The organism is Nocardiopsis sp. NPDC058789 (assembly GCF_042745575.1).
Taxonomy (GTDB): domain Bacteria; phylum Actinomycetota; class Actinomycetes; order Streptosporangiales; family Streptosporangiaceae; genus Nocardiopsis; species Nocardiopsis eucommiae.
In genome coordinates this window covers 113355-338693 of record NZ_JBHYOW010000005.1, presented here as the reverse complement: position 1 = coordinate 338693, position 225339 = coordinate 113355, and the positions used below count along the sequence as shown (strand labels likewise).

203 protein-coding genes, 1 tRNA gene and 1 pseudogene (2 of these 205 running past the window's edge) are annotated in these 225339 nt (G+C 71.7%); 117 read left to right on the top strand and 88 right to left on the bottom strand.

The features are described from left to right. The 4 genes from ACFW3L_RS09415 to ACFW3L_RS09400 all read left to right on the top strand — a co-directional run. Window positions 1-488, top strand: partial view of an MFS transporter gene (locus ACFW3L_RS09415; RefSeq protein WP_378738204.1) — the end only. 850 nt of this gene lie to the left of the window's left edge; the window shows 488 of its 1338 coding nt (coding positions 851-1338); the start codon falls outside the window, past its left edge; its stop codon occupies window positions 486-488. A 101-nt stretch (window positions 489-589) separates the two neighbouring features. Beyond that, window positions 590-1024, top strand: a complete 435-nt coding sequence (locus ACFW3L_RS09410; protein ID WP_017544302.1) for a YciI family protein — start codon at window positions 590-592, stop codon at window positions 1022-1024. Between the two features lie 76 nt (window positions 1025-1100). Then, window positions 1101-2354 (top strand): RNA polymerase sigma factor, encoded by a 1254-nt coding sequence (locus ACFW3L_RS09405; RefSeq protein WP_378738201.1) that lies wholly within the window; start codon window positions 1101-1103, stop codon window positions 2352-2354. Between the two features lie 60 nt (window positions 2355-2414). Continuing rightward, window positions 2415-3401, top strand: coding sequence for an NAD-dependent epimerase/dehydratase family protein (locus ACFW3L_RS09400; RefSeq protein ID WP_378738199.1), 987 nt, complete (start codon window positions 2415-2417; stop codon window positions 3399-3401). A gap of 9 nt (window positions 3402-3410) precedes the next feature. Here the strand turns inward: ACFW3L_RS09400 and ACFW3L_RS09395 are convergent, their stop codons facing one another. From ACFW3L_RS09395 to ACFW3L_RS09365, 7 genes are all read right to left on the bottom strand, one after another. Beyond that, window positions 3411-4871 (bottom strand): BTAD domain-containing putative transcriptional regulator, encoded by a 1461-nt coding sequence (locus ACFW3L_RS09395; protein ID WP_378738197.1) that lies wholly within the window; start codon window positions 4869-4871, stop codon window positions 3411-3413. 231 nt (window positions 4872-5102) lie between these two features. Further along, the gene (locus tag ACFW3L_RS09390) at window positions 5103-5531 is read right to left on the bottom strand and encodes a spore-associated protein A (protein WP_378738195.1); all 429 of its coding nucleotides are present in this window, start codon (window positions 5529-5531) and stop codon (window positions 5103-5105) included. 52 nt (window positions 5532-5583) lie between these two features. Then, window positions 5584-5994: a spore-associated protein A gene (locus ACFW3L_RS09385; RefSeq protein WP_378738193.1), complete on the bottom strand. Its 411-nt coding sequence runs from the start codon at window positions 5992-5994 to the stop codon at window positions 5584-5586. A 55-nt stretch (window positions 5995-6049) separates the two neighbouring features. After that, a complete protein-coding gene (locus ACFW3L_RS09380; RefSeq protein ID WP_378738191.1) occupies window positions 6050-6472 on the bottom strand; it encodes a spore-associated protein A in 423 nt (140 codons plus the stop codon). Window positions 6473-7012: 540 nt separating this feature from the next. Continuing rightward, window positions 7013-7252, bottom strand: a complete 240-nt coding sequence (locus ACFW3L_RS09375) for a DUF397 domain-containing protein (RefSeq protein ID WP_378738189.1) — start codon at window positions 7250-7252, stop codon at window positions 7013-7015. 224 nt (window positions 7253-7476) lie between these two features. After that, complete coding sequence (locus tag ACFW3L_RS09370; protein ID WP_378738187.1) at window positions 7477-7668, bottom strand: DUF397 domain-containing protein; 192 nt, start codon at window positions 7666-7668, stop codon at window positions 7477-7479. A 10-nt stretch (window positions 7669-7678) separates the two neighbouring features. Further along, a complete protein-coding gene (locus ACFW3L_RS09365) occupies window positions 7679-8596 on the bottom strand; it encodes a helix-turn-helix domain-containing protein (RefSeq protein ID WP_378738185.1) in 918 nt (305 codons plus the stop codon). 404 nt (window positions 8597-9000) lie between these two features. Here ACFW3L_RS09365 and ACFW3L_RS09360 point away from each other — a divergent pair, with 404 nt between their 5' ends. From ACFW3L_RS09360 to ACFW3L_RS09345, 4 genes are all read left to right on the top strand, one after another. Next, window positions 9001-9570: an ATP-binding protein gene (locus ACFW3L_RS09360; protein ID WP_378738182.1), complete on the top strand. Its 570-nt coding sequence runs from the start codon at window positions 9001-9003 to the stop codon at window positions 9568-9570. Then, a complete protein-coding gene (locus ACFW3L_RS09355) occupies window positions 9570-10091 on the top strand; it encodes a hypothetical protein (protein WP_378738180.1) in 522 nt (173 codons plus the stop codon). The genes ACFW3L_RS09360 and ACFW3L_RS09355 overlap by 1 nt, the downstream gene beginning before the upstream one ends. A gap of 100 nt (window positions 10092-10191) precedes the next feature. Further along, window positions 10192-10746, top strand: a complete 555-nt coding sequence (locus tag ACFW3L_RS09350; RefSeq protein WP_378738178.1) for an ATP-binding protein — start codon at window positions 10192-10194, stop codon at window positions 10744-10746. A 167-nt stretch (window positions 10747-10913) separates the two neighbouring features. Then, window positions 10914-11198, top strand: coding sequence for a hypothetical protein (locus ACFW3L_RS09345; RefSeq protein ID WP_378738176.1), 285 nt, complete (start codon window positions 10914-10916; stop codon window positions 11196-11198). Window positions 11199-11372: 174 nt separating this feature from the next. On the opposite strand, the gene ACFW3L_RS09340 is transcribed toward ACFW3L_RS09345, so the two are convergent. Continuing rightward, window positions 11373-11837: an ArsI/CadI family heavy metal resistance metalloenzyme gene (locus ACFW3L_RS09340; RefSeq protein ID WP_378738174.1), complete on the bottom strand. Its 465-nt coding sequence runs from the start codon at window positions 11835-11837 to the stop codon at window positions 11373-11375. Window positions 11838-11916: 79 nt separating this feature from the next. Here ACFW3L_RS09340 and ACFW3L_RS09335 point away from each other — a divergent pair, with 79 nt between their 5' ends. From ACFW3L_RS09335 to ACFW3L_RS09325, 3 genes are read left to right on the top strand one after another with little or no spacing between them, the layout of a single operon-like run. Then, window positions 11917-12306 carry an ArsR/SmtB family transcription factor gene (locus ACFW3L_RS09335; protein WP_378738172.1) on the top strand — a complete coding sequence of 130 codons (390 nt, stop codon included), beginning with the start codon at window positions 11917-11919 and terminating at the stop codon, window positions 12304-12306. Next, window positions 12303-13391 (top strand): ACR3 family arsenite efflux transporter, encoded by a 1089-nt coding sequence (gene arsB / locus ACFW3L_RS09330; RefSeq protein WP_378738170.1) that lies wholly within the window; start codon window positions 12303-12305, stop codon window positions 13389-13391. Before ACFW3L_RS09335 ends, arsB begins: the two co-directional genes overlap by 4 nt. Further along, a complete protein-coding gene (locus ACFW3L_RS09325) occupies window positions 13378-13794 on the top strand; it encodes an arsenate reductase ArsC (protein WP_378738168.1) in 417 nt (138 codons plus the stop codon). The genes arsB and ACFW3L_RS09325 overlap by 14 nt, the downstream gene beginning before the upstream one ends. Before the next feature lie 103 nt (window positions 13795-13897). Here the strand turns inward: ACFW3L_RS09325 and ACFW3L_RS09320 are convergent, their stop codons facing one another. Beyond that, on the bottom strand, window positions 13898-14800 hold the full coding sequence (locus tag ACFW3L_RS09320; protein ID WP_378738166.1) for an SDR family NAD(P)-dependent oxidoreductase: 903 nt from the start codon (window positions 14798-14800) through the stop codon (window positions 13898-13900). A gap of 100 nt (window positions 14801-14900) precedes the next feature. On the opposite strand from ACFW3L_RS09320, the gene ACFW3L_RS09315 reads away from it, so the two are divergent. From ACFW3L_RS09315 to ACFW3L_RS09305, 3 genes are all read left to right on the top strand, one after another. Further along, window positions 14901-15566 carry a TetR/AcrR family transcriptional regulator gene (locus ACFW3L_RS09315; protein ID WP_017544282.1) on the top strand — a complete coding sequence of 222 codons (666 nt, stop codon included), beginning with the start codon at window positions 14901-14903 and terminating at the stop codon, window positions 15564-15566. 262 nt (window positions 15567-15828) lie between these two features. Next, complete coding sequence (locus tag ACFW3L_RS09310; RefSeq protein WP_378738164.1) at window positions 15829-16539, top strand: VOC family protein; 711 nt, start codon at window positions 15829-15831, stop codon at window positions 16537-16539. A 213-nt stretch (window positions 16540-16752) separates the two neighbouring features. After that, window positions 16753-16980 carry a hypothetical protein gene (locus tag ACFW3L_RS09305; RefSeq protein ID WP_017544280.1) on the top strand — a complete coding sequence of 76 codons (228 nt, stop codon included), beginning with the start codon at window positions 16753-16755 and terminating at the stop codon, window positions 16978-16980. Window positions 16981-17050: 70 nt separating this feature from the next. On the opposite strand, the gene clpB is transcribed toward ACFW3L_RS09305, so the two are convergent. From clpB to dnaK, 5 genes and pseudogenes are all read right to left on the bottom strand, one after another. Next, window positions 17051-19660, bottom strand: coding sequence for an ATP-dependent chaperone ClpB (clpB, locus tag ACFW3L_RS09300; RefSeq protein ID WP_378738161.1), 2610 nt, complete (start codon window positions 19658-19660; stop codon window positions 17051-17053). A gap of 237 nt (window positions 19661-19897) precedes the next feature. After that, a pseudogene (locus ACFW3L_RS09295) lies at window positions 19898-20395 on the bottom strand (heat shock protein transcriptional repressor HspR); the annotation flags it as partial. After that, window positions 20392-21552, bottom strand: coding sequence for a molecular chaperone DnaJ (gene dnaJ, locus ACFW3L_RS09290; protein WP_378738158.1), 1161 nt, complete (start codon window positions 21550-21552; stop codon window positions 20392-20394). The gene dnaJ and the pseudogene ACFW3L_RS09295, both read right to left, overlap by 4 nt. 168 nt (window positions 21553-21720) lie before the next feature. Then, the gene (grpE, locus tag ACFW3L_RS09285; RefSeq protein ID WP_378738156.1) at window positions 21721-22449 is read right to left on the bottom strand and encodes a nucleotide exchange factor GrpE; all 729 of its coding nucleotides are present in this window, start codon (window positions 22447-22449) and stop codon (window positions 21721-21723) included. Window positions 22450-22494: 45 nt separating this feature from the next. Then, window positions 22495-24351: a molecular chaperone DnaK gene (dnaK, locus tag ACFW3L_RS09280; protein WP_378738154.1), complete on the bottom strand. Its 1857-nt coding sequence runs from the start codon at window positions 24349-24351 to the stop codon at window positions 22495-22497. 685 nt (window positions 24352-25036) lie between these two features. On the opposite strand from dnaK, the gene ACFW3L_RS09275 reads away from it, so the two are divergent. The 5 genes from ACFW3L_RS09275 to ACFW3L_RS09255 all read left to right on the top strand — a co-directional run bounded on the left by ACFW3L_RS09275 (window position 25037) and on the right by ACFW3L_RS09255 (window position 34025). Continuing rightward, the gene (locus ACFW3L_RS09275) at window positions 25037-27259 is read left to right on the top strand and encodes a (Fe-S)-binding protein (RefSeq protein WP_378738152.1); all 2223 of its coding nucleotides are present in this window, start codon (window positions 25037-25039) and stop codon (window positions 27257-27259) included. Between the two features lie 318 nt (window positions 27260-27577). Beyond that, window positions 27578-28177 (top strand): TetR/AcrR family transcriptional regulator, encoded by a 600-nt coding sequence (locus tag ACFW3L_RS09270; RefSeq protein WP_378738150.1) that lies wholly within the window; start codon window positions 27578-27580, stop codon window positions 28175-28177. A 736-nt stretch (window positions 28178-28913) separates the two neighbouring features. After that, the gene (locus tag ACFW3L_RS09265) at window positions 28914-29915 is read left to right on the top strand and encodes an ABC transporter ATP-binding protein (RefSeq protein WP_378738148.1); all 1002 of its coding nucleotides are present in this window, start codon (window positions 28914-28916) and stop codon (window positions 29913-29915) included. A gap of 185 nt (window positions 29916-30100) precedes the next feature. Further along, window positions 30101-30949 carry an ABC transporter permease gene (locus ACFW3L_RS09260; protein ID WP_378738146.1) on the top strand — a complete coding sequence of 283 codons (849 nt, stop codon included), beginning with the start codon at window positions 30101-30103 and terminating at the stop codon, window positions 30947-30949. Between the two features lie 391 nt (window positions 30950-31340). Continuing rightward, on the top strand, window positions 31341-34025 hold the full coding sequence (locus ACFW3L_RS09255) for a sensor histidine kinase (protein ID WP_378738143.1): 2685 nt from the start codon (window positions 31341-31343) through the stop codon (window positions 34023-34025). 208 nt (window positions 34026-34233) lie between these two features. Here the strand turns inward: ACFW3L_RS09255 and ACFW3L_RS09250 are convergent, their stop codons facing one another. From ACFW3L_RS09250 to ACFW3L_RS09240, 3 genes are all read right to left on the bottom strand, one after another. Further along, on the bottom strand, window positions 34234-34986 hold the full coding sequence (locus ACFW3L_RS09250; RefSeq protein WP_378738140.1) for a hypothetical protein: 753 nt from the start codon (window positions 34984-34986) through the stop codon (window positions 34234-34236). A gap of 166 nt (window positions 34987-35152) precedes the next feature. After that, a complete protein-coding gene (locus ACFW3L_RS09245) occupies window positions 35153-35668 on the bottom strand; it encodes a hypothetical protein (protein WP_378738138.1) in 516 nt (171 codons plus the stop codon). A gap of 546 nt (window positions 35669-36214) precedes the next feature. Then, the gene (locus ACFW3L_RS09240) at window positions 36215-36778 is read right to left on the bottom strand and encodes a gamma carbonic anhydrase family protein (protein WP_378738136.1); all 564 of its coding nucleotides are present in this window, start codon (window positions 36776-36778) and stop codon (window positions 36215-36217) included. A gap of 383 nt (window positions 36779-37161) precedes the next feature. On the opposite strand from ACFW3L_RS09240, the gene ACFW3L_RS09235 reads away from it, so the two are divergent. Together ACFW3L_RS09235 and ACFW3L_RS09230 are read left to right on the top strand one after the other, a co-directional pair. Beyond that, window positions 37162-38403: a cell division protein DivIVA gene (locus ACFW3L_RS09235; protein WP_378738323.1), complete on the top strand. Its 1242-nt coding sequence runs from the start codon at window positions 37162-37164 to the stop codon at window positions 38401-38403. Window positions 38404-38547: 144 nt separating this feature from the next. Next, window positions 38548-38997, top strand: a complete 450-nt coding sequence (locus tag ACFW3L_RS09230) for a GNAT family N-acetyltransferase (RefSeq protein WP_378738134.1) — start codon at window positions 38548-38550, stop codon at window positions 38995-38997. Window positions 38998-39048: 51 nt separating this feature from the next. On the opposite strand, the gene ACFW3L_RS09225 is transcribed toward ACFW3L_RS09230, so the two are convergent. Beyond that, window positions 39049-40749 (bottom strand): MDR family MFS transporter, encoded by a 1701-nt coding sequence (locus tag ACFW3L_RS09225; RefSeq protein WP_378738132.1) that lies wholly within the window; start codon window positions 40747-40749, stop codon window positions 39049-39051. Window positions 40750-40942: 193 nt separating this feature from the next. On the opposite strand from ACFW3L_RS09225, the gene ACFW3L_RS09220 reads away from it, so the two are divergent. Together ACFW3L_RS09220 and ACFW3L_RS09215 are read left to right on the top strand one after the other, a co-directional pair. Then, window positions 40943-41557 carry a TetR/AcrR family transcriptional regulator gene (locus ACFW3L_RS09220; protein WP_378738130.1) on the top strand — a complete coding sequence of 205 codons (615 nt, stop codon included), beginning with the start codon at window positions 40943-40945 and terminating at the stop codon, window positions 41555-41557. Window positions 41558-41859: 302 nt separating this feature from the next. Beyond that, on the top strand, window positions 41860-42510 hold the full coding sequence (locus ACFW3L_RS09215) for a class I SAM-dependent methyltransferase (protein ID WP_378738128.1): 651 nt from the start codon (window positions 41860-41862) through the stop codon (window positions 42508-42510). A 409-nt stretch (window positions 42511-42919) separates the two neighbouring features. On the opposite strand, the gene ACFW3L_RS09210 is transcribed toward ACFW3L_RS09215, so the two are convergent. Next, window positions 42920-43300: a RidA family protein gene (locus ACFW3L_RS09210; RefSeq protein ID WP_378738126.1), complete on the bottom strand. Its 381-nt coding sequence runs from the start codon at window positions 43298-43300 to the stop codon at window positions 42920-42922. A 190-nt stretch (window positions 43301-43490) separates the two neighbouring features. On the opposite strand from ACFW3L_RS09210, the gene ACFW3L_RS09205 reads away from it, so the two are divergent. Together ACFW3L_RS09205 and ACFW3L_RS09200 are read left to right on the top strand one after the other, a co-directional pair. Continuing rightward, window positions 43491-45089 (top strand): amidohydrolase family protein, encoded by a 1599-nt coding sequence (locus ACFW3L_RS09205; RefSeq protein ID WP_378738124.1) that lies wholly within the window; start codon window positions 43491-43493, stop codon window positions 45087-45089. Continuing rightward, the gene (locus tag ACFW3L_RS09200; RefSeq protein ID WP_378738122.1) at window positions 45086-46009 is read left to right on the top strand and encodes a sugar kinase; all 924 of its coding nucleotides are present in this window, start codon (window positions 45086-45088) and stop codon (window positions 46007-46009) included. Before ACFW3L_RS09205 ends, ACFW3L_RS09200 begins: the two co-directional genes overlap by 4 nt. Here the strand turns inward: ACFW3L_RS09200 and ACFW3L_RS09195 are convergent. Next, window positions 46006-46314 carry a hypothetical protein gene (locus ACFW3L_RS09195; protein WP_378738120.1) on the bottom strand — a complete coding sequence of 103 codons (309 nt, stop codon included), beginning with the start codon at window positions 46312-46314 and terminating at the stop codon, window positions 46006-46008. The genes ACFW3L_RS09200 and ACFW3L_RS09195 overlap by 4 nt on opposite strands. 246 nt (window positions 46315-46560) lie before the next feature. Between ACFW3L_RS09195 and ACFW3L_RS09190 the strand changes: the two genes are divergently transcribed. Then, complete coding sequence (locus ACFW3L_RS09190) at window positions 46561-46860, top strand: DUF6412 domain-containing protein (protein ID WP_378738118.1); 300 nt, start codon at window positions 46561-46563, stop codon at window positions 46858-46860. Window positions 46861-46955: 95 nt separating this feature from the next. Next, on the top strand, window positions 46956-47663 hold the full coding sequence (locus ACFW3L_RS09185; RefSeq protein ID WP_378738116.1) for a YidC/Oxa1 family membrane protein insertase: 708 nt from the start codon (window positions 46956-46958) through the stop codon (window positions 47661-47663). Window positions 47664-47689: 26 nt separating this feature from the next. Here ACFW3L_RS09185 and ACFW3L_RS09180 read toward each other — a convergent pair whose 3' ends face one another. Further along, window positions 47690-48307, bottom strand: coding sequence for a superoxide dismutase family protein (locus ACFW3L_RS09180; RefSeq protein WP_378738114.1), 618 nt, complete (start codon window positions 48305-48307; stop codon window positions 47690-47692). 276 nt (window positions 48308-48583) lie between these two features. Between ACFW3L_RS09180 and ACFW3L_RS09175 the strand changes: the two genes are divergently transcribed. From ACFW3L_RS09175 to ACFW3L_RS09165, 3 genes are all read left to right on the top strand, one after another. Beyond that, window positions 48584-49216, top strand: a complete 633-nt coding sequence (locus ACFW3L_RS09175) for a YigZ family protein (RefSeq protein ID WP_378738112.1) — start codon at window positions 48584-48586, stop codon at window positions 49214-49216. 118 nt (window positions 49217-49334) lie between these two features. Continuing rightward, entirely contained in the window at window positions 49335-50858 is a 1524-nt protein-coding gene (locus tag ACFW3L_RS09170) for a hypothetical protein (RefSeq protein ID WP_378738110.1), read from the top strand. Between the two features lie 4 nt (window positions 50859-50862). Beyond that, window positions 50863-51429, top strand: a complete 567-nt coding sequence (locus ACFW3L_RS09165; RefSeq protein WP_378738108.1) for a hypothetical protein — start codon at window positions 50863-50865, stop codon at window positions 51427-51429. Window positions 51430-51439: 10 nt separating this feature from the next. Here ACFW3L_RS09165 and ACFW3L_RS09160 read toward each other — a convergent pair whose 3' ends face one another. Next, on the bottom strand, window positions 51440-52924 hold the full coding sequence (locus tag ACFW3L_RS09160; protein ID WP_378738106.1) for a hypothetical protein: 1485 nt from the start codon (window positions 52922-52924) through the stop codon (window positions 51440-51442). A gap of 252 nt (window positions 52925-53176) precedes the next feature. Here ACFW3L_RS09160 and ACFW3L_RS09155 point away from each other — a divergent pair, with 252 nt between their 5' ends. The 7 genes from ACFW3L_RS09155 (at window position 53177) to ACFW3L_RS09125 (ending at window position 66543) form a co-directional block, all read left to right on the top strand. Continuing rightward, window positions 53177-58165, top strand: a complete 4989-nt coding sequence (locus ACFW3L_RS09155) for a hypothetical protein (RefSeq protein WP_378738104.1) — start codon at window positions 53177-53179, stop codon at window positions 58163-58165. Window positions 58166-58211: 46 nt separating this feature from the next. Next, entirely contained in the window at window positions 58212-58562 is a 351-nt protein-coding gene (locus ACFW3L_RS09150; protein WP_378738101.1) for a hypothetical protein, read from the top strand. Window positions 58563-58628: 66 nt separating this feature from the next. Next, on the top strand, window positions 58629-59282 hold the full coding sequence (locus ACFW3L_RS09145; RefSeq protein ID WP_378738099.1) for a hypothetical protein: 654 nt from the start codon (window positions 58629-58631) through the stop codon (window positions 59280-59282). 149 nt (window positions 59283-59431) lie between these two features. Next, complete coding sequence (locus ACFW3L_RS09140; RefSeq protein WP_378738097.1) at window positions 59432-59728, top strand: WXG100 family type VII secretion target; 297 nt, start codon at window positions 59432-59434, stop codon at window positions 59726-59728. A 203-nt stretch (window positions 59729-59931) separates the two neighbouring features. Next, window positions 59932-64335, top strand: coding sequence for an FtsK/SpoIIIE domain-containing protein (locus ACFW3L_RS09135; protein ID WP_378738095.1), 4404 nt, complete (start codon window positions 59932-59934; stop codon window positions 64333-64335). Between the two features lie 160 nt (window positions 64336-64495). Continuing rightward, a complete protein-coding gene (locus ACFW3L_RS09130) occupies window positions 64496-66130 on the top strand; it encodes a serine/threonine-protein kinase (RefSeq protein WP_378738093.1) in 1635 nt (544 codons plus the stop codon). 11 nt (window positions 66131-66141) lie between these two features. After that, window positions 66142-66543 carry a spore-associated protein A gene (locus ACFW3L_RS09125; RefSeq protein ID WP_378738091.1) on the top strand — a complete coding sequence of 134 codons (402 nt, stop codon included), beginning with the start codon at window positions 66142-66144 and terminating at the stop codon, window positions 66541-66543. Window positions 66544-66666: 123 nt separating this feature from the next. Here the strand turns inward: ACFW3L_RS09125 and ACFW3L_RS09120 are convergent, their stop codons facing one another. Beyond that, window positions 66667-67341 (bottom strand): hypothetical protein, encoded by a 675-nt coding sequence (locus tag ACFW3L_RS09120; protein ID WP_378738089.1) that lies wholly within the window; start codon window positions 67339-67341, stop codon window positions 66667-66669. Between the two features lie 225 nt (window positions 67342-67566). On the opposite strand from ACFW3L_RS09120, the gene ACFW3L_RS09115 reads away from it, so the two are divergent. From ACFW3L_RS09115 to ACFW3L_RS09090, 6 genes are all read left to right on the top strand, one after another. Next, window positions 67567-69519, top strand: a complete 1953-nt coding sequence (locus ACFW3L_RS09115; RefSeq protein WP_378738087.1) for a methylmalonyl-CoA mutase family protein — start codon at window positions 67567-67569, stop codon at window positions 69517-69519. Next, window positions 69516-71753 carry a methylmalonyl-CoA mutase gene (scpA, locus tag ACFW3L_RS09110; protein WP_378738085.1) on the top strand — a complete coding sequence of 746 codons (2238 nt, stop codon included), beginning with the start codon at window positions 69516-69518 and terminating at the stop codon, window positions 71751-71753. The genes ACFW3L_RS09115 and scpA overlap by 4 nt, the downstream gene beginning before the upstream one ends. A gap of 67 nt (window positions 71754-71820) precedes the next feature. After that, a complete protein-coding gene (gene meaB, locus ACFW3L_RS09105; RefSeq protein ID WP_378738083.1) occupies window positions 71821-72885 on the top strand; it encodes a methylmalonyl Co-A mutase-associated GTPase MeaB in 1065 nt (354 codons plus the stop codon). Between the two features lie 309 nt (window positions 72886-73194). Beyond that, window positions 73195-73566 (top strand): STAS domain-containing protein, encoded by a 372-nt coding sequence (locus ACFW3L_RS09100; RefSeq protein ID WP_352387816.1) that lies wholly within the window; start codon window positions 73195-73197, stop codon window positions 73564-73566. A gap of 317 nt (window positions 73567-73883) precedes the next feature. Next, window positions 73884-74435, top strand: coding sequence for a hypothetical protein (locus ACFW3L_RS09095; RefSeq protein WP_352387814.1), 552 nt, complete (start codon window positions 73884-73886; stop codon window positions 74433-74435). A 26-nt stretch (window positions 74436-74461) separates the two neighbouring features. Continuing rightward, a complete protein-coding gene (locus ACFW3L_RS09090; RefSeq protein ID WP_378738080.1) occupies window positions 74462-75163 on the top strand; it encodes a hypothetical protein in 702 nt (233 codons plus the stop codon). A 75-nt stretch (window positions 75164-75238) separates the two neighbouring features. Here the strand turns inward: ACFW3L_RS09090 and xylA are convergent, their stop codons facing one another. Together xylA and ACFW3L_RS09080 are read right to left on the bottom strand one after the other, a co-directional pair. After that, complete coding sequence (gene xylA, locus ACFW3L_RS09085; RefSeq protein ID WP_378738078.1) at window positions 75239-76396, bottom strand: xylose isomerase; 1158 nt, start codon at window positions 76394-76396, stop codon at window positions 75239-75241. Window positions 76397-76572: 176 nt separating this feature from the next. After that, a complete protein-coding gene (locus ACFW3L_RS09080) occupies window positions 76573-77805 on the bottom strand; it encodes an ROK family protein (protein WP_378738076.1) in 1233 nt (410 codons plus the stop codon). A gap of 57 nt (window positions 77806-77862) precedes the next feature. Between ACFW3L_RS09080 and ACFW3L_RS09075 the strand changes: the two genes are divergently transcribed. Then, a complete protein-coding gene (locus ACFW3L_RS09075; protein ID WP_378738074.1) occupies window positions 77863-78441 on the top strand; it encodes a GNAT family N-acetyltransferase in 579 nt (192 codons plus the stop codon). Window positions 78442-78480: 39 nt separating this feature from the next. Next, window positions 78481-78951, top strand: coding sequence for an NUDIX domain-containing protein (locus ACFW3L_RS09070; protein WP_378738072.1), 471 nt, complete (start codon window positions 78481-78483; stop codon window positions 78949-78951). A gap of 100 nt (window positions 78952-79051) precedes the next feature. On the opposite strand, the gene ACFW3L_RS09065 is transcribed toward ACFW3L_RS09070, so the two are convergent. From ACFW3L_RS09065 to ACFW3L_RS09055, 3 genes are all read right to left on the bottom strand, one after another. Then, complete coding sequence (locus tag ACFW3L_RS09065) at window positions 79052-79312, bottom strand: DUF6504 family protein (RefSeq protein WP_378738070.1); 261 nt, start codon at window positions 79310-79312, stop codon at window positions 79052-79054. Window positions 79313-79425: 113 nt separating this feature from the next. Continuing rightward, a complete protein-coding gene (locus tag ACFW3L_RS09060) occupies window positions 79426-80352 on the bottom strand; it encodes a M48 family metallopeptidase (protein WP_378738068.1) in 927 nt (308 codons plus the stop codon). Window positions 80353-80457: 105 nt separating this feature from the next. Further along, the gene (locus ACFW3L_RS09055) at window positions 80458-81153 is read right to left on the bottom strand and encodes a DivIVA domain-containing protein (RefSeq protein WP_378738066.1); all 696 of its coding nucleotides are present in this window, start codon (window positions 81151-81153) and stop codon (window positions 80458-80460) included. A gap of 655 nt (window positions 81154-81808) precedes the next feature. Here ACFW3L_RS09055 and ACFW3L_RS09050 point away from each other — a divergent pair. Continuing rightward, entirely contained in the window at window positions 81809-83026 is a 1218-nt protein-coding gene (locus ACFW3L_RS09050; protein ID WP_378738064.1) for an LPXTG cell wall anchor domain-containing protein, read from the top strand. Between the two features lie 134 nt (window positions 83027-83160). On the opposite strand, the gene ACFW3L_RS09045 is transcribed toward ACFW3L_RS09050, so the two are convergent. Next, entirely contained in the window at window positions 83161-84033 is an 873-nt protein-coding gene (locus ACFW3L_RS09045) for an N-acetylmuramoyl-L-alanine amidase (RefSeq protein ID WP_378738062.1), read from the bottom strand. Window positions 84034-84637: 604 nt separating this feature from the next. Here ACFW3L_RS09045 and ACFW3L_RS09040 point away from each other — a divergent pair. Further along, window positions 84638-85822, top strand: a complete 1185-nt coding sequence (locus ACFW3L_RS09040; RefSeq protein ID WP_378738060.1) for a hypothetical protein — start codon at window positions 84638-84640, stop codon at window positions 85820-85822. 163 nt (window positions 85823-85985) lie between these two features. On the opposite strand, the gene bldC is transcribed toward ACFW3L_RS09040, so the two are convergent. Both bldC and ACFW3L_RS09030 read right to left on the bottom strand, forming a co-directional pair. Further along, window positions 85986-86189 (bottom strand): developmental transcriptional regulator BldC, encoded by a 204-nt coding sequence (gene bldC, locus ACFW3L_RS09035; protein ID WP_013155387.1) that lies wholly within the window; start codon window positions 86187-86189, stop codon window positions 85986-85988. 717 nt (window positions 86190-86906) lie between these two features. Then, entirely contained in the window at window positions 86907-87740 is an 834-nt protein-coding gene (locus tag ACFW3L_RS09030; RefSeq protein WP_378738058.1) for a hypothetical protein, read from the bottom strand. A gap of 253 nt (window positions 87741-87993) precedes the next feature. Between ACFW3L_RS09030 and ACFW3L_RS09025 the strand changes: the two genes are divergently transcribed. Beyond that, window positions 87994-88221, top strand: coding sequence for a DUF3073 domain-containing protein (locus tag ACFW3L_RS09025; RefSeq protein WP_357756536.1), 228 nt, complete (start codon window positions 87994-87996; stop codon window positions 88219-88221). A gap of 169 nt (window positions 88222-88390) precedes the next feature. Here the strand turns inward: ACFW3L_RS09025 and purM are convergent, their stop codons facing one another. The 3 genes from purM to ACFW3L_RS09010 form a co-directional block, all read right to left on the bottom strand. Next, window positions 88391-89455, bottom strand: coding sequence for a phosphoribosylformylglycinamidine cyclo-ligase (gene purM / locus ACFW3L_RS09020; protein ID WP_378738056.1), 1065 nt, complete (start codon window positions 89453-89455; stop codon window positions 88391-88393). 135 nt (window positions 89456-89590) lie between these two features. After that, a complete protein-coding gene (gene purF / locus ACFW3L_RS09015; RefSeq protein WP_378738054.1) occupies window positions 89591-91087 on the bottom strand; it encodes an amidophosphoribosyltransferase in 1497 nt (498 codons plus the stop codon). A gap of 34 nt (window positions 91088-91121) precedes the next feature. Beyond that, window positions 91122-91595 carry a sterol carrier family protein gene (locus ACFW3L_RS09010; protein ID WP_378738052.1) on the bottom strand — a complete coding sequence of 158 codons (474 nt, stop codon included), beginning with the start codon at window positions 91593-91595 and terminating at the stop codon, window positions 91122-91124. Between the two features lie 452 nt (window positions 91596-92047). Between ACFW3L_RS09010 and ACFW3L_RS09005 the strand changes: the two genes are divergently transcribed. Beyond that, window positions 92048-92665: a DUF47 domain-containing protein gene (locus tag ACFW3L_RS09005; RefSeq protein ID WP_357756546.1), complete on the top strand. Its 618-nt coding sequence runs from the start codon at window positions 92048-92050 to the stop codon at window positions 92663-92665. Window positions 92666-92755: 90 nt separating this feature from the next. Here the strand turns inward: ACFW3L_RS09005 and ACFW3L_RS09000 are convergent, their stop codons facing one another. Continuing rightward, window positions 92756-94306, bottom strand: a complete 1551-nt coding sequence (locus ACFW3L_RS09000) for a PucR family transcriptional regulator (protein ID WP_378738049.1) — start codon at window positions 94304-94306, stop codon at window positions 92756-92758. Between the two features lie 148 nt (window positions 94307-94454). Here ACFW3L_RS09000 and ACFW3L_RS08995 point away from each other — a divergent pair, with 148 nt between their 5' ends. The 3 genes from ACFW3L_RS08995 to ACFW3L_RS08985 all read left to right on the top strand — a co-directional run bounded on the left by ACFW3L_RS08995 (window position 94455) and on the right by ACFW3L_RS08985 (window position 96720). After that, a complete protein-coding gene (locus tag ACFW3L_RS08995; protein WP_378738047.1) occupies window positions 94455-95714 on the top strand; it encodes an NAD(P)/FAD-dependent oxidoreductase in 1260 nt (419 codons plus the stop codon). 64 nt (window positions 95715-95778) lie between these two features. Further along, entirely contained in the window at window positions 95779-96222 is a 444-nt protein-coding gene (locus tag ACFW3L_RS08990; RefSeq protein WP_378738045.1) for a GreA/GreB family elongation factor, read from the top strand. 84 nt (window positions 96223-96306) lie between these two features. Then, window positions 96307-96720, top strand: a complete 414-nt coding sequence (locus ACFW3L_RS08985) for a PaaI family thioesterase (RefSeq protein ID WP_378738043.1) — start codon at window positions 96307-96309, stop codon at window positions 96718-96720. Here ACFW3L_RS08985 and ACFW3L_RS08980 read toward each other — a convergent pair. The 14 genes from ACFW3L_RS08980 to ACFW3L_RS08915 all read right to left on the bottom strand — a co-directional run bounded on the left by ACFW3L_RS08980 (window position 96707) and on the right by ACFW3L_RS08915 (window position 112132). Beyond that, on the bottom strand, window positions 96707-97672 hold the full coding sequence (locus ACFW3L_RS08980) for a nucleoside hydrolase (RefSeq protein ID WP_378738041.1): 966 nt from the start codon (window positions 97670-97672) through the stop codon (window positions 96707-96709). The genes ACFW3L_RS08985 and ACFW3L_RS08980 overlap by 14 nt on opposite strands. Before the next feature lie 78 nt (window positions 97673-97750). After that, window positions 97751-98455, bottom strand: a complete 705-nt coding sequence (cas6e, locus tag ACFW3L_RS08975) for a type I-E CRISPR-associated protein Cas6/Cse3/CasE (RefSeq protein WP_378738039.1) — start codon at window positions 98453-98455, stop codon at window positions 97751-97753. Then, window positions 98446-99210, bottom strand: coding sequence for a type I-E CRISPR-associated protein Cas5/CasD (gene cas5e / locus ACFW3L_RS08970; protein ID WP_378738037.1), 765 nt, complete (start codon window positions 99208-99210; stop codon window positions 98446-98448). Before cas5e ends, cas6e begins: the two co-directional genes overlap by 10 nt. Window positions 99211-99215: 5 nt before the next feature. Beyond that, complete coding sequence (gene cas7e / locus ACFW3L_RS08965; RefSeq protein WP_378738035.1) at window positions 99216-100490, bottom strand: type I-E CRISPR-associated protein Cas7/Cse4/CasC; 1275 nt, start codon at window positions 100488-100490, stop codon at window positions 99216-99218. 46 nt (window positions 100491-100536) lie between these two features. Beyond that, on the bottom strand, window positions 100537-101115 hold the full coding sequence (gene casB / locus ACFW3L_RS08960) for a type I-E CRISPR-associated protein Cse2/CasB (protein WP_378738032.1): 579 nt from the start codon (window positions 101113-101115) through the stop codon (window positions 100537-100539). Further along, window positions 101108-102793: a type I-E CRISPR-associated protein Cse1/CasA gene (casA, locus tag ACFW3L_RS08955; protein WP_378738030.1), complete on the bottom strand. Its 1686-nt coding sequence runs from the start codon at window positions 102791-102793 to the stop codon at window positions 101108-101110. The genes casB and casA overlap by 8 nt, the downstream gene beginning before the upstream one ends. 122 nt (window positions 102794-102915) lie before the next feature. Further along, entirely contained in the window at window positions 102916-103269 is a 354-nt protein-coding gene (locus ACFW3L_RS08950) for a hypothetical protein (protein ID WP_378738028.1), read from the bottom strand. A gap of 34 nt (window positions 103270-103303) precedes the next feature. After that, on the bottom strand, window positions 103304-105784 hold the full coding sequence (gene cas3 / locus ACFW3L_RS08945) for a CRISPR-associated helicase Cas3' (RefSeq protein ID WP_378738026.1): 2481 nt from the start codon (window positions 105782-105784) through the stop codon (window positions 103304-103306). A gap of 103 nt (window positions 105785-105887) precedes the next feature. Next, the gene (pstB, locus tag ACFW3L_RS08940) at window positions 105888-106667 is read right to left on the bottom strand and encodes a phosphate ABC transporter ATP-binding protein PstB (protein WP_378738024.1); all 780 of its coding nucleotides are present in this window, start codon (window positions 106665-106667) and stop codon (window positions 105888-105890) included. 15 nt (window positions 106668-106682) lie between these two features. Further along, window positions 106683-107762 (bottom strand): phosphate ABC transporter permease PstA, encoded by a 1080-nt coding sequence (pstA, locus tag ACFW3L_RS08935; RefSeq protein ID WP_378738022.1) that lies wholly within the window; start codon window positions 107760-107762, stop codon window positions 106683-106685. Further along, window positions 107759-108724, bottom strand: coding sequence for a phosphate ABC transporter permease subunit PstC (gene pstC, locus ACFW3L_RS08930; protein ID WP_378738020.1), 966 nt, complete (start codon window positions 108722-108724; stop codon window positions 107759-107761). The genes pstA and pstC overlap by 4 nt, the downstream gene beginning before the upstream one ends. 282 nt (window positions 108725-109006) lie before the next feature. Next, on the bottom strand, window positions 109007-109984 hold the full coding sequence (mshD, locus tag ACFW3L_RS08925; RefSeq protein ID WP_378738018.1) for a mycothiol synthase: 978 nt from the start codon (window positions 109982-109984) through the stop codon (window positions 109007-109009). 119 nt (window positions 109985-110103) lie between these two features. Then, on the bottom strand, window positions 110104-111123 hold the full coding sequence (locus ACFW3L_RS08920) for a hypothetical protein (protein WP_378738016.1): 1020 nt from the start codon (window positions 111121-111123) through the stop codon (window positions 110104-110106). 229 nt (window positions 111124-111352) lie between these two features. Continuing rightward, a complete protein-coding gene (locus ACFW3L_RS08915; protein WP_378738014.1) occupies window positions 111353-112132 on the bottom strand; it encodes a winged-helix domain-containing protein in 780 nt (259 codons plus the stop codon). A gap of 109 nt (window positions 112133-112241) precedes the next feature. Between ACFW3L_RS08915 and ACFW3L_RS08910 the strand changes: the two genes are divergently transcribed. The 8 genes from ACFW3L_RS08910 to ACFW3L_RS08875 all read left to right on the top strand — a co-directional run bounded on the left by ACFW3L_RS08910 (window position 112242) and on the right by ACFW3L_RS08875 (window position 120286). Beyond that, window positions 112242-112499 carry a MoaD/ThiS family protein gene (locus ACFW3L_RS08910; protein ID WP_378738012.1) on the top strand — a complete coding sequence of 86 codons (258 nt, stop codon included), beginning with the start codon at window positions 112242-112244 and terminating at the stop codon, window positions 112497-112499. 34 nt (window positions 112500-112533) lie between these two features. Next, a complete protein-coding gene (locus ACFW3L_RS08905; protein WP_378738010.1) occupies window positions 112534-112800 on the top strand; it encodes a glutaredoxin family protein in 267 nt (88 codons plus the stop codon). A gap of 449 nt (window positions 112801-113249) precedes the next feature. Beyond that, entirely contained in the window at window positions 113250-113942 is a 693-nt protein-coding gene (locus tag ACFW3L_RS08900) for a redox-sensing transcriptional repressor Rex (protein WP_378738007.1), read from the top strand. 141 nt (window positions 113943-114083) lie between these two features. Then, on the top strand, window positions 114084-115586 hold the full coding sequence (locus ACFW3L_RS08895) for a glutamyl-tRNA reductase (RefSeq protein WP_378738005.1): 1503 nt from the start codon (window positions 114084-114086) through the stop codon (window positions 115584-115586). Then, on the top strand, window positions 115583-116554 hold the full coding sequence (gene hemC, locus ACFW3L_RS08890) for a hydroxymethylbilane synthase (protein WP_378738003.1): 972 nt from the start codon (window positions 115583-115585) through the stop codon (window positions 116552-116554). The genes ACFW3L_RS08895 and hemC overlap by 4 nt, the downstream gene beginning before the upstream one ends. A gap of 230 nt (window positions 116555-116784) precedes the next feature. Then, window positions 116785-118476, top strand: a complete 1692-nt coding sequence (locus ACFW3L_RS08885; RefSeq protein ID WP_378738001.1) for a uroporphyrinogen-III synthase — start codon at window positions 116785-116787, stop codon at window positions 118474-118476. A 61-nt stretch (window positions 118477-118537) separates the two neighbouring features. After that, on the top strand, window positions 118538-119536 hold the full coding sequence (hemB, locus tag ACFW3L_RS08880; RefSeq protein WP_378737999.1) for a porphobilinogen synthase: 999 nt from the start codon (window positions 118538-118540) through the stop codon (window positions 119534-119536). Window positions 119537-119626: 90 nt separating this feature from the next. Then, window positions 119627-120286, top strand: a complete 660-nt coding sequence (locus ACFW3L_RS08875) for a bifunctional DNA primase/polymerase (protein ID WP_378737997.1) — start codon at window positions 119627-119629, stop codon at window positions 120284-120286. Window positions 120287-120477: 191 nt separating this feature from the next. On the opposite strand, the gene ACFW3L_RS08870 is transcribed toward ACFW3L_RS08875, so the two are convergent. Together ACFW3L_RS08870 and ACFW3L_RS08865 are read right to left on the bottom strand one after the other, a co-directional pair. Further along, the gene (locus tag ACFW3L_RS08870) at window positions 120478-121125 is read right to left on the bottom strand and encodes a response regulator (protein WP_378737995.1); all 648 of its coding nucleotides are present in this window, start codon (window positions 121123-121125) and stop codon (window positions 120478-120480) included. Then, window positions 121122-122396, bottom strand: a complete 1275-nt coding sequence (locus ACFW3L_RS08865; RefSeq protein WP_378737993.1) for a sensor histidine kinase — start codon at window positions 122394-122396, stop codon at window positions 121122-121124. The genes ACFW3L_RS08870 and ACFW3L_RS08865 overlap by 4 nt, the downstream gene beginning before the upstream one ends. A gap of 202 nt (window positions 122397-122598) precedes the next feature. On the opposite strand from ACFW3L_RS08865, the gene ACFW3L_RS08860 reads away from it, so the two are divergent. Continuing rightward, window positions 122599-123315 carry a hypothetical protein gene (locus ACFW3L_RS08860; RefSeq protein WP_378737991.1) on the top strand — a complete coding sequence of 239 codons (717 nt, stop codon included), beginning with the start codon at window positions 122599-122601 and terminating at the stop codon, window positions 123313-123315. Here the strand turns inward: ACFW3L_RS08860 and rraA are convergent. Continuing rightward, the gene (rraA, locus tag ACFW3L_RS08855; protein WP_378737989.1) at window positions 123312-123794 is read right to left on the bottom strand and encodes a ribonuclease E activity regulator RraA; all 483 of its coding nucleotides are present in this window, start codon (window positions 123792-123794) and stop codon (window positions 123312-123314) included. The genes ACFW3L_RS08860 and rraA overlap by 4 nt on opposite strands. A 261-nt stretch (window positions 123795-124055) precedes the next feature. Between rraA and ACFW3L_RS08850 the strand changes: the two genes are divergently transcribed. The 5 genes from ACFW3L_RS08850 (at window position 124056) to ACFW3L_RS08830 (ending at window position 128424) form a co-directional block, all read left to right on the top strand. Beyond that, window positions 124056-124718: a phosphatase PAP2 family protein gene (locus tag ACFW3L_RS08850; protein WP_378737987.1), complete on the top strand. Its 663-nt coding sequence runs from the start codon at window positions 124056-124058 to the stop codon at window positions 124716-124718. 253 nt (window positions 124719-124971) lie between these two features. After that, window positions 124972-126273: a glutamate-1-semialdehyde 2,1-aminomutase gene (gene hemL / locus ACFW3L_RS08845; protein WP_378737985.1), complete on the top strand. Its 1302-nt coding sequence runs from the start codon at window positions 124972-124974 to the stop codon at window positions 126271-126273. Window positions 126274-126304: 31 nt separating this feature from the next. Further along, window positions 126305-126940: a histidine phosphatase family protein gene (locus ACFW3L_RS08840; RefSeq protein ID WP_378737983.1), complete on the top strand. Its 636-nt coding sequence runs from the start codon at window positions 126305-126307 to the stop codon at window positions 126938-126940. A 220-nt stretch (window positions 126941-127160) separates the two neighbouring features. Further along, complete coding sequence (locus ACFW3L_RS08835) at window positions 127161-127259, top strand: 30S ribosomal protein bS22 (RefSeq protein WP_013155353.1); 99 nt, start codon at window positions 127161-127163, stop codon at window positions 127257-127259. A 229-nt stretch (window positions 127260-127488) separates the two neighbouring features. Beyond that, the gene (locus tag ACFW3L_RS08830) at window positions 127489-128424 is read left to right on the top strand and encodes an NAD-dependent epimerase/dehydratase family protein (protein ID WP_378737981.1); all 936 of its coding nucleotides are present in this window, start codon (window positions 127489-127491) and stop codon (window positions 128422-128424) included. Between the two features lie 40 nt (window positions 128425-128464). On the opposite strand, the gene ACFW3L_RS08825 is transcribed toward ACFW3L_RS08830, so the two are convergent. Then, window positions 128465-128590, bottom strand: coding sequence for a hypothetical protein (locus ACFW3L_RS08825; RefSeq protein ID WP_378737979.1), 126 nt, complete (start codon window positions 128588-128590; stop codon window positions 128465-128467). 73 nt (window positions 128591-128663) lie between these two features. On the opposite strand from ACFW3L_RS08825, the gene ACFW3L_RS08820 reads away from it, so the two are divergent. Further along, the gene (locus tag ACFW3L_RS08820) at window positions 128664-129344 is read left to right on the top strand and encodes a hypothetical protein (RefSeq protein ID WP_378737977.1); all 681 of its coding nucleotides are present in this window, start codon (window positions 128664-128666) and stop codon (window positions 129342-129344) included. Window positions 129345-129426: 82 nt separating this feature from the next. Here ACFW3L_RS08820 and ACFW3L_RS08815 read toward each other — a convergent pair whose 3' ends face one another. Beyond that, window positions 129427-130233 (bottom strand): HAD family hydrolase, encoded by an 807-nt coding sequence (locus ACFW3L_RS08815; RefSeq protein ID WP_378737975.1) that lies wholly within the window; start codon window positions 130231-130233, stop codon window positions 129427-129429. Between the two features lie 241 nt (window positions 130234-130474). Here ACFW3L_RS08815 and ACFW3L_RS08810 point away from each other — a divergent pair, with 241 nt between their 5' ends. The 6 genes from ACFW3L_RS08810 to ACFW3L_RS08785 all read left to right on the top strand — a co-directional run bounded on the left by ACFW3L_RS08810 (window position 130475) and on the right by ACFW3L_RS08785 (window position 134613). Then, the gene (locus ACFW3L_RS08810; protein WP_378738321.1) at window positions 130475-131629 is read left to right on the top strand and encodes a putative quinol monooxygenase; all 1155 of its coding nucleotides are present in this window, start codon (window positions 130475-130477) and stop codon (window positions 131627-131629) included. 242 nt (window positions 131630-131871) lie between these two features. Then, window positions 131872-132570 (top strand): DUF2993 domain-containing protein, encoded by a 699-nt coding sequence (locus tag ACFW3L_RS08805; RefSeq protein WP_378737973.1) that lies wholly within the window; start codon window positions 131872-131874, stop codon window positions 132568-132570. Beyond that, entirely contained in the window at window positions 132570-132893 is a 324-nt protein-coding gene (locus tag ACFW3L_RS08800; RefSeq protein ID WP_378737971.1) for a TlpA family protein disulfide reductase, read from the top strand. Before ACFW3L_RS08805 ends, ACFW3L_RS08800 begins: the two co-directional genes overlap by 1 nt. Before the next feature lie 113 nt (window positions 132894-133006). Next, window positions 133007-133093 (top strand): putative leader peptide, encoded by an 87-nt coding sequence (locus ACFW3L_RS08795; RefSeq protein WP_355267795.1) that lies wholly within the window; start codon window positions 133007-133009, stop codon window positions 133091-133093. A 372-nt stretch (window positions 133094-133465) separates the two neighbouring features. Beyond that, window positions 133466-134311 carry a sulfurtransferase gene (locus ACFW3L_RS08790; RefSeq protein ID WP_378737969.1) on the top strand — a complete coding sequence of 282 codons (846 nt, stop codon included), beginning with the start codon at window positions 133466-133468 and terminating at the stop codon, window positions 134309-134311. Next, window positions 134308-134613, top strand: coding sequence for a DUF1416 domain-containing protein (locus tag ACFW3L_RS08785; RefSeq protein WP_378737967.1), 306 nt, complete (start codon window positions 134308-134310; stop codon window positions 134611-134613). The genes ACFW3L_RS08790 and ACFW3L_RS08785 overlap by 4 nt, the downstream gene beginning before the upstream one ends. A 78-nt stretch (window positions 134614-134691) precedes the next feature. Here the strand turns inward: ACFW3L_RS08785 and ACFW3L_RS08780 are convergent, their stop codons facing one another. The 3 genes from ACFW3L_RS08780 to ACFW3L_RS08770 form a co-directional block, all read right to left on the bottom strand. Further along, window positions 134692-135213 (bottom strand): hypothetical protein, encoded by a 522-nt coding sequence (locus ACFW3L_RS08780; RefSeq protein ID WP_378737965.1) that lies wholly within the window; start codon window positions 135211-135213, stop codon window positions 134692-134694. Window positions 135214-135330: 117 nt separating this feature from the next. Next, window positions 135331-135873, bottom strand: coding sequence for a hypothetical protein (locus tag ACFW3L_RS08775; protein WP_378737963.1), 543 nt, complete (start codon window positions 135871-135873; stop codon window positions 135331-135333). Window positions 135874-135888: 15 nt separating this feature from the next. Continuing rightward, the gene (locus ACFW3L_RS08770) at window positions 135889-136434 is read right to left on the bottom strand and encodes a hypothetical protein (RefSeq protein WP_378737961.1); all 546 of its coding nucleotides are present in this window, start codon (window positions 136432-136434) and stop codon (window positions 135889-135891) included. Window positions 136435-136800: 366 nt separating this feature from the next. On the opposite strand from ACFW3L_RS08770, the gene ACFW3L_RS08765 reads away from it, so the two are divergent. From ACFW3L_RS08765 to ACFW3L_RS08750, 4 genes are all read left to right on the top strand, one after another. Next, window positions 136801-139029, top strand: a complete 2229-nt coding sequence (locus ACFW3L_RS08765; protein WP_378737959.1) for a hypothetical protein — start codon at window positions 136801-136803, stop codon at window positions 139027-139029. Window positions 139030-139115: 86 nt separating this feature from the next. Continuing rightward, window positions 139116-140372 carry a MurT ligase domain-containing protein gene (locus ACFW3L_RS08760; RefSeq protein WP_378737957.1) on the top strand — a complete coding sequence of 419 codons (1257 nt, stop codon included), beginning with the start codon at window positions 139116-139118 and terminating at the stop codon, window positions 140370-140372. 13 nt (window positions 140373-140385) lie between these two features. Further along, on the top strand, window positions 140386-141099 hold the full coding sequence (locus ACFW3L_RS08755) for a type 1 glutamine amidotransferase (RefSeq protein ID WP_378737955.1): 714 nt from the start codon (window positions 140386-140388) through the stop codon (window positions 141097-141099). 123 nt (window positions 141100-141222) lie between these two features. Continuing rightward, window positions 141223-142137: an NADP-dependent oxidoreductase gene (locus ACFW3L_RS08750; protein ID WP_378738318.1), complete on the top strand. Its 915-nt coding sequence runs from the start codon at window positions 141223-141225 to the stop codon at window positions 142135-142137. Window positions 142138-142197: 60 nt separating this feature from the next. On the opposite strand, the gene ACFW3L_RS08745 is transcribed toward ACFW3L_RS08750, so the two are convergent. After that, on the bottom strand, window positions 142198-143217 hold the full coding sequence (locus ACFW3L_RS08745; protein ID WP_378737953.1) for a YgfZ/GcvT domain-containing protein: 1020 nt from the start codon (window positions 143215-143217) through the stop codon (window positions 142198-142200). Window positions 143218-143562: 345 nt separating this feature from the next. Continuing rightward, window positions 143563-144108 carry an FABP family protein gene (locus ACFW3L_RS08740; RefSeq protein WP_378737951.1) on the bottom strand — a complete coding sequence of 182 codons (546 nt, stop codon included), beginning with the start codon at window positions 144106-144108 and terminating at the stop codon, window positions 143563-143565. 245 nt (window positions 144109-144353) lie between these two features. On the opposite strand from ACFW3L_RS08740, the gene ACFW3L_RS08735 reads away from it, so the two are divergent. Beyond that, complete coding sequence (locus ACFW3L_RS08735; protein ID WP_378738316.1) at window positions 144354-145121, top strand: hypothetical protein; 768 nt, start codon at window positions 144354-144356, stop codon at window positions 145119-145121. 13 nt (window positions 145122-145134) lie between these two features. Then, entirely contained in the window at window positions 145135-145497 is a 363-nt protein-coding gene (locus ACFW3L_RS08730) for a DsrE family protein (protein ID WP_378737949.1), read from the top strand. A gap of 63 nt (window positions 145498-145560) precedes the next feature. Here the strand turns inward: ACFW3L_RS08730 and ACFW3L_RS08725 are convergent, their stop codons facing one another. From ACFW3L_RS08725 to ACFW3L_RS08705, 5 genes are all read right to left on the bottom strand, one after another. Beyond that, entirely contained in the window at window positions 145561-146307 is a 747-nt protein-coding gene (locus ACFW3L_RS08725) for a phosphoglyceromutase (RefSeq protein ID WP_378737947.1), read from the bottom strand. A gap of 47 nt (window positions 146308-146354) precedes the next feature. After that, the gene (locus tag ACFW3L_RS08720) at window positions 146355-146867 is read right to left on the bottom strand and encodes a YbjN domain-containing protein (RefSeq protein WP_378737945.1); all 513 of its coding nucleotides are present in this window, start codon (window positions 146865-146867) and stop codon (window positions 146355-146357) included. A 34-nt stretch (window positions 146868-146901) separates the two neighbouring features. Beyond that, window positions 146902-148200 carry a D-inositol-3-phosphate glycosyltransferase gene (gene mshA, locus ACFW3L_RS08715; RefSeq protein ID WP_378737943.1) on the bottom strand — a complete coding sequence of 433 codons (1299 nt, stop codon included), beginning with the start codon at window positions 148198-148200 and terminating at the stop codon, window positions 146902-146904. A 120-nt stretch (window positions 148201-148320) separates the two neighbouring features. Then, window positions 148321-149316, bottom strand: a complete 996-nt coding sequence (locus ACFW3L_RS08710) for an alpha/beta hydrolase (protein WP_378738313.1) — start codon at window positions 149314-149316, stop codon at window positions 148321-148323. Window positions 149317-149496: 180 nt separating this feature from the next. After that, the gene (locus ACFW3L_RS08705) at window positions 149497-150465 is read right to left on the bottom strand and encodes a YbgA family protein (protein WP_378737941.1); all 969 of its coding nucleotides are present in this window, start codon (window positions 150463-150465) and stop codon (window positions 149497-149499) included. 87 nt (window positions 150466-150552) lie between these two features. Between ACFW3L_RS08705 and ACFW3L_RS08700 the strand changes: the two genes are divergently transcribed. After that, window positions 150553-151863, top strand: coding sequence for a cryptochrome/photolyase family protein (locus tag ACFW3L_RS08700; RefSeq protein WP_378737939.1), 1311 nt, complete (start codon window positions 150553-150555; stop codon window positions 151861-151863). Window positions 151864-151920: 57 nt separating this feature from the next. On the opposite strand, the gene ACFW3L_RS08695 is transcribed toward ACFW3L_RS08700, so the two are convergent. Together ACFW3L_RS08695 and ACFW3L_RS08690 are read right to left on the bottom strand one after the other, a co-directional pair. Then, window positions 151921-152076, bottom strand: a complete 156-nt coding sequence (locus ACFW3L_RS08695) for a hypothetical protein (protein ID WP_352387987.1) — start codon at window positions 152074-152076, stop codon at window positions 151921-151923. Window positions 152077-152078: 2 nt separating this feature from the next. Then, the gene (locus ACFW3L_RS08690) at window positions 152079-152516 is read right to left on the bottom strand and encodes a hypothetical protein (protein WP_352387985.1); all 438 of its coding nucleotides are present in this window, start codon (window positions 152514-152516) and stop codon (window positions 152079-152081) included. Between the two features lie 140 nt (window positions 152517-152656). Here ACFW3L_RS08690 and ACFW3L_RS08685 point away from each other — a divergent pair, with 140 nt between their 5' ends. The 3 genes from ACFW3L_RS08685 (at window position 152657) to ACFW3L_RS08675 (ending at window position 154423) form a co-directional block, all read left to right on the top strand. Next, the gene (locus tag ACFW3L_RS08685; RefSeq protein ID WP_352387983.1) at window positions 152657-153019 is read left to right on the top strand and encodes a BlaI/MecI/CopY family transcriptional regulator; all 363 of its coding nucleotides are present in this window, start codon (window positions 152657-152659) and stop codon (window positions 153017-153019) included. A 5-nt stretch (window positions 153020-153024) separates the two neighbouring features. Then, window positions 153025-153969, top strand: a complete 945-nt coding sequence (locus ACFW3L_RS08680; protein WP_378737936.1) for a M56 family metallopeptidase — start codon at window positions 153025-153027, stop codon at window positions 153967-153969. Window positions 153970-154123: 154 nt separating this feature from the next. Next, window positions 154124-154423, top strand: coding sequence for a DUF2516 family protein (locus ACFW3L_RS08675; RefSeq protein WP_017544166.1), 300 nt, complete (start codon window positions 154124-154126; stop codon window positions 154421-154423). Between the two features lie 78 nt (window positions 154424-154501). On the opposite strand, the gene ACFW3L_RS08670 is transcribed toward ACFW3L_RS08675, so the two are convergent. The 3 genes from ACFW3L_RS08670 to ACFW3L_RS08660 form a co-directional block, all read right to left on the bottom strand. Next, on the bottom strand, window positions 154502-156988 hold the full coding sequence (locus tag ACFW3L_RS08670; protein ID WP_378737933.1) for a hypothetical protein: 2487 nt from the start codon (window positions 156986-156988) through the stop codon (window positions 154502-154504). 75 nt (window positions 156989-157063) lie between these two features. Continuing rightward, entirely contained in the window at window positions 157064-158140 is a 1077-nt protein-coding gene (locus tag ACFW3L_RS08665) for a neutral zinc metallopeptidase (RefSeq protein ID WP_378737931.1), read from the bottom strand. Then, window positions 158137-159021, bottom strand: a complete 885-nt coding sequence (locus tag ACFW3L_RS08660; protein WP_378738311.1) for a neutral zinc metallopeptidase — start codon at window positions 159019-159021, stop codon at window positions 158137-158139. The genes ACFW3L_RS08665 and ACFW3L_RS08660 overlap by 4 nt, the downstream gene beginning before the upstream one ends. Window positions 159022-159234: 213 nt before the next feature. On the opposite strand from ACFW3L_RS08660, the gene ACFW3L_RS08655 reads away from it, so the two are divergent. Next, entirely contained in the window at window positions 159235-161085 is a 1851-nt protein-coding gene (locus tag ACFW3L_RS08655; protein ID WP_378737929.1) for a DUF2207 domain-containing protein, read from the top strand. A 49-nt stretch (window positions 161086-161134) separates the two neighbouring features. Further along, window positions 161135-161560, top strand: coding sequence for a D-aminoacyl-tRNA deacylase (gene dtd / locus ACFW3L_RS08650; RefSeq protein ID WP_378737927.1), 426 nt, complete (start codon window positions 161135-161137; stop codon window positions 161558-161560). Between the two features lie 45 nt (window positions 161561-161605). Here dtd and ACFW3L_RS08645 read toward each other — a convergent pair whose 3' ends face one another. Continuing rightward, complete coding sequence (locus ACFW3L_RS08645) at window positions 161606-162244, bottom strand: pyridoxamine 5'-phosphate oxidase family protein (protein ID WP_378737925.1); 639 nt, start codon at window positions 162242-162244, stop codon at window positions 161606-161608. A 67-nt stretch (window positions 162245-162311) separates the two neighbouring features. On the opposite strand from ACFW3L_RS08645, the gene ACFW3L_RS08640 reads away from it, so the two are divergent. Further along, window positions 162312-163931, top strand: a complete 1620-nt coding sequence (locus tag ACFW3L_RS08640) for a PLP-dependent aminotransferase family protein (protein ID WP_378737923.1) — start codon at window positions 162312-162314, stop codon at window positions 163929-163931. Here ACFW3L_RS08640 and ACFW3L_RS08635 read toward each other — a convergent pair. Both ACFW3L_RS08635 and ACFW3L_RS08630 read right to left on the bottom strand, forming a co-directional pair. Then, on the bottom strand, window positions 163895-164593 hold the full coding sequence (locus ACFW3L_RS08635; protein ID WP_378737921.1) for a response regulator: 699 nt from the start codon (window positions 164591-164593) through the stop codon (window positions 163895-163897). The two genes, ACFW3L_RS08640 and ACFW3L_RS08635, sit on opposite strands and share 37 nt — an antisense overlap. Further along, window positions 164590-165783: a sensor histidine kinase gene (locus ACFW3L_RS08630; protein WP_378737919.1), complete on the bottom strand. Its 1194-nt coding sequence runs from the start codon at window positions 165781-165783 to the stop codon at window positions 164590-164592. The genes ACFW3L_RS08635 and ACFW3L_RS08630 overlap by 4 nt, the downstream gene beginning before the upstream one ends. 124 nt (window positions 165784-165907) lie before the next feature. Here ACFW3L_RS08630 and phoU point away from each other — a divergent pair, with 124 nt between their 5' ends. From phoU to ispF, 3 genes are all read left to right on the top strand, one after another. Next, window positions 165908-166570 (top strand): phosphate signaling complex protein PhoU, encoded by a 663-nt coding sequence (phoU, locus tag ACFW3L_RS08625; RefSeq protein WP_378737916.1) that lies wholly within the window; start codon window positions 165908-165910, stop codon window positions 166568-166570. Window positions 166571-166924: 354 nt separating this feature from the next. Further along, window positions 166925-167407, top strand: coding sequence for a CarD family transcriptional regulator (locus ACFW3L_RS08620; RefSeq protein WP_026129182.1), 483 nt, complete (start codon window positions 166925-166927; stop codon window positions 167405-167407). A gap of 31 nt (window positions 167408-167438) precedes the next feature. After that, window positions 167439-167909, top strand: a complete 471-nt coding sequence (gene ispF, locus ACFW3L_RS08615; RefSeq protein WP_378738308.1) for a 2-C-methyl-D-erythritol 2,4-cyclodiphosphate synthase — start codon at window positions 167439-167441, stop codon at window positions 167907-167909. 750 nt (window positions 167910-168659) lie between these two features. Here the strand turns inward: ispF and ACFW3L_RS08610 are convergent. Further along, window positions 168660-170627 (bottom strand): DUF2637 domain-containing protein, encoded by a 1968-nt coding sequence (locus tag ACFW3L_RS08610; RefSeq protein WP_378737914.1) that lies wholly within the window; start codon window positions 170625-170627, stop codon window positions 168660-168662. A gap of 414 nt (window positions 170628-171041) precedes the next feature. On the opposite strand from ACFW3L_RS08610, the gene cysS reads away from it, so the two are divergent. The 3 genes from cysS (at window position 171042) to ACFW3L_RS08595 (ending at window position 173746) form a co-directional block, all read left to right on the top strand. Continuing rightward, window positions 171042-172445 carry a cysteine--tRNA ligase gene (gene cysS, locus ACFW3L_RS08605; RefSeq protein ID WP_378737912.1) on the top strand — a complete coding sequence of 468 codons (1404 nt, stop codon included), beginning with the start codon at window positions 171042-171044 and terminating at the stop codon, window positions 172443-172445. Window positions 172446-172612: 167 nt separating this feature from the next. Next, window positions 172613-173587: a 23S rRNA (guanosine(2251)-2'-O)-methyltransferase RlmB gene (gene rlmB / locus ACFW3L_RS08600; RefSeq protein ID WP_378737910.1), complete on the top strand. Its 975-nt coding sequence runs from the start codon at window positions 172613-172615 to the stop codon at window positions 173585-173587. A gap of 86 nt (window positions 173588-173673) precedes the next feature. Next, a tRNA-Thr gene (locus tag ACFW3L_RS08595) sits at window positions 173674-173746 on the top strand. A 53-nt stretch (window positions 173747-173799) separates the two neighbouring features. Here the strand turns inward: ACFW3L_RS08595 and ACFW3L_RS08590 are convergent. The 5 genes from ACFW3L_RS08590 to ACFW3L_RS08570 all read right to left on the bottom strand — a co-directional run bounded on the left by ACFW3L_RS08590 (window position 173800) and on the right by ACFW3L_RS08570 (window position 177886). Beyond that, window positions 173800-174525, bottom strand: coding sequence for a flavodoxin family protein (locus ACFW3L_RS08590; RefSeq protein WP_378737908.1), 726 nt, complete (start codon window positions 174523-174525; stop codon window positions 173800-173802). Between the two features lie 158 nt (window positions 174526-174683). After that, window positions 174684-175139, bottom strand: coding sequence for a carboxymuconolactone decarboxylase family protein (locus ACFW3L_RS08585; protein WP_378737906.1), 456 nt, complete (start codon window positions 175137-175139; stop codon window positions 174684-174686). Continuing rightward, complete coding sequence (locus ACFW3L_RS08580; protein WP_378737904.1) at window positions 175136-175534, bottom strand: GNAT family N-acetyltransferase; 399 nt, start codon at window positions 175532-175534, stop codon at window positions 175136-175138. Before ACFW3L_RS08580 ends, ACFW3L_RS08585 begins: the two co-directional genes overlap by 4 nt. Before the next feature lie 88 nt (window positions 175535-175622). Next, window positions 175623-176693, bottom strand: coding sequence for a pirin family protein (locus ACFW3L_RS08575; protein ID WP_378737902.1), 1071 nt, complete (start codon window positions 176691-176693; stop codon window positions 175623-175625). Between the two features lie 89 nt (window positions 176694-176782). Next, window positions 176783-177886 (bottom strand): LLM class flavin-dependent oxidoreductase, encoded by a 1104-nt coding sequence (locus tag ACFW3L_RS08570; RefSeq protein ID WP_378737900.1) that lies wholly within the window; start codon window positions 177884-177886, stop codon window positions 176783-176785. 260 nt (window positions 177887-178146) lie between these two features. Here ACFW3L_RS08570 and ACFW3L_RS08565 point away from each other — a divergent pair, with 260 nt between their 5' ends. Then, the gene (locus ACFW3L_RS08565; RefSeq protein WP_378737898.1) at window positions 178147-179697 is read left to right on the top strand and encodes an alpha/beta hydrolase; all 1551 of its coding nucleotides are present in this window, start codon (window positions 178147-178149) and stop codon (window positions 179695-179697) included. A gap of 10 nt (window positions 179698-179707) precedes the next feature. Next, a complete protein-coding gene (locus ACFW3L_RS08560; RefSeq protein ID WP_378737896.1) occupies window positions 179708-180430 on the top strand; it encodes a MerR family transcriptional regulator in 723 nt (240 codons plus the stop codon). 28 nt (window positions 180431-180458) lie between these two features. Here ACFW3L_RS08560 and ACFW3L_RS08555 read toward each other — a convergent pair whose 3' ends face one another. Next, complete coding sequence (locus tag ACFW3L_RS08555; protein ID WP_378737894.1) at window positions 180459-183449, bottom strand: family 16 glycoside hydrolase; 2991 nt, start codon at window positions 183447-183449, stop codon at window positions 180459-180461. A gap of 204 nt (window positions 183450-183653) precedes the next feature. Beyond that, window positions 183654-184424, bottom strand: coding sequence for a cupin domain-containing protein (locus tag ACFW3L_RS08550; protein ID WP_378737892.1), 771 nt, complete (start codon window positions 184422-184424; stop codon window positions 183654-183656). Between the two features lie 204 nt (window positions 184425-184628). Between ACFW3L_RS08550 and ACFW3L_RS08545 the strand changes: the two genes are divergently transcribed. Beyond that, window positions 184629-185675 carry a LacI family DNA-binding transcriptional regulator gene (locus ACFW3L_RS08545; RefSeq protein WP_378737890.1) on the top strand — a complete coding sequence of 349 codons (1047 nt, stop codon included), beginning with the start codon at window positions 184629-184631 and terminating at the stop codon, window positions 185673-185675. A gap of 29 nt (window positions 185676-185704) precedes the next feature. On the opposite strand, the gene ACFW3L_RS08540 is transcribed toward ACFW3L_RS08545, so the two are convergent. Next, window positions 185705-186754: a LacI family DNA-binding transcriptional regulator gene (locus tag ACFW3L_RS08540; protein WP_378737888.1), complete on the bottom strand. Its 1050-nt coding sequence runs from the start codon at window positions 186752-186754 to the stop codon at window positions 185705-185707. Window positions 186755-187006: 252 nt separating this feature from the next. On the opposite strand from ACFW3L_RS08540, the gene ACFW3L_RS08535 reads away from it, so the two are divergent. The 7 genes from ACFW3L_RS08535 (at window position 187007) to ACFW3L_RS08505 (ending at window position 196119) form a co-directional block, all read left to right on the top strand. Further along, the gene (locus tag ACFW3L_RS08535) at window positions 187007-187756 is read left to right on the top strand and encodes an ABC transporter permease (protein ID WP_378737886.1); all 750 of its coding nucleotides are present in this window, start codon (window positions 187007-187009) and stop codon (window positions 187754-187756) included. A 139-nt stretch (window positions 187757-187895) separates the two neighbouring features. Further along, window positions 187896-188951: an ABC transporter substrate-binding protein gene (locus ACFW3L_RS08530; protein WP_378737884.1), complete on the top strand. Its 1056-nt coding sequence runs from the start codon at window positions 187896-187898 to the stop codon at window positions 188949-188951. A gap of 2 nt (window positions 188952-188953) precedes the next feature. Then, the gene (locus tag ACFW3L_RS08525) at window positions 188954-189787 is read left to right on the top strand and encodes an ABC transporter ATP-binding protein (protein WP_378737882.1); all 834 of its coding nucleotides are present in this window, start codon (window positions 188954-188956) and stop codon (window positions 189785-189787) included. A 47-nt stretch (window positions 189788-189834) separates the two neighbouring features. Continuing rightward, the gene (locus tag ACFW3L_RS08520) at window positions 189835-190995 is read left to right on the top strand and encodes a Gfo/Idh/MocA family protein (RefSeq protein WP_378737880.1); all 1161 of its coding nucleotides are present in this window, start codon (window positions 189835-189837) and stop codon (window positions 190993-190995) included. Beyond that, complete coding sequence (locus ACFW3L_RS08515) at window positions 190992-192248, top strand: dihydrodipicolinate synthase family protein (RefSeq protein WP_378737878.1); 1257 nt, start codon at window positions 190992-190994, stop codon at window positions 192246-192248. Before ACFW3L_RS08520 ends, ACFW3L_RS08515 begins: the two co-directional genes overlap by 4 nt. Continuing rightward, complete coding sequence (locus ACFW3L_RS08510; RefSeq protein WP_378737876.1) at window positions 192245-193132, top strand: sugar phosphate isomerase/epimerase family protein; 888 nt, start codon at window positions 192245-192247, stop codon at window positions 193130-193132. The genes ACFW3L_RS08515 and ACFW3L_RS08510 overlap by 4 nt, the downstream gene beginning before the upstream one ends. A 221-nt stretch (window positions 193133-193353) precedes the next feature. Continuing rightward, window positions 193354-196119 (top strand): PQQ-dependent sugar dehydrogenase, encoded by a 2766-nt coding sequence (locus ACFW3L_RS08505; protein ID WP_378737874.1) that lies wholly within the window; start codon window positions 193354-193356, stop codon window positions 196117-196119. Window positions 196120-196193: 74 nt separating this feature from the next. Here ACFW3L_RS08505 and ACFW3L_RS08500 read toward each other — a convergent pair whose 3' ends face one another. After that, window positions 196194-196388, bottom strand: coding sequence for a DUF1918 domain-containing protein (locus ACFW3L_RS08500; protein WP_378737872.1), 195 nt, complete (start codon window positions 196386-196388; stop codon window positions 196194-196196). A 185-nt stretch (window positions 196389-196573) separates the two neighbouring features. Here ACFW3L_RS08500 and ACFW3L_RS08495 point away from each other — a divergent pair, with 185 nt between their 5' ends. Next, on the top strand, window positions 196574-196780 hold the full coding sequence (locus ACFW3L_RS08495) for a hypothetical protein (protein ID WP_378737870.1): 207 nt from the start codon (window positions 196574-196576) through the stop codon (window positions 196778-196780). Between the two features lie 70 nt (window positions 196781-196850). Here ACFW3L_RS08495 and fdhA read toward each other — a convergent pair whose 3' ends face one another. Next, window positions 196851-198071 carry a formaldehyde dehydrogenase, glutathione-independent gene (gene fdhA / locus ACFW3L_RS08490; RefSeq protein ID WP_378737868.1) on the bottom strand — a complete coding sequence of 407 codons (1221 nt, stop codon included), beginning with the start codon at window positions 198069-198071 and terminating at the stop codon, window positions 196851-196853. A 93-nt stretch (window positions 198072-198164) separates the two neighbouring features. Next, a complete protein-coding gene (locus tag ACFW3L_RS08485) occupies window positions 198165-198629 on the bottom strand; it encodes a hypothetical protein (RefSeq protein WP_378737866.1) in 465 nt (154 codons plus the stop codon). A 202-nt stretch (window positions 198630-198831) separates the two neighbouring features. Between ACFW3L_RS08485 and ACFW3L_RS08480 the strand changes: the two genes are divergently transcribed. The 8 genes from ACFW3L_RS08480 (at window position 198832) to ACFW3L_RS08445 (ending at window position 205947) form a co-directional block, all read left to right on the top strand. Then, on the top strand, window positions 198832-199536 hold the full coding sequence (locus tag ACFW3L_RS08480; RefSeq protein WP_378737864.1) for a DsbA family protein: 705 nt from the start codon (window positions 198832-198834) through the stop codon (window positions 199534-199536). Between the two features lie 5 nt (window positions 199537-199541). Next, complete coding sequence (locus tag ACFW3L_RS08475) at window positions 199542-200534, top strand: cytochrome c biogenesis CcdA family protein (protein ID WP_378737862.1); 993 nt, start codon at window positions 199542-199544, stop codon at window positions 200532-200534. Continuing rightward, window positions 200524-201804, top strand: a complete 1281-nt coding sequence (locus ACFW3L_RS08470) for a pyrroloquinoline quinone biosynthesis protein (protein WP_378737860.1) — start codon at window positions 200524-200526, stop codon at window positions 201802-201804. The genes ACFW3L_RS08475 and ACFW3L_RS08470 overlap by 11 nt, the downstream gene beginning before the upstream one ends. A gap of 56 nt (window positions 201805-201860) precedes the next feature. After that, complete coding sequence (locus ACFW3L_RS08465; protein WP_378737858.1) at window positions 201861-202241, top strand: BlaI/MecI/CopY family transcriptional regulator; 381 nt, start codon at window positions 201861-201863, stop codon at window positions 202239-202241. After that, a complete protein-coding gene (locus tag ACFW3L_RS08460; RefSeq protein ID WP_378737856.1) occupies window positions 202238-203179 on the top strand; it encodes a M56 family metallopeptidase in 942 nt (313 codons plus the stop codon). Before ACFW3L_RS08465 ends, ACFW3L_RS08460 begins: the two co-directional genes overlap by 4 nt. Window positions 203180-203271: 92 nt before the next feature. Continuing rightward, window positions 203272-204003: a hypothetical protein gene (locus ACFW3L_RS08455; RefSeq protein ID WP_378737854.1), complete on the top strand. Its 732-nt coding sequence runs from the start codon at window positions 203272-203274 to the stop codon at window positions 204001-204003. A gap of 179 nt (window positions 204004-204182) precedes the next feature. Beyond that, window positions 204183-204842 carry a leucine efflux protein LeuE gene (gene leuE, locus ACFW3L_RS08450; protein ID WP_378737852.1) on the top strand — a complete coding sequence of 220 codons (660 nt, stop codon included), beginning with the start codon at window positions 204183-204185 and terminating at the stop codon, window positions 204840-204842. 436 nt (window positions 204843-205278) lie between these two features. Further along, on the top strand, window positions 205279-205947 hold the full coding sequence (locus tag ACFW3L_RS08445; RefSeq protein ID WP_378737850.1) for a DUF899 domain-containing protein: 669 nt from the start codon (window positions 205279-205281) through the stop codon (window positions 205945-205947). Window positions 205948-205990: 43 nt separating this feature from the next. Here the strand turns inward: ACFW3L_RS08445 and ACFW3L_RS08440 are convergent, their stop codons facing one another. Then, window positions 205991-206587 (bottom strand): TetR/AcrR family transcriptional regulator, encoded by a 597-nt coding sequence (locus tag ACFW3L_RS08440; RefSeq protein ID WP_378737848.1) that lies wholly within the window; start codon window positions 206585-206587, stop codon window positions 205991-205993. An 80-nt stretch (window positions 206588-206667) separates the two neighbouring features. Between ACFW3L_RS08440 and ACFW3L_RS08435 the strand changes: the two genes are divergently transcribed. Further along, the gene (locus tag ACFW3L_RS08435) at window positions 206668-207540 is read left to right on the top strand and encodes an oxidoreductase (protein WP_378737846.1); all 873 of its coding nucleotides are present in this window, start codon (window positions 206668-206670) and stop codon (window positions 207538-207540) included. A gap of 43 nt (window positions 207541-207583) precedes the next feature. On the opposite strand, the gene ACFW3L_RS08430 is transcribed toward ACFW3L_RS08435, so the two are convergent. Then, entirely contained in the window at window positions 207584-210097 is a 2514-nt protein-coding gene (locus tag ACFW3L_RS08430) for a penicillin acylase family protein (RefSeq protein WP_378738306.1), read from the bottom strand. A gap of 314 nt (window positions 210098-210411) precedes the next feature. On the opposite strand from ACFW3L_RS08430, the gene ACFW3L_RS08425 reads away from it, so the two are divergent. The 5 genes from ACFW3L_RS08425 (at window position 210412) to ACFW3L_RS08405 (ending at window position 223367) form a co-directional block, all read left to right on the top strand. Further along, window positions 210412-210624 (top strand): hypothetical protein, encoded by a 213-nt coding sequence (locus ACFW3L_RS08425; RefSeq protein WP_378737844.1) that lies wholly within the window; start codon window positions 210412-210414, stop codon window positions 210622-210624. Between the two features lie 305 nt (window positions 210625-210929). After that, window positions 210930-221273 carry an amino acid adenylation domain-containing protein gene (locus ACFW3L_RS08420; protein ID WP_378737842.1) on the top strand — a complete coding sequence of 3448 codons (10344 nt, stop codon included), beginning with the start codon at window positions 210930-210932 and terminating at the stop codon, window positions 221271-221273. Window positions 221274-221337: 64 nt separating this feature from the next. Next, window positions 221338-221547: an MbtH family protein gene (locus tag ACFW3L_RS08415; RefSeq protein ID WP_378737840.1), complete on the top strand. Its 210-nt coding sequence runs from the start codon at window positions 221338-221340 to the stop codon at window positions 221545-221547. Window positions 221548-221598: 51 nt separating this feature from the next. Then, the gene (locus tag ACFW3L_RS08410; RefSeq protein WP_378737838.1) at window positions 221599-222570 is read left to right on the top strand and encodes an ATP-binding cassette domain-containing protein; all 972 of its coding nucleotides are present in this window, start codon (window positions 221599-221601) and stop codon (window positions 222568-222570) included. Then, window positions 222567-223367 carry an ABC transporter permease gene (locus tag ACFW3L_RS08405; protein ID WP_378737835.1) on the top strand — a complete coding sequence of 267 codons (801 nt, stop codon included), beginning with the start codon at window positions 222567-222569 and terminating at the stop codon, window positions 223365-223367. Before ACFW3L_RS08410 ends, ACFW3L_RS08405 begins: the two co-directional genes overlap by 4 nt. 79 nt (window positions 223368-223446) lie before the next feature. Here ACFW3L_RS08405 and ACFW3L_RS08400 read toward each other — a convergent pair whose 3' ends face one another. Both ACFW3L_RS08400 and ACFW3L_RS08395 read right to left on the bottom strand, forming a co-directional pair. Next, window positions 223447-224640, bottom strand: a complete 1194-nt coding sequence (locus ACFW3L_RS08400; protein WP_378737833.1) for an MFS transporter — start codon at window positions 224638-224640, stop codon at window positions 223447-223449. Between the two features lie 69 nt (window positions 224641-224709). Beyond that, window positions 224710-225339: the 3' portion of a nitronate monooxygenase gene (locus tag ACFW3L_RS08395; RefSeq protein ID WP_378737831.1), read on the bottom strand. Its footprint extends 414 nt past the window's final position; 630 of the gene's 1044 nt are visible here — the last part of the coding sequence; its start codon lies off the right edge, out of view; its stop codon occupies window positions 224710-224712.

The window sequence follows — 225339 nt, the reverse complement described above, 5'->3', positions numbered from 1 at the left end:
GCCGTCTCGGCCGGTTCCGCACGGAGATGGCGCTCTTCACCCTGGCGTCCCTGTCCTGTGTCGCCTTCGGCCTCGCCCCCAACGCCTACGCGGCCGCCGTGGCGTGGACGGTGATCGGGTTCGCCATGACCTCCTCCAACATCGTGATGATCAGCGCCATCCAGCTCATCGTCCCCGGTGCCCAGATGGGGCGGGTGATGTCCTGCGTCCAGGTGTCCGGTGCGGGCTTCTCCCCCATCGGCGCCCTGCTGGGCGGGGCGCTCGGCCGGGTCGAGCTCTCCTACGTGCCGGTCGCGGCGGGCGTGGTGGTCTTCGCCGGACTGCTCCTGTCCGCGTCCGCGCTGCGCCGGGTCACCGCCCAGGCGGACGAACACGAGACTGCCGCGGTGGCCGAAGCGTCAGGGGCCGAAGCATCAGGGGCCGAAGCCTCGGGAAAAGCGGCTGACCTGGGTGAACATGAGCAGGAAGCCGGGCAGGAGAAAAAGTAGGGAGAATTCCGAGGAGGGTGTCGATTCCGGCCCGGCCCGTTCGACGTACTGGTGAGAGCGGGGAACGGACCCCGTTCCGCACCCGAAGAGCGGAGAGCACCATGCGCTACCTGATGTCGATCATGAGCACCCCCGAGTCCGAGGCCGCCGACTACGAGGTCGGTCCCGAGGTCTACGAGGAGATGGGCAAGTACAACGAGGAGATGCTCCGGGCCGGGGTCATGCTCACCGGCGAGGGGCTGGCGCCCACCTCCGCCGGGGCCGAGGTCATCTTCCGCGACGGTGAGGCCACCGTGCTGGACGGTCCCTTCACCGAGGCGAAGGAGTTCATCGCGGGGTACTGGGTGCTCCAGGTGTCCTCGCACGCCGAGGCGCTGGAGTGGGCCAGGAGGTGCCCGCACCCCGCCAAGGGCGAGCCGGGCGAGCTCAAGCTCCAGCTCCGCCGGATCGCTGAGCTGGAGGATCTGGAGGACATGCCCGAGGAGGTCAAGGAGCACGAGCGCGAGCGTCGTGCCGAGGAGGGCCAGCAGGGCTGAGCCCCGCCCTTCGAGGTGTCGTGAGCGGGCTCGTGACCCGTTGCACCGGTGTGGCCCGTGGTGCTGTGATGGACCCATGGGCCACACCGGCGTCGAACGCGAGGTGGAGGCGGTCTGGCGCATCGAGTCGGCCCGCCTCGTCGCCACGCTCACCGGGATGGTCGGGGAGGTCGGGCTCGCGGAGGAGTTCGCCCAGGACGCCCTGGTCTCCGCCCTGGAGAAGTGGCCGGAGGAGGGGGTGCCCCGCAAACCGGGGGCCTGGTTGACGACCGTCGCGCGGCGTCGCGTGGTCGACCGTTGGCGGCGGGACGAGCGTTTCCGGTCGCACATGGTGGAGCTGGGCCGGGAGTTCACCGAGCACGACGGGCAGTCCGACTTCGACGCCGTCCTGGAGGAGGACTACGGCGACGACCTGCTCCGCCTGATGTTCGTCTGTTGTCATCCGGTGCTGCCCACACCCGCGCGGATCGCCCTCACCCTGAGGCTGCTCGGCGGCCTCACCACCGACGAGATCGCCCGCGCCTTCCTGGTTCCCGAGGCCACCGTCGCGCAGCGCGTGGTGCGCGCCAAGCGCACGCTCGCCCGGAGGAGGGTCCGGTTCGAGGTGCCGAGCGGGCCGGACCGCGACGCCCGGCTCTCGGACGTACTCGAAGTCCTCTACCTGGTGTTCAACGAGGGCTACACGGCGACCTCGGGGGAGCGCTGGCTGCGCCCCGAGCTGTGTGAGGAGGCCATGCGCCTGGGCCGGGTCCTCGCTGAGTTGTTACCCCGGGAGCCCGAGGTGCACGGGTTGCTGGCCCTCATGGAGCTCCAGGCCTCCCGGTTCCGGGCCCGGGGCGGCCCCGGAGGGGAGGCGGTGCCGCTCGCGGAGCAGGACCGTTCCCGTTGGGACCGGTTGCTCATCGGCCGGGGGGTGCGGGCCCTGGGGCGTTCGGTGCCCCCGGACCCCGCCGAGCCCCGGGGCGTCTACTCGCTCCAGGCGGGGATCGCCGCACTGCACGCGGTCGCCGTTCGGCCGGAGGACACTGACTGGAACGGGATCGCCGTCCTGTACGAGGAGCTGGTCCGGCGGACCGGCTCTCCCGTCGTGGAACTCAATCGCGCCGTGGCCGTGTCCATGGCGCTGGGGCCGGAGGAGGCGCTCGGGATCGTCGACGCGCTCCGTGCGTCTGGGGCCTTGGACGGCTACCACCTGCTGCCCGCCGTCCGGGGCGACCTGCTGGAACGCCTGGGCCGCGCGGAGGAGGCCCGCGCGGAGTTCGCGCGGGCGGCCGGGCTCACCCGCAACGCACGCGAACGCGACCTTCTGTTGGAACGCGCGCGAAAGTGAGCCTTCTGCCGTGGGCAGGAGGGTCTGGCGCGGGCGGTGCGTCCCCGGAAGACTGGCGGCATGACGAGACTTCTGGTTCTGGGCGGTACGGAGTTCGTGGGGCGTGCGGTCGCGGAGGAGGCGATCGCGCGGGGGTGGGAGGTCACCGTCTTCCACCGGGGGACGCGCGCGTCCCCCGCCGGGGCCGAGGTGCGGCACGGTGACCGCACGGAGGAGGGCGGGCTCGCCGCGCTGGCGGAGGGGGAGTGGGACCTGGTGGTCGACACCTGGGCCAAGGCTCCCGTGGCGGTGGCCGAGGCGGCCCGCCTGCTGCACGGCAGGGTCGGACACCACTCCTACGTCTCCAGCCGTTCCGTGTACGTCTCGCCCGCTGAGCCCGGGGCCGATGAGACCGCTCCCGTGGTGGAGGCCTCCGTCGACGACGACGGGACCGACTACGCGCGGGCCAAGCGCGGCGGTGAGCTGGCGGCGGAGGCGGTGTTCGGTGACCGGTCGCTGTTCGTCCGCGCGGGGCTGATCCTGGGGCCGTACGAGAACATCGGTCGGCTGCCGTGGTGGTTGAACCGGGTCGCCCGGGGCGGGCCGGTGCTGGCTCCCGGGCCGAGGGATCTTTCGCTCCAGTACGTGGACGCGCGTGACCTGGCCGCCTGGACCCTGGACGCGGCGGAGAAGGGGCTGAACGGGCCGTACAACATGGTCAGCCCGATCGGTCACACGACCATGGAGCGTTTCCTGTCGGCGTGCAGGGAGGTGACGGGGTCGGACGCGGAGTTCCGGTGGACCTCGCCCGAGGTCATCGCGGACGCGGGGATCGCCCCGTGGCGGGAGTTGCCGATGTGGCTGCCGCCGGGGGAGCTGCACGGGTTCCTGCACCAGGGGAACGTCGATCGCGCGCTCGCGACGGGGCTGCGCTGTCGGCCGGTGGAGGAGACCGTCGCGGACACGTGGGCGTGGCTGGAGTCCGTGGGCGGGAAGGCGGAGCAGCGCCCGGACCGTCCCCGGGTGGGCCTGGACCCGGAGGTCGAGGCCCGCGTCCTCAGCCGCTGACCCGACCCCTCAGGCGGAGCCCATGCGGGCGGCCGCCATGCGTAGGGCGAGGGGCAGCCGCCCGCAGTGGTCGACGATGCCTTCGTTCGACTCGCGTTCCGCGGCCAGTCTCTCCGGGCCCGCGACGAGCCGGAGCAGCTCGATGGACGACTTCTCCGACAGCACGTTGAGGTGGACACGGCGGGCGTCGAACAGCGCGACCATCGACACCAGTTCGTGTCGGCTGGTCACGAGGACGGTGCTGCTCCGGCCGCCCGGTAGTAACGGCGAGACCTGTTCGGCGGAGGCGGCGTCGTCGAGGAGGACCAACAGGCGCAGGTCCGCGGTGATCGAGCGGAAGAGGTTGGCGAGGTCAGGAGAGCCGCCGGGCAGATGGTGGGGGTCGGTACCCAGGCTGCGCAGGAGCTGACGGAGCGCGTCGTCGGGGTCGACCGGCCCTCCGCGGCGGCCGGATCCGTCCAGGTCCACGTACAGCTGTCCGTCGGGGAACTGGTCCCGGGTCTCGTGGCCCCAGTGGGCGGCGAGCGTGGTCTTTCCGACCCCGGCGACCCCGGTGACGAGGAGGAGGGGGGAGGGGCCTCCGTTCAGTTCGGCGTTGAGCGCGCCGAGTTCCGAGGCCCGGCCCACGATGCCGTGGGCGCAGCGGGGCAGTTCGGCGGGTCGTACTCGGGTCGGGGTCCCGGTGCGTTGGCCCGGGGGGTCCTCCGCGCGACTGGTCACCGCGCCTCTGGTCGCGGTGAGTTCCCTGTGGAGGCGTTGGATCGGCGCGCCGGGTTCGATCCCCATGCGGACTCGGAGCAGGTCGCGTAGGTCCGCGTAGACCTCCAGGGCCTCTCCCACGCGGCCGCAGGAGTGCAGAGCGGACATGAGCAGCCCCGCGAAACGTTCCCTGGTCGGGTGTTCCGCGCACAGACCGCGCAGTTTGGGTAGGGCGTCGAGGGTGCGGCCCCGCTCGACCTCCACCTCGTACAGCTCCTCGATCGCGTTCAGGCGTTCCTCCTCCAACGCGGGTCGCGCGTGGGTGACCAGCGCGGGCTCGACACCGCTGAGCGCGGGCGCGGTCCAGAGTGAGACCGCCGCGCGCAGGACCCGGGCCGCGTCGTCGAGTCGTCCCGAGGCGTGGCTCGCCCTGGCCTGGTCGAGGAGGCGTTCGAACAGAGCCACGTCGACCGTCTCCGCCCCGACGAGGATGCGGTATCCGAAGCTCTCGCGGACGATGGTGTCCGCTCCCAGGCGTTTGCGTAGCTCGTGCACGTGGCCGTGGATCTGGGAACGCGCGCTGCGCGGCGGATCCTCGCCCCAGACCAGGTCGATGAGCCGTTCGTCGGGCACCACGGTGTTCGGCTGGAGTAGCAGGGCCGCGAGCACCGTACGGCGCTTTCGCCCGCCGATGTCCACGTTTCCTTCCCCGATGAGGACCTCTACCGGGCCCAGCAGCCGATACCGGATACTGGAAAGGTTGCTTTCCAACCGATTGCCTCCCTTGACCGCAGATTTCTGCCTTCGGTCACAGCGGAGCTTAGGTCAGGCGAATCAACGAGTCCAGGGATATTCGGATGAAGAAGGGTATTGTCCGAGATTGGCCAGGGCGCGTGAATCACATTCTGAAACTTTGGCATCTATTTCAGATGATATGTACGAGTCAGCCCAGGAAAAGGGCGGCGCGGTGAACGTTCCCCGTGCCGCCCGCCCCCGTGTGGATCAGCCGCAGTTGGTGTCCGTGGCCTTGCCTTCGGTGCCCGAGATGCGCCCCATCCAGCTCACGCACTTGCCGGCCGCGCTCAGGTAGATCGGTCCGGCGTAGCTGGTGAAGTGCCCGCCCTCGTACTTGTCGTAGTGGTTGCCCGACGAGCCGATCTTCAGGCCCGCCTCCATGAGGACGGCGGCGCCGGTGCTGACCCGCTTCGTCACGACGCAGTTGTTGCCGTTGGAGGAGTTGTAGGTCAGAAAGACCGTGCCCTTGCTGCCGATGTTCCTGTGGTTGACGACCTTGTAGCCGCTGCCGCACTCGTTTCCGTAGGTGGCGATGGCGGAGGCGGCGGAGGCCGGGGCGGCGGTGGCGAAAACTCCGCTGACGCTGATTCCCAACGCCAGTGCGACAGCTGCGGTCTTCCTGAGGGCGTTCTTCATGGATCTCCCCTGGTGTCTCGGTGAGTACGGGAAAGGTGAGGAGGATCGAGGTTCAGCCGCAGTGGTGGTCCGGGCTCTCGATCGTCGCCGTGCCGATGGTGCCGCCCCAGTCGATGCACGTGGCGGGAGCCGACACGTAGACGGGTCCCGCGTAGGTGGTGTAGTTGCCCTTGTCCCGCTTCCACGTGGAGGAGGAGGACAGTTTGATGAACGCGTCCATGGGAGCGGCGGCGCCCGGTGTGGTGCGCACGGTCACGACGCAGTTGTTGCCGTTGGAGGAGTTGTAGGTGAGGAACGTCGTCCCGCGGTTGTTCGGGAACTCGATCTTGTTGATGACCGTGTAGCCACTGCCGCACTGGGCGCCGTAGGTGGCGGCGGATGCGGGGGTCGCGGTGGCGACCATGCTCGCGGCGGCGATGCAGGCAGCGGCGGCGACCGCGGCGGCCTTCTTCAGAACGTGCATTATGGCTCTTCCCGTCGTGCGTCCGTGCGCCGCCCGTCGCGGCGCGGGGCGTGGATCAGCCGCAGTTGGTGCCGTTGCGGTTCACGTTGGTGCCGGTGATGTTCCCGTACCAGTCGACGCACTGCCCGGCTGCCTGGCGGTAGACCGGTCCGGCGTAGCTGGTGTAGTTGCCCTCGTCCTGGACGGCCTGGCTCGGGGAGTCGCTGGTCCGCTTCAGTCCGACGACCATCTGAATGGCCGAGCCCGTTCCCTTGCGTACGGTGACGGCGCAGTTGTTGCCGTTGGAGGAGTTGTAGGTCAGGAAGACGGTGCCCTTGTTTCCGATGTTGGCGTGGTTGACAACGTTGTAGCCGCTGCCGCAGACGCCGTTGTAGGCCACGATGGGGGAGTCTGCGGCGGTGGCTGGCGTCGCCATGGCCGCGGACCCCAGCGTGAGGGCCGCCGAGAGCAGCATGACCGACCGGAGGTTCTTGATCATGTGGGTGTTCGCTCCTTGTGTTCCCGAGCCCGCGACGAACGGGCTCGGGAGGGATGGTGGCAGCCGCGGCTTCGAGCCGACTTCGAACCCGCTTTCCTCCGGCTTCGGATGGCGTACGAGTGGGGGCCGTGTCCCCTCGGACACGGCCCCCACCTGCGGTGATGTTCTCCTCTTCGGTTCCCCCTGGCCGGATCCGGTCAGGCCTCCGGGTCCGGTTCGTCCGCGTGACGGGTGGTCACGGTGAGCCGCTCCGGTTGTCGTCCACGTCCGCCCGGAGGGAAGCCCCCTCGGTCGGCTCACCGGACGGAAACTCGCGGGTGAGCGGGGCGTCGATGCTGGACCGCACCAGGCCACGGGAGCACGAGCGTGCCGTCGTCGGCGGTGGCTGCGAGCCCGTCCCCGGGTGGGCCTGGACCCCGAGGTCGAGGCCCGGGTTCCGGGGTTGTGAGGTTCCTCGAAGCTGGCCCTCGGGTTGGCGTGGCATGGAGGAGTTCAGGCAGGACCCCAGGTGAGATCCGGGGTCCTGCGGGAAGCCCCGGGTCAGCCGATTCGAACTCCGGCGAGGAACGCGTGCCACTCCGGCGACGCGAACGCCAGGTGGCCGCGTTCCCTGTTCTGGGTGTCGCGGACGGCGGCGCCGGTGGGGAGGTCCGCGACCTCGACGCAGTCGCTGGCGTTCGCACTGTGTGAGGACTTGCGGTAGCGGGCGACCTCGACGCAGTTCTGAGGGTTGCTATAGCTGGACTTGTGGAAGGTGAGTTCGGTGGTGTCGGGGTGCATCGTCGGAACCTCCGCTGGGGGGTGGGGGCAGTGACTGACTCATGCACGGTTCTGCTCGCTGATACACCTCGTGGCGGAGGAATCGTTCAGAATCGCTGACCAGCAGCGGACACATGAGCGTGCTTCGCGCCCGCAGAGCAGCGGGGTACAGTCATTCCGGGAACGCTGTTCAGGTACAGCAGATGAAGGCCCCCGGCAGAGCCGGGGGCCTTCATCATCTTCTTCTATGAATTAGTACGAACTCCGTTGAGTAGAGCCACCCACTCCGGACTTGCGAACGTCAGGTGACCTAGCTCACGATTCTGAGTGTCGCGCACTGCCGCGCCGGTGGGGAGGTCAGCGACCTCCACGCAGTCTTGTCCTCGGCCGGTGCTGTAGGACGACTTGCGGAAGATGAGGTGGGAACGCTCAGGCATCTTGCCTCTTCTACTGGGTGCTCAGCTTGTTCTCCAAGAATGCCACCGTCTCCTCGGTGGTAAGTGCTACTGCTTGGGCAGCCGTGAACAGGCGCTCATAATGGTCAACCTCCTCCTCGTCCTCAAGGAATAGCCCGCTCAGAGACTGTTCCAAGTACACGATCGAGGGGTCGTTAGGGAAGACCATCACTACGAACGAACCAGACAGAGCCGGGTGTGGGCCAGCGTCATCCGTAATGATCTGAACCTGTACCGGCGGCTTCGGGGCCAAGAGATGGCGGATCTGCTCCTTCAAGACCTCGCCGGTGACCTTGTGGAACGCTGCCTCATCGACGAGGACGGTCAGCCTAGGGGCATCCGATCGATCCAAGATGGACCTTCTCATCATTCGAGCGTCCACTCGCCGGGCAACCTCTCCGGCATCAGTGACCCCACTCCCCCGGATGACGGCTTCCGCGTACCCGGGGGTCTGGAGTAGGCCAGGGATGACGCCGAGTTGGAAGCTCCGCATCTCGTTGGCCTCGGTTTCAAGGTCGATGTAAGCAGCGGTCCCGAACTCGGCCTTGTAACCGAACCACCATCCAGTCTGTGATGCTTCGGCGGCCAGTGTGACGAAGGCGGACCGTTGCTCAGTGTCGGTGACCCCGTAGACATCGAGCAGGGTCAGTAGGTCTACCTCTCGAACCCGTTGGACCTTCCGGTTCTCGATGCGCGTGATCTTTGCGGCAGACCAAGGGCGTTCTGGCCTGCGCTTCTTTGCTTCCTTCGCGACTGCGTCGACGGTCATGCCCCGGTTCGCGCGCAGGGTGAGCAGCTGGCGCGCAAGACGTCGGCGGCGAAGCGTGGGACTGGCGGCCAAGTCGTCGCTCCTCGATGGAGAGGTCCTTTGGGATCGAGATTCTACGCGCCGAGGTATTTTATGCGACATTCTTCGCACCATTCACAGTCGTCTGATGTATCCCCTAGAGATTGTGTCACTTGCTTCATAGTGAATATTGCATTTTCGACTGCACTCAGGCAGCATGTGACTACCTGAACAGTCGCTGGACCTCCCATCCGGCATCCCGTACCGGAGGTGTGCGCCGTGGCGCCCCGTTCCCTGACACTCTCCGCGCTGGCATGTGTGTGCCATCTCGCGTCCGTGGCGTTCCATCGCCGTCGTCCCCGGCAGGCTGCGCGTGTGCGTGCCTTCGCCGCCAACCCTCCCCGCCGCACCACCACGTCTTGCTCTCGTCGTCCGTTGATCCCTGCGCCCAGGAGGCCGATCGATTCCGTCCCCTTGCAGGTCCTGGAGGTCGTCCTGGCCGGGCTTCGACGGTTGGCGGTGGCCACGTGAGCGTGTTCTCCCCCGAACTGACCTCCCGCGAGGCCACAGTCCCTCTGGCCAGCTTCATCAAGCCCTTCCACGCCCACTACTTCTCCCGGACCGTGGGCACCCCATTCCGCAAACGCAAGTACGCCTTCGCCGGACTCCCCAGCCTCATGCCCCTGGTCCGCGCGTTCCTGGACACCAGCGCCGCCGAACGCAGCACGGACTACCGGTTCCTGTTCACCCTGCTCGGCTCGGAGCTGGCCAACAACGCCATCGCCCACTCGCTGTCGAGTGAGCACGGCCAGACCTACTCACTCACCGTCGACCGAGGCGCGAACGGCATGACCCTGACCTGCCAGGACCAGGGCACCCGGCACCCCATGAACCCCGGGCCCCTCACCGCCACCGAACTGGACACCCTCGACTCCACTACTGACCAAGGGAAAGGTCAGGGGATCGGGTTGGGGTTGGTCAACGCGTTGGCGGATCGGTGGGGGGACAACGGGAACCCGAAGTTCCGGCAGGTCTGGTTCCACCTCTCCTACGACCTCACCAATAACCCGTGGTCCCGGATCGAGGGAGAGCAGTGATGTTGGACGTGGACACCCGGGACCTGCTGGCTGTGGCCGAGGAGGCCCTGACCGCCCCGACTCATCTGACTCCGGCGCAGGTGGATGTGTGGCACAACCACACTCTGCGCAACCGCCTCCCCTTGGTCCTGGAGGCTCTGCGGATCGCGCGGGAGGAGAGCGATGGGGAACTGGCGGTCCGGTTGATCGACCAGGCCATCCACGACCACCCCGCACCCACCCGGGTACCCGGCAACCGGCCAGTAGTGGGCAAGGTTCCGAAGCAGAAGAACCCCCGACCGGAGTCGCTGCCGATCCCTGAGCACGTGCTCTGCGCGCTGCTGCACAAGCACTGGAACATGACCGTGGAGGGCCAGGTCCCCAACGAGACCTTCGTGGCCCGCCGCCCCCTCGGATGGTCCGGTGACGGCGACCCCTACGAGCGCATCACCGCACCTGACCGCACCGAACTCCTGAGGTTGCTCGCCCACCGGCACCTGGGTGTTCACAGGAGTGACCCGGAACCTCCGCCCGCTGCTTGAGAGGCCCCGAAGCCAGTCCATGAAAAAGCTCTGGCGGGTGCGACAACACCCCCAGAGCAGGCCGACAACAACCACCTGCTTAGAGAAAGCGATTGCCGACATGGCCATTGTGCCGCACACCCCTGCCCTCGACCACACGAACAGCCCTCCCGAGAACGCGCCCCGGTGGGAGTGCCGCGTTTACCCCGGACAGCTCTCCCAGATCAGCCGGGTCCGCGCGGACCTCGCCGTGGACCTCGACCGCATGACCAACCTTCCGGTCGAGGCTCGGGAGGAGGTGGTGTTGTGTCTGAGCGAGATGTTCGCCAACGCCTGCGAGCACTCCTGCTCCGGAGAAGACCCCGACGGCAGGGTGGTCCGCACCCTGGACCTGCCCCGGCCGGGCGCGGTGCGGGTCTCGATCATCGATGACGGCACCCGCACCAGCTCCACCACGGACACCGTTCCGAAGGTCCCGCGCAGGCGAACGCGCAAGGACTGGGACGAGGCTGAGCGCGGACGCGGCCTGCTCATCCTCGACCACCTCGCTACGCGGTGGGGGTTCCGGCCGGTGCTGGACTTCCCGTTCTGTGCCGGGCTGGGCACCGTGATCTGGGCCGAGTTCACCCACCCCACCCTGGTCTCTGGTGGGGTCACCTGTGGTGGTGTCCGATGAACCGGCCCCAGGTCAGGGAGGAGATCAGGTCGGTCCTGACCGCACCCCGAGGCCACCGCTTCCCCCGGACCAACACACGCTCACTTCGGCCAGGTGTCCCGGCCCTGGAATCAGCGTCGGCCTGGACCGAAACCCACCAAGACCGGCAGGAACGCCTGCTCCGTCAGATGGGCGACAACCCCCGGGTGGCGTACATGCTGCAACACGGGCCCCTCCCGCACTGGGTCACGGTGGCCCGCCACCACCGCGAAGAGAAGGCGAGGCAGGCCCAACTGGCGGAGGCCGCTTCCCACGCAGAGCCGGAACCCGCTCTGCCCCGGGGCCGCCACCGCGCGCCCCGCCCCTGGTGGGCATGGCCCGCCACAGCCATCAGCTCCACCCTGCTCCTGGGCCTCAACGCCCTGGACATCGTGGGCCAGAACCTCACCCACCAGATCAGCTTCCTGACCTAGCCGACACAGGACCGGGGCCCGGCGGCGAAGTCGCCGGGCCCCACCCATCCCGCAGCCGGTGAGCTCCATGAATTCGCGCTCTCCGGGGAGAGGGGTCCGCTCCGCTGGGCGCGCGGACCCTCTCCCTCTCACGCGTCAGCGTGATCACGAACGGGCGTGAACCAACGCCAGTGCTCAGCCGCCGCAGCACCCCGATGCCGACGCCGGGCTCGGAACCGGGCCCTGGGCGGACTGGGCCGGGTTCGGGACGTCCTCGGCCCTGCCGCGCTGGTCACTGTCGGCCTTCACCACGTACACCTCCCACGGCTCCCTGCCGGGGCCGTGCACCCAGACCTTGTCCTGGACCGCGTAGCAGCACGACGTGTCGTTCTCCTCGAACGTGGCCAGGCCCGCTTCCTTGAGGCGGTCGGTGGCGGCGTCGACCCGCGCTGAGTCCTCGACCTCCACCCCCAGGTGGTCCAGTCGGGTCTCCTGTCCGGGCTCGCCCTCGATGAGGACCAGCTTGAGCGGGGGCTCGGCGACGGCGAAGTTGGCGTACCCGGGGCGGCGCTTGGCGGGTTCGACGCCGAAGAGCTGCGTGTAGAAGACCACCGATGCTTCGAGGTCGGCGACGTTGAGGGCGAGCTGCACACGGGACACGGGGGACCTCCACAGGCCTTGTATCGAAATCCGTCGATGCAAGGTTGCGGGTTGTTTCGAAGTTTGTCAACATAGACGCATGTCGAATCAAGAGCGCACGGCCGATGCTCCCGCTTCGGTCCCCGGCACGGTCGCGGACTGCTGCCCCGGTCTGCTGACCACCCCGCTGGAGGAGGGCGAGGCTTCGGAACTCGCCAGGGTCTTCAAGGCCCTCGGTGACCCCGTGCGGCTCCGACTGCTGTCGATGATCGCCACCCCGGACGGCGGCGAGGTGTGCGTGTGCGACCTGACGCCCGCCTTCGACCTCTCCCAGCCCACCATCTCCCACCACCTCAAACTGCTGCGCGAGGCCGGACTCATCACCGCCGAGCGGCGCGGCACCTGGGTCTACTACCGGCTCGTGCCCGCCGCCACGGACCGCCTGGCCGCGGTCCTCACCCGCCGCACCGCGACGGCGGCCGGAGCGTGAGCGCCTCCGTCCAGCCGAGTACCGAGACGGGTGTGGTGCGCCTTCCGGTCCTGGACCGCTTCCTGACGGTGTGGATCCTGATCGCCATGGCCGCGGGCCTGGCCCTGGGCAGAACGGTCCCCGGTCTGGGGCAGGCCCTGGCCGGGATGGGCGTGGCCGGGGTGTCGGTGCCCATCGCCCTCGGACTGCTGGTGATGATGTACCCGCCGCTGGCCAAGGTCCGCTACGACCGCCTGGGAACGGTCACCGGCGACCGGCGCCTGCTCGTCACCTCGCTGGCGGTGAACTGGATCGTCGGTCCGGCGGTGATGTTCGCCCTGGCCTGGCTGTTCCTGGCCGACCTCCCCGAGTACCGCACCGGCCTGATCATCGTCGGACTCGCCCGCTGCATCGCGATGGTCATCATCTGGAACGACCTCGCCTGCGGCGACCGCGAGGCCGCCGCCGTCCTGGTCGCGCTCAACTCCGTGTTCCAGGTGGTCGCCTTCGGCGCGCTGGGCTGGTTCTACCTGGTGGCCCTGCCGGGGTGGCTGGGCTGGGAACAGGCCGCGCTGGAGGTGTCCTTCGTCGACATCTCCGTCTCCGTCCTGGTCTTCCTCGGCGTTCCGCTCCTCGCCGGATACCTCACCCGCCGCCTGGGCGAGCGGGCGCGCGGCCGCGACTGGTACGAGAACCGGCTGCTCCCGAAGCTGGGCCCGTGGGGGCTGTACGGGCTCCTGTTCACCATCGTGGCGCTGTTCGCCCTCCAAGGCGAGGCGATCACCTCCCAGCCCTGGGACGTGGTCCGTATCGCGGCCCCGCTGCTCGTGTACTTCGTGCTCATGTGGGCCGGGACCCTGATCCTGGGGCGCCTGCTGGGCTTCACCCACCCCCGATCGGTCACGCTGGCCTTCACGGCGGCGGGCAACAACTTCGAGCTGGCGATCGCCGTGGCCATCGCCTCCTTCGGGGCCGCCTCGGGGCAGGCCCTGGCGGGGGTGGTGGGGCCCCTCATCGAGGTTCCCGTCCTGATCGCCCTGGTCCACGTCGCGCTGTGGTCGCGACGGTTCTTCCCCCACGAGGAGGTGCGCGGTGTCCGGCGCTGAGATCCCGCAGGTGCTGTTCGTGTGCGTGCACAACGCCGGACGCTCCCAGATGGCCGCCGCCTTCCTCCAGCACCTGGGCGCGGGGAGGGTGCGGGTGCGGTCGGCCGGTTCGGCCCCCGCCGACACCGTCAACCCCGCCGTGGTGCGGGCCATGGCCGAGGTCGGCGTCGACATCGCCGCCAACGTGCCGAAGGTCCTCACCACGGACGCGGTCCGCGCTTCGGACGTGGTGATCACCATGGGCTGCGGAGACGCGTGTCCGTTCTTCCCGGGCAAGCGCTACCTGGACTGGAGCCTGCCCGACCCCGCCGGGCGGGGCGTGGAGGCGGTGCGGCCGATCCGTGACCGCGTCCGCGTCCTGGTGGAGGAGCTCCTGGAGGAACTGGACCCGCCCCGCCGGTGACACGGGGGAGACCATCCCCGTGGGGCGCGGATGAGGGGCGCAGCCAACCCTTCATATCTGGCGCTACGAAGGGTTGAGACCCCTCCCGTGTGGAACCACCGTTTCACCCAGCGGGGAACGTCACTCCGGTGAGCTCCTCCGAGACGGTCCACAGACGCTGCTGGGTGGCCTGGTCGTGGGAGTCGGGGCTGGAGGTGACCAGCTTGGGGTACCCCCGGATCTCGCCCCGGTTGCCGGGACCGTAGTACTGCCCGCCGAGCACGTCCGGGTCGGTGGCGGCCCGCAGTGTGGGCAGGGCGCCCATCTCTGGCCTCTGGGTGAGCACCGGCGCCAACCAGGTGACGGGCAGCCGAAGTGCGGCGGGTGTGTTGCGCAGGAGCTCGGTGTTGGACATGCCGGGGTGGGCGGCCACCGCGATCGTGGTGCCGTGCCGTTCGATCCGGCGCTGCAACTCGTACGTGAACATCAGGTTGGCGAGTTTGGCCTGGCCATAGGCGCCGACCCGGCTGTACGAGTTCTCCCACTGCAGGTCGTCGAAGTGGATGGCGGCGCGGATGCGGTGGCCGGTGCTGCTGACCGTCACGACGCGGGACCCGGGAACAGGCAGGAGCCGGTCCAGCAGCAGGCCGGTGAGGGCGAAGTGGCCGAGGTGGTTGGTGCCGAACTGCAGCTCGAAGCCGTCGGCGGTGGTCTGCTTCGGGGTGTACATCACGCCGGCGTTGTTGATCAGAAGGTCGATACGCGGATGGTTGGCACGTAGGTCGACCGCGGCGGAGCGGATCGAGTCCAGGGAGGCCAGGTCGAGGGCCTGGACGGTGACGTCGCCGGTGATGCGAGAGGCTGCCTGTCTGCCCTTCTCGACGTCTCGGACGGCCAGGACCACAGCCGCCCCGTGCTCGGCGAGCATCCGAGCGGTCTCGAAACCCAGCCCGGTGTTGGCTCCGGTCACGATCGCCACCCGGCCGTGCTGATCGGGGACGTGTTCCTCGGTCCAGTCGCCGCTCATGGCGCGCTCCTAAAAGACTGGTGGTCTATTATTGAGACCAACCTAAAGAACCGGTGGTCTGATGTCAAGAGACCGGCGGTCTTCAAGCTAGGTTGGGGGCATGACATTCCAGCGGGCGCGAAGCGAGGAGCAACGCCAGATCCGCCGCCGAGCGATCCTGGACACGGCGGCGGCGATGCTCGACGAGATGCCCGTGGCCGAGGTGAGCCTCAACGAGCTCAGCCGACGGGTGGGTCTGGCCAAGTCGAACGTCCTGCGGTACTTCGACTCGCGTGAGGCCGTGCTGCTCGAACTGCTGGACGATTTCCTGGGTGACTGGCTCGCCGAGCTGGCGGAGGAGCTGGCCGCGGGCATCGAGGCACACGCGGCACCAGAACTGCGGGCGGCCCAGCTGGCCGAGGTCCTCAGCCGGTCGCTGGCGAACCGGGGGGTGCTGTGCGACCTCTTCGGTGCGCAGGGCGGCGTCCTGGAGCACAACGTCTCGGTCGAGGTGGTCAAGCGGCACAAGCGATCCTCCCTCGCCAGGCTCGCGACCATGTCCGAGCTCGTGCGCCGCCACGTGCCCGAGCTCGGCGACGACGCTCAACTGTTCTGCCTGACGAGCCTCATCTCGGCTGGCGCCCTAGCGTCCTACACCCCACCGTCGCCCAGCCTCCTCGCCGCCTATGCGGACGAACCTGCCCTCGGTGCGCTCCACATGGAACTGCGTGATGCTCTACGCGTCGCCTTCACCTCGATGCTCCTGGGCGTGCTGCCGCGCTCCTAGGCCCTTCCACCCGCCACGAGGAAGGCGGATCGGACCAACCCGGTCCGTGGACTTCGCCCATGGGGCGGTCGACGCCCCGAAGGGCGTCAGGCGACGGAGTCCCGTTTCCACGAGAGTCCGCAGCAGGTAGCGCGGGCCGTGGCTTCCACCCGGCGAGGAAGGCCACGGCCCGAACCTCGTCAGCCACCCTGGACACAGCCGGAAGGCACACGGAGAAGGAAGCCATCTCCGAGCGTCGTACCCCCGCGCTACCCTCCACGCCATGCTCGTGGACTCGATCACCCTCCAAGCCGACGATCCCCCCACCCTGGCCCGCTTCTGGTCGGAGGCCCTGAGGGTGCCGATCGTGCGGGGAGAGCCCGCCGGGCTGCTGCTCGCGACTCCGGGCGTGCCGCTACGCCTCATCCCGGCCCCCTCCACCTCTCGGTCGGAACCGGCCATCACGCGGCTGCACCTCGACCTCAGCGGCGGGAGCGACCACCGCTCCTGGGCCCGAACCCTGTGCTCACTGGGCGCCTCCCCCCGCGACGTGGGGCAGGGCGACGTGCCGTGGGAGGTGCTGGCCGACGTCGAGGGAAACCTCTTCTGTGTGATGCCCGGCGATCGCTACGAGGAGGCCGGACCCGGACTGGGATCACTGCCCGTGGACTCCGCGCGCCCTCGGGCCGACCGGGACTTCTGGGCGCGGATCACCGGCTGGACACCCACCGAGAAGGGCCACCCGGAGCTGCGGCCCCCGCACGGCCCCGGCATCCGCCTGGCGTTCTGCGACGAGCTCGGACCCAAGCCCGCGAACGAACCGAACCTCATGGGCCCGGCCCTGCGTCTCGAAGAGCACGAACGCGAGACCGACGCCCTGGAACTGTTGGTGCACGCGGGCGCGGTTCGTGTGGAAACCGAGGACGAGGCCCCCTGGCACCTGCTGGCCGACCCTTCGGGAAACGAGTTCAGACTTCTGAAACCACTGCGCTGAGTTCTCGTGCTCGGCCCTGATCGGGGCGGGCAGGAGTGAATACCGGCCATGCCGTATTCGGCCTGATGGGTGATGTGTTTCGGGGACAGCGCTCGAACGAAGGGGCCGATGTTGTCCGTGTCCGATTCTCGCGAGGAGGTGGTCGAACCGCGCAAACCACCGAGCCCCGGAGGGCATCCCACGGGGTGACATCCCCCCGACCCTGGAGCCCCCATGGCCTACACGTCCTCCGGCGAGAGCAGTCCCGGAACCGCCCTCGCCGTCGCCATCCTCACGCTCGTGTGCTGCAACCTGATCGGCGGCGTCGTCGGTATCGCCTTCGCGGCGGTGGCCATGGGCAAGGAGGACGAGGAGGAGCGGGCCCGCTTCACCGGCTACGCCTGGACGGCGATCGTCATCGGCCTCGTGCTGAGCGGGCTGGGCATCCTCCTGATCCTCTGAACCGGCACGGCGACAACCCGTACACACGGCGAGGGGCCGTACCGGTGCCGGTACGGCCCCTCGCCGTCGCTCAGGCCGGTTGGTCCGCCCCGCCGGTCGTCACGGACAGCCGGTCCAGGGAGTCGTCCACGTCCACCCGGATGGTGTCCCCCTCGGTCAACTCACCCGAGAGCAGCTCACGGGCGAGCGGGTCACCGATGCTGGACTGCACCAGACGGCGCAGTGGCCGGGCACCGTAGTTCGGGTCGTAACCGGTCAGGGCCAACCACTCGCGGGCCGCCGGGGTGACGCTCAGGGTCAGCTGACGGTCGGCCAGACGCCGAGCCAGCTTGTCCACCTGGAGGTCGACGATCCGGGTCAGGTCCTCGGTGGAGAGCGCGTCGAACATGATCACGTCGTCCAGCCGGTTGAGGAACTCCGGCTTGAACGTGGCCCGCACGACGTCCATCACGCGTTCCCTGCGCGTGGCCTCCTCCAACGACTGGTCCACCAGGAACGGGGAACCGAGGTTGGAGGTGAGGATGAGGATGGTGTTGCGGAAGTCCACCTGGCGTCCCTGGCCGTCCGTGAGCCTTCCGTCGTCCAGCACCTGGAGCAGGGTGTCGAACACCTCCAGGTGCGCCTTCTCCACCTCGTCCAGCAGCACCACCGTGTACGGGCGACGCCGCACCGCCTCGGTGAGCTGGCCGCCCTCCTCGTAACCCACGTACCCGGGAGGCGCGCCCACCAGCCGCGACACCGAGTGCTTCTCCGAGTACTCGCTCATGTCGATGCGCACGATCGCGCGCTCGTCGTCGAACAGGAACTCGGCCAGCGCCTTGGCCAGCTCGGTCTTGCCCACACCGGTCGGACCGAGGAACAGGAACGACCCCGTGGGACGGTCCGGGTCCGAGATCCCCGCGCGGGCGCGGCGCACCGCGTCGGACACCGCCTGGACGGCGTCCCTCTGCCCGATCAGCCGCTGTCCCAGCTCGTCCTCCATGCGCAGCAGCTTGGAGGTCTCCCCCTCCATGAGCCGACCCACGGGGATGCCGGTCCAGGAGGAGACGACGTCCGCGATCTCGTCGGCGCCCACCTCGTCCTTGACCATGGTGTCCCCGGCGGTCTCCTCGGCCCTCTCCTCGGCCTTGGACGCCTCCTCGACCTGCTTCTCCAGCTGCGGGATCTCCCCGTACATCAGCCGGGACGCCTCCTCGAAGCGGCCCTCGCGCTCGGCCAGCTCCGCCTTCGTACGCATCTCGTCCAGCTGGCCCTTGAGGTCACCGACCCGGTTCAGCCCCGCCTTCTCCTGCTCCCAGCGCGCCACCAGGCCGTTGAGGTGCTCCTGGCGGTCCGCGAGGTCGGCGCGCAGCCGCTCCAGCCGCTGCTGACTCGCGGGGTCGGACTCCTTGTCGAGCGCCATCTCCTCCATCTTGAGGCGGTCCACCGTGCGGCGCAGCTCGTCGATCTCCACCGGGCTGGAGTCGATCTCCATGCGCAGCCGGGACGCCGCCTCGTCGATGAGGTCGATCGCCTTGTCGGGCAGGAACCGCGCGGTGATGTAGCGGTCGGACAGCGTCGCGGCGGCCACCAGCGCGGAGTCCGAGATCTGCACCTTGTGGTGCGCCTCGTAGCGTCCCTTGAGGCCGCGCAGGATCGCGATGGTGTCCGCGGCAGACGGCTCGCCCACCATCACCTGCTGGAAGCGGCGCTCCAGCGCGGGGTCCTTCTCGATCTTCTCCCGGTACTCGTCCAGGGTGGTCGCGCCCACCATGCGCAGCTCGCCCCGGGCCAGCATCGGCTTGAGCATGTTGCCCGCGTCCATGGCGCCCTCGGCCGCGCCCGCCCCCACCATGGTGTGGAGCTCGTCGATGAACGTGATGACCTGGCCCTCGGACTCCTTGATCTCCGAGAGCACCGCCTTCAGCCGCTCCTCGAACTCGCCCCGGTACTTGGCGCCCGCCACCATCGCGGACAGGTCGAGGCTGATCAGGCGCTTGCCGAGCAGCGACTGCGGCACGTCACCCGCCACGATGCGCTGGGCCAGCCCCTCGACCACGGCGGTCTTGCCCACGCCGGGCTCACCGATGAGCACCGGGTTGTTCTTGGTGCGTCGGCTCAGGACCTGGATCACCCGGCGGATCTCGCCGTCCCGGCCGATGACCGGGTCCACCTTGCCCTCGCGGGCGCGCTCGGTGAGGTCCACACCGAACTTCTCCAGCGACTGGTAGGTGTCCTCCGGGTTCTCCGAGGTGACCTTCCCGGTGCCGCGCACCCGCTCGAAGGCCTCCAGCAGCGTCTCCGGGGCGGCACCGGCCTCGTTGAGCAGCCGGGCCGCCTCACCGCCGTCGGTGGCCAGGCCGACCAGCAGGTGCTCCGTGGAGACGTACTCGTCCTCCATCTGCTGCGCGCGCTGGGCGGCGGTGTTGATGGAGACGATGAGCTGGCGCGAGGAGGACGGCGAACTGACCGTCGATCCGGCCGCCTTGGGCAGGGCGCTGATCGCGGCCTCGACCTTGTCCTTGAGCTGGTCGGGGTTGGCGCCGACCTCCTTGAGCAGCGGACGGGTGATGCCCTCCGCCTGGTCGAGCAGGGCGTTCAGCAGGTGCAGCGGTTCGGTCTGCGGGCTGCCGTCGGCGGTGGCCTCGCGGATCGCGGCGGCCAGGGCCTCCTGGCTCTTCCGCGTGAGCTTGTAGTTCATGTCCGGTTACCCCTTCCACAGAATCTGTTACTCAGAGTGATCATGCGAGGGCGCCTGAGACCGTTCCCCGAACGGTGGCCCCCGGGTCCGTCAGCCCCGGCCCGGACCGCCCCGGCCGGGCTCGTCCCGACCGGTCCGACCGCCGGGACCACCCGGCCCGCCGGCCTGACCACCCTGGCCACCCGGCCCCCCGGAGCCCTGGCCGCCCGTCGGGCCGCCCTGCCCCTGACCACCGGAACCGCCCTGGCCCCCCGGCCCCTGTCCACCGGGGCCGGGCTGGCCGCCGCCCTGACGGCCCTGGTCGGGGTCCTCGGGCTCGGCGGTGTTGAAGATCGTGACGCGGGTGCGGCGCACCAGCTCCCCGCGCACCGGCCCGCCCTCGGGACGGGCCGGACGGCCCCGCCGGGACACCGCCCGGCGGGCCGCCTCAAGCTCGTTGGCCAGGTGGAACGCCTGCTCGCGCAGCTGCTCCACCTCGTGCTGCAACTCCAGGATCCGCTTGATCCCGGCGAGGTTGATGCCCTCCTCCTGCGACAGGCGCTGCACCTCGCGCAGCGTCCGCACGTCGCGCATGGAGTAGCGACGGCCCCGACCGGACGTGCGGCCCGGAGAGACGATCCCGAGCCGGTCGTACTGCCGCAGCGTCTGCGGATGCATCCCGGCCAGCTCAGCGGCCACCGAGATCACGTAGACCGGTGCGTCGGCGCCGAAGGCAGGATCGTTCACGTTGTTCACGCGCCCTTCGCCCGCGCTTCGAGCCCGTCGCGCGGGTCGTAGTCGGAGGTGGCCGCGCGGAACTTCTCCAGGGCCTCGCGGGCGTCGCCGTTGAGCGTCCTGGGCACGTCCACCTCGAAGGTGACGAGCATGTTGCCCGCGGTGCCGTCCTTACGGGTGGCGCCCTTGCCGCGGACCCGCAGCGTGTGCCCGTTCTGGGTACCCGGCGGCACCTTCACGGTCACCGGGAAGCCGCTGAGCGTGGGCACCCGGACCTCGGCGCCCAGCGCCGCCTCGGGGAAGGTCACCGGAACCGTGATGGTGACGTTGTCGCCGCTCCTGCCGAACACCGGGTGTCCCTTCACGTGGACGACGACGTAGAGGTCACCGTTGGGGCCGCCGTGCTCGCCGGGAGCGCCCTTGCCCTTGATACGAATGCGCTGGCCGTCGCTGACCCCGGCCGGAATGCGGGTCTGGATGGTGCGGGTGCTCTTGCCGCGTCCGCTGCCGGTGCAGGTCGGGCAGGGGTCGTCGACCACCAGGCCGCGTCCCTTGCACTCGCTGCACGGCTCGGACAGCGAGAAGCCGCCCAGGTTGGTGCTGTCGTGCCCGGTGCCGCTGCACTTGGGGCACATACGCGGGGCCGTGCCGGCGCGCGCTCCCGTGCCCTTGCAGGTGGGGCACGGGGCCTCGCTGCTCAGCTGGAACGAACGGGTCACCCCGTCCGCGGCCTCGCGGAAGCTCAGTGTGGTCTCGGTCTCGATGTCGGATCCGCGCCTGCTGCGGGTGGCGGTGCCGCCCCGCCCGCGGTTGCCGAACAGTCCGCCGAAGAGGTCGCTCAGGCGTTCCCCGCCCGCGGCCCCGCCTCCGCCGGTGCTCTGACCGAAGATGTCGCTCATGTCGAACCCGCCGGGACCGGCGCCGCCCGGCCGGTACGACCCGCCGAACATGGAGCGCGCCTCGTCGTACTCCTTACGGCGCTTCTCGTCCGAGAGGACGTTGTACGCCTCGGAGATCTCCTTGAAGCGGTCCTCGGCCCGGGGGTCGTCGGTGTTCGCGTCCGGGTGGTTCTCCCGGGCCAGCTTGCGGTAGGACGACTTGATCTCGTCCTTGGAGGCCGTCTTTGAGACTCCCAGGACCTTGTAGTAGTCCTTCTCCAGGTAGTCCTTGGTGCTCATCGACTGGTGCCTTCTCCCGCTGGTGCCGGTTGCGTCCGATGTTTCCACGTGGCCCCGTACCGCTGGGGTGCCGGGGGCGACCCGGAGCCGTGACCGACGTTCTCACGTCGGCCACGGCCGGGTCACGTCCGCCCCGGGCCTTGCGCTGTCGCGTCGGCCCGGGTCGGGCTACTGCTTGTCCTCGCCCTTCTCGGCGGTGGAGTCGTCGGCGTCCGAGGACGTGTCGGCGGACTCGTCGTCCCCCGCGCCCTCCATCGGCTCACCGACCACCACGCGGGCGGGGCGCAGAACCCGCTCACCCATGCGGTACCCAGGCTGGAACACCTCGATCACCGTCTGGACGGAGATGTTCGGAACCGGAACCAGGGTGAGCGCCTCGTGGACGTTCGGGTCGAACTCGTCGCCCTGCTCGGCGTAGCGCTCCAGGCCCAGCTTGGTGGCCGTGGCCTCCAGGGCCTCACCCACCGCCTTGAACCCGCCGTTGAGCTCCTCGTGCTCACGGGCCCGACCGATGTCGTCCAGGATCGGCAGGAGTTCACCGACGACCTGGGCGGTGGCCGTCTCGCGGACGGCCACGCGGTCGCGCTCGACACGCTTGCGGTAGTTGGCGTACTCCGCCTGCACCCGCTTGATGTCGTTGGTGAGCTCGATGACCCGCTCGTCCGCGTTGATCGCCTCGGTCACCACGGACTCCGGGGTGTCCGGAACCTCGGGGACGTCGTCGATCTCGACCTCCACGACCTCGGGCTCCTCCTCGGAGGCCGCGGCCTCCTCGGCCGACCCGCCCTCGGGCGTGCGGACCTCGCCGGTCTCGGGGTCGATCCTGCGGTTGTCGCGGATCACCGGACCCTGGTCCTCGTCACCCGTCTCCGGGTTGTTCTTGTCCGACGGAGCCATGTCCGACGCTCCCTCCTTCCTCAGCCGTCACCGGCACGTCGCGGTTCAGGAACCCTGGTTGCCCTTGCCGTTGTCCTCGTCGACGATCTCGGCGTCGACCACGTCGGCGTCCTCGGTGGAGGAGTCGGCGTTCTCGGAACCGGGCTGGGCGGCGCCCTCACCCTGCTGGCCCTGGCTGTAGATCGCGGAACCGATCTTCTGGCTGGCCAGCGCGACCTTCTCGCTCGCGGAGCGGATGGCCTCGGTGTCGGTGCCCTCCAGAGCGGTCTTCAGCTCGGCGACGGCGGCCTCGGTCTCGGAGCGGACGTCCGCCGGGACCTTGTCCTCGTTGTCCTTGATGACCTTCTCGGTCTGGTAGACGAGGGACTCGGCGTTGTTGCGGACCTCGGCCTCCTCGCGGCGCTTGCGGTCCTCCTCGGCGTACTGCTCGGCGTCGCGGACCATCTGGTCGATGTCGTCCTTGGACATGGCCGAACCACCGGAGATGGTGACGGACTGCTCCTTGCCGGTGCCCAGGTCCTTCGCGGTGACGCTGACGATGCCGTTGGCGTCGATGTCGAAGGCGACCTCGATCTGCGGGACGCCGCGCGGCGCCGGGGGCAGACCGGTCAGGTCGAAGACGCCCAGCTTCTTGTTGTACTGGGCGATGTCACGCTCGCCCTGGTACACCTGGATCTGCACGGACGGCTGGTTGTCGTCGGCCGTCGTGAAGATCTCGGAGCGCTTGGTCGGGATGGTCGTGTTGCGCTCGATGAGCTTGGTGAAGACGCCGCCCTTGGTCTCGATGCCCAGGGAGAGCGGGGTGACGTCCAGCAGCAGGACGTCCTTGACCTCGCCCTTGAGCACACCGGCCTGGAGCGCGGCACCGATGGCCACGACCTCGTCCGGGTTGACGCCCTTGTTGGGGTCCTGGCCGCCGGTCATCTCCTTGACCAGCTCCGCGATGGCGGGCATACGGGTCGAGCCACCGACCAGAACGACGTGGTCGATCTGGTCCAGGTTGATCCCGGCGTCCTTGATGACCTGCTGGAACGGGGTCTTGGTCCGCTCGACCAGGTCGGAGGTCAGCCGCTGGAACTCGGCGCGGGTGAGCTTCTCGTCCAGGTGCAGCGGGCCCTCGGCGGAGGCCGTGATGTAGGGCAGGTTGATCTGCGTCTCGCTGGAGCTGGAGAGCTCGATCTTGGCCTTCTCCGCGGCCTCGCGCAGGCGCTGGAGCGCCATCTTGTCCTTGGCGAGGTCGACGCCGTTGGAGTTCTTGAACTTCTCCACCAGCCAGTCGACGATCGCCTGGTCCCAGTCGTCGCCACCGAGGTGGTTGTCGCCGTTGGTCGCCTTGACCTCCACGACGCCGTCACCGACCTCCAGGAGGGAGACGTCGAAGGTGCCGCCACCGAGGTCGTAGACGAGGATCGTCGCCTCGTCCTCCTTCTCCAGGTGGTAGGCGAGCGCGGCCGAGGTGGGCTCGTTGATGATGCGCAGGACGTTGAGGCCCGCGATCGTGCCGGCCTCCTTGGTGGCCTGGCGCTGCGAGTCGCTGAAGTAGGCCGGGACGGTGATGACCGCGTCGGTCACGTCCTCGCCCAGGTAGGCCTCGGCGTCGCGCTTGAGCTTCTGGAGGATGAAGGCGCTGATCTGCTGCGGGTTGAACGTCTTGTCGTCGATCTGCACCGACCAGTCGGTGCCGATGTGACGCTTCACCGAGCGGATGGTCCGGTCGACGTTGGTGACGGCCTGACGCTTGGCCACCTCGCCGACGAGCACCTCACCGTTCTTGGCGAAGGCCACGACCGAAGGGGTGGTGCGGGAGCCCTCGGCGTTGGTGATGACCGTCGGCTCGCCACCCTCAAGGACCGCGACACACGAGTTCGTCGTACCGAGGTCGATTCCGACCGCACGTGCCATGGTTGTTTCCTCCGTCAAAGTTGAGTCGTTCAGGCGTAAGTTTGCTTCGTCGGGTTGGGGCTGTCAAGTCAGTTGAGTCGACCCCACTCAAGTTACTTCCTACGCCCTGACAACGGGCGGCCCGGCGGGGATGTTCCCGACCAGGGGTGATTTCACGAGGGGAATGGGTGAACCCCGGGACAACTCGGGGACATCCTTGACCTGGAAACCAGGGACCCCGGGGGCGTCTCAGGGTCGCCCTCCGGGGCGGCGCGGGGAGTCGGGGGTCGCGGCGGGGTCGCGGTCCGGTTTCGGGTGTCGCGACGTGGCCGGGGCGGAGTTCCGGGGGCTTGGTGCGACTGCGGTCCGGTTTCGGGTGTCGCGACACGGCCGGTGTCGGATTCGGGGCCGTGGCGCGGACGCGGCCCGATTGCGGGTGTCGCGACGCGGTCGGGGCGGAGTTCCGGGGTCGGGTGGCCCGGGCCCTGCTCCCGGTCCGCTTTGATGGGGGGTGCGCGGTGTGTTCGGGAGGCTCGGGCGCACCCGCGTGGCGGAAGTCGCGTCGCGAGTGGCTACGGTGGCACCCGCCGCCGCGTGGCCGGACCCGGGGCCGGTGGCCGCCGTGCTATTACTCGCTAGTAACATCAACAGGGACCACCGGTGTGTGGCGCACCGGTGACAGAAGCAGGATGGGAGGCCACGGACGATGCATCCTCTGTACTTGACACTGGGCGTCATCACCTCGGTCTTCGCCGTGGTCGCGTTCACCTTGTTCGGTCTGGCCCTTCGCCAGATCGTGCGAACCGTGGGTGTCGGCCGAACGGTGGAGCCGGAGCGGAAGGGACCGTTCGGACAACGGTTCACGATGACGCTCATCGAGATCCTCGGACACACGAGGATGCTCAAGCGGCCGTGGGTCGGCGTGGCCCACTGGTTCGTGATGGTCTCCTTCCCGCTGCTGGTCTTCACGGTGATCGAGGCGCAGGGCGAGGTCTTCGACCCGCACTTCAAGCTGCCGCTGATCCACGACTGGACCCTCTACGGTCTGGCCATCGAGATCATCGCCGGGGCCAGCCTCGTCAGCATCATCGGCCTGACGATCTACCGCCTGTTCAACGGGCCGAAGCGCAAGGGCCGGGACTCCCGCTTCTACAACTCCAGGACGTGGACCGCGTACTACGTCGAGTCCTACCTCTGGGCCCTGCTGATCTCGATCTTCGTGATCCGCGGTCTCAAGGTCGCCATCGGTGACTTCCCCTTCCCGGTCTGGGCCACCCCGATCTCCCACGCCGTCGGCGCGGTCATGCCGACCGGCGCCGCCGTGGCCGAACCCGCGATCGCCCTCGTCGCCGCGTTCAAGCTGATCATCAGCTACCTGTTCTTCGCGGTGCTGTACTTCAAGCTCACCATGGGCATCGGTTGGCACCGCTTCATCGCGCCGTTCAACATCTACTTCAAGCGCAACGCCGACGGCACCCCGACCCTCGGCGCCGCCAAGCAGATGATGGACAAGTCCGGCACCAAGCCCCTCGACTTCGAGGAGGCCGACCCGGACGAGGACCCGTTCGGCGCGGGCAAGCTCGAGGACTTCACCTGGAAGGGCCTCCTCGACTTCACCAGCTGCACCGAGTGCGGCCGCTGCCAGTCCCAGTGCCCCGCCTGGAACACCGGCAAGCCCCTCTCCCCGAAGAAGGTCATCCTCGACCTCCAGAAGCACACCTACGAGAAGGCCCCGTACCTCCTCAAGGGCATCACCGAGGAGACCCTCGCCGAAGCCCCCGACGAGAGCCACGCGGGCGTCGACGTCCTCGCCCTCCTCAACAAGCCGCTGGTCGGCACCGAGGAGGAGGGTGGCGTCATCCACCCCGACGAGCTGTGGTCCTGCACCAACTGCGGTGCGTGCGTGGAGCAGTGCCCGGTCGACATCGAGCACATCGACCACATCCTGGACATGCGCCGGTACCAGGTCATGGTCGAGTCCAACTTCCCGTCCGAGGCCAACACCCTGCTCAAGAACCTGGAGAACAAGGGCAACCCGTGGGGCATGGCCGAGGACCGGCGCATGGACTGGATCGAGGAGCTCGCCTCCCAGGAGAACCCGGTCGAGGTCCCGGTCGTCGAGGACAAGCTCCCCGAGGGCACGGAGTACCTGTTCTGGGTCGGCTGCGCCGGTGCCCTGGAGGACCGCGCGAAGAAGACCACGAAGGCCATCGCGGAGCTGCTGGACATCGCGGGCGTGAAGTTCGCGGTCCTGGGCGGCATGGAGGCCTGCACCGGTGACCCGGCGCGCCGCCTCGGCATGGAGTACGTCTTCCAGATGCTGGCCCAGCAGAACGTGGAGACGCTCAACGAGGCGGGGGTCACGAAGATCGTGGCCAGCTGCCCGCACTGCTTCAACACGCTGGCCAAGGAGTACCCGCAGCTCGGTGGGACCTACGAGGTCATCCACCACAGCCAGCTGCTGGCCAAGCTGGTCGAGGAGGGGCAGCTCACCCCGGTGAACTCGATCGACGAGAACATCACCTACCACGACCCGTGCTTCCTGGGCCGCCACAACAAGGTGTACACGCCGCCCCGCGACATCATGGCGCAGGTGCCCGGCGTCAAGACGCAGGAGATGCACCGCCACAAGGAGCGGGGCTTCTGCTGTGGCGCCGGTGGTGCCCGCATGTGGATGGAAGAGCGGATCGGCAAGCGCATCAACACCGAGCGGGTCGACGAGGCGCTGACCACCAACCCGGACACCGTCTCCACCGCCTGCCCGTTCTGCCAGGTCATGCTCGGTGACGCGATCAACGAGAAGAAGTCGGCGGGCGAGGCCAAGGAGTCGCTGGAGGTCGTCGACGTCTCCCAGCTGCTGCTCCGTTCGGTCAAGGGTGAGAACCCGGCCGCGGGCGGCGAGGAGAAGGAGACCGCCGACGCCCCGTAGCCGTACCGCGTAGCCGTGCCGCGCCGGGGTGAAGCCCGGGGCGGGGCCGCGAACCGCGTCGCCGAGGGGGCGGGGTGCCACGTGCACCCCGCCCCCTCCCGCGTGTGTGGGGGGCGGGGGAGCGGGGGCCGGAGATGGCGGACATGAGTTCCGGAGCGGAGCGCACACCCTCGCGGGTGTCCGGGGACGGGAGCGGTCATGAATCCCTGGGTGGGAGCGCACCCCCTCCCGCGTGTGCGGGGGCGGGGGTGGCGCGTGTCGATACGGCCGTACCGATACGTGGGATCGGATGTGGCGGGCCTGTGCCAGAATGAGCCCGTGCCTAAGGTCGTAGACAGGGAAACCCGGCGGGCTCGGGTCGCCGAGGCGATCCACCGCATCGCCGCCCGGGACGGCCTGGAGGGCGTCAGCGTCCGGGTGGTCGCCGCCGAGGCCGGACTCTCCGCGGGGGCGGTACAGCGGGAGTTCGCCACCAAGGACGAGCTCCTGCACTTCGCGCTGCGCGCCTCCGTCGAGGAGGTGTCCGCGCGCTTCGGCCGGTTCCGGGTCGGCCCGGAGAAGCTGACCGTCGCCGAGGGGCTGCGGCTGGTGCTCCTGGACCTGCTGCCCACCGACGAGCGGCGCTGGGCCCAGACGCGGATCTGGGCCGCCTTCTACGCCCGCGCGGCCGTGGATCCGGTCTTCGCCGGAGTCCTGGCCGAACTGGACGCCCAGGCCCGGACGAACCTCCGCGCCGCCCTGGAGTACGCGCGGGACCAGGGCGAGCTCGCGTCGGGGCAGGACCCGGAGGCCGCGGCGGAGCTGCTGATGGTCATCCTGGACGGCCTGTGGCTCACCTGCGCACGCCTCCCGGAGGGCGCCGACCTCTCCCGGCAGCGTGCGGCGATCGAGTCGGCGGTCCGTCTGGTCACCGGCTGAACCGGGCGTCCCTCGCGCTGCCGCGGACACGGGGCCGGGGCGTGGACGGGTGTTCTGGCCGGGGCGGGCAACGGACGGGGAACGATTGGTGCCCTAGGTCCCGGAAGGAGGTCGCGGGCGGCTTCGTCCCTTCCCTGGGCGGCCCTGACCAGCGCCTTCGTCGAAGTGACGGAATTTCCCGCAGATGTCGGTAAAACGTTTTCCGGATCGGGTGGACACGCGGTGGTCTCCATTCCACGGCGGCGGCGACGATTTCCGTCCTCCCTGATCAGTGCGGCATTCGTGGTGCCCTGGCGGAGCTGCCATTCGCACCGACGTTCGTCCCGCGCCCGCCCCGGAGATGGGACCCTCGGGACGATGTTTCCCAAGAAGAAGGTAACCAATCTCCGGGAGTTCGGAATCCCCGTTGGAAATTGCCGCATTCCACGGACGCGCCCGATCGGAGTCGTGTAGAACGTTGGTGGACCGCCGAGGGGTCGCGCCCGACATCGTGTTGTGAGGGGACGGGCGCGGCTTCGTCCGGCGGCGTTGGCCGCGCCCGTAGGTGGGTTCACGAAGGGCACGTACGGGTGCGGCCGTGTTCCCGTGGCCCGGCGGAGGGGGCCGGACCAAGGGGACGGAACGCGGACGGGCCCCGGGATGACATTTGTCAGCGACGGGGGCGGATGAACTGTCATCAGGGACGGGTGACAGCGACGTCTGTCTGCCGGGGCCCGGCTCGCGGGACTCTGGATCCATGACGACGACAGAGCACGCCGGAGCGACCGCCGCCACCCAGGACCCCACGTCGACCACGGGACCCTCGGTGGTCGTCAGCGACCTTCACCAGCACTACGGCGACTTCGAGGCGGTCAGAGGGGTCTCCTTCGAGATCCGCCCCGGCGAGCTCTTCGCCCTGCTCGGCACCAACGGCGCGGGGAAGACCACCACCATCGAGACGCTGGAGGGCTTCCGCCGACCCAGCTCCGGAACGGTCCGGGTCTTCGGGCAGGACCCCTTCGGCCAGCCCGCCGGGGTGCGCGAGCGGGTCGACGCCGTCCTCCAGGGCAGCGGGCTCATGGAGGATCTGAGCGTCGACGAGAGCCTCCGGCTCACCAGCGACCTCGCCGCCTCCCCCCGCGACGTCGAGGAGATCCTCCAGCTGGTCAACCTCACGGACAAGCGCTCCCTCCGCGTCCGCCAGCTCTCCGGAGGGCAGAAGCGCCGCCTGGACCTCGGCTCGGCGCTGCTGACCCGACCCGAGGTCCTCTACCTCGACGAACCCACGACCGGCATGGACCCCGAGGCGCGGCACGAGACCTGGCGGGTCATCAACGACCTCAAGGAGAGCGGGGTGGCGGTCCTGCTCACCACGCACTACCTAGAGGAGGCCGAACGCCTCGCCGACCGGCTCGCGATCATGCACCGTGGGGAGATCCGGGTGGAGGGCACCCTGGCCGGGGTGCTCGCGGGGTGGGGCGACCGGGTGAGCTTCCTGCTCCCCGGCGAAGTGCGCACCTCCGACCTGCCCGACGTGGCCGGGGCCACGATCGAGGTCGAGACCCGGGACCAGGAACTGTGGGCCACGTACACGGTCACCGGCGGGGACGTGGCCGAGCGCGCCCACCGCGCCGTCGCCGCGCTGATCGCGTGGTCGGCCGAACAGGGGGTCGTCCTCCAGCACCTCCAGGTGCGCGGAGCCTCCCTGGAGGACGTCTTCCTCCAGGTCGCGGACGGTGCCGCCGACCTCGTGACCTGAGGACACGACCCCGATCACGCCGCGCGGCCGGGAGGCATCCGAGGCTCTTCGCGCTCTTCGGGCTGCGGACGGTGCGCCGACCTCGTCCAGCGCGGCCCGGGGCCACCCGAGGCCCTCCCACCCCACCCCGTCACCGGTACCCCGCGCCGCGGCGCGACCCCGGCACCAGAACCAGGAGAGACACCATGAGCACGACCACCACCCGGCCCCCGGCCCCGGCGGCCGGACGGGCCGCGCCCAGCACGCTGAAGCAGACCCTGCGCCTGGCACGCACCGAGTTCACCCTCTTCGTCCGGTACAAGACCGCGCTGATGTACCTGGTGCTGCCGCTGGTCCTCTTCGTACCGCTGCTGTCGACGCCCAGCACACCGGTCTTCGGGGGCTTCACCACCCACGAACTGACGCTCGCGTCGGCCGTCATCGGCATCGGGCTGATGCTGGGGATCGGTCACCCCTCCAACGTGTTCGCCGCACGCCGTGAGTCGCTGGTCCTCAAGCGGCTCCGGGTGAGCGGTGTCCCGCAGACGGCGATCTTCGGCGGCGTGACGGTGGTCGTCGTCCTGTTCTCCCTGGCGATGACGGCCCTGGTCCTCGGCGCGGTCGCCGCTCTCGGCGGCAACCTGCCCGCCGACCCCGTGATGCTGGTGGCGGCGGTGGTGCTGAGCTCCGTCGCGATGACCCTCGTGGGTCTGCTCATCACGCCGCTGGTGCGCAGCGCCGAGTCGGCGCAGATGTTCTCGGTGGTGCCCATGATGGGCCTCCTGATCACCAGCGGGGTGTTCCTCCCGCTCGAACTGCTGCCGGAGCCCGTCCGCATGGTCGTGCAGTTCCTTCCGGTCGCCCCGGCCGCCGAGATGGCCCAGGCCGCCTTCACCGGCTACGACGTGTTCGGCGGGTACGAGGGAGCGGAGGCGCTGGGCACCGCCGCCCTGTGGGGCAGCGCGTTGCCGTCGGTCGGCGTGATGCTGGTCTGGATCGTGGTGCTGTCCCTGCTGGTCCGCCGCTACTTCAGGTGGGACCCGCGCCAGCCCTAGGGAGTGTGGTGATGCTTTCGCCGGTGGTGGCGGGCGCCGGGAAGCGATCCGGAAACGCGACCCGGGGCCGGGCAGCGCCGAGGACACGGAGCCGGGAGGCCGGGACGGGACCTCCCGGCTCCGTCGTGCGGGGCTGGTCGGGCGGCGGATCTCCCGGTGGGGCCCGACTTCGTCGTGCGGGGCCTGGCTGGGTGGTCGGGCCCGACTTCGTCGTGTGGGCGACGGTCGGGTGGGGGATCTCCTGACGGGCCCGGCTGCGTCGTGCGGGGCCTGGTCGGGCGGCGGAGAGGAACAGCCTCCGTAGTGGAGGGGATCCGGCCTGTGGACAACGGCTTCGGGGGGTCGTGTCGGCCTTACGTTGGAAGCCGGTGCCAGACGCGGGGAGGCGGACGTGGTGGAACGGAGCGGGCGCGTGGCGTCCGTGGCGGGGCCCGGAGCCGCCACGGCGTCCCCGGTGCGGGGCGCGGAGGCGCCCGGGTCGTCGGGGATGAGCCCGGGTTTCGCCCGGAGGATCCGCAGAGCCCGGCTGTACTGCCTGTGGAGCATGGCGGCGTTCCCGTTCCTGGTCCCCTTCTGGGCCGGGAGCGGGCTCGTGGTGGACCTCGCCCACGCCAGCGACATCCTCTCCGGGCAGCCCACGTACGTCCTGGTGCTGGCCGTGGTCCGGACCGTCGCCCTGTTCGTCGCCTCGGTGCTGTGCGCCCTGGCGATGATCCGGATGATCCGGGACCGACTGGACGGCAGACCAAGGCCCGACCGGAACCTGTTCCGGAACACCGTCGCGCTGCTCCTGGTCCTGTGCCTCTTCCTGTGGCACACCCCGAGCGCCCTCGCGGTGGGTGCCTCGGCCGGGGTGCTGGTCGCCTTCCTGACCTCGCGGAGGGACCTGCTGCGCCTCCTGGCGGGGGCCCTCGTGGTGACGGCGGTGGGCGCTCTGATCAGCCCGATCAGGACCCCTCTGCTCCCGGGCTCGGACGGCCTCACCGGGTACCTGGGCTTCTCCTCCAGTCTCCTGGGGCACGGCCTGCTCATGCTCCTCTGGGCGGGGTTCCTGTGGCTCGGTTGTCTTTACACGGTCTGGTTGTGGGACGGCATCCGGCAGGTGACGGAGGGCCAGCAGGCCCGCGCGCGGCTGGCGGTGGACGGGGAGCGGCTGCGCTTCACCAACGAGATCCGGGAGCTGCTCCGGCACCGGCTCGACGCCCTGCGGCTCGGTGCCGGGGGCGCCGTGCGGAACGTCCGGAGCGATCCGGAGACGGCGAAGCGGGAGATCGGCCAGGTCCACGAGCTGGCGCGGGCCACGCTGAGACAGGTGCGCTCGGTGGTCCGCGGCTACCGGGACATCGATCTCGACGCGGAGGTGGGTTCGGTCCGCGCCGTCCTGGAGGCCAACGGCACCTTCACGACGGTCTCCGGGCTTGCCGACCTCCGTCTTCCGGCGGACACGTCCGCCCTGGCCGCGTGGGTGGTGCGGGAGGGCGGCACCAACGTCCTGCGGCACAGCCGTGCCCAGCGGTGCCGGATCACCTTCACCGTGGTGCCCGGGCCGGGCCACGGGGAACTGGTCGTGGAACTGGCCAACGACCGGGCGCGGGAGTCCGTCCCGGGCGGGGTCGGGTCCGACAGCGGGCTGGCCGGACTCGCCGAACGGATCGCCGGGGCCGGGGGAACGTTGACGGCGGCGCGGACGGACGACGGCGGTTTCCTGCTCCGCGCGGCTCTGCCCCTCGCGGAACCGGTCCGCGAAGCGACCGGTGCGGGAGGGAACGGCGCGGGTGGGAACGGCGCGGACCCGCTCACACCGGTCGCCGCCGGGCGGGTGCCGGTGGCGTCCGTGCCGGAGGCCTCCGGCACGGACGGAGCTCCGTCCCCGGTGGACGACCCGGAGCTGCTCAGCGACATGGCCAACGACCGGCGGGTCCGGTTCTCCCGACGCATCATCATGGGCCTGATCGGGTTCAACAGCGTGATGATCGTGGGACTGGCCCTCATGGACCTGCGCCTGAGCTCCGAGTTCGGCCTGCCGCTCTGGAGCTCGGTCGTCGGCGGGCTGCTCACCGTGGTGGTCGCGTGCCTGCTCATCCGGCTGCTCCGGGAGCGGGTCGACGGCAACCGGCGGCCCAGCCCGCGACTCTGGTGGATCTCCGTGGGGCTGCTCCTACTGAGCGCGGTGTTCCTGAACAACCCGCCCGTGGTGCTGATCATGATCGGAGCCTGGTGGGGCACCGGGATCTTCTTCACCACCCGTTGGCCCGGCGCGGTGGTCAGCGCGCTGCTGCTGCTCTCGCCCCTGCTGCTGATCCCGACCTTCGGCCCCTTCTTCGCGCCGAACGGAGTCAACCCGTTCGTCTACGGGCTGCTCTGGTTCGTCGCGGTCATCGTGGCCGTCGGCCTCGCCCTGAGCACCTTCGGCACCATCTGGCTGTGGGACATCAGCCGCGAGGCGGTGGCCGGGCAGCGGGCCAGTGCCCAGCTGGCGGTCACCCAGGAGCGGCTCCGCTTCGCCCGGGACATGCACGACCTGCTGGGACACAGCCTCTCCGCGCTGGCGGTCAAGGCGCAGCTGGCCGGACGACTCGTGGACCGGGCCCCGGACCGCGCCGTCAGTGAGATGACCGAGGTCCAGGGGCTGGCCGTCCAGGCGCTCCAGCAGATGCGTTCCGCGGTGAGCGGTGACCGGGAGGCGGACCTGGAGGGTGAGGTGGCGGCGGTCGGCGCGGTCCTGGACTCGGGCGGGACGCGGACCGTGGTCACCGGCCTGGAAGGGCTGGAGCTGCCGCCGAAGGTCGCCGGTCTGGCCGCCTGGGTGGTCCGCGAAGGCGGCACGAACGTGATGCGGCACAGCGACGCGGAGGAGTGCCAGATCAGCTTCCGGCTCACGCGGGACGGAACGAACGTGTCACGGGGCCTGGTGGTGGAGGTGCACAACGACAGCGCGAAGGACGAGACGTCCGGGGGAGGCGACGGCAGCGGGCTGGCGGGGCTCTCCGAGCGGGTCGCCCTGGTCGGCGGAACCCTGTCCAGGGCCAGGACCAGGGACGGCGGGTTCCTGCTCCGCGCCGTGATCCCGTTCTGACCGTCCGCACGGATCCCCGTGCCTCGCGGTCGCCTGCCTCCTGGGTCGCCGCGTCTCGCGGTCCCGGTCCCGTGTCCCGCTTGGGTGACCCGGTTCAGCGGGGTCACCGGTCCCGCGCGGATCCCCTGCTCAGTGGCCTCCTCTCGCGGTTCCCCTGTCCCGCGGCGCCCTGGACCGGGGCGCCGCGGAACGTCCGGGGGGCGTGGGGTCAGACGGTGCCCAGGGTGTCGAAGGCGGCGTCGATCCCCGCCGTGGCCTCCTCGTCGCCGCTGGTGTTGAGTCCGAGCATGAACGCGCCCCGGTCGTCGGTCACCTGGACCACCAGGAACCGGCCGTAGCCGTTCCCGTCGGAGGGATCGCCCAGGGTGGCGCCGAAGGCGGGACGGTCGTCCAGGGTGGTCTCCTCGGAGGGCTCGATCCGCAGGTCCGCGCCCCCGGTGACCAGTTCCCCGGCCATCTCCGTGGCCAGGGACAGCCCGGTGGCCGCGATGGGTTCCAGCGGGCCGAGCTCCTCGGTGCCGGTGACGATCATGGCGTCCGGATCGTCCTCGGATCCGAACACGGTGTACGAGGAGTACTCCGCCGGAACCTGGTCGTCTCCGAGCCGGGCCCACCCCTCACCGGGCAGGACGTAGGCCAGTCCCGACCTGGAGTCGGTGACGGAGCCCTCCCCGCCGGGCGGCGGACCGGATCCGGTGGTCGGTTCCGACTCCTCGGCGGTGTCGTCGGAGGCGGCGTCGTCCCGGGTTCCCGAGCCGTCCCCGTCGGCGCCGGACAGGAACCACCCGATGCCTCCGGCCGTGACCAGGAGGAACAGGAAGGTCACCACGAGCGCGATGGTGAGGGTGACGCGGCGCGCGTTGTCGGGTTCGCGCTCGACACGGCGAGGAGGGCGGTCCGCGGGGGCGCGTGGGTCCGAGCGCTCGACCTCGCGTTCCGGCCTGTCGGGTCCTGCGTGCATCTCGGCTCCTGAGGGGCTGCTGGCCGTTCTGTGGGCTGAGGCCCAACAGGGGCAGTACCCAGTACGAGTCGGCGCGGAGCGGGATGAACGTGGCCAGATCAGGCCGATTCTGGACGGTTCGGTTTCCGAAACGGAGACGAGTGGTGCTTCGGGGGCGGGTGTGAGCTCAGAGGTGCCAGGCGCGCCAGGGCACGAAGTGCGGCAGGACCACGTCGCACAGCGGACGCGAGGCCGACGCGCCGTCCGGGACCGCGCCGTGGACGGGGAGGACGAAGGTGGGCGGGCGATGGCCGTCACGGGCCGGAGGTACCGGTCCCGCGTACCTGGTTTCGGACGGTGTGTCCGGGGCGTCCCCGCCACACGGTCGTTTCGTCCTGCTGGGAGCGGGTTCGCGGGGACTCGGAGCCCCCTGCGGGTGGCTCCCGTCGGGTGAGGTGGTTTCGGACGTCGAGACCGGAGGGTTCCCGGCGTCATCGGTCTCACGGACGCCGTCGCCATCGGGTGGCGGGGCCACGGTGCCGCTGGCCAGGGGAGTCCGGGTCAGGCCCAGCGCGCGGTCGATCTCGGCGGGACTGAGCTGGCGGTCGGTGTCGGCCACCGCGATGAGGACCTCCGCGTACAGCTCGATCTCGTCCAGCGCGACGTGGTCGTGGAGCCGGTCTTCCAGACCCAGGCCGTTCACCACCACTCACCTCCCGGGCACACCCGTGGTCGCAGGACAGGACGTTCGCCCCGCGCGCCGGGGCGATGCGGGCGCGGCGCGACGGAACCGATCCCACAAGGAGAGAGGAGTTCCAGGCTACGGCTGTCGGACCCCGGAGCGCATGACTCTTGTGGGCCAGTGGCGGGCTCATCCGGGTTAGCCAGTGACCCACATCCCCTTGGGGGGAGGGGAAGCGGGGGCCTCCCCCATGCGAGTCACGGTCGGCCGGGGTGCCGACCGCCGCTCCGGCGGCCTCCTCACGTGTGGAACCGGGGCCCGGTACGCGGCACTCGCACGTGCCGGGCCCCGTCACGGGTCGTGAGGCTCCGTCGTGAGTGGCACCTCCCGCCGCCCGGGCCCATGGCGAGGAGGCACGTCCCGCCCCGGGCCCGTCGATCCGTGAGACGCGTCGCGGACCGCTGGGGTGTCGGTGCCCCGCGTCTGCCGGGGCCCATGGTGAGGCGGTACCTCCCGCCGCCCGGGCCCATGGTGAGGCGGCACGTCCCGCTCCGGGCCCGTCGTGAGTCAGCGCCAGATGACGTCCTGGTGCTGGACGGCGTAGGCGGCGTAGGCGGTGGGAGTGTGCTCCAGCACGAGGCGGTCGTCGTCGTTCAGCTCCCGGACGACCTTGCCGGGGAGTCCGGCCCACAGGGTGTTCGGCGGGACGACCTTGCCCGGCGCGACCAGCGACCCGGCGGCGACCAGCGCCCCCCGGCCGACCCTCGCCCCGCCGAGGACGATGGCGCCGATGCCGATGAGCGCCCCCTCCTCCACGACGGCGCCGTGCACCATCGCCTTGTGCCCCAGGCTGACGTCGTCGTGCAGGACGGCGGGCTGGCCCGGGTCGGAGTGGAGTCCGCACTGGTCCTGGATGTTGACCCGCTCACCGACCACGATGTCCTCGGTGTCGGCACGCAGGACCGACCCGTACCAGACACTGCTCTCGGCACCCAGCCGAACACGTCCCACCACCACGGCTCCCGGGGCGATCCAGGCTGTGGGATGGATCTCCGGCTCACCGAAGGGAGCACTGCCGATCCTGGCCTCCGGGCGCGGTTCCATGGCGGGTCCGTCGGTCGCGCTGTCCATACGTGGGTCCTCTCGCTGGGGTCCCCTGGGGTCGGAGGGCAGGAAGTTGACCGCTACGCCCCCGTACGGGGATGATCGCGCATACCTTAGTAAGAACGTGACCAGGGTCCGCACGGCGATGTGCCTGTCACGGCTCTTGACGCCGTGGCGCAGCGCGTGCCTACCTTGGTCGTTTGGACGGTGCCCACGGCGTCACGCTCCGCTCTCGGCCGGTGCCCCTCATCGGGCCGAGCCGGAGCTCCACGGGGGCATCCGCGGGCGAGCCAGACCGAACGGTCCGACGGGTGCTCCGGCGTCACACGGGTACGGGCGACTCTCACCATCTCTCACCATCTGCGACGCGCAGCAACGGTGTACAAGGACATGAAAGGCACATGAGCGATATGTTGCCGGGCGGCGGACTGCAACAAGACCGGTTTCCGACGGTGCGCAAGGGTGGCTACGACAAGGCGCACGTCGACGACTACTACGTCCGAATGGACAATCAGTTCAAGGACCTCCGCGAACGTCTCCAGCGTATGGACGACGAGCTGGAGCAGTACAAGCGCGACCTCGCGATCGCCCGCGAGAAGGCCCAGGTCAAGCCTGAGCACGAGCAGATCAGCGAGCGCATGGCGGAGATCCTCCGCATCGCCGAGGAGGAGGCCAAGGAGCGTCGCTCCCGGGTCGAGACCGAGGTGAAGGAGGCCCAGAAGAAGGCCCAGGAAGAGGTCGCCAAGCACCGCAAGGACTCCGAGGAGCACGCCGAGCGGATCGTCTCCGCCGCGCGTTCCGAGGCCAACGAGATGGTGGGCGGGGCCAAGAAGGAGGCGGACCAGCTCCGTGAGCAGGCCAAGCAGGAGGGCGACCGCCGCCTGAGCGAGGCCGAGGCCCGCGCCAAGAAGATCCACGACACGGCCGACCGCCGCCTGGCCACGCTGACGGCCACGCACGCCGAGGCGCTGCGCCGACTGAAGGACATGCACTCCACGCTGGCCGACCTGGTCACGGCCGAGGACAAGGCGGGTGCCCTGGAGACCGGTCTGTCCCGCGAGGAGATGGTGTCCGCTCCGGCCGAGGCTCCCCAGGGCCAGCAGAACCCGGGCCAGCAGAACCCCGTGCGGCCGAAGCCGGCCGTCAAGCCCGAGAACCGGGCTCCCGAGGGCAAGGCCCCGGAGGCCGCCAAGGCCGCGGAGGCGAAGGCCCCCGAGGCCAAGGCTGCGGAGGGCAAGGCTCCCGAGGCGCCCAAGCCCGCCGCCCAGCCGGAGCACAAGGAGGAGGCCACCACCAAGCTTCCCCCGCTCCAGCAGGAGCCGGACCAGGCCACCGTGCGCATCCAGCCGCTCCCGAAGCCCGATCAGGGTCAGCAGGACGCTCCCAGGCCCGAGGCGCAGCAGGCTCCGAAGCAGGACGAGGGCAAGGGCGGTGAGCCCAGGCCGGCCGCTCCGCAGCCCCCGCAGGGTGCCCGCTTCGACGCCCCGGCCCCGGGGCAGCCGCACCAGTCGAGCGGTCCACAGCAGGCTCCGGCGGCTCCCCCCGCCGACGCCGGGGGTGACCCGGGGATCACCGGCGTGTACCGTCGCCCCGAGGGCGCGCAGCAGCCGCCCGTGAACGACGAGGGCGTGCGGGTCATCCGCAAGCCCTGACTCCGCACCGGACCGGGTTCCCTTCGGGTGCTCGGAGGGTGCGTCACGAGGGCGGGACCAGCCAGTCCCGCCCTTGGTGTTTTGTGGTCAGTTGTAGGGTGACGTCCGCCTTGTCGCAGGCTGTCGGCTACGATGCCGACAGCCATGATTATCCGCGCGGCCATACGGTCCGACCTCGGTGCGATCCTGCGTCTCCTGCGCGAACTCGGTGACACCACCCACACGCAGAGCGCTCATGTTCGCATGTCCTCCGCCGCCGTACGCGCCTGGACCCGTATGGAGAACGACCCCGACCGCACCGTGCTGGTGGCGGAGCGCCGGGGCCAGATCATCGGGACCCTGGACCTGTTGGTGGTGGCCAACCTGACCCATGACGCCCAGCCCTGGGCGGTGGTGGACAACCTCGTCGTCGACCCCGACACCAGACTCCAGGGCATCGGCCGGGCGCTCATGGAGGACGCGGTGGACCGCGCCGCGCACGCGAGCTGCTACAAGATCGAGCTGCTCTCGCACGAGAGCCGCCAGGGAGCGCACCGCTTCTACGCCGCCCTGGGCTTCGACAGCTCCGCCGCGGGTTTCCGCCGCTACCTCTGAGCTCCGGCGCCGAACCCGGCCCGTGACCCCGTGCCCCGTGACCCCGGCTCGCTACCCTTCGGCGGCCTCCGAGCGCCGGGCGGCCCGCTTCGGCCCGCCGCCGCGCAGCGGCACGCCCTTCATGAACGAGACCGCGAGCAGACCCAGCGCGGCGATGGGGATACCGGCCACGAACACGCCCTGCATGGCGTGGTCGAAGGCGCCCACGACCACGTCGCGCACGGGGCCGGGCAGCGAGTGCACCAGCTCGGGTGAGCCCTGCGCGGACTCGGCCGCCTGCTCCAGACCCACCGTCAGATCCAGGGCGCCCGAGTCGGTGCCGTTGGCGGTGTCCAGGGCCAGCGCCTCCTGCGCGGCGGTCGCGGCCGAGGCGAGTTCCGCGTTGAGGCGGCTCACCATGACCGCGCCGAAGGCGGCCACGCCCATGGCTCCGCCCAGGTTGCGGAAGAAGGTGACCGAGGCCGTCCCGGAGGCCAGGTCCTTCACCGGCAGCGAGCTCTGGGTGGCCAGCAGCAGGATCTGCATGTTGAGGCCGAACCCGAGGCCCACCAGCATCTGCCCCACGACCACCGTGGTCAGACCGGTGTCGAACTGGTTCAGGCTCAGCACCGTGAACCCGACCACGCACAGCGCCATGCCGACGACGGTGTAGGCCTTCCACCGGCCGGTCCCGCTGATCGCGAAGCCGGAGCCGATCGAGGTGAGCAGGAACGAGCCCACCAGCGGCAGGGTCATCAGCCCGGAGACGGTCGGGGACATGCCGTGCACCATCTGGAGGAACTGCGGCATGTAGATGATGAGGCCGAACATCATCATGCCCACGGTGACGGAGCCCGCCGAGGCCAGCACGAACGTGCGGTCGCGGAACAGGCGGGTGGGGATGATCGGCTCCTTGGCGCGGCGCTCGACCAGGACGGCGGCGACGGTCAGCAGCACCGAGGCGGCGCCCATGGCGTACGCGGGCACGGAGTTCCAGGGGATCTGGGTGCCGCCCAGGCTGAGCAGGACGATCACCGTGCTGGCGGCGCTGAAGATCAGCCCCGCGCCCAACCAGTCCACGGTGGGCCGGTGGCGCGGGGTGAAGGGCATGCGGAACATGAACTGGATGACGCCGAAGGCCACCACGGCGAGCGGGACGGTGATGAGGAAGCACCAGCGCCAGCCGAGGGGGCTGTCCACCAGGAAGCCGCCGACCAGCGGTCCGAGCACGGTGGAGACGCCGAACACCATGCCGATCAGGCCGCTGTAGCGGCCGCGCTCACGGGGCGAGACGACGTCGCCGAGGATGATGTTGGGCAGCGTGGCCAGACCTCCGACCCCGAGGCCCTGGAGCGCCCGGGCGGCGATCAGCCAGTTGATGTCCTGCGCGAACCCGGCCGCGAGCGAGGCGACGATGAAGACGCCGAGGGCGATCTGGAAGAGGAGCTTGCGCCCCCAGATGTCCGAGAGCTTGCCCCACACGGGGGTGGAGGCGGTCATGGTCAGCAGGGCGGCGGTCGCCACCCAGGCCAGCCGGTCCTGCCCGCCGAGTTCGCCCATGATCGTGGGCAGCGCGGTGCCGATGATCGAGTTGGTGAGCATCGAGGTGAGCATCGCCAGGACCAGGCCGACCATGATGCGCCGCACGACCTGGCGCGGGGGGTACTCGGTCGCGGGTTCGGGAAGGGGTCCGGGGGCGGCCGGGAGGTCCTGGGGGGCGGTTCCGGGGGAGGAGCCCCGGACGGTGGATGTCCCTTGTGCTGACTGTTCCATGAGGCCCCCGATTCCGGACGCACGAAAGCCCCACGGCAAGCACACCGGGGGCAAGCATCCACGTCAGGTATATGTAAACGCTGTTGACCTGTCAAATCGGTATCTCTCCAATGCTTCCGGTATGCGTGGGGTGTACCCAGGTGTCAACCTGGAGTACTGAAAGCCAGATTCGCGGCCACCAAGGGGTGTGCAGATGGAGCGTCCGGAAGAGACCGGAACCGGCGCGGAGGCGCCGACGCGTGGCCGTGAGGCGACCCGGGAGCGCATTCTCGCCAGCGCCAAGACACTGTTCACCAGTGAGGGGTACGGTGCGGTCTCCTCGCGCAAGATCGCCTCGCACGCGGGGGTGAACGTCGCACTCATCAACCGCTACTTCGGCTCCAAGGCCGGTCTCCTCACCGAGATCCTGCGTGAGGACGGCGTCTTCCCCCGGCTCATCGAGGAGGGCGCCCCGGAGGACCTGACGGTGCGGCTGGCCGAACACTCCGTCGGCCGCCTGCACGGTGAGGGCACCCCGTTGCAGCTGTCACTGGACGACTCCGCCGGGGACCCCGACCTCCAGTCCGTCTACCAGGGGCGTCTCAAGAGCGCGCTGATCGACCCGCTCGCGGTCTACTTGGGCGGACCGGACGCCCGCGTGCACGCCTCGCTGGTCGCGGCCGTCCTGCTGGGAGTGGGCAGGGTGCGCCGTGTGGAGGGGGCGACGGCGCTGAGAGCCCACGACCGCGAACAGCTCAAGGAGCGGGTCCTGGCCCTGCTGGAGCTCTGCCTGAAGGACTTCGACGAACCGGAGCCCGAGGGCTCCTGATTGGTTGGGGCCGCGCCGCCCCGCCTCCAAGCCGCCCTCGCCCCGAGTCGCGCCGCCCCCGAGGCGCCCCCGTCCTCCCAGGCAGAGGAGGAGCGGGGGCGCGTCCTGGCCGGTGGCACGGGTACCACCGGGGGTTGGCGGACGGTCGGTGGGATTCATGAGAAGCGGGCCGAGTTCTGTGGTTTATGTGAAATTGCGGCCCGGCTTCTCCACCCCTTTCGAGGACTCCGTTGCCGGTTCGGCAAGGCAACTCGCTTCACCGCGTCCGGCTGAGCAGAGTTGGGTACGGAGGTGGTCGACACATGGCCGACGAGTACGGTTCCCTGTCCGAGGAGATGGACGAGGAGTTCTGGAACGAGCGCTACCGCTCCAGCGAACGGATCTGGAGCGGGCGGCCCAACCGGCACCTGGTCACCGAGATCGAGGGGGCCAGGCCCGGGAGGGCGCTGGACGTCGGGGCCGGTGAGGGCGCGGACGCCCTGTGGCTGGCGGCCCGTGGCTGGCGGGTGACCGCGGTCGACATCTCGTCGGTGGCGCTGGACCGCGCGGCGGCACACGCCGCGGAGGCGGGCGCGGGAGTGGCGGAGCGGATCACCTGGCTGCGCGCGGACGTGACCCGCTGGGCCCCGCCGTCCCCCCAGTACGAGCTGGTCACGGTCCAGTACATGCACCTCTACCCGAACCCCCGGGCGCTGTTGTTCGCGGACCTGGCGGCCGCGGTGGCGCCCGGCGGGGAGCTCCTGGTGGTGGCCCACCACCCCAGTGACCTGGAGACGGGGGTGCCGCGTCCGCCGTACCCGGAGCTGTTCTACGAGGGTGACGCGGTGACCGCAGCGCTCACCGAGGGGGAGTGGGACGTGCTCGTCAACGAGGCGCGTCCCTCGGAACAGGCCATCGACGGGACCATCTACGTCGTCCACGACCTCGTGGTGCGGGCGCGCCGCCGGGCCTAGATCGTGTCTCCTGGATCGTCCCGCGCCCGCGACACCAGGCCGCCTCTCACCGCGCCGATGAGGATCGGACAGCGGAACCCGGCCGCGCCGTGCGAGGCCGCGGAGCCCGTGAAGCGGCGCACAGTAGGGGAGACGGCCGCTCGCCTGGGTGGCGGCTCCGTCTCTTCCGTCGAGAGCGTCCACGACGCCGCTCCCCAGGGCCGCTCGGAGCTCGTCCGCCCGGGGCGGACCGGTGCCGGTCCGGGCTGGCCGGGGGCGGGAGGGGGACCGGCCGCCCCCGGGGAGCCGATGTCGGGGGCGGCCGGTCGGCCTGGTGCGTGCCCGGGAGTGCCCGCCGGGCCACGGGCCACGGCGGGCGGGGCCGGGACGCGCTCGGGACACGACCGGGAAGCGGCCCGAGCCGGGCCGGTCAGTCGCGGAGCTTGGCGACGACGTCGATCTCGACCAGGATGTTGGCCAGGTCCGATCCCACGGTGGTGCGGACCGGGTAGGGGGCGGTGAAGTGCTCTTCGTAGACCGCGTTGAACTCCGGGAAGTCCGCCTTGAGGTTCTCCAGGTGGACCGTGGACTTCACGACGTCGTCCAGCGTCAGCCCGTGCTCCGCGAGCACGGCGGCGACGTTGGCGAGCACCTGCGCGGTCTGCTCGCCCACGGTCGGCGCCACCCGGCCGGTCGCGGGGTCCTGCGGGCCGAACCCGGCCGTGTACAGGAAACCGCCCGCCACGACGCCCTGGCTGTAGGCACCGGCGGGAACGGGGGCCTTGTCGGTCTGGACCGCCTTCTTGGACATGCGTCTCCTTCGGTCGGGTCTCGCGTGCTCCCGTGCGCGCCCGGGATCGTGCGGTCACGCGGGCGGCCCGCGAACACATTTATTGGCAACAAAGTTACCAATTCTCTTTCCTGAAGCGTATCTTGGGCCACACCGACCCTCCGACGGCGGAACCGCCGAACGGGTGTCGGGGACCCCGAACGGAGGAACAGTGCAGCCCGAGACCGTACTCGCCGGAGGTCGGGTGATCGACGGCTCCGGCGGGCCCTCCCGCCTCGCGGACCTGGTCCTGAGCGACGGCCGCGTCACCCACATCGTCCCACCCGGGAGCGCCAGGACCACCGGTGAGGTCGTCGACGTGTCCGGCCTCGCCGTCTCTCCGGGGTTCGTGGACATGCACGCCCACTCCGACCTCGCCCTGCTCGCGGACCCCGCCCACGAGGCCAAGGTCCTCCAGGGCGTCACCCTGGAGGTGCTCGGCCAGGACGGGCTCGGCTACGCGCCCGTCACCGACGCCACCGTCGATCCCATCCGCGAGCGGATCGCCGCCTGGAACGGGACGCCCGACCTCGACCACTCCTGGCGCGGGGTCGGTGAGTACCTCGACCTGATCGACCGCGGGTCCCCGACCAACGCCGCCTACCTGGTCCCGCAGGGCAACGTCCGCATGGCGGTCGTGGGCGACGACGACCGGCCCGCCACCGAGGCCGAGATCGACCGCATGCGCGCGATGGTGGCCCGGGGCATGGCCCAGGGGGCGCACGGGCTCTCCGCCGGACTCACCTACACCCCCGGCATGTACGCCAGCGACGACGAGATCGTCGCCCTCCTCGAACCCGTCCGCGCGGCGGGCGGCTACTACTGCCCCCACCACCGCAACTACGGGTCGCGCGTGGTGGAGTCCTACCAGGAGTGCCTGGAGGTGGCCCGCCGCGCCCACGTGCCCCTCCACCTCGCTCACTGCCACGTGAACTTTCCGCAGAACCGGGGCCGCGCCCCCGAGGTGCTCGACGCCATCGACGAGGCCACCGTCCGCTACGGCCTGGACGTCACCCTCGACACCTACCCCTACCGGGCCAGCGCCACCTACCTCGCGGCGCCGCTGCCCTCCTGGGCACAGGAGGGCGGGACCGCCGCCACGCTCGCCCGCCTGCGCGACCCCGCCACCCGGAACCGGATCCTGCGTGAGGTGGAGGAGGTGGGCACGGACGGCAACCACGGCGTCCCCATGGACTGGACCGCCCTCGTGGTCACCGGGACCGCCGACCCCGCGCTGTCCTGGGCGGTGGGTTCCTCCGTCTCGGACCTCGCCCGGGACCGCGACGAGGCTCCGGGGAAGGTCTTCGTCGACCTGCTGATCGCGGACGAGCTGCGCAGCGGGTGCCTGCTCCAGGTCGGGAACGAGGAGAACATCCGCACGATCATGCGCCACGGCGCGCACACGGCGGGCAGCGACGGCATCCTCGTCGGGGAACGGCCCCACCCGCGCGGCTGGGGCACCTTCCCCCGCTACCTCGGCCACTACGTGCGGGAACTGGGCCTGCTCAGCCTGGAGGAGTGCGTCCGCCACCTCACCTCACGTCCCGCCCAGCGGCTCGGCCTCACCGACCGGGGGTTCATCCAGGTCGGCGCCCTGGCGGACCTCGCCGTGTTCGACCCCGACACCGTGAACTCACCCGCCACCTACGAGGAACCCCGGCAGACCCCCGTGGGCATCGAGCACGTCCTGATCGCCGGAGAGTTCACCGTCCGGGACGGGCGCCGCACCGACCGCCTCCCCGGCCGATCCGTTCGGAGGAACGCCCGATGACCCGGATCGACGCGGTCTGCGTGGGGGAGACCATGGCGGTGCTCACCTCACCCGAGGCCCTGGCCGAGGACGCCCGCCTGACGGTGGGCACCGGCGGCGCCGAGTCCAACGTGGCGATGGCGCTGGCCCGGCTCGGCCACCGCGCCGCCTGGGTGAGCCGGGTGGGCGCGGACCCCTTCGGGCGGATGGTCACCGACGCCGTCGCCCGCTGCGGGGTGGACGTGCGCGGAGTCGAGGTGGACCCGGACCTGCCCACCGGCCTCTACGTGAAGGACACCGCTCCCGGCGGCGCGGGGGTCCTCTACTACCGGAGGGGTTCGGCCGCGTCGATGATGTCCGTGGTGGACGGGGAGAAGGTGTGGTCCCGGGGGCCCCGGCTGGTGCACCTGTCCGGGATCACCCCCGCGCTGTCCTCACGCGCCGCCGCGCTGGTCCGGGACCTCCTCGACCGGCGGTCCGGCAACGGCGCGCTGCGCTGCTTCGACGTCAACCACCGGCCCGCCCTCTGGGACGCCCGGGAGGCCGGGCCGGTGCTGCTGGACCTGGCCCGCCGCGCCGACGTGGTGTTCGTCGGCCGTGACGAGGCTGAACGCCTGTGGGGCACCCCGGCCGTGGAGGACGTCCGGGCGGTCCTCCCGGAGGTGCCGACCCTGGTGGTCAAGGACGCCGAACACGGGGCGACGAGCTTCGACGGGGCGGACACGGTGTTCGTGCCCGCCCCGTCCGTGGAGGTGGTGGAGGAGGTCGGCGCCGGTGACGCCTTCGCCGCCGGTTACCTGTCGGGCCTGCTCGACGGACTCCCCCCGGAGCGTCGGCTGAGCCTGGGACACGTCACGGCGGGGGAGGTGCTGCGCTCCCGCGGCGACACCCTCGAACGGGTCCCGGACGAGGTCGCCCGCATCCGCGCGTCGGACGGCTAGCCGATCACGATGGCCCCGGCCAGGACCGGGGTGCCGAAGCGGACGGAGCCCTGACCGGAGGCCAGGGTGCGGCTGCCCTGGCAGCTGGTGCCCGCGAAGAGTGCGAACCGGGACTCGCCCTCGATCTCGACCACCCCGCCCTGGCCGGTCTCCAGGACACGGCAGCCGCCGTTCTCCACGTTCTGCTCGTGGCCGGACTCGAAGGTGACCCGCACCGGGGCGGTCTCCTCCTTGCTGGCCATCCCGGAGATGGCTCCGGCGATGGTCGCGGACATGGTGGCGAGGTTGGCAGGGCGGATCGGCACGGGATTCCCCTTTTCACCGGGCTCGCGCGAGCCCTTGAGGCACAGGTACTGGAGACGCGGACGGGCACCGAAGGGCGCTGCCGAGTGCGGAGATGGTTACTCTGTGTCATTTAGCTACAGGATCACGCGAAAGGTGGGGAGCCACGGCGGAGTGTCGGCGGATTTCTCCACAGGGTGAACGGGCCCCTGTCGACCTGGTGGAGGGCTGGATAGGATGGGGGCAACGGACGGGAAGGGAGGGCGCGCGTGCAGTACCTGCTGCCGTTCTTCGAGTTCCTCGCCCTCGGCTTCCTCCCGGTCGACCTCCCGCTCCCCGGTGGGGAGAGCGGTGCCCTGACCCTGCTGGTAGTGGCGGTCGGCGCGGCCCTGACCTGGCTGGCCCTGCGCGGCACGGCCCTGTGGCCGGTGGGCGACACCGCCACCGGGACGGCGCACGCGATGCGCCGCAGAGCCAGGAAGCTCCCCGTCCTCACCCTGTGCGACCCCGACGCGGCGGGCAGACCGCGTCCCCGAGCCCCCGGCGCGGCCCTTCCGGCCGCTCGCTGACCCACGCCCGGACGCGCCCCCGCGCGCGTACCGCCGTGGCTCGGCTCCGAGCGGCCTGACGTCTGAACTTCCCACCCAGACGAAGGGTCCCGACCTTGTACACCTTCGGGCCGATCGCGGCCGTCATCAGCATGCTCTCGGCGGTCCTCGCCGCCCTCACCACCACACTCACCCCGCTCGCCGGGGCCACGGCCGCCGGACTGGCGATCGTCGGCCTGACCGTCGCCGTGCGCCTCCTGCTCCTGCCGCTGGGGGTGGCCCAGGTACGCGCGGAGAAGCAGCGCGCCCGGATCGCGCCCCGGCTCGCGGAGATCACCAAGCGCCACGGGAAGAACCCCGAGCGGATGCTCGCGGAACAGCGCAAGGTCTACACCGAGGCGGGTACCTCGCCGTTGGCGGGCTGCCTGCCCGGCCTCGTGCAGATCCCTTTGGTCGTGGCCCTGTACGGGCTGTTCATCGGAGCCGGACCAGGGGAGGAGCCGCTGCTCGCGCACACCTTCGGCGGGATCGAACTCGGCTCCACCCTGGTCACCAGTCTCGAGGGGGTCCTCGTCCCCCCGGTCTTCGCCGCACTGCTGGTGCTCCTGGCCCTGGTGGCCTGGGCCAACCGCCGCTACGTGGTGTTGCCGATGATGCGGGACAACCCCGGGCAGCCCCCGATGTTGGCGGCACTGTCGTACATGCAGTTCACGACCGTGGTCATCGCGGCGTTCGTGCCCCTGGCCGCCGGGATCTACCTGTTCGCCTCCACGGCCTGGGCGCTCGCGGAGAAGGTGGTGCTGCGCAGGGTGCTGCCGGACTGATCCCCGCCCCGGGGCCGCCCCGGCCGTCAGAACTCGACGGTCACGCAGGCGAGGCGGTCCCCGGCGGTGCCCGCGTGCCCCTCGTGGGTGGAGGTGTGCTCGTCGTGCAGCACCAGGGAGTGCGCCTCGCCCTCGCGGAACTCCCAGTCCACCGTCGAGGTGACGAAGGCGTTGCCGCTTCCGTCGGTGGTCATGTCCAGCCAGACCTCGTTCTCGTGGTTGGCGTAGTCGGGGTCGGTGGAGGGCTCGTCCTCGGTCGCCGCCGGGTCCACCTCGTTCTGGTAGTGCGGACCGGCGTCGGCGGGTTCGTCACCGCACGGGCGGGTGTGCACGTGGGCGCCGAAGTCCCGGTCCGCCTCCAGGCCGGTCCCGGTGAACTGCACGAACGTGGAACCGTCCTGGACGCGGACCTGGACGTCCGCGGTGGCCCCCTCGGGGACCGCGGTCTCGTCGTAGGTGATCGCCCCGGCGCTCTCGCCCGGCGGGAGGAAGATCGAGGCGGTCACGCTCGGGGAGGTGGTCGGCTGGGCGGCGGGGTTGTCCGTGGCGGCCGCTCCGTCACTGGTGGAGGGGGCGCCCTGGGCGCACCCGGTGACGAGAAGGGCGGTCAGGACCAGACCGACGGAGGGTGGCGTGGTGCGCATGTCGGGACTCCCCGGTGATCAGTGCTGTGGCTGTCCGCAACGTTACCCAAAGTGCATGTCAGATAACGCCGAGTGCGGCAACTGTGGTGTGCTCGGAGGGTCGGCGCCGCCCCCGTGAGGGCGCGACCGCGCGCCCGACGCCCCTGTGGGGCTCCCGGCGCGCTCCTGGGGCCCCTCCGGTGAGGGGACCGTACCAGCAGTGCGGGCGGGGAAGGTCGGCCCCTTCGGGGATGGCAGACTGGTGCGTCCCACCACGAACCCTTCTGAACAGGCGACATGAGAACGATCAAGCGCGGCGGCGAACACGAGATCGAGATCAGGAAGTCCCGGTTCATCTGCGCCATGGCCAGGGTGGACGACGAGGACGCCGCCCGCGCGTTCATCGCCGAACGCCGTAAGCAGCACTGGAGCGCGAACCACAACTGCACCGCCTACGTCCTGGGTGACGACGGTGGGGTCCAGCGGTCCAGCGACGACGGCGAGCCGGGCGGCACCGCCGGGGTGCCCATGCTGGAGGTGCTCCGCCATCGGCGGATCACCGACACCGTCGCGGTGGTCACCCGGTACTTCGGCGGCACCAAGCTGGGCGCTGGCGGGCTCATCCGGGCCTACGGCAACGCGGTGTCCGCCGCCGTCGAGGAGTTCGGTCTGCTGGAGCGGCGCCAGCTCCTGGTGGTGGACGTGTTCGCCGACTACGTCCTCGGCGGGCGGCTGGAGAGCGACCTGCGCGACTCCTCGACCACCGTCCGGGAGGTCGCCTACGAGGACCGGGTCCGGATCCAGGTGGCACTGCCGGAGGCCGACCTGCCCGGCTTCGAGGTCCGCCTCGCGGAGCTGACCGGAGGCCGGGCCGAGTTCGAGGTGAGGGGTGTCACCACCATCGAGGTGGAGCCCGAACCCGGCTCCTGAGCCCGGGAGCGGCGCGCTCACAGGCCCGTAACGAGTGGTCGGCACCGTGTATCCACCTGGCCGCTCCCCGGCTTAGGATTTGCCGTAAACGTCATCGTTTCGTGGGGAGATACCGTCAATGCGCAGCTCACGGGTGCTTCAGGCGCTGACCTGTGGCCTTGCGGCGCTGCTGGTCGCGGGTTGCACCGGTGATCCGGAGCCGCCCGCCCCCGCACCGGAGGAGGAGCCCCCTCCGATCCCCACGGAGTTCGAGGGAGAGCTGCCCCCCGGCATCGAGGGCGAGGTCCTGCGCCCCCTGCACGGTGAGGACGCGGGCTCCCACGACATCCTCGACGACCCCCTGGGCGTGCGGATCAGCCCGGTCGGCGCTGCCTTCCTGATCAGCTCCGGCGGTGAGGACCGGCACCTGCTCCAGGACGCCGCCACCGGCGACACCCTCTGGGAGGGCGAGGCGCGCTTCCGGGGGTTCGACACCGACTCCGGGGGCGAGACCGTCCTGCTCATGACCGACACGGACGACACCCCCTTCGTCCTGGACGCCGAAGGGCAGCGGCTCTGGGAACCGGCGGAGGAGGGCGACCTCTACCTGGACGGCGTCGCGGTGCGCCGCCCGGCCGAGTGGAGCTCGGAGGAGCCCCACGGCGACTTCTCGGTGCTGGACGCCGAGGGCGCGGAACTGTGGTCCTACACCTTCGAGCCCGAACCGGAGGACACCGAACCCGAGGACGCCGAGACGGACGAGGACGACGACGAGACCGCTCCGGAGGACACCGAGGCCAGCGCGGACGACCCGGAACGCCTGGGCGTCCCGGTGGCCGCCTGGGACGACACCGTCCTGCTGGACTCCGGGGACTCCGTCCTGCGCGCCCACTCGCTCGATCCCGAGGACGCGGGCGAACTCCTGTGGTCGGTGGCGGCCAGCGACGAGGAGCTGGGACTGCCCGCCACCGCACCCGTCCCCCTCCCCCAGATCCTCGGGGTGTTCCCCGCCCCGGAGCCCGAGGACGGCGCGGAGGACGAGGGCGCGGAGAACGAGGACGAGGACGAGGAGGACCGGGCGGACGAGGACGTCCCGGCGACGATACTGCTGCGCTGGGCCCAGCCCGAGGCGCCCTCGGTGCTCTCCGCCCACGACACCGTGGACGGCGAGCCGCTGTGGACCCTGGAGGAGGCGGGCACCAACCCGGTCTCGCAGCACTTCGACGAAGCGGGCGTCCCCGGGCTCCTGTACGACTCCGCCACCGGAACCCTCCTGTTGTCGCAGGCCAGCGGTGAGGCCACCATGGTCGCGGTCGACCTGGTCCGCGGCGAGGTCCGCTGGGGCCTGGAGGAGGACGACGGTTCGATCTCGCCGGCCTTCGCCCACGGCGGCCTGGTCTACGGGGACTCACGCTCCAACGAGGACGGCGACCTCCAGCTGGTGCTGGACGCGCAGACCATGGACGTGGTCGGGGACGAGCTCTCCGCCTACGTGGAGGCGATCACCGACACCGGCCACGCCATCCTCGTCCAGGACCGGCAGCGCTTCGTCGTCGGCCCGGAACCAGAGGACCCCGAGGCGGACGAGGACGCGGAGGGGTCCGAACCTCCAGAGGACCCGGAGGACGCCGAGTCACCCGCCCCGTCCGACGAGGCCAGCTGATCCGGTGGACGACCGCACACCCGACGCCCGCCCCGGGTACGAGCGGAGCGTCGTCACCAACCCGGTGCTGCGGATCGCGGGCATGGTGGTCGGCCCCGCGATCGCGGTGGTCGGCACCGGCGTCCTCGTCGTGGACGAGGGGCCGTTCTGGTGGCCCCTCCTCGCGGTGCTGTTCCTCGCGGCCGTCATCGGCGGGGCGCTCGTGTACGTCTCCAGCGTCCGCATGAGGGTCGCGAGCGGAGTGCTGGAGATCCACGCGGGCCGTCGCGGCGTCGGGCTCCGGACCGACGAGATCGCCTACGTCGGCTGGGCCCGCCTCGAGGGCCGCCACGTGTGGCGCCCGAGCCGGTTCAACCTGACCAACGCCCGCGCGGGGGACGGCGTCGAGATCGTCTGCCGGGACGGCCGGTACGTCACCGCCCGCACCGACACCCCCGACGCACTCGTCCGGGCGCTGCTCGCCGAGGGCATGGACCCGGGGGCGACACGCGTCCCCTTCCCCTTCGAGGCCGTCCGCTACGGCCGCGTCCGGGAGGTCCGGCGCGAGGAGCGCACCACGGATCCGGGCTGACGGGGCCCGTTCACTGGCGGCGTTCGGGCATTCGCAGGACCACCCGGAGACCGAGCGCCCCGGTGTCGAGGGTGCCGTCCTCGTGGGCCTCCCACTGCCAGCGCGCGTGCACCGACTCCCCGGTCCCCACCACGAGGGTGTTCGGAGGGATGTTGGCGAGCACGTGTTCGTCCGACGTCCCCAGCGGACGCGGCACGACCACCACGAGCGGGTGCTCGGGGCTGTGCTCCAGGCCCTGGACGGGATCCGGGACGGTCAGGTCCGGCAGCGCGGCGGGGACCACGGTGTGCAGCGGCTGACCCGACTTCAGGACCCGCATCGTCAGGCCCTTGGCGTGGAGCGCGTCCGCGACCACGCGCACCGCGTCGGCGGCGACCGTGCGATCGCCGCCCACCGCCAGCAGGCCGCGGACCCGGGTGAGGTCGACGTGGACCAGTGCGTCCCCGTCCTCCAGGGTGCCCAGGCACGCCAGGACCCCGTTGACCACGGGGCGGACCATCGTGTGGGTGGACGCGGCGAAGTTGAGCGGGCCCGAGGACCCCGCACCGCGCGCGTAGCGCCAGGTCGTGGTGTCCACGACCCGCCACGAGGTGGCGGGAGGGGTCGCCCCGGCGGGGACGATCGCGGTCGTCTCCCCGGGCGTGGTCAGGATCGCCACGGGCCGGGCGGGGATCTCGGCGGGCGCTCCGAGGAGGTCCGCGTGGGCGCCTCCCGCGCGGTGGACCGCGTCGGGATCGGCCGTGACGCGCTCGGTCGCGGCCCGGCGCCGACGCGTCGCGGCGGCGATCCGAGCCGAGCGGGGCTTGCGGGGCCTGCGCCAGGGGAGCGCGGCGATCTTCCGGAACGGCCAGGCGACGGCCCGGCCGATCGGCTGCCAGAACAGCGTCAGCAGGGTCAGCAGGATGAGTCCCGCCGCACCGGCCGCGAGGAGGCGCGGGTCGATCTTGGGCTTGTCGTCCTGCGGGGTGACGTCGGTGACCTCACCCTCCTGCGCCGACGGTTCCTCCTCGGGCGGCGGGGAGTAGGCGGGAGGCGCCGGGTGCGGACTCGGCGGGGCCACGCCCTGGGCGTTGGCCTGGTCCACCGCGACCACGCACAGGGGGTCGCGGCCCTCGTAGACGCCGTCGCCGCCGGAGTCGAAGGGGACCACCAGTCGCCAGTCCGTCTGGACCGCGCGGTCCTCGCCCAGGGCCTGGCCGTCCGACTGGGTGCGGCCCACGTTGAGTTCGTGGATCTCGTCGGCGCGTTCCGGGTCGTCCAGGATGAGGTCGGCGATCGCCTCCAGCCCGGGGGAGCCCTCCGGCACCACGTAGTAGTAGACCTGCGGGCACATGTCGTAGGTGCCCGTGGTGTCCGCTCCGGCCGGGGCCGCGCCCAGCGCGGACAGGAGGACCGCGACCAGGGAGGTACCGACGACGAGGGTGGAGGCGGTGCGGACCGTCCGCGTCGCCGCCGACCGTGCTTCGAGGGGTCGTGCCGCCGCTGTCAGGTTCACTCGCTCTCTCCCGTTGCCGTCATCACTGGTGGTTCGCCCGGAGGAGATGATGCGGAAAGTCTCCTCCCGGTTCGCGGGAACTCGGAGGGCTTCCGGTGCATCTGTTAACTCATGGGGGTGGGAGTCTATGATGTCGGACTCGCGCGGTGCCCAACGCCCCCGAGCCCTGTGAACACCCGGATGTTCTTGCCCCTGCCCGTGCGGTGAACACGACGGTGCCCTGTCGGACCTGGAAAGCGAGTACCTCGGGACGTGGCCAAACAACCTCGTGAGTACCTCCAGTGGGACCTGCTCGACCGCCCCGAGGACCCCGTTCCGTGGCGAACGAGTGATGTCAGCTCCCTGAGCAAGTTCTACGAGAAGCTGTCGGACGCGGCCGAACAGGCCGCGGCCGACATGCGGCGCCTCGAAGGCGACTCACTGGGCGAGGGCGACACCGTCTCGGCTCTCAAGGAGCTCGTCAACGAGCTGCCCAAACACCTCGACAAGGCCCAGGAGGCCTACGAGAAGGGTTACAAGGCCCTCGACAAGTGGGAGATCTCCCTCGGAACGGCCCGCCAGGACAGCGCGGCCATCGTTCGCCAGGCAGCCGCGGCCTACAACGCGCTGGAGGACACGGACGCCTGGAAGAAGAAGGTCGACGGTGAGGACCCCGAGCGGGACGCGTTCATCACCAGGCTCACGAGTGTCCTCAACGACATGGACGAGGCCGCCCGGGAGTGCGCCGACGCCCTGGAAGAGGCCAAACAGGGCAGTCCGCGCAAGCTGTGGGGCTGGCTGGACAAGATCGTCACGTGGGTCGAGGACAACCCGCTGCTGTACGCGGTGGCCATGGTCGTCGCGGGTCTGGCGGCCATCTTCATTCCCGGACTCGGTATCGCCCTGGCCCTGACCGTCCTCGCGATCAGCGCCGCATCGCTGCACAAGGAGGGCAAGCTCGGCTTCAACCGGGAGTCGCTGTTCACCCTGGGCATGGACGCGATCTCCCTGATTCCCGGCGGTGCCCTGCTGCGCGGTGGACGCGCGGTCAGCAGGGTGGCCGGTGCGACGGCCACCCGCGTTCCCGGTCGTGTGGCGGGTGGCGTGAGCCGGGCCGCCTCCTCGGTCCGCAGCGGCGCCAGCCGTGCGGTTCCCGCCACGGTGAAACGGGCGGCCAACACCACGGGCGGGAAGATCGCGACGAGTATCACCAAGGACAGCGCGGCCAGCATGGCCTCGTCGGTCACGGTGCAGGTCGCGGGTGAGGGCAAGAGCCTCAGCGACATCAACTGGACCAATGAGGCCCTGACCGCTGTCGGGACCAGCGCCGCCGGTTCCACCGTCGGGGTGCTCGCGGACAACGGCTCGCTGCCCAACTTCCTCGGTGGCGGTTCCGGGAGCGGGGGCTCCGACGGCGGGGGGCCCGACCCGGCGACAGGGGCCGGTGGGGCGGACCCGGCCGGAACCCAGGGCTCCGGCGGAGGGGGCGACACCGGCGAGAGCGGCCCCGCCACCGGCGAGGGCCGTACCGGAGAGGCGTCGCCGGAGGCGGACGTCGTATCCGCTCCCGGTGCCGTGGGCGGTGGTGGCGGCGAGGGTGCCCAGAACCCGGCGGCGGTCCACAACAGCGGCCCGAATGGGGACGGTGGTCCCGCTCCGGGTGGGGTATCGGAGTCCCGCGCCCCGGAGGTGAACGGTGGCCTGGGGGAGAGCGGTCCGAACGGGGACGGTGGTCCCGCTCCGGGTGGGGTATCGGAGTCCCGCGCCCCGGAGGTGAACGGTGGCCTGGGGGAGAGCGGTCCGGCTCCCCTGAGCAACGCGGGCGGGGGCGACGGTGCTTCGGTCCTGTCGGGGAACGAGGACGTGGGCGCCGCCTCGACCCGCTCCCATGATCCGGAAACAGCGCCCGGTCCCGTGGGGCCGGAAGCCGGTTCCACGAACGCCTCCGCGGTCCCGGACGGTCCGGACGGAAGGCCGTCCAACACGGGCGACGCGAGCGAGACCCCCGCCGACAGCGACGGACCGGCTCCGCGTGACTCCGGAGAGAGCCAGGCCGGGCGAGGCCCCAGCAGCGAACCCAGGGAGGAGTTCGCTCCGGTGCCCCCGTCCCGTGGCGGCGCGAACACGCCCCAGCCGCCCGCCTCCCCTCGGGCCCGGATCGAGGAGCCGGGCGAAGTGAACCTGGCGCCCGGGAACCGCGACGGTCAACCCGGCACCTCCACTCCGGCAGGGGCGCGCCCCGACGAAGGCGCCCCGAGGACCCCGGGGTCGCACGAGTCGCACCCCGCGCCGCGCGACGGCGACCAGCACGCGAACACGGCGGAGCAGCGGACCCCGGAACGGGCGCCCGGCGAGGCCGAGCCCCGCCAGCGCGGTGAGGACACTCCGGCCCCCGACGCCCCACGTGGTGACGGTTCCGGTGCCTCCCCGCAGGGCGGCCCGGTCGTCACCCACACCCGTACCAACGGCCAGGGCGAGTTCACCACGACGCGCGGAGCCGACGGGGAGCAGAACACCGCCTACCGCTACCCGGCCACCCGCGAGGGCGGCTCGGACTTCACCATGAACGTGACCCGTGACGGTGTCGACGTCAACGGCACCAGCGTGCGGAGCACCGGGCGCGGGTTCGACATGTCCTCGGCGGACGGCTCGTCGGTCCGTGCCCAACGGGACGGCACGATCCGCGTGGGCGACCTGGAGGTGACCGGCCCCGGCGGCAGGGGGCGTGCCTCCTACCGGGACGGTGAGCTGACGGTCTCCACGAGCGACGGGGACGTCTCCGTCTCCCGGGACCCGAACGGCAGCGAGGTCCGCACCGGGGACGGCCTCACCGTCCGCCGGGACGCGGACGGTCTGCGGGTCAGCCACACCGGCGACGGCCCCGCTGACCTGCGAACCAACGGCAGCGGACCCGACGTCACCCGGGGCGCCGCCGACAGCACGGGACGTCCTCCGCGTTCCCACGCGACGGATCCGACCACGGGCAGAAGCGCCGAGGTCGGGGTCGACGGCTACCGGGTCGACGTCCCCGGCGGCGGCTCGCACGGCTTCGACCGCGCCGACGGGACGGTCCGCGTCACGTCGGGTGGAGCCCGCGCCGAGGTCCGGCCCGACTCGGCACACCTGTCCCACGCGGACCGGGCCGTGGACTTCGCGCTACGCCAGGACGGCACCGGCAGCGTCAGGGGCGGCCCCTCCAGCGCCGAGATCCGCGCGGACGGCGGCATCGACCTCCGGTCGTCCACGTTCGGGGAGGGGAACGACGCCACCCTCCGGCAGGTGGACGACGGCCAGGGCGGCACCCGCCCCGTGTTCAGGTCCGGGAACGTCACCGCGGAGCCCGGGCAGGTCAGCTTCGACCACGGCTCCCGGGTCCAGATCGTGGACCACCAGGGAACGAGTGCGATTCGGGTGGTCGACGGCGGCCGACAGCGGACCTACGACATGGACGGAAGGCCCGTCCAAGGCGAGACGTACCCGAGTCTGCCCCTGAACCCGGCCACCGGCACACCCTCCCTGGTGATCGGCTCCCCGGACGGCCGCACGCTCACCAGCGTGACGATCGAACCGGGACGCGGCGGCGACGGCCCTGGAGCGGCCCCCGCGTTGCGCGTCGAGAACCCCTACGGCTGGTCGGCGCGTGCCTCCCAGGACGGAGACGTGAGCGTGGCGGCACCCGGGGGAAGGGAGAACTCCCTGGAGGTGACGCGTCGAGGTGACGGCTCCGTGGCGGTGAACACCAGGGACGGGAGCCACCGGGCCGACAACGGCGGCGGACGGCTCAGCGTCTCCGGGCCCGAGGGGCTCAGGGGCGACACCGACGGCGACCGGGTGCGGGTGACCGACGGAGAGGCCACCACGACCGCGCGCACGGACGAGGGCAGCGCCGTCCCGGGCGAGAGGGTGGCCGAGACCAGGAGCGACAGCGAACAACGACCCCCGTTCGGGGAGAGCACCACGCACGAGTCCTCCGTCTCCACGAGCGAGGGGACGAGCGTCCGGGCCGGGGGCGACGGGGTCCACACGACGATGCGCCCGGGCCGGGAACCCGGCACCGTGAGCTCCGGCGACCGGACCGTGGAGGTCGGCTCCGACGGCCTGACGGCGCGGGGCACCGGTCGCGACTCCGACGCGTGGGAGGTGTCGACCGGCCCCGAGGGAACGCGCGGCAGCAACGGTGAACAGAGCATCGAGGTGACGGCCAGGCCCGGTGGGCCCGGTGTGCAGAATCCGATCCACACGGGGAACGGCCGGTGGCCCCGGCTGCGTGACCCGTTGGTCTCGCCCGACCAGATCCGGTTCGAGTCCGGCGGGAACGTCTCGGGCACCCGGTCGGCCTCCGGCCGCGCCGAGGTCACCGACGTCTCCAGCGGAACCACGGTCAGGGACGCCCGGGGCGGGGTGCGTGTCGACTCCGGCGGCGGCCCCGAGCTGCGCGTCACCGAGGGACACGTCCGCGTCACGGCACCGGACGGGGTACAGCACCGGGTGGACATCCCGGGTTCCGGGCCCGACGGCGGCCCGGCCCGCCCTGACCGGGACGGCGCGCGCACCGCTCCGAGGACGGACGACGGTAACGGCGCCCCCCAGCGGGACGGCGACGACACCGCCTCCGGCGGAGGGGACAGGCGTGACTCCCAGGGGCCGGAACGTCCGGGCTCCGATCCGGTCACCACGCTCCGGGACACCCGGAGGGCGGCCCTCGAAGCGATCCCCTTGGAGCTGCTGAAGAACATCCTCAACGTGGCCACCGGGACGGGCTTCGACTTCGCCCGCCACTTCGCGGCCGAGGCGACGGGCTGGGACTGGATCTCGGACGGCATCGCCTTCGGACCCGACGGCATGCCCAACCCCAGCTACGTCGTGCAGTCCTTCATGCAGCTCGGCACGGCGATCCCCAAGGCGGCGGCCGAGGGCAGGTACGGGGGCGCCGACGGCCTCCCCAATCTCCCGCTGGAGCTGAGCCACCAGGCCATGCGCAACAACCTCCGCGACGCGTACCTGGAAGAGCGCGAGGAGGACTTCCTGGACGGCCAGGAGCTCGAGAAGCAGCGCGCGGTGCTCGACGGTCTGCTCTCCGACGCGGCCAGGGCCGAAATCGAGCGATCCCGGGAGGGCCTGCCGCCCGACGAGGCGCGGTGGCTGGACAGCTTCGTCGCCGCCGCCGAGCGGGAACTGGTGGCGGTCGAGGCCAGACTCGCGGAGCTGTACGACATGGACCTCGACCACATCAGGGGCCTGAGGAAGGACGTCGAGGAGTGAGCCGGACCAGGCCCCCCGGGACCAGCGGCAACGAGAGGAGCACCTGATGGCCACCATCGTCAGTATCGACACGGACGCCCTGATCGACATGCGGGGCTCGCTCAACAGGATCCAGAGCGCCTTCGCCGAAGCCGAGGGCGAATCCTACCGGAGCCCCGAGGACCGGGCCGAGGACATCGGTCCGGGCAACCTGGTCGACAAGGCCAAGGACTACGGCAAGGACTGCAAGAAGAACTACGAGCGGCAGGCCGAGGACCTCGGAGCCCTTCTCCAGGCGCTCACCCCCGTGATCGAGACCTTCCAGGAGGCGGACGAGGAGATGGGCAAGAGCCTGACCGACCAGGAGCAGGGCGGACCGCCGCCGCCTCCCGGGCACCCCAACCAGGCCGCCGTCTAGCCCCACCGCCCGCACGGGCCGCGACCGCACCGGGCCCCACCCGGCCGCACGAGGAGAACCACCGCCATGCCCTACCTGTTCGAGGAGGACCTCCCGCAACGGGACATCCTGTTCGACTACGCGCTTCCGGAAGGCTGGAAGCAGTACGACCTGTCCGGCGACTCGCTCGCGGAGATGCGCGCCAAGGTGCTGGAGGCGTACGGGAACCGGCCGGAGGAGGCGGAGGCGCTCAACGAGCTCATCGCCGACATGGCCAGGGTGACCGACGAGGCGACCGGGTCCGGGCTGATCTCGGCCGCCGGGACCTTCGAGGAGTACGACGACGGGTTCTTCATGGCGACCGTCTGCGTCTTCGCCTTCCCGGCGGGCCGGGGCGAGCACACCATCGACCCCCTGCGCCTGGTCGACTACGTCTACCAGGACTCGGCCACGGCGCGTGAGGGCACCTGGCTGAAGAAGACCGTCGTGGACCTGACCGAGTCCGGGCTGGGCCAGTGCGGTCGCATCGAGGGCGTCACGGACCACGACACCGACGAGGCGATCCTGCGCACGGTGGCCATGCACACGGCACTGGAGTACCCCGGCCTGGACAAGCGGATCCTGGTCAGCTGCACCAGCCCCAACTCCCGCGAGGTCGACGAGGTCCTGGACCTCTTCGACGCGATCACCGCGTCGGCGCGCTTCTGGGAGCGCGACGTCCCCGTCGACGAGGGGGACTGACCCCCGAACGGCGTGGGCCGACGGCATCCGGTGGCATCAGGGGTGAACCATCACCCCTGAGCAGGTATCAGCCACAATGAGCACAGAAGGGCTCCCGGCCCCTCGGCCGGGCTCGGCCGCCCCGGGAGCACACACACGAGGAGAGACACATGCCCGCGTACAACGTCGACAGTGACAAGACCGAGGAGACCTCCGGCTCCCTCACCCAGGAGTTCAACGAGTTCACCGAGCGCCTCCAGTCGATCAAGAACAAGGTCGACGCGCTGATCTCGGACGGCTACAGCACCCCTGCTGCGGAGAAGCACTTCCGTCCGTTCTTCGAGGACTTCAACAGCGGCTTCGAGGACGTCAACAAGGGCCTCGACGGCATCGCCAAGTACCTCAAGCAGGTCGGCACCACCTTCAGCGAGACCGACGAGAAGCTGGGCGAGGGCCTCAAGGGCTGACGGCCCCGAGCCACAGCCGAACCCCGCGCTCCTCGCGGGCACCCGCCCCGAACAGAGCAGCCCCGCCCCGACCGCCCGCGCCGGGCCCCTCTCCACCCCCCGGCTCCCGCGCGGGCCCGGGGCGGACGCGCGGCCCCCACCGACCGCCGCGTCGACCAACGCGACCCGCCCCCGAGGGCAGAGACCCGGAAGCAGTCCTCACCGTGCGCCTTCTCTTCACCGCGACTCCCGCCACCGGTCCGTCCGTGGACGGGCCCAACGGCTCCGGCCCCGTCGCCTCCTCGCCCCTGCGTCTGGACATGCTCGTCGACGCCGACCCCAGCGCCACCGTGCGCCAGCTCACCGAGGTCGTGGACCCGGTGGTCCGCACGGTGCCGCGCGTCAACGGCCAGGAGGTGCCCCTCTACGTCGGTGACCGGCGGGTCGATCCGTCCGTGTCCCTGGCGGACGCCGGGATCCTGGACGGGTCGGTCATCGGTGTGGGCGGTCCCGCCGAGGTCAAGGCGGAACCCCCGGGCGTGGTGGAGGTCCGGGTGGTCTCCGGCCCCGACGCGGGACGCGTCGTCCGGCTCGACCCGGGCGACTACGTGGTCGGTGACCACGAGAGCGCGGTGCTCGTCGTGGACGCCGACGGCCACTGGGCGCGGATCCGCGTGTCCCCCGACGGCACCGTCACCCTCCGGGCGACCAGCACCGGACAGGGCGCGTACCTGGAGCGCGACGAGGTCGCCCCGGACACCGACTGGCCCCAGGGGGAGCAGCTCACCCTGGGCGGCACCCTCTTCGAGGCCTGGCCCAACCACCGGCCTGACGCCTCCGTAGTCACCTCCGAGGACGGCACCGGACTGGACTACAACCGTCCGCCCCGGTTGCACCCCGCGCCCACCAAGACCAAGTTCAAGTTGCCCACCCCGCCCGAGCCGCCGGACAAGCCGATCGCCCAGCTGCTCATGATGATCCTCATGCCGATCACCATGGCGGTCGGTGGCGCGCTCATCATGAACCGCCCGCAGATGCTCCTCATCGGCCTGCTGGCGCCGATCTCGGTGCTGTTCATGCAGCTCATGCAGCGCAGGACCACCAAGGCCCGCTACGAGAAGCAGCTGCGCGAGTTCGAGGAGAAGACGGAGCGGGTCACCAGGGACGCCCGCGACGCCCTCGTCGCCGCGCAGCGCCGTCTGCGCGACACCTGCCCCGACCCCGCCGCCGTCCTGCTGCTGTCCACCGGGCCCCGCTCCCGGCTGTGGGAGCGCCGCAAGATCGACGAGGACTTCACCCAGCTGCGCGTGGGCACCGGCAGCATCCCCTCAGAGGTGGTCCTCATGGACCCCACCAAGGACGACCACCGCAAGGAGGTCACCTGGGACATGCGGGACGTGCCGGTGAGCGTGTCGGTCAAGGACAACGGCGTCGTGGGTGTGGCCGGGACCGGCGAGGGCGCCCACGCCCTGGAGCGCTGGCTGGTCGCCCAGCTCGTCGCCCTGCACAGCCCCGCCGAGCTCCAGCTGTACCTGCTGTCCATGGAGGGGGACCACACCCGCTGGCGGTGGACCCGCTACGTGCCGCACCTGCGCGGGGACCTGCCCCAGCTCTCGCTGAACCGGATCGGGATCGACGCCACGACCTGCGCCCGCCGCGTCTCCGAACTGCTGATGATCCTGGAGGCCCGTGCCCAGGCCGCGCGCGGGGCCGTGGACGACGAGCCCGCGATCGTGGTCGTCCTCGACGGAGCCCGCCGGATCCGCTCGCTCCCCGGGGTCGTGCAGCTGCTGCGTGAGGGCCCCGACGTGGGCATCTACGTCGTGTGCCTGGACGCCGAGGAGCGGCTGCTGCCCGAGGAGTGCCGGGCGGTCGTCAGCATCACCCCGCACGGCATGCGCCTGCGCCGGACCTCCTTCGACAACGTCGAGGACGTACGCGCCGACGTCCCCTCCGCGGCCTGGGCGGACCGTCTCGGCCGGGCCCTGGCGCCCCTGCGCGACAGCAGCGTGGGGGAGTCCGGCGGTTCCCTGCCGCGCAGCGCGCGCCTGCTCGACGTGATCGGGCTGGAGCCGCCGAACGGTGAAGCGATCGCGGCCCACTGGGCGAGCGGCGGCCGCAGCACGGTCGCCACCCTCGGGGTCGGCCTGGACGGCGCCTTCGCCGTCGACATCCGCAGGGACGGCCCCCACGCGCTCATCGCGGGCACCACGGGTTCCGGCAAGTCCGAACTCCTCCAGACGCTGGTGGCGTCGCTCGCGGCGGTGAACCGCCCCGAGTCCATGTCGTTCGTGCTGGTCGACTACAAGGGCGGCAGCGCGTTCAAGGACTGCGTGGACCTGCCGCACACCGTCGGCATGGTCACCGACCTGGACACCCACCTGGTGGGCCGGGCCCTGGTCTCGCTCGGCGCCGAGCTGCACCGCCGCGAGCACATCCTGGCGAAGGCCGGGGCGAAGGACATCGAGGACTACCTCGAACTCCTGGACCGCGACCCGCGCATGCCCCAGATGCCGCGGCTGATGCTGGTCATCGACGAGTTCGCGTCCATGGCACGTGAGCTGCCGGACTTCGTCAAGGGCCTGGTCAACATCGCCCAGCGCGGTCGCTCCCTCGGCATCCACCTGGTGCTGGCCACGCAGCGGCCCGGCGGCGTGGTCACCAACGACATCCGCGCCAACACCAACCTGCGGATCGCGCTGCGGATGACCGACGAGACCGAGAGCCGCGACGTCATCGACGCCGCCGAGTCGGCCCACATCGGGATCGACACCCCCGGACGCGCCTACGCCCGGCTCGGGCACGCGTCGCTGCTGCCGTTCCAGTCGGGCCGGGTGGGCGGTCGCCGCATCGTGGCCGTCGAGAACGCCTCCGCCCCCGTCGCCCACCCGGTGAAGTGGTCGGACCTGGCGCTGCCCGCCCCGATCGCCGCCAAGGAGAGCAAGCAGAGCGGCGACGTGGAGGCCACCGACCTCACGGCACTGGTCGCCGCCGTGCGCGAGGCCACGGAACAGGTCGGCGCCCGGCGGCAGCCGAGCCCCTGGCTGGAGGCGCTGCCCACGTCACTGACCCTGTCCACGCTGTTGCGGGGGCGGCCCCCGCAGCCGGAGCCCGGGACGGTGCGTCCGGTCCCGGTCGGGCTCATCGACGTCCCCGCCCAGCAACGTCAGATGCCGTACACGTTCGACCTGGCCAGAACCGGACACCTGCACGTCATGGGGTCGGGTCGGACCGGCCGGTCCCAGACGCTGCGCACGCTCGCCGCCTCGCTCGCCCTGGGCCACCACCCGGACGACGTCCACATGTACGGCCTGGACTGCGGCAACGGGGCCCTGCTGCCGATGGAGCGGCTGCCGCACTGCGGCGCGGTCGCCCAGCGCACCCAGGGCGACCGCGTCGTGCGACTGCTGGGGCTGCTCGGGGAGGAGCTGGACCGCAGGCAGAAGCTGCTCGCGGCGCACGGCTGCGCCGACCTGGAGGAGCTCAGGGCCAAGCTGCCCGCCCCGGAGCGGCCGGCCCACCTCGTGCTCTTCATCGACCGCCTGGACGCCTTCGAGCAGGCCTTCGGGGAGTACAACTACGGCGCGCTGGTCGAGGACGTCACCACCCTGATGCGGGACGGTGCGGGCGTGGGCGTGCACGTGGTGGCCACCGGCGACCGCCTGCTGACGCGCACGAAGTACTCCTCCACCACGGAGGACCTGCTGGTCCTGCGCTGCAACGACAGCGGAGACTACAGTTCGGCCGGGCTCCAGGCCCGGGCGCTGCCGGAGGAGGTCCCGGACGGCCGGGCCTTCCGCGCGGGTGACGCGCTGGAGGTCCAGATCGCGCTCCTGACCAGGAACCCGCAGGGCGCGGCCCAGGGAGCCGAGCTCGCGCGCATCGCGGAGTTCGTCTCCCAGCGCCCGCGGCCCGACGGCGGACCGAGGCCGTTCCGCGTCGACGTCCTGCCGGACCGGCTGAGCTTCGCGGACATGTCCCGCTACCGCACCCAGCCTCCCCGCCCGCTGCACGCCCTGATCGGTGTCGGCGGGAACGAGCTCACCGCCGTCACCGCCGACCTGTCGCGGATCCCGACCTTCCTCGTGAGCGGACCACCCCAGTCGGGGCGGTCCAGCATGCTCACGACCATGGCGGCGTCCCTGCTGGAGGGCGGGACGGAGCTGCTGCTGGTCACGCCGCGCGGATCACGCCTGGCCGACCTGCGGAACGAGCGCGGGGTGCGGGCCGTCATCGACGCCGCCGAACCGAGGCTCTCGCAGCTGCACGAGGCGCTCGGGCGGTTCGAGGCGGACACGGCGGTCGTGGTGATCGACGACGCCGAGCTGCTGCTCCAGAGCGACCTCGGCAAGGAGTTCACGCGGATCGCGCGCGGCATGGTGGGCGCGGGCTGGGGCATCGTCGCGGCGGGCACCAACGAGGCGCTCCAGGGCGGCTTCAACGGATGGCACGTCCACCTCAAGCGGAACCGGATCGGTGCGCTGCTGTCCCCGCAGAGCCAGGCCGACGGCGAGGTCCTGGGGCTGCGCCTGCCCAAGGGCGTGTCCAGTCCGAGGCTCACCCCGGGCACCGCCTACCTGCACCTGGGTGACGGCAGGGTCCAGCAGGTGAGGGTGCCCATGCCGTGACCACCGGAGCCGGGAGGGAGCACGGGTACCTTGTGCGCGAGGTTCAAGGCGCTAGGATCCACTTGCTCCCCTTCATCCCCCTTCGCCACCCCTGTTCTCGGTGGGCGCCCGACCCCGCTTCCAACCGTCCCACCCGTATGCCGATCAGGATCTGTTCCCCGTGAACCCAACCCCGTCAGCCGTCTCCCTCCCCGTCACCGCCACCGACCTGACCTCGACCGATCCCACGAGGATCGGCCCCTACCAGACCCTCAAACGCCTGGGCGCGGGCGGCATGGGCGTCGTGTACGCGGCCCACGCCGCAGGGGGCGAGCTCGTCGCGGTCAAGCTCATCCACCCCGAGTACGCGGCGGACGAGGAGTTCCGGGCGCGCTTCACCCGCGAGGTCGAGCTGCTCCGCAGAGTGGGCGGCGCGTGCGCGGTGCCCCTGCTGGACGCCGACACGGACGCCGACCGCCCCTGGCTCGTCACCCCGCTGGTGCGGGGCATGACGCTCAGCGCCTACATGCGCAAGCACGGCGCGTTGGAGGAGCAGCTGCTGATCGGTCTGGCCGCCGGTGTGGCCGAGGCGCTCGCCCAGATCCACGAGGCGGGCATCGCGCACCGCGACCTCAAGCCCGCCAACATCGTCCTGTCACCCGAGGGTCCCCGGGTCCTCGACTTCGGAGTGGCCCGGGCGGTGGACCAGACGGCGCTCACCCGGACCGGATCGGTCATGGGTTCGCCCGGGTGGATCAGCCCCGACCACTACCAGGGCAAGCCCGCCAGCACCACCGACGACATCTTCGCCTGGGGCGCCCTGGTGACCTACGCGGCCACCGGGCGACCGCCCTTCGGCAGCGGTGACCCGGCCGCGATCGCCCACAGGGTCATCAGCGGCGAACCGGACACCGAGGGGTTCACCGGTCCGCTGGCCGACCTCGCGCGGCGCGCGCTCCAGAAGGAGGGCGCGCAGCGGCCCACGGCACTCGAGCTGGTCTCGGAGATGGTCACCGTGACCCATCCCGGGAGGGCCTTCGCCCCGGTCTCCTCGGCCGCCGCGGCCGGGAGCGTGATGGGTGCCCTGGTCGACAACAACTGGCACGGCGTGCAGACCGCGCCCGAACGCGAGTTCGCGGTGACGGCCCCCCGACGTGCGGGCGCGGGCAGGGTCCTGACCCTGCTCGGCGCGGGCCTGGGGGCCCTCCTGCTGATCGCCGGACTCGGCTTCGGCGGCGTGGCCCTGGCCAGCAACTGGGACGCGCTGCCCATCGCCTCGTGGTTCTCCGGAGACGAGGACGAGCCGGGCGGGGACGCCGAGAAGGAGGGTTCCACCGAGGAACAGCGCCGTCCGGGGCCGGTCGGCAAGGAGCCCACCGAGGAGGCCTCCCCGTCGGACGAGCCCTCGGAGCAGGCCGAGGACGAGGACGACCCCGAGGACGACGAGGGCGAGGAGGACGGTGGCACGACCACCGCCATGGCCACCGTCGGCGCCGGGGTGAGCGCGTCGGGCGAACGCCCCGCCGGTGACCACGTGGTCGCCTTCCAGCCCCAGGGCGGCTCCGGCCAGTACGCGGTGCTCGACGGCGCCACCGTGGTGTGCGCGTGGAGCTTCTGCCAGGAACAGGGCGGCGGCGTGGCCGACGGCGCCGCCGGATCGGTCTCCTCCAGCCCCGGAGCCCTGACCGGCTACGTCAACTCCGGCAGCCGCACCGTCTCGGCGGAGGTCACCTACACCGAGAGCGGCGGCACCGTCACCATCACCCGACTCGTGGAGCACCACAAGACCAGCGGTAGCGGAACCCCGCCCTGGTAGGAGGAGCAGAAGTGCTGAAGTCACTCACCCGCCGGATCTCCTGCGGGCTGACCGTCGTCCTGGTCGCGGCCCTCGCCGGCCCCGCCCCGGCCTCCGCCGACTCCTACAACGGGGAGTGCGGGAGCGGGTACGGGGTGGTCAACTCGGCCTCCGTCTCCGGGGGCACGGTCCATCTGACCTACAACAACTCCAACGGCAGGAACTGCGTGGTCGTGACGCGGTCCAACCCCGGATCCGCGATGGACATGGACGCCGCCCTCAAGCGCTCCGACTCCACCTCCTGGAAGACCGACCCGGGCAGCTTCACGACCTACGCCGGTCCCGTCTACCTGGACGCGGCGGGCCAGTGCGTGGACTGGGGCGGATCGATCGGCGGCGCGTGGGTCGTGCGCAACGGCACCAACTGCGGCTGACCCGCGCGGCCCGGGAGCGCGACGGGCCCCGCCGAACCAGGTGTTCGGCGGGGCCTTCCGCTGCTCTGGGCCTCCCGGGCCTCCCGGGCGGAGTACGGCGACACGGGCGGAGGCGCGGGTGGATCAGACCCTGTAGAACGAGAAGGAGCCGTACTGGGAGATGCTGATCTCCCATTCGGTGACGTCTCCGGTCTCCTCGTCCAGGCTCTGGCACAGGAAGGGCGCCTCTCCACCGGTCTCGCCGCGCTCGACGTCGGAGTCCATGTCACAGAGCACGAGCTCGGACTCGGCGCTCACCCGAAGGCTGTCCTCGACGACCTCGCGCACGAGCGGGCCCTCGGGCAGATCCCAGTCGTAGTTGATGAGGATGCCCGAGGAACTGATGTCGATCGAGTACTCGAACTCCTCGTCCAGGAAGGTCACCGTGCAGGTGACGGACTCCCCCTCCTCACCGGCGATCTCCGGGCAGGAGGAGGTGGCGTCGGGGTCGGTCACCGAAGCGAAGGTGGAGACCCGCTCCAGTGCCTCCCAGGCGATGCGGTCCCCCAGGGGCGCGGCGGAGTCCGGTTCGGCGGGCAGGTCCGCCTCCGGGTCGATCTCGGGGGCCTCGTCGGGGATGGGTCCCTGGTGGAACGAGGAGGTGTCCACCTCGGCCGGCTCGTCCTCGACCTCCTCGACCGCGGCCGTGTCGGGCTGGGTGGGCTCGGGGTCCTCACCGCCACAGGCGGCGAGCGCGAGGGCGGATCCGGCGGCGACCACTCCGAGGGCGACACGGTGTCGGCGGGTGGGGTTCAGCATGGGGCCTCCTGTCAGGAGAACGGTTGGGGTCACCGCTGAGGTCCCTGACCGGGGCTTCTGGTTTCGAGTCGGGCAAGTGTGTGACCCATGTCATATCCTGGGGAGGGCGTGGCCCGTGTGCCCGGCGTGGCCAATGCGCTGGTCCGGGCAGTGGAGGGCGATCCTGTGCCGAGCACCACACCCCGACTCAACGGAACCGAACGCGGTTCTCTACCATCGCGAAGTATGGACGTCCCTGAGAGCGGGGCCGCCGGTACCGCGGCCCCCAACCTGGCCGAGGGCTTCCCGGCGGCCACACGTGAGCGGTGGCGCGCCCTCGTCGCCGGGGTGCTGCGCAAGAGCGGTGTCGCCGAGGAACGGCTCGCGGACACCCCGGAGTCCGTTCTGGCCACGCACGGCTACGACGGGTTCGACATCGCCCCCCTCTACACCGCCGACCCGCCCGCCGCCGACCCCGGCTATCCCGGGCTGGCCCCCTTCACGCGCGGCCACCGGCCCGGCGGAGGAGTGGCCGGAGGCTGGGACATCCGTGCCCGGCACACCGACGCCGACCCCGCCGTGCTGCGCCGCCGCGTGCGGGACGACCTCATGAACGGCGTGAGCTCGCTGTGGGTGGCCGTGGGCGCCGACACCGCCACACCCGACGGGGTTCCCCTCTCCCGCCTGGGCGAGGCCCTCACCGACGTCTACCTCGACCTCGCCCCCGTGGTGCTGTCCGCACCCGGCCCCCACGCCCTCGACGCCGCGAGGGCCCTGCTCCGGGCGCACGCCGACGCCGACGTCCCCGACGGCCGCGTCATCTCCCACCTGGGCCTGGACCCGCTCAGCGCGGCGGCACGGGCAGGGGAGCGCCCCGACGTGGCGGACGCGGCCCGCTTCGCCGCCGAACACGCCGCCCGCTATCCCAGGCTGGGGCTGTTCGTCGCGGACGGCACTCTCGTGCACGACGCTGGCGGCTCCGAGGCCCAGGAGATCGGCTCCGCCGTCGCCGCCGGGACCGCCTACCTGCGTGCCCTCGCGGACGCCGGGATCGAACCGGCCGACGCCGCTCGCAGGATCGAGTTCCGGCTCGCCGCCAACGCCGACCAGTTCTCCGTCATCGCGAAGCTCCGCGCCGTCCGCGCCATGTGGAACCAGGTGCTGGAGGCCTGCGGGGTCCCGGCGGACCAGCGCGGCATGAGCCTGCACGCCACCACCTCGGACGCGATGCTCACCCGACGCGACCCGCACGTGAACATGCTCCGCGCCACCGTGGCCTGCTTCGCCGCCGGGGTGGGCGGCGCCGACGCGGTCACCGTGGCGCCCTTCGACTCCGCCGTGGGGCTGCCCGACGACTTCGCCCGCCGGATCGCCCGCAACACCCAGTCGCTCCTCATCGAGGAGTCCCACCTGGCCCAGGTCATCGACCCGGCCGGGGGATCGTTCTACGTCGAGGCCCTCACCCGGGACCTCTACGGCGCGGGCTGGGCCTTCTTCCAGGAGACGGAGCGCGCCGGGGGCATCGGAGCGGCGATCGAGCACGGTGAGCTCCGCGCCGCGGTGGACCGCGTGTGGGAGCGCCGCCGCCACGACCTCGCCCGCCGCACCGCCCCGCTCACCGGGGTCAGCGAGTTCCCGGACCCGCACGAGAAACCCCTGGTCCGCGAGCCCGACCCCGCCCGTCGGCGGCCGGTCCCGGGCGGCTTCCCGGCCCGACGCTACGCCCAGGACTACGAGGCCCTGCGGGACCGCTCGGACGCCCACACCGCCGCGACCGGCCACCGGCCCGGTGCCTTCCTGGTCACCCTGGGCCCGGTCGCCGCGCACACCGCCCGGGCCTCCTTCGCCACCAACCTCCTCGCGGCCGGGGGGATCGAGGCCGACGACCCGGGGCCGATCGACGACGCGCCGTCCGCCGCGCGGGCCTTCGCGGAGTCCGGCAGCCGGGTCGCGGTGATCTGCTCCTCGGACCGGCTCTACGACGAGCACGCGGAGGACGTCGCCCGGGCCCTCAAGGGCGCCGGGGCCCGCCGCGTCCTGCTCGCCGGAGCGCCCCGGGACGCCTACCGGGAGGCCGGGGTGGACTCCTTCGTCCACAGGGGCTGCGACGCCGTCGCCCTGCTGACCGACCTGGTCGACGTGATCCTCACCGATCCCCCGACCACCGCGACCGACTCCACGCAGGGGGAGACCGTATGATCCCCGACTTCTCCGCCGTCGACCCGTGCTTCTCGGCCTTCACCGGCGCCGACCGGGGCGAGGCCGACTGGCGGCGCGCCCTGGAGGACTCCACCGGGAAGGCAGCCGACGCCCTGGAGTGGGAGACCCCCGAGGGGATCGGCGTCAAGCCGCTCTACACGCCCGCCGACCGCGCCGGCCTGGACTTCGTGGACGGCCTGCCGGGCATCCCGCCGTACCTGCGCGGGCCCTACCCGACCATGTACGTGAACCAGCCGTGGACCATCCGGCAGTACGCGGGCTTCTCCACCGCCGAGGAGTCCAACGCCTTCTACCGCCGCAACCTCGCCGCCGGCCAGAAGGGCCTCTCGGTCGCCTTCGACCTGGCCACCCACCGGGGCTACGACTCCGACCACCCGAGGGTCGCCGGTGACGTCGGCATGGCGGGCGTGGCCATCGACTCCATCTACGACATGCGCCAGCTGTTCGACGGGATCCCGTTGGACCGGATGAGCGTGTCCATGACCATGAACGGCGCGGTGCTGCCCGTCCTGGCGCTGTACATCGTGGCGGCCGAGGAACAGGGGGTGCCGCCCGAGAAGCTGTCGGGGACCATCCAGAACGACATCCTCAAGGAGTTCATGGTCCGCAACACCTACATCTACCCGCCGCGGCCGTCCATGCGGATCATCTCCGACATCTTCGCCTTCACCTCGCAGCGGATGCCGCGCTTCAACTCCATCTCCATCTCCGGCTACCACATGCAGGAGGCCGGGGCCACGGCCGACCTGGAGCTGGCCTACACCCTCGCGGACGGCGTGGAGTACATCCGCGCCGGTCAGAGGTCCGGCCTGGACGTGGACGCCTTCGCGCCCCGACTGTCGTTCTTCTGGGCGATCGGGATGAACTTCTTCATGGAGGTCGCCAAGCTGCGTGCGGCCCGCCTGCTGTGGGCTCGCCTGGTCAAGGACCTCGGCGCGGTCAAGGACAAGTCGCTCAGCCTGCGCACCCACTCCCAGACCTCCGGCTGGTCCCTCACCGCGCAGGACGTGTTCAACAACGTGGCGCGCACCTGCGTGGAGGCGATGGCCGCGACCCAGGGCCACACCCAGTCGCTGCACACCAACGCCCTGGACGAGGCGCTCGCCCTGCCCACGGACTTCTCCGCGCGCATCGCCCGCAACACCCAGCTGCTGTTGCAGCAGGAGTCCGGCACCACCCGCGTGGTCGACCCCTGGGGCGGCAGCTACTACGTGGAGAGCCTCACGCAGCAGCTGGCCGAGAAGGCGTGGGCGCACATCCAGGAGGTCGAGAAGGCCGGGGGCATGGCCGCCGCGATCGACGCCGGGCTGCCCAAGATGCGCATCGAGGAGGCGGCCGCCCGCACCCAGGCGCGCATCGACTCCGGGCGGCAGCCGGTGATCGGGGTCAACAAGTACCGGCCCGACTCCGCCGACGAGATCGACGTCCTCAAGGTCGAGAACTCCAGGGTCCGCTCCGAACAGCTGGACAAGCTCCGCCGCCTGCGCGAGGAGCGTGACGACGACCGGGTGCGCGCCGCCCTCGACGCCCTCACCGAGGCCGCCGGGCGGGAGTCCAGGGCCGACGCGTCCCTCACCAACAACCTGCTCGCCGCGGCCGTCGACGCCGCCCGGGCCAAGGCGACGGTCGGGGAGATCTCCGACGCCATGGAGAAGGTCTTCCACCGCCACTCCGGCCAGATCCGTACGATTCAGGGTGTGTACAGGAACGAGGCGGCCGGGAGCTCCGACGCGGCCGGACTGATGGACCGGGTGACCGCCCGGGTCGACGCGTTCGCGGAGGCCGAGGGGCGCCGTCCCCGCATCCTCGTGGCGAAGATGGGCCAGGACGGACACGACCGGGGACAGAAGGTGATCGCGACCGCCTTCGCCGACCTCGGGTTCGACGTGGACGTGGGCCCGCTGTTCCAGACCCCGGCCGAGGTCGCCGTCCAGGCCGTGGAGGCCGACGTGCACGTGGTCGGGGTGTCCTCCCTGGCCGCCGGACACCTGACCCTGGTGCCCGCGCTGCGCGAGGAACTGGCCCGACTCGACCGCGAGGACATCATGATCGTGGTGGGCGGGGTGATCCCGCCGGGTGACTTCGACGAGCTCCGCGCCGCCGGGGCGTCGGCCATCTTCCCGCCGGGGACGGTGATCGCGGAGGCCGCGATCGACCTGCTCGACCAGTTGGAGGAGCGGCTGGACCCGGAGGGCACGGAGCAGCGGGCGTGACCGTTCGGCGCGGCGGGCCGGACCGGCCCGACCGGAGGTGACGGCCGGATTCCGGCCGGGAGGGGGAGTGGACGTGGCGGTGCGCGGGAGGCGTCCGGTGGACGTGGACGCCCTGGCCGAGGGGGTGCTGTCCGGGCACCGGCCGACCCTGGCCAGGGCGATCACCCTCGTGGAGTCGCGCCGCCCGGACCACACGCGCTCCGCCCAGGAACTGCTGGTGCGGCTGCTCCCGCACACCGGCGGGGCCCAGCGGGTGGGGATCACCGGGGTGCCCGGCGTGGGCAAGTCGACCTTCATCGACGCGCTCGGCACCCGGCTGACCTCGCGCGGCCACCGGGTGGCCGTGCTCGCGGTCGACCCCTCCTCCACCCGCACCGGTGGCAGCATCCTGGGCGACAAGACGCGCATGGCCGACCTCGCGGTGGACCCCGACGCGTTCATCCGGCCCTCGCCCACGGCCGGCACCCTCGGCGGGGTGGCCCGCGCGACCCGGGAGACCATGCTGCTCATGGAGGCGGCCGGGTTCGACGTGGTCCTGGTGGAGACCGTGGGGGTGGGCCAGTCCGAGGTCACCGTCGCCGCCATGGTGGACTGCTTCCTGTTCCTCACCCTGGCCCGGACCGGAGACCAGCTCCAGGGCATCAAGAAGGGCGTCCTGGAACTCGTGGACGTGGTCGCCGTGAACAAGGCCGACGGCCCGCACGCCGACGACGCCCGCAAGGCCGCCCGGGAGCTCTCCCGTGCCCTGCGCCTGCTCCAGCCGGTCCACCCCGAGTGGCGGCCGCCGGTGCTGACGTGCAGCGGTCTGACCGGTGACGGGCTGGACGAGGTCTGGGACACGGTGCTCGACCACCGGCGGGTGCTGGAGCGCGACGGGGCCCTCGCCGACCGGCGCAGCGCCCAGGGCGTGAGCTGGATGTGGGACCAGGTGCGGGACCAGCTCCTGGACTCGTTCCTGCGGGACGCGGGTGTGGCCGACGCCATCCCGACGATGGAGGCACAGGTGCGATCGGGTGAGACCACCGCCACCCTGGCCGCGCGTGCCCTGCTGGACTCGTTCACTCAGGGTGACGGTGACGCGGAGGGCCGAACGGGCCGTGACCGGGCCGACAGTGACGGTGGGGGTGCCTGAGGGGCACGAAGCAACACCGGGTGTCATGTCGTGAAATGACCCAGGGTGAACGGGAGGTACCGACCCGGGGGGAGGGGGTTCTCGCCCATGAGGCGAAAATTTCTTGCCCGATGCCATTCCCGTGGAAGCGGTTCGCTTATACCGTGTGTGTCCAACGACTTACCAGGCCGCTCGGGCGCGCAAGTGTCTCCCCTCACCGGACCGGCTCTGTGGGAGTGGAGCCGGGTCCGGTAGTCGTTCCCGGTCGGGCTGCGTATGGTTAAGCGAGGGACCCCTCACCATCGGAACGTGGGGCCGGGAGGAGTGAACGTGCACAGGCTTGGACTGAGCACGCGGTTCGAGAGCCGCAGCGTCATCGTCGCGATCGAGGGAGAGCTCGACATCGCGACCGCCGCCGACCTCCAGGAACACATCAGGACCGCGATCGAGGACCACGGTCCGTGGCTGATCCTGGACCTGTCCGCCCTGGACTTCATGGACTCCAGCGGGCTGAACGTCATCATCAACGCCTATCGGAACGTCCGTGAGCGGGACGGTTCCCTGTCACTGGCGGCACTGAACGAACGCGTCACCAAGGTCGTCCGACTGGTCGGCCTGCACCGTCAGGTTCCCGTTCACCAGACCGTCGCCACCGCCGTCGCGGCGATGGAGGCCCTGGAGGCCAAACGCCAGGCCGGCTAGCCCGAACCAGGGTTCCGGGCCCCCTCCCGGGACCGTGACCGCCGCTGACACCCCTCCTCTCCCGTGCCCTCCTCCGGCAGGCGCGGTGCCCTGCCCGGAGAGGATCGGGTGTCGCCCGGCCGGACCGCCCCGAAGCGGGGCGGTCGTCCCCCTGTGGACAACCCGCGGGGTCTCCCTCCTTCGGGGACAATGGGTCCATCGACGACATCACCCCCTCCCCCCGGTCCCCCCGCCGCCTCCTCGACCCCCTGCTCCGGTTCCAGGTCCGCATCCAGAACGACCCCCGCCACGCGCGCCGTGTCGCGGGAGTCGCCTCCGTGCTGCTCCTCGTCCTGACCGCGCTCCTCGCCTTCCTCCTCACCCTCGACCTCTCCGCCGCCGCGCGCTTCCTCCTGGTCCTGGTGGGAGCGGCCCTGGGCCTCCCCCTCTTCCTGGTGCTGCTCGCCGTGCTGGTGAACCCGGCACCGCCCGGGGTCCGGCTCCCCGCCGGGACCCGTCCCGCCGACCTGCGCGCCGCGAGAAGGGTGCTCCGGTCGGGAGAGCTGACCGGCCTGCCCGAGGCGGACAGGGTCGCCCGGATCCTGGCCGCGCAGGTCCTGAGACAGCGGCTGTGGCTGTCGGTGCTGCTGCTGTGCGGTTTCGGCGTGCTGAACCTGTTCAACGCGCTCAACCGGTACACCTCGGACGGTGCGTGGAGCGGGACGTCCGTGTTCTTCCTGGCGACGGGGCTCGTCTTCGTGGTGATAGTGGTCGTGGCCGTCCCCTCGGACCTCCGGTCCAGGCGCAGGGCACGGGCCGTGGCCGACGCCCACGACGCCCGGGCGAGAAGCCGGTCATCGACATCCCCACCGAGAGTCTCGGATTGGTAACGGGATTTCCGGGTAGTGGGTTCGGCATGAACGAGCCCACGACACACCCCCGGTCCGCTCGCCGACATCCCAGGGCCCTGTTCGGCCGGATGCAGGTCTACGCGCAGAACCACCCGCGTGCCTACGCCGTCAGGGCCGTGTCAGTCGCCCTTCTCGTGGGGCTGCTCCCGCCATTCGTCCTCTGCGTGATCCTGCTCGACGACTGGGCGTCCGCCGTCCCGGTCCTGCTCGGTGCGGCGGCCCCCGTCGTGATCATGGGCACCCTCATGGTGTGGCTGATGCCCGCGTTCCTGCGCCGGACGCTGGGCACCTCGACGCTGCGGCCGGACACCGATCCGGTGGACCTGCTGGAGGCCAAGCGCCAGCTGCGCCGCGGCGGCCTCCACGAACGGGACGAGGTCAACCGGGTCGCCCGGGTCCTCGCCGCCCAGGCGGAGGCGAGGATCAACTCCCCGAGGACCGTCAACGTCGTGAGCGTGGTCGGCGCACTGCTGTTCGGTGCGCTCGCGACCATGAGCTACCTGCTCGACGGAGCGGGTTCCGACTTCCGCCTCACCGCGACGTTCACGCTGCTGTTCCTGGCGTACCTGCTCTTCCTCGGCCCCTGGACCAGGCGCTACCGGCAGCGCGCCCGGGAGTTCGCGAGACTCTACGACGAGCGCGAGACCGCTCGGGAGCGCCCTCCGGAGGCCGCCCGGGAACGCGCTCCGGACGCCCTCGTCCACTGACCAGAGACCGCTCGGATGACTCCGAGCCCCCCGCGCCCCCGGCGAACGTCCCCCGTCCGCCGGGGGCGCCCCCTGTCAGCGGGCGCCGAGCAGGTGCTCCAGGGCGAGCTGGTCCAGCCGCTCGAAGTGGTATCCGCGCCGCCCCGCCTCCTCCAGGTCCAACTCCTCCCCGAGCAGGTCCGCGACTCCCTCACCCGGGGAGAGCGTGGGTTCGGACAGCTCGGGCACCCGGGACTCGGCCAGGGCGGTGACCACCTCCGGGTCGGCGCGGAAGGCGGCGGCCCGCTCCTTCAGGAGGAGGTAGTTGCGCATGCAGCCCGCCGCGGACTCCCACACCCCGGACGCGTCCTCGGTCCGCGGCGGCTTGAAGTCGAAGTGCCGGGGGCCCTCGTACCCGGAGCGCTCCAGCAGGTCGACCAGGAAGAACGCCTCCTTGAGGTCGCCCGCGCCGAAGCGCAGGTCCTGGTCGTACTTGACGCCGCGCTGCCCGTTGAGGTCGATGTGGTGGAGCTTGCCGGCCCACAGGGCCTGGGCCACGCCGTGCGCGAAGTTCAGCCCGGCCATCTGCTCGTGGCCGACCTCCGGGTTGACCCCCACCATCTCGGGGTGGGCCAGCCGCTCGATGAAGGCCAGGGCGTGGCCGACCGTGGGCAGCAGGACGTCGCCGCGCGGTTCGTTGGGCTTGGGCTCGATGGCGAAGCGCAGGTCGTACCCCTGGTCGAGCACGTACGCGCACAGCAGGTCGAAGGCCTCACGCAGGCGGTCCAGAGCGGCCTGCTGGTCCTTGCCCGCCTCGGTCTCGGCGCCGTCCTGGCCGCCCCAGCACACGAAGGTCCGGGCCCCCAGTGAGACCGCGAGGTCGATGTTGCGGACGACCTTGCGCAGTGCGTAGCGGCGCACGTCCCGGCTGTTGGAGGTGAACCCGCCGTCCCGGAAGACCGGGTGGCTGAACAGGTTGGTGGTGACCATGGGCACCCGCACGCCGGTCGCGTCGAGGGCGCCTCGGAAGCGCCGGAGGATCGCCTCCCGCTCGGCGGGGGTGCTGCCCGGCGGGATCAGGTCGTCGTCGTGGAAGGTGACGCCGTACGCGCCGAGGTCCGCGAGGCGGTGCACGGCGTCCACCGGGTCGAGCACCGGACGGACCGGGTCGCCGAAGGTGTTGACGCCGCGCCAGCCCACGGTCCACAGGCCGAAGCTGAAGCGGTCCTCAGGGGTGGGGCGGAGGTCGGACATGTGTGCTCCCGGGGGGTCGGTCCGTGGAGGGCGTCGGACCCCGCCAGTTTGTATAGAGTCCCAACTAATTGTCAACGGTCTCCGCCACCCCGATCCGGGCGGTGGTCACGCCCGCTCCCGCTCATCCCACACCGCACGGGTGAGTTCGTACTCGACCGAGGCCACCACGTTTCCGACTACGGCAGCGGCAGGGCACCCGAGTCCAGGCCGTGGATCATCACGGCGGCGCCGCCACGGGACGCGGCGCTCATGCCGAGGGCGGAGGGCTCCACCCGGCACCCGCCCGCCTCGGGGGCGAAGGAGTGCGCCCCGGCCGCCGCGCGACAGCTGGGGAGCAGCCACGGGGCCAGCGGCACGAAGTACCCGCCCACCACCACGGCCCCGGGGTTGACCACGTTGACCAGGGTCGCCACCCCGCGTCCCAGCCAGGTTCCGGCGCGTTCCAGGGCGGCGACGGCCGGACCGTCACCCGCAGACGCGCGCTCGACCACGAGGTCGACCAGGGCGGCGACGTCCCGGCTCTCCAGGGGACGGTCCGCGACCCGGTCCGGCAGGGCGGCACGCAGGATCGCCCCGATCCCGGCCAGCGCCTCCAGACAGCCCCGCCGCCCGCACGAGCACTCCGGGCCGTCGGCGGCCAGTTCCAGGTGGCCGATCTCCCCGGCGGAACCGGCGGCGCCGCGCAGCAGCTCACCGCCGGTGAGCACCCCCGCGCCGATCCCCACCTCGCCGGTCACGTACACCAGGTCCGTGAGTCCGGCCAGGGAGCCGAACCGGTACTCGGCCATGGCGCCGAGGTTGGCGTCGTTGTCGACCAGGACGGTCGCGCCGGCGAGGGCGGAACCCGCCAGCTCCGAGCGGAGGAGGTCGCGCAGAGGCACGTCCCGCCAGTCCAGGTTGGGCGCCCGCGTGACCGTGCCGGTGGGGGAGTCGATCAGCCCGGGAACCGCCACGCTCACCCCGACCACCGCGCGGCCCTCCAGCACGGGCTCGCCGGTCACCTCCCGCAGGACCGTCGCGATCCGGGCCGCGCAGGCCTCCGCCCCCACGGAGCGGGCGTCCAGCGGCACGTGCCGCACCACCAGATCCCGGTGGGCCAGGTCCACGGCGACCACCGAAAGGTAGTCGACGTTGACCTCCACGCCGACGGCGGCCACGGAACGGTCGTCCAGGTCCAGAAGGACACCGGGTCGGCCCACCCGGCGCTGCGGGGTCTGCCCGGTCTCCCGGACCAGACCGCGCTCCATGAGGTCGCTGACCAGGCTGGACACGGTGGTCTTGTTCAGTCCGGTGGCCGTGGCGACGGCGGCACGCGAGCACGGGGAGAGGGCCCGGACGGTCCGCAGCACCGCGCGGAGGTTGTTCTCACGGATGGTGTGCAGACCCGCCGTGCCGGTACCGGCCGCCACCGCGCCCCCTCGAAATCCCGTTGCCCCCGTCTGCGGGGCGCTGGTTGGATTCCCATCATGGTGCCTGCAGACGTCTTCCGAGACCAACCCGTCCTCGTGGGGGAACGGGTGCGGTTGGAACCGCTCGGCGCGGCCAACGCGGACGAGGTCATCCCCGCCCTCGTGGACATGGATCCGCAGGTGCGCAGGCTCACCGGCACCCACCAGGAGTTCACCCCCGAACAGCTGCGCCGCGTGTTCACGGAGCGGGAGCACCGGCACGACCGGGCCGACTGGCTGATCCGCGCCCCGGACGGCACGGCCGTCGGAGACTGCGCGCTGCTCGACCTCGACCCGGACAACGCCGAGGCGCACTACCGGATCGCGCTCAACTCCATGGCGTGGACCGGCCGGGGCTACGGCACCGAGGCCACCGACCTGGTCCTGGAGTACGCCTTCGCGACAGCCGGGCTGCACCGGGTGGCCCTGGAGGTGTTCGCCTTCAACCCCAACGCCGAACGCTCCTACGCCAGGTCGGGGTTTGTCCGCGAGGGCGTGTGGCGCCAGCACCTGCGCTGGGACGGCGCCTGGCACGACGCGGTCCTGATGTCGATCCTGGACCACGAGTACGCCGAACTCCGCCGTGGGCGTGGCTGATCGAGGGGAGGCACGGGGGACGGCGTTAGTGTCGTGTGCATGCCCGTCCCGGACTTCGTCACCCAGATGCGCGAGCACGTCGGCCACTCCCTCCTCCCCCTGGTGGGGGTGACCGGAGTGGTGCTCGACGATGACGGCCGGGTGCTGCTGCACCAGCGTTCCGACGACGGACGCTGGGCCACCCCCGGCGGCATCCTCGAACCGGGGGAGCAGCCCGCCCAGGCGGTGGTCCGCGAGGTGTGGGAGGAGACAGGCGTACGGGTCGAGGTGGACCGCCTGGTGAGCGTGGTCGCTCAGGAGCCGCACACCTATCCCAACGGCGACCGGGTGCAGTTCCTCGACCTCGCCTTCCGCTGCCGCCCCGTCGGAGGCGAACCCAGGATCGACGGCGACGAGAGCCTGGACGTGGACTGGTTCACGGAGTCCGAGACGCCGCCCATGGCCGAGCGCGTCCTCGAACGCATCCGCTGGGCCCGCCGCGACGAGGGCGAGCCGTACTACGTCAGCTGATCGGTTCCGGACCGCCCTGCTCGCTGCTGAACGGCGCCACCGAGCGCCACGCCCTGGAGGAGTACGTCCGGGCAGCCGAGCGGCGGGCGGGACACGTCCGTCAGCTCCACTGGCGGCGCATGGTCCAGCGGTCCGAGGCGGCGTCACGGGAGATGTCGATGATGCTGGGCTGGCCGGTCTCGGACTCGGCCGCGACCCGGAGCAGGTGGATGTGCGTGGCGGGTACGCCCGGGGCGCCGGGCCGCGCGGGCCAGTCACCGATGATCCGACGCACACGGAAGGTGTGGCCGCGCCAGGTGAACCGGACCGGGTGACCACGGTCGGTGGAACGGACGTTGATCTGGTCGTTCAGGAGACTCACGAGGGACAGTCTATCGAACACCTGTTCGAACACGTCAAGTCTCCTGAGGGTGGCGCGGGTCGCGCTTCGTGGAGAAGCTCCTGGTCGCAGCGGTGGATGCCGGGGCTGGCGGGCTACAGGAACACCCGGCCCCGGCGGTCGCGGTCGCGCAGGGCGGCCATGCGGCGGGTGTTGCCGGGGTGTCGGGAGAGCAGGTGATAGAGCAGCAGCGAGCAGCCCCGGTCCGTGTGGGCCCGGGCGGCCATCTCGCCCAGGTTCACCCGCCGGTACAGGGTCGGGCCTCCGGCGTAGAGCCGCACCCCGTGCGCGCCCTCGGGCACGTGCGCGTGGGCGTGGTTGTCGGCGGTGTACTCGCAGGCCCGGGACAGCGCCGAGCCGAGGCCGGGGACCAGGTCGGCGCCGAGGGTGGCCACCCGCCGCCAGTAGCCCGTGTGACCGGCGGCGAGGTGGCCCACCTGGTGCGCGACGAGGAAGGCGAGGGCCTCCCGGTCCCGGGGGAGGCCGTGGTCGTCGAAGACCGCGTCGGGCAGCACCAGGTAGCGCCGGAGTCCGTGCGCGGCGGCGTCCGCGCGCACCGAGACCGGCCCCGGCCGGACGTAGGCCTCCGGGCGCCGGGCCAGCCCCATGTCCCGCGCCAACGAACCCACCACCCGGTACGCCTCGGGGAACTGGGTCGGAGAGATCCGGACCGACTCGGCGCGTTCGCGGGCGTACCGCAGGCCGCGCGCCGACCAGCAGACCAACGGCACCGTGACCAGTGCCAGCGCCGTCCACAGCAGCGAACCCGACACCGACCACACCAGGCGCAGCAGCACCGCGGTCAGCGCCAGCGTCACCGTCACGGCCAGGGCCAGCAACGGTCTCTCCCAGGGGTGAGCCGAGGCCGGGACGACCTCCTCGTCGGAGTCGGCGGGGTACGGTTCGCTCGCCTGTGGGGAGGGCTGGTGCGCCGACCACGGTCCGGGGGCGGCGGTGCAGCCGGGGACCCCGTGGACCGCGCTGGTCGGTGAGGTCCCCCAAGACGGCATGGAATGTCGCATACTGCTCCCCTCGGGCCGCCCGTGTCAGGGAATGACTACTCCCTGTGCCTAAATATTACTTTCCGCTTCCCTTCGTGTGGTGTGGCGGAGGCGGCGTGTCCGGGCTCAGGGGTGTTCGTACCGGCGGAACTCCTCCGCGAGCTCGTCGAGGAAGTGGTCGACCTGGGCCGGGTCGTACCCCGGGCGGGCCCGGGTGGTGGCGAACTGGACGCGCTCCACCTCGGCGGAGCTGAGCGTGGCGCGGTCCGGCCTCCCTTGGAGAAGGACCTCCAGGGTGTACTCGGCGCGGTCCAGGAACTCGTCCACCTCCTGCTCGTTGTAGCCGGTGGTCAGTCGGGTGGTGGCGAAGCGCTTCTCCCTGATGTCCTGGGGCGCCATCCGGGGGCCGTCCGCCGGGGTGCCGGGCGGCGGGCCGGGACGGCGCGGGTCCGCGTACCCCGTCCCCTGGCCGGGGTGGGGCGGGCGGGGCCCGTCCTGGCCCGGGCGCGGAGGCAGGGGCGGCGGCGCGGCGGGCTGGCCCAGGCCGCGTCCGGCGAGGTCGGCGACGACGAGGTCGAGGAAGTCGTCCACCTCGTCCTCGCGGTAGCCGGGGCTCATCCGGGTGGTGCGGAACCGGGAGTTGCGGATCTCGTCCGCGGTGAGCAGCGGTCCGGTGCGCGGCCCGCCCTCCAGCGCGACCAGCGTCGCCTCGATCCGGTCGAGGAGCGCGTCCACGTCCTCCTCGTTGTAACCCGGGCGCAGACGCACCGTGTGGAACTTCTTGTTGCGGATGTCCGCCGGTGTCAGAGGCATGGTCCCCATTGTGCAGTTCACGAGGTTCGTAGGTGCGCTATCGCGCGTTCGCGTGTGCGTCCCGGGTGCTCCGGTCGTCCGTCGGACGGTGCCGGGGCCGTCCCCGGCCGGGCGGACGCACACGCGGAGGGCGGACACGGGAAGGCAGGGGGGAACTCATGGTTCGCATTATGCCGAGAGGAGGTGACCCGTGCCACACCGGCCGGTGGTTCCGGCCGGTGCGGACGCGGAACGGGCGCCGGTCGGGTGTCCTCACGGCCGACGTCTTCCTTGTAAGACGCTCCGGCCGGGAGAAGGTTTACCTGAATCCAAAAGAATAACCAGAATTATCGAGCGCGGTTACTCAGTGCATTCAAAGGTTCATTGTGATGTTTTCGAGATCAGTGATCATGCATTTGATCTTTGGCTGGACTGTATTGTCATCGTAGGGAATGGAAAGCAACTCAGCCGGTTCTTCCGGCTCTTGCCCTCTGCGGGCCGAAACCGCGCAAGCTCTCTATTTTCGCAGGTCATAGGCTTCTGTGTGCCTTGGCCGTCCCCCATTCGACCCTGGTCCGTGATTCCGCGTTCCGAGACTTCCCGCCTTTGTGTTCCGGCGGTGGAAGCCCAGACCAGGCCTGGCCCCGACCCATGTGGGCCTGGACGATCCACACGAGGATTGATCTTGAAGAACGCTTCTCGAATCTCCGCACGCCGCGTGCTCCAGGGCGGTGTCGCCTTCGCCGCGCTGGGCGCCCTCACCCTGGGCGCCGCCTCGCCCGCCCACGCCGACACCTACGGGTGGGGCTACGCCTCGGCCCTGGGCGCTTCCTCGCCCACGCAGACCTACATCACCAAGGACCAGACGGTCTCGGACTCCTTCAGTGGCGCCATCGGTGAGTGGCTGACCGTCGAGGGCACCACCACGGCCACCGTGAACTCCAGCGGGGCCACCGGCACCGCCGTGGTCGACACCGCGCGCATCGTCATCACCGAGGCCGACCTCCCCGGCATCCTCGACCCCGAGGAGGACGAGGACGAGGACGAGGACGAGGAGACCCCGGACGACGCCGAGGACGACGCCGAGGACGACGCGACCGAGGGCGACGACGCTCCCGAGGGCGAGGAGACCCCCGAGGACGGTGACAACGAGGGTGGCACCGACGTCCCGGACGACGGCGGCACCGACCAGCCCTCGGAGGAGCCGACCGAGGAGCCCACCACGCAGCCGACCGAGGAGCCCTCCGACCCGGCCGAGGCCGGTGACGACGAGGACGCGGAGAACACGACGGCCTCCGCCGACGTCATCGAACTCGACGAGGAGAACTCCGAGCTGGTCGACGCCGGCAGCGACGTCCTGCTCGAGGCCACCATCCACGGTGCCAGCGTCTCCACCAGCCAGGGCTGGGACGGGGCCGTCAACCACGGCTTCGACGCCGGGGTCCTCGGCGCCTCCACCCTCCAGGCCGACGTCGAGGGCGAGACCGTCGACCTCGTGGTGTCGCTGGAGCCCGTCAGCGCGGTCCACGAGACCGAGGACGCCGGGTTCGTCTGGAACGACGCCATCACCGACATGTACATCACCTTCAGCGTCGGCGACGAGATCGTCTCCGGTTTCCTGATCGCCGAGAGCGCCGCGGGCATCACCACCGGCACGGTCGACGGTGGTGGCGACGACGGTGGCGACGACGACGCCAAGAACCCGCCGGTCAAGGAGCGCGACTCGGACACCGTCCCGAAGACGGAGGCCAAGGACGCCCAGCCCCTGGCCCAGACCGGTTCTCCGCTCGCCGGCCTGATCGCGGCCGGTGCGGCGATCGCCGCCGGTGGTGGCGCCGCCGCCTACCTGGCGCGTCGCAGGAAGAAGAGCGGCGAAGAGGCCCCCGCGACCAACGAGGGCTAGTCCGCTCCCGCGCCCTCCGGCCCCGGCCCTCCGGCCGAGTGAGGTGACCGGCCCGGCAGGCGCGGGGTGACTGACGCGGGCGGGCCCCGGGGATCTCTCCCCGGGGCCCGCCTCCGTGTGTGTCCGGGTGGCGCCTATCCGCGCAGGAGGTAGGTGGCCAGGCCGCGCGCGATGGCGTCGGCGGCGCGCTCACGCCACTCTGGGTCCTCCAGGAGCTCCGCGTCCTCGGCGTTGCGCATGTTGCCCGCCTCCAGGAACACCTTCGGGACCGTGGACATGTTCAGCCCGCCCAGGTCCGTGCGTTCGTCCAGCCCGTCCTCGGCCAGGTAGTCGGCGTAGGGGATATCGCTCCCCTCCAGGTACTCGCGGCGGAGGTCCTCCGCGAGCAGCGCGGAGGGCTCGACGATCTCCTCGGTGAAGCCGCTCACCTCGCCCGGGGTGATGACGTGGAAGCCCCGCCCCGAACCCGGGCCGCCGTCCGCGTGGATGGACAGCGCGACGTCCGCCTCGTTCTCGTTGCCGATCTCGGCGCGTTCGTCGACGCACGGCCCCACGCCCTCGTTGTCCTCGCGCGTGAGGACCACCGTGGCGCCGTCCGCCTCCAGCCGTTCCCGGACGAGCAGGGACAACTCCCAGTTGAACTCGTGTTCGGGGTAGCCGTTGACGCTCTCGGCGCCGACCGTGTCACAGGCCTTCTCGCCGGGCCCGGCGGGTACCAGCGCGTTGATCTCGCTCGGGGCGTCGGCGTTGCCCCCGTTGTGTCCGGGGTCGATGACCACGACACGGTCACCGAGGGGCCCCTCGCCGGGGGGTGGCGCCTCGTCGTCGTCGGTGGAGGCGCCGGACCCGTCCTCCGGACCGGGGAGCGGAGGCGCCGCCGTGGGGTCGGTCCCGGGAGCTCCGCCCGCCGGGGACGAGCAGCCCGCGGTCCAGACGACGGCGAGCGTGAGCAGGGCCAGGGAGCGGACGGCGCGGCTCCGGCGCCCTGTGGGTGCGCAGACGAGCATGCCTCAAACCTAGCCGTTGTCCGAGACCCCGTCGTACCCGTACAAACACGGACGAAGGGCTCACGTCGCGCCTGACGTCCGGCGCGCCCCCGCCTGGCGGAGGGCGTCCCCGGCGCCCCGTCGCGCCCCCCGGGCCGGACCCGGAACCGGTGGGATCACCCACTCCGACCGGCGGCGGCGGGGCTCGGCTCCGGGGCGGCGGGACTCCGAGGACGGGGCGGGGCGCTCGGCGTTCGAGGGGGCGCCACGGGCCTCCACCGCCCCTCACCAGCCTCCCCTCTGGTGCGCTGTTCCGTTCGGTTCCGCGTTCCATCAGCTCACAACCGTGCGCCGGTGACACTCCGAGGGCGGTGAAACGCCGTCCCCCGGCGACGGAACGGTTTCCGTTTCGTGATCAAGCGACTAGGCTCGCCGTGTGGAGCGCCCCGCACACGGCACTCCGCGCCGAACTCGTCTACGACCGGGTACGGGGTGTGCGCACCCTCCCCGGAAAACACCGCCCCCGGCCCGCCAGGCTGGCCGGATCACCCCGCTCCGACGCCACGGCGTCGGGTCGGGACCGGCCCCGGGCCGGTCATCCCCCAGATGCAACAGGAGTGTCGTGGTGACTCCCGCCAGAACGTCCGTTCGCCGCCTCCTGGTGGGCGGCACCCTCTTCACCGCCCTCGGCGCGCTCGGGGTCGTGTCCGCGTTCCCCGCGTCGGCCGACCAGCTGGTCTGGGCCAACGCGCAGGCCTGGGTCGGTGACGGTGACCTCGTCTCGGGGTACTCCACCGCGATCAGCTTCGGCGGTGCGACCGAGGACGAGGCCGGGGCCGATCCTGTCGTGGGCGCCCTCGCGCCGTTCGCGCGGGTCGAGGGGGAGAGCCGCACGCTGGTCAACGACAGGGGCGCGCTGGCCCAGTCGGTCGTGGAGCGGGCGACGGTCCGGATCGGGGTCGACGACCTCATCGGTCTCGGCATGATCGACCCGGTCGAGGGCGCGCCCGGGGAGGCGGGGGAGACCCCCACGGCGGAACCCGAGGGGGGCACCGCGCCACCCGACGGGGACGAGGGCCCGTCCGAGGAGGGGGAGGCCGGTGACCAGGGGCCGCGGTGGTCGGACCGGCCCACTCCGGACACCCCCTTCCAGGACCCCTCGGAGGACCCCGGCGCCACGCCCTCCGAGGAGGACGTGGTGGTTCTGGACGAGGAGGAGACCGAGACCGTCTCCGTCGACTCCAACGCGGTCGAGTTCTCCCTCACGGACGTGCGGACCAGCGCGGCGGCGGCCTACGACGGCGCCACGGAGACGACCTTCGAGTACGGGGAGCTGACCGCCTTCGGTGAGCCCGTGACCGGCTTCGACGGCGACCACCTGGCGGAGGAGACCCTGGAGGTCCTCGACGAGAGGGGCCGGACACTGGTCGAGGTGCCCGTCAGCGTCCGCTTCGTGACCAGCGCCGACACCTTCGACGACGTGGACGAGGACTGGGAGGGTGAGGGCGTGCGCTCCTCGTTCTCCGTCTCGGTCCGGGTCGGAGACCCCGCACTGGGCCAGGGCTTCACCGTGGACTTCGCCGACTCCTGGGCGATCGGTTCCACCCACATCGCGGCGGACGCGCCCGGTGAGGGGGAGCGCGGCGAGGGGGAACGGGAGACGCCGGCCGCGAGCCAGCGGTTGGCCACCACGGGGAGCTCCCTCGTGGCGCTGGTGACCGCGGCGGTGGTGGCGGTCGGCGGCGGTGCCGCGGCGACCTTCCTGGCGCGCAAGCGGACCACCGCCATGGACGACCAGATCGAGGACTGACGGTGGTCGGTCCGCCCCGGTCGGGGGCCCGGGCGGGGACCCGCGCCCGGGTGGTGCGTGAGGGAGGGCGGGCCACCCCGTCTGGGTGGCCCGCCCTGAGAAATCTGTCAGCAGCCGGAACGTGTCCAGCCGTTCCCCCCGGAATCGGCACAGACCGGGGAGATCACTCCGTGCGCTGGCTGGGGATTCCGGCCAGCAGGGCGCGGACCTCAGTCTCGCGGTAGCGGCGGTGGCCACCCAAGGTGCGGATCGAGGTCAGCTTGCCCGCCTTGGCCCAGCGTGTCACGGTCTTGGGGTCAACGCGGAACATGGTGGCAACCTCGGCGGGGGTCAACAGGGGCTCCGCCTCGGGCGTGCGAGTCGACATGTGTACGGCCTCTCCTCCTGGATCTGTGTGCCGATCCTTGAGCCTGATTCCTGGCACTTGGCCCGGATGTCCAATAGTCCCACTTGAGTCCTATTGATATCACCCGAGGTGTTTGCGCGACCACTCCAAGCAACTTTGCACGTGGGAGGCCATTGAAAGCCGCCCGTGGCCGCGTCACGCTAAGTGATTCTAGCGACACGTTTAGTGGCATGTGGCGTATTCGGTCAAAACTTCGTTCTCGGGCCTCGTTTTTCTCGATCCGGAGAACCCGAAGTGCTAGGGCGGAGCTGACCGAAACCCGGGGGCCGGCTCTGGGGGAGGAGGGCGCGGGCCCTGGTCAGTCGCGGTTCGGGGTGGCGTGGGGTGGGGTGGCGGCCGGGGGGCCGGTCGCGCTGCGGCAGGGGGGTCGGGCCACGTGGATCCTCGTTGTGGCAGGGGTTTCCCGGTTACTCTGAGTGCTCTCTGTGGTCGACTCGCTACAGTCTACGCTGATCCCTATCGGGCGTTATGCCCAGTTTCACGGCGCTTGGTGGGGCGTTCTCGCGGGGTGGTCGCGCGCACGGCCGTCACGTGCGAAAAGACGGTTTCGTGCGACTGAGAAACCTGGTGTACCAGGTTGGGGTACGGCGTGGCGCCTCCCCGTCCCGGCTCGCGTGCCGACCGGGATGACGACAGGGCGCCCGGGGTGTCCACGAAAGATCGACCGGAACATGACGGTCAGTTGGCGTGCTCCAGGGCTCGCACCGACCTCCAGCGCCGAGTGAGCCGCCCGCGCAGCTCCTTCACCCGTGAGCCCTCGCCCTTGGCGAGCGCCTCCACGGCCTCGGCCACCTCGGCCACCGAGTGGTCCTCGCTCAGGTGCTCGTCACTGAGCAGGTGCGGCAGTCCCCCGTAGTCCAGTTCGAGCAGGGACTCGGGGTGCGCGGTCGTGGCCAGCCACTCCGTGAGCGCCTCCGCCGAGGAGGACACCGCGTGCTCTCCGACGCGTTCGCGCAGCACCGCGGCGGTGTGGTCGAGGCGGCGCCGGGCCAGCGCGGTCCTGGTCAGGTACAACAGGGTCCTGGTGGGGCCCGCGGACAGCACGAGGCAGCGTTCCTGCGGCTCGAAGGCGACGAACCACGGGATCGGGATCGTCCAGTTGCTGGACAGGATGCCCGGCTCCGCCAACGCGCCCGAGTCGCGCCACTGCCGGTACCCCGTCTCGGCGCGGTCGGCCTCCCTGGCGGGGACGAACGCCTCCACCATCGAGCGGGGCATGGACTCCGTGAACTCCCCGAACGCGCGCCAGGAACGCAGGCGCGTCTGCCACGGGCACACGTACAACCGGTCGTTGACCCGCCGCAGGTAGGCGTCGCCGCTCTCGTCGGAGGGCGCGACCACCGGTGGGGTCGCGATGGTCCTGCCCAGACTCTCCGTGTGCTCCGCCGCCAGGGCGTTCACACGTTTGGGTCGGTCCGGGGACTCCGCGTACCCCTCCCAGTACCGACGGTCACGAGGGGAGAAGGCCGTGATCGGCTGGTAGACGCGCAGATACGCGGTGTAGGGCAGCACGATCGCATCGTGGCACAGATCGTTCCGTCTGGCACTCACCGTGAGAACGACCAGGCGGGGAGGGGTTCCGTGCGCACACCACATCCGTCACACCCGGGTGGCGTAGGCACGGTGGGGTCCGACCAGGTACGGTTGTATGTGTACGTAAGCTGGCGCCAGACGTCAGTCGCGTTTGACGGCCGTCAGCCTGGTAGTGCGGGTTAGTAAGTGATCTGGGGTTCGTCGGAACCCAATCGTTGAGGGGGTCGAGCCAATGGGGCGCGGCCGAGCCAAGGCCAAGCAGCAGAAGGTCGCCCGGAAGCTCAAGTACAGCTCCGGTGGGACCGACCTTGAGCGGCTGCGGTCGGAGCTGGGTGTCGCTGAGGACGAGGGGTCTCCCTCCGGGCCGTCGGGTCCGGACGATTCCTACACGGAACCTCAGGACGACCTGATCGACCGCTACGCGGATCTAGCCGACAAGTACTCGGACTCCGACAAGTAGACGTCGGAACCGGTCGAGTCTTTCGGGTCGCTCGGACAACAACCGCTGACCTGTAGCGGTCACGGTCCCCGTCCGGGGGCCGTCGCGGACAGGTGGATATAGCCGGTGCGAACCACTGCGGTGGTTCGCACCGGCTATGTTCGCGTCCTTCGGTCGCGAACGGCACCACCTAGGCGCTCCGGTACTCGCCGTTCAGCACGGCCCGTCCGGAGCCGCCCTTCACCACTCCCAGGCGCCAGGCCTCCACGCCGCGCCCGGCGAGCACGCCCAACGCGCGATCGGCGTCGTCCTCGGCGACGACGGCCACCATGCCCACACCCATGTTGAACGTGGCCTCCATGTCCTCCCGGCTGACCCCGCCCCTCTCCGCCAGGTAGGCGAAGACCGGCGACGGCGCCCACGTGGAGCGGTCCAGTTCGGCGTCCAGCGCCTCCGGCAGCGACCGGGACAGGTTGGCGGCCAGACCGCCACCGGTGATGTGCGAGTACGCGTGCACCTCGACCTCGGCGGTCAGCGCCACGCAGTCCTTCGCGTAGACACGGGTCGGGGTGAGCAGCACCTCACCCAGGACCCCGCCCAGCTCGGGGACCTCGGAGTACAGGTCCAGGTCCGCCTGGTCCACGATGTGGCGGATCAGCGAGTAGCCGTTGGAGTGCGGTCCGGAGGAGGCCATCGCGATCACGACGTCGCCCTCGCGCACCCGGTCCGGACCCAGGATCGCGTCGCCCTCGACCACACCCGTCCCGGCCCCGGCCAGGTCGTACTCCTCGGGGGCCATGGCGCCCGGGTGCTCGGCGGTCTCGCCGCCGATCAGCGCGCACCCCGCCTGGTGGCAGCCCTCGGCGATACCGCCGACGATCTCGGCCACCCGCTCGGGCACCACGGCGCCGGTCGCGATGTAGTCGGTCATGAAGAGGGGCTCGGCGCCACTGACGACCAGGTCGTCGACGACCATCCCCACCAGGTCGATGCCGATGGTGTCGTGCTTGTCCATCTGCTGGGCGAGCATCACCTTGGTGCCCACGCCGTCCGTGGACGTGGCCAGGACCGGGTCCCGGTACCTGGCCGTGTCCAGGCGGAACAGGCCGGCGAATCCACTGGCGTCGGTGACCTGCTCGGGTCGGCGGGTGCGCGCGACGTGACGCTTCATCAGGTCGACGGCGCGCTCACCGGCGGCGATGTCGACGCCCGCGGCCGCGTACGCGCCCGTCGCCCCTGTGCTGTCGGCTGCCACGCGAGTTCTCCTCGTGTTCGGTGGTGTGCGGGTGTTCGCTGTTGAGCGAGCCTCCGGGCCCCGTACCAGGGCACGCCGGAGGGTCCGGAAGGGGTGTCCCGCCGGACGCGGCGGGCCCCGGGCCCGCCGCGCGCGTTACTTGTGGCTGGTGGCCAGGGTGGAGCCCTCGGGGGTGCCGCAGGCCTTCTCCAGCAGGTACTTGCCCTGCGCGTCGGAGTCGACCTCCAGCGGGTACACCCCGTCGAAGCAGGCCCGGCACAGCTGTTCCCTGGGCTGCTCGGAGGCGGCGATGAGCTCCTCCAGGTCCACGTAGGCCAGCGAGTCCGCGTTGACGGACTCCGCGATCTCCTCCACCGACAGGTTCGCGGCGATGAGCTCGGCGCGGGTGGCGAAGTCGATGCCGTAGTAACAGGGCCAGAGCACGGGCGGGCTGGAGATGCGCACGTGCACCTCGGCGGCCCCGGCGTCACGCAGCATCCGGACCAGCGCCCGCTGGGTGTTGCCGCGCACGATCGAGTCGTCCACGACCACCAGGCGGCGGCCCTCGATGACCTCACGCAGGGGGTTCAGCTTGAGTCGGATGCCCAGCTGGCGCAGGGTCTGACTGGGCTGGATGAACGTGCGCCCCACGTAGGAGTTCTTCACCAGGCCCTGGGCGAACGGGATGCCGCTGGCCTCCGCGTAGCCCACCGCGGCGGGGGTGCCGGACTCGGGCACCGGGATCACGAGGTCGGCCTCGACCGGGTGCTCCTTCGCCAGGCGGCGGCCCACCTCCACCCGGGTGGAGTTCACGTTGCGCCCGTTGATGGTGGTGTCCGGTCGCGCCAGGTAGACGTACTCGAACAGGCAGCCCTTGCGCTGGGTGGGGGCGAAGCGGCGGGAGCGGACCCCGTCGCCGTCGATCACCAGGAGTTCGCCGGGTTCGATCTCGCGGACGACCGTGGCGCCCACGATGTCCAGGGCGGCGGTCTCACTGGCCACCACCCAGCCGCCGGAGCCCGAGTTCTCCCCGAGGCGGCCCAGGACGAACGGACGGATGCCCTGGGGGTCGCGCGCGGCGAAGAGGGTGTCCTCGTCCATGAAGACGAGGGAGAAGGCGCCCCGCACCTGGGGCAGCAGCTCCAGGGCCGCGTCCTCCAGGGTGTGGCCCTCCCTGGCGCGGGCCGCGAGGAGGTTGGTGAGCACCTCGGTGTCGGTGGTCGCGCCCCGGCGCTGGTCGGGCAGCATCGCGGCCAGTTCCGGGGTGTTGATGAGGTTGCCGTTGTGACCGAGTGCCAGACCTCCCTCACGCGCGGTGTAGAAGGTCGGCTGGGCGTTCTCCCACACCGGTGAACCGGTGGTGGAGTAACGGCAGTGGCCGATCGCGAGGTGGCCCTTCAGGGAGTCGAGCGTCGCCTCGTTGAAGACCTGGGAGACGAGTCCCATGTCCTTGTAGACGACGATCCGTTCCCCGTCGCTCGTGGCGATGCCCGCGGATTCCTGCCCGCGGTGCTGGAGAGCGTAGAGGCCGAAGTAGGTGAGCTTGCTGACTTCTTCGCCGGGTGCCCAGACCCCGAAAACGCCGCAGGCGTCCTGCGGGCCGCGTTCGAGCGGATCGAGGTCCATGGAGAGCCGGCCGTCGGAGTACGACACACGCACAGCTTAGCCGCTGCCCGGCGCCGGGGGGTCACTCGGGGGCGGAAGGACCGGGACCCGTCCCGTCGTCCGACCACAGCGGCAGGTGGGGGGACAGGTCGGAGCGCACGCCGCTGGCCCGCACCCCGTGGTCGTGCACGGCTCCGTCCCAGTCGGTCTCGCCCACGGCCAGCCGCAGCCAGGTGAGGGGGTCGGTCTCCACCACCCCCGGCGGGGTGCCCCGGGTGTGCGTGGGTCCCTCGATCACCTGGACCGCGCCGTACGGGGGGACGCGGACCTCCAGGCTGCGGCCCGGGACGCGGTCCGCCAGCACGGCCAGGCTGCACCGCACGGCGGCCTTCACCGCCGGGCGGAGCGGCACCCGGGTGCGCAGGACCGCCCGCGCGGCCGTCGCGACGGCCTCCTCGTCGGTGCCCGTGAAGGCCGGTTCGCCCAGGGCGGAGAGCTGTTCGTCCAGGGCGGAGCGCAACCGGCGCACGGAGCTCGGAGTCAGGGCTGAAGACATGCACGAGATCCTAGGGCGCGGCGCCGACCGGGCCGGGTTCTTCGAGGTCAGGGCCCTGGCCTCGGGTTGTGGGGAAGGGTTGACGCCGGGGGTGCTTGTCATTGCGAGGTAATGGACCGAAGGTGGACATAGGGGGATTCGGTGGGAGCTGTTCGCCGGTCTCCGAGCGATCGAGTGATTCGTGTCTCAGCGCCCCGCTGGCCAGGGGGAGCGGGACACGGTAGCGTCCCGAACCGTCCCGGTGTCGTCCGAGATTGGGAGGATTGCGAGGGGACCCGCGCTGGTGGCGTTCCACGCGTCGACACAGGCAGATGAACAAGGGGTGACCGCACCCGGACCCGCCTCCCCCAATCGGGGTCCGGACGTGCTCGTCCCTGACTGTCGCGCTGAAGCAGCTGGTCAGCGCCCTTAACATCCACCAAGGAAGACCACCGCACCATCGGGAGAACGACGTGCGCCTGCGCTTGCGCCCGCGTGATGACAGTTACTACGAGATGTTCACCGACTCGGCGAACAACCTGGTCATCGGAGCCCGCCTGCTGGTGGAGCTGATGAGCGACGGGGCCGACCGGGAGGCCATCACCGAGAAGATGCGTGCCTGCGAGCACGCGGGTGACGACGCCACCCACGCGATCATGCGCCGACTCAACAAGAGCTCGGCCCCTCCCCTGCACCGGGAGGACATCTACCGCCTGGCCTCCAACCTCGACGACGTCATCGACTCGATGGAGGCGGCCGTCGACCTCATCAACCTGTACGGGCTGGAACAGCTGCCCAAGGGCATCATCGACCAGATCGAGGTGCTGGAGAGAGCGGCCGAACTCACCGCCGAGGCCATGCCCCGTCTGCGGTCCATGAAGGACCTCACCCGCTACTGGATCGAGATCAACCAGCTGGAGAACCAGGCCGACCGCATCTACCGCAAGCTCCTGGCGAAGCTCTTCAGCGGTGAGTACGACGCGCTGACGGTCCTCAAGCTCAAGGACGTCATCGAGGAACTGGAGACCGCCGCCGACGCCTTCGAGCACGTGGCCAACACGGTCGAGACCATCGTGGTGAAGAACGGCTAGGAAGGCCGCCCCCGGCCCCCGGATGACCCTGACCCCCGGATGCCCCCGGACCCCGCACCGGTCCCCGGACACCCCCACCCCCGTCGATCCTCACCTCCCCGGGGCGTGGGCCTCCAGGGCGATGGCCAGAGCCAGCCGCATGTCGGGCTGGTCCAGGCCGAGCGGGGTCACCTCGGCCATCCTCCGCATCCGGTGCCGGACGGTGTTGGGGTGCACGCCTAGCTCCCCGGCCGCCGCGTTGGGGTCGCCCTGGGCCCGGAGCCAGGCGCGCAGGGTGCGCGCGTACTCCGAGCCGTGCTCGGCGTCGTGCCGGGTCAGGACGGCCACCGGGCCGTCGGCGGGTCGGCGCCCGGACGCCGAGGCCATCCGCAGGCGGTGGATGAGCACGTCGCCCCAGGACTCGTCGTAGGCCACCGCCGCGCCCTCGGGGCGGGCGGCGTGCAGGGTGAGGCTCTCGTCCGCCTCCCGGCGGCTCGCCACCAGCCCGGCGAGGTCGGCGGGGGCACCGATCCCGGCGTTCACCACCACGTGGGCGGGCAGCCCCCGGGTGGTCTCCGCCACCCACGCCCGGGCCGGGGCGGGGTCGGCCCCGCAGGGCAGGACCGTGTAGACCGTGCTCCCGAACACGGTGCTCCGCCCCTGCCGTGACCAGCCGAAACCGGTGGTGGCCCGCTCGAAGGTCATGAGGGTGGCGGAGTGCCGTTCGTCGGGTGTGTGCGCCTGGAGGGCGACCACCCGGTGCGGGGTGTCGGCCAGTCCCAGCCGCCCTGCGGCCTCGGTCGGGTCCATGGCACCCTCCAGCAAGCGGCTGACCAGGTCCGACTCCACCTGGCGTTCCAGGTCCGCGCTCACCCTGGTGCGCAGCAGGTGCAGTGCCACCGTGCGGGCGCCCTCGGACAGCAGCGCCGAGCGCTCGGCGTCCAGCGGTCCCGCGCAGGCCGCCCAGAGCGACCCCAGGAACTCCCGGCCCACCCGCACGGCCACCGCCGTACGGCCGCCCAGCCCCAGCCGGGGCTCCGGCGGGAGGAACACCGGATCGGTGGACGAGGCCAGGTGCGCGATGACCCCGGTGGCCTCCAGATGCCGCTGGAGCGCCTCGGGGACCCCGCGCCCCAGGATGGTGTCCCAACGGGCCTGGTCGGCCTCGGACTGGCGGTTCGAGTACGCGAGGACGCGCAGGCGCGGGTCCTCGATGGTGACCGGTCCGCCGACCCGCGCGGCGATCGTGTCCGCCAGGGCGGGCAGGTCGGCGGGGCCGCGCCCCGCCTCGGTCTCGCCGCCCTCCAGCACCAGCCCGTAGACGACCCCGGCGACCTGGCCCCAGGAGACCGACGGGTCCACGGTCAGCAGGGCGATCCCCAGGTCCCGGGCCCGGACGGCGGCCTCCCCGCGCGGGTCCACCCCGCCCTCCCGTGCGATCCGCACCACCACGGCCAGGGACCGGGACCGGTCAGCCAGGTCGACGGCGTGGAGCGGGTCCTGGACGCCCACGGCGAGCAGGACGTCCGCCTCCTCCGGGCCGGGGTCGGCCGGATCGTGCACCGCCACCCCGCGCAGCACCGTGTCCGGGGCGGGGCGGGGCCCCACCAGCCGGGTGCCGTACGTGCCGAGGATGGTGACCAGCCGGTCCAGCAACACCATCGATGTCACTCCCTTGGACACGTTGTGTGATCTTCACATGAGCGTACGCCGAGATTGTTCCCCGTGGACAAGGGGCGCGATGGGCTTCCGGGAGAGACTCTGGTCGGGTGCGGCTTCGCACCCGCCGTCCAGCACAGGAGAACTCGCCATGTCCGGGAAGGGCGCGGGCGCACCGCGTACCGTCATCGTCGTCGGGGCCGGGATCGTCGGTCTCTCGACCGCCTGGTTCCTCCAGAAGTACGGGGTCGGAGTCACCGTGGTCGAACGCGACACGGTGGCCTCGGGCTCGTCCTGGGGCAACGCGGGCTGGATCTCACCCGGTCTGGCCATCCCGCTGAACGAGCCGGGCGTGCTCGGCACCGGGCTCAGGGCACTGCTCGACCCCGCGGCCCCGCTGTCCATCCCGCCCACCACCGACACCGGCCTCCTGCACTTCCTGGCCTCGTTCGCCCTCAACAGCAGACAGTCGACCTGGGAGCGGGCGCTGCGCGGCAACGTGCCGCTCAGCTCGGCCTGCCTGGACGCCTTCGAGGAGCTCTCCGAGGGCGGTGTGCGGGCCCGGGTCGAGTCGTCCCCGATCACCGCGCTGTTCAGCTCCAGGAAGCACGCCGCCCGGCTGCTCATGGAGCTCGACACCGCCCGCGAGGCGGGCCTGCCGCTCACCTACGCGGCGCTCGACGGCGAGGCCGCCCGAGCCGGTCACCCACTCGCCTCGCGGCAGGTGAACGCGGGTGTGCGCATCGACGGGCAGCGGTACGTCAACCCCGGCGTGTACACCCACGCGCTCGCGGACGCCGTGCGCGAACGCGGCGGCAGCGTGGTCGAGGAGTTCCGGGTCACCAAGGTGGAGGCCGCCCGCGACGGAGGGTTCCGACTGCACTCCGCGCACGGTGAGACCGAGACCGGCGACGCCGTCGTGGTGGCCACGGGCGCGTGGCTCGGCCGCCAGGCCCGCCCCTGGGGCGTCAACGTGCCCCTGCGCGCCGGACGCGGCTACAGCTTCATGGTCCCCACGGAGCGGGTCGTGCCCGGCCCGGTCTACCTGCCCGAGGTCCGTGTGGCCTGCACACCGCACGGCGAGGGCCTGCGCGTGGCCGGGACCATGGAGTTCCGCGCCATCGACGCCCCCCTGCGGGCCGAACGGGTCCGGGCGATCACGGACTCCGCCGCTCCCTACCTGGACGGCGTGGACCTGGGCAAGCGCACCGACGAGTGGGTGGGCTCCAGACCCGTCACCTCCGACGGCCTGCCGCTGATCGGCCGGACCGACGTCCCCGGGCTCTTCGTGGCGGGCGGACACGGCATGTGGGGACTCACCCACGGGCCGATCACCGGACGCCTCCTGGCCCGCGCCGTCGCCACCGGAACACCGTCCCCGGCGCTGCGCCCCTTCGACCCCACCCGCTGACCCGGCAGGAACCCGTCCGCGCCCCGTCGAACCCCGGCGGGGCGCCTTCGTACAAGGAGACCCCATGTCCTGGCTGACCCCGGGCACCCACCAACGCCTCACAGACGAGCTGGCGGTCCTCACCGGCACCGCCGCTCCCGGAACGGGGGGCTTCCCCCTCATCGAGGACAAGGACGCCCGTGAGGCCCGCGTCAACCGCATCCAGGAGATCCTCCGGGACGCGGTCATCGGTGAGGCCCCTCCGGACGACGGCATCGCGGAGCCCGGGATGGTCGTCACCGTCCGCTACGGCACCGACCCCGAACCCGAGACCTTCCTCCTGGGGGTGCGCGACCGGGCCGACTCCGACGGAGTGCCGGTCTGCTCCCCGGAGTCACCCCTGGGCCGGGCCATCCTCGGCGCCGAGCAGGGGGAGGAGCGCACCTACACGGCACCCAACGGGCGGACACTCAGGGTGAGTCTGGTGCGCGCCGTCCCCTACGGCTCGGAGGCCGCCGAGGTTCCCTGAGTCCGGAGGCGGGGCCGCTCACATCGGGACCGGCCCCGCCCCGGACACCTAGGGTGGCGGTACCCGCCCCCAGGAAGGAGCCCCATGGCCGAGGAAATCACCCCGGAGCTCGCGGACCGCGTCCTGGCCGCCCAGCCCTTCAGTCGACTGGTCCGGGCCCGGATCGCCGTCTTCGAACCCGGCAGGGCCGTGCTGGAGGTCGACGTCCGCGACGAGCTCCGCCAGCAGAACGGCTTCCTGCACGGGGGCGTGCTCGCCTACGCGGCGGACAACGCGCTCACCTTCGCGGGGGGCACGGTGCTGGGCGCCTCCGTGCTCACCAGCGGGTTCTCCATCGAGTACCTGCGTCCGGCGACGGGAACCCTGCTCAGCGCCCGCGCGCACGTCGTCGAGTCCACCCGCCGCCGGGCCGTGTGCCGCTGCGACCTCGTGATGGTCGACGACACCGAGAGGACCGTGGCGGCCGCGCAGGGCACCATCGTGCTCACAGACCGATGACGTCCCTCGGAGGCCGGATGTCGCGAGACAACAGCGACAGCAGGTACTCGAAGAAGCCGTCCGCGTCGATCTCCTCCACGACCCGCGCGTTCGGCTCCAGGCCGTGGACACCCCAGGACATGGCGGAGTAGCCGCGGGTGAGCTCCCCGGCGGTCTCCACGTCCACGTGGTACGGCGAGACCGAGCGCACGAGCTCCGGATGGAGGAGCACCGCCGCGGTCAGCGAGTCCGGGTGGGTGGTGCCGTCGATGCCCACCCGGCGGTCGAAGTCCAGGGTGGCGGCGCAGATCCGCGTGAAGAACCGGGACAGCGGGGTGTCCAGGGCCGCGATCCGGTCCAGCCGGTCCTGCCCGAACACCGCCTGCCGCAGCGTGAGCGGGTCCCACGGGACCACGGTGACGTCGAACCCCGCGGCGAACACCGCCTTGGCGGCCTCGGGGTCCACGTAGAAGTTGAACTCGGCGGCGGCCGTGATGTTGCCCCGCCCGTTGTTGGACCCGCCCATGACGTACAGCGACCTCACGTTCCGCGCGAAGTCCGGGTCGCGGACCACGGCGGCGGCGATGTTGGTGAGCGGACCGATCGCCACGATCGACAGTTCACCGGGGTTCTCGGCGGCCATCCGTACCAGGGCGTCCACGGCGTGCTCGGCACGGGGCTCCAGGCCGTCCTGGTCCATGGAGAGCCCGCCGGAGCCGTCCCCGTGGACGTTCTCGGCGCTCACCCACTCGCGCACCAGGGGACGCCGACAGCCCAGGTACACGGGCACGTCGGAGCGCCCTCCCGCGACGTTCAGCGTCAGGTGGGCGTTGCGGACCTGCTGGTCGAAGCCCACGTTCCCGGCGACCATCGTCACCGCCCGCAGGTCGGCCACGGGGTCCAGCAACCCCACCAGCAGGGCCACGCAGTCGTCCTGCGCCGTGTCGGTGTCGATCACCAGGGGAACGGCCATCAGTCGAGTCCTTCCGCGGGGAGGGTGAAACGCCGGGATCCCGGGCATCGCGTGTCTATCAGCCCGGGTCCCGGCTGTCTAACCTGCCCTGCGAGCGGGAGCCAGGCTGAGCAGGCCGCAGCCGTAGGCCTTGGCCCGACCGACGCCGTCGCTCAGCGCGGCTCGGAACGCCTCGGGGTCGGTGACCCGCAGCCGACCGTCGAACGTCACCGAGGCCACCGTGATCTTGAGCCGGTCCTGCCCGTGGGGATTCTCCGGTGCCTTCTTGTACCCGACCGCCGGGGGGCGGGGCAGGGCCACGACGTCCGGGGCGCCGGAGGAGGAGTCCAGGAGGGCGAAGCCGTGGCGCTCCCCCTGACGGACCAGCCACCGGACCTGGAGCTCGGGGTCGTGGATGGGGCGTCGCACGCCCCGGGGGCGCTTCTCTCCGTTCGGTGGAGGGAGCACGCTCCTGGTGGGGTTGGCGGTCAGGCGGAAGCTGAACTCGGCCCTGTCCGTGACTGCGGAGAGGACGGGCTGGAGGCTTCTCACCAGGGCTCGGCCGCCGAGGTACCCCTCCGGGAGGGAACCCCAGTTCGGATGGTCCCTGCTCTGCACGTACATGACGAGTTCACGGCCCTGCCCTTCGAGTCGCCACAGCACACGGTGGTGCTCGCGCGCGGGCACGCCCTGCGGGGCTTCGGGGAACCTGGCCATGAGCGTGCGGTGCATGTCGTGGACGTCGGCGTAGTCACGCCGGAAGGTGGGTGACAGGGGATTGATCGGGACTCGGCTCAGGTACACGGAGCCCCTCCTTCCGCGCCGGTGGTGTGGCCGCTGATCATGCCGTCGGCCAGGCGAACCTGGTCGACCCGGACGGCGCGGGACGCGTAGCGGCGGGCCCCCTCGGTGAAGGAGATGGGCACGTCGTGCCGCCGCTCGGCGTACTCGTGGTCGGGGCGGACGTCGACCACCGTCCGCAGCCTCCGCTCGTCCGGTTCGAGACCCAGCATCTCCCTTTGGCGCTCGGGGTCCCGTTCCAGCCAGGGGTGGCCCCGAAGAACGTCCTCCAGGGGCTGTTGGGAAAGGCCCGTGCCCCAGCGCTCACGTTCCGAGTCGGGTTCGACGAGGGGTGCCGCCGGGACGAAGGCCTTGCGGCCGAAGAAGAGGGGCCAGTGCGGTCTGCGCACCGCCGCCTCGAGCTCCTGGAGGAGGGAGGCTGAGCCCTCCAACACCACCAGAAACAGTGCGTCCGCGAGGTAGTAGCGATCGCTCACCACGGTGCGATGGTTGGTTCCCATGGTGTTGGGGACCTCCTGCGCGGTGTGGAAGTCGCGCTCCAGGAGGCCCTCCCGGTCGACCCTGACACCCATCCTCAGTTTCGAGATCTCCCCGAGCGCCGTGTCGTCGTCACGTGCGATCCCGCGTGCCGAAGCCAACAATCCGACCACTCCCGACTTGGTCGGCTCCGGGGCGGTGTCCCTCTTGACGAACCTCGACCGCACGCCCCAGGACTGCATGGGCGCGTCGATGCGCAGTGCGAGCGTTTGTGTGTCCACGTGGTTCACCCGTGCGAAGCGGTCACGGCCCGCTCGACCAGAGCATCCAGCGAGGGCACGGTCTCCCCTTCCTTCAGGCCACTCACCTCACCCGACAGGGAGGAGGCCGCCACTCGGGTGATCTCGTCGTCACCGTAGAAGCCCCGCAGCTTGTTGAAGTGGGCGAACAGACGCTCCGTGGAGTCCTCCATGATCGCGGTACCCTCCACCGGCTTGAGGAAGGCGTTGGCGAGGTTCCAGGAACCGTGCTCGCGCGCCACCATCATGAGGGTGTCAGGTCGCGTGTGCGCGGCCATCGAGTTCTGCTTGCCGCTGGGAGTCGCGTTCACGAAGGCGCGGATCCAGGCACTCAGAGCCCGATCCATGAGCTCGTTGATCTCGTCGTCGTCCGCTGTGGCTCCCGAACCGCTGACCAGGTTGCGCCGGAGCTGAGCGAGATCGACGTTGGCGTAGCGGTAGTAACAGGCAGCGTTGAAGTCCACCACCCCGATCATGTCCGCACCGGCGTCCTGGTCGGCCTCGTTGGCCTTGAGGTCGTCCACGGCGGTGAAGAAGTCGAACTCGGTGGACACCGCGTGCGTGGAGATGGCGTGCGCGACCTGGGAGGCGGCGTCGACGTTGAAGTCCTTGTTGTTCGCGATCATCCGACCGAACAGCGCGATGTCCACGGAACGACCGGCGCTGAGGACGCGGTCGGCGGCCGTCCTCGTCTCCTTCTTCTTCGCGGCCGGGACCTCGTCGAGCTTGTCGAGCTTCTTCTTGTGGCTGTCGACCTGGGTCTTCGCCTTCTTCCGGTCCTCGCCCTCGGCCAGCTTGTGCTTCTCCTGGGCCTTCTCGAGGTCACTCATCAGCTTGCGCCGCTTGTCGCCCTGCTCAGCGAGATCGTCCCAGTGCTCGCGGCAGTACACGGCGAGCTCTTCGGCGGCCTTGGGGCCAAGGAAGAACAGGTACTGCGTGAGGTCCTTCTCAGCGATGGCGAAACCCATCCAGGCCAGGGCCTGCTGGACGATGCCGCGTGCCTCGTCGGAGGGGACATCGGCGTCGGACCCGCCGTCGAGCAACCGAGCGGTGATGAGCAGCAGGCGTTTGGTGCGCTCACCGAGCTCCGACCGGTCGAGCCCGTACCGGGGGAAGAGCGTCCGGGCCGAGCGCTTCAGGCACTGACTGGAGACCCTGCCCCGCACGACCCCGCCGAAGGTGACGCTCTTCGGCTGGCCGACGTCGTCCCGGTTCAGGTTGCTGGTGGGGAAGGACTGGAGCAGGTGCAGTTCGATGTTCACGTACGGACTCCGTGCGGTGTGTGCTGTCGAGGGGAGGGAGGGGGCGTTACCGGGTGGGACTCTGATCCCGTGGCGTGGTCCGACCGGTGTGGAAGTGCTCGGCCCAACGCAGATGTACCTGGTGCGCACGTGGGCTGCCGACCGGGGCCTGACGGAGATCGACCAGGTCGTCGAGGAGTTGGCCGTAGTCCAGCGCCACCTTCTGCTGCTGAAGCATCCGCACGGCCTGGCGCAACCGGTTCTGGAGGACGTTCCAGTCGGAGGTGAGCAGTTGGCGGAGCCGGGCCTCGGCGGACGAGCCGGTCCCGCAGTCCCTCATGGCGATGCCGAGCGGCCTGCGCCATCCACCCGAGGCTGATCTCGGGTTCAGGGAGAACAGGACCGCGACGAAGTTCCAGACCTCCTTCTCGTCCGGCTCGGGTGAGTGGGGGAGGACGAGGTCGACGACGTCGGGCAGGTAGTGCGGATCGTTGGTACTCCGACGCACTCGGGCGAGGATCCTCCGCGCCCTCGCGACCCGGCTTGCCTCCTGGGACTCCAGGTCACGCCCCAGCGCGTACAGTCCGTGGACGAAGTTCCTCCGGCCCCGGTCGATCCGGTGGCCCGGGCTGCTCATGTCACTCATCCTCTGTCCTCGGCCTGGGGTCGTAGCTCTTCAGGTTCCTGTCGAATTCGTGCCGGATCCCACGCACCCGTTCCTGGTACCCGGAGGTGCATTCCGCGAGCGCCAGGAGGTTTCTCGCCGACCTTCGGGGAACGAGCTCCACCCATCGGTGCTGTGCCTCCTCAGCGGTCTCCTCGACGACGTTGGCCCAGTTCTCCGTGGGCTCGAAGGCACCTACGTCGTTCTCCCTGATTCTCTCGCCGAGATCGACTAGGTAGTCGTTGAAGTGCTCGGAGAGCCGAGGCCAGAACCACTGCTGGAGGAGTTTCCTTTCCGCTCGCGGAGCGTCCCGGAGCAGAGCGTGATATTCCCGTTCGAGTTTTCCGAGTTCATCACCGACGTCATCGGCCAGGGACACGGCCAATCCCATGAGGGGTTCCAGCCTCGTCTCCCGCGGCTGTGCCCGCAGCACGGCTGCGGGGGCGGGCACGGCCTCCTCCAGCCAGGTGTGCACCGCGCCTCGATTGGGATCGAGTTGCTGCCCCAGCACACGGATCGTGTAGACCGTGGATTCGGGCAGGGCGTCCTTCCCTTGGTGCCTTGCGGCCACGTGGTCCAGGTTCCGGGGGCGGAACCGTTCTCGCTGGCTGTCGTTGTCCTCGTCGGCCAACAGGAGTTCGCGGCAGTGCCGCCACACCCCACGCAGCTCCTCCAGCTGGACGGGTTTCCAGGGGCTGGAGACCCCCTTGCCGGGCACGTTCTTCTTCCTGGTGAAGGTGCGACGGTAGGCCGCCATGTTCTCGACGGATCGGAGATCCGTGCTCAGCCGGGGGCCGGGAAGAATGGCCACCCCGTCGACGACGACGCCGTTCGCGCCAAACCGACCACGGAGCCGCACGTGGCGTGACGGCCAGGTGAGGAGGTCCAGCAGGCCAGAGGGGGCACGGCCTCGCTTGTCGGCCTCCTTCGAACCCTGGGAGACTGCGGGATCACGTTCCCAGACGGGCTGATCGCCGGGCCCCGGTCGCGGGTCCAGTGTGTCGTCGGCCCAGTTCGGGGTCGTGTTGAGCAGGAGGGTCTCGCGCAGGGTGGCACCCTCGATGACGACCGTCGCGGCACCGTTGCCCAGGGACGGCTGTGAGGGAAGCTTCCCCGTCTTGAGGCCGCCGGTGTCGAAGGCCTGAACCGTGACCAGCCAGCGAGCCGCCTCGGCGGGGCTCAGTTCCACCTGGTCTTCCTGGGTGCTGTGATCGAAGAGCGTGGCGTTGTTGCCCGCGGCGCGGAACATGGTGAGCTTGGCGGTGGAGCCGAGCAACTCCTCCGGGATGTCGGGTGTCTGGAAGAAGGGGCGGTCTCCGAACAGGTCGAACCGGTCGCGGTATCCGGTGGAGTCCCCCTCACCGTTCAGATAGCGGTCCAGTCGCTCCGTGGGGAAGGGCCCCCGGTGCCACAGTTCGGACCACTGTGTACCCCATCCCGCGCTCCCGTCGAAGTAGACGCGGAGGGTCAGCGTGACCAGCAGCCGGTGCAGGGCGGCCGTGACAGTGGGGGTCTCACCCTGGATCCAGCGGAATTCGTGTGCCCTGTCCAGGGCTTCCCGAAGACCGACTGTCTCCGGTTCTCCCTTGAGGGTGACCACGGGTATCCAGGGTTCTCGGAGAAGGTCAAACCTCAATGCTCGTCTTTCCGTGCCGATCATTCATCAGTGATGGAGGAAGGGGGTGTGGCAACGAAGAAGGGGAGTGCGGGGACGACCCTATCTGAGCCGCTGCACCCTGTGTTCCTTATTCTCAAGCTCGCTGGAAGAGTGGCCGGTTATGGTCAGGCGGATTCTGAGTTCGTGATCCCCAGACCGAAAACCGGATGCAAAGTAAAGGTGAATGGTCCGACAGTCGCGCGATCGTCAGCGCCCACGTGCAGGACACGGTGCCCGCTCAACCAACCGGTCGCCTCGAAGGAGTCGGGAAGGTCGAGCTGATCATGAAGGGTCCTGAGTATCTCCTCGGTGATCTCCTCGTCGACGTCCAAGAGGATCGACGCGTCCCTCAGCGCGGACACGGTGTCGGAGTCCAGTTGACCCGCTGACAGGTCGACTCGCCTGCCGAAATGGGTGCGGTGCCCGTCCTCGGTCTCCCACAGGGGAATGAGTGTCAGGCCATCCAGATCCTCGTCCATGGAACTCCTTCGAGTGGGGCGAGTCGTTGTGGGTTCAGTCCCGCGTGCCGCGGCTGGAGTGGGCGTCGTAGGTGAGCTGGTTGATGCGGTCTCCGTCCACCAGGCGTTCGATCCGTCGGGTTCGAGCACCGGTCCACTCCCGATCGATGCGGTTTCGGCGTTCGAGTTCCGCGGACGCGACTCTGCGCCCGTACTCGGCGGGGAGGGAGGAGTGGTCCTCATAGGCTCTGCGCACCAGCTCGGGCAGGTCGTGGGGCAGGGCGATGGAACTCCGCTCGGAGAGCAGCCCCTCCGTCGCCAGAAGCAGACTCCTGGCGTAGATGATCGCGGATCCGGGGGGAAAGGTCCCGGGGGTGTTGCCCTTGATGATCAGGACCCGGGGTTCGACCACTGATGCGGGTCGTGAACGCCCTTGGTGCCTGTGGAGCCGTCCGAGTCGCTGGCACAAGTGGTCCACCGGCGCCGGGTCCGTCACCATGAGATCGAAGTCGACGTCCACGCCGTGTTCCAGCACCTGGGTACCCACGGCGATGACACGCTCGGTGCCGACGTTCTCCCTCTGAGCGGACTCCGGTCCGCGTAGCTCGTTGAGCGTCGCCTCGTTCTCCCTGCGGCGGAGCTGGTACTCGCGATCACCGGTCAGGTGGAGGAGCGTCGAGCCGCCCTTCCACCCACGTGCCTCCAGCTGTTTCTCCAGAGCCTCGAACACGTCACGGGCGCCCTTCTTGGTGTTGCGGATCACCGCCGCGCAACCCCCCTCGCCCAGTCGGTCGAGGACCTGGGTGGCGATCTCCTCGGGATCGTTGGGGACCGGCTCCCACTCGATGGTGCGGCGTGGGTTGTCCTCGGACAGCTCGACCGGGAGGATCCGCGGCGTCTCACCGGGTTGGGCCCAGGTGAGCTTCCACGGGTCACACGCACGGGAGGGGATCTCCACCCACTCGGGGCGCAGCCCCTGACGCAGCCTGGCGCCGTTGCGCCAGGAGTTGACGAGCTTCGTCCTCTGGGCGTCGGTGAGCGTCGCGGACAGCATCACGACCGGAACCCCCATCCGACCGCACCACCAGAGCAGCACCTCGAGGAACGCGGACATGTGGGCGTTGTAGGAGTGCACCTCGTCCAGGAGCAGGACCTTGTTGCTCACGGCCGACAGACGCATGGTGACGCTCTTGCTGCGGATCGCGGCCTTGAGGAGCTGGTCGATGGTCCCGGTACCGAAGGGAAAGATGATGCCTCGGTTGACGTGGAACGTCCTCAGGGCCCATTTCCGTACCTCCTGCTCTTCCGGGCACAGGTCCCTGGGGGCGAGCGTCTCGAGCCTGGTGGGATCGCTGTCCGGGTCGTGGGGATCCTTGGCGTACAACAGGTGTGAGCGGAGTTCCGACCCGGTGTGGTCCAGCAGTTCGTTCGCCTGGGCGTGCACGTCCCGGGCCAGGGAGCGGTTGGGAGAGGCGAGGTAGGCACCTGCCCGCCCCAGCCGTGCGGCGAGGATGGTGGAGGCCAAGAGCCCGGCCTTGGTCTTGCCCTCTCCGGTCGGTGCCTGAGCCACGAGGATGCCGGGCTCGCTGACGTCCTCCAGGAGTCGGGAGACGGCCTGTTGGAGCGGTCGGGCGCCCTTCTCCCTGGGAAAGAGCGAGCCGAAGGAGGTGTCCGTAGGAGGTTCCCAGGGCGCCCAGTTCACCCGGCCGAGGTTCCTGCGGATCCAGGTACGAGCGTGGTTCAGGTAGTCGGGCAGTTCGTCCACGGAAAGGGTGCCGCGACGTGGGTAGGACTCACCCCGGAGGGTCGTCTCGTCCGAGGCGGTCCAGTCGCTGACCATGGTCAGTCCGGCCAGCCCCACCGCAGCGGCCGGAGAGAGATGGGTCTCCCGCCAACCCTCGGTGTACGGAGCCAGGCCAACGGCCCCGGCGACGAGCTCGATGAAGAGGTGCCTCGCCCGTTCCCAGCGTTCGTCGCCCAGACTGTGCGCCTGCACCTCGGTCTGGCTGGTCTGCTTCGGGAGGGGAAGCCAGCCGTGGTGGCCGCCCAGAGCGTCGATGATGTTCGTCTTGGCCGCCCAGGGTGCTCCCCGCTTTTCGAGCCAGGCCTCCAGGTGAACAGCGGTCACGCGTTCGTGGCGGGACTTCCGCCAGTCGCCCTCCAGGCTCCGGTTGAACTCCTCGGGGATGTGAGCCCTGGCCCGGTCCTTCCGGAGTGCCTGGAAGGCGGGGGAGAGCTTGCCGAGGTCGTGCAGGGCGCACAGGAGGAAGATCCAGGAACGGACCCGTTGCTGCGCTTCCCCAGGCCCGAGGCCCGGTTCCGCGAGCGGAGCCAGCCCCTCCTCCAGTTCGCGGCGGACCTCCGGCCCCAGGTAGACCTCGTACAGGGCCTCGGCCGCGGCGTAGGTGTCCAGGGCGTGGCAGATCAGCGCGTGCGGCTCGGCGTCCGCCTTCTGTCCCAGCTTTCCCCAGGCGGTGAGGGCCAGCTTCTCGATCTGGATCGGTGACGTGAACGCGGTGTTCTCAGGGGGTCGCATGTCCTGCCTTCCAACGCCGAGGGGGTCCCGATCAACGGGACCCCCTCAGGGAAACACAGGGCAGTGACAGAACGGATTCGAGCCGAACCGATCCGTGGTCGACCTACCCGAACCGGCCGGTGATGTAGTTCTCGGTCTCCTTCTTCTCCGGGCGGGTGAAGATCTGGTTGGTCTCGCCCATCTCGATCAGCTTGCCGGGCTTGCCCGGGGCCGACAGGTTGAAGAAGGCGGTCCGGTCGGAGACGCGGGCGGCCTGCTGCATGTTGTGGGTGACGATCACGATCGTGTAGTCCTCCTTCAGCTTGTGAATGAGGTCCTCGATCGCCAGCGTCGAGATGGGGTCCAGGGCGGAGCAGGGCTCGTCCATGAGCAGCACGGACGGCTTCACGGCCGTGGCGCGGGCGATGCACAGGCGCTGCTGCTGGCCGCCGGACAGGCCCGAACCGGGCTTGTGCAGGCGGTCCTTGACCTCCTCCCAGAGGTTGGCGCCGCGCAGCGACTCCTCGACCAGCCCGTCCGCCTCGGACTTGCTCATCCGCTTGTTGTTGAGCCGGGCCCCCGCGATCACGTTGTCGTAGATCGACATCGTAGGGAACGGGTTGGCCTTCTGGAAGACCATGCCGATCTCGCTCCGCACCATCACCGGGTCGACCTCGCGCCCGTAGATGTCGAGGTCGTCCAGGAGGACCTTGCCCTCGGCGCGGGCGCCGGGGGTGACCTCGTGCATCCGGTTCAGGGTGCGCAGGAAGGTCGACTTGCCGCATCCGGAGGAGCCGATGAACGCCGTCACGGAGCGGGGCTCGATGGTCATGGACACGTCCTCGACCGCGAGGAAGTCGCCGTAGTAGACGTGCAGTCCGGAGACGTCGATTCGTTTCGCCACAGGGTGTTCCTCGTCTTAGCGGGTCTTGGGTGCGAAGAGGCGGCCGATCACGCGGGCCAGGACGAACAGCAGCATGACCGTCAGGACCAGCGTCAGCGCGGCGGCCCAGGCCCTCTCGTAGTTGACGGCCCCACCCATGCGGAACTGCGAGTAGATGAACACCGGCAGGCTCATCATCTGCCCGTCGAACAGGTTCCAGTTGATGGACACCGCCGACGATCCGGCGGTGAGGACCAGCGGCGCCGTCTCTCCGATAACGCGCGCGATGGCGAGCATGATTCCGGTGGTCAGACCGGCGGCGGAGGTGGGCAGCACCACCTTGGTGATCGTGCGCCACTTGGGCACGCCCAGGGCGTAGGAGGCCTCGCGCAGGTCGCGGGGGACCAGGCGGAGCATCTCCTCGCTGGACCGGACCACGACCGGGATCATCAGCACGGCGAGGGAGATCGCGCCCGCCGCGCCGTTGGTGTTGCCGGGGCCGAAGAGCATCATCCACAGCGCCACCACGAAGAGGCCGGCGACGATGGAGGGGATGCCGGTCATGACGTCCACGAAGAACGTGATGACCTTCTTCAGGCGGCCCTGGGCGTACTCGACCAGGTAGACGGCGGTGAGAACGCCGATCGGCACCGAGATGAGCGTCGCCATGCCGGTGATCGCCAGGGTGCCGACGATCGCGTGGTAGACGCCGCCCGCGTCCATGCTCGGCAGCACGCCGTTCATCGACACGGTCAGGAAGTAGCCGTCGAAGCGGGCGAGCCCGTAGCCGACCACTGTGTACAGCAGCGACACCAGGGGCGCCATCGCGAGCAGGAACGCCGAGTAGACCAACGAGGTGACCAGGCGGTCCTTGGCCTTGCGGCCGCCCTCGATCCGCGCCGAGGCGGTCACCACGATGACGACGTAGGAGACGGCGGTGAGCAGGGCCCACAGGACGATGCCGAAGGACGAGAAGGCGGCCAGCACCCCCGCGACCACCATGCCGCAGGCGACCAGCAGGACCAGCGGGAAACGGTGGGGGAGGGCACCGGAACGGAGGTCGTTCTCGGGCGATCCCGCGTCGGGGGCAGGAGGCTGCGTCGTCGTCATGCTCATGCGGACTCCTTGTTGCCCCGGGCCACGACGTAGCGGGCGCCCATGTTGACGGCCAGGGTGATCGCGAACAGCACCAGGCCCGCAGCGATCAGAGCGGACACGCCGTAGCCGGTGGCCTCCGGGTACTGGAGGGCGATGTGCGCGGCGATGGTCTGGTTGCCGCTCTGGAGCAGGTTGAAGGAGATCGCCAGGGACGGGGAGAGGATCATGGCGACCGCCATGGTCTCGCCCAGCGCGCGCCCCATGCCGAGCATGGCGCCGCCGACGATCCCGGACTTGCCGAAGGGCAGGACCGCGAGGCGGATCATCTCCCAGCGGGTGGCCCCCATGGCCAGTGCGGCCTCACGGTGGCCCTGCGGGACCTGGTGGAACACGTCGCGGGACATGGCCGTGATGATCGGCAGGATCATGACCGCCAGGACGACGCCCGCGGTGAGCAGTGTGCGGGCGGAGGTGGAGGCGGGGCCCGCGAAGAGGGGGATCCAGCCGAGGTACGTCGTCATGCCCTCGTAGATCGGGACCAGCTGCGGGGCCAGGACCATCATGCCCCACAGGCCGTAGACCACGCTGGGGATGGCGGCGAGCAGGTCGACCAGGTAGCCGAGCGTGGTCGCGAGCCGCCGGGGCGCGTAGTAGACGATGAACAGCGCGATACCGATCGCCACCGGCGTGGCCAGCAGGAGCGCGATCGCGGCGGCCATGACGGTGCCGAAGGCCAGTGCGGCCACACCGAACGACGGGTTCTCCCGGACGTTGGCGTTCCATGACTGGTCGGTCAGGAAGTTCGAGGTGTTGGCCAGCAGCGACGGCCAGGCCTGGACCAGGAGGAAGGCGGCCACACCCGCGAGGATCAGCAGGATCAGGATCCCCGATCCTCGGGCGAGCCCGGCGAAAACGACATCGCCGATCCGGCGCTTGCCCGTGGGCGGCGGTGCCGCCTTGGGCGCGTCCGTGGTCGTCATGGATTCTCCGGTTCGGAAAGGTTTGCGGGGCTGGTCATCGGTCCGCGTCCCAGCGGGACGGCGGTGAACCGCGCGAGACCCGACCGTGGTGCCACGGTCAACGCGCGGAAAACAGCCGAACCGCGCCGAATGCGAAGGTAGGCGCAGGAAGTGACCAGTTGTCCCAGAGAAGATGAACGGAAGGTGAACGCGGCGTCGCACTCCTGTGGCGCACAAGGGTTCGCCCGGTGAATGTGACGAGACGCACGTCGAGCGGGCCCCGGGGGCGGCCCGCGACGGCACTCAGCTCCGTGGGTCCGAGGGGGCGTACATCACGTCCGTGTCCCACATGGAGAAACCGAGGGACTCGTACAGGCGCACCGCGGCCTCGTTGTCGCCGTCCACGTACAGGTGCACCCAGGGCAGTCCGGCGTCGCGCAGGTGCACGAGACCGGCCAGGGTCAGCGCGCGGCCCAGCCCGGTGCCCTGCCAGGCGGGGTCGACCCCCACCACGTAGACCTCACCGACGGCCTCGTCGTCGCTGAGCCCGGCGCCGTCCGCGTGCGTCTTGGTCCAGTGGTAGGCGGCGATCGCGCCGCTGTTGGTGGACGCGACCAGGAATCCCCGGGGGTCGAACCAGTCCTCGACCTCGCGCTGGAGCAGGTCGTCCAGGGTGAGGGAGCCCTGCTCGGGGTGGTCCGCGAAGGCGAGCGCGTTGGCCCGCAGCCAGGCCTCCTCGTCCTGGCCGACCACGAACGGTCGGATGCGCACCTTGTCCGCGACCTCGGGCCGAAGGACCGGCTCGGGCAGTTCGGGCGCGGTCCACGGGCCGTCCGGAACCTCGGGTCCCAGGTCGCGCAGGGGCATGCGCATCTTGTGGAGTTCGCGGACCGGCGTCCAGCCCTCGGACTCCGCGACCGAGACCGCGCCGGGCGTGCGCCCGTGCGCCCACACCCGCACCCCGTGGGGGCCCGCGTCCTCCCGGACCGAGCGCAGCAGCGCGGAACCGTGTCCGCTCCCTCGGTGCTCGGGGTGCACGACGACCTCGCCGGAGTCCGGCTCGTCCTGGCCCCTCTCCACGAACGCGAATCCCACGACGCGGTCGTCACGGGTGACCACGTGGAAGCGGCTGCTGCCGGAGGGGGCTCCGTGTCTGATCCGGAGCAGGGTGTGCTCGGACAGGGGGGCGGCCCCGTCCCGTGCACGCGCGGCCTCGGCCAGGGCCAGTACGGGCCCGGCCAGCTCCGGTGCGAGGTTGTCAGTGACTAGCGGGGTACTCATGAGCCAGAATCCTAGATCGTGTCGGCCGAATTCCCCACGTCGACGCCCGAACTGGTGCCCGAACGACCGAGCCGACCCGTGGGCCCGGGGCCGGAACCCCGGAGCCCCACGGGGGTGTGTCAGCCCTTGCGTCGTTTGCCCTGGTATCCGGCGCCGAGGCGGACCCGGCGGGTGGGTGCCAGCGGGGTGGCCAGCAGCAGGGCGAGCAGGAACGCGGCGAGCAGGACGGCCGGTGCGATCGAGGGGCCCATGTCCGAGTGGTCGGCGGCGATCTCGGTCTCGGTGTCCTCGTCGGAGGAGGGTGTGACCAGCGGCAGCTCGGCCAGGTCCTCGGCCTCCCCCGGGGCGAGGTCGGGCAGGTCCGCCTCGCTGCGGGGGAGCGTGGGGATGGTCGCGTCGCTGGTGGGGGCGGTGCTCACCGTCGAGCGCGGGGGCCGGTCGGGGGTCCTGGCCGGGCCGCGTTCGTTGCCGGAACCGCCTCCGGCGCTCTCACTGGCGGACGGGGAGGGCGTGGGCGTGCCGGACGGGGACGGGGTCGGCGTGGGGCTGGCGGAGTTCGTGGGGGAGGGCGTCGGCGACGGGCTCGGGGTCCGGGAGGGTTCCTCGGACGGCTCCTCGCTGGGTTCCTCCGTGGGGCTCTCCGTGGGCTCCTCCGAGGGCTCCTCCGTGGGCGAGGGCTCGGGGTCGGTGACGGTCACCGTCCACGGGTTCGACTCGACCTCCTTCACCTGGCTCTCGTCCACGCCCTGGCAGCCCGCCTCGGGGGCGGGCGCGTAGCGCAGGGTCGCGGTCACGGTGGTGTCCTGCCGGGGCGCGCCCGAGACGGTGCTCTGGGTGGTCACCTCGGGCGCGATCACCGACGCGGTGGGGGCGCCCGCCGGGAACTCGGAGGCGTCGGTCCACAGGTCGAGCAGGCAGATCGGGACGGTCCCGGTGTTGGCGACCGAGAGCGTGTTGGGCGGGGCCTCCTGGCCCAGCACGACGGAGTCGTCCTCACGGTCGAAGGTGATGACGGCGGACGCGGCGGGGTCGGCGTGCGCCGGCGACATCACGGCGATCAACGTGGAACCGACGAAGGCCGCGCCGAGGACGCTGCTGAGACGGGGTCTGTGGGGGGCGTGGGTAGCGGGGGTCGGCATCGGTGCGATCTCACTCCTCCGGGGGCGCGCCGTCAGCGGCTCGGGCCGCACCCGGCGACGGGTCTCCGCCACGCCTGCCAAGCCCCGTCCGTCGGGTGCCCCACCGATCTTAGGGTGTGGGGGCGCCGAGCACGAGGGTGCGCGCCGTTCCAATCGGGCGGACCCGGACACGGCACCGGGGCGCCCGCGCGGGCGCCCCGGAACGGTCGGGTCGTGCGGGGCCGGGGCCCTACGAGGCCCCGGAGGAACGGGTCGCGGGTACGGCCTCCGCCGTCTCCTCCGCCTCCGAGGAGGGCTTCTGGGCCGTCCCGGACTTCGTGACCGGGTCCGGCACGAAGCGGTAGCCCACGTTGCGCACGGTGCCGATCAGCGACTCGTACTCCGAGCCCAGCTTGGCGCGCAGGCGGCGCACGTGGACGTCGATGGTCCTGGTACCGCCGTAGTAGTCGTAGCCCCACACCTCCTGGAGCAGCTGCGCCCGGGTGAAGACCCGGCCGGGGTGCTGCGCCAGGAACTTGAGCAGTTCGAACTCCTTGAAGGTGAGGTCGAGGATGCGGCCGCGCAGACGGGCGATGTAGGTGGCCTCGTCGATCACCAGGTCGCCCCGGCGGATCTCGTCCGGATCGCCGGATCCCGCCTCGGCCGCCCCGACCGCCAGGCGCAGCCGGGCCTCCACCTCGGCGGGACCAGCCGTGACCAGGATGAAGTCGTCGGCCTGCCAGTCCGGTGTCAGCGCCGCGACGCCGCCCTCCGTGAGGATCACCATCAGAGGGCAGTCGAGGCCCGTGGTGTCCAGCAGCCGACAGAAGTTGCGGGCCGCCGCCAGGTCCGTTCGGGCATCGACCAGAATGGCGTCAACCGGGGCGCTCGGGTTCCCGCCGGCCCCGGAGGCCAGCAGGGCCCCGGCCTCGGCGGGTGCCACCCGCACCGAGTGCAGGAGGAGTCCGAGAGCGGGAAGAACGTGGTCGGACGGATCGTTCGAGTTCGTGAGTAACAGCAGATGGCTCATGCGTCTCTTCTCGTCGGCCCGCTTGTGTCGGGCGATCGAAGGCGCCATTGCCCCCGGTGAAGATTTGTCGAATACGTCGCCTCCGAGCAACACCAAGGATAATCAACTGATGGCGAAGTGCACTATCCGGTACTGGGCTTCCGCGAAGGAAGCGGCCGGAACGGCTGAGGAGACGGTCGAAGCCGACACCCTCGCGGCCGCCCTCGAAGCGGCGTGTCTCCTGCACACCGACGACCGTTTCCAGCGTGTGCTCGGGGCTTCGTCGCTCCTGGTGGACGAGCGTCCCGTGGGGCGGCGGGCGCACGGTGAGGTCGTGGTCACGGACGGGACTGTGATCGAGGTCCTACCGCCCTTCGCGGGCGGGTGAGGGGGCCGACGACGTGGCGGAATCGGAGCGAAACATGACGGAAACCCAGCAGTGGACGGGGAAGGCGCGCGTGGTCATGCTCGGCAGGGCCGGGTGCCACCTGTGCGAGGACGCGTGGTCGGTCATCGAGCGTGTGACGGACGGCCTCGGGGTGAACCGGGCGGAACAGGACCTGGCCGAGGTTTCGGAGGCCGACCGCGAGGAGTACTGGGACAAGATCCCGGTGACGTTCGTGGACGGTCGGCGGCACGATTTCTGGCGGGTGTCCGAGGAGCGGCTGCGTTCCGCCCTCTCCTCCTGAGGGCCCTTCGGCGGGATCCCCCCGGGGGGCCGGAACGGAAGGGGAAATGGCGCCGTCGCGTCGGTGGCGGGGGCACCGCCAATACGCGGCGGCGCCATTTCCGTCGCCGCTTCCACGGGGCCTCCCCGCCCGTTCCGTGATCCTTCGGCGGGTGGTCCGGAGCGTCCCGCGACTTCCTCCCCGGCGCCCCGCGTGCTCGGCTCCCGTGCCCGGAATGCGTGCGATGTGATCTCGTGTTCCTCGCCGGGTCCCCAGGGGTGCATTTGTGGGAACTCGCCCGTGGGGCGTCACACCGGACCCCACTTTGTGCGTGCTTTCACAAGCACGTAATCTGGGGATCCCACGACCCGTAGGGCGGGGGAGACGCGTGTCCGGGCCGACGGCGCCGGAATCGCGCGCCCACCACCCCGCACCCGCCCGAACCGACCGCCCCCCAGGAGCGCCACCCTGTGACAACACGTCCGCCTCGGCCCCGGGAGAGGGGAATCCCGGAGGCCACCGTCGCCCGGCTGCCGGTCTACCTCCGGGCCCTCCAGGCCCTCCAGGACCGTGGCACCGCCACCGTCTCCTCCGAGGCGCTGGCCGGTGCCGCCGGAGTGAACTCGGCGAAGCTCCGCAAGGACCTCTCCCATCTGGGCTCCTACGGGACGAGAGGCGTGGGTTACGAGGTCGAGTACCTCATCTACCAGATCTCGCGTGAGCTTGGTCTCACCCAGGACTGGTCGGTGGCCATCGTCGGTATCGGCAACCTGGGGCGCGCACTGGCCAACTACGGGGGTTTCGGCACCCGGGGGTTCCGGATAGCGGCCCTGCTCGACGCGGACCCGGAGGTGGTCGGCCGGTCCGTCGCGTCGCTGGACGTGAGGCATATTGACAGCCTGGAGGAGGTTGTCCGTACGAAGGGCGTGTCGATCGGCGTGATCGCCACCCCGGCCGGTTCCGCGCAGGGCGTCGCCAGCCGCTTCGTGGAAGCGGGAGTGACCAGCATCCTCAACTTCGCCCCCGTCGTGCTGAATGTGCCGGACGGGGTCGATGTGCGTAAGGTCGACTTGTCCATCGAACTCCAGATCCTCGCCTTCCACGCGCAGCGCAGGGCCGACGGCGACGGTCAGACGCACAGGTCGGGGCTGGAAGTGACATGAGACGGACCGGGTCCTGGGGCAGGGGTCCCAGGCCCGAGCGGCGGCGATGAGCGAGCGTACGTCGCGTTTCGGGGGGTTGGCGGCGGTGGTCCGCGTCCGTGCCCGAACATGGAGAGACATAGTGCCTGCATAGGAGTGCGGATGAGTGTCCTGGCCGTGGGGTTGAGCCATCGGAGTTCGCCGGTGGCGCTGCTCGAACGTGTCGCGTTGAACGGCGAGACGCGCACCAGGGCGATCGGGGAGATGGTGGGCTCCGACGCGGTCAACGAGGTCATGGTGGTCTCCACCTGCAACCGCACCGAGGTCTACGCCGACGTCGAGAACCCCCACGGCGGGGTCGCGGCCATCACCGAACTCCTCTCCTGGCACACGGGCGTCACCCTCGGGGAGCTCAACGAGCACCTCTACGCGCACTTCGACGACAACGCCGTCCAGCACCTGTTCTCCGTCACCTGCGGCCTCGACTCCATGGTCGTCGGTGAGGGCCAGATCCTCGGCCAGGTCCGCGACGCCCTCAAGGAGGGCCAGGAGACCGGTTCCGTCGGCCGGGTCCTCAACGACCTCGGCCAGCGCGCCCTGCGCGTGGGCAAGCGCGCCCACACCGAGACCCACCTGGACCACGCGGGCGCCGACATGGTCAGCTTCGGCCTCACCATCGCCACCAGGAACCTCGCGGTCACCCCGGACCCGTCGCTGCCCGCAGCCGAGGTCACCCCGCCCGCGGGCTGCCCCATGTCCGGCCAGGGGCCCCTGCCCGCGGAGCGGACCGAGCCCCGCACCCTCGGCGCGGCCCTCCCCTCCGGCCCGCTCACCGGCTCCCGCGTGCTGGTCCTCGGAGCGGGATCCATGAGCGCCCTGTCCGCCAACACCGTCGCCCGCCAGGGCGCCGGGACGGTCGTCGTCGCCAACCGCACGCCCGAACGCGCGGCGCGGCTGGCCGAGTGCCTCAACGAGGCCTACGACACCGTGCGGGTCGGCTCCGTCCCCTTCCCCGACGCGGCCGCCTCCCTCACCGACGTCGACCTCGTCATCTCCTGCACCGGTGCCCAGGGCCTCGTGCTCACCGCCGACGCCGTGGCCGCCGCCACCGAGGGCCGCACCCGCCCGCTGGTCTTCCTCGACCTGGCCCTGCCCCGCGACATCGACCCCGGCGTGCGCGAGCTCCCCGGGGTCCACCTCGTGGACATCGAGGACCTGCGCCAGGCCGTCGCCGCCGGAACCGACCACGACCCCGGCCGCTCCAACGCGCTCCCGCTCGTGCGCGGGATCGTTGACGAGGAGGTCGACGAGTTCCGCGCGATCCGCCGCGCCAACGAGGTCGCCCCCACCGTCGTCGCCCTGCGCGCCCAGGCCCGCGGTGTGGTGGAGTCCGAGCTGTCCCGCCTCCACGGCCGACTCCCCGACGACCTCGACGAGCGCACCCGCGAGGAGATCGGCCGCGCCATGCGCCGCGTCGCGGACAAACTGCTGCACAGACCGACCGTGCGTGTGAAGGAACTGGCCGCGGCCCCGGACGGCGAGTCCTACGAGGCCGCCCTGCGCCAGCTGTTCGACCTCGACCTCCAGATCCCGAAGACCCCGGACGGGGAGACCTGTCCCGGACGCCGCAGCCCCGCCGTGCGGCCCGCACAGGAGAAGGCATGACCGCAGAAGGCACGACCTCCGTACCCGCCAGGCTCGGCACCCGCCGCAGCACCATGGCCACCACCCAGTCGCAGGGGGTCGCCGACACGATCACCGAGCGGACCGGCCAGGCGATCGAGCTGGAGCTCATCACGAGCTTCGGTGACGTCACCAAGGCCCACCTGACCCAGCTCGGCGGCACCGGCGTGTTCGTCAACGCCCTGCGCGACGAGCTGGTCGCCGGGACCATCGACTTCGCGGTGCACTCCCTGAAGGACCTGCCGACCACGCCCGCCGAGGGGCTGGTCCTGGCGGCCATCCCCGAGCGGGACGACCCGCGCGACGCCCTGTGCGCCCGCGACGGGCTGAAGTTCGCGGACCTCCCCGCCGGGGCCAAGGTCGGCACGGGCTCCCCGCGCCGCGTCGCCCAGTTGTCCGCGCTCCGCCCCGACCTCGTCTACGTCCCCATCCGGGGCAACGCCGAGACCCGCCTGGGCAAGGTGACCTCCGGCGAACTCGACGCCGTGGTCCTGGCCCACGCCGGGCTTGGCCGCGTCGGGCGCCGCGACGACGTCACCGACGTCTTCGAGCCCGAGCAGATGCTGCCCGCTCCCGGACAGGGCGCCCTGGCCGTCGAGTGCCGGACCGAGCGCGCCGGGTCCGACCTCGCCTACCTGGGCGCCGTCGACCACCCGGCCACCCGCGCCGAGGTCGTCGCGGAGCGCACCGTGCTGTCCGAACTGGAGGCCGGGTGCGCAGCCCCGGTCGGCGCCTTCGCGGAGTACTCCGAGGGGTCCCTGCGTCTGCGCGCCGCCGTGGTCGCCACCAACGGCGCCACCGCCGTACGCCGTGAGCGCACCATCGACCTGGCGTCGCCGGACGACCTCGACACCGCCGTCGGGCTCGGCCGCGACCTGGCCCGCCAGATGATCGCCGAGGGCGCCGACCGCATCGTCGCCGAGGCCTTCGCCGAGCGGGACGCCCCCTAGACCGTGTTCCCCGGACCGCGCCCGCCGCGCACTCCGCTCACCGGCCCGGACGGACGGCCCGCCCCGGGCGGGCCTCCGCCGTGCGAGGCGGCGGAGCGGGGCGCGGCAGGGGCACCGCCGCCCGTCGCCCGCGAGAGAGGGTCCGGCCACCACCGCACCACCACCTCCCTGTCACCGCCCCGGGATCCGCACCCCGGGGCGCGGGCGACCCACACACGAGGAGCCAGTACGTGAACGCCAACGCCAGCCCCCAGCCGGAGGAACCGCGTCGCCGCGAGCGCGGGTCCGGTCACGTCGCCCTGGTCGGTGCCGGCCCGGGAGGCGCCGACCTGCTGACGCTGCGCGGCGCCGAGCTGCTGAGCCGGGCGGACGTGGTCATCACCCTCCGGGAACCCGCCGCCGAGGAGCTCTCCGGTTTCCGTGAGGAGCTGTTGGCGCACTGCTCCGAGGACGTCACGGTGGTCCAGGCCGCCGAGTGCGGCGGCGACGTCAACACGCTCGCCGTCACCCACGCCCGCGAGGGCCAGCGGGTCGTGCGCCTGTACTCGGGCGACCCGTTCTTCGGCTGCCGGGGCGCCGCCCTGGTCGCCGCCTGCCGCGAGGCCGGGATCGAGGTCGAGGTCGCCCCCGGGGTCTCCTCGATCACCTCGGTGCCGACCTTCGGCGGCGTCTCCCTGCTCGGGGACGACCAGGTCGAGCTGCGGGTCCTGCACGCCCGCCCGCACGGCGACAGGGAGGTCGACTGGCAGGAGGCCGCCTCCAGCGACGCCCCGCTGGTCATCCTGGGCGCCGACGCCCCGCCGGAGGAGGCGCCCGAGCACCGGGGGCCCGGCTTCGACGTCGTCTGCAAGGCGCTCATCGCCGGTGGCCGCCCCACCACCACCCCGGTCGCGGTCGTGCGCGCCGGGGGCACCACCCGGCAGACCACCGTCACCTCGACGCTGGGCCGCCTGGTTGCCGAGCTCAAGTCCACCGACGCCAAGAACCACCACGTCACCGCGCCCGCGCTGATGATCGTCGGCGCTCCGGTGGCCCGCCAGGCCGAGCAGTCCTGGTACGAGACCCGGCCGCTGTTCGGGTGGCGCGTCCTGGTGCCCCGCACCAAGGAGCAGGCCGTGGCCCTCTCCGACCAGCTGCGCGGCTACGGCGCGGTGCCTGAGGAGGTGCCCACCATCTCCGTGGAGCCCCCGCGCACCCCGCAGCAGATGGAGCGCGCCGTGCGCGGCCTGGTGACCGGCCGCTACCAGTGGGTGGCCTTCACCTCCGTCAACGCGGTCCGCGCCATCCGTGAGCGGCTGGAGTCGTACGGCCTGGACGCCCGCGCCTTCGCCGGGGTCAAGGTCGCCGTCGTGGGAGAGGCCACCGCCCAGGCCGTCCGCGACTTCGGCATCCAGCCCGACCTGGAGCCAGCCGAGGACGCCCAGTCCAGCAAGGGTCTGGTCGAGGTCTGGCCGCCCTACGACGCCGAGATCGACCCCATGGAGCGGGTCCTGCTGCCCCGCGCGGACATCGCCACCGAGACCCTCGCCGCCGGACTCACCGACCTCGGCTGGGAGATCGACGACGTCACCGCCTACCGGACCGTCCGGGCGGCGCCCCCGCCCCAGCCGGTCCGCGAGGCGATCAAGGGCGGCGGCTTCGACGCCGTGCTCTTCACGTCCTCCTCCACGGTTCGCAACCTCGTCGGGATCGCGGGGAAGCCGCACAACACCACCGCGATCGCCGTGATCGGCCCGGAGACCGAGAAGACGGCCATCGAGTTCGGCCTGCGTGTGGACGTGGTCGCGCCGAAAGCCTCGGTTTCCGCCCTCGCGGAGGCGCTTTCGGAGTACGGTGCGGCCAAGCGCCAGGAGGCGATCGACGCGGGCAAGCCGATCCTCAAGCCGAGCCAGAAGCGCCGCGGTCGCCGCCGCAAGCTCTGAGCAGTGACCCCGAACCGTCCCCTCGGTTCCCGACCACCACCCAGCCCATCCGGGAGTACCCATGACCGCCGCCAGCCATGACGCAGAGTTCCCCGTCGCCCGGCCGCGCCGACTGCGCCGAGGCCCGGCGCTGCGTCGCCTGGTCGCGGAGACCCGGGTGCTCCCGGAGAACCTGATCCTGCCGATGTTCGTCAAGGAGGGGCTCACCGAACCGGTGGCGATCTCCTCGATGCCCGGCCAGGTGCAGCACACCCGCGACAGCCTGCGCAAGGCCGCCCGGGAGGCGGTCGAGGCCGGGGTCGGCGGCCTCATGCTGTTCGGCATCCCCGAGCACAAGGACGCCGTGGGGTCGCAGGCGGACGACCCCGACGGGGTGGTCCAGGTGGCACTGCGCGACCTCGCGGCCGAGGTCGGCGACGACATCGTGGTGATGGCCGACCTCTGCCTGTGCGAGTACACCGACCACGGCCACTGCGGCCCGCTGGAGCAGGACGGGCACGTCAACAACGACCTCACCTTGGAGCGGTACGCGTCCATCGCCGCCGCCCAGGCCGAGGCCGGGGCCGCCGTGGTCGCGCCCAGCGGAATGATGGACGGCCAGGTCGGCGCGATCCGCGACGGACTGGACCGGGCCGGTTTCCCGCACGTGCCGATCCTGGCCTACGCGGCCAAGTACGCCTCCGTGTTCTACGGGCCCTTCCGTGAGGCTGCCGAGGGGGCTCCGCAGTTCGGGGACCGCTCCGGCTACCAGCAGGATCCGGCCAACGTCCGCGAGTCCCTGCGCGAGGTGGCCCTGGACGTCGCGGAGGGCGCCGACATGGTCATGGTGAAGCCGGGACTGGCCTACCTGGACGTGGTCGCCAAGGTCGCGGAGTCCTCTCCGGTGCCCGTGTCCGCGTACCAGGTCAGCGGCGAGTACGCGATGATCGAGGCGGCGGCCGAGAAGGGCTGGCTCGACCGTGAGCGGGCGATCCTGGAGACGCTGACCTCCTACCGGCGCGCGGGGGCCGAACAGATCCTCACGTACTGGGCCACCGAGGCGGCCCGCCTGCTGCGCTGACCCGTCGAGGCCCACGCCCCGGTCGCGGCCGCCGGGCGCCGGCCCCCTCCACCGGCCGCGCCCGCACCGATCACGACCGGGGAGCCCCAGATGGCCGACGTGTTGTACCGACGTAAACGACGCCACGCAACGGACAGCATGCTGGATTCGGCGCTGCGCTTCGCCGAACTGGGCTGGCCCGTGGCGCGGGGCACGGCCCCCGGCGAGGACCGCGCGTGTACGTGCGACCGGATGGGCTGTCCGGACCCGGCCGCGCACCCGGTCACCGCCGCCTGGGGCGTGGAGGCCAGTACCGAGACCGCGACCATCCGGCGGTGGTGGACGGCCAGCCCGCAGGCGAACGTCGTGCTCCCGACCGGTCGGGTCTTCGACGTCCTGGACGTCCCCCGCGAGGCCGGAGTCATGGCCCTGGCCCGCATGGGCCGCGCGGGCGTGCCCGCGGGCCCGGTCGCGGCCCAGGACTCGCGCTACATGTTCTTCGTCGCCACCCGTTCCCCGATGGACGAGGACGAGTGGTGGTCGTGCCATCTGGACTGCGTCCCCGAGGCCGTCGAGGCGATGCCGGGCCTGCGCTGGCACTGCCGGGACAGCTTCGTCATGGGCGCCCCGTCCGCCCTGCCCTCGGGCGGGCGCGTGACCTGGATCCGCACCCCCCGCGACGTGGAGGGCGCCGTGGTCCTGCCGGACCCGATCGCGGTCCTGGACATCCTCAGCGACGCCAGCGAGGAGTTCGCCGCCCCGGGCGCCTGACCGCCCTTGGCAGGCGGGCGGCCCCACGCCTCCGGTACGGAGGTGGCCCAACGCCCCAGGCACGGCGGGTGGCCCTATGCCCCCCGGTACGGAGGTGGCCGAGTGACCCTTGGCACGGCGGTGCCTGACCGCCCTTGGCACGGCGGGTGGCCGAGCGCCCCCGCCACGCGGGCGGCTCCGTGCGGTGCCGATCAGGCGCGGCGCTCGCCGACCCACAGGGCCAGCGCCGTGCGGTCGCGCAGGTCCAGTTTGCGCAGGATGCTCGTCACGTGGTTCTTGGCTGTTCCCTCGGTGATGAACAGGGCACGGGCGAGCTCCCGGTTGGTCGCCCCCGTGCCCACCATGCGCGCCACCTCCCACTCGCGCTCGGACAGCGCGGCGGGTCGCACGGGGGAGGGCGCGGGCGCCGGGGGAGCGGTGAGGGCGGCGACCAGGTGGTCGGCGGCCGGACCGCCCAGGACGGTCTCGCCGCGCGCCGCCTGACGGATGGCCAGCACCAGCTCGTCCGGGGGGACGTCCTTGAGCAGGTAGCCCCGGGCGCCCGCGCGCAGACCGCCGAAGACGAGCGCGTCGTCGTCGAACGTGGTGAGGATGACGGCGGGCACCCCCGGGTACTCGGCGCGCATCCTGGTGATGAGCTCGATCCCGTCCATGCGCGGCATGCGGGCGTCCACGAGGGCCACGTCCGGGGGCGGCGCCGAGGCGAGGAACTCCAACGCCTCCAGCCCGTCGGCCGCGTCGCCGACGACCTCGACCCCCTCCTCGATCTCCAGCAGCTTGCGCAGCCCCTGCCGCAGCAGGACCTGGTCGTCCACGATCAGCACCGAGACCGGCCTCATCCGCCGCTCCCGACCACGGCGGGGGCGGCTGTCCGCTCGGCGGGCACGGTCACCAGGAGCCGGAACCCTCCTCCCGGCAGGTTCTCCGTGCTCACGGAGCCGTCCACGGAGGCCACCCGCTCACGCAGGCCGCGCAGCCCGAAGCCGTCGCGGGCGGCGCCCTCCTCGGCGCCGGTCCCGTTGTCGGTCACCGACAGGCGCGCGTCCTCCGCCAGGCCGCCCACCTCCACCTCGATCCGATCGCTGCCCGAGTGGCGCATCGCGTTGGTCAGCCCCTCCTGGAGCGCCCGGTAGCAGACCAGTTCCGCCTCCTGGGACAGCTGGGGCCAGGCCCCGGAGTCGGTGAAGACGATCCGCGCGCCGCCGCCGTCGAAGGACTCGGCCATCGCCCGCATGGCCGCCGTGCCCGCGTGTCCCTCCAGTTGGAGGGGGCGCAGGGCGCGCACCCAGCGGCGGGTGTCGGTGAGGGCGTCCCGGGCGAGCTCCCGGGCCTGCTCCACCTCCTCCCAGGCGTCCTCGGGGCGGGCGGTGCGGAAGCGCAGGGCGTTCGAGAGGGTCATGGCCAGGGCGGTCAGGTAGTGCCCGGTGCTGTCGTGCATCTCCCGCGACATGCGAGCCCGCTCCTCCGCGACCGTCAGCTCGCGCACCCGCTCCGCGTGGCGGCGCAGCTCCGCGTGGGCCTCCTCCAGCTCGGCCAGCAGCTCCCGGGTGCGCTCGGCCCGTTGGGAGGCCACGAGCAGGGCGACGTAGACCAGACCGGAGGCCAGCACCAGGACCAGGGCGCTGCCGGTCGTCACGAGGCCGATCAGCAGCGGGTCGCCGGGGACCACCAGGACGAGCAGGAGGTTCACCGCGCCCAGGAAGGCGGCGTAGCCGCAGGCCCCGGCGATCCCGAACACCGCGATCGCGTTCATGGTGGCCAGGCACACCAGGACCAGCACGGTGTAGTTGTTCGAGGCCAGCGAGAACACGGAGACGACCAGGAACAGGACGGTGGCCGCGCGGTGCACCCAGCCCGCCGAGGGTGACCAGGCCAGGAACGGCCACAACCCGCAGGAGACCGCCAGGCACCCGATGATCACCAGGATCACGACGTCGACCACCGGGTCGCCCGAGGGGAACAGGTCCCGATCGACGAGGAACACGAACCCGTAGGTCAGCCCGGTGGAGATCACGGCGGCCCAGAACAGCAGGTTCAGGACCCGGGGAGGGCGGTCGGCGCGCAGCGCCACCCACGAGGAGAGGTCGGGCAGGGAGTCCTTCTTCCACATTCTTCGAGAATAGCCGCGAGAGGGTTCCCGGAATGGCCCGAAGGGTCACGAATGCGGGCATGTTCCGACCATGACCTCCGGCATGTCCCACCCCCGACCAGGCACATGACCGGAGCGTGCCCCGGGCCCGATGTGTCGGCGGCGCGGAATTCCTAACGTTTCTCCCACCAAGGAATCGAGTACGTCGAAAGGTGGGAGTCACATGGTGGCGAACCCGGGGGAATCCGTCGTCGAAAGGGAAGCCGTGCCCGTTCCGTGGGTGGGGGCGGTGTTCGCCTCGCTCATGGCGCTGGTCGCGGTGGGGGTGACGGCGACACTGTGGTCGGAGCTCCCGGAGGTGGTCCCCAGCGGGAAGGTGGGGCTCGACGGCGAGCCCACGATGACCTCCCGCTGGCTGTTCGCCAGCGCGATGCCCGGGGTGATCCTGCTGCTGGTCGCGGTCCTGACCGTCGGAGCCCGCCTGGGCGCCGGGTTCCAGCGGGCCCTGCGGATGCCGGTGTTCTGGTCCGGGCGTTCGCTGGGCAGACTGCTGAACCTTCACCTGGCCGCGCTGGCGGCGTTCCTGACGGCCGTCCACGTGGTCATGCTGTACTCGGAGGCCGGGCGTGCGCTGCCGGTGTCCAGCGACCGTCTGGTGGGCCTGTTCCTGGCGGCCTTCCTGGTCGCCCTCGGCCTGCTGGCCCTGGTGCTGCGCACCCGCAGGGGTCACGACACCCCCGCCGTCCGCTGGTGGAACCGGGCGCGCTGGTTCGTGGGCGGAGGCGTGACGGCGGTCGGGGTGGTCACGGGAGTCGCCTGCGTGCTCGCCCCGGACCCCCGGTGGGCGGCGCTCACGGGGGTGCTGCTGATGCCCGCGATCCTGCTGGGGTGCGCGGCGCCGTTCGTCGGGAACCAGGCGTGGCGGAAGCCGGCCGCCTAGAGCGCGGTGGTGTTGACCACGATCCCGTCGTGGTCGCTGTAGAGCCACTCTCCCGGTTTGAAGGTGACGTCCCCGAAGGTGACCGGCTCGTCCTCGCGTCCGGCGGCGTCCTTGAGGGACTTGCGGGGGTTGGAGCCGAGGGCCTTCACCCCGAGCTCCAGCCCGCCGAGGGCGACGGTGTCGCGGACGGCGCCGTTGATGACGACCCCGGCCCAGCCGTTGTGTACGGCGGCCTCCGCGATCATGTCGCCCATCAGGGCGGTGCGCAGGGAGCCGTTGCCGTCCACCACCAGGACGGCCCCCGCACCGGGGGAGTGGAGGATTCGCTTGACCAGCCCGTTGTCCTCGTGGCAGCGCACGGTGCGGATCGGACCGGAGAACACCTCGTGCCCCCCGTACTGCCGGAACTGCGTGGAACAGCTGCGCAGGGTGTCGCCGTGGTCGTCGATGAGGTCCGCCGTGGTGAAGCTCGTGGCCATGACAGCTCCGGTCCGTGAGGTGTGAGTGGACGGGCCCCAAGTTACTTGCTGGTAGAGCGCCGGGTCCCGACCGGGGTCTTTGGTGGGTGGACCGTGTCTCTTTCGTCGGTTTCGGGCTTCCACGGTCTCAAGGGGGTTCGACGGATGACAGGATAAGGACCTTCCCGTCATTCGCTCGTGGGAGTCCCGTCACCGGGCCGTCGCCCCGTCTTCCCCCTGCCGTCAGGGCGACTCTCCTCCCCGTACGACCCCTGGAGAGAGATGGTCTCCGACATCTTCGCCGTCAGCGCTTCCTGGTCACGGTCCGTGATCGAGTTCGCCGACGGGCTCGACCCCTGGATGCAGACGGCCGCGGAATGGGGCACCGACCTGTTCCTCGGTGTGTTCGCGATCCTCTTCCTCATGGCCTGGTGGCGCGCGCGGTCCGTCAGCTCGCGCCTGGTCGGCCTGGCCCTCTTCGCGCCGGTCGCCACGGTCATCGCCTACGCGGTCAGCCGGACCATCAAGTCGTTCTTCGAACAGCTGCGCCCCTGCCAGGCCATGACGGACCTGAACACCATCGCCACGTGCGACCCGATCGGTGACTGGTCCTTCCCGAGCAACCACGCCGCCATCGCCGGTGCCGCGGCCGCCGCCGTGATCGTCGCCTGGCGCCGCTTCGCCGTCGTCGCGGCCGTCTTCGCCGTCCTGGAGGCCTTCTCCCGGGTCTTCGTCGGCGCCCACTACCCCCACGACGTGACCGTGGGCCTCCTGGTCGGCGCCCTCGTCGCCACCCTGGTCTCCCTGCTGGCCGCCCGCCCGATGACCGCCGTCGTCGACAAACTGGCCCAGAACGACCACCTGCGCCCCCTGCTGCTCACCGAGGACGCGGCCCACGGCCCCCAGGCCGAGCGGACCCGCGAGAACGCCCACAGCGACGCCTGACCCTTCCTCCCCCTCCACGTGTGCCCCGTCCCCCCGGCGGGGCACACGTGCGTCCGGGGGTGGAATCGGGCCGGACGGCGGGTGAGACCCCTCTCAACGGTGGCCGCCCTCGGCGTGGGGGACCGGCGTCCACCGGCTGGTGCGGGTGCTCCTGCGGGACTGAGGGCGTGCCACGACCGGTACCGGAGGGGGCCGCGAGCGTTGCGGGGCGGGTCACGGTCACGGGGGAGAGCGCAGCTGACACACTGGTGAGGTGGGTACTCAACAGACTTCAGCAGAGCTCTTCCAGCGGGCGGCCGCCGTCGTTCCCGGCGGCGTGAACTCGCCCGTGCGCGCCTTCGGGGCGGTCGGCGGCACCCCGCCGTTCTTCGTCAAGGGCGAAGGCCCCTACCTCACGGACTCCGACGGTCGCCAGTACGTCGACCTCGTCTGCTCGTGGGGGCCGCTCGTCCTCGGGCACGCCGCCCCGAGCGTGGTCGAGGCCCTCCACGGCGCCGTCGCGGCCGGGACCTCCTACGGCGCCCCGACCCCCGGTGAGGTCGAGCTCGCGGAGCTGATCGTCGAGCGCACCCCCGTGGAGAAGGTCCGCCTGGTCAACTCCGGGACCGAGGCCACCATGTCCGCGATCCGCCTCGCGCGCGGGTTCACCGGGCGCAGCAAGATCATCAAGTTCGCGGGCAACTACCACGGCCACGTCGACGCCCTCCTGGCCGCCGCCGGTTCCGGCCTGGCCACGTTCGCCCTGCCGGACTCCCCGGGGGTCACCGGAGCCAGCGCCGCCGACACCCTGGTGCTCCCCTACAACGACGTCGAGGCCGTGGAGCGGGCCTTCGCCGAGCACGGCGACGAGATCGCCTGCGTCATCGCGGAGGCCTGCCCCGCCAACATGGGCGTGGTCCCGCCCAGGGCCGGGTTCAACGCCCGCCTCAAGGAGATCGCGCACGCCCACGGGGCCCTGCTGGTCCTCGACGAGGTCCTCACCGGCTTCCGCGTCAGCGCCTCCGGCTGGTTCGGCCTGGAGGGCGTGACCCCCGACCTCATGACCTTCGGCAAGGTCATGGGCGGCGGCCTGCCCGCCGCGGCCTTCGGCGGACGCGCCGAGATCATGGACCGCCTCGCCCCGAACGGCCCCGTGTACCAGGCGGGGACGCTCTCCGGGAACCCGCTGGCCACGGCGGCGGGCCTGGCCACGCTGCGGGGCGCCACACCCGAGGTCTACGCGCACATCGACCGGGTCTCCGCCCAGGTCGAGAGCGAGATCTCCAAGGCGCTCGCCGCCGAGGGCGTGACCCACCGCATCCAGGGCGGCGGCAACCTGTTCACGGTCTTCTTCACCGACCGCGAGGTCACCGACTTCGACAGCGCCCGCACGACGGACACCAAGGTGTTCGCCGCGTTCTTCCACTCCATGCTCGAACAGGGCGTCTACCTGCCGCCCGCCGCGTTCGAGGCGTGGTTCTTCTCCTCCGCGCACGACGAGGCCGCCGTCGGCAGGGTGATCGACGCCCTGCCCGCGGCCGCCCGGGCCGCGGCACAGGCCCAGTCCCAGGGCTGACCCGACCCGCACCTCGGAAGGATCCTCCACCATGACCACGACCACCGTCGTCCACCTGCTCCGGCACGGTGAGGTGTACAACCCCGAGAAGGTCCTCTACGGCCGACTCCCCGACTACCACCTGAGCGACCAGGGGCAGCGGATGGCGGAGATGGCCGCCGACTGGTTCGAGGGCCACGACATCGCCGCCCTGTACTCGTCGCCGCTGGACCGTACCCAGGAGACCGCCGTCCCGCTCCAGAAGGCGTTCGACCTCCCGGTGACCCTGGACGACCGGCTCATCGAGGCGGCCAACAAGTTCGAGGGGATGGCGCTGTCCTCCAAGTCGGCGCGCGACCCGCAGGTGCTCAGGCGCCTGTACAACCCCTTCCGGCCCTCGTGGGGCGAGCCGTACCAGGACATCGTCAACCGGATGGTCGAGGTCATCAAGGTCGTCCGACGGGCCGCCTGGGGACGTGAGGCCGTGTGCGTCAGCCACCAGCTCCCGATCTGGATGTCCCGCCGGGCCGCCGAGGGCAGGCGCCTGTGGCACCGGCCGGACCTGCGGGAATGTAACCTCGCCAGTGTCACGTCGCTGACCTTCGCGGATCAGCGACTGGCCAGTGTCAGCTACGCCGAACCGGCCGCCGTCCTCTACGGCGAGGGTCCGTCTCTTCCCGGGGCGTGATCCGCCCGGGTTGCCCGTAGCGGTAAGCTGGGCCCACGGGTGCGGTAGACGTGTGTACCAGTGACCGTCGTCCTCCCCGGGGCCCGCCCCGGTCGCACCGGCCACCCGCGCTGCGCGCGCGTGTGCCCGGGCGAGCCCAGCAACCGCATCCGAGCCAGCAGGTGTTCGTCACCAGTGGTTCGGCATGTCCGTACTCACTCGTCAGCGAGAAGGTGATCCCATGGGTTCCGTCATCAAGAAGCGCCGCAAGCGGATGGCGAAGAAGAAGCACCGCAAGCTGCTCAAGCGCACGCGTGTGGCGCGTCGCAACAAGAAGTAGGAGCGTTCGCGACGTAGGTCGTCTCTCCGCGGGCGCGGGCGGGCCGTTGGCACGCCCCGGACGCGGAGACACTTCACTTCCCTTGCCCGGCGTCGGCCGGGGAACGGAATTTTCCGGGTGTACCACTGTTGTGACCCATGGGTCATCCTCACCGGTTTGCCTCCGACGGGGGTGAGCGGTTCGTGGCCCATCCGGACCACCACCGTCTCCTTCCAAGGAACGTGTCTCCATGGCTCGTGTCGTACTCGTCACCGGGGTCTCCAGCCCCCTCGCTGCCGGGGTCGCCCAGACCCTGAGCCAGGGACCCGGTGTGCACCGGGTGATCGGCGCGGACTCCGCTCCTCCGCCGAGCGGCACCACGGGGGTCGAGTACCAGCACGTCGACCTGCACGACGGCAGCCTGGACCGCATCGTCGCCGAGTCCGGCGCCGAACTGGTCCTGCACCTGGGCCTGGACACCGCGAACGACCCCAACCGCGAGGACAACCTCCTGGGGACCATGCGGGTCCTGGGCGCCGCCCAGCGCTCCTCCACCGTCCGGCGGCTGGTGGTGCGCTCCAGCGCCACCCTGGACGCCGACGACGCGGCCGAGGTCGAACGGCACACCCGTGGCCTCCAGCGCCGCCGCCCGGACCTGTCCGTGGCCGTCCTGAGGTTCGCCAACCTCATCGGTCCCTCCGTGGACACCCCACTCACCCGTTACATGGACTCCCGTGTCGTGCCCACCGTCATGGGCCGCGACCCGCGCGTGCAGTTCCTGCACGAGGACGACGGAGCCGAGGCCCTCGTCCGCATGGCGCTGAGCGACGAGACCGGCTTCTTCGACGTCTCCGGGGCCGACACGGTCCCGCTCTCCGACTGCCTGCGCCGCGTCGGCGGCCAGCGCCTCCCGGTCCCCGCACGCGGCCTCAGGGTGCTGCGCGGTGTCGCCAGGCACGGCCGGATCGACTACGCCAGCTCCAGCTCCGCCCGCGCGGTGCGCGGGGGGCTGAACGCCCCGCGCCTGGACCCCGCGCCGCTGTGCCGGGCCCTGGACTGGGTGCCCTCCTACAGCTCCATCGAGGCCTTCGAGTCCTACGCGCACAGCCGGGGCGGTGCGCACCGGGGATCCGGGCTCCGTCCGATCCACGTGCTGGCCCTGGCCCGCGCCACTCTGGGCCGGTAGCCTCCCCCGCGTCACCCCGGGCCGGTGGCGGCCCCGTGGCTCACCGGTCGCGCATCTCGTCGGCCCAGGCCCGCGGCCCGGCCGCGAACCCCGCACGGTCCCGCTCGGGCAGTCGTTCCGTCGCGCGCCGTAGCGGCGCGGCCCGCGCCGCCACCAGGGTCTCCACCGACGTCGCGGTTAGGCTCGGTGGCAGGCACCGTGACGGGGCTCCCCGCCCCGACCGACGGAGGAGAGGCGCCATGCCCAGGAACAGCCCGGAGCCGGACCGGACGGATTTCCTCGAACCCCATCCCTACGGTTACCTGTACGTCGGCGCGCGCGTGGCGCCTCCCGCACACGGCGCCCTCGTCCGGCGCGACAAGGAGCGGGAACGCGCGCTGGCGCGGTTCCGGGTGCTCGCCGACGAGCTGGAGGAGCTGCCCGCGGTGGTCGCGACCACGGTCTACGAGGCCGTGCTCATGCCGCCGCTGGAGGGCGCTCCGGGCCACGACGTCGTCCTGCTCGTCACGGTGGCGTCCCCCGACCGGCTGGCGGACGTGCTGGGCTCCGACGCCTACCGCCAGCTGGACGGCGAGCCGCTGATGACCGCGCGCAACATCCGCCGTATCGGTGTCACCGGCGACGACCCCTCGGCCACGTACCTGCTCAACCACTTCACGGCCCCGGACCCCGAGCGGGCCGTCGCGGTCTGGGAGGACCTGGCCCGCTGGTACGTCGACAAGGCGGGGGTGGACAACTCCACCCTGCTCCAGCCGCTGGACGAGTCGCCCTACGCGCTCGTCAACCACGTACGCCTGCCCGGCGGGCCGGTGCGCTTCCTGCTCACCCAACTCGTCAGGCCGAGCTTCCGCACGAGGGTCCGCGCGGCCCTGCGGGGCGAGGGCATGAGCGCCCTGCCCGTGTTCTACCGACGGCGCTGACGGCGGTGCGCCCGTGAGCGCCCGTGCGCCTCTGTCGCGTGCCAGCGCACTCCCAGGGGTACGGACCCGGCTTCCGGCGTGCTCAGCGCAGACTGAGCGCTCTGCGGTGTCTGACGGCGCGTACGGCCACCGCGCCGGCCACGGCGCCCGCCACGGCGGCGGGAACGGCCACCTTCAGCGCCGCCCGGTGCTTGCGGAAGTCGTGCACCGGCCACTCGTGGGTGCGCGCGTAACGGCGCAGGTCGCCGTCCGGGTTGACCGCGTGGGGGTCGCCGACCAACGACAACAGCGGCAGGTCGTTCGAGGAGTCGCTGTAGGCCGAGCAGGCCGCCAGGTCCCACCCCTCCTTGTCGGCCAGCGCGCGCACCGCCACGGCCTTGGCCGGGCCGTGCATGAGATCGCCGTTCAGCCGGCCCGTGTAGACGCCGTCGACGCACTCGGCCTCGGTGCCCAGCGCCCCGGTCAGTCCCAGACGGCGACGGATGATCTGGGCCAGCTCCACCGGGGTCGCGGTGACCAGCCACACCGGTCGGCCCGCGTCCAGGTGCTCCTGCACGAGCGCGCGCGTGCCCTCCCAGATGCGGTCGGCCATGGTGTCGTCGTAGATCTCCTCGCACAGGGTGACCAGGTCCTCGACCCCGTGACCGGCGACGAAGGCCAGGGCCGCCTCGCGCGCGGCGTTGATGTGTTCCGGCTGCTCGCTGCCGGTCACCCGGAACACCGTCTGCCCCCACGCGAACCGCATGAGGTCCCGGGTGGTGAAGAGGTCCCTGGAGGCCAGGCCGCGGGCGAAGTGGTAGATCGACGCGCCTCGCATGAGCGTGTTGTCCACGTCGAAGAACGCGGCTCCGGGGCCGACCGGTTTCGGGGAAACGGCGTCGTGTGACACGGTTCTCTCCTGGCTGTGGTGGGGGAGGCAGCCCTCCGGATGTCCGGGGTGGCGCTTCCCCGCGTACTGCGAGCTTATGACCACCCACGGGTGCCGAGCCGCGACAGGGCGAGGGCGTCAAACCTGGTGATGAAGGTCACAGTGTAGATCGGGGTTCTGGCCTCCACTCTGCGGGATCTTCCCGGTCACCGTGCCGCCGAAGGTGCACGCGGTGCACATCCACCCTTTGCGGTGCAGCATCATGGTCGGGATGGTCACGGTAGGACTGACATTCATCAGCGCGTTGGTGGGCTGGAGCGCCACCGCCGCGCTGACCGCGTATGCCCAACGCCGTCCCAGTGTCTCCGCGATCGCCTGGCTGGTCGCGTCCCTGGGGGTGACGGTCGGCCTCAGCGCGGCGGTCATCGGGGTGCTCTTCGACTTCGGACAGGTCACCTTCCGTCTGTTCCACATCGGTGTCAGCCTCCTGGCCCCGCTCTACGCGGCCTGGGGCGCCCTGGAGTTCGCGGTCCGTTCACCCAACGGCCGCTTCGCCGCGCGCCTCTTCGTCACCGCCCTGACCATCGTTCCCCTGGTGGTGCTCAGCGTCGACCGCATCAGCGGCCGGTTCGACGCGGCCTTCCCCCCGCTGGGAGAGCACTACGACCTCATCCCTCGCGCGCTCGTCAACGGCGTGCAGGGCTTCGTCGCCGTCCTCCTCGTCCTCGCGGTCGTCGCCGTGGCGCGCCGCGGACTCCGGGGCCCCGGCCGGAGCGACCTGGCCGTGCTGGGTCTGGTCGCGCTCGCCGTGCTCCTCTCCGTCGTGGTCGGACGCATGGGGCTGGGCGTCCTCGGTCCGCTGCTGGTCCTCGGTGCCGTCTCCTCCCTCTGGGGTGCCGGGGCGCTGGCCGCCAAGCCGCGCCGCGACCCCTACGACGACGAGTACGACGACTACTACGACGACGAGTACGACGACGAAGACGAACTCGACGACGAGCCCCAGGAGGAGCCCGTGCGCCGCAAACGCCGCAACGCCGAGAACTACGACGACCTCTACGAGGGCGCGCCCGCCACCCCGCCCAGCAAGCTCCGCGGCGTCATCACGATCTACACGCTCGCCGACGGCCAGGGCGGCGGGTTCGACCAGCTCGCCAACGCCGTCGTGGCCGAGGTCTCCAAACGGGAACCGGACACCCTGCTGTTCGCCTCGCACACCGTTCCCAGCGCACCCCTGCAGCGCATCGTCTACGCGATCTACCGGGACGAACTCGCCCAGTCCGAGCACGAGCAGCAGCCGCACGTCATGGAGTTCACACGGCGCCTCTCCGGGCACGTGGTGGCCACCAACGTGATCGAGCTCTCCCTCTCGGGCGCCGCCGCCACGGACGGCCTCGCAGCGCTGCTGATGCCCCGCTGACCAGGCGTTCCACGCCGTCGTCGATCCCTCCGGCACGATCCGGGGGGACCCCGTGCCGCCCGCGCCGACGCCCCGGACGCAACCAACTCCGGGCGCCCCGCGTCCCACCTCGGGTGAAGTACCCTTCCCTACAGGTTTTTCATGACCGGTGCCCGTCGGGCGCCGATGGCGTGTGACCGAGACCGGCCGGATGACCCAGCCGAGAGCCGCGCCGGAGCCAAAGAAAGTTGCTGGGAGCCCCGATGCGTAAGTTCCTTGTCGTCTTCCTGATCCTGCTCGCCGCGCTCGTCGTGGTGGCGGACGTCGGAGCGCGTTCGTTCGCGCAGAGCACCCTGGCCGGGCGTCTGGCCGACCAGATGGAGATGTCCGAGGACCCGGACGTGTCCATCGAGGGGTGGGCCTTCCTCCCCCAGGTGATCAGCGGCACGTACACCGAGGTCAACATCGAGGCCGACAGCGCCACGATGGGCGGCGTGACGGTGGAGAAGATCGAGGCCACCGCCTCCGACGTCGAGGCGCCCCTGAGCGACCTCATGGACCAGCCCACGGTGACCGCGGGCCAGGTGGACGGTTCCTTCGTGGTGCCCTACGCCTACTTCAACCCGTACCTGCCCGAGGGCATGACCATCACCACCGAGAACGGCGAGCCCCGCATCAACGGCGAGCTGGCCGTGCCCGAGCTGGGCCGGAGCGTCTCCGTCTCCAGCGCCGGGGAGTTCAGCGTCGACGGCGACACCCTGCACGTCACCCCGGTCGACATCGAGGTGGCGGACGTCCCCCTCAACGTGGACGCCATGGTCTCGACCATGCTGACCTTCAGCGCGCAGGTGCCCGAGCTGCCCTTCGGCCTGACCGCCAAGGAGATGGAGGCCACCTCCAACGGCCTCAAGATCACCGGCACCGGCAACGACGTTCCCCTGATGGGCTCCGAGGCCGTCTGATGACCCCGGCGGCGGAGACGCTCGGCCCCGACGATCTCGGTGCCGAGCTGGGCGCGAGGGCCACCCTCGTGCAGTTCTCCAGCGCCTTCTGCCAGCCCTGCCGCGCCACCCGCCGTGTCCTGGAGGACGTGGCGGGCATGGTCGAGGGGGTGGCGCACGTGGAGGTCGACGCCGAGTCCCGGCTGGACCTCGTACGTCGGCTGGAGGTCCACGGGACCCCCACGGTGTTCGTGCTGGACACCGGCGGCCGGGTGGTCCGCCGGGCCGGGGGGCAGCCCCGCAAGGCCGACGTGATCGCCGCCCTGGGCGAGGCCGTGCTCTGACGGGCGTCCCCGCGACGCCGCCACCGCTCCGGGCGTCCCACATCCTGGGACGCCCGTCCTGTGATCCAGGACACCCGTGACAAGGTCGCGGTGCGGCCTGTAGCGTCTAGGACGTGACTTCCTTGACGAGCGCGTATCTGACGAAGCGACGAGCGGTGGACTTCTGCCGCGTCGCTGCCGCGCTCTGTCCGTGTCCCTAGGGCGGACGGGCCCTCCGAGCCCCCGCTCGCTCCGTGCGACCGGCCCCTTCCGCGTACGCGCTGGGAACGACGGCGTTCACCCGTCGTTCGCCCCGGACCCCGACCACACCCGACGGTTCCCTCCCCTCCGTCGCCACCGTCGGTGACCCCGGGAACATCCTCCGTCGTACCCGGAACGGCTCGCCACCGCCGCGACCGCCCTTTCCCACGCGTAGTGCCTCTCCCGCGCCCTTCCGCGCCACCGGTGGATGTTTCGGTGGCCGTCGGGGGCGGGGAGGCCGCCCCGAAACCCCTGTTCCGGGCACCGCGCCCCCGGAACGCGACGCACCGACCGCACACGCGACACCGCACAGAAAGCACAGGAGGTTCCTCATGAGCCGCTCCGACGTCCTCGTGGACGCCGCTTGGGTGGAGGCTCACCTGGACGACGCCAACGTCGTCCTGGTCGAGGTGGACGAGGACACGTCCGCCTACGACAAGGGCCACATCCCCGGCGCTGTCAAGATCGACTGGAAGACGGACCTCCAGGACCCGGTCCGCCGCGACTTCGTGGACCGCACCGGCTTCGAGAAGCTGCTGTCCGCCAAGGGCATCGGCAACGACGACCAGGTCATCCTGTACGGCGGCAACAACAACTGGTTCGCCGCCTACGCGTACTGGTACTTCAAGCTCTACGGCCACGACAACGTCCGCCTGCTCGACGGCGGCCGCAAGAAGTGGGAGCTCGACTCCCGCGAGCTCGTGGAGGAGGTCCCGGAGCGGGCCGCCACCGAGTACAAGGCCCAGGAGCAGGACTCCTCGATCCGCGCCTTCCGCGACGAGGTCGTCGAGGCCATCGGTACCAAGGACCTGGTCGACGTCCGCTCGCCCGACGAGTTCACCGGCAAGCTGCTGGCCCCCGCGCACCTGCCGCAGGAGACCTCGCAGCGCCCGGGGCACATCCCGACCGCGCGCAACATCCCGTGGGCCAAGACCGCCAACGAGGACGGCACCTTCAAGACCGCCGACGAGCTGCGCGAGCTGTACACCGAGGCCGGGGTGGACCTCGACAAGGACATCATCGCGTACTGCAGGATCGGCGAGCGCTCCTCGCACACCTGGTTCGCCCTGCACGAGATCGTCGGACTGGAGAACGTCAAGAACTACGACGGCTCCTGGACCGAGTACGGCTCCCTGGTGGGCGTCCCGGTCGAGCTCGGAGAGGCTGAGGCCAAGTGAGCGACAGCTGCGGAGCACCCGAGGGCGGCGTGGCCCTGGCCGACGTCGACGCGGGCAACCAGGCGGTCATCCAGGGCACGGTCACCCGTGAGGGTCAGCCCCTGCGTGGCGCCTACGCCCGTCTGCTGAACTCCTCCGACGACTTCGTCGGGGAGGTGGCCACCGGTGACGAGGGCACCTTCCGCTTCTTCGCCGCCGACGGCGAGTGGAAGCTGCGGGTCCTGGCCTCCCAGGGCTTCACCGGCGAGTACACGGTGACGGCCGAGGTCGGCAAGGTCATCGACGTCCAGGTCGAGGCCTGACAGCAGGACCACCGCGCGCGGCGCCGGTGCCGGACGACTCACCTCGTCCGGCACCGGCGCCGCGCCGTCGCGCCCGCCTCAGCGCTCCCGGGCCCCGGTGTGCTCCGGGGGCTCCTCGGAGTCCGCGTGCGGCTCCGCCAGCTCCCGGTTGGCCGCCAGGGCCCGTCGCGCCCGGTCGAGCGCGATGCGCCGGACCAGGGGACCGTTGACCGCGAGCGCGCACAGGGCCAGCCCCCACCAGGCGAGGGGGCCGAATCCGTAGGCGGAATGGAACTGGGCGAACGCGAAGAGTCCGGCCCCCATCGCGAACAGGCTCGTGCCCGGGACCTGCCACGGGTTCTCCAGCGAACGCACACGGTGTTCGGCCACTCTCACGGTGAGACGGGCCAGCTCGGGGTCGGGGGCAGCCGTCCCGTCGCGAAGGAAGGGGCGGACCCGGCGCCGCTCCGCCGACCCGGGCGCCAGGCGGGCCCGAGCGCGTTCGCTCCAGCCGAACCGTCCCCGTCGGCGGTTCCAGAGCAGGGCCAGGATCAGTGAGACCGCTCCGGCGCTCTGGAACACCAGCGCGATCACCTGCACCACGAGTGCCTGGCCGACCATGGGGACTCCTCGTCGACCGCCACGCCCGGAAGCACCTGGGCGGGGCGCGCGTGACGGGGGTGGGGGAGGGCGGCCCAGGCGGCCCCTCCCGGAACCCCGGGCGCGAGGCCACCACCATTATGTCGGTTCCTCCCCCTGAGCCCTCCGGGCCCCGTGGAACCCGGCGGCCGGGGCGCGGTTGAGGCGCAGCGCGCGTTCGACCCGTTCCCGCCGTCTCCGCGCGCTCCGTTCGCCCAGCCAGCCCAAGGCCACCGTGCACCCCACGAGCAGGGCCAGGGCCAGAAGGATGAAGAGCGTTCCGGCTCCCCGGTTGATCAGTTGTGAGAGGACCAGCTGGAGCTGAACCAGGAGCAACAGCGCCAGGGAGCGTGACCGCCACGGGTCCTCGGGTGTTCCGAGCTCCCGCTCCGCGAGCAGGACGACGACGTACGCCGTGGCGGGGTCGTCGGCGACGCACCCCTCCCGCACCAGGCGGGCCGCCCGGACCCGCGTCGGGGAGAAGGGCGTCCCGAACCGGGTCAGCTCGGGGTCCACGAGCGGCGGCTTCGACGCCCCGTGCTCGCGTCGCCATCGACGTGAGCGCGCCAGGGTGTACAGGAGCGCTGACAGGAAGACGACGACGAGGACCAGGGGTAACGCCCTCAGCAGCGTGTCCGGCACGTTCGACCACCTTCGTCAGTAGGGCTTGCGGAGCCCGTCCCCGCCGGGTGGGCGCTCCGGGGCCTTCGCGAGGGCGGCGAGGGCCGCGTTGGCCCGCTCCGACTGGCGGGTCCGACCGAGGACCCGGCGCCGTCTCACCACGAAGACCACGGCCAGCAGCGCCAGCACGGGAAGGAAGACGGCCAGGGCTCCCGAGGACGCGGTCCCGCTCCACACCATGTGCCCGACGGTCAGGGCCAACCAGGTGAGGTACAGGAGGAATCCGCACTGGTTCCACGGGTTCTCCCACCCCCTCCGGAGCTCCCGCGCGGCGGCGACCGTCCGCCGGGCCCGTTCGGGGTCGGGTGCGGACCGGCCGGAACGGAGGTACGGTGCGACGGAACGGCGCTCCTCGCAGGTCAGGGCCCGGTCGGTGGATGCCCGTTCGGACGGCGGTTGGTGCCGCCGCCTCCACCTGCGGGCCATGACCAGGCACGCGACCAGAGAGGCGAGTAGCAGGCCGGTCGCCGTCGTGAACGCCAGGGGAGGCGGAGCCGCGAGCTGTTCCGGAACGGGGGCCACCTCCTTGGTGCGGAACCGATCGCTGGTTCCTCGGTCCCCCTGTTCCCTGCCCCGTCCTGGCGTCGGAAACATCCGCCCCTCGCGTAGGGCGACGCTTCGAGCGGGTTCCTCCCGGTGGGGCGGTGGCGGTTGTCCACAGGTGGGGACGGGGACTGGAAAGCGGTGGGCAGCCCTGATTCACTGAAGGTCACGGTTCGTGTTCTCCGGAGGGTCCGGACGCCCCCGACGTCCCCCCGCGAAGGCGCACGGCCCGTGGCAAGCACGCCGGGCGCGGGCCCCCAGCCCCGACCTCCGACCCCTGGCCGGAACCCCCGCGTGAAGGAATCCCGGCGGTACTCCCCCCGCCGGTGAGGAGGTGTTCGGACGGTGCCCACACCACGGTCGTCGGCGGCCGCGGCCAGCACGCCCCGAGATGCGGCGGGACGCACCTACCTCGGCTGGCGGCACAGGGTCGTGCTGCCGCCGCCGGGACCGGCCCCGCGCCGCCCCGCGCCCGGGGACGCGGAGACCCTGAGCCAGGAGTGGGTCGCCGGACAGTTCGACAGCGAGGCCCAGACCAACCGGCCGCTCCACTACGCCCTGGCCGGGCTCGGGCTGTTCGCCCTGCTCTGCCCGCTGCTGTGGACCCTGAGGATCCTTCCCGGAAGCCTGGCCCTGGGCGGGGTGTGCGCCTGCGCGGCGATCGCGGCGCCGCTGGTCTTCGCGCTGCTCCAGAGCAGGCAGGTGATGGCCACCCGGCTCGAACGCGCGCAGGCGCGCCTGGCGGAGGAACGGGCCGCACGGGAGCGGGCCCTGCACGACCAGCAGCGCGCCCACGCGCGCCGGTACACCGAGTGGCAGGCCGCCGCACGCGCCTACGAGGCCCAACCGCGCTGGTACGGCGTGACCGTGCCCCCGGGCGTGTCGTCGGTCCTCGTGGTCGGCGGCGGTGACGCCGGATGGTCGGCACTGCTCACCACGGTCGGGATCTCCCGGCTCCGCGAGGGCGGCGACCTCACCGTCGTGGACCTCACCGGGCGTTCGGTCACCAGCGAACTGGTCCGGCTGGCCCGCCGCTGCGCGGTGGGGCCCCGGCACTGGGTCCTCCCGGCCGACCTGCCCAGGATGACCCTGGGCACCAACCTGGACGCCGGGCAGCGGGCCCGGGTGCTCTCGGCGGCGGCCGCCGCCTCCGGGCGGCTGGAGGACGCCGACGCGGACGAGACCCTGCTGCTGCGCCTGCTGGAGGTGCTCGGCCCGGACGTGGGCGTCGCCCGGCTCATCGGCGGACTGCGTGCCCTGGTCACCCCCGAGGACGACACGGCCGAGGACGACGCCGCCCTGGCCCTGCTCTCCGAGGAGGAGCGGGCCCGGGTGCGCGAGCGGTGCGCCGACGATCCGGGGGTACGCGAACGGGCCTGGACGCTGGAGAACCGGCTCAGCCCCTTCGAGGCCGTGGGCACCCGGGCCGACGACGGGGCCTACGCCCAGGTCAAGATCATCTCCACGGACCGGGCCTCGGGGGAGGGCGCGGCCCGGGTCTACGGCACCTACGCCGTGGCGGCGCTCAGCGAACTCCTGGAGGCGCGCTCGCCGGAACCCGCCGTCACCGGACTCCGCCCGAGGGCCCGGCCGTCACGGACCCGCAGCGTGGTCGTCTGCGGAGCGGAGACCCTCCCGGCCGAGGAGGTGGACCAGGTCCTGGCCGCCGCCTCGGAGGGCGGGGTGGAGGTGGTCCTGCTCTTCCGCACCGCCGTCCCCGCCGCCCTGGAGCGCTTCACCGACCCCGCCTGCCTTCCGGTGGTGATGGGCCTGGACGGCGACGCGGAGAAGGTCGGGAGAGCGGTGGCGGCGGCCGCCGCGGCCTCCGACCCCCGGGACCTGGAGGTGCACCGGCTCACCGAGGTGATCGGCGCGGCCGTGGGCGGCACGGTGGTGGAACCGGCCGAGGACGAGGAGGACGACGACCTCCTCTTCCCCTCCCCGCACACCGAGTCCGGGGCGCTGATCCGCAACGCCACGGCCGCGATCGCCCCCCTCGACCTGGTCCGCCATGTGAGATCGACCACGGTGTGGGGTCGGGTCACCAGCCAGGCCGCCGAGATCGACACCCCGGTGCGGCCCGACGAGGACGAGGGGCCGGGATCGCGCCCCCTCGCACTGGACGCGCGGTCCCTGCGTGGGCTGCCGTCCACCGCCGCCCTCGTCCTGACGCCGGGCGGACCGATCCTCGCCGACACCAACCCGGGTATCCTCACCCTGTCCACGGCCACCCTCGCGACGGTGGACGACAACCGGAACACCGGGACCAGCGGGAACGTTGGGCCGAGTGGTGGCGACGGGGCCACCACGGGAGCGCCGGTGCCCCGACGCGGCACCGGGGACGGCCGTCTCCGGGAGTCGCCCACGGGCGGCGCCGCGCCGTCCGGAGCCACCGCGGCGCCGAAGGGCGCCCTCCCACCGGACCGCGCCGTTCCGGACGACACCCCCGGGGCGACCAGCGGATCCGTCGTCCGCGACGCCGTCGGGGCGGCCGGGACCGTGGGCGGCACCGACCCCGAGAAGGTCCCGCCCAACCTCGGGCCGCCGCCCGAGCGTCTGGACTGGCGGGTCTGAGGTTCGGTGGACAATAAGCTTGGCCCGACACATCGCCCGCCGCCGAAGCGCGTTCGTGCGGGTGATCTACCGATCGTGGAGAATTGATGAGCGAGCTTCCCTTGCGCGCCCAACTGGCCTCGGTACTGGGCAGGAGCGCAGCCAGCCTGTCCAGGGCCACCGGACGCGGAGACGGCTCCGTCATCGGTGGGCGCGTCGCCCTCAAGGTCGAGCCGGACCTGCTCGCCAAGCTCGCCCAGGGACGTCGCCTGGCCCTGGTCAGCGCCACCAACGGCAAGACGACCACCACCCGGCTCATCGCGCAGGCCCTGCGCGAGTTCGGGGACGTCGCCACCAACGAGTACGGCGCGAACATGCCCACCGGGCACATCACCGCCCTGTCCGACAACAAGTCGGCGGTCAACGGTGTGCTGGAGGTCGACGAGAAGTACCTCCCGCAGGTGCTCAAGGCCACCAACCCCTCCTTCGTGGTCCTGATGAACCTGAGCCGCGACCAGATGGACCGCGCCTCCGAGATCAACCTGCTCGCGAAGAAGTGGCGGACCGCCCTCGCGCAGACCAACACCCACGTCATCGCCAACGCCGACGACCCGCTCGTGGCCTGGGCCGGGCTCGGCGCCCCGAACGCCACCTGGGTGTCGGCCGGGCAGCGCTGGAAGGAGGACTCCTGGTGCTGCCCCGAGTGCGGCGGTCACCTCAAGCGCGACGTCGACCCGCACTGGGAGTGCCCCGAGTGCGGACTGTCGCGCCCCCGGGCCACCTGGGCGGTGGACAACGACAACGACGTGCTGGTCGCCCCCGACGGTCAGCAGATCAAGCTCCGGATGAACCTGCCCGGTGACGCGAACCGCGCCAACGCCGCGATCGCCGCCGCCACGGCCGCCGGCTACGGCATGCACCCCGAGCGCACCATCGAACGGCTGCGCGAGGTCACCTCGGTGGCCGGGCGCTACACCTCCGTGGTCACCATGGGCGTCGAGGTCCGCCTGCTGCTCTCCAAGAACCCGGCCGGTTGGCTGGAGTCCTTCGCGGTCCTGGACCCGCCCCGCGTCCCCGTGATCCTCGCCGTGAACGCCCAGATCCCCGACGGCAAGGACACCTCCTGGCTCTGGGACGTCGACTACACGGTGCTGCGCGACCGCAGGGTGTTCGTCATGGGCGAGCGCCGGACGGACCTCGCGCTGCGCCTGGAGACCGACGAGGTGCCCTTCGAGGTCGCCGACCGCGTGGACGAGGTGCTGGCCAAGCTCAAGGCCGAGCGCCCCGACATCACCAAGGTCGACGTCATCGCCAACTACACAGCCTTCCAGCAGATCCGCACGGCGTACGGCCGCGTCCAGTAGGAGACAGACACCCATGTCGAACACCAGCAGCGCCCTGCGGATCGTGTGGATCTACCCCGACCTGCTCAGCACCTACGGGGACCAGGGCAACGTCCTGATCCTCAAGCGCCGCGCGGAACTGCGCGGCATCCCCACCGAGATCGTGCACGTCCACTCCAGTGACGCGGTGCCCGAGCAGGGCGACATCTACCTGCTCGGCGGCGGCGAGGACCGCCCGCAGATCCTGGCCGCCGACCGGCTCCGCGCCGACGGCGGGCTGGCCAGGGCCGCCGCGCGCGGCGCCTGCGTGTTCGCGGTCTGCGCCGGCTACCAGATCATCGGTGAGAGCTACGGCGACGACGAGGCCAACCCGCTTCCGGGCGTGGGCATCCTCGACATCCGCAGCACCCGGGGCCAGACCCGCGCGGTGGGGGAGATCGTCGCCGACGTCGACCCGGCACTGGGCGTCGGCCGGATCACCGGTTTCGAGAACCACCAGGGGCGCACCGCGATCGGCCCGCAGGCCCGCCCGTTGTCCACGACGGTGAAGGGGATCGGCAACGACGACCACACCGAGGGCGCCTTCCAGGGCCAGATCCTGGGCACCTACCTGCACGGCCCGGCACTGCCGCGCAACCCGCAGCTGGCCGACCTCCTGCTGCGCTGGCGCGTGGGTCAGCTGGACCCGCTCCCCCCGGCCTGGGGCGAGCGCCTGCACGACGAGCGCCTGGCCGCCGCGCTCCGCTAGTAACCTGGCGCGCCAGTACCCGGGAGCACGGCGCCGCACACGACCGGGCCCGGTGGGAATCCCCACCGGGCCCGGTCGCGTGCGGACGGAATGAATCCTCCGGTCACCGCCTTGTCACCCGACATGAAGGCAATAGCACTACAGCAGTACGGATCCGCCGACGACCTCGCCCTGGTGGACCTGCCCGATCCCAAGGTCGCCCCTGGGGAGGTCCTGATCCGCGTGCGCGCGGCCGGGGTGAACCCGGTGGACTGGAAGCTCGCGACGGGCGGCCTGGACCCCGTCATGGAGGCGGGCTTCCCGCTCGTACCGGGGTGGGACGTGTCCGGTGTGGTCGAGGCCGTCGGGTTCGACGCGGGGGAGTACGCCGTAGGGGACGAGGTCTACGGGTACCTCCGCAAGGACTGGGCGAAGAACGGCACCTACGCCGAACTGGTCTCCGCGAGCGTGCGCCTCATCGCTCCCAAGCCCGCCTCGTTGAACTGGCAGGAGGCGGCCGGGGTGCCCCTGGCCGGGCTGACCGCCCTCCAGTCCCTCAAGCGCGTCTCGGTGGGCTCCGGTGACACGGTGCTGGTGCACGCCGCCGCTGGCGGCGTGGGGGCGTTCGGGGTGCAGATCGCGGTCGCCCGGGGCGCCAGGGTCATCGGTACGGCGAGCGAGCGCAACCACGACCACCTCCGAGCGCTGGGCGCGGAACCGGTGACCTACGGGGACGGACTCACCGAACGCGTGCGGGCGCTCGCGCCCGAGGGCGTGGACGCGGTCCTGGACTTCGTCGGCGGCGGGGTGGCAGCCCTGCCGGTCACGGACCACCGGGACCGAGTGGTCTCGATCGCCGACCCCGGGGTCCTCGCCGACGGCGGGCAGTACGTGTGGGTCCGGCCCGACCACGACGACCTGGTGGAACTCTCCGCCCTGGCGGACGGGGGCGCGCTCAAGGTGCACGTCGACCGTGAGTTCCCGCTGGCGGAGGCGGCCGAGGCCTGGCGCCTGAACCAGACCGGCCGCACGCGGGGCAAGATCGTCCTCACGGTCTGAGGACCGCGCGGACTCCGGAGGGGCCGCGGACCGGTACCGGTCCGCGGCCCCTCCGTCCGACTACCTGGGCCTGCCCCGGAAGTCACTGAGGTCGGCGTTGGCGCCGGTGTCCGGGTCCACGACGACCTCCTGGCCCGCGGCGATCCCGTCCACGACCAGGTCGGCGTCGACGGGGACGGTGCGCTTGACCAGGCCCAGGGCGATCGGGCCCAGCTCGTGGTGGCGCGAGGAGGTCCCGACCCGGCCCACCCTGCGCCCGTCCAGCTCGATGTCGCTCCCCAGCTTCGGCAGCCGCTCGACGGTGCCGTCCAGGTGCAGCATGACCAGGCGGCGCGGCGGGCGGCCCAGGTTGTGCACGCGCGCCACCGTCTCCTGGCCCGGGTAGCACCCCTTCTCCAGGTGCACGGCGGAGCCGATCCAGTCCATCTCGTGCGGGATGGACCGCTCGTCCGAGTCCAGCCCCGGACGGGCGCGGTGCGCGGCGATCCGGTGCGCCTCGTAGGGCCACATGCCCGCCGGTCGGGCCCCGGCGGCGGTGAGCCCCTCCGCGACGGCCACGAGGTCGCCGGAGGGCACGAGGAGGTCGATCTGGTCCTCGGCGGCGCGGTTCAGCACGCCCTCGGCCACGGCCGCCACCCGGGAGCGCTCCGGGCCCAGCACGGTCAGCACGGAGAACGCGTCGGAGAGGTCCTCGACCTCCACGCGCAGCGTGAACACCATCGAGTCCAGGAACTCCGCGAGCGCCGGGCCGCCGCCGGGTTCGGTGTGGATCCACGTCGCCGCACCGTCGTCCACCAGGGACAGGTGGTGGCGCAGGTGGCCCCGGGTGTCCAGGACCAGGGCCTCGGTGGCGACACCGGGGGCGAGGTCCCGCGTCAGCTGGCTGGTGATGTCGTTGAGCCAGCTCAGGCGGTCCGGTCCGGTCACGCGCACCACGCCACGGTTGCTCCGGTCGACCCAGGCACTGGAGCGTTCCATCGCGCGGGCCTCGTGGGAGGGGTCGCCGTAGTGCGCGGCGACGTCGGAGTCGGGGCTGTCGGCGCTCACGGCACCCGGTGTGGTCAGCAGCGGCGAAGTCATGGAACCGAGGTTATCCGGCCCGCCAAACGCCCCGCGGCACCCCTTCTGAACAGGGAGGACGGAGCTCCGAAAATCACTTGCCCCACCCCGGCCACGGGACGTACCTTCGGAGCACGCAGGAAAGGAGGTGGTCCGAGAGATGATTCATTCAAGGACTGGCGAGGTGGCCGTCCGCTAGGGCGACGCCGAGCGTTCGCTCGACGTCGTTCGCGCGAATACCTGACGGACACCCGAACCCCGGGCTGCCGGACCTGGTCCGACCGGCCCCGCACACGCGGGACAGAGCCCGGGGTTCGCCCATGCCCCGACCACGGGTCGGAGCGCGACCGCGAAGGCCGAGTACGGCTACTTGCTTCCGGCCTTCTTCAGCTGAGCCGACATGTACGAGCGCAGGTCGTGCCCGCGCGCGGCCAGGTCCCAGGCGTAGCCGAGGGTGTCCCGGTCCTCACCGAAGAGTCCGTAGAGGCGGTGCGAGGCCTGCACCTCCAGACCGGTGATGGTGTGCACCACCGCGTTGGTGGCCATCTCCACCCGGTTCGCGAACACGTTGCCCAGGTAGGACTCGATGAAGCCCTCGTTGTGGGCGATCAGCACTTCCAGGTGGATGATGTTCTTCTCGTCGTCCTTGGCGTAGCGCGCCGTGTCCTCCTCGGACAGGGCACGCCAGTAGCCGGACTCCTCGGTGATGAGCTCTCCGAGCGTCCCGTCGGCCTTCATCCGCCAGGCCCGGCTCCGGTAGTCCAGGTACGGAGCTCCGTCCCTGACGACGAACTCGACCTCCTGACCGAACTGGAGTTCCTCCTCGTCGGCGTAACCGGCGACGCCGACGCCCTCCCAGCGTCCGAACAGGAACGACAGCTTCTCCAGATCGGGGTGTACCTCAGCATCCATAGCCAACGAGCCTAGGGCATGCTCGGCGGACACACGCCCTGCTCGGCGGCGCCCGGACCCCTCCGGTGACGCCCCGGCCGTGTGCGATCCGCGGCATCGAGGAGCCTTGGACTGGACATGCCCAATTGGCCCCGCTTTCCCGGAGAACTGGTAAAGATTGTCAGCAGACGCGGTGTGTCCTTGGGGCTCGGCGCCCGCAGTCGTCCTTGACCTCCGACGCGCTTACTAAGGGGCTGCCTGTGTTCATGGTGATCGGTGTGGCGCTGCTCGCCGTCGCGGTGGTCCTCCTGCCGTTGACCGTCGTCGGGCTGCGCCGCTGGCTGCGGCAGCGCGGGCTGGCCCAGCTCCTGCCCAGCGCCCTGGTGCCCCTCAGGGGCCAGAGGGTGACGCTCACGGGTGTGGCCGCCGGCGGGCCCTCCGGTCCCATCGAGTCCGGGCTGGCGGGCGCCGAGTGCGTGTGGCACGGCCACGAGGTGCTCCGCCACTACCGTCCGCTGGTCCGCGACCGCGCCGAGGGCGCGGTCACCGAGCGGGCCTGCGACTCGATCGCGGACTACGGTTCCGACGAGCTCTTCGGACTGGTGGCCGAGGACCGCACGGGGGTGGTCGAGCGCGTCTACGTCGACCCCGCGGGCGTGGAGCCGCGCGACCCCGAGCTCTGCCTCAAGCGCCTGGTCGGCCGCCCCCAGCCCGGGGTCGCCGCCGCCGCCGACGACCTCCTGCCGCGCGTGCGCGGCCGCATCTCCGGCGTCTTCCGGGGCGAGACCATCGAGTTCGAGTACCGCGAGTGGATCATCCGCCAGGGCGCGCGCGTGCGCGTCACCGGTGAGGTCGACGTGCGCGACGGCCGGGTGGTGCTGGTTGCCTCCGAGGGCGCCCCGCTCAGCGTCGAGCACGGCGTGGAGGAGGGGCCGGCCCGCGTCTCACCCCGTCGCCGCGAGGCGATCCTGCTCCTGGTCGCCTTCGCCCTCTGCGCGATCTCGGGCGCCGTCGTGACCGCCGCCGCGTTCTGAGTAGGCTGACCGCATGACTCGTTCCCTGGTGATCAAGGTCACGGCCGGTGAGGACTCCCCGGAGCGCTGCAACCAGGCCTTCACCGTCGCGGCGACGGCGGTCGCGAGCGGCGTGGACGTGTCGCTCTGGCTGACCGGCGAGGCCTCGTGGTTCGCGGTGCCCGGGCGGGCCGAGGAGTTCGCCCTTCCCCACGCCGCCCCGCTCCGGGACCTGCTCGCGGGGGTGCTCGCGGGCGGTGCCGTCACGGTGTGCACCCAGTGCGCGGCCCGCAGGGAACTCACCCAGCGGGACCTGCTGGAGGGCGTGCGCATCGCGGGCGCGGCCACCTTCGTGGAGGAGACCCTCCGGGACGGCGCCCAGGCCCTGGTCTACTGACCACGGACACGACGGTGCCCGCACCACCGGTCGGCGGTGCGGGCACGGGGGTCGGTGTCCGGACTACTTCTTGCCCTGGTTGGCCACGGCCTCGATGGCGGACTTGGCGGCCTCGGGGTCGAGGTAGGTACCACCCGGGTTGGTCGGCTGGAACTGGTCGTCCAGCTCGTAGACCAGCGGGATGCCGGTGGGGATGTTCAGCCCCGCGATGTCGGCGTCGCTGATGCCGTCCAGGTGCTTGACCAGCGCGCGCAGCGAGTTGCCGTGCGCGGTGACCAGGACGGTCCGGCCCGCGGCCAGGTCCGGGACGATGCTGTCGTACCAGTACGGCAGGGCGCGGTCCAGGACGTCCTTCAGGCACTCGGTGCGCGGCAGCAGCTCCGGCGGGAGCAGCCCGTAACGCGCGTCCCCGGCCTGCGAGTAGGGGTCGTCGTCGGCGATGGGCGGCGGGGGCGTGTCGTAGGAGCGGCGCCAGACCATGAACTGGTCGTCGCCGTACTCCTCACGGGTCTGCGCCTTGTCCTTGCCCTGGAGGGCACCGTAGTGGCGCTCGTTGAGGCGCCAGGAGCGCTCGACCGGCAGCCAGTGCAGGTCGGCGGTCTCCAGCGCGAGGTTCGCGGTGCGGATCGCGCGCTTGAGCAGAGAGGTGTGCAGGATGTCCGGGGTCACCCCGGCGGCCTTGAGGAGCTCGCCGCCGCGGCGGGCCTCCTCCTCGCCCTGCGCGGAGAGGTCCACGTCCACCCAGCCGGTGAACAGCCCCTTCGCGTTCCAGACACTCTCGCCGTGTCGAAGCAGTACCAGAGTTCCCATGGGAGCCAGCCTAGCGATCCCGCCCGGGTGGCCGCCCACGGCGGGGCCTACTGTTCGGGGGCCGGCTCGGCCAGGTGCGCGAACGCGCTCAGGTTGCGGGTGTCGTGGCCGCGCGCGAGGCGCCACTTCCACTCCTTGCGGATCGCCGTCGCGAAGCCCAGCTCCAGCGCGGTGTTGAAGTTCTCGTCGGAGTAGGTGAGCACGCAGCCCAGCAGCCGGTCCACCTCGGCGGGGGTCACCCCGCCCAGCGGCAGGCGTCCCCGGACGTACACGTCCCCGACGTCGTCCGAGACGAACGCCATCCCGTACATGTCCGAGCTGCGCCGGGTCAGCCACTGGTAGAACGCCGCGTGGTTCTCGTCGGGCTGGCGGCAGAAGAACGAGGTGAGGGTGAGGCTGTGCGGACCGGCCTCCAGCCACACCATGGTCCTGAGCTTGGCCGTTCCGGGAATCGTCACCAGGAAGGACCCCTCGCGGGGGCGTTCGACCTCCAGTCCGGCCTCCGTGACGGCCTCGGTGATCGCCCTGACGGCGCTCTCGCGCTCTGTTTCCGCTGCCACGTCCTCGCCTCTCGTCACTTCGCTCCCGCCCCCGTCAACGGGCCTCGGCCAGGCGGAGGCCGCGCGGGTTGAGGGTGTCCCGGTACACGTCCAGGAGTTCGTCCACCGTCCGCGACCACCCCAGTGTCGCGGCGTGCCGCGGCCCCGCTCCGGCCAGCTTGGCACGCCAGGCCGGTTCGGTGATCATCCGGTGCAGTTCGGCGGCGTAGTGCCGGGGGTCGTGCCCGTCCACGAGAACCCCGGAGACACCGTCGGCCACCGCCGTGGTCAGGCCGCCGACACGGGCGGCCAGCACGGGGGTGCCGCAGGCCTGCGACTCCACGGCCACCAGCCCGAAGGACTCGGAGTAGGAGGGGACCACGGTCACCGTCGCGGCCCGGTAGTAGTCGGCCAGGCGAGCCCGGTCCTGCGGCGGCTCCAGCCGCACCACGTCCGCGACCCCCAGGGAACGCGCGAGGTCCGTGAGCAGCCCGGGTTCGTTCCGGCCGCCCCCGGACAGCCCGCCGACCACGCCGACCACCAGGCGGGAGCGCAGGGAGGGGTCGCGTTCGAGCAGGTCGGCGGCGGCGCGGATGAGGACGTCCGGGGCCTTGAGCCGCTGGACGCGGCCCACGAACAGGAGGAGTTCGGCGTCGCGCGGCAACCCGATGCGTTCCAGCGCCTCCGTGCGCGCACCGGGGGTGAAGGTCTCCAGGTCGACCCCCGGAGGGATCGTGCTGATCTGCTCGTTGCGGGCGCCGTAGAAGCCGGTGAGCTGACGCGCCTCGTCGTCGGTGTTGGCGATGAGCCGGTCGGCCTGGCGGACCAGCTGGTCCTCGCCCCGCACCCGCGCCTCCGGCTCGGGGGAGTCGCCCTCGGCCAGCGCGGCGTTCTTCACGCGGGCCATGGTGTGCATGGACTGCACCATGGGCACACCCCACCGGCGGGCGGCCATGACCCCGGCCTTGCCGGAGAGCCAGTAGTGGCCGTGGACGAGGTCGTAGTGGCCCGGGTCGCCCTGGGCCTCGGCGCGCAGCATGCCGAAGACGAACGGGCAGAGGTGGTCCGCGAGGGTGTTCTTGTCGAGGCGGCCGTACGGTCCGGCGGGCACGTGCCGGACGTTCACCCCCGGTGCGAGCTCGACGACCGGGGGGAGGTCGGCGCTGGTCGCGCGGGTGAACACGTCCACGGCCACGTCGCGTTCGGCCATCCGCCGGGCCACCTCGACCACGTACACGTTGAGGCCTCCCGCGTCACCGGTGCCGGGCTGGTCGAGCGGGGAGGTGTGCAGACTGACGGTCGCGATCCTTGAGGGAACCGCCGTCTTCTGTCCCAGCGGCAGGGGTCCGGACACCGGTGGTTCCTCCGAGTCGTGTCAGCAACGAGTGTGCGAGCCGTAGTCGTCAACAGCGACGAAGGTACACACTGTTCCCCACCGCACCGTCCGAGGGGGCCGGGGTTGACCCGGCGGGAATCACGGTGTAGCCGTCCACCCGGACACCAGGAAGTCCACTGTCTCGGGGAAGGTGCTCCGCCAGGTCTCCAGGTCGTGGCCGCCACGGGGACGAAGGGTGTCGACCGTCATACCGTGTTCGGTGAGGAGTGCCGAGAAGCGTGCGGCCTCCCCCTGGATGCTCCCCTCCTGGAGCGGGGTGTGGTCCGCGCGCCCCTCCACCAGCATGAACCGGAGGTCGCGCACCTCCTCCGCATCGAGGAGGAGGTCGGGGGAGTGCGGGGCGGTGTCCTTCCCGAAGGTCCCGTGCGGGTCGTCCACGCGGTAGTAGCCCGCCCAGCCGACCACCTGGGAGTAGAGGTCGGGGTGGCGCAGCGCCAGGGCGGCCGCGCCGTAGCCGCCCATGGAGAAGCCGCCGATCGCCCGCAGCGATCGGGGGCGCGGGTGCTCTCCCTCGACCGCGTCGACAGTGTCCCGCGTGACGAAGCTCTCCAGTGCGAAGCGGCCGTCGTGGGCGTCGCCCCACTCGGTGGTGGAGCCCCCGCTCTCCTGGCCGTACGGGGCCGCGACGACGAACTCGACCCCCGAGCGGCACATCTGCCGGTCCAGATGGGCGCCCAGGTCGGCGTCCATCAGGGTGCGGTGGGAGGAGGCGGACCCGTGCAACAGGTAGAGGACGGGCAGGTCGGTGCTGTCGGGGCCGGGAGGGCGGCGGATCCACAGGGGCCGCCCCTCGCCGTCGGGAGTTCCGGTGTCGGGCAGGTGGACGACCTGGTCGCGGCCGGGTTCCTCGCAGACGGCGACCTGACCGGGGTGGGGGATGGGCGCGGGAGGGGGCGCGAGTTCCTGGGGCAGGATCGCGTGGCCGTGGGTCAGTTCGGGTTCGGGCGCGGACAGGTGGTGGCCGATCCTCTCGACCAGGTGTTCCGGGGGCGCGGTGGCCAGCGACGTGGCGAGCAGCACGACGGCGCAGGAGGAGACGAGCACTGCGGCGCGTCGGGGCATGGTGACGAACACGTCGAGGACCTTGGGGGTCGGGGGCAACCGGGAACCGCGCACCACGCGGCCGAGAACTGTGACCCACTGTAGTCGAATGTGTTCACTGTGCTCGGAATTCGCGGCGTACTGTCGGGGCCGCCCCCGAACCCCCCATCCGTCCCCTCCCCCCGGGACCGTCTCCCGGCCCGGCTCCGGCTGTCAGACGGCCACCGGGTGTCGCAGCCGCAGGGCCTCGGGGTAGGGGCGCAGGTAGGTCTGCTCGTTGGCCCAGGTCACGGCCTCGGCGGCGCAGTGGTGGCGGAGGAGCGCCACCGGCAGGCTGAGCGGCGCCTGCCCCTCCCGGTACTCCTCGATCCCGGCCAGCAGGTCGTGTCGGCGGGAGTCGTCCAGCATCGGGCTGATCATCCCGAAGAGGTGGTGGAGCACGTTGGCGTGCCTGCCCCGGCTGCCCTTGACGGCCAGGGTCCGGTGGAAGGCCTCCGCGTAGACGGACGCGACCTCCTCGGGGTCGCCGCCTCCCGCCCGGGCCACGATCCGGCCGGTCTCGCGGTAGCCGTCCGGTGAGTGCGCCATCAACTGGAGCTTGTGCCGGGTGTGGAACGCCACCAGGTCGCGCGGACGCCACGCACCCTCGAACAGGGTCCGCAGCCGTGCGTGCGCGAACACCCGCTCCACGAAGTGCTCCCGAAGGACGGGGTCGGAGAGGCGGCCCTGCTCCTCGACGGGCAGGTGGGGCAGGAGCGCGGTGAGTCGGGCTGCGAAGGCGCCCCGGCCGGTCCCCCGCTGCCGGTCACCGTGGTCGTCGAAGACCGGAAGGGCGTACAGGCCGCAGCTCGGTGACTTGTTCTTGAGCACGTAGCCGTCCAGACGGCGCAGTTCCCGCAGGTGTCGGTCGGCCACCCGGGCGAGGTCCTCCGTGTGGTCGGCGCCGTCCTTGCTGGAGATCACCCGGTTCTCGCCGGGTGAGTCCGCCCGCTCCTGGAGCCGCAGGGTGGGGCGCGGCACACCGAGCCCGATCTCCGCCTCCGGGCAGATCGGCAGCCAGTCCACGTGCCGATCCAGCTCGTCGGTGAGGAAGCGGAAGCGCGAGTGCCCGCCGTTGTAGCGCACGGGTGCCCCGATGAGGCAGCTGGAGACGCCGACGACCGGTCGGGGAGGCGGGTTCATGGTGGGGCCCTACCCCCTCCGACGCCGTGTAACCACCAAGGAACACGCCCGGTAGTGTGATGGTCTCGCAAAGTGAAGGAGTCCTTCGTGGGCACCCCCGTCATCGTCCTGTTCACACAGGATCTGCGCCCGCACGACCACCCCGCGCTCAGCGCCGCCCTGCGCGCCCCCGGGCCGGTCGTCCCCCTCTTCGTCCTCGAACCCGGGCTCCTGGCGCGCGCCGCCCGCAACCGCCGCGCCTACCTGGGCGAGGCCCTCGCGGACCTGCGCTCGGGCCTGCGGGAGAGAGGGGGCGACCTCCTCCTGCGCCGGGGAGACACCGCCACCGAGGTCGGGAAGCTGGCCCGGGAGACCGGCGCCCGAGCCGTCCACCTCAGCGCGGGCGTGAGCCGGTTCGCGGCCCGGCGCCTGGACGACCTGCGCGCCACCGGGCTGGAGGTGTGCACCCACCCCGGGCTGACGGTGGTCCCACCCGGCGACGTGACCCCCGCCAGCGGTGACCACTACAAGGTCTTCACCCCCTACTGGCGGGCCTGGGAGGCGGAACCGTGGCGCGCGGTGCTGCCCGCGCCCGAGAGCCTGGAACTGCCCGAGGGGCTCGACCCGGGCGCCCCGTTCACCCCGGACGACTCCGCGGGGGTGGGCTCCCTGGCCCCGGAACGGCAGGCGGGCGGCTGGACCCGGGCGCGCGCACGCCTGCGCTCCTGGACGGACGGCGGCCTGGCCGACTACGGGGACCGGAACGACGACCTCCCCGGCGCCGCCACCTCCCGTCTCTCCGCCGACCTCAGGTTCGGCTGCCTCTCCGCGCTGGAGGTCGCCACCGCCGCCCGGGACCTGCCCGGGGGCGACGCGTACGTGCGCCAGCTCGCCTGGCGTGACTTCCACCACCAGGTGACGGCGGCCTTCCCGTGGATCAACACCCGCGACTACCGGGCGCGGGACCGCGAGTGGCGACGTGACCCGGAGGCGCTGGCCGCCTGGAAGGAGGGCCGGACCGGCGTGCCGATCGTGGACGCGGGCATGCGGCAGCTGCTCCGCGAGGGGTTCATGCACAACCGCACCCGCATGATCACCGCCGCCTTCCTCACCAGGACGCTGTCGGTGCACTGGCGCGAGGGGGCCGCGCACTTCGACGCGCACCTCACCGACGGGGACGTCGCGAACGAGTACGGGAACTGGCAGTGGACGGCGGGGACCGGCAACGACACCCGGCCGAACCGGGCCTTCAACCCCTCCCGTCAGGCGCGGCGCTTCGACCCGGAGGGCGTCTACGTGCGCCGGTACGTCCCCGAGCTCGCAGAACTGTCGGGGGCGGGCGCGCACCGCCCCTGGACGGAGGGGGACGGGGAGGGCGTCGAGGGCTACCCGGCGCCGATCGCGGACCCCGGCCGGTGACCCGAGCCGGAACGGCCCGGGGGAGGGCCCGGGGGCGCACACCCCCGGGCGGACGGCTCAGCCGTTGTAGTGCCCGCAGTTGGGGCAGGTGCGCACCCCCGCGTTGAGGTACTCACCGCACCTCTCGCACTGACCGACGATGGGCTTGTCGTGCTTGGGGGACATGCGGGTGCCGGGATCGGGCAGCAGGGGGAGCCGGAGCACGGGATTCAAGGTCAACCTTCCGTTTCGGCCAGACCGTCGATGACGTCGTCCAGGACCAGGGAGCGGTCCCGGGCCGACATCAGACGCAGTTCCCGCAGTGCGGGGAGGGTGTCCACGCCGTCGCCCCCGGCCCCCGTCACCGTGCACACGCGCATGCAGTGCTGGGTCGGGGGCCGCCAGAAGTCGCGTTCGTCGATGGGGGCGATGCGGTACACCGTGGCGGGGTACTGGGACGGGCGGCTCGGGGAGTGCCACTGTTGGACGCGGGACAGGACGAAACCCGTGATCAGGGAGTCGAAGACACCGCCCGACGCGAGGTCGGACAGGGCGTCCTCGTCGCCCTCGGCGCGGCAGGCGTCACACCCGGCGAGTTCCGCGCGCAGCAGCCAGCGGGCACGCGCGTGACTCACCTCAGGGTTCTTGAGCTTGCTCGGATGCCGGTGTCCCATGGAACGGAGCGTACGTCGGACGCCCGGGGGCGCGGTAGACGGGGCCTTCCCCGGGGGCCCGATCCCCTTCCCCGAAAGCCATCCCGAATTAACGTGGGGGTGCCACGACGAGTAGTACTACTGGTCGTAGACTTGTGAACATGAATCGGCTTGGCGAACTTGAACGCGCGGTGATGGATGTACTGTGGGCACGCAACGAACCAATGACGGTTCGTGAGGTCGGAAAGGCTCTCGCTGATCGGGACCTGGCCCACACGACCGTCATGACGGTGCTCGACCGACTGGCCAAGAAGAAGGTCGTCGACCGGGCACGCGAAGGTCGTGCGTGGCGGTACCGTCCAGCGGCCAGCCGTGAGAACTACGTGTCGGAGCTGATGTTCGACGCGCTCGGTCAGACGGTTGACCGCGACGCGGCCCTGGCCGCCTTCGTCCAGTCCATGGACGGTGGGGAGGCTGAAGCGCTTCGTCGCGCACTCGCGGAAATCGAGCAGCCAAGGAACTAGCCCCTATGGTCAGTGCCGCCCTCCTCACACTCGTCGCGGTCAGCTGCCTCGTCGCCATGGAAGCACTCCACCGGGCGAAGTGGCCCTCCCGCGGTCCCTACACGGCGGTCATCGCCTGGCAGGCGCTCGGCCTTGCCTGGGGCGTGTCCACCATCGGCGCGTTGCTGGCCTACGGCCTGTCCTCCTACGAGCTCGGCGCCGCCGGCGGCCTGTTGGCCGCCGCCACCGACCTCCTCACCGGCCAGTTCATCGTCTCCGAGTTCTCGCAGGGGATCGAGGGCCTGAGCCACCTCGCCGCCGTCGTGCTCGCGGCCGCGCTCACCCTCGTGCTCTTCTCCGGGCTCGTCGCCTCCTTCGTCCAGGTGGTCAGGGTCCGCAGACGCCACCACGACCTGCTCGAACTGGTGGCCAGCGAACACCCCGACGTCCCGGGCGCGCGCGTGGTCGACCACCCGGCCGCCGCCGCCTACTGCCTGCCCGGGGTGCTGCGCTCCCAGGTGGTGATCAGCGCCGGGGCCCTGGAGGTGCTCGACACCCGCGAGCTCGCCGCGGTGCTCGCCCACGAGCACGCCCACCTGCGTGAACGCCACGACCTCGTCCTGCTCCCGTTCTCCTCCCTCAAGCGGGCCTTCCCCCGCGTGCGCCTGGTGCGGACCTACTACGAGAGCGTCGCGCTGCTCATCGAGATGTGCGCCGACGACCAGGCCCGCCGCCGGAGCTCCTCACGGGAACTCGCCATGGCGCTGCTCCGCTTCGGCGCCGCCGGGCCCGCGCCCGTGCCCGCCGGAGCGATGGCCGCCGTGCACGCCGCCGAACCCACCGTCATGCGCCGGGTCAACCGGCTCCTGCGTCCCGACGACGAGCTCCCGTACCACGCGGGCGCCGTGATCATGGGTGCCTCGGCCTTCCTGCTGGCCACCGTGACCTGTCTCTGGCACATCCCCATCTGACCGTCGCGCACGCCGCGCCGGGTGGTCCGGACCACCTCGCGCGCACCCGGTCCGTGATCTCCCCCTCTCTCGGGCACGATCCCCGCGTCCGGTCCGTTTAACGTGGAGAGCGGGCGGAACCCCGTTCGGACGCGTGTGGCGACTGGAGTGAGTCTTGTTCTTCTGGATCTGGCAGCTGATCTACCTCGTGACGTTCGTGGCCAGCCTGTACGCGTTCATCGAGGCCCTGAGGACACCCGAGCAGGCCTTCGTGGTCATGGACAAGCAGACCAAGAAGCTGTGGGTGATCCTCACCGGTGTGGCCTCCGGCGTCTCGCTGCTCGCCGTTCTGACCGGCACCGGCATGTTCGTCATCCTGGGTCTGGTCGCCACCCTCATCTTCCTGCTGGACGTCCGTCCCGCCGTGAAGGGCGTGGGCGGCAACCAGAACAACGGCCCCTACGGGCCCTGGTAACCCGGAGCGGCGGAACCCTCCGGCCTCCGGTGGCACCCGCCTCCGGGTGAACGCCGTCCCCGGCTCCCGGGGGCGGGGTCATCCGCCGTGCCGGGCCGAGGGCACCGGAGGCAGCACCTCCGACAGCGCCTCCGCGTAGGCCGGATCGCTCGTGTAGTGGCTGTGCCCCAGGATCTCGGGGCGTCTGGCCTCCCCGGGCGGGGCGTCGTAGGAGCGCGGGTCGGGCAGCGGTTCGGCCTGGTCCACCACCTCCAGGGACACCTCGGCACCGCCGTCGTCCGCACCGGCGCCACGGCGTCTGACCGGACCGCCGATGGCGTCGGTGACCCGCCACAGGTTGCGCCAGGCCGACACCCTCCCGGTCAGGTCCGCGAAGGACGCCGGTCCGAAGTAGGCGGGGAAGTACCGCGCGTACAGCCGGTCCAGCGGTGAGCCGTGGGTGATCAGACGGACCCGGGACCGGCAGCTCCGGGGCAGCTGCCACACGGTCGCGGCGGCCAGCACCGACCCCTGCGAGTGGCCGGAGAGCACCACGTCCGTGCCCTCCCCGGCCATCCTCGCCACCCGCGCGGTCAGCTGCGGCACCGCGCGCTCGGCGTAGGAGGGCGGGGCCAGCGGGTGCGCGACCCTCGGCCAGAAGGTCCCCACGTCCCACACCGCGCCCACCGCCTGCCGGGTCGGGCGGTCCCGGTAGGCGCTCCGGCCGATCCACACGAGGGCCACCAGGCTGACCCCGCCGAGGAGCGACCCCACCCCCACCAGGGCGTCCAACGCGCTCTGGACCGCCCCCTGGAACTCCCCGGCCACGGCCATGGGCGCGTCCACCGGACCGGCGACCAGGTTCCCGCTGATGATCGAGTAGAGCGCCAGCCCCACCAGGGGCACCACCGGGAGCAGCAGCGCGGCGAGCACCGTGGGCAGCACCTCGGTCATCCGACCGGCCGCCCTGGCCCTGGCGATGTCCCAGGTCCGGCGGTCCCGCACACTCCGCGAGTACAGCGAGGTCACCTCGGGCAGCTGCGCCCGCACCGCCCCGCGCAGGCGCAGGGCCAGGACCGCCACCACGGCCAGCACGATCACCGCCTCGAAGGCGAACGCCAGCTGCAACCACGAGTAGGCGGTCGGCGGCGACAGCGCCAGGCATCCGGCCTCGGGCGCGCTCACGGGGCCGCAGCCGCTCAACCACAGGGAACCCTGGTACACCAGCGCGGCCGAGAACCCGCCACCGAGCAGTGTCCCGAGCGCCGCCGTCGACGGACCGGCCAGCCCGCGCATGGCGGTGCGCTCGTGCGGGCGGTCCACCGCGAACAGCACCAGGGCCGCCACCAGCAGCATCAGCACCAGTGCGCCCTGGATGGCGAAGAGCGTGTTCAGCATGGTGCCGCTGCCCGGGAGCCGTCCCTCGGCCACCCAGCCGGGGCGCGGCCAGACCGTGTAGAGCGCGACGGCGAACACCAGGACGAGCATGGTGTCCCGCAGCACCCGGCAGAACCGGTCGGCCCGGGCGTTCCACCGGGGGTCCAGCCCGGGCACGAGGACGCTCGCGGTGCTCGCCGCCGCCACGGTCGCCAGCAGGAGCGCCAGCAGGGTCCCAAGCCACCAGAGACCCGGCTCGGCGGCCGACCCCCCGCCCCGGGCCGAGAGGTCGTACTGGAACGCGGGCACCAGCAGCAGGGCCGCGACCGTGCCCACCGCCAGCGCGATGTGGGCCGACCTCAGCCGGGCCATGATCTCGCTGTTGCGCCAGAAGTCCGGGTGGCTCAGCGGGGCGTCCTCGGAGTGGTCCGGCGGCACCGGGCCGGTCACCACCTCGTAGTCGGCGGCCGTTCTCCGGGAGAGCCGCCACAGCACCACGATCACCGCCGCGGGCAGCACCGCCCCCACCAGCAGGCCCCACCCCGGCGCGGACAGCGGGGAGGAGGGTGCGGCCAGGAAGGACAGCCACGGACGCGCCTGGACGCAGGTCTCACCCAGCCCCGCGCACTGCCAGCCCACCAGGTCCATTCCGATCCCGGCCGAGGCCAGGGTGATGAGCACGGTCAGCGACAGCGCCAGCAGCCGCACCCCCGCCCCGTAGGCGATGCTGGCCGCCCTGCGGACCCCGGTCTGGCCCCGGTCCATCCGGCCCGGCCGCATCCAGTACGCCACGTTGAGCATCATGAACGGCAGCAGCAGGAGCCAGAACGCCCGCGTGGAGCTGCCCGAGGTCAGGTTGCCCCAGGCGAAGATCTCGCGCCGCACCCCCGGGACGCTCTGCGTGTCCGGCTCACGCCGCCAGCGGAAGAAGCCCGCGAGCCGGTCGCCGCCCACACGCATGGCCGGCTCCACGTCCAGGAGCTCCTCGGCCTGGCCGCCGCTGACCCCGTGCACGCGCAGCTCCACGCAGTTGCGGACGGGAGCGGACCGGGGCTCGGCGGTGGGCGCGACCGGGGGCACGACGGTGGTGACCGCGGTGTCCACGGGGGAGCGTCTGACGGCGGGGGCCCGGGTGGCGGAGAGGGAGGGTGACGCGGGGCGAGGGTGCTCGGGCTCGTACGAGCCGGAGGGTTCGGGGGTGTCCGGCATGTCAGCATCCTGCCACGCACAGTCGCGATGAAACACGGAAAGCCGGAGCCTGTGGACAACCCGTGACCAGGCGCGCTACTTCACCATTCCCTCGTCACTCACGTCCCAGGTGTTGCAGGCACCCGCCGACTGCTCGGTCCAACCGGTCCGTGTCCACCACACACTGTTGTCCGAGGAACCGTGCGTGCGCTCCTCCTCGGGGCCGTCGGGACGGTCGGCGGTGGCCGAGGCGTCGTCCAGGAGTGTGGACAGGTCCCCCTCCGAGAGCGGGTAGCTCACCCGGATCGACCCCAGGAACGCCGCCGACAGGCAGTTCGCCTGGAGCTCGCTGCGCCGCGTCCAGGAGTTGCGGCCCGCGGCGTCCTCCTCCAGCTGGCGCTGCTCGTGGTAGTACTCCAGGAGCCCGGACTCGCCCTGCACGTGGTGCCCGTACTCGTGGGCCAGCAGGGACGCGTACACCACGCTGTCGTCCGCGCCGTTCCACTTCTCCACCACGTCCGAGGTGCCGATGTAGATCGCGCCGCTGGCACGGCAGTAGAAGGCGCCCGCCGGGGACGGGTAGGCACGGCAGGGACTCACCCCGGGCTCGTCCCAGAACACCCGGTCCGGCGGGGCGAACGGGATGCCCGCGCGGTCGAACTGGGTCTTCCACGCGTCGTCCAGACAGTCCGCGACCAGGTGCAGGAACCGCTCCATGGAGCCGGGGTCGTCGACGTCGAGCTCGGGGACCGGGCACGGCAGCGGGCTGAGCCGTCCGGTGTCGTAGAGGGGGTTGGCGACCAGGGCGCTGTGACCGGTGGGGCGGTCGGGCAGGGTGCGACCGGGCAGCCCCAGCTGGCCGGTGGGTGCCTCGGCGGTGGGGCTCGGAAGCTGGCCGGGGTTGTCGTCGCCTCCGCCGTCCGCCCGCTCCGAGACCGTGTCCATGGCGGACTCGCCCTCGTTGACGCTGGTCCAGGAGAGCAGCGACAGTGCGAGCAGGGCCACGAGGAGACCGCACACCGCACTGAACACCCTGCGGTTGGTGCGGTGCGCCCTGCGGGAGTACTCCAGCCGGGTGAACGCCGCGGACAGGGCGGGATCGGAACCCACGGAACCTCCGGGTCCGGATCCGCCGGGCTCGTCGGAGCCTCCCGGACCGTGGTCACCGCTCACCGCACCAGCTCCTCGCGGGCTTCCCAGGTGTTGCAGGCCGCCGGGTCGCGACGGTCCAGACCGTGCGCGGTCCACAGACGACCGTTCTCCACCGATCCGTGCGTGCTCGTGCCCGCGTGGTCGGAGCGGAGCCCGACGGAGTCGAGGATATTGGCTCGCTCCGACTTCCCGTAACCGAGGGACTCCTCAGCGGAGCCGACGAACACCCCGCCCAGGCAGTTGGCCTGGAGCTCGTTGCGCCGGGTGAGCTCGTCCGCCGTCTCCTCGTCGGCGTTGCCCCGCAGGGAGCGGAACTCGGCCAGGATCATCGACTGCCCCTGCACGTGGTGCCCGTACTCGTGGCTGAGCAGGAACGTGTACGCCTCGGCCTCGTCACTGCCGGCGGAGGCCGCCACGATGTCCTCCACTCCCAGGTAGAGCCCCTGGTTGGCCTGGCAGTAGAAGGCCGCCGTCCCCTCCTTGGGGAAGGGCCCGCACGGGCTGTTGCCCGCCGCGTACCAGTACACGCGGTTGGGGGAGGAGAACGGGATGCCCGCCTCGTGGAAGTAGGTGCCCCACGCCGCGTCCAGGCAGTCCGCGATCGCGTGCACGAAGGTCTCCACCGAAGCCGGGTCCTCGGCGTCCATCTGCGGCGGACGACACGTGACCTCGCCGAGTTCACCGTTGGCGTAGAGCGGGTTCTGCCCCAGGGGGTCCTCGATCGGCACGGCGTCGGTGTCCGGCGAGGCCGACTCGGCGGACAGCACCTGGGTGGCGTCCGGTCCGAGGGGCTCCCCCCAGGCCGGCTGCGCCGTCGGCAGCAGCGCCGAGAACGCCAGGAAGCCCGTGAACCCCACGGCGGCGAGCCCCGTCCCCAGGGACAGCGAGACCCCCAGCCCCATGCGCTGGAGGAAGCCGGGGCGCTCCGCCCACGGGTCGGACTCGGGTCGGTTCCGTCGTCGGGTCAGCACGCGACCGGGCCCCCGTCCCGCGCGCAGGGTCCGGCCACGCCGGAGGAAGGATCGACGGAGCCACCAGCGGGGGTCCGGTTCGCGACGCCGGGGAGGGCGCCCGATGGATACGGCCCGCTCGCGGACCGGATAAGCTCTCGCGTCATGTGGTGGGTCGGCTCCTGGCGCCCGGCCGTCGCGATGGCGACGGCCCTTCTCGTGTTCTCCTCGCTGTTCGTGGTGGTCGCCGCGGGGTGGCCGGGAGGAGCGGCGCACGCGGTGACGGCGACCGCACCGGCAACCACAGTACCGGGGCACGAACCGGCGGTCAGCGGTCGGCATTCCGACCCGGACACGGTCATCACCAACGATATCCGCCTGGAACTGGACCAGCTGGGCATCCTGCACGGCGAGGAGTCCCTGCGCTTCGAAGGTCCGGCGCCGGAGACCTTCACCCGGGCGCTCACCGCCACGATGCTCTACGACACCGACCACGACCGGCGGTTCGAGATCAACGGGGTCACGGCGGTCGACTCCGGCGGCTCCACCCTCCAGGTGGAGACCGAGGAGACCGACGGAGCCCTCCTCGTCCGCATCCCCACCGAGGGCGCGCGCGGAGTGCGGCTCAGCTACCGGGTGAGCGGCACCGTGGGCGAGGTCGCCCAGGGCGTCCAGCTGGAGTGGCGCGCCGTCGGCGCCTACAGCCACGACGTCCGCTCCACCGACGTCACCGTGACCGCCCCGCAGCCCCCCGAAGCACTGTCGTGCCTGGCGGGCGAACCCCGCAGCGCCATGTACTGCACCGCCTCGGACATGGGCGGGGACGCGGTCGTCGCGCACTTCCTCCAAGCCGACATGACCCCCAGCGACCGGCTGGACATCGTCGTGAACTACCCGCCCGGCACCGCCGAGGGCGAACCCCTCCTGAACCGGCGATGGTCGCTGGCGTCCGCATTCCAGGTGACACCGGCCACCGCGAGCGTGTTCGGACTCCTGCTGTTGGTCCTGGTCGGCGGGCTGATCGCGCTCATCCGCCTCCGGGGACGCGACGAACGCGCACTGCGCAGCGAGGCGGCGGAGGGCGACCACGCACCCGTGGCCCGTGGCGAGCACGGCCAGATGCGCTTCGCCCCGCCGGACGACGTCCACCCGGGCCAGATCGGCACACTGGTCGACGAGCGCGTGGACATCGCGGACCTCACCGGAACCGTCCTCGACCTGGCCGTACGCGGTCACCTCCGGGTCGAGGAGCTGCCCCACGAGCACTTCACCTCGGTGGACTGGAGGCTGGTCCGCCTGGACGGACCGGCCGAGGAGACCCTGCTCTCCTCCGAGTGGCTCCTGCTGGACGCCCTCTTCGGGGAGCGCCGTTCCGTGCGCCTGTCCGAACTCGGGTCGCCCCGCCACTCCGACGACTTCCCGGCGCGTGTGGACCGGGTCCGCGAGGAGTTGTACCGCGACATGGTCCGGCTCAAGTGGTTCTCCCGCTCACCCAGCCGAGTGCGGGGGACCTGGACCACCGTGGGCATGGCGCTCACCGCCGTCGGCGTGGTCCTGACCGGTGTGCTCGCCGTGTTCACGAACGCGGCCTTCACCGGACTGGCCGTGATCATCGCCGGGGCCGCCGTCACGGCGGGGGCGCAGTACATGCCCGCCAAGACCAGGCTCGGCAGCTCCGTCTACGCGCACACGATGGGCTTCCGCGACTACCTGCTCAGCCCGCGCGCCCAGAGCGCCCCGCCCGGAGAACGGGTGGAGCTGTACTCGCGCTACCTGCCCTACGCGGTCATCTTCGACGACGTCGACCGCTGGGCCAACATCCTCGCTGCGGCGGCGATCGCGGACCTCAGCCCCGAGGAGCTCGACGGTGACGGCCTGCACTGGTACACCGGGCCGCGCGAGTGGCGGATCGAGGACTTCGCGGACTCGATCAGCACGTTCGTGGTCACCCTCACCGGTCTGATCACCAACACCCGGCGCGTGCGGCTGCTCAACCAGCTGCAACGATCGAGGTAGGACCGCCCGACCGAGGGCGGGGAACACGTGGAGAGGGCGGGGGAGGACCATGCGCGCTGTCGTGCAGCGGGTGTCGCACGCATCGGTGACGGTGGAGGGCGAGGTGGTCGGAGAGATCACCCGTCCCGGCCTGATGGCCCTGGTGGGGGTCACGCACACCGACACCGAGGAGGAGGCCCGCAAGGTCGCCAGGAAGCTCTGGACCCTGCGGATCCTGGAGGACGAGAAGTCCTGCTCCGACGTCGCGGCGCCGCTGCTGGTGGTCAGCCAGTTCACCCTCTACGGCGACGCGCGCAAGGGCCGCCGCCCCACCTGGCAGGCGGCCGCGCCCGGACCGGTGGCCGAGCCCCTGGTGGACGCGGTCGTGCGGGAGCTGCGTGACCAGGGCGCCGAGGTCGCCACCGGGGTGTTCGGCGCCCAGATGTCCGTCGGCCTGACCAACGAGGGTCCCTTCACGGTCATCGTGGAGGTCTGAGGGCGGGGCCGGGGCGGGGCGGCGTGCCGCCCGCCGGGTCACACGTCACCGCGTCACACGGGCCAGGACGTGCTCCGGGACAGGGAGGTCGTGGACCAGGGCCGGGTCGGTGACCGGCGGGTCGAAGACCGTCCGGACCGGCTGCACGCCCGCCCAGATCGGCAGGGCGTAGTCCTCCTCGTCGTCGCCGGGCGGGCCCGTGCGGACCTTCACCGACGCCTCCTCCAGGGACAGCGCCAGCACCCTGGTGGCGGCCAGCTCCTTGGCGTCGGGCTGGCGGGCCGCGTCCCACCGCCCCGGAGCCAGTTGCTCGGTGATCGCCCGCAGCCCGTCCCAGCGCTCCCGTTCGTCGGTGACCACGCGCGGTGTTCCGAAGACCATCGCGGAGCGGTGGTTCACGGAGTGGTGGAAGCCCGAGCGTGCCAGGACGATCCCGTCCAGCAGGGTGACGGTCACACACATCTCGCCCTCCGTCCGCAGGGACCGGGCACCGGTCGATCCGTGCAGGTACAGGGTGTCGTCGATCCGCCCGTACCCCGTGGGAACGACCCGGGGCGCACCGTCGACGACCACGCCCATATGGCACACCAACCCCTCGTCGAGGAGGTCGTACAGTTCGGCGCGGTCGGTCCGGGTCTTGTGCTTGGCGCGGTTGAGCCGTGTGCGTTCGGTGGTGGAGAGCATGGGTCTACGGTAGGCAGAAGTGGATACCCGAACCATGGCCACTTCTGGCAGGAAGTGAAAGACCACTGTGCGCCGACACCTCACCGAACCGCCCGTCCGCCTCGACCGCGCCGACCCCACGCCGCTCACCGCGCAGCTGTCCGGCGCCCTGCGGGAGGCCATGGCCACCGGGGCGCTCAGGGCCGGGGAACGGCTGCCCTCCAGCCGGGCACTGGCCGGGCAGCTCGGAGTGAGCCGCACGGTGGTCACCGACGCCTACCAGCAGCTCTACGCCGAGGGCTGGCTCGACGGCCGCCACGGTTCCGGCACCTTCGTGGCCGAGCACGGGCCCCTGCCGAGACCGTCGGCCCCCGCCCGACCACGACCCGCACACGGTGCCGAACCCGTACGGGGGCGCCCCTCACGGGACGAGGTCCGCCGCGCCGGGGTCGTGGACCTGCGCGCGGGCGCCGCCTGGGTCCGCGACCACGACCGCGCCGCGCTCCGCCGGGCCTGGCGGCACGCCGCCGAGATCCCGCCCTCGGACGACCCCGACCCCCGGGGACACCCCGGGCTGCGCGCCCTGCTGGCCGAACACCTGCGCCGCACCCGGGGCGTACGGGTGGGGCCCGAGAACGTCCTGGTCACCAGAGGGACCGGCAACGGGATCGACCTGGTCGGCGCCCTGACCGCCAGCCGGGAGGGCTGGCCCGGCGCGGCGTCGGCCCCCACGGCCCGCTTCCGCGCCGGGGTGGAGGAGCCCGGTTACGGGAAGGCGCGGACCATCCTGGCCGCACGCGGAGCCGAGATCGTTCCCTGCCCCGTCGACCACGACGGCATCCGCCCCGACGACCTGTCCGACGACCTCGCGCTCGTCTACACCACCCCCGCCCACCAGTACCCGCTGGGCGGACGCCTCCCCCTGCCTCGTCGCGAACGCCTCCTGGCCTGGGCCCGACGAACCGGCGCCGTGGTGATCGAGGACGACTACGACGCCGAGTTCCGGTACGACGTGGCGCCCCTGCCCGCCCTGTACGGGCTCGACCCCGAGCGGGTCGTCCTGCTCGGCACCCTCTCCAAGACCCTCGACCCCGACCTCGGCATCGGTTGGGTCGTGGCCGAACCCGACCTGCTGCACCGCCTCGCGCGGGTACGGGCCGAGCTGTCCGACCGCACCAGCGGCCCCGTCCAGGCCGCCACGGCCCTCCTGCTGGAACGCGGGGACCTGGACCGGCACCTGCGCCGGATGCGCCTGGAGTACGCCCGCCGCCGCGCCGTGCTCGTGGAACACCTCGGCCCCAGGATCGGCGGGGACACCGCCGGGCTGCACGTGCTGCTCCCGCTGCCCGAGGAGGCGGTGGCGCCGGTGATCGCGGCGGCGGCTGAGGAGGGCGTCCTGGTGGAGGACACCAGCAGTACGTGCCACGGCGACCCGAGCGTGCACGGCCTGGTCATCGGCTACGGGACGGCGGGCGGCACGGAACTCCGCCGCGCCTGCGAGGTCCTGGCCCGCGCCGTGGAACGCCACGCCGGGGAGCGCGGTGGCCCCGGCCCGGGAGAGAGTGACCTGTCGTCCCGGAGGTCCCGGGACGCGGCGCGACCGCGACCCGGGACACGGGGAAGGAGATCGGGGAGGGAAGGGGAGAGGGACCCGGAGGGGTCTCCCGCGCCCTACTCGACCTCGACGGTGACGGGCTCGAACTTGTAGCCGAGGCCGCGCACCGTGACGATGTACCGCGGGCTGCTCGGGTCCTCCTCGATCTTCGCGCGCAGACGTTTGACGTGCACGTCGAGGGTCTTGGTGTCACCGACGTAGTCGGCGCCCCACACGCGGTCGATGAGCTGCATCCGGGTGAGCACCCGCCCGGCGTTGCGCAGCAGCACCTCCAACAGCTCGAACTCCTTCAGCGGGAGCTGCACGCTGTCTCCGCGCACCGTCACGACGTGCCGCTCCACGTCCATCCGGACGGGACCGGCCTCCAGCGCGGCGGGCAGGACGATCTCGTCCTCACCCCGGCGGCGCAGCACCGCGCGGATGCGCGCCACCAGCTCACGGGAGGAGAACGGCTTGGTCACGTAGTCGTCGGCGCCCAGCTCCAGACCGACGACCTTGTCGATCTCGGAGTCCTTGGCGGTGAGCATGATGACGGGGACGTTGGACTTCTGCCGCAGGGTCCGGCACACCTCGGTGCCGGAGAGCCCGGGAAGCATGAGGTCCAGCAGGACCAGGTCGGCGCCGGTCCGGTCGAAGGTCTCCAGAGCGACGGTCCCTGTGGGCGCGACCGCGACCTCGAAGCCCTCCTTGCGCAGCATGTACGACAGGGCGTCGCTGTAGGACTCCTCGTCCTCTACTACGAGTACGCGCGTCACTGTGCCGTCTCCTGGTGGTTGTCGTTCCGGGTCGCGTCGAGCTCCCGGCTCTCGGGTCGGGGCAGACGCAGTGTGAACGTCGAACCCGACCCCTCCTTGCTCCACACGGTCACTTCTCCACGGTGGTGGGTCATGATGTGCTTGACGATGGCCAGACCGAGACCGGTACCACCGGTGGCCCGGCTCCGAGCGGCGTCCACACGGTAGAACCGCTCGAAGATTCGCTCCAGGTCCTGCTGGGGGATGCCGATCCCCTGGTCGGCGACGCTGATGTCCACGCTGCTCCGCGAGGTCCCGACGGACACCGCGACCCTCGTGTTCTTCGGACTGTAGGCGACGGCGTTGGCGATGAGGTTGCGCAGGGCGGTCCCCAGCATCGCCTCGTCACCCAGGACCGTGAGCCCCTCGGCACCGCTGCCGACCAGCTCGATTCCCTTGGCGTCGGCGGGCATGCGCACGGTGTCGATCGCCTCCTCGACGATCGACCCGAGGTCCACCGGGGCGGGCTCCGCGATGGGCTCGGCGCCCTGGATACGGGAGAGGGTGATCAGGTCCTGGATGACCGCCGTGAGCCGGGACGCCTCGGTCTGCATGCGACCGGTGAAGCGGCGCACCGCCTCGGGGTCGTCGCTGGCGTCCTGTACGGTCTCCGCCAGGAGGGACAGCGCGCCCACGGGGGTCTTCAACTCGTGCGAGATGTTGGCCACGAAGTCGCGCCGGACCGCCTCCACCCTGCGGTGTTCGGTCTGGTCCTCGGCCAGGACCAGCACCAGGCCGGTGCCGCCCAGCGGGGCGACCCGCACGGCGAAGGACGTGGCGTCGGGGCCGAACTTGCGGACGGCCACCTCGATGTCGGTCTCCCGGATCACCCCGTCACGCCGCACCTTGCGGGCCAGCGTGAGGAGTTCGCCTATGACCAGTTCCTCGCCTCGGACGAGGCCGAAGGCCCTGGCGGCGGAGGAGGCGCGCAGCACCCGGTCGCCGGAGTCGAGCACCACGGCGGAGGAGGGGAGCGCCGACAGCACCTCCGCCACCCCCTGCGGGAGGGTGCTGCCGTCGTGGCGGGGTGACGGCGCTTCCTCTCCCGTGGTGCGTGTACGGAAGAGAGGGCTGGCGGCGACGACGCCGATGGCGACGCCCACGACGAGCCCGATGATGCCGACGACCGCGGCGAGAAGTTCCCCTTGCACGATTCGATCGTAAACGTGCGGACTGGGGCTTTACCCGGTCAGAGCATGTGACACAACCGAGGTTCTTTCACAGTTCACCAACTCTTGGCCGATTCTTCAAACACAGACTGGGAGCATTGAGGACATGCGCGATACCTACCATGAGGACCTAGACAGCCTGAGTGAACGCCTTGTCGAGATGACGAGGCTCGCCAGGCACGCCGTCGCGCGGGCCACCACGGCCTTGCTGGACAGTGACCTGAACGCGGCCCAGGAGGTGATCTCGGGTGACGAGGAGCTCAACCGCCTCGACCAGGAGATCGAGGACACCGCCTTCAGCCTGATGGCGCGACAGCAGCCGGTCGCCTCCGACCTGCGGACGATCATCACCGCCCTGTCGATGCGCGGGGACCTCGAACGGATGGGTGACCACGCCGTTCACCTCGCCAAGATCGCCCGGCGCCGCCACCCGGACTCCGCTATCCCCAAGCCGGTCCGCTCCATCGTCCTGGAGATGGGGCACCAGGCGGAGCTCCTGGTGATCAAGGCCGGTGAGGTGATCATGGAGCGGGACCCCGACACCGCTCTGGAGCTGGACAAGGACGACGACAAGATGGACCGGCTGCGGCGCAAGCTGCTGCAGCGCATCCTCGCTCCGGGCTGGGAGTACGGGGTGGAGGCCACCATGGACGTGACGCTGGTCGGCCGGTTCTACGAACGCTTCGGTGACCACGCGGTGCACGTGGCGGACAACCTGGTCTACATGGTGACGGGCGAGAAGCGTGAGGACTACGAGCCCGAGGCCTGATGACGGAACCATGACGTGCGGTGCGGTCGGGTTGGCCGGGCTCGGAGATCCGGACGGGTCACGGGTGGGCCAACCCGATCCGAAATCGTGACCTTTGTCGCTGTGGACGCTCGCGGAGGGTGGTCGGGCGGGGGCGAACCCTACCCCGATCCGCGTCCGCGTCAAGCCGCGCTTCGGCTGGCCAGCAGGGGTAGAGGGCTCTCCGAGGCGCTCCGACCGGGCGGCCGGGACTCCTCGGGTACACTTTGTCAAGACCTAAAATGTGTGGCCTGACCTGCGTGTTCGCAAACCTAATAGGTACGTTAAGTCACAGATTCGTGGTATCCTTGTGGTAGCGGAAGGGGTACCTGTCACATGGCTTTCAAGGTCGGCGACACTGTTGTCTACCCCCATCATGGGGCTGCTCGTATTGAAGCGATCGAGACTCGCACCATTAAGGGCGAGGACAGAACCTACCTCGTTCTGAGGGTTGACAAAGGCGATCTGACGGTGCGTGTGCCGGCCGCGAACGCCGAGGATGTCGGCGTTCGTGACGTGGTGGGGCAGGAGGGCCTGGACAAGGTCTTCGAGGTGCTGCGCGCACCTCACACCGAAGAGCCCACCAACTGGTCCAGGCGCTACAAGGCGAACCTGGAGAAGTTGGCGTCCGGCGACGTCAACAAGGTCGCCGAGGTCGTTCGGGACCTGTGGCGCCGGGACAAGGAACGTGGCCTGTCCGCGGGCGAGAAGAGGATGCTGGCCAAGGCCCGGCAGATTCTCGTGAGCGAACTCGCACTCGCGGAAAAGACCAACGAGGACAAGGCGGAAGCCCTCCTCGACGAGGTTCTGACGAACTGATACTCGCGGAATCACGTAATTCATGACGAAAATGCCTCGGGTGGGCGTCGGTACCGACGTCCACCCGTTTTCTCCTGGACGAACACTTTTTCTCGCCGGTTTGGAATGGCCGGGTGAAGAGGGTGTCAGCGGCCATTCCGACGGTGATGTCGCCGCCCACGCGGCGTGCGACGCGCTGCTGTCCGCCTGCGGACTCGGGGATCTCGGTTCCAACTACGGCACCGCCGATCCCCGGTGGAAGGGCGCCTCGGGCGCGGCCCTGCTCACCGAGACCGTCGCTCGCGTGCACGCGGCCGGATTCGAGATCGGCAACGTGGCCGTCCAGATCATCAGCAACCGACCCAAGTTCGCTCCCAGGCGCGACGAGGCGGAGAAGACCCTCTCCGAGGTCGTGGGTGCGCCGGTGAGCCTGTCGGCCACCACCACCGACGGTCTGGGCCTCACCGGCCGGGGTGAGGGCATCGCGGCCGTCGCCACGGCCCTCTGCGCTCCCCGGGACTGACACACGCACGGAGGGCGGTCCCGCGGGCGCGGGACCGCCCTCCCTGCGTTGAGCAGTGGCCACGGGACACCCGACCTCCCCCACGCCCAGTGGCGTGGGGGAGGTCGGGCGTGGCGCACCGCCTGACGGTGTTCCCTGCGCAGGGGCGCTGACCGTCGGCCACTCGGGGTGGGCGGGGCCCTCGCTCCGGCGACGTGGGAGGCGGTATCCGGTCCGTGACGCAGTGCCTGGTCAGGGGGCCGAAACCCGCCCTCCCCAGTCCCTTGCGCGCGATTCCGGTGTTGTCCACGGGGCGCGGCCGGTGGTCGTCCACAGGTGCACCGACCGCCCTGGTGAACCCCCTGCGGCACGCGTAGCGTCGATTCTGGGGGATCCTCCGCTCCCGCCCGCCTCGTGCTGCCCGCACCCACGCGGCCCGGTGCGGTGCCCTCAGGCTCGCCTGCTCCGCACCGACGCGACCCGGCTCGTTTGCCCTGCGGCCCGGTGCCGTGCCCACGGGCTCGCTTGCTCCCTACCGGTGTGGCCCGTGTGCCGTGCCCGCAGGCTTGCTTGCTCCGTACCGGCGGTCCCCAACTCTCTTGCCCCGCACCCATGCGGCTCGGCTCAGCGCCCTGAGGCTCACCTGCTCCGACCCGTGCGGGCCCCGGCTCCTTTGCTCCGCTCCCACGCCCCCGGACACACGTCGGCCCCGGAGCCAGGGGCTCCGGGGCCGACGTCCCGTGTTCGCGGCCTCGCTTCGGACCGTCCGGCTCAGTGGTCCTCGGGGGGCAGCGGCTCACTCCGCACGCGGCGTGAGGGCGGACCCGAGGCGAAGTCCGGCAGGGGCGGGCGCTTCGGTTTGAGGACCATCGGCCGCTTCTCCAGGGACCTGAGCGAGCGAGGACCGGTGCGGGGCGCGCGCTCCGTCAGGGGTTCGCGCTCGGGCTCCTGCCGAGCCACCGGCTCGGGCTCGGGCTCGGGGTCGTGCTCCGGCTCGGCCTCCGGCTCAGGTTCGTGGTCCGGCAGCGGCTCGGGCTCGGGCAGCGGCTCCGGCTCGGGCCGGGCGGCACCGGGCGGCACCGAACCCATCCGGAAGGCGGCCCGCACCTCGGGGCCGGTGTCGTGGTCCAGTGCCGGGGTCGGCCCCTCGGCCCCACCGGTCGCCCGTCCCACCAGGGGAGCGGCCTCGGCCGGGGTGTCGTCCTCGGGAGGGGTCCACACCGGGGGCACGTAGTCGGCCAGGGGAGAGGGGGCCGTGTGCTCGGAAGGCGGTTCCCAGAGGGGCGTCCCTCCGTGGTCGTCCACGGTCCCGGACTCCGCTCCCGCCGTCTCCTCCGCCACGGTGGGCAGATCCTCGATCTCGGGCAGGGCGCCGGACCCGGTCTCGCCCTCGGGCCACAGCTCCACGGGACCGTCTCCCCGACGGTCCTCCCGGGCTCCCCCGGCCTCGGAACCGGTTCCCTCCCCGGTGCCGGGCCCAGCGACGGCCGGTTCGGGGTCCGGCCGCTGCTCGGGCTGCGGTGTCCGTTCGGGCTCCGGGACGACCGGAGCGGGAACCGGTGCCTCCGCCTCGTCCGTGCTGGGGTCGGCCACCGGGGAGTCGTGCTCGAACCCCTCGTCAGCGAGGCGGTCGGAGTCCGTGACCAGGTCAGCGGAGTTCGCGGCCTCGTGCCCGACGTCGTGACCGGACTCGGCCTTGGCGTCGGCCTCGGACTCGGACTCGGGGGAGAGGGTCGGGGCGGGCACCACCGGCGGCTCGGCGGCCGCGCGCCTGATCGGGTTGTCGCCGTCACGGGCACGGCGAGGAAGCGGCAGCGCGGGCACGGAGGCCTCGCCGGGATCCTCGTGCCCGGCCTCCACAGTGGTGATCGGTTCCGTCGGGGAGTCCGCGTCGTCGGCGTCGGAACGGACGCCCCCGTCCTCGGAGAGACCCACGGAGCCGACCTCGACGGTCGCTCCGCTCTCCCGTTCGCGTTCCTCGACTTCGGCCCGCTCCGGCTCGGCTCGGGCCGCGCGCTCCCGCTCCTCCCGCTCGCGCTCCTCCTGTTCAGCGCGCTCCCGGTCCTCGCGCTCCCGGTCCTCGCGTTCGAGGAGTTCCTTCTCCTCCTCCCGCTCCTCACGGTCGCGGCGCAGAGTGGAGACGCGGGCGGGCAGCGGCGCCGTCCGGGACGCGTCCTCGGGCCCGTTCGCCGGGTCCTCGTCCTCGTCGTCCGAGCCCAGGCGCAGCAGCCGGGTCTTGAGCGTCTCCGTCCCGCGTTCGTCGCGGGGCGGGGCGTCTTCGGGCCCCGGACGCGGGCGCAGCACTGTGGCGCGGTCGTCGGCCGGGTTGGCGCGTGGACGACCCCGGCTGTTGCGCCTGCGGACGTGCGCGCGCACGGTGATCCACAGCAGGAACGCCACCAGCAGGGCGGCCAGCGGTGCCACCGCCACCACCACCTGGACGATCCCCTCGTGGTTCGCCGCGATGCGGTCCACCATGTCCATGCTGTGCAGCACCATCGGCACGGCCGCGGCGAGGATCAGCAGGGGGATGAGGACGACGTCCACCCAGAGACGCTCACTCGGCGGCGCCGCGCGCAGCACGTAGCTCACCCAGAAGGCCATGAGGACCAGCAGGGCGAAGGTCAGCGGGAAGACGTGCGGGAGGAAGCCGCCCTCGTGATGCACGATCAGGGCGAACCGGTAGATGCCGTTGTAGGCGATGACTAGGGCGCACAGGGCGATGACACTGACGAACACGGCGCCACCGACGAGAGCACCGGCTCCCGCGCCGCGATTCGCGGTCCGACCGTTCCGTGTCCCTGTCTCGGGGGCGTTGTTGAAAGGGGCCATCGTCACCGAAGCGTAGTCCAGGCGGTGCCACGAACACGAGATTCCGGCCGATTCCGGCTGCTACCCGACGCCGGTGCCGACGGGTGGGCTCCGCCGACCCGCCCCGGTCGGCGGAGCGTGCCGGGCGATCCCCCTCCGGAGAGGGGTCGGAACACCGGGTCATCTCACATCCGGCCGAGGCCGATACGGCTCGCCCCATATGAGTTCTCCGGGCTGTCCGGAGAGATCCGGACCGCGTCTCGGGGAGAACCCCGTACCAAAGCCGTGGTGCTTACTGGTTTGTGATGCCCCGGTCAGGGGAGAACGGATAGTCTTGACAACGTGAGTCTGCGCTTCTACGACACCAGTGCCCGACAGGTCCGAGACTTCACCCCCATCCGTGAGGGGTGTGCCTCCCTGTACCTGTGTGGTGCCACCGTGCAGGCACCCCCGCACATCGGCCACATCAGGTCCGGTGTCAACTTCGACATCCTGCGCCGCTGGCTGACCCACCTCGGGTACGCGGTGACGTTCTGCCGCAACGTCACGGACATCGACGACAAGATCATCCGGGTCGCCGCCGAGGAGGGCGTCCCGTGGTGGCAGGTGAGCGAGCGCAACCAGCGCGCCTTCACCTGGGCCTACGACACCCTGGGCTGCCTGCCGCCCACCGTCGAGCCGCGCGCGACCGGCCACGTGCCGGAGATGATCGAGCTGATGCGCCGCCTGATCGACGCCGGGCACGCCTACGCCGCCGACGACGGTTCGGGTGACGTCTACTTCGACGTGCGCTCGCACCCCGCGTACGGGGAGCTCTCCAACCAGCGCCTCGACCAGGTCGTGGAGTCCGCCGACTCCGACCCGGACCGGGACAAGCGGGACCCGCGCGACTTCGCCCTGTGGAAGGGCGCCAAGCCAGGCGAGCCCAGCTGGGAGACCCCCTGGGGGCGCGGCCGTCCGGGCTGGCACCTGGAGTGCTCCGCGATGGCCACCAAGTACATGGGCCCCAGCTTCGACATCCACGGCGGCGGGATCGACCTGATCTTCCCGCACCATGAGAACGAGCAGGCGCAGTCGCGCGCCGCGGGCGACGGCTTCGCCCAGTACTGGCTTCACAACGGCATGCTGGCCATCGGCGGCGAGAAGATGAGCAAGTCCATCGGGAACTCGCTGCTCATCCCGCAGGTGGTGCGCAAGGTGCGCCCGGTCGAGCTGCGGTACTACCTCGGCCAGGCCCACTACCGGTCCACCATCGAGTACTCCGACGCCGCGCTCCAGGAGGCCGCCGCCGCCTACCAGCGGATCGAGGGCTTCCTCACCCGTGCCGTCGAGGTGCTGGGCGCGATCACCCCGGCCGCCGACGTCCCGCCCGCGTTCACCGAGGCGCTCAACGACGACCTGGGCGTCTCCCAGGGGTTGGCGATCGTCCACGGCCACGTGCGCGAGGGCAACACCGCGCTCGCCGCCGGTGACAAGGAACGGGCCCAGGAGCTCGCCGCCGAACTGCGGACCATGCTCTCCGTGCTGGGCCTGGACCCGCTGAGCGAGCAGTGGTGCGGCGGCGGGGACCAGGGGCTGACCGAGGTCGTGGACGCTTTGGTGGCCGTCGCCCTCGAACAGCGCCAGGCCGCGCGCGGGCGCAAGGACTACGCGGCCGCCGACGCCATCCGCGACCAGCTGGCCGACGCCGGTGTGGTGGTGGAGGACACCCCGCAGGGCCCGCGCTGGGACCTGCGCAAGGGCTGAGCTCCGCCGTGACCGGGGCCGTGCGGGACCGGCCCCGGTACCGACGCGTGTGGTGCCGGGTCGGCACTAGGCTGGGAGTTTGCCGCCGCCCCTCGGCGCCGCGGCTACCCCATCGGCCGGAAGAGTCCTTCCGGCATGCTCGCGACACGTAACGGGAGGCGGCGACCATGCCGGCGAAGAAGAGTAAGAAGGGCCCCACGAAGGGCAGCGGCGGCAAGGGTCGGCGTTCCCTGGAGGCCAAGAGCGGCACCCTGCCCGCGGAGCAGCGGCACTGGTACGACGGCAAGCAGCGGCACAAGGCCAACAAGCGCGCCGCGCAGACCGGCGGCCCGGCGGCCTCGGACAGCCCCCGCAAGGAGCGCTCGCCCAACCGGCCGGACAACTCCGACCTCCTCATCGGCCGTAACCCCGTGGTGGAGGCCCTGCGCGCGGGTATGCCCGCCACCCGCCTGTTCCTGGCCAACAGCCTGGACCCGGACGACCGCGTCAACGAGGCAGCCAAGCTCGCGGGCGCCCAGGGCGTGGACGTGGTGGAGGTCAACCGCACCGACCTCGACCGTCGCTGTGAGAGCAACGGCCTGCCGGGCGCCACCCACCAGGGCATCGTCCTCCAGGTCCGCCCGTATCAGTACTGGGCGGCCGAGGGGCTGCTCGACAGGGCGCTGGCGTCGGACACCCCGCCGCTGATCGTCGCCCTGGACGGGGTCACGGACCCGCACAACCTGGGCGCCATCGCGCGTTCGGCCGCCGCCTTCGGCGCGCACGGCCTGCTCATCCCGGAGCGCCGTACCGCCAGCGTGACGATGTCCGCGTGGAAGACCTCCGCCGGAACCCTGGCCAAGCTGCCGGTGGCCCAGGCCACCAACCTGACCCGCACGCTGGAGATCTACAAGAAGGCGGGGCTGTTCGTCGCCGGTCTGGACGCGGGTGGCGACACCCAGCTGCCCGACCTGGAGCTGGCGACCGGCCCGCTGGTGATCGTCGTGGGTTCCGAGGGCAAGGGCCTCTCCCGCCTGGTCCGCGAGGTCTGCGACGTGGTCGCGAGCATCCCGATCAGCGGCGCCGAGTCCCTGAACGCCTCCGTGGCCGCCGGGGTCTCCCTCTACGAGGTGGCCCGTCGCCGCGGAGCCGACGCCGGCTAGTCCGGCACGGTGCCGAGTAGGCCACGCGGCGCCGGACCCGGTACCATTCTGCTGGGACGTACCGGGGCCAGGCGCTCCGGCGGTCGGCCGACGTAGCTCAATTGGCAGAGCAATCGCCTTGTAAGCGATAGGTTAGGGGTTCAAGTCCCCTCGTCGGCTCTCATGCTTCCTCTGGCCCGGTCACCCGACCGGGCCAGAGTCGTTCCGCGTGGTCAGCGGTGTTCGGGGTTGGCGTTCTCCGGTCGGCAGCCCGCGTCCCACGCCGCGCGCTGGTTGCCGTAGGCCGGGAACCCCCCGGCCCGGCGGATCATCGACGCCGTGTGCATCAGGTTGTGGGCCATGAAGCTGATGTTGCGGTTGGCGAAGTCGTTCTCCGGACCGCCGGAGCCCTCGTCCAGGTACGACGGACCGGGCCCGACCTCACCGACCCAGCCCGCGTCGGCCTGGGGCGGGATCGTGAAGCCGATGTGCTGCAGGCTGAACAGGATGCTCATCGCACAGTGCTTGAGGCCGTCCTCGTTGCCGGTGAGCAGGGTGCCGCCGACGCGTCCGTAGTAGGCGTACTGACCCTGGTCGTTGAGCACTCCGGAGTAGCCGTAGAGCCGCTCGATCACCCGGCGGGTCACGGAGCTGTTGTCACCGAGCCAGATCGGTCCGGCGATGACCAGGATGTCAGCGGCCAGGATCCGCTCCAGGAGTGCCGGCCACGCGTCAATCTCCCACCCGTGCTCGGTCATGTCCGGTCGGACACCGGTGGCGATGTCGTGGTCGACGGCGCGGAACTGGTCCACACTGACCCCGTTCGCCTCCATGATCGCCACGCTGCGGTCGATCACCCCCTGGGTGTGGCTGCGCTCCGGAGAACGGTTGAGGGTGCAGTTGACGTAGGTCGCGCGCAGCCCGGTGAAGTCGGGCCGCTCGGTGACGGAGGTGGTCAAGGGGTGTCCTTCCGGAAGTGGGTCCGTGCTGTTGCTGCGCGGGGCACGTGGCCGCGTGCCTGTTGGTGAATCAGCTATCAGGGATCCGCCGCCCGACCACCGCCGACACGGCGGCGACGCGCGAGGACCGTCTCCCCGCAGGTTGGGCGGGCTCCGACCTACCGCAGCACGGGGTGCCCGCTGGCGATCGAGACCCGGTTGAACGCGTTGATCAGGGTCGCCGTCCACTCCACGGCGGAGATCTGGGCTGTGGTCAGGTGGGCGGCCGCGCGGGCGTTGACGGCCCGCCGGTCGACGGCGGGGTCGATCACGGTGAGGGACTCCGCCAGTTCGAGCGCGGCCCTCTGCGCGTCCGTGAACAGGCGCGTCTCGCGCCACGCGGGCAGCACGTCCAGGGTGCTCTGCTCGATCCCGGCCTCGCGGGCCTTGGGGAGATGGATGCTCAGACAGGTCGCGCACCCGTTGATCTGGGAGACCCGGATGTTGACCAACTCGATGAGGTCGTCGCCCAGACCGGCCTCGTGGGACGCGGCCCGGGAGGCCGCGGCGGCCCTGAGCATCGCCCCGTAGACCTTGGGGTGCTCCTTGTCGATGTAGGGGCGCTCCGCGTTCACGCGTCACCCGCGTTCCGGACCGTCTCCTCGACGAGCGCGAGGTCGGCGGGTCTCGGTCGGCGGAACCTCCCGCCCTCGGCCCTGTACTCGTCCCCGTGCCTCTCCAGGTGCCTGGCGAAGAGCGGGCACACGGGCACGACGGTGAGGTTCCTGCGGATGCTGTCCGCCAACGCCTCGCGGACGAGCAGTCCGGCCAGGCCCCGGCCGCCGAACTCGGCGTCCACCTCGGTGTGGAAGAAGACCCGCTCGTCGGTGGCCCGTGGAGTGTCGACGAAGTCCGCGCGTCCGGCGAGGGTGCCGTCGTCCACGCTCACCGTGTAGGCGCCCACGGCACCCGTCCGGCGGAGGTCGACGGACACGGGCGCGCCGGTCCGGTCCGTTCGCTGTTCGGTCATGTCGGATACCTCTCCTGCTGCTCCGCCGGGACGCGGTTCGTCCCGGTCGATCGTGGTGTGGCCGAGGGTTCCCGCGTGCCCTGGGGCGTCACTCACGCGGTGCCGTCCGACCGTCGAGCTGGGGGTGGGGCGGCGGATTCCTCCTGGGACGCATCCGCACCGTCGGCAGGTCGGGGGCCGGAATCCTCATCATTCCCTCGCGGTTCCTGCCTGGTCCGCCGTGCCCCACGTACCCCTCGACGCGACCGAACCTCTCCCCGTGGTTCTGCCATTCCTCGCGGTAGCGCCGGATCTCCTCGGTCGAGCGGCCCAGGAAGTTCCACCACATGAGGACCTCCTCGCCGAAGGGGGTACCGCCCAGGAGCACGAGTCGGGCCGGTCGGTCGCCGTCGTTGGCCACCCGCAGGGTCCGGACACCCACACCCGTGTAGCCCATCGCGTCCCTGGGCACGTGCACGGATTCGAGCGTGACGTCCTCTCCCGTGTCGACCAGCAGTCCGTGCTCGAAGCGGGGATCGACGGGCAGTTCGAGGACGCCGCCGGGGTCGAGTCGGAGCTCGGCCCCCACCAAGGGCGTGTACGTGCGCACCGGCGACCGTGATCCGAGCAGGGAACCGAGGAACACGAGCGCCGATCCCGAGGCGAACTCGACGCGCTCGGGGGTGTGGCGTTCGAAGCCACGGTCCGGGCTGTGCCGGACCTCGTCCGGAAGGGCGACCCAGAGCTGCACTCCGTGGAGCCGTTCCGCCTCCGGGGTGGAGGTCTCCGAGTGGCAGATGCCCGCTCCCGCCGTCATCAGGTTCATCTGTCCGGGAACGACGATCGCGGCGTTCCCTCCGGAGTCGTGGTGGGCGATCACGCCGTCGAACAGCCACGTGACCGTCTGGAGGCCCGTGTGGGGGTGCGGAGCCACGTCCATCCCTCCGGTGGCCGCCGTGTCGTGGGGTCCGAAGTGGTCGACGAAGCACCACGCGCCGATCAGTGAACGCTGCCTCTGCGGGAGGGTGCGACGCACGTCGATCGAGCGGGGCCCGCCCAGGGGCACGGAGCGGGCGGTGATGATCTCCACCGGAGCTCCGCCCGCGTAAGAGGCCCGGGGGCCGGGGAGGCCCCCCTCGGCGCACACGAAGGCGTCCGGGTGGTTCTCCGTGGTGGTCATCGTGGTTCCTCTCCTGGTGCCTGGGTGCGGCCGCGGCGGACTGCCGGGGCCGGAACGGGGGGGCGGACTCCCGCGTCGGTCGTCCGGTCTCAGGCCCTCGCGGGCGGGGCCGTGCCCTCCGCCTCACGGGCGGCGAGAAGTGAGGCGTGCGTGGGGGCGTCGGGCACGTCGGTCGGCCGGTCCCTGGCGAACTCCCTCCTCAGGGTCGGCAGGACCTCCTCGCCGAGGATGTCGAGCTGCTCCAGCACGGTCTTCAGGGGGATGCCGACACTGTCGACGTTGAACAGCTGCCGCTGGTAGTCGCCGAAGCTCTCACGGAAGGTGAGGGTCTTGTCGATGACCTGCTGGGGGCTGCCGACGCTCAGCGGGGTCTCCTCCATGTACTGCTCCAGTGACGGTCCGCCGCCCATCAGGGGGGAGTGGTCGAAGTAGGGGCGGAACTCCCGTACGGCGTCCTGGGAGCGGGGCCGCATGAAGACGTGGCCGCCGAGCCCGACGATCGCCTGCTCGGCCCTGCCGTGGCCGTAGTGGGCGTAGCGCCTGCGATAGAGGCCGACGAGCTTCTGGAAGTGGCGCTTGGGCCAGAGGATGTTGTTGGCGAAGAAGCCGTCGCCGTAGAAGGCGGCCTGTTCGGCGATCTCCGGTGAGCGGATGGAGCCGTGCCAGACGAACGGCGGCACGTCGTCCAGCGGGCGCGGGGTCGACGTGAAGCCCTGCAGCGGGGTGCGGAACCTGCCCTCCCAGTTGACGACGTCCTCGCGCCAGAGCCGGTGCAGGAGGTTGTAGTTCTCCAGCGCCAGCGGGATGCCCTGGCGGATGTCCTGTCCGAACCACGGGTAGACCGGGCCGGTGTTGCCCCGGCCCATCATCAGGTCCACGCGCCCCTCGGCCAGGTGCTGGAGCATCGCGAAGTCCTCCGCGATCTTCACCGGGTCGTTGGTGGTGATGAGGGTGGTGGAGGTGGACAGGATGATGCGCTCGGTGCGGGCCGCGATCCAGCCGAGCATGGTGGTCGGGGACGAGGGCACGAACGGCCGGTTGTGGTGCTCGCCGGTCGCGAACACGTCCAGCCCGACCTCCTCGGCCTTCCGCGCGATGGTGACCAACGCCTTGATCCGCTCGTGTTCGGTCGGCGTCCGGCCGTCGGTGGGGTCGCGTGTCACGTCACCGACGGTGAAGATCCCGAACTGCATCGCACTCGTCTCCTGTGGTCGCCGTGTCGACCGGGGTGGTCGACGCGCTGGGTCGGACGTCGCCGCTCTCCGGAGCCGCGAGGGACGCGTGCCTCGCTGGCGGCGGCGCGCGGGTGGGCCGGAGTGCTCCGATGATAGATGACGCATCAACTTCATGATGCCCCGGTCTCCCGACGGGGGCGGATCCTGCGGCTTGACCCTGTTCCAGGAACACGGTGTCTGCTTGGCTCCGACGTGCTGGACGTAGCGAAGGAGTGGTCGTGGAACATCGTCGACGAGGAGGAACACGGATCCGGGTCGGGGCCGGGGTACTGGCGCTGACCGGGGTCCTGGCCGGGTGCGCGGCGGAGGAGACGGCCGCGTCCGATCTGGAGGCCTTCCACGCGCAGGAACTCGCCTGGGAGGAGTGCGCCGACTACCCGGACACGGCGGGAGAGGCCGCGCTCCTGGAACTGGCGCCGGGCGCGGAGTGCGCCCGCATGGAGGTGCCGCTCGACTACGAGGACCCCGAGGGCGAGCGGGCGTCGGTGGCGGTCCTACGGGTGCCCGCGCGGGGTGAGTCGACGGGATCGCTGGTGTACAACCCCGGCGGTCCGGGCGGTTCCGGGGTCGTGGGCGCCGCCCTGGCCTTCGCCGGGCTCGCGGAGAGCGAGATCACCGAGCGCTTCGACCTGGTCGGGTTCGATCCGCGCGGTGTCGGCGCCACCACTCCCGCCGTGGACTGCTACACGGACGAGGAGGCCGACAGGGGCGTCGTTCCTCTGGGGTCGCAGGGAACCACGGTGAGCTTCACCGAGGACGACACCCGGGAGATCATGGAGCGGTGCGCCGAGGGCACCGGCGGTGTGGAGGTCCTCGAACACCTGGGCACCCGGGACACCGCGCGGGACATGGACGTGCTGCGGGCGGTCCTGGGCGAGGAGGAGCTGACCTACTTCGGGCAGAGCTACGGCACCCGCCTGGGCGCCGTCTACGCCGAGCAGTTCCCCGACCGGGTGCGCGCGATGGTGCTGGACGGGGCGATGAGCCCGCTGGAGGGCAGCTTCGAGCGGCGGGTCAACGCGTACGCCGGGTTCCAGTCGGCGTTCGACGAGATGGCCGTGGCGTGCGCGGCCGAGGCGGACTGCCCGCTGGGCGCGGATCCGGAGGTGGCCACCGAGCGGTTCCAGGAGATCGTGCGTCCCCTGCGGGAGGACCCCGTGCCCGCGTTGGGCTCCGAGCTGGACTTCGACGGGGCGGTCGGCGGTGTCATCGCGGGGCTGTACTCCCCGCAGAGCTGGCCCCGGATCACCGAGGGGATCGCCGAGGTCGAACAGGGCCGGGGCGACGCCCTGATGCAGCTCATCTACGACTTCGGTCTGCGCGGCCCCGACGGGCGGTGGCCGAACTCGCTGGAGGCCAACCACGCGATCAACTGCATGGACGAGGATCGCCTGACCCCGGAACAGGGTGGTGAGCTGCGGGAGGCGACCTACGCCCAGGCACCCTTCATGGACCCGGGAGTGGACGTGACCGAGGGCGCGCGCGACGGGTGCGAGGCCTGGCCCGCCGAGCCCGAGCTCGGCTTCCCGCACGCCCAGGACGTCGAGGGACTGCCGGACACGCTTGTAGTGTCGATCACCGGTGACCCGAGCACCCCGCACGCGGGAGGGATCGAGCTCGCGGACACCCTCGGGAGCGCCCTGCTCACCGTCGAGGGCGAGGGGCACGGGATCGTCTCGCTGGGGACCAACGCCTGCGTGGACGAGGCCGCCGCCAGGTACCTGGTCGACCTGGAGGTGCCCGAGCCGGACGCGACCTGCACGCTCTGAGGGGGAGTCCATGGGCTGGAGCACGAGTGAGCTCGCCGCGATGGCCGGGACCACGGTGAACACCATCCGGCACTACCACCGGGTCGGCCTGCTCGACCAGCCGGAACGGCGGAGCAACGGCTACAAGCAGTACCAGGCGCGGCACCTGGCGCGGGTCCTCCAGATCCGCCGGTTGCGCGAACTGGGAGTGCCACTGTCCCGCGTGGACCGGATGGGGGAGGGCCCCGCGGACTCCGAGGACGCCCTGCGGGCCCTGGACGCCGAGCTCGCCGCCGGGATCGAGCGTCTGCGCCGAGCGCGGGAGGAGGTGGCGGCGCTGCTGCGTGAGGGCACGCCCACGGACGTCCCACCCGGATTCGAGGGCGTCGCCGAACGGCTGAGCGACGCCGACCGGGCGGTCATCGCGATCTCCAGCCGCTTCTACGACGAACGCGCGGTCGCGGACCTCCGCGCCATGATCGACGCGGAGCCGACCGACATGGACCAGGAGATGAACACCCTGCCGCCGGACGCGAGCGCGGACACGCGCCAGCGTCTGGCGGAGCGGGTGGCGGCGATCCTGGAGGAGCACCGGCGGAACCACCCCTGGTTGAGCGATCCGGATTCGCGGCTGACGATGCCCCGCGCCGTGGTCGAGAAGGCCGCGATGATGTCCGTGGCCGACCTCTACAACGAGGCGCAGCGGGACGTCATGCGCCGGGCCCTCCTCCTCCTGGAGGGGGAGGAGGGGTAGGGGCGGGGCCCACGCCCCGCCCCTCCGGTCAGCCGAGCTCCTTGATCTGCACGTCGCGGAACCACACGTCGGAACCGGTGTGGTGGTTCTGGAGGCCGATCCGGCCGGTCAGGTCCCGGTCGGGGTCGGCCCCCTCGCTGTCGAAGTCGTTGATCAGCGTGTCGTTGAGGTACACCCGCACCCGGTGGTCCTCGACGAGGATCTCGTAGGTGTTCCACTCACCCGGCGGGTTGAGGGCCTCGTCGCGGGCCTCGATGTCGGCGCCCTGGAAGTTGTAGATGGCGCCCGTGGTCAGGTGGGGCTCGTCGGTGGCGTCGATCTGGACCTCGAAGCCCCGGTTGCGGGCGGCGGGGTCGCCCTGCGGGTCGTCGACCCCGAGGTGCACCCCCGAGTTGTCGTCCCCGCCCATCTTCCAGTCCAGGGTCAGGCTGTAGTCGGTGAACTCCTCCGGATAGCTGGTGAAGCCCAGACCGCCGACGGAACGCATCGTGCAGTCGCCCTGGGAGACGAAGTCGCCGGGACCGGCCATCTCCCAGTCGGCCAGGCTCTCGGGGGTGCCGTCGAACAGCATCCGGTACCCCTCGTCGGGCTCCGCCGGGACGCAGGGTTCCTGCTGGACGCGCAGGTGGTCCCAGTTCACGTGCCGGTCGTCGTCCTCACCCGCGGTGACGGTGATGGTGTTGGCCCCCTCCCGGAGGTCGAGCTGCTCGACGTGGTCGGCCCAGACCTGCCAGACCTCGGTGGTCTCGACCGTGATCTGCCCCAGGTCCTCGCCGTTGACGTCCAGCGAGATGGTCTTGGGTCCCACGAACGGGTTGGGGCCGCTGGAGTAGCGGAACGTCACCGGGTGGGTCCCCGCCTCGTCCACGTGGACGTCCCAGGTCAGGGAGGCGCCGATGTTGCTGAAGCCGTCCACGAACCCCTCGCCGGTGTGGTGCGGGTGTTCGTTGGCGATACCCGCTCCGCCGCGCAGCCAGCCGTCCTCGGCCTCGTACAGGCCGATCTCGTTGGGCGGCGCCTCGTGGCCGGGGATGGTGTGGACGGTGTACCAGGCCTCGGTGCTCCACAGGTCGGTGCCGTCGGCCGCCGCGAACGGGCGGGGCGAGCGGACGTGCACCACCCGGTCCTCACGCAGGCCACCGACGTCCAGGCTGACCGTGTGCCCGTCCTCGGAGACGGAGGCGCCGGTGACGGAGAGGGACTCCTGGTTGCGCTTGGGGCCGCCGTACTGCGAGGTCGGGTTGTACGACCACTGGGCCACCTCGTAGCTCGCGGCGGCGTCGGCGACCACCTCCTCGGAGACCGGCTTGGTGTAGGTGAGGTCGAACCCGGTCTCCGTGATCTCCATGGACAGGATGTCCATGGCGTCCTCGGAGGTCGGGGTCAGCTTCTGGAGGCCGTAGGGAAGCTTGCCGGGCTGCTCCCAGTTGCCGCCGCCACCGATACCGCCCACATAGAAGTCTCCGTCGGGGCCGAGGGCCAGCCTGCTGACCCCGGACTCCAGACCCTGGGTCATCCGGAACACGGCGCCCTGCTTACGTCCCTCGACCTCCTCCAGGAAGCCGCGCTGGAGCCCTCCGTAGGTGACGTCACCGAAGAGGATCTGCCCCTCGAAGACGCCCGACTCCACCAGCACCGGGTTGGTGGGCGAGTTGGAGATCTCGTTGTGCGGCAGCCACAGGACGGGCTGGGTGACCGGCTGGTCGTCGAAGGGCCCGGCCGGAGTCGTGTAGTGGTTGTAGAACGCGCCCTCCTCGATCTCGACGATCTTGGAGGCGGGCAGCCAGTCGCCCTGGTTGTCGGCGACGAGGATCTCGCCCTCGGCCCCCCAACCGATGCCGTTGGGGGTGCGCAGGCCACCGGCGACGTACTCCACCTCGCCGGTCTCCTTGTCCACCTTGACGGAGGTGCCCCGGTTCTCCACGTGCTGGGGGACCGTGGTCCTGCCACCGGGGGTGATGGCCACGGAGAGGTTGAGGTAGTAGTGGTCGTCGTCGGCCAGGAGCCCGAAGCCGAACTCGTGGTAGGTGCCGCCGCTCGGCCAGGTGGCGATCTGCTCGGTGTCCTCGTAGACACCGTCGCCGTCGGCGTCGACCAACCGGCTGAGCTGGTGCTTCTCCGCGACGATGACCTCACCGTCCTCGACCAGCACCCCCTGGGGCTCGTTCATGTCCGTCGCGACCACCTCGGTCGTGATGTCGTCGGGGTCGGTGTCCTCGCCCACGGTCCCGTCGACGATCTCCACGGCGCCGTCGAAGCTCTCGCGGCCGGCCCAGGTCGTGATGACCATCCGCCCGTCCTCGAACCAGTCCATGCCGGTGACGGTGGGCTCGAAGCCCTCCGGGCGCAGGTCGGTCACGGTGTAGTTCGGGTGGACGCCCGCGAGGGGAGCCCCGTCCCCGGGACTCATGTCGGCGTCCGAGCACACCTTCACCCCGGGCGCGGTCACCCGGGTGACGTCCGCGTCGGTGGTGAGGACGTCCTCGGGGACGAGGGTGAACCCGTCCTCACCCGGGGGGCTCCACTCCAGCCGCAGCGCCTTGTCGAAGGCGCCCTGGAAGTAGTCGATGCGCAGGGCGTGCGCGCCCTCGGTGAGCTCGGCCGTTCCGTCGACGGCGGTCGGCGGTTGGCGCTGGTCGTTCTCGATGATCTGCTCGCCGTCGAGGTACAGGCGGGAGCCGTCGTCACTGATCAGGCGGAAGTCGTAGGTCCCGTCCGCGGGCACGTGGAGGTTCCCGATCACGTGCGCCATGAAGTTGTTGGCGATGCCGCCGAACTCCTCCGTGGTCTCGTAGTCGACGGTCTCGCGCAGGACGTCGACGTTCGGGGTCTGGCCCTCGACGAGGGTGCAGATCCGCTCGGGCTCGAAGCCCACGTCGAAGACCCGGAGGGTGACTCCGGGCTCCTGCGGGGGGAGGTCGGTGGGGAGGGCCAGCGCCGGGGCGGCTGGGAGGAGGGCCCCGGCGACCAGGGCGAACCCCAGGGTCGTCGCCAGGGAACGGCGTGGTCTCAGGAACATGAACAGACTCCCTCGTGCGGGTCGGGTGAGTACTGAACTCGGCGTGGCTCCGGGCGGGAGGGGCCCGGAGGGCACAACGGGGCAGGGCGAAGTGCGCGGGGAAGGGCGCGCCTGCCTGGCGGTTCGACGGGGTGGGGGGACGGAGTCGGGGCGGGATCGGGAACGGAGGCGGGGGGACGACCGGTCCGCCGGTCGTCCCCCGCGTCACTCGGTGCGCTCGGTTCTCTCGTACTTGTCGAGGCGCCCGCACATGCCCCAGGCCGGGACGGCTCCGCCCCGGTGGACGGACGCCGAGGCCAGGTGGGAGGCGTCGCCCTCCGCGAGCGCGTCGAGGTGGGCGGCGGTGCGGGCGACCTCGGCGGCCGGTCCGCGCTCGAACCGGGTCCGCCAGTCGGGCAGGCGGGCGGAGACCAGGCGCAGGGCGGCGGTGTGGAGGTCGGTCAGCGCGGAGGTGTCGCCCGATTCCAGGCGGTTCCGCAGTCGGGTGAAGCCGGACACGGCGAGTTCGCGCCGCTCACGTGCCGAGCCCTCGGGGTCGGCGGGGTCGAGGGCCGCCGCCCTCGCGTAGGCGGCCGGGTCGGCCAGGACCTCGGAGGGGAAGGTGAGGACGGCGTCGCCGGCCTCGGGCAGGCCCGCGTTCTGCATGAGGACGATCATGCGCAGGTCACCGTGGTTGATCAGGCGGTGCACGGTCCCGGGGGTGAACCAGAGGAGGTCGCCCTCGGTGAGCGGCGTGGACGCGAAGCCCGACATGGTCAGGGTCTGCACGGCCCCCGAACCGCCGGTGACCGCGTACGCCTCGGTGCAGGCCAGGTGGAGGTGGGGGGTGCCGCCGCACAGGCCGTCGGACCCCGGCGCGGCGGGCCAGTCGTAGACGCGCAGCCCGGACAGTCCGATCCCTCCGGGCAGCGCGGGGAGGTCGTGTGGCGGGGGTGTCGGTGCGTCAGTGCTGGCTGGCTGGGGAAACGGGTTCACCGCGGCTCCCGGGACGCGTGGGGGAAAGCGCTTTCTATGCCGAGAAAGTACGTTCGGTCCCCGTTGGCTGTCAAGGTCCCCAGGGGCACTCGATTCCCGCCTGCACCGGACGGGGAACTTCGCCATACTGCTGGGAACGCCTCCCCGGACGGCGCTGGCGGCAGCGCGGTCGGGAGGTTCCGGGAACGGGGGAGCAGGGCGGAGATGGCCACCACACTCGCTGACGTGGCGCGGCGGGCCGGGGTGTCACCGGCGACGGTGTCCCGGGTCCTCAACGGCAACTACCCCGTGGCCCGGGCGACGGCGGAACGGGTCCACCGGGCCGTCGCCGAGCTGGACTACGTGGTCAACGGCAACGCCCGCGCCCTGGCGGCGGCCAGCTCCGACCTGATCGGTGTCCTGGTGCACGACGTCGCGGACCCGTTCTTCGGGGTGATCGCCAGCGGTATCCAGGACGCCATGGCCGAGGGCGACGTCCTGGCCGTCGTGTGCAACACCGCCAGCTCCGCCGAGCGGGAGCTGCGCTACCTGCGGCTCCTGCGCAGACAGCGGGCCAGGGCCGTGGTGCTCACCGGGGGGTCGGTCAACGACCCCGGACACCGCGCCGCCCTCGTCGACCAGGTCACCGAGTTCACGTCCGCCGGATCCCGCGTCGTCCTGTGCGGCCGACCGCCCCTGACCGGCCACGACGGCGCACGGCTACCGGGGGTGGTCGCGGTCGACTTCGACAACGGCGAGGGGGCCCGCGAGCTCACCGCGCATTTGGTCGCGTCGGGGCACCGGGGGATCGGCTACCTCACCGGGCCGGAGCACCGGACCACCTCGCGGCTGCGGTTGGACGGCCACCTCCGGGCCTTGGCCGACGCGGGCCTGTCCGAGGAGAGCTGCCCCGTGGTGACCTGCGACTTCGACCGGGAGTCGGGGCGGGCCGGGGTGGCGGAGCTCCTGCGCCGCGCACCCGGTCTCACGGCGGTGGTAGCGGGCAACGACAACGCGGCGCTCGGCGCCCTCGCGGAACTCCGCTCGCGCGGACTGGACGTGCCGGGGGACGTCTCGGTGGCCGGGTTCGACGACCTCCCGTTCAGCCGTGACGCCGTTCCCGCGCTGACCACCGTCCGCATCCCGCTGGCCGACGCGGGTCGCACCAGCGGGCTGCTCGCGCTCGGCGCCCGGGAGGATCCGCCCGGTGGGGCCCTGACCGTGCGCACCGAACTGGTCGTCCGCGACTCCTCCGGACCGGCTCCCGGGTAGGCCCCCGGGCGGTGGGACTCCGGGCGGGCTCACCCTCCGAGGGGCGGGCAGGAGTCGCGCAGGATGACTTGGCCCGGCACGGAGACGTCCTCCGTGAGCGGGGCCTCGGGGTCCAGAGCGAGGTCGGCGGCCCGGCGCCCTATCGCGGCGAGCGGGAACCGCACGGTCGTGAGCTGGGGGGTGACGTCGGCCGCGGTCTCGATGTCGTTGAACCCCGTGACGGCGACGTCCCGGCCCGGCTGGATGCCGTTGTCGCGCAGGGCGGTCATCGCGCCGACCGCCATGAAGTCGTTGCCCGCGCACAACACGTCGACGTCCCTGATCCGACCCGACCGGATGAGCCGGAGGGTGGCGCGGTAGCCGCCGGAGCGGTCGAAGGAGTCGTTCTCGACCACGGAGATCCCCCCGCCCCGGGTCGCGAGCCCCTGCCGCAGGCCCTCCGTCCGCTCCGCCACGGTCTCCAGGGATTCCGCGCCCGTGACCATCGCGGCCTCGCGGTACCCGATCCCGGCGATCGCGCTCCCGAGCTCCCTGGCCCCGGCGGTGTTGGCGGGGTGCACCGCGCCGAGGCCGCCCACCGGCTGGCTGAGGAAGAGGGTTCGGCCGCCTCCGTCCGCGAATCCCCGCAGTTCCGCGAGCAGCGCGTCCGTGTGGGGGTTGCCCGCGATGCGGCTGCCGCCGACGAGGATGGCCCGGGGCCGCTGCCCCCGGATCGTCCGGACGGAGGTGAGCTCCCGCTCGCTGTCGCGCGCCGTGATGGCGATGGTCACGATCACCCCGTGGTCGCGGGCGGAGTCAGCGACCCCGGCGGCCAGGGCGGAGAAGTACGGGTCGTCGATACTGCTGACGAGCAGGGCGAGCACCGGGGCGTTGCCCCGGGCCATGGCCTGCGCGGACAGATCCGTCCGGTAGTCGAGTTCGCGGGCGGCGCTCAGGACCCGCTCGCGGTGTTCGCGGCCGACCTTGCGGTCGCTCTCGTTGAGTACCCGGGAGGCCGTCGCCAGGGACACCCCGGCCCGTGCGGCCACGTCGGTGAGGGTCGGGTTTCCGCTGGATGCCCTGGTCCTCGTCTTGCGCATTTTCCGTCCCGTCCCTCGTGGGGGCATTGACACCCCACCTACGCGAACTTAATATTCCGGAAACGGGAAAGCGCTATCCCGCTTCCGGATCATCTGGGTAAGCGCTTTCCATCATAGCCGAGGCTTCTTCCGCCATCCCCCGAAGTGCGACACGAGGTCCGTATGACTCCACAGACTCAGCCCGCCCCAGCCCCCTCGCCCACGCAGGCCACCGCGGGGACGCGGCGTGGACGTCGCCCCTCGCTCGGGGCGGTGGCCCTGTACCCCGCCACGTTCCTCGCGCTGCTGGTGGTGGCCTGGTTCGCGGTCACGACCACGGGCCTGGTCCAGCCCTACATCATCCCCTCGCCCGTCGACACGTGGAAAGCGTTTACCGACAATCCCGAGTACCTGTGGGGCCACACGCTCGTCACCACGGGGGAGACCCTCGCCGGGTTCGTCATCGCGGCGGTGGTCGGCGTCCTCGTCGCGGTGCTGATGGTCTACTCGCCCACACTGGAGAAGACCTTCTATCCGCTGATCCTCTTCGCCCAGGTCATCCCGAAGATCGCGATCGCGCCGCTGTTCGTGGTGTGGCTCGGCTTCGGCGCCAGCCCGAAGGTCCTCGTGGCCGTGCTCATGGCCTTCTTCCCGGTGGTCATCTCCGGGATCAGCGGCCTGCGGTCGGTCGACCCCGAACTCCTCGAACTCACCTCCACCATGGGCGCGTCCCGGATCAAGACCTTCTGGAAGGTCCGCTTCCCAGCGGCCCTGCCCGAACTGCTGTCCGGCCTCAAGGTCGCCGCGACCCTCGCCGTCACCGGCGCCGTCGTGGGCGAGTTCGTCGGAGCCAACTCCGGTCTGGGCTTCGTCATCCTCCAGGCGAACGGCAACATCGACACCGCCATGCTCTTCGCCGCGCTGATCATCATGTCCGCGCTGGGCGTCCTGCTGTTCGCGATCATCCAGGTCGCGGAGACGCTCCTCATCCCCTGGCACGCCTCGCGCCGCAACCGGGGCTGAGCCGCTCCGACCCCGCGTCCGCGCCCCTCGCGCGGACCCCGGGCCCGCACCCCCTCTCCGAACACCGAAAGCCCGGACCCCGGGCCACCCTGGCCTCCGTGCCTCCCCAGCAGTACCCGGAACTCCCGAAGGACCCCTCATGGCCTCTCGAAACTCCCGCACCGCGCGGTACGGCACCCCCTCACGCCCGGCCCTGACCGCCCTCGTCGCCGGGGCGAGCGCCCTGGCCCTCGTCGCCTGCGGCGGCGGGGACGGCGAGACCGGCGGGAGCGGCGACACCGACGCGGTGACGTTGCAGCTCAACTGGTACCCCTACGGCGAACACGCGCCCTTCTACTACGGCGTGGAGGAGGGGATCTTCGAGGAGCACGGGATCGACCTCACCATCGAGGCGGGGCAGGGCTCCGCCCGGACCGTGCAGGCCGTCGGCCAGCAGGACTTCGACTTCGGCTGGGCCGACACCCCCGCGCTGCTCGCCAACGTGGACGAGGGCGTGGACGTGCGCTCGGTCGGCGTCTACCTCCAGTCCACCCCCGCCGCCGTGCAGTACTTCGCCGAGACCGACATCTCGGGGCCGGACGACCTCCGGGGCAGGACCATCGCGGTCTCCGCCGGTGACGCGGTCACCCTCACCTTCCCCCTGTACCTGGAGGCCGTGGGCCTGTCCGAGGACGACGTCGAGCAGCAGAACCTCGACTCGGCGGGCAAGAACGCGGCGCTGATCTCCGGCCAGGTGGACGCGCTCATCGGCTTCGGCCACGACCAGGGCCCCAAGATCTCCGCCGAGAGCGGCAAGGAGGTCAACTACCTGCGCTACTCCGACGCCGGGCTGAGCTTCTTCAGCAACGGGCTGCTCGCCCACAGCTCCACGATCGCGGACGACCCCGACCTGGTCCAGCGCATGGTCACGGCGACCACGGCGGCCTTCACCGCCGCACAGGAGTCGCCGGAGGACGCGGTCGCGTCCATGGAGGGCCAGAACCCGCAGATGCCCAGCGGCGAGGTGCTCCTGGAGCAGTGGCAGGGCACCATCGAGCTGCTCCACACCGAGAACAGCGAGGGCCTGGAGCCGGGCCACACCTCCGAGGACGACTGGCGGGGGACCATCGAGGTCCTCGCCGAGGCCGGGCTGATCAACGAGGCCAAGGAGACCAGCACGTACTTCGACGCCTCCTTCACCACGGAAGGGCAGTGAGCATGTTCGCCAGAACAGCCGACCGCGCCCGGGACGGAGCCGGTTCCGAGCCGCCCGCGGAGCAGGGACCGATGGTCGACATCCACGGGGTCGACGTCACCTTCCGGACCAAAGACCGTACGGTGCACGCGCTCAGCGGCATCGACCTCACCATCCAGCACGGCGAGTTCCTCAGCATCGCGGGCCCCTCCGGTTGCGGGAAGTCCACGCTGCTGCGGGTGATCGCCGGGCTCACCGCGACCAGCGCGGGCGGGGTGACCCTGCGCGGGACACCCGTGGAGGGTCCCCGCCGCGACGTCGGGTTCGTCTTCCAGCGGGCCGCGCTCCTGGACTGGCGCAACGCCCGCGACAACATCCTCTTCCAGGCCGAGATGCGCGGGCTGCCCAAGGCGTGGGCGCGCAGGCGTACCGACGAGCTCATGGAGATGACCGGCCTCACCGGCTTCGAGAAGGCCATGCCCTTCGAGCTGTCCGGCGGCATGCAGCAGCGGGTCTCCCTGTGCCGCGCCCTCCTGCACGAACCCGACGTGCTGCTCATGGATGAGCCCTTCGGCGCTCTCGATGCGTTGACCAGGGAGAACATGAACGTGGAACTCCGCCGGATCTGGGAGGACACCGGTATGACGGTGGTCCTGGTGACGCACTCGGTGGCCGAGGCCGTGTACCTGGCGTCCCGCTCCGTGGTCATGGGGCCGCGCCCCGGCCGCGTGATCGAGGAGTTCGACATCGCCATCCACGGCCACCGCGAGTACGAACCCACCCTGGAGAACCCCGAGTTCCAGCGCGTGACCGCCAGGATCCGCGAGCTCCTGGGCTCCACCGCCACCGCCGACTGACCCCGAGCCACGGTCGACCGACCGCAACTGGACAGGACCTGCACGACATGACGACACAGACGATCGGGATCATCCTCAACGGCGTCACCGGCCGCATGGGCTACCGCCAGCACCTGGTGCGGTCCATCCTGGCCATCCGGGACGAGGGCGGGCTCGCCCTGCCCGACGGCTCCCGGGTGCCGATCCGCCCCGTCCTCGTGGGGCGCGACAAGGAGAAGCTCGACCGCATCGCCCTGCGGCACGATGTCGAGGAGTACACGACCGACCTCGACGCGGCGCTGTCCGACGACGGGTTGGGCGTCTACGCGGACTTCCTGCTCACCAGCGCCAGGGTCCCCGCCCTGCGCAGGGCCATCGCGGCGGGGAAGGCGATCTACAGCGAGAAGCCGACCGCCGAGACCCACGCGGAGGCCGAGGAACTGGCCCGGGAGGTCGAGCGCGCGGGCCTGCACAACGGTGTGGTGCACGACAAGCTCTACCTGCCGGGACTGCTCAAGCTGAGGCGGCTGGTCGACTCCGGCTTCTTCGGGCGGGTCCTCTCGGTGCGCGGCGAGTTCGGCTACTGGGTGTTCGAGGGCGGGTGGCAGCCCGCCCAGCGGCCCAGCTGGAACTACCGCAAGGAGGACGGCGGCGGGATCGTGGTGGACATGTTCCCGCACTGGAACTACGTCTTCGAGCACCTCTTCGGGCCGGTGCGCTCGGTGTACGCGCACACCGCCACGCACATCCCGGAGCGCGTCGACGAGCACGGCGCCTCGTACGCCGCGACCGCCGACGACGCCGCGTACGCGATCTTCGAGGTGGGCGAGGGCACCGTGGTGCAGATGAACTCCAGCTGGTGCGTGCGGGTGGACCGCGACGAACTGGTGGAGTTCCAGGTGGACGGCACGCACGGCTCGGCGGTGGTGGGGCTGTTCAACGGGCGGGTGCAGACCCGCGAGACGACGCCCCGGCCGGTGTGGAACCCCGACCTCGCGGACGCCCACGACTACCGGGCGGACTGGAGCCGGGTGCCCGACAACGCGGAGTTCGGCAACGGGTTCCGCGCGCAGTGGGAGGAGTACCTGCGCGACCTCGTCGCTGGACGGCCGCACCGGTTCGACTTCGCGTCGGCCGCGCGCGGGGTGCTGCTCGCGGAGCGGGGCCTGGAATCCGCCGCCACGGGTCGGCGGATCGCCCTCGGCACGAACGCGGAGGCGCGGTCATGACGGGAGCCACCCCCGGGGACGCGGCCGAGGATTCCGCCGACCCCGCCACCGCGCCACGAGTGCTGCTGCCGCGCGCCTCGGGCCGCGTCGACCAGCTGGACCTCGCGGCCGCGCCGGAGCCGGTCCCGCCGCGCGGACACCACCGGGTGCGGTCGGTGTACGCCGCCGCCCACGTGGTGCCGGTGCCCTGGGGGGCCAACGTCCCCGGTGCCCCCGCCGAGGTGGACTGGGAATCCACCCTGGGGTTCCGCCGACGGGTGTGGGGCCTGGGCCTCGGGGTCGCGGAGGCGATGGACACCGCCCAGCGGAACATGGGGCTGGACTACGCCGCCACCCGTGAACTGGTGGAGCGCACGGCCCGCGCCGCCACGGAGTTCGGCCGGGAGCACGGTGTCCCCACCCGGGACCTCGTCGTCTCGGGCGTCAACACCGACCAGCTCCCGGACACCCCGGTCAGTCTCGACCGGGTGGTAAGCGCTTACCGGTCCCAGCTCGAGCACGTGGAGTCCACCGGTTCGGGGGTCGTGCTCATGGCCAGCAGGCACCTAGCGGCGGCGGCCCGCGACGCCGCCGACTACGCGAAGGTCTACGCCGAGGTGCTCGGGGCAGCACGGACCCCGGTGGTCCTGCACTGGTTGGGCGAGGCCTTCGACGCCCGCCTCGCCGGGTACTTCGGGTCACGGGACACGGCCGAGGCCATGGACACCGTGGTGGACCTCATCGAGGACCACGCCGACCGCATCGCCGGGATCAAGCTCTCCCTGCTGGACGCGGCGGCCGAGCGCTCGCTGCGCTCCCGGCTGCCGGACGGGGTCCGCATGTACACCGGCGACGACTACAACTACGTGGACCTGATCCTCGGAGACGGCGAACACCACTCCGACGCCCTGTTGGGCGCCTTCGCCGCCGTCACCCCCCAGGCGTCGGCGGCGCTCACCGCCCTGGAGGCCGGTGACACCGCCGCCTACCGGCGGGTGCTCGGACCCACCGAGGAACTGTCCCGGCAGGTCTTCGCGCCGCCCACCCAGTACTACAAGACCGGGGTGGCCTTCCTGGCCTGGCTCAACGGGCTCCAGCCGGGGTGGTCGATGGTGGGCGGGCTGCACTCGGCCCGGAGTCTGCCGCACCTGTCCCGGGTGATCGAACTGGCCGACGCGTGCGGCGCCCTCGCGGACCCCGCGCTCGCCGCGCGGAGGTGGCGGAACCTGCTGCTGACACACGGTGTGACCGAGGAGAGGAAGGGGCGGACGTGAGCGCCGTGCGGACGGACACCGAGCGGTTCTCGCTCAACCAGGCCACCATCAAGCGGGCCGACCTGGCGGCCACGATCGACCACGCCGTGGCCGCCGGGGTCGGGGCGGTGGGACTGTGGCGCGACCGGGTCGCGGAGGCGGGCCTGTCCGAGGCCGCCGCCCGTCTGGCCGACTCCGGGCTCCGCTTCTCCAGCCTGTGCCGGGGCGGGTTCGTCACGGACCCCGGCACGGCCGACGACCAGTGGAAGGAGAACCTGCGGGCGCTGGACGAGACCGCCGCGCTGGCCGAGGCCGGGGCCCCGGGTTCGGCGCCGGTGCTCGTACTGGTCCTCGGCGGGTTGCCGCCCGGGGACCGGGACCTCGCGGCGGCCCGGGAGCGGGTACGGGCGGCGCTGCGCCGCCTCGCGCCGGAGGCCCGGGCACGCGGGGTGCGGCTGGGCGTCGAACCCATGCACCCCATGTTCTGCGCCGACCGCGCGGTGGTCTCCACCCTCGGACAGGCCCTCGACCTGGTCGCTGACCTCGATCCGGAGACGGTCGGGGTGGTCGTGGACACCTACCACGTGTGGTGGGACCCGCAGGTGCTGCCGATGATCGCGCGGGCCGGGGCGGAGGGGCGGATCGTCTCCTACCAGGTGTGCGACTGGCTCACCCCGATTCCCGAGGGCGCGCTCCTGGGCCGGGGGCTGCCGGGAGAGGGCCATGTCGACTTCGCGTCCCTGACCCGCGCGGTGGAGGCGACCGGGTACCGCGGGGACGTCGAGATCGAGGTGTTCCACCAGCGGGTGTGGGACGCGCCCTTCGCGGACGTGGTCCGGGACTGCGTCCGCGCCTTCGGTGAGGTCATCTCCCCCCACCTCACCCCGCCCGCAGGGCGGGCCTGACCCGTCCGGTGCCGACCTCCCGGGGGATCGGCACCGGACCCCCACCCCCCACCGGCGTCACGGACCGGCGCCGCACCCCGGCCGAGCACGCTCCGTCACCCCCCGAAGGAGAACCGACGATGCGAGGCGCCGATCCCGTGTCCCCCCGTCCGAGACCACCCAGGCCACCCGTACCGAGGATCGCGGCGGCGACCACGGCCTGCGCACTCCTCGCCTCGCTCATGTCGGCGGCACCTGTCACGGCGGCGGAGGGCACCCTCGCCGGTCCGCCCGACGCGGTGGCCGACGGCTTCCGGCCCTTGGCGGTCTTCGACGACTACGCCAACGGCAGCCTGCGCGGCCAGGGTCCCTGGCACGTCAACACCCCCGGAGCCCCGGACGGCGCGGTCGTCTCGGAGGAGGCACCGGCCTCGCTCTCCGGCAAGGCCATGAGCGTCCTGCTGTCCGAACGCCCCGAGCCGGTCCGGTACCGGGGCAACGCCTACGCCGAACTCGGTGACCTCGCCGTGGAGGCGGACGCCACGGGCACCGTCTTCTGGGAGTTCGTCGCGGACGACCTCGCGGCCACCGGGCTCGACATCGGGCTGAGCGCCAACCCCACTCCCGGGCTGGGCGCCGACACCACGGGCAACCCCTTCGACCCGGACGACTTCGGCCCGCACGTCACCCTGGACGAACGGGGCCTCGTGGCCCGGGACGGGGCCGGGGAACGGGTCCTCGACACGGAGATCACCGACGGCGAGCGGTACGCGGTGTGGCTGGTCGTGGACAACGCGGCCGACACCTACCGGGTGCACGTCGCGGTCGCGGGCGGCGACCCCGTACCGGCCCGGGGCCCGGACGGCGACACCGAGTTCGCCTTCCGGACCGCGGGGGAGGCGGATCTCCGCACGTTCCTGCTGCTCAACGACGCCGACGAGCCGCCCTCGGGCGACACCCACCTCGACAACATCCACCTGGCCCCGGACGCGGACTCCACGGCCAACCCCGCACCGGAGTACGCCGAGGTGGTCGACTTCGACGCCTACGAGGCGACGGCGCTCGACGGTCAGGACGGGTGGCGCGCCGACGCCGACGTGCGGGTCGTGGCGGACCCCACGGGGCCGGATCCCCGCCAGGTCGTGGAGATGACCGGCGACGGCCTGGCCGCCGACCGTGCGGTGCCGGAGATCGCGGACGGGGCGACCGGAACGCTGTTCTTCCGCGTGCACCGGGACGCCGACCTCGACACCTCCCTGGGTCTGACCGAGGTGGCCGCCCCCGGCGGCTTCGACGACATGCGGGCGCAGGCCAACGTCCAGAACTCCGACGTGCTCAACGTCCGGGACGGCGACTCCTTCGCCGAGGCCGGATCCTGGCCGTCCGGTACGTGGCAGTGCGTGTGGATGGTGGTCGACAACGACGCCGACACCGTGCGCGCCTACAGCAGGGGCGGCCCGTACCGCACCACCACCCGGCTGCCGGTGGGGGAGGAGGCCGAGTTCGCCCTGCGCTCCTCGGTCGAGGACGGTCTGGACCGGTTCCTCGCCCTCAACGGGGCGGACAGCGCCGGACGCCTGCTCGTGGACGACGTCGCCGTGGACCGGCACAGCGCGAACCTGCGCGTGCCCAGCGGCGACGCGGGTGACTGCGAGGTCGTGGACGACGGTGAGGGGCCGGTGGAGACCCCGATCCCCGAGACACCGCTGCCCTCCGGGGTCACGCTCCAGGTGGAGGAGCTCACCCGGCTTCCCGAGACCGACGGCGACGGCGGCGCGCGGATCAACTTCGTCTCGGAGGTTCCCGGGCCGGACGGGGGATCGGGGCGTCTGGCCGTTCCCGACCTCAACGGACCGCTGTACCTGGTGGACGAGGAGACCGGCGCGGCCACCGAGTACCTCAACGCCGGTGACGCGTTCCCCGACTTCGTCATCCGGCCCTCCCTCGGCACCGGGCTGGGCTTCGTCGCCTTCCACCCCGGGTTCGCGGACAACGGCCGCTTCTACACGGTGCACACCGAGGCCGGTCGGGCCCTGGAGACCCGGACGCCCACGCACGAGCCGCCCGAGGACACACGGGTGCACGGTGTGGTCACGGAGTGGACCGCCGACGATCCGGCCGCCGACGTCTTCGCGGGTGAACGTCGTGAGGTCCTGCGGATCGGGTACAGCCGCTTCCTGCACGGGATGCAGCAGATCGGCTTCGACCCGACCGCCGCGCCGGGCGACCCCGACCACGGGCTGCTCTACGTCGCCTCCGGTGACGGGGACGAGGTGCCCGACTTCCGCCCGAACCCGCTGGACCCCGGCCAGCCGCAGGGGAAGGTCCTGCGGATCGACCCCGAGGGGGACGACGGGCCCGGCGGCACCTACGGCATCCCACCCGACAACCCGTTCGTGGGCGACCCGGACGCCCTGGGTGAGGTCCACGGCCTCGGCATGCGCAACCCGCACCGGTTCACCTGGGACCCGGAGGACGGGCGCATGTTCGTCGGGATGATCGGTGAGCAGTCGATCGACTCCGTCTACGAGCTCAGGCCGGGTGACGACTTCGGCTGGAACGAGCGGGAGGGCGGGTTCCGCTTCGACCGGTCCGATCCGTCCAACGTCTACCCGCTGCCGGAGGACGACGCGGAGAACGGCTACACCTATCCGGTGGTCTCCCTCGGACGGAACTCCGGGGTGTCACTGGTCGGCGGGTTCGTCCCGAGGGGCGGCCCGTACCCGGTCCTGGAGGGCCGGTACCTCTTCGGTGACATCGTCAGCGGCGAGATCAGGTTCGCGGACACGGCCGAGATGGTCCGGGGCGGTGACCGGGTGCCGTTCTACGAGGTGGGTCTGGTGGACGCGGCCGGTCAGCCCACGGACATGCGCGAACTCGCGGGCGACACCCGGGTGGACCTCCGGTTCGGTCAGGACGCCGAAGGCGGCCTGTACCTGCTGTCCAAGGCCAACGGGAAGGTCTGGCGGGTCACCGCCGCCACCGAGGAGGCCGTCACCCGGGAGTAGGCGGCCCCGCCCCTCCCGCCCCGGTACCGACCCCTCCGGCCCGACCTGCACTCGGACCGGAGGGGTCCTCCTCGTCAGTCGCTCGGGGTACGGGGGTGCACCACGGTCCGGGGACCCGGGTAGACCACCCGCTCCTCACCGTCGGCGAAGCGGACGAGGTAGGGCGGACCGTCGTCCGCCCCGAGGACGTCGATGATCTCCGCCTCGTGCTCCCCCCGGGAACTGGTGACCCCGTGAGTGTGCAGCTGGTCTCCGATGGTGGCGCGCATGCGTACTCCCGACGGTTCGACGACCGGCCTCCCCCAGGCCGGTCACAGTCGGGTGGTACCCGCTCACAAGTCCGGACGAACCATGTCCAACTGGGAAGACACCGTCGCTTTCGGGTGAACGGTCACACTTGGGGGTGAGGGCGGACCGGGCGCGGGGACCGGCGCGCCCCTCGCATAATGAACGGGTGGACAAACTCTCCCCGATCATCGCGTTCGTCGTTTTCATGGGTGTGTTCGTGCTGTCACGGACCCCCGTCCGGGACTTCCTGGAGTCCTGGGTCGCCCTGGAGGGGGTGATCCTCGGCCTGGCCTCGCTCGTGGCCTCGATGGGCGTCGCCGCCCTCGCCGCCGGGGCGGTGCTCTACGTGTCCCGGCTGATCACCGGGGAGTAGTCCCGCTCTCCGGTGGACGACCGGAGAGCGGTGGTCCGCGAGCCGGGCCCACGACCCGTTCGCGGCGCGGTCAGCCGGTGCCCAGGTAGCCGTTCGGGTCGAGCACGTACTTGCTCGCGGCCCCCTTGTCGAAGGACTGGTACCCCTCGGGCGCGTCCTCCAGCGGGATGGCGACGGCGTTGACGGCGTCCGCGATCCGGACGCGGTCGTTGAGGATCGCGGCCATCAGTTCCCGGTGGTACTTCATCACCGGGCACTGGCCGGTGAAGAAGGCGTGCGACTTCGACCAGCCGAGCCCGAACCGGATCGACAGCGAACCGACCTTCGCGGCCTCGTCGGCGGCGCCCGGGTCGCCCGTCACGTACAGGCCCGGGATGCCGATGGCGCCGCCCGCCTTGGTGACGTCCATCGCTGTGTTCAGGACGCTCGCGGGTGCCTCCTTGGCGGCCTGGTCGCCGGTCCCGTGCGCCTCGAACCCGACGGCGTCCACGGCGCAGTCCACGGCCGGAACACCGAGCAGCTGCTCGATCTGGTCGCCGGGGTCGCCCTCGGCGACGTTGACGGTCTCGCAGCCGAACCCGCGCGCCTGGGCGAGCCGGTCCTCGTTGAGGTCGCCGACGATCACCACCGCCGCGCCCAGCAGCTGGGCCGAGGCCGCCGCCGCGAGCCCGACGGGTCCGGCTCCGGCCACGTAGACCGTGGAACCCACGCCCACTCCGGCGCTCACGCACCCGTGGTAGCCGGTCGGGAAGATGTCCGAGAGCATCGTGAGGTCCATGATCCGCTCGAGGGCCTGGTCGCGGTCGGGAAACCTCAGCAGGTTCCAGTCGGCGTAGGGCACGAGCGCGTACTGGGCCTGTCCGCCGACCCAGCCGCCCATGTCGACGTAGCCGTAGGCGGAGCCGGGGCGGTCCGGGTTGACGTTGAGACAGATCTCCGTGTGCCGGGCCTTGCAGTTCACACAGCGCCCGCACGCGATGTTGAAGGGGACCGAGACGAGGTCGCCCACCTGGACGAACTCGACGTCGGGGCCCCGCTCGACCACCTCGCCGGTGATCTCGTGTCCCAGGACCAGCCCCTGGGGCGCGGTGGTGCGGCCCCGGACCATGTGCTGGTCACTGCCGCAGATGTTGGTGGCGACGACCTTCAGGATCACGCCGTGGGGGACCTCGCGCCCCACGTTCGCCGGGTTGACGCCGGGTCCGTCCCGCAGGACGAAGTCCGGGTACGCGATGTCCTCGACCTCGACCCTGCCCGGGCCCTGGTAGACGACTCCTCTGTTGCCGGTCATGGTCCCTCCTACCTCCCGCCCCGGCGGCCTCACGGCTCCGGCGCGTGTGGTTCCGTTCCCACGTCCCCCCTCCATTTCCGCTGGAGGCCCCGGCTAATCGGACCCGCGCGAACCTCGGGCCGAGGTCGGGAGCGGGCAGGAGGCGTTCGCGCGGAGCCGGGCACGCAGGGCCACGACCAGCAGGACGATCCCGGCGGCGGCGAGGAACGGCTGGAGCGGCGCGAACCAGGCCATCGCGCCACTGGTACCCAGCGCCAGCAGGACGATCTTGTTACAGACCGGGCAGCCGATCGCGAACCAGGCGAGCAGCCCGCCGCCGAGGCCGCGTCCGCCGCCCGGTCCGTCGGAGCCCTCCGGGACCGGGCGGGTGTACGTGGCCAGGAGCAGACCGGACAGCACGGAGGCGGCCACCCACACGGGGTGGGACCACCAGGTGGGTTCGATCTCACGAGCGAAGATCCCGTTGGGGATGAGCACGGCGGGCAGGCCGAGGACCAGCAGCGTGAGCGCGGTCCCGGCCGCGGCGGTCGCCCACTGGCGGATTCCCCAGTCGCGCATGGTCCGTCCTTCCGGGAGAGTGGGCGGGGGCGGTGTACCGGCATGCCCCGACGTTGTTTCTATGGAGCATAGAGTACTCTCTATCTGCCATAGAAAACGGGGGAGCGGCATGCCGAAGGAAGCCAGGACACCACAGGACGCGGACCGCGGGGGCCAGAGGGCCAGGGGAGCGGACCCACGCGAGAGGACCGGCAGGGGCGGGATGTCGCCGCTGCTCATCGGCGGGGCCGTCACGGTCGCCCTGGTGGTCGCCGTGGTCATCGGACTACGTATGGAGGGGGGCGAAGGGGAGCAGGGGACCCCCGAGGCGGCCTCGGCGGTCGACCACGTCGACGCCGAACAGCGCGAGTGGGGGCAGGCCCTGGCCCGCCGCAACGCCGACGACCCGATGGCCCTGGGCAGCGAGGACGCTCCCGTGGTCCTGGTCGCCTACTCGGACTTCGCCTGCCCCTACTGCGCCTCCTGGGCACAGGAGACCCAGCCGGAACTGGTCGAGCGCTACGTGGACTCCGGTGACCTGCGGATCGAGTGGCGGGAGTTCCCCTACCTGGGCGACCTGTCCACCACCCTCTCCCTCGGGGCGGCCGCCGCCGGGAAGCAGGAGGCGTTCTGGGAGTACCAGGAGGCCGTGTTCGCCCAGCAGGACGAGCTCAAGTCCGCCGACGACCCCGACGCGGTCCTCGACGGCATCGTCGCGGACCTCGGGCTCGACGCCGACCGGTTCCAGGAGGACCTGGACGCCGAGCGGACCAGCATCGAGGTCGGCCATGACTTCGTGGAGGGCCAGCAGATCGGCGTGAGCGCCACCCCGGCCTTCATCGTCAACGGCGACCCGATCATGGGCGCGCAGCCCCTGGACGTGTTCGTGAAGAGCGTGGACACCGCGCTCGCCGCGGCCGGGGAGTGACCGCAGTGGACATCGGATTCGTCGCCGCGATCCTCGGCGGGCTGCTGGCGCTGCTCAGCCCGTGCAGCGCCCTGCTCCTGCCCTCGTTCTTCGCCTACGCCTTCCGGGACACCGGGCGGCTCCTGCTGCGCACGGGCGTCTTCTACGTGGGGCTCTGCCTGACCCTGGTGCCGCTCGGCGCGGGTTCGGCCATGGTGAGCGTCCTCTTCCACGGGCACCGCGACCTGCTCATCTCGGTGGCGGGCGGCCTGATCATCGCCTTCGGCGTCGCGCAGATCCTCGGGCTCGGCTTCACCTGGGGCGTCCTGGCGCGGGCGCAGAGCCGGTTCGCCGGAGGCCGGGGCAACCTGTCCGTCCTGGGGCTGGGCGCCGTCTACGGGCTGGCCGGGTTCTGTTCCGGTCCGATCCTCGGCGCGGTGCTCACCGTCGCGGCGACCGGGACCCCCGTCCGGGGCATGTTCCTGATGGCCGCCTACGCGCTGGGCATGGTCCTGCCGATGTTCTTCCTGGCGCTGCTCTGGGACCACTTCGACCTGGGCGGACGGCGCTGGCTGCGTGGCCGCGTCGTCGAACTGGGCCCGCTCCGCACGCACACGACGGCGCTGCTGTCCGGCGGCCTGTTCGTGGGGATCGGCGTGCTGTTCGTGGCCTTCGACGGCACCGCCTCGATGACCCTCCCCGGTGCCGGCTGGATGGCGGAGACCGCCGACCGCGCCCAAGGGGAGTTCGCACGACTCGGGACCAGCACCGACCTGGTCGCCCTGGTGGCGCTGGCCCTGGTGGTCGCCCTGGTCGCGGTCGCCGCCCTCCGTTCGCGGCGCCGGAACCACGACGGGGAGGAGACCGGCGGGGGCGGGAACGCGGCGGTGGAGGACACCGAAGAGGTCGGAGCCGGGAAGCACCCGGCCGGGGAACACGGGGAACACGGGGCCGGGGAAGCAGGAGCCGGGAGGCACGACTCCCCGAACCCCGGACGGGCGCCCGGGCGTGCGGAGTAGCGCGCGGGCACGCGCGGGGCGGACCGCCGCCCTCGCGGCACCCCTGGCGGCCCTCCTCCTGGCGGTGGCCTGCGCTCCCCGACAGGGCGGAACGTCCGGCGTGGAACCGCGCGACACCCCGGCGGCGCCCCCGCCGAGCGTCACCGGCCCCCTCCCGCACCCGGTGGAGGGGCCGCCCCTGTGGACGGCGCCCTTCTCCTCCGAGCCCAGGGCGGCGGGCTCCTCCTTCGTGGGGGTGTCCCAGGAGAGGGCCGGCGGCCCGCTGCACTTCCTGGGCGTGGACCGGGACGGGGTCACCCGCTGGGCCACGGAACGGGACCCCAGCTGCACCGGGTTCACGGTCGCGCGGGCGGAGGAGGGCGGGGACGAGTTCGTCGTGCTGCTGGACCGCGAACCCGACCCGGACGGCGGTGTCCTCGCCCACGTGACCACCGCCTCCGCCCACGACCCCGACACCGGCGAACTCCGGTGGGGGCCGACCGAGGTGCCCGGGACGCTGGTCGGACCCGGCCTGGTGTTCGCCGCCGTGGCGGGCAGCGTCATGAGCGAGGAGACCGGCCCGAGGACGGCGCTGGCGGCGACCACGGGGGAGGTGGTCGCGGACGAGGACGACGGGGACGCCGTCCTGCACGAACACCACGGCACGCTGCTGCTGCACCGGGACGGCGCGCTACGTGCCGTCGGCCCCGGCGGGGAGGGGTTGTGGACCCACGCCGACCTCGCGGTCCCGGACCCGCTCGGCGACCGTCCGGTCGCGGTCGGGTACGGGACCCGGCCCTCCAGCGACTCCAGCTCCGCCGTGGTCCTGGAGTGGACGGCGGACCCCGCCGAGGGCGGGGACGAGGCCCGGGACGCGCTGCTGTACACGGTGCACCACCTGCGGACCGGCGCACGCCTGCTGACCCTCGACCCCGGCACCCGCCCCCGCCTGCTCGGAGACGGCCGGGGCCGCACGGTGGTCCTCGGCACCCCGGCCGCAGGAGGGGAGGCCCGGCTGTACGGCCTGGCCGCCACGGAGCCCGCGCCGGTCTGGGAGCTGCCCGCCCGCCCGGGCGAACGCCTCGCCGGTCTGGTCGGCGGCACCCTCTACACGGACGTCCCCGAGGGCGGGACCGGTCGCGCGGTCGACGCCGCCACCGGGGACGTCCCCGCCGAGCTCCCCACGGAGGTCGCGGACCGGATCCCGGTGGCCGCGCTCCCCGGCGGTCCCGCCCTCCTCCCGGTCCCTGAGGGCGGGGGCGGTGCGCTCGCCGCACTGCCCGTCAGCTGAACGGGGGCCGGGATTGCCTATTCTTGGACGGAGAAGCGCATGACGAACGGTGGACCATGAGAAACACGGTTCCGGGGCTCGGGTCACTGGAGTCCGCGGTGATGGCGGTCCTGTGGGCCGCCGGACGCCCCCTGAGCGTGCGCGAGGTGGTCGACGGCCTGGCCGACCGCGAACCGGCCTACACCACCATCTCCACGGTGCTGGAGAACCTGCGCCGCAAGGACTGGGTCGACCGGGAACGCACCGGCCGCCTGTGGTTCTACCGCGCGCTGCGCGACCGGGCATCGTACGCGGCCGACCGCATGCACGGGGCCCTGGACGACAGCGGAGACTCCGAGGTGGCCCTGCTGCGGTTCGTGGACCGCATGGACCCGCGCGACCTCGACCTCCTCCGTGACCTGCTCGCCGACACCCCCCGGCCTGAGGACGACCCGTGACCTGGTCCGTGGCGGCCCTGACGGCGGTCCTGCTGTGGAGCACGGCGGGCCCCCGGGCCCTGCGCGCGTTCCAGGAGCGTCGGGGCGCCAGCGCCCGGGCCATGCTCGCGCTCTGGACGCTCACCACGGTCGCGTGGCTGCTGGCCTGCGCGGTCCTGCTCGCCACCCTGGCCACGCGGGTGATGGGCCCGGGGGTCAAGGCCTTCGTCGCCGCGTGCGTGGACCTGTTCCAGGCGGTCCAGCAGAACGGGGCGGAGAGCGGGGTGGCCGTCGCCGGTCTGCTCGGCGCCCTCGGTCTGGCCCGCCTCGGGTGGACGGCGGTGCGCCGCGGCCGGGACCGACGCGCCTGGACCCGGGAACACGGTCGGGCCCTCGCCTCGGTCGGGGACCGCCGCGTCCTGCACCTGAACCGGGTCTGGCTGCTGGAGGACCCCGAGCCCGCCGCCTACTGCCTGCCCGGCCGCCGCTTCGGGATCGTGGTCACCAGAGGCGCGCTCGACCGGCTGACCGGGCCCGAACTCCGCGCGGTGCTCGCCCACGAACGGGCCCACCTGAACGGCCGCCACCACCTCCTGGTCACCTGGACCAGGCTGCTGGACACCGCCTTCCCCGGGGTCCCGCTGTTGCGCGCGGCGGCCCGGGAGGTCCCCGAACTCGTGGAGTGGGTGGCCGACGACCACGCGGCCCGTGAGGCGGGCCCGCACGCCTTGGCCCACGCCCTCGGGATCATGGCCGGGTCCCGGGGGCCCGAACCGGCGCTCTCGGTGACCGGTGCCTGCCCGGTGCGCCGGGTGAGCCGCCAGGTGCGGCCCGCCCGGGTGACCGCCGGACCGGGTGCCTACGTCCTCGCCGCGCTGGTGGTGATCCTGCCCTTGGTGCTCACGGTCCTGGCCACCGCGTTGAACGTCGCCGTCCCGCACTGCGACTGCGTGGGCTGAGCACCGGGGGCGGCGCGCACACGACCCCCTCCGACCGGACACGGCCACGGAGATCCGTGGCGTCGCCGGGGCCGTTGGGTCATGCTGGGGTCGTGCAGAGCGAGATCGAGGACGTGTACCGGGTGTTCGCGCGCTACCCCCGACCCGTGAGGGTGGAGGGGTGCCAGCACTGCGTCACCGAGGACGACCACCGTGACCTGCTCGGGGCTCCGCTCCGGGAACTGGACGCCGAGCGGCTGCGCCGGTACTCCCACAAGGCCCTGAACACCTGGGGTGACGTTGACGACCTGCGCCACTTCCTGCCCCGGCTGCTGGAACTCTCCCTCCGTGGTGACGCCGACCTCCACGGGCTCTTCGCCAAACTCCGTCAGGCCGGGTGGACCGACTGGCCCGAGGAGGAACGCGCGTCACTGCGCGCCTGCCTGTCCGTCTGGTGGGAGCTCGGCCTCACCGAGGAGGAGCGCGCGCACGCGTCGTGGGGGACGCTCACGGAGTCCGGCGACGACCCCGGCCCCTACCTGGAGTCGTGGTGGGGGCGGAGTACCCCGCAGGCACTGTGGACCCTGGTCGAGCTGGTGGGCGAGGTCGCGCACACCACGCCCCGGGCCCGCGACGAGCGCGTGGTCGCGTGGCTGGCGACCACCCGGGGGTGGATGGAGGAGGCGTTCTTCGAGGTGTCCGAGACCGGTCAGGCCGAGCTGGCCGAGGCCCTCTCGGAGGCCCGCCAACTCCTGGACCTGGTCACCCTCGACGAGACGGTCGCCGGAACCGGCGGCACCGGCTCGTCGGAGTCCGGAACCGAGGGGTCGGCGGACCCGCGCTGAGGGGCCGGCCGGGAGCGTGTTTCCGTCGTGGCCGGGGCCATGTCCCGGGTACGCCAAGACCTCCCGCGCGGACGTGGGGGGCAGGGCGGTGCCACCGGGAGGCGGTCGTCGGCCTAGGACGGGTCGGCAAACGGCGGCCGGGGTGCGCGGGCCCGACGGCCGGATGAAACACTGCGGCCATGCTCGGTATCACCGACCTGCCGACCTACCTGGCGGGACTCGTCCTCATCGTGCTCCTGCCGGGGCCGAACTCCCTCTACGTGCTCTCCGTCGCCGCGCGCGGCGGCACCCGCACGGGCTACAGGGCCGCCGCCGGGGTGTTCACCGGCGACACCCTCCTCATGCTGCTCGCGGCGGCCGGTGCGGCGACCCTGCTCCAGACCAACCCGCTGCTCTTCACTGTGGTGAAGTACGCGGGAGCCGCCTACCTGGTCTGGATGGCGATCGGGATGCTGCGCTCCGCGCACGCCATCTGGACCTCGCGGCACCAGCGCGCCGAGGAGCAGCGGGCGGCCGACGCGGTGGGGCCCACCACGGGTGAGCGCCCCTTCCACCGGGCGCTCGTGGTGTCCCTGTTCAACCCGAAGATGATCCTCTTCCTGATCTCCTTCTTCGTGCAGTTCGTGGATCCCGCCTACGCCTACCCGGCCCTGTCGTTCCTGGTCCTGGGGCTGCTGCTCCAGGCGTTCAGCCTGCTGTACCTCTCCGTGCTGATCTTCAGCGGGACGCGGCTGGCGGCGGCCTTCGGACGGCGCAGGCGGCTCTCGGCGGGCGCCACGTCGGCGGCGGGCGCGCTGTTCCTCGGCTTCGCCGTCAAGCTCTCCGTCAGCAGCGCCTGACGGCGCCCGTTCCGCCTTCACCGGGGTCGTGGAGGATTTCCGTGATCCGTGGCGTGGTGCGGAATAGGCCCGGGGGTGGTGTCGTTACACGGTGCGGGTCGGTGCGGTTCAAGTGTCCCCCGGGCTCTAAACAAAGCCTTCAGGGAATACCGCACCCCAGTGGTGGTCAGGAGCCCTGTTGTGCCACCCGCCGTGAGGCGACCGCCGCACCGGCCCCTCGACGTTCCGAAGGCCCACCGGGAGACCCCGGTGGGCCTTCGTCGTGTTCCGTACCCTCGTGGTTCGCCCCTCCGGCCGCCCGGCGTCAGCGGTCCGACACGACCGGTCCTCGGCGGAGCCTGCCGTGGACTGTCGGACTCCGGTGGCACTGTGGACCTTCCGGTGGACGGGCCTCCACACCGCGGCGGCCCCCGCCGAACCGCCCGAGGAGGAAGCGATGTACGTGCCCGACACCGTCTCACCCGCCGAGTGGAACGCGGCCCACGAGGAGCTGCTGGCCAAGGAGAAGGAGCTGACCCGGGTCCAGGACCGGCTCGCGGCCGAGCGTCGGAGGCAGCCCGCGGTCCGGATGTCCGAGGAGTACGTGTTCACGGGAGGCAGCGGGGAGTTCTCCCTGGCGGACCTGTTCCAGGGGCGCCGTCAGCTGATCGTGTACCACTTCATGCTCCCGCCCGGTGCGGAGCACCAGTGTGAGGGCTGTTCCATGTTCGTGGACAACCTGGGCGAGCCGGAGCACCTCAACGCCCGGGACACCACGTTGGCCGTGGTCTCGCGGGCCCCGTACCCGGAGATCGCGGCCGTGCGTGAGCGGATGGGGTGGACGGTGCCCTGGTACTCGTCCTTCGGGAGCGGCTTCAACGAGGACATGGGCGTCACCGTGGACGGCGGCGAGAACTTCGGGCTGAGCGTGTTCATCCGGGACGAGGACGCCGTGTACCGGACCTACTTCACCCAGGGCCGGGGCGTGGAGAAGCTGGGCACCAGCTGGAGCCTCCTCGACCTGACCCCGCTGGGCCGACAGGAACTCTGGGAGGACAGCCCCGAGGGCGTCCCGCAGAGCGCGCCGTACGCGTGGTGGCGCCTGCGCGACGAGTACGGCACCTGATCCCGCGGCGCGAGCCGAGCCGGCGCCCCCGCGCCGGATCGGTTCAGCGCGGTTCCAGGCCGGTCATCAGCAGCCGGACCACGGCGTCCAGGTTCTCCTCGACGTCCTCGACGGTCTCGTTGGCGCTGAACGAGGCGAACCCGTGCAGGGTGGAGGCCACGGCGAAGGCGATCGTCATGGGGTCGCCCTCGATGATCTCCCCTGTGCGCTGACCCTCGGAGATGGTGTTCAGGACGATGGCGATCATGTCTCCGACGGCCGCCGCGAGCTGGTCGGAGACGTCGCTGTCGTGCTTGCGCGCGTACATCAGGTCCAGCAGGGCCGCGTTGGACAGGGCGAAGCCGACGTAGGCGCGGGCCAGCCCCAGAAGGTAGGCGCGGGTGTCCGTCTCCGAGCGGTCCCGGGTCTCCTTGGCGTGCTCCAGGGAGGCCCGGAGCCGCTGGAAGCCGTCGAGCGCGAGGGCGTCGAGCAGCGCCTGCTTGTCCTTGAAGTGCCGACCGGGCGCCGCGTGGCTGACACCGGCCTCCCGCGCGAGTTCGCGCAGCGAGAGGGCGCCGGGGCCGCGCTCGGCCAGGGTGCGCTCGGCGCTGCTCAGCAGGACGGAGCGGAGGTCGCCGTGGTGGTAGGGGCGGTCAGGCATGTCCTCCAGCATAGTCGCATGTTTGCAATGACATCATTGTTGTCATTGACAACTTCAAACGGTCTGCCTACGTTGGCGATATGAGCCGAACCAGCGTGAACCTGCCCGACCTGTCCGGAAGGACCGCCGTCGTCACCGGGGCCAACAGCGGCCTGGGACTGGAGACCGCCAGGATCCTGGCCGGATGCGGCGTCCGTGTGGTGCTGGCCGTCCGCGACACGGCCAAGGGGGAGCGCGCCGCCGCCGAGATCCCGGGTGCGACCGAGGTCCGGCGTCTGGACCTGGCCGACCTCGCCTCGGTCCGAGCCTTCGCCGCCGGGTGGAAGGGCGACCTCGCACTCCTGATCAACAACGCCGGGCTCATGGCGATCCCCGAGTCCCGCACGGTGGACGGCTTCGAGACCCAGTTCGGGGTGAACCACCTGGGCCACTTCGCCCTCACCAACCTCCTCCTGGAACACGTCACCGGGCGCGTGGTCACCGTCTCCTCCGGCCTGCACCGATCCGTCAACCGGATCGACTTCGACAACCCCGACCTGGAGGGCCGCTACACCCCCTACCGGGCCTACGGGCAGTCCAAGCTGGCCAACCTGCTGTTCACCCTGGAGCTCCAGCGCAGGCTCGACGAGGTGGGCTCGCCGGTGCTGGCCACCGCGGCGCACCCCGGGTACGCCGCCACCAACCTCCAGAGCCGCAGCGAGAACCGCCTGCACGACGCCGTCCTGCGGATCGGCAACCGGATCTTCGCCCAGAGCGCCTCCAGCGGGGCGCTGCCCACGGTCTACGCGGCCACGCAGGACGTCCCCGGAGCGTTCTTCGCCGGTCCCACCGGGCTGTTCGTGAACGGCGCGCCCGGCCCCGCCAGCCGCAGCCGCGCGGCCCTGGACACCGAGGCGGCCCGGCGGCTGTGGGACCTGTCCGAGGAGAGGACCGGGACCACGTTCCCGCTGTGACGCGCTGGCCCCGGGGACGCCGCGTCCCCGGGGCCGTCCGGCGTCACGGCACGAGGGTGAGTTCGTCCGTGTGCGCCGCCCGGACCGCCTCCTCGGTCACCGCCCACGGCAGTGTCTCGCCCCGGGCCCACGGTTCCAGCTGGTCGTCGTAGTTCGGGTGGAAGGCGTGCCCGGAGTTGCCGGTCAGGTGGATCCAGGTGGAGGAGTCCCGGTCGGCCAGGTCCACGACCATGCGCATGGACGGAACCGTGGTGATGCCGTAGCCCTCCGCCGTGTTCCACCCGGTGGCGTTGACCAGGTCCGAGCCGCCCGCGCTCTCCACCGGACCCCGGTTGAACAGCCACTCCACGGGCCCGATCCCCGAGGTCCCGAAGGAGTCGTGGGTGGCGGTCAGGGTGTGCAGGTCGCCCCAGCGCCAGTCGGCGGGGGTGTCGCCCAGCAGCTCGGTGAGTTCCTCCACGGCGGCGTCCATCGCGGCGGCCAGCACCGCGTCGCGTCCGCTGACCTCCTCGCCCTCCCACCAGGTCGAGTCGGGGTCCGCCAGCAGTCGGGACACCACGTGCATCCCGCGCGAGCGGCCGTCCATGTCGTGTTCCCCCAGTTCGTCGAAGAGCAGGGGGAGGAGCTGGCGCCAGGTCGCGTTGTAGAACGCGGCGGCGGCGGAGTCGGGTTCGTTGCGGTGGTCCCAGTCGGTGAGGAGGTCCCGGGCCTCGGCCGTCGCACCCTCGACCGGGACGTCCAGCAGGTACGGGGTGACCTCGAGCGCGCTGGTGTGGAGCGAGTCCACGAGGATCCGCTCCATGTCCGCGACGCCCACGGGGCCCTCGGCCGTCGCCTCGGCCAGGAGGTCGTTGATCCGCTGGCCCCGGTAGCCGTAGTTCCAGTCCGAGGTCAGGAAGTGCTCGTAGTCCTCGTCCACGACCGCCTCGTTGGCGGTGACGATCACCCCGGACTCCGGGTTGTACACGCTGGGCAGCTCGTCGAACGGCAGGAACTCCTCCTCCCAGTCGTACGCGGAGTCCCAGCCGGGGGCGGGCCAGCGGCCGTCGCCCTCGCCCCGGACCGGGACCAGGCCGGGGGCCTGGTAGCCGATGTTGCCCTCGTCGTCCGCGTAGACGAGGTTCTGCGAGGGCACGTCGAACTTGCTCGCGGCCTCGCGGAAGGTCTCCCAGTCACGGGCGCGGTTCAGGGAGAAGATCGCGTCGGCGGTGGTGCCCGGCTGGAGCGCGGTCCAGCGCAGGGACACCTGGTAGGGGGACTCGTCTCCCTCGCGGGGGTTCTCCCCGATCTCGCGCAGGTCGGAGCCCGCGGCGGTGGTGGAGAGGATCGGGCCCCGGTGGGTGGACCGGATGGTCAGTTCGAGGTCCTCCCCGCCGGAGACCGCGATGGTCTCCTCGATGATCTCCAGGGGTCTCCGCTCCCCGTCCACCACGTACTCGTCGCCCTCGACCCGCTCCAGGTAGAGGTCCATGACGTCCGGGTTGAGGTTGGTGAAGCCCCAGGCGATGGACTCGTTCTGGCCGATGACCACGCCCGGCAGGCCCGCGAAGCTGAACCCGCTGGTGTCGAAGGGGCACTCCTCGGTGAGCTCCGTGCAGTGCAGCCCCGTCTGGTACCAGGTGGAGGGCATCGAGGCGCCGAGGTGCGGGTCGTTGGTGAGGAGCGGGGAGCCGGTCTCCGTGTGCTCGCCGGACACGACCCAGGAGTTGGATCCGAGGTCGGGGTCGTCGGAGGGGCCGAGGAGGTCCGGGACGGAGTCGTGCACGTCGGACAGGCCGCTGAGCGCCGCGAGGGCCTCCTCGGGGAGGTCGGGGGCGCGGCCCAGGTCGGCCTCGGAGTCGGACCCGGCGTGCTCGTCGGTGTCGGTGATGGTGGCGTGCTTGTCGGTCGGGTACGCCGGGTAGAGCTCCTCGATCAGTTCCTCGTCGAGGCCGTCCGCGAGGAGCAGGGCGCGCCGCGTCTCGTCCTGGAGGTTGCCGCCGAGGTCCCAGGCCATGGCCTTGAGCCAGGCGAGGCTGTCCGTGGGGGTCCAGGGCTCCACGGTGTAGTCGTCCGCCGTGATGCCGAGGAGGCCGTACTCCAGGCTGGCGGAGAGGCCCTGGTTGTCCTCGATCCAGGCGTTCACCCCGGCCGCGTAGGCGTCCAGGTAGCGCCGGGTGTCCTCCTCCAGGAGGTCGTACTCCTGCTCGGCCACCCGTCGCCAGCCCATGGTGCGCAGGTAGACGTCGGTCTCCACCTGGCCGGGGCCGAAGAGCTCGGCGGTGCGGCCCGCCGTGACGTGCCTGCGGAAGTCCATCTCCCAGAACCGGTCCTGGGCGTGGGTGAACCCCTGGGCGACGAACAGGTCCTCGGCGTCGTCGGCGTACACGTGCGCCACGCCGTGCTCGTCCCGCAGCACGGTCACCGGGGAGCTGAGCTCGGACAGCGTCAGCTCCCCGGAGACCGTGGGGAACGACCTCCGTACCGCCCAGACGCCCAGGAGTGCGGCGATCAGCGCGAGTGACGCGACCGTGGCGACAAACCCCAGAAACACACGAAGAAGGACACGCTTCCGCATTACACCCATGTCGGAACACTAGGGTGTGCCGCCGCGAGCGTTCTAGGGATCGATCGCAGTCTATTTAATTGTTACCAAGTGGTAGAAAACTCTGTTCCCCCTGGCTGTGCGGGTGAACTCGCGCGGGTGCGGGAACGTGTCGGTGTCCGGGCGCGAGGGCGCCGCCGGGGTCGGACCCGGATCGGTCGTGGTGCTCGGAGGATTCCGTGGCGGAACGGACCAATACCCCTGCCGTTCGGTCACGAATGGACCCTGAGGGGCGATTCGTCCAACCGGCGACAGACCCCGTCCGACCATCGAAGGGAACCCCCGCCATGACGTCAGTTCGTCGACGTGTCTCCGTGCTCCTGCTCTCCGTGCTCACCGCCTCCACGGTCCTCGGGTTCGCCGTCGCTCCTGCTCAGGCTGCCGCGACCCCCGCCGTCGGAGCCCCGTCGTCCTCGGGTGGGCTGCTCGGCGGGCTGGGCCTGTTCGGGGACGGCGGTCTGGTGACCGTCTTCATCGGCAACTACCAGATCAACAACTAGCGATCCCTTTCAGAGAGGCCGGAGTGGTGCACTCCGGTCCCTTTGTCCTGTCCGGAATATGGCTTTTAGTAAGTATGTGATTGCTATGTGTGATGTGCATCACGCAATCCTTCCGAACTTTCCCCACGAATCACCAGTGATCACAGACAAGCTATTGAAAGCGGTCATCCCACCCCACGGGGTGGCCGATCCGCTGGCGTGCTCCGCTCCCCGCTCGGAGCGCCCCGGACCCAGACACGCAATTCCCCGCAACCGCGGCCCGCCACTGCTCCGGCAGGGGCGCCGACGCGATTGGAAGGTCCTCGATGACGAACACCGGCCGAGCCCGCCGACTGCCGCTCACGGCCGCCCAGAGCGGGCTCTGGTACGCGCAGCAGATGGACCCGGGAAACCCGGTGTACGCCATCGCGGAGTACCTGGAGCTGGACGGACCGCTGGACGTCGCGATCCTCGGCGCGGCCCTCCGCCAGGCGGTGCTGGAGACCGAGTCGCTCCACCTGCGCTTCGGTGAGGAGGACGGGGAGCCCTGGCAGGAGGTCCGTCGGCCCGAGGACTGGTGGCCCACCGTCGTGGACCTCACCTCCGAGCCCGACCCCGCGGAGGCGGCCCGCCGCTGGATGCGCGACGACCTCGCCCGAGCGCAGGACGTCCTGGGCGAGACCCTGTTCGCCGAGGTGATCTTCCGCCTCGGCGCGGAACACCACTTCGTCTACCAGCGCGTCCACCACCTGCTCCTGGACGGCTACGGGGCCATGCTGGTCTTGGGCCGGGTCACCGAGATCCACGACGCCCTGGCCGCCGGGACCGAGCCGGGCCCCAGCCCCTTCGGTTCGTTGAGCCGGCTGCTGGAGGAGGAGGCCGACTACCGGGAGGACGGCACCGAGGAGGCCGACCACCGCTTCTGGTCGGAGCGGATGGCCGACGCCCCGGACGCCGTGGGACTGGCCGGGGCACCCGTGCGCATGCCCACCAGCCTGTACAGGGTCACTGACGACCTCCCCCGCGAGACCGCCGCGGGGCTCCAGGCCGCCGCGCGCGCCCAGCGCACCGGCCTGCCCACCGCGGTCCTCACGGCCACCGCCATCCACCTCCACCGCTTCACCGGCGCCCGGGACGTCGTCCTGGGCCTGCCGGTCACCACCCGCCGCACGTCGCACGCCCGGACGGTCCCGGCCACGGTCTCCAACATCATTCCGCTGCGGATCCGGGTCCGACCCGACCAGCCGGTGTCCGCACTCCTGCGGGAGGTGGCCGTGGAGACGCGGCTGGCGCTGCGGCACCAGCGCTACCGGAGCGAGGACCTGCGTCGCGGTGCGAACCTCGGCCGCCGCCTGACCGGACCGTCGGTGAACATCATCCCGGCCCTGGGACGGCTGGTCTTCGCCGGTCTCCCGGCCACCACGCACAACCTCTCGGTCGGCCCCGTCGAGGACCTGTCCGTCATCTTCCACGGCCTCGGCGCCACGGAGGACGTCCGCGTCGACTTCGACGGCAGCCCCGACCTGTACACGCGCGCCGAACTGGTCGACCACCAGCGCCGCCTGTTCGCCGTCATGCGCGCCATGGCCGAGGACCCCTCCGCACCGGTGGGGGCCCTGGAGGTCCGCACCGCAGAGGAGCGGCGGCGCGGGCCGAGCGTGAGCGAAGGCCCGGCGCGGGCACTGCCCGACCTGACGGTCGCGGACGAGTTCGCGATCACCGCGTCCCGGTTCCCCGAGAGCACCGCGGTCGTCGCGCCGGACGGCCGCCTCACCTTCGCGGACCTGGACGCCCGGTCCGACCGCTGGGCCGACCACCTCGTCGCGCTCGGCGCCGCCCCCGGGCGCGTGGTGGGGCTCCGGCTGGGACGCCACACCGACCTCGCCGTCGCCCAGCTGGCGGTGCTCAAGGCCGGTGCCGTCTGCCTGCCGCTCGACCCCTCCTACCCCCGGGGCCGACTGGCCGCGATGGTGCGGGACGCCCGTCCGGACCTCGTGCTCGCGCACGGCGACACCCTGTCCGAGTCCGAGGAGGGAGCCCCCGAGGACGCCCCTCGGACCGTCCTGATGGACGACCCGGCCACCAGGGCCGCCGTCGAGGACGGGCCGCGCCAGCCCGCCCCGGAGCGGCCCCGCCCCGTCACCGGGGCCGACCTCGCGTACGTCATCTACACCTCCGGTTCCACGGGCACTCCCAAGGGGGTCGCCGTGGAGCACCGGTCGCTGCTCAACCTCCTGCACTCACACCGCGCGCTCGTCTTCACCCCCGCCCGTGAGCGCCACGGTCGGGCGCTGCGGGTGGCCCACACCGCCGGGCTCTCGTTCGACGCCTCCTGGGACCCCTTCCTGTGGATGGTCGACGGACACGAGCTGCACCTGGTCGAGGACGAGGTCCGCCGCGACCCCCAGAGACTCGTCGCCCACCTGCGTGAACACGGTCTCGAAGCCGTCGAGACCACACCCTCCTTCGTCCGCGCGCTGCTGACCGAGGGGCTCGCGGAGCCCGGCGGCCCCACCGTCGTCGCCCTGGGCGGGGAGGCGGTGGACGCCGACCTGTGGAACACGCTCGCGGCGCTCGAACACGTCACCGCCCTCAACCTCTACGGACCCACCGAGACCACGGTCGACAGCCTCACCGCGCCCGTCACCCCGGACCGCCACCCGCACATCGGGGTGGCGGTCGCCAACTCCCGCGCGTACGTCCTGGACGCGGGTCTGCGGCCCGTCCCGCCCGGCGCCACCGGCGAACTGTACGTCTCGGGAGCGTCCGTCGCGCGCGGTTACCTCGGCCGCCCGGGGCTGACCGCCGAGCGCTTCGTCGCGGACCCGTTCGCCGCCGACGGAAGCCGCATGTACCGCACCGGGGACCTGGTCTCACCCGGGGCCGACCACGCCCTGCGGTTCCTCGGTCGCGCCGACGACCAGGTCAAGGTGCGCGGGGTGCGCGTCGAACCGGCCGAGGTCGAGGCCGTGGTCCGGGAGTGCCCCGGTGTGCGGCGGGCCGCCGTGATCGTCGTGGGCGACGGCGCGGACACCCGACTGGTGGCCTACGTGGTCACGGACGATCCCTCCGACACGGACACGGCCACGGCCACGGACGCGGTCCGCGCGTACGCCTCCGAACGCCTGCCCGCGTTCATGGTGCCCTCCGCGACCGTCCGGGTCCCCGAACTGCCGCTGACCCCCAGCGGCAAGCTCGACCGCGCCGCCCTGCCCCTGCCCTCCGGCGGATCCGACTCCCGCAGGGCGCCGCGCGACGAGCGCGAGCGCAGGCTCTGCGCGCTCTTCGCCGAGGCGGTCGGGGTCGAGGGCGTCGGTGTGGACGACGACTTCTTCGCTCTGGGCGGCCACTCCCTGCTGGCCACCCGCCTGATCGGGCGGATCCGCGCCGAGTTCGGCGCGGCCCCCACCATCCGTGAACTCTTCGAGAACCCGACCGTGGCCGGGTTGGCCGGGGTGCTCCCCGACGGGGCCGGGACCGCACCGAGGCTGGAGGCGCGGGAGCGCCCCGAGGTGGTGCCGCTGTCGCACGCCCAGCGCGGACTCTGGTTCCTCAACCGGTACGCACCCGACTCCGGCGCCTACAACATCCCGGCCGCGCTCCGGCTGCGCGGCGAGCTGGACACCGGGGCCCTGCGTGCCGCGCTGGACGACCTGGTGGAGCGCCACGAGACCCTCCGCACCGTGTTCCCGCTGCACGGGGAGGAGCCCCGCCAGCACGTCCTGGTTCCGGGCGAGAGCCCCCTCGACTTCGCCGCCGTGGCGTGCCCAGAGCACGACCTGGAGCGGGTGATCGCGGCCGAGGCGGGCCGGGGCCTGGACACCTCCGTGGAGACGCCGCTGCGCGTGCGGCTCCTGAGGGTCGGTGACCGCGACCACGTCCTGCTGCTGGTCCTGCACCACATCGCCGGTGACGGATGGTCGCTGGGACCCCTCGCCCGGGACCTGTCCGACGCCTACTCCGCCCGTTCGCGGGGACGGGCCCCCGACTGGGAGCCCCTCCCCGTCCAGTACGCCGACCACACGCTCTGGCGGAACGAGGTGCTCGGCGCGGACGACGACCCGGGGAGCGAGCTCTCCCGTCAGCTCGCCCACTGGCGCGAGGCCCTGCGCGGGGCCCCGGAGGAGACGGTCCTGCCCGTGGACCGCGCCCGCCCGGAGCGGTCCAGCGGGCGCGGCGGCTCGGTCCCGCTGCGCCTGTCATCCGAACTCCACGAGCGCCTCGGCGCTCTCGGGGACCGGCACGGCGCGAGCCTGTTCATGGTGCTCAACGCGGGCCTCACCGCACTGCTCTCACGTCTGGGAGCGGGCAGCGACCTCACGGTGGGCACACCCACGGCGGGCCGCACGGAGGCCGAGCTCGACGACCTCGTCGGCTTCTTCGTGAACACGGTCGCCATCCGGACGCGGACGTCCGGAAATCCGACCTTCGATGACCTGGTCATCCGATCCAGGCAGGCCTGCCTCGCCGCCTTCGCCCACCAGGACGCCCCCTTCGACCGCGTCGTCGAGGAGCTGCGTCCGACCCGCCTCGGCTCACGGCCACCGCTCTTCCAGGTGATGCTCGCCCTCCAGAACCTCCCGGCCGCGCGGGCGTCCCTGGGCGACCTCGACACCACGGTGATGGACGGCGTCGGCACCCGGCAGGCCAAGTTCGACCTCACCTTCAACCTGACGGAGCACCTCGGTTCCGGCGGAGTCGCGGACGGGCTCCTCGGTGACCTGGAGTACGACGCCGACCTCTTCGACGAGGGCACCGCCCGCTCCATCGCCGCCCGGTTCACGCACCTCCTCGCGGTCCTGGCCGAGGCTCCGGACCGCGCGATCGAGGACGCGGAGCTCCTCATGCCGGGGGAGCGGGCGGAACTGGACGAGGGTTCGGCGGGACCGGACCGCCCCGGGGCCGCGGACTCGATCCTGGAGGCCTTCGAGGCCCAGGTCCTGTGCACGCCCGACCGGACCGCCGTGGTCGCGGGCGACCACTCCCTGACCTTCGCCGAGCTGGACGCCCGCGCCGAGAGCCTGGCCCGCCTCCTGGCCGACCGGGGCGCCGGACCCGGCTCGACCGTGGCGACGGTGCTGCCGCGCTCCGTCGACCTCGCGGTGGCGCTCCTGGGCGTACTCCGCAGCGGGGCCGCCCTCCTGCCCGTCGACACCTCCTACCCCCGCGAGCGGATCGACCACATGTTCGCGGACGCCCGGCCCGAGCACGTCCTCATGACGACGGGCCACCGCACGCGCGTTCCCGCCGACAGCACCGTGCTGTACGTCGACGCGCTGCCGCTGGACACACCGACGCTCCGGGTGCCGGACCGGCCCGGCCCCCGCGACGCGGCCTACGTCGTCTACACCTCCGGATCCACCGGGCGCCCCAAGGGCGTCGTGGTCGAGCACCGCTCGCTCGCCAACCTGCTCCACTCGCACCGGGAGCGCGTCTTCGGCCCCGCCGTCACCGCCGTGGGCCGACCCCTGCGGGTCGCGCACACGGCCGGGGTGTCCTTCGACGCCTCGTGGGACCCGTTCCTGTGGATGGTGGACGGCCACGAACTCCACATCGTGCAGGACCCCGTGAGGGGGGACGCCGAACGACTCGTCGCGCTCCTGCGCGAACGCGGGGTGGACGCCGTCGAGACGACGCCCTCCTACGCCCGGCAGCTCGTGGCGCTGGGGCTCTTCGAGGGCGGTACCGGGCCGCGCGTGCTCGCCCTGGGCGGCGAGCCCGTCGACGCCCGGCTCTGGGCCGAGCTGCGCGAGGTCCCCGGCCTGACCGCGCACAACCTGTACGGGCCGACCGAGTGCACCGTCGACAGCGTCACCGCCCGCTCCGACGACGAGGCCGAGCCGGTGATCGGCGGACCCATCGCCAACACCGGTGCCCGGGTCCTGGACGGCGGGCTCCGCCCGGTCCCCGCGGGGGTCGTCGGAGAGCTCTACCTCAGCGGGGCCGGGGTCGCGCGCGGTTACCTCGGCCGCCCGGGGCTGACCGCCGAGCGCTTCGTCGCGGACCCGTTCGCCGCCGACGGAAGCCGCATGTACCGCACCGGGGACCTGGTCACCCGCCGGTCCGACGGGGCGCTGCGCTACGTCGGCCGCGCCGACGGACAGGTCAAGGTGCGCGGCCACCGGATCGAACTCGGTGAGGTCGAGGCCGTCGTGGCCGAACACCCCGACGTCGCCCAGGCGGCCGTGGTGCTCACCCGCACCCGCGACGGGGACGCGCGGCTGGCCGCCTTCGTCACCGCGCGCCCCGGCGGGCGCCCCGACACCCGGGGGGTCCGCGACCACGCGGCGCGCAGGCTTCCCGCCGCCATGCTGCCCGGTGTGGTGATGGTGCTGCCCGAACTCCCGCTGACGCCCAACGGCAAGCTGGACCGGGCGGCGCTGCCCGAACCCGAGGCCGTCACCGGCGGCGGACGCGGACCGCGCAACCACGACGAGACCGTGCTGTGCGAGCTGTTCGCCAAGGTCCTGGAGGTGCCCGAGGTCGGCATCGACGACGACTTCTTCGCCCTCGGCGGCCACTCGCTCCTCGCGGTGCGCCTGGTGGCCCGGATCCGTCACACGGTCGGCGCGGAGGTCTCAGTGCGCACGCTCTTCGAGGCACCGACCGTCGCGGGCCTGGCCGCCGCGCTCGGCACCGGACGCCGGTCCAGGCCCCCGCTGCGACCGACGCCCCGGCCCGCGCGGATCCCGCTCTCCTTCGCCCAGCGCAGGCTGTGGTTCCTCAACCGGCTGGACCCCTCGGCGGCCCTCTACAACCTGCCGATGGCCGTGCGGATCACCGGTGAGCTGGACACCGAGGCGCTGCGCGGGGCCCTGGACGACGTCTCCGCGCGCCACGAGAGCCTGCGCACGGTCTTCCCCGACATCGACGGAGAGCCCCTCCAGCACGTATTGCCCCCCGAGGGGGTCACCCCGGGCGGCGCGTGCGTCGAGGTCGCCTCCGAGGAGGAACTGCGACGCGCCCTGGCCCGCGAGGCGGGGCGGGGCTTCGACCTGGCCGTCGAGACACCCCTGCGGGGCCACCTGTTCAGGGTGGGGCGTGAGCACGTCCTGCTGCTGGTCCTGCACCACATCGCCGGGGACGGATGGTCGACCGCCCCCCTGGCGCGGGACCTCTCCATGGCCTACACCGCCCGTGTGCACGGCACCGCGCCCCTCGCCCGCGACCTGCCGGTGCAGTACGCGGACTACACGCTCTGGCAGCGCGAGGTCCTGGGCGACGAAGGCGACCCCGAGAGCGCGATCCGGCACAGCCTGGACGCCTGGGAGCGGCGGCTGTCCGGCGCCCCGGACGAGGTGCGGCTGCCCTCCGACAGGCCCCGTCCCGCCACGGCCTCCCCGCCCTCCGCGAGCACGGGGGTGGAGATCGGCGCGGACCTGCACGAACGCCTGCTGCGGTTGGCCCGGTCCACGTCCACGAGCCTGTTCATGGTCCTCCAAGCCGGGCTCGCCGCCCTGCACACCCGCCTGGGCGCGGGCGACGACATCGTCATCGGAAGCCCGGTCGCGGGGCGCACCGACCCCGCCCTGGACGACCTGGTCGGCTTCTTCGTCAACACGCTGCCGCTCCGCACCGACACCTCCGGCAACCCGACCTTCACCGACCTGCTGGCGCGGGTGCGCGACGCCGACCTCGACGCCTTCGACGACCAGGAGGTGCCCTTCGAACAGATCGTGGAGCGGCTCAACCCCTCCCGCGCGCTCGGACGGCACCCCCTGTTCCAGACCGCCCTCACCCTCCAGAACAACGAGACGCCCACCATGGAGCTCTCCGGGCTGGACGTGCGCCCCGAACCGGGAGCCCCGGCGCTGGGCGCCAAGTTCGACCTCTCCTTCGACCTGGCCGAACAGGCCGGACCGCTGGGCGGCGCCGCCGGCGTCACCGGCACGCTGGAGTACAACAGCGCGATGTTCGACCCGGGAACGGCACGGCGCCTCGTGGAACGCTACGTCCGGTTGCTCGACGCGGCCACCCGGACACCCGGGGCCCGCCTCGGCCGCCTGGAGATCCTCTCCGGCGAGGAGCGGGAGGGACTCCTGGCGGACGGCCACGGCCTGCGCAGGGAGCTCCCGGTCGAGACCGTCGTGGAGCTGTTCGAGGAGCAGGTCCGGCGCACCCCCGACGCGACCGCCCTGGTCTGCGGGGAGGAGCGGCTCAGCTTCGCCGCGCTCGAACGCCGCGCCAACTGCCTGGCCCGTTCGCTGGTCAAGCTAGGGAACGGCCCCGGCGACGTGGTCGCCGTCCTCCTCCAGCGTTCGGTGGAGACGGTGGTGAGCCTCCTGGGCGTGCTCAAGAGCGGCGCCGCCTACCTGCCCCTCGACCCGGACCACCCGGACGAGCGGTTGGCCACCATGCTGGCGGACGCCGCTCCGGGGCTGGTGCTCACCGACTCCTCACTCGCCCACCGGGTCCCCGACGCCCCGCTGGTGCGGGACGTGGACGCCATCACCGACAAGCACGGCGACTGCCACTGCGGCACCGCGGGCGCGCTCACCGACCGTGAACGGGTCCGCCCGCTCACCGCCTCGGACATCGTGTACGTCATCTACACCTCCGGCTCCACCGGCAGGCCGAAGGGCGTCGAGGTCGAGCACGGGTCGTTGGTCAACCTCTTCCTGAGCCACCAGGAGGAGCTGTTCACCCCGGTCAGCGAGGAGCTGGGCCGCAAGCTCCGCGTCGCGCACACGGCGGGGGTGGCCTTCGACGCCTCCTGGGACCCGATCCTCTGGCTGGTCGACGGGCACGAGCTGCACGTGGTCGAGGACGCGGTGCGCCGGGACCCGGCCGGGCTCTCCGACTACCTGACACGGCACCGGGTGGACTCCGTCGAGACCACCCCAAGCTACGCCCGCAGGCTCATCGCCGAAGGTGTGCTCGACCACGCGGACGCGCTCTCGGTGGTGGCGCTCGGCGGGGAGGCGGTCGACGCCGACCTCTGGGACGACCTGACCCGCCGCCCGGGCGTGCGCGCCTACAACTTCTACGGTCCCACCGAGACCACCGTGGACGCCGTCATCGCGGGTATCCGCGGGGAGGACGGCCCGACCATCGGCAGGCCGGTGGGCAACATCCGGGTGTACGTGCTCGACGGCGGACTCCAGCCCGCGCCCGTGGGCGCCCTCGGTGAGCTCTACATCGCCGGGGCCGGGCTGGCGCGCGGGTACCGCAGCCGCCCCGGCATGACGGGGGAGCGGTTCGTGGCCGACCCCTTCGCCGCCGCCGGCGGACGCATGTACCGGACCGGGGACCTGGTCCGGTGGCGCGCCGACGGCACGCTGGAGTTCGTCGGCCGCGCCGACGACCAGGTCAAGCTCCGGGGCTTCCGGATCGAACCCGGGGAGATCAGGGCGACGCTGGTGGACCACCCCGGCGTGGCCGAGGCCGCCGTGCTGGTCCGCCGCACGGCGGCCGGGGACGCGAGGCTCGTGGCCTACCCGGTACCGCTCGTCCACCCCGGACCCACCGACGCCGAGCTGCGGCGACACCTGGCCGCGCGGCTGCCCGAGTACATGGTCCCGGCGGTGTTCGTCCGTCTGGAGTCCCTGCCCCTGACGGTGAACGGCAAGGTCGACGGCGCGGCCCTGCCCGACCCCGCCGAGCACGCCCCCCAGGTCACCGGGGCTCCCCAGACACGGCGCGAGATCCGGATGTGCGCGCTGTTCGCTGAGGTCCTGGACCTGCCGAGGGTCGGCGTGCACGACGGGTTCTTCGAGCTGGGCGGGCACTCCCTGCTCGCCGCGCGCCTCGTGCGACGCGCCAGCGCGGCCCTGGGTCAGGAGGTCACGGTGCCCATGCTCTTCCAGAACCCCACGGTCGCCGGGCTCATCCAGGCGGCGGACGGGGAGACCACCGGGACGGGGCTCGGGCGGATCCTGCCGATCCGGCCCACCGGCGAGGGCGCACCGCTGTTCTGCGTGCACCCCGCCGGAGGGCTCGCCTGGCCCTACGCGGGGCTGGCACGGCACATCGGGGCCGAGCACCCCGTGTACGGACTCCAGGCCCCCGGGCTCAGCCCCGGCGACCGGACCGAGCACGCCACCGACCTGCGGTCGCTCACCGAGGACTACGCCGCGCGCATCCGCGAGATCCAGCCGGAGGGCCCCTACCACCTGCTCGGGTGGTCCTTCGGCGGCAACATCGCGCACGCGCTCGCCGGGCACCTCCGGGAGACCGGTGACGAGGTGGCCACCCTGGCCCTGCTGGACTCGCACCCGTTCGGCCAGTCCGCCGACGCGGGCTTCGACGACGACACCCAGGTCCTCGACGCGCTGCTCCGGGCCATCGGCTACGGCGAGGACGCCGACCGCCTGGGCGACTCCCCGACGACTGGGGACGCCATCGCCGTGTTCCGGCGCCACGGCGACCCCCTCGGAGAGCTCTCCGAGGACGCGGTCGAGGCCATGCTCCTCGGCTTCGACCGGCAGGTCTCCCTGCTGCGCCGGGGCGAGCCGCCCGTCTTCGACGGAGACCTCCTCTTCTTCACCGCGACGCTCGACGGCGTCCCCGGAGTCGACCTCGCGCGGACCTGGCGCCCCTACGTCGAGGGCCGGATCGACGACCACGACGTGACCTGCACGCACGCGCTCATGACCACACCGGAGGCGCTGTCAGTGATCGGCCCGGTCGTCGCCGACCGGATCGCCCGCTCCCTGGCGCACCGCCGCTGACCCCCACGCACCACCGACAACCCGCGGCCCGCGATCGCGCGCCGCTCGGACAGAAGGGCACACCATGCAGAACCCGTTCGACGACACCGACGCCTCCTTCCTGGTCCTGGTCAACGCCGAGGACCAGCACTCCCTGTGGCCCGCCTTCGTCCCGGTCCCCGCCGGCTGGGTCGTGCGCCACGGCCCCGCCGAGCGCCAGGAGTGCCTGACCTACATCGACACCCACTGGACGGACATGCGACCCCACCGGGTCCGCCAGCTCGACGCCGCCTGAGAGACCCGGGCCCGGCCGTGCGGCCGGGCCCCCGACCACGAAGGGAGTGACGTGGGGGACGACCATGTCATCGACGTCGAGGGACTGACGAAGTCCTTCGGGGGACACCGCGCGCTGCGGGGCATCGACCTGGCCGTGCCGCGCGGGCACGTCCTGGGGCTGCTCGGCCCCAACGGGGCGGGCAAGACCACCACCGTCCGTGTGCTGACCACCCTGCTCCGGCCGGACGGCGGCCGGGTCCGGGTCGCCGGTCACGACGTGGTGGCCGACCCCGGCGCGGTCCGCCGCAGCATCGGGCTCTCCGGCCAGTACGCGGCCGTGGACGAGAAGCTCACGGGCTTCGAGAACCTGCGCATGGTGGGGCGCCTGTACGGGATGAACCGCGCGCAGGCGGCCGAGCGCGCCCGGGAACTGCTGCGGCGCTTCCGGCTCTGGGACGTCGCGGACCAGCGTTCGGGCGCCTACTCGGGCGGGATCCGGCGACGCCTGGACCTGGCCGGGGCCCTGGTGGCCCGGCCCGAGGTGGTCGTGCTCGACGAACCCACGACCGGCCTGGACCCGCGCGGGCGCCTGGACACGTGGGAGATCGTCTCCACCCTCGTGGAGGACGGGACCACGGTCCTGCTGACCACGCAGTACCTGGAGGAGGCCGACCAGCTCTCGGACACCATCGTGGTCATCGACCGGGGAACGGTCATCGCCCGGGGCAGCGCGGACGCGCTCAAGGAGCACATGGGCGGGGCGCGGATGGACTTCGTCCTCGCGGACGCGGCCGACCTGGAGTCGGCCGCCGGGATCGTCGCGGACCACGGCAACGGCCGGCCCGAGACGGACCCGGGAGCCCGGAGGCTCTCCGTGGGCACCTCCGAGGGACAGGAGGCGCTGGCCGGGGCGTTGGCCGCGCTGCGCCGCGGCGGCGTCCCCGTGGTGGAGGTGGCGCTGCGCCGCCCCACCCTGGACGAGGTGTTCCTCGAACTCACCGGCCGGGACGAGCCCGCCTCCCTGGTGGGAGGGCACCGGTGAACGTACTGGCGAGATCGGTGAGCGACAGCGGCGTCGTCGCCCACCGCAACCTGCTCCATGTCGTGCGCACCCCGGGATCCATGGTCGCGGGGGTCATCCAGCCGGTGATGTTCGTCCTGCTGCTCGCCTTCGTCTTCGGCGGCAGCCTGGGCGGCGCGCAGTACCGCGAGTTCCTCATCGGGGGCATCTTCGCGCAGACCCTGCTGTTCAACTCGTCCTTCACGGCGGTCGGGCTGGCCAACGACCTCCAGCAGGGCATCGTGGACCGCTACCGGTCGCTGCCGATGTCCCGGATCGCCGTCATCCTGGGCCGGACCCTCTCGGACCTGGCGACGAGCTCCCTGTCGCTGCTGGTCACGGCCGCGTGCGGGCTCGCGATCGGGTGGCGGGTCACCACGGGGGCGAGTGAGGTGCTCCTGGGCGTGGCCCTCCTGCTCTTCTTCGCCTTCGCGACCTCGTGGATCGGTGTGTTCATCGCGCTGACCGCCCGCAGCGTCGAGGTGGCCCAGAGCCTGGGCCTGGTGTGGCTGTTCCCGGTCGCCTTCGTGTCGGGCGCGTTCGTCTCCGTGGAGGGCATGCCCGCTCCGCTGCGGGTCGTCGCGGAGTGGAACCCGGTCACCGCCGTCGCCTCGGCCGCCAGGGAACTCTTCGGCAACGCCCCGCCGCCGGGACTGGCACAGCCGACCGGGTGGCCCGCCGAGAACGCGGTGCTGTACGCGGTGCTGTCCTCGGCCGTGGTCATCGCGGTCTTCGCCCCGCTGGCCCTGCGCCGCTACGTGCTCATCAGCGCCCGCTGACCCACGGGGCGCGGAGGCGGAGCGCGACAGCCCGCCCCCGCGCCCCGTGGCCGCCGGACCACGGGGTGCCTCCCCGTACTCAGGCCCGGGGCGCGGGGTCCTCCTTGAAGGAGCGCAGGAGCAGGGGGACACACAGGAAGACGGCGGCCCCCATGACGGCGAAGTAGGCGGGGGCGGACAGGTCCAGGAGGGCTCCGCCCAGGACGGGGCCGACGAAGAACCCGAGGTAGCGGAGTTCGGACAGGCCGAAGTAGGCGCCCTTGCGGTCGTCCGTGGCCAGGGAGTGCACGGCCACGTCCGGCAGGGGCAGCAGGATCGCCTCGCCCAGGGTCCAGAACACGATGGCCACGTACAGAAGGACCACGTCGGTCGTGCCCAGCCACACGCAGACGAAGGCGACCGCGAAGAACACGCACCCCAGGGTCACCAACGGCCCCCGGGGGAGGCGCTCGGACAGCCAGATCACCGGGGGCTGCACCGCCAGGGCCAGGGCGGCGTTCAGCACCAGCAACGAGGCGAACAGGTACTCCGTCCGGTCGCCGTAGGCGCCCTTCATGTACAGCGGGATGGACGTGTCCATCTGGGCCATGACCAGGAAGACCACCGCTCCGGCGCCGATGGCGGCCCTCAGGTGGCGGTCACGCAGGGCGTCGGTCCACGGAACCGGGGTCGTGCTCCTGGAGGAGGTCTCCAAGCGCGCCAACTCCGCGCCGCGCACCATCACCACTGACAGGTAGAGCGCGAAGAAGGCCGCCGGGGCGAGGAAGAACGCCGCGGGACCCACGTGGAACAGGACCCCGCCCACGGCCGGTCCGACGATCGCACCGATGCACAGGGTGATGTAGCGGACCCGGAAGATCCGGCCGTCGCCGGTGTCGGACAGGGAGAGCAGCTTCTTCATGCTCGGCTCGACCATCGTGCGCGCCACGCCCAGGCCGAGGAAGAGCACCACGACGGCGGCGGGAGCGGAGGCCAGCGCCAGCGCCGAGTAGACCGCCACGTTCAACAGCAGTCCCCACCGCATGAGCCGGACCGCGCCGAACCGGTCGGCCGCCGTGCCGCTGAGGAGACCGCCGAACGCGGCGATCAGCGGGATGCCGCCGACCACCGCGCCGATCCCCGCGGCGGACAGCTCCGTCCGGTCCGCGAGGTAGAGCGCGGCGAAGGGCAGCGCGGCGAAGAAGGCCATGGAGTTGAGCAGCGAACCCAGCACGAGCGTGCGTTCGTCACGGCTGAACCGCCACGGGGAACGGGGCCGACCGGTCGGGTTCACGGGGACTCCAGGGGGTGGGCGCCGGGGGAGCGGCCACTCTAGGCGCCGGTACCGACAGTCGACCCGCCCTCAGGTGGGTCGGGGCCCTCCGGACGAGACGGCGGCCTCGCGGAGCGCGGCGACGAGGTCCGCGGCGGGCAGCTCGCGTGCCCGACGGAACCCGGTCCCCGCCCACAGGGCCATGCCCCCGGTGTCACCGGCCCGCGCCGCGGCGGCGCGCAGCGGCTTCGTCATGTGGTGCACCTCGGGGTAGGCCGCGGGCGCGTCCGGGTGCTCGGTCATGAACCGGTTGGTGAGGCCGCGCGCCGGGCGTCCGGTGAACGCCCGGGTCAGTGAGGTCCCGGTGAAGGACGGGTCGGCCAGCGCGGCCTTGTGCGCGGGCTGCGCGCCGCTCTCCGGGCACCGGAGGAAGGCCGTGCCCAGCTGGACGGCGGTGGCTCCCGAGGTCAGGGCGGCAGCGACGTCCTCCTCGGTCATGATCCCCCCGGCGGCGATCACCGGCACCTCGACGGCGCCCACCACCTCGGGCAGCAGGGAGAGCAGGGGCCGGTCGTCGCCCCGGGCGGGGTCGAAGGTGGCGCGGTGCCCGCCCGCCTCCACCCCCTGGACGCACACCCCGTCGGCACCCCGGGCCACGGCGGTCCGGGCCTCCTCTACGGTGGTGGCGGTGACGACCGTGGCCGAACCCGCGTCGCGCAG

What these genes read in the sequence shown, in the direction of transcription:
- hemC (WP_378738003.1), top strand. Translation starts at nt 115,583, where the DNA reads ATGACCGCAGAAGGCACGACCTCCGTACCCGCCAGGCTCGGCACCCGC.
- ACFW3L_RS08425 (WP_378737844.1), top strand. Translation starts at nt 210,412, where the DNA reads ATGACGTCAGTTCGTCGACGTGTCTCCGTGCTCCTGCTCTCCGTGCTC.
- pstC (WP_378738020.1), bottom strand. Translation starts at nt 108,724, where the DNA reads ATGACGACCACGGACGCGCCCAAGGCGGCACCGCCGCCCACGGGCAAG.
- ACFW3L_RS08820 (WP_378737977.1), top strand. Translation starts at nt 128,664, where the DNA reads ATGCCCAGGAACAGCCCGGAGCCGGACCGGACGGATTTCCTCGAACCC.
- ACFW3L_RS08570 (WP_378737900.1), bottom strand. Translation starts at nt 177,886, where the DNA reads ATGCAGTTCGGGATCTTCACCGTCGGTGACGTGACACGCGACCCCACC.
- ACFW3L_RS08745 (WP_378737953.1), bottom strand. Translation starts at nt 143,217, where the DNA reads ATGACTTCGCCGCTGCTGACCACACCGGGTGCCGTGAGCGCCGACAGC.
- ACFW3L_RS08850 (WP_378737987.1), top strand. Translation starts at nt 124,056, where the DNA reads ATGGTCTCCGACATCTTCGCCGTCAGCGCTTCCTGGTCACGGTCCGTG.
- ACFW3L_RS09320 (WP_378738166.1), bottom strand. Translation starts at nt 14,800, where the DNA reads ATGAGCGGCGACTGGACCGAGGAACACGTCCCCGATCAGCACGGCCGG.
- ACFW3L_RS08875 (WP_378737997.1), top strand. Translation starts at nt 119,627, where the DNA reads ATGGCCGACGTGTTGTACCGACGTAAACGACGCCACGCAACGGACAGC.
- ACFW3L_RS08730 (WP_378737949.1), top strand. Translation starts at nt 145,135, where the DNA reads ATGACTCGTTCCCTGGTGATCAAGGTCACGGCCGGTGAGGACTCCCCG.
- ACFW3L_RS09315 (WP_017544282.1), top strand. Translation starts at nt 14,901, where the DNA reads ATGACATTCCAGCGGGCGCGAAGCGAGGAGCAACGCCAGATCCGCCGC.
- ACFW3L_RS08415 (WP_378737840.1), top strand. Translation starts at nt 221,338, where the DNA reads ATGCAGAACCCGTTCGACGACACCGACGCCTCCTTCCTGGTCCTGGTC.
- ACFW3L_RS09225 (WP_378738132.1), bottom strand. Translation starts at nt 40,749, where the DNA reads ATGGAACAGTCAGCACAAGGGACATCCACCGTCCGGGGCTCCTCCCCC.
- ACFW3L_RS08680 (WP_378737936.1), top strand. Translation starts at nt 153,025, where the DNA reads ATGGTCAGTGCCGCCCTCCTCACACTCGTCGCGGTCAGCTGCCTCGTC.
- ACFW3L_RS08525 (WP_378737882.1), top strand. Translation starts at nt 188,954, where the DNA reads ATGTTCGCCAGAACAGCCGACCGCGCCCGGGACGGAGCCGGTTCCGAG.
- casB (WP_378738032.1), bottom strand. Translation starts at nt 101,115, where the DNA reads ATGAGTGACATGAGCAGCCCGGGCCACCGGATCGACCGGGGCCGGAGG.
- ACFW3L_RS08515 (WP_378737878.1), top strand. Translation starts at nt 190,992, where the DNA reads ATGACGGGAGCCACCCCCGGGGACGCGGCCGAGGATTCCGCCGACCCC.
- ACFW3L_RS08735 (WP_378738316.1), top strand. Translation starts at nt 144,354, where the DNA reads ATGGTGATCGGTGTGGCGCTGCTCGCCGTCGCGGTGGTCCTCCTGCCG.
- ACFW3L_RS09000 (WP_378738049.1), bottom strand. Translation starts at nt 94,306, where the DNA reads ATGGTGTTGCTGGACCGGCTGGTCACCATCCTCGGCACGTACGGCACC.
- ACFW3L_RS08810 (WP_378738321.1), top strand. Translation starts at nt 130,475, where the DNA reads ATGGTCGGGATGGTCACGGTAGGACTGACATTCATCAGCGCGTTGGTG.
- ACFW3L_RS08545 (WP_378737890.1), top strand. Translation starts at nt 184,629, where the DNA reads ATGGCCACCACACTCGCTGACGTGGCGCGGCGGGCCGGGGTGTCACCG.
- ACFW3L_RS09380 (WP_378738191.1), bottom strand. Translation starts at nt 6,472, where the DNA reads ATGATCAAGAACCTCCGGTCGGTCATGCTGCTCTCGGCGGCCCTCACG.
- ACFW3L_RS09375 (WP_378738189.1), bottom strand. Translation starts at nt 7,252, where the DNA reads ATGCACCCCGACACCACCGAACTCACCTTCCACAAGTCCAGCTATAGC.
- ACFW3L_RS08790 (WP_378737969.1), top strand. Translation starts at nt 133,466, where the DNA reads ATGAGCCGCTCCGACGTCCTCGTGGACGCCGCTTGGGTGGAGGCTCAC.
- scpA (WP_378738085.1), top strand. Translation starts at nt 69,516, where the DNA reads ATGATCCCCGACTTCTCCGCCGTCGACCCGTGCTTCTCGGCCTTCACC.
- ACFW3L_RS09055 (WP_378738066.1), bottom strand. Translation starts at nt 81,153, where the DNA reads ATGGGGACCATGCCTCTGACACCGGCGGACATCCGCAACAAGAAGTTC.
- ACFW3L_RS08560 (WP_378737896.1), top strand. Translation starts at nt 179,708, where the DNA reads ATGGGCTGGAGCACGAGTGAGCTCGCCGCGATGGCCGGGACCACGGTG.
- xylA (WP_378738078.1), bottom strand. Translation starts at nt 76,396, where the DNA reads ATGTCCGACCTCCGCCCCACCCCTGAGGACCGCTTCAGCTTCGGCCTG.
- ACFW3L_RS08910 (WP_378738012.1), top strand. Translation starts at nt 112,242, where the DNA reads ATGGCGAAGTGCACTATCCGGTACTGGGCTTCCGCGAAGGAAGCGGCC.
- ACFW3L_RS09090 (WP_378738080.1), top strand. Translation starts at nt 74,462, where the DNA reads ATGAACGAGCCCACGACACACCCCCGGTCCGCTCGCCGACATCCCAGG.
- ACFW3L_RS09200 (WP_378738122.1), top strand. Translation starts at nt 45,086, where the DNA reads ATGACCCGGATCGACGCGGTCTGCGTGGGGGAGACCATGGCGGTGCTC.
- ACFW3L_RS09345 (WP_378738176.1), top strand. Translation starts at nt 10,914, where the DNA reads ATGGGCGACAACCCCCGGGTGGCGTACATGCTGCAACACGGGCCCCTC.
- ACFW3L_RS09170 (WP_378738110.1), top strand. Translation starts at nt 49,335, where the DNA reads ATGCGCAGCTCACGGGTGCTTCAGGCGCTGACCTGTGGCCTTGCGGCG.
- ACFW3L_RS08915 (WP_378738014.1), bottom strand. Translation starts at nt 112,132, where the DNA reads ATGAGCCATCTGCTGTTACTCACGAACTCGAACGATCCGTCCGACCAC.
- ACFW3L_RS08980 (WP_378738041.1), bottom strand. Translation starts at nt 97,672, where the DNA reads ATGGCCGTTCCCCTGGTGATCGACACCGACACGGCGCAGGACGACTGC.
- ACFW3L_RS09150 (WP_378738101.1), top strand. Translation starts at nt 58,212, where the DNA reads ATGGCCACCATCGTCAGTATCGACACGGACGCCCTGATCGACATGCGG.
- ACFW3L_RS08420 (WP_378737842.1), top strand. Translation starts at nt 210,930, where the DNA reads ATGACGAACACCGGCCGAGCCCGCCGACTGCCGCTCACGGCCGCCCAG.
- ACFW3L_RS08480 (WP_378737864.1), top strand. Translation starts at nt 198,832, where the DNA reads ATGTCGCCGCTGCTCATCGGCGGGGCCGTCACGGTCGCCCTGGTGGTC.
- ACFW3L_RS08690 (WP_352387985.1), bottom strand. Translation starts at nt 152,516, where the DNA reads ATGGGACACCGGCATCCGAGCAAGCTCAAGAACCCTGAGGTGAGTCAC.
- ACFW3L_RS08755 (WP_378737955.1), top strand. Translation starts at nt 140,386, where the DNA reads ATGTCGAACACCAGCAGCGCCCTGCGGATCGTGTGGATCTACCCCGAC.
- cas3 (WP_378738026.1), bottom strand. Translation starts at nt 105,784, where the DNA reads ATGCGACCCCCTGAGAACACCGCGTTCACGTCACCGATCCAGATCGAG.
- ACFW3L_RS08540 (WP_378737888.1), bottom strand. Translation starts at nt 186,754, where the DNA reads ATGCGCAAGACGAGGACCAGGGCATCCAGCGGAAACCCGACCCTCACC.
- ACFW3L_RS09060 (WP_378738068.1), bottom strand. Translation starts at nt 80,352, where the DNA reads ATGCGACATTCCATGCCGTCTTGGGGGACCTCACCGACCAGCGCGGTC.
- fdhA (WP_378737868.1), bottom strand. Translation starts at nt 198,071, where the DNA reads ATGACCGGCAACAGAGGAGTCGTCTACCAGGGCCCGGGCAGGGTCGAG.
- ACFW3L_RS08990 (WP_378738045.1), top strand. Translation starts at nt 95,779, where the DNA reads ATGTCCTGGCTGACCCCGGGCACCCACCAACGCCTCACAGACGAGCTG.
- ACFW3L_RS08760 (WP_378737957.1), top strand. Translation starts at nt 139,116, where the DNA reads ATGAGCGAGCTTCCCTTGCGCGCCCAACTGGCCTCGGTACTGGGCAGG.
- ACFW3L_RS08830 (WP_378737981.1), top strand. Translation starts at nt 127,489, where the DNA reads ATGGCTCGTGTCGTACTCGTCACCGGGGTCTCCAGCCCCCTCGCTGCC.
- phoU (WP_378737916.1), top strand. Translation starts at nt 165,908, where the DNA reads ATGCGCGATACCTACCATGAGGACCTAGACAGCCTGAGTGAACGCCTT.
- dnaJ (WP_378738158.1), bottom strand. Translation starts at nt 21,552, where the DNA reads ATGAGCACCAAGGACTACCTGGAGAAGGACTACTACAAGGTCCTGGGA.
- ACFW3L_RS08905 (WP_378738010.1), top strand. Translation starts at nt 112,534, where the DNA reads ATGACGGAAACCCAGCAGTGGACGGGGAAGGCGCGCGTGGTCATGCTC.
- ACFW3L_RS09230 (WP_378738134.1), top strand. Translation starts at nt 38,548, where the DNA reads ATGATTATCCGCGCGGCCATACGGTCCGACCTCGGTGCGATCCTGCGT.
- ACFW3L_RS09145 (WP_378738099.1), top strand. Translation starts at nt 58,629, where the DNA reads ATGCCCTACCTGTTCGAGGAGGACCTCCCGCAACGGGACATCCTGTTC.
- hemB (WP_378737999.1), top strand. Translation starts at nt 118,538, where the DNA reads ATGACCGCCGCCAGCCATGACGCAGAGTTCCCCGTCGCCCGGCCGCGC.
- ACFW3L_RS08740 (WP_378737951.1), bottom strand. Translation starts at nt 144,108, where the DNA reads ATGGATGCTGAGGTACACCCCGATCTGGAGAAGCTGTCGTTCCTGTTC.
- ACFW3L_RS09215 (WP_378738128.1), top strand. Translation starts at nt 41,860, where the DNA reads ATGGCCGACGAGTACGGTTCCCTGTCCGAGGAGATGGACGAGGAGTTC.
- pstA (WP_378738022.1), bottom strand. Translation starts at nt 107,762, where the DNA reads ATGAGCATGACGACGACGCAGCCTCCTGCCCCCGACGCGGGATCGCCC.
- ACFW3L_RS09310 (WP_378738164.1), top strand. Translation starts at nt 15,829, where the DNA reads ATGCTCGTGGACTCGATCACCCTCCAAGCCGACGATCCCCCCACCCTG.
- ACFW3L_RS09260 (WP_378738146.1), top strand. Translation starts at nt 30,101, where the DNA reads ATGAGCACGACCACCACCCGGCCCCCGGCCCCGGCGGCCGGACGGGCC.
- clpB (WP_378738161.1), bottom strand. Translation starts at nt 19,660, where the DNA reads ATGAACTACAAGCTCACGCGGAAGAGCCAGGAGGCCCTGGCCGCCGCG.
- ACFW3L_RS08840 (WP_378737983.1), top strand. Translation starts at nt 126,305, where the DNA reads ATGACCACGACCACCGTCGTCCACCTGCTCCGGCACGGTGAGGTGTAC.
- ACFW3L_RS09180 (WP_378738114.1), bottom strand. Translation starts at nt 48,307, where the DNA reads ATGCGCACCACGCCACCCTCCGTCGGTCTGGTCCTGACCGCCCTTCTC.
- ACFW3L_RS08485 (WP_378737866.1), bottom strand. Translation starts at nt 198,629, where the DNA reads ATGCGCGACTGGGGAATCCGCCAGTGGGCGACCGCCGCGGCCGGGACC.
- ACFW3L_RS09350 (WP_378738178.1), top strand. Translation starts at nt 10,192, where the DNA reads ATGGCCATTGTGCCGCACACCCCTGCCCTCGACCACACGAACAGCCCT.
- ACFW3L_RS08950 (WP_378738028.1), bottom strand. Translation starts at nt 103,269, where the DNA reads ATGGACGAGGATCTGGATGGCCTGACACTCATTCCCCTGTGGGAGACC.
- ACFW3L_RS08805 (WP_378737973.1), top strand. Translation starts at nt 131,872, where the DNA reads ATGCGTAAGTTCCTTGTCGTCTTCCTGATCCTGCTCGCCGCGCTCGTC.
- dtd (WP_378737927.1), top strand. Translation starts at nt 161,135, where the DNA reads ATGCGCGCTGTCGTGCAGCGGGTGTCGCACGCATCGGTGACGGTGGAG.
- ACFW3L_RS08685 (WP_352387983.1), top strand. Translation starts at nt 152,657, where the DNA reads ATGAATCGGCTTGGCGAACTTGAACGCGCGGTGATGGATGTACTGTGG.
- ACFW3L_RS09025 (WP_357756536.1), top strand. Translation starts at nt 87,994, where the DNA reads ATGGGGCGCGGCCGAGCCAAGGCCAAGCAGCAGAAGGTCGCCCGGAAG.
- dnaK (WP_378738154.1), bottom strand. Translation starts at nt 24,351, where the DNA reads ATGGCACGTGCGGTCGGAATCGACCTCGGTACGACGAACTCGTGTGTC.
- ACFW3L_RS08750 (WP_378738318.1), top strand. Translation starts at nt 141,223, where the DNA reads ATGAAGGCAATAGCACTACAGCAGTACGGATCCGCCGACGACCTCGCC.
- ACFW3L_RS08505 (WP_378737874.1), top strand. Translation starts at nt 193,354, where the DNA reads ATGTCGGCGGCACCTGTCACGGCGGCGGAGGGCACCCTCGCCGGTCCG.
- ACFW3L_RS08865 (WP_378737993.1), bottom strand. Translation starts at nt 122,396, where the DNA reads ATGTGGAAGAAGGACTCCCTGCCCGACCTCTCCTCGTGGGTGGCGCTG.
- ACFW3L_RS09370 (WP_378738187.1), bottom strand. Translation starts at nt 7,668, where the DNA reads ATGCCTGAGCGTTCCCACCTCATCTTCCGCAAGTCGTCCTACAGCACC.
- ACFW3L_RS09400 (WP_378738199.1), top strand. Translation starts at nt 2,415, where the DNA reads ATGACGAGACTTCTGGTTCTGGGCGGTACGGAGTTCGTGGGGCGTGCG.
- ACFW3L_RS08995 (WP_378738047.1), top strand. Translation starts at nt 94,455, where the DNA reads ATGTCCGGGAAGGGCGCGGGCGCACCGCGTACCGTCATCGTCGTCGGG.
- ACFW3L_RS08620 (WP_026129182.1), top strand. Translation starts at nt 166,925, where the DNA reads ATGGCTTTCAAGGTCGGCGACACTGTTGTCTACCCCCATCATGGGGCT.
- ACFW3L_RS08575 (WP_378737902.1), bottom strand. Translation starts at nt 176,693, where the DNA reads ATGACCACCACGGAGAACCACCCGGACGCCTTCGTGTGCGCCGAGGGG.
- ACFW3L_RS09075 (WP_378738074.1), top strand. Translation starts at nt 77,863, where the DNA reads ATGGTGCCTGCAGACGTCTTCCGAGACCAACCCGTCCTCGTGGGGGAA.
- ACFW3L_RS09070 (WP_378738072.1), top strand. Translation starts at nt 78,481, where the DNA reads ATGCCCGTCCCGGACTTCGTCACCCAGATGCGCGAGCACGTCGGCCAC.
- ACFW3L_RS09410 (WP_017544302.1), top strand. Translation starts at nt 590, where the DNA reads ATGCGCTACCTGATGTCGATCATGAGCACCCCCGAGTCCGAGGCCGCC.
- ACFW3L_RS09335 (WP_378738172.1), top strand. Translation starts at nt 11,917, where the DNA reads ATGTCGAATCAAGAGCGCACGGCCGATGCTCCCGCTTCGGTCCCCGGC.
- ACFW3L_RS09405 (WP_378738201.1), top strand. Translation starts at nt 1,101, where the DNA reads ATGGGCCACACCGGCGTCGAACGCGAGGTGGAGGCGGTCTGGCGCATC.
- ACFW3L_RS09250 (WP_378738140.1), bottom strand. Translation starts at nt 34,986, where the DNA reads ATGCACGCAGGACCCGACAGGCCGGAACGCGAGGTCGAGCGCTCGGAC.
- ACFW3L_RS08800 (WP_378737971.1), top strand. Translation starts at nt 132,570, where the DNA reads ATGACCCCGGCGGCGGAGACGCTCGGCCCCGACGATCTCGGTGCCGAG.
- ACFW3L_RS08705 (WP_378737941.1), bottom strand. Translation starts at nt 150,465, where the DNA reads ATGAACCCGCCTCCCCGACCGGTCGTCGGCGTCTCCAGCTGCCTCATC.
- ACFW3L_RS08430 (WP_378738306.1), bottom strand. Translation starts at nt 210,097, where the DNA reads ATGCGGAAGCGTGTCCTTCTTCGTGTGTTTCTGGGGTTTGTCGCCACG.
- bldC (WP_013155387.1), bottom strand. Translation starts at nt 86,189, where the DNA reads ATGTCGACTCGCACGCCCGAGGCGGAGCCCCTGTTGACCCCCGCCGAG.
- ACFW3L_RS09365 (WP_378738185.1), bottom strand. Translation starts at nt 8,596, where the DNA reads ATGTCGCATAAAATACCTCGGCGCGTAGAATCTCGATCCCAAAGGACC.
- ACFW3L_RS08870 (WP_378737995.1), bottom strand. Translation starts at nt 121,125, where the DNA reads ATGAGGCCGGTCTCGGTGCTGATCGTGGACGACCAGGTCCTGCTGCGG.
- ACFW3L_RS08985 (WP_378738043.1), top strand. Translation starts at nt 96,307, where the DNA reads ATGGCCGAGGAAATCACCCCGGAGCTCGCGGACCGCGTCCTGGCCGCC.
- ACFW3L_RS08435 (WP_378737846.1), top strand. Translation starts at nt 206,668, where the DNA reads ATGAGCCGAACCAGCGTGAACCTGCCCGACCTGTCCGGAAGGACCGCC.
- ACFW3L_RS09390 (WP_378738195.1), bottom strand. Translation starts at nt 5,531, where the DNA reads ATGAAGAACGCCCTCAGGAAGACCGCAGCTGTCGCACTGGCGTTGGGA.
- ACFW3L_RS08555 (WP_378737894.1), bottom strand. Translation starts at nt 183,449, where the DNA reads ATGTTCCTGAGACCACGCCGTTCCCTGGCGACGACCCTGGGGTTCGCC.
- ACFW3L_RS09175 (WP_378738112.1), top strand. Translation starts at nt 48,584, where the DNA reads ATGAGAACGATCAAGCGCGGCGGCGAACACGAGATCGAGATCAGGAAG.
- ACFW3L_RS09235 (WP_378738323.1), top strand. Translation starts at nt 37,162, where the DNA reads ATGTTGCCGGGCGGCGGACTGCAACAAGACCGGTTTCCGACGGTGCGC.
- ACFW3L_RS08895 (WP_378738005.1), top strand. Translation starts at nt 114,084, where the DNA reads ATGAGTGTCCTGGCCGTGGGGTTGAGCCATCGGAGTTCGCCGGTGGCG.
- ACFW3L_RS09220 (WP_378738130.1), top strand. Translation starts at nt 40,943, where the DNA reads ATGGAGCGTCCGGAAGAGACCGGAACCGGCGCGGAGGCGCCGACGCGT.
- leuE (WP_378737852.1), top strand. Translation starts at nt 204,183, where the DNA reads ATGCTCGGTATCACCGACCTGCCGACCTACCTGGCGGGACTCGTCCTC.
- ACFW3L_RS09140 (WP_378738097.1), top strand. Translation starts at nt 59,432, where the DNA reads ATGCCCGCGTACAACGTCGACAGTGACAAGACCGAGGAGACCTCCGGC.
- ACFW3L_RS09120 (WP_378738089.1), bottom strand. Translation starts at nt 67,341, where the DNA reads ATGCTGAACCCCACCCGCCGACACCGTGTCGCCCTCGGAGTGGTCGCC.
- ACFW3L_RS08520 (WP_378737880.1), top strand. Translation starts at nt 189,835, where the DNA reads ATGACGACACAGACGATCGGGATCATCCTCAACGGCGTCACCGGCCGC.
- ACFW3L_RS08445 (WP_378737850.1), top strand. Translation starts at nt 205,279, where the DNA reads ATGTACGTGCCCGACACCGTCTCACCCGCCGAGTGGAACGCGGCCCAC.
- ACFW3L_RS09305 (WP_017544280.1), top strand. Translation starts at nt 16,753, where the DNA reads ATGGCCTACACGTCCTCCGGCGAGAGCAGTCCCGGAACCGCCCTCGCC.
- ACFW3L_RS09210 (WP_378738126.1), bottom strand. Translation starts at nt 43,300, where the DNA reads ATGTCCAAGAAGGCGGTCCAGACCGACAAGGCCCCCGTTCCCGCCGGT.
- rraA (WP_378737989.1), bottom strand. Translation starts at nt 123,794, where the DNA reads ATGGCCACGAGCTTCACCACGGCGGACCTCATCGACGACCACGGCGAC.
- ACFW3L_RS08580 (WP_378737904.1), bottom strand. Translation starts at nt 175,534, where the DNA reads ATGACCGAACAGCGAACGGACCGGACCGGCGCGCCCGTGTCCGTCGAC.
- grpE (WP_378738156.1), bottom strand. Translation starts at nt 22,449, where the DNA reads ATGGCTCCGTCGGACAAGAACAACCCGGAGACGGGTGACGAGGACCAG.
- ACFW3L_RS08500 (WP_378737872.1), bottom strand. Translation starts at nt 196,388, where the DNA reads ATGCGCGCCACCATCGGAGACCAGCTGCACACTCACGGGGTCACCAGT.
- ACFW3L_RS09010 (WP_378738052.1), bottom strand. Translation starts at nt 91,595, where the DNA reads ATGTCTTCAGCCCTGACTCCGAGCTCCGTGCGCCGGTTGCGCTCCGCC.
- casA (WP_378738030.1), bottom strand. Translation starts at nt 102,793, where the DNA reads ATGATCGGCACGGAAAGACGAGCATTGAGGTTTGACCTTCTCCGAGAA.
- ACFW3L_RS09275 (WP_378738152.1), top strand. Translation starts at nt 25,037, where the DNA reads ATGCATCCTCTGTACTTGACACTGGGCGTCATCACCTCGGTCTTCGCC.
- ACFW3L_RS08530 (WP_378737884.1), top strand. Translation starts at nt 187,896, where the DNA reads ATGGCCTCTCGAAACTCCCGCACCGCGCGGTACGGCACCCCCTCACGC.
- ACFW3L_RS08920 (WP_378738016.1), bottom strand. Translation starts at nt 111,123, where the DNA reads ATGCCGACCCCCGCTACCCACGCCCCCCACAGACCCCGTCTCAGCAGC.
- ACFW3L_RS09265 (WP_378738148.1), top strand. Translation starts at nt 28,914, where the DNA reads ATGACGACGACAGAGCACGCCGGAGCGACCGCCGCCACCCAGGACCCC.
- ACFW3L_RS09355 (WP_378738180.1), top strand. Translation starts at nt 9,570, where the DNA reads ATGTTGGACGTGGACACCCGGGACCTGCTGGCTGTGGCCGAGGAGGCC.
- ACFW3L_RS08465 (WP_378737858.1), top strand. Translation starts at nt 201,861, where the DNA reads ATGAGAAACACGGTTCCGGGGCTCGGGTCACTGGAGTCCGCGGTGATG.
- ispF (WP_378738308.1), top strand. Translation starts at nt 167,439, where the DNA reads ATGCCTCGGGTGGGCGTCGGTACCGACGTCCACCCGTTTTCTCCTGGA.
- mshD (WP_378738018.1), bottom strand. Translation starts at nt 109,984, where the DNA reads ATGAGTACCCCGCTAGTCACTGACAACCTCGCACCGGAGCTGGCCGGG.
- ACFW3L_RS08645 (WP_378737925.1), bottom strand. Translation starts at nt 162,244, where the DNA reads ATGCTCTCCACCACCGAACGCACACGGCTCAACCGCGCCAAGCACAAG.
- ACFW3L_RS09115 (WP_378738087.1), top strand. Translation starts at nt 67,567, where the DNA reads ATGGACGTCCCTGAGAGCGGGGCCGCCGGTACCGCGGCCCCCAACCTG.
- ACFW3L_RS08670 (WP_378737933.1), bottom strand. Translation starts at nt 156,988, where the DNA reads ATGCCGGACACCCCCGAACCCTCCGGCTCGTACGAGCCCGAGCACCCT.
- rlmB (WP_378737910.1), top strand. Translation starts at nt 172,613, where the DNA reads ATGCCGGCGAAGAAGAGTAAGAAGGGCCCCACGAAGGGCAGCGGCGGC.
- ACFW3L_RS08655 (WP_378737929.1), top strand. Translation starts at nt 159,235, where the DNA reads ATGTGGTGGGTCGGCTCCTGGCGCCCGGCCGTCGCGATGGCGACGGCC.
- ACFW3L_RS08725 (WP_378737947.1), bottom strand. Translation starts at nt 146,307, where the DNA reads ATGGGAACTCTGGTACTGCTTCGACACGGCGAGAGTGTCTGGAACGCG.
- ACFW3L_RS09385 (WP_378738193.1), bottom strand. Translation starts at nt 5,994, where the DNA reads ATGCACGTTCTGAAGAAGGCCGCCGCGGTCGCCGCCGCTGCCTGCATC.
- ACFW3L_RS08440 (WP_378737848.1), bottom strand. Translation starts at nt 206,587, where the DNA reads ATGCCTGACCGCCCCTACCACCACGGCGACCTCCGCTCCGTCCTGCTG.
- ACFW3L_RS09045 (WP_378738062.1), bottom strand. Translation starts at nt 84,033, where the DNA reads ATGCTCGTCTGCGCACCCACAGGGCGCCGGAGCCGCGCCGTCCGCTCC.
- ACFW3L_RS08860 (WP_378737991.1), top strand. Translation starts at nt 122,599, where the DNA reads ATGGTGGCGAACCCGGGGGAATCCGTCGTCGAAAGGGAAGCCGTGCCC.
- ACFW3L_RS08835 (WP_013155353.1), top strand. Translation starts at nt 127,161, where the DNA reads ATGGGTTCCGTCATCAAGAAGCGCCGCAAGCGGATGGCGAAGAAGAAG.
- ACFW3L_RS08780 (WP_378737965.1), bottom strand. Translation starts at nt 135,213, where the DNA reads ATGGTCGGCCAGGCACTCGTGGTGCAGGTGATCGCGCTGGTGTTCCAG.
- ACFW3L_RS08660 (WP_378738311.1), bottom strand. Translation starts at nt 159,021, where the DNA reads ATGGGGCTGGGGGTCTCGCTGTCCCTGGGGACGGGGCTCGCCGCCGTG.
- ACFW3L_RS09240 (WP_378738136.1), bottom strand. Translation starts at nt 36,778, where the DNA reads ATGGACAGCGCGACCGACGGACCCGCCATGGAACCGCGCCCGGAGGCC.